This is a genomic window from Pseudomonas xantholysinigenes, assembly GCF_014268885.2.
GTDB classification, from domain to species: domain Bacteria; phylum Pseudomonadota; class Gammaproteobacteria; order Pseudomonadales; family Pseudomonadaceae; genus Aquipseudomonas; species Aquipseudomonas xantholysinigenes.
The window spans coordinates 2,106,459-2,326,994 of sequence record NZ_CP077095.1; the positions used below are offsets into that span (position 1 = coordinate 2,106,459).

At 64.0% G+C, this 220,536-nt stretch carries 228 protein-coding genes, 3 tRNA genes and 6 pseudogenes (2 of these 237 running past the window's edge); 119 read left to right on the forward strand and 118 right to left on the reverse strand.

The genetic code is table 11. The features are described from left to right. A protein-coding gene (locus HU772_RS09485; protein WP_186661027.1) for an AraC family transcriptional regulator crosses the window boundary here: on the forward strand, window positions 1-423 show its 3' end. It extends 612 nt beyond the left edge of the window; only the last 423 of its 1,035 coding nucleotides appear in the window; its start codon lies beyond the left edge, outside the window; the stop codon is at window positions 421-423. 171 nt (window positions 424-594) lie between these two features. Further along, window positions 595-1,416 (forward strand): MipA/OmpV family protein, encoded by an 822-nt coding sequence (locus tag HU772_RS09490; RefSeq protein ID WP_186661025.1) that lies wholly within the window; start codon window positions 595-597, stop codon window positions 1,414-1,416. Between the two features lie 73 nt (window positions 1,417-1,489). On the opposite strand, the gene HU772_RS09495 is transcribed toward HU772_RS09490, so the two are convergent. Continuing rightward, complete coding sequence (locus tag HU772_RS09495) at window positions 1,490-1,999, reverse strand: ProQ/FinO family protein (RefSeq protein WP_186661023.1); 510 nt, start codon at window positions 1,997-1,999, stop codon at window positions 1,490-1,492. Window positions 2,000-2,383: 384 nt separating this feature from the next. On the opposite strand from HU772_RS09495, the gene HU772_RS09500 reads away from it, so the two are divergent. The 3 genes from HU772_RS09500 to HU772_RS09510 all read left to right on the forward strand — a co-directional run bounded on the left by HU772_RS09500 (window position 2,384) and on the right by HU772_RS09510 (window position 5,578). Next, window positions 2,384-3,331: a LysR family transcriptional regulator gene (locus tag HU772_RS09500; RefSeq protein ID WP_186661035.1), complete on the forward strand. Its 948-nt coding sequence runs from the start codon at window positions 2,384-2,386 to the stop codon at window positions 3,329-3,331. 531 nt (window positions 3,332-3,862) lie between these two features. Further along, the gene (locus tag HU772_RS09505; RefSeq protein WP_186661021.1) at window positions 3,863-4,441 is read left to right on the forward strand and encodes an outer membrane beta-barrel protein; all 579 of its coding nucleotides are present in this window, start codon (window positions 3,863-3,865) and stop codon (window positions 4,439-4,441) included. A 171-nt stretch (window positions 4,442-4,612) separates the two neighbouring features. Continuing rightward, a complete protein-coding gene (locus tag HU772_RS09510) occupies window positions 4,613-5,578 on the forward strand; it encodes a GlxA family transcriptional regulator (RefSeq protein WP_186661019.1) in 966 nt (321 codons plus the stop codon). A gap of 10 nt (window positions 5,579-5,588) precedes the next feature. Here the strand turns inward: HU772_RS09510 and HU772_RS09515 are convergent, their stop codons facing one another. The 7 genes from HU772_RS09515 to HU772_RS09545 form a co-directional block, all read right to left on the reverse strand. Beyond that, complete coding sequence (locus HU772_RS09515; RefSeq protein WP_186661017.1) at window positions 5,589-5,816, reverse strand: hypothetical protein; 228 nt, start codon at window positions 5,814-5,816, stop codon at window positions 5,589-5,591. Next, window positions 5,813-7,048: a trans-sulfuration enzyme family protein gene (locus HU772_RS09520; RefSeq protein WP_186661016.1), complete on the reverse strand. Its 1,236-nt coding sequence runs from the start codon at window positions 7,046-7,048 to the stop codon at window positions 5,813-5,815. Before HU772_RS09520 ends, HU772_RS09515 begins: the two co-directional genes overlap by 4 nt. A 35-nt stretch (window positions 7,049-7,083) precedes the next feature. After that, on the reverse strand, window positions 7,084-8,304 hold the full coding sequence (locus HU772_RS09525; RefSeq protein WP_186661014.1) for an MFS transporter: 1,221 nt from the start codon (window positions 8,302-8,304) through the stop codon (window positions 7,084-7,086). Window positions 8,305-8,324: 20 nt separating this feature from the next. Next, entirely contained in the window at window positions 8,325-9,050 is a 726-nt protein-coding gene (locus tag HU772_RS09530; protein WP_186661013.1) for an iron-containing redox enzyme family protein, read from the reverse strand. A 26-nt stretch (window positions 9,051-9,076) separates the two neighbouring features. Continuing rightward, the gene (locus HU772_RS09535; protein ID WP_186661012.1) at window positions 9,077-9,661 is read right to left on the reverse strand and encodes a GNAT family N-acetyltransferase; all 585 of its coding nucleotides are present in this window, start codon (window positions 9,659-9,661) and stop codon (window positions 9,077-9,079) included. A gap of 248 nt (window positions 9,662-9,909) precedes the next feature. Continuing rightward, window positions 9,910-10,317: a hypothetical protein gene (locus HU772_RS09540; protein WP_186661010.1), complete on the reverse strand. Its 408-nt coding sequence runs from the start codon at window positions 10,315-10,317 to the stop codon at window positions 9,910-9,912. 126 nt (window positions 10,318-10,443) lie between these two features. Then, window positions 10,444-11,484 carry an alpha/beta hydrolase family protein gene (locus tag HU772_RS09545; protein WP_186661009.1) on the reverse strand — a complete coding sequence of 347 codons (1,041 nt, stop codon included), beginning with the start codon at window positions 11,482-11,484 and terminating at the stop codon, window positions 10,444-10,446. 464 nt (window positions 11,485-11,948) lie between these two features. Between HU772_RS09545 and bla the strand changes: the two genes are divergently transcribed. Further along, window positions 11,949-12,821 (forward strand): class A beta-lactamase, encoded by an 873-nt coding sequence (bla, locus tag HU772_RS09550; protein WP_186661008.1) that lies wholly within the window; start codon window positions 11,949-11,951, stop codon window positions 12,819-12,821. A 10-nt stretch (window positions 12,822-12,831) separates the two neighbouring features. Here bla and HU772_RS09555 read toward each other — a convergent pair whose 3' ends face one another. The 7 genes from HU772_RS09555 to HU772_RS09585 all read right to left on the reverse strand — a co-directional run bounded on the left by HU772_RS09555 (window position 12,832) and on the right by HU772_RS09585 (window position 24,998). Then, window positions 12,832-15,372: a fimbria/pilus outer membrane usher protein gene (locus HU772_RS09555; protein WP_186661007.1), complete on the reverse strand. Its 2,541-nt coding sequence runs from the start codon at window positions 15,370-15,372 to the stop codon at window positions 12,832-12,834. A gap of 86 nt (window positions 15,373-15,458) precedes the next feature. Then, entirely contained in the window at window positions 15,459-16,211 is a 753-nt protein-coding gene (locus tag HU772_RS09560; RefSeq protein ID WP_186661006.1) for a fimbrial biogenesis chaperone, read from the reverse strand. A gap of 71 nt (window positions 16,212-16,282) precedes the next feature. Beyond that, window positions 16,283-16,882 carry a fimbrial protein gene (locus HU772_RS09565; RefSeq protein WP_186661005.1) on the reverse strand — a complete coding sequence of 200 codons (600 nt, stop codon included), beginning with the start codon at window positions 16,880-16,882 and terminating at the stop codon, window positions 16,283-16,285. A gap of 115 nt (window positions 16,883-16,997) precedes the next feature. After that, window positions 16,998-17,645, reverse strand: a complete 648-nt coding sequence (locus HU772_RS09570) for a response regulator (protein WP_186661004.1) — start codon at window positions 17,643-17,645, stop codon at window positions 16,998-17,000. Between the two features lie 69 nt (window positions 17,646-17,714). Then, complete coding sequence (locus HU772_RS09575; RefSeq protein ID WP_186661002.1) at window positions 17,715-20,906, reverse strand: hybrid sensor histidine kinase/response regulator; 3,192 nt, start codon at window positions 20,904-20,906, stop codon at window positions 17,715-17,717. Between the two features lie 89 nt (window positions 20,907-20,995). Continuing rightward, on the reverse strand, window positions 20,996-22,189 hold the full coding sequence (pvrR, locus tag HU772_RS09580) for a response regulator cyclic di-GMP phosphodiesterase PvrR (protein ID WP_186661001.1): 1,194 nt from the start codon (window positions 22,187-22,189) through the stop codon (window positions 20,996-20,998). Further along, window positions 22,176-24,998: an ATP-binding protein gene (locus HU772_RS09585; RefSeq protein ID WP_186661000.1), complete on the reverse strand. Its 2,823-nt coding sequence runs from the start codon at window positions 24,996-24,998 to the stop codon at window positions 22,176-22,178. Before HU772_RS09585 ends, pvrR begins: the two co-directional genes overlap by 14 nt. A 152-nt stretch (window positions 24,999-25,150) precedes the next feature. Here HU772_RS09585 and HU772_RS09590 point away from each other — a divergent pair, with 152 nt between their 5' ends. Continuing rightward, a complete protein-coding gene (locus HU772_RS09590) occupies window positions 25,151-25,495 on the forward strand; it encodes a hypothetical protein (RefSeq protein WP_186660998.1) in 345 nt (114 codons plus the stop codon). Between the two features lie 6 nt (window positions 25,496-25,501). On the opposite strand, the gene HU772_RS09595 is transcribed toward HU772_RS09590, so the two are convergent. From HU772_RS09595 to HU772_RS09620, 6 genes are all read right to left on the reverse strand, one after another. Beyond that, window positions 25,502-26,365 (reverse strand): sensor domain-containing diguanylate cyclase, encoded by an 864-nt coding sequence (locus HU772_RS09595; RefSeq protein WP_186660996.1) that lies wholly within the window; start codon window positions 26,363-26,365, stop codon window positions 25,502-25,504. Between the two features lie 287 nt (window positions 26,366-26,652). Continuing rightward, complete coding sequence (locus tag HU772_RS09600; RefSeq protein WP_186660995.1) at window positions 26,653-26,811, reverse strand: DUF2986 domain-containing protein; 159 nt, start codon at window positions 26,809-26,811, stop codon at window positions 26,653-26,655. 48 nt (window positions 26,812-26,859) lie between these two features. Continuing rightward, entirely contained in the window at window positions 26,860-27,198 is a 339-nt protein-coding gene (locus HU772_RS09605; RefSeq protein WP_186660994.1) for a hypothetical protein, read from the reverse strand. A gap of 187 nt (window positions 27,199-27,385) precedes the next feature. After that, on the reverse strand, window positions 27,386-28,834 hold the full coding sequence (locus HU772_RS09610; RefSeq protein WP_186660992.1) for an MAC/perforin domain-containing protein: 1,449 nt from the start codon (window positions 28,832-28,834) through the stop codon (window positions 27,386-27,388). A gap of 122 nt (window positions 28,835-28,956) precedes the next feature. Next, window positions 28,957-29,385 (reverse strand): GFA family protein, encoded by a 429-nt coding sequence (locus HU772_RS09615; RefSeq protein ID WP_186660990.1) that lies wholly within the window; start codon window positions 29,383-29,385, stop codon window positions 28,957-28,959. 43 nt (window positions 29,386-29,428) lie between these two features. Next, window positions 29,429-30,436, reverse strand: a complete 1,008-nt coding sequence (locus HU772_RS09620) for a DUF1176 domain-containing protein (protein WP_186660988.1) — start codon at window positions 30,434-30,436, stop codon at window positions 29,429-29,431. Between the two features lie 185 nt (window positions 30,437-30,621). Here HU772_RS09620 and qhpR point away from each other — a divergent pair, with 185 nt between their 5' ends. The 15 genes from qhpR to HU772_RS09695 all read left to right on the forward strand — a co-directional run bounded on the left by qhpR (window position 30,622) and on the right by HU772_RS09695 (window position 46,179). Continuing rightward, complete coding sequence (gene qhpR, locus HU772_RS09625) at window positions 30,622-31,626, forward strand: AraC-like transcriptional regulator QhpR (protein WP_186660986.1); 1,005 nt, start codon at window positions 30,622-30,624, stop codon at window positions 31,624-31,626. A 210-nt stretch (window positions 31,627-31,836) separates the two neighbouring features. Next, window positions 31,837-33,189 carry an NAD(P)/FAD-dependent oxidoreductase gene (locus HU772_RS09630; protein WP_186660984.1) on the forward strand — a complete coding sequence of 451 codons (1,353 nt, stop codon included), beginning with the start codon at window positions 31,837-31,839 and terminating at the stop codon, window positions 33,187-33,189. A 401-nt stretch (window positions 33,190-33,590) separates the two neighbouring features. Continuing rightward, window positions 33,591-34,928 carry a DUF1329 domain-containing protein gene (locus HU772_RS09635; RefSeq protein ID WP_186660983.1) on the forward strand — a complete coding sequence of 446 codons (1,338 nt, stop codon included), beginning with the start codon at window positions 33,591-33,593 and terminating at the stop codon, window positions 34,926-34,928. An 18-nt stretch (window positions 34,929-34,946) separates the two neighbouring features. Continuing rightward, window positions 34,947-36,773: a DUF1302 domain-containing protein gene (locus HU772_RS09640; protein ID WP_186660981.1), complete on the forward strand. Its 1,827-nt coding sequence runs from the start codon at window positions 34,947-34,949 to the stop codon at window positions 36,771-36,773. A 45-nt stretch (window positions 36,774-36,818) separates the two neighbouring features. Continuing rightward, window positions 36,819-39,179 carry an efflux RND transporter permease subunit gene (locus HU772_RS09645; protein WP_186660979.1) on the forward strand — a complete coding sequence of 787 codons (2,361 nt, stop codon included), beginning with the start codon at window positions 36,819-36,821 and terminating at the stop codon, window positions 39,177-39,179. A 13-nt stretch (window positions 39,180-39,192) separates the two neighbouring features. Then, the gene (locus HU772_RS09650) at window positions 39,193-40,170 is read left to right on the forward strand and encodes a WD40/YVTN/BNR-like repeat-containing protein (RefSeq protein WP_186660978.1); all 978 of its coding nucleotides are present in this window, start codon (window positions 39,193-39,195) and stop codon (window positions 40,168-40,170) included. A gap of 37 nt (window positions 40,171-40,207) precedes the next feature. Next, on the forward strand, window positions 40,208-41,428 hold the full coding sequence (locus tag HU772_RS09655; protein ID WP_186660977.1) for an amine dehydrogenase large subunit: 1,221 nt from the start codon (window positions 40,208-40,210) through the stop codon (window positions 41,426-41,428). After that, window positions 41,422-41,976 (forward strand): MauE/DoxX family redox-associated membrane protein, encoded by a 555-nt coding sequence (locus HU772_RS09660; RefSeq protein ID WP_186660976.1) that lies wholly within the window; start codon window positions 41,422-41,424, stop codon window positions 41,974-41,976. The genes HU772_RS09655 and HU772_RS09660 overlap by 7 nt, the downstream gene beginning before the upstream one ends. Continuing rightward, the gene (gene mauD / locus HU772_RS09665) at window positions 41,973-42,575 is read left to right on the forward strand and encodes a methylamine dehydrogenase accessory protein MauD (RefSeq protein ID WP_186660975.1); all 603 of its coding nucleotides are present in this window, start codon (window positions 41,973-41,975) and stop codon (window positions 42,573-42,575) included. The genes HU772_RS09660 and mauD overlap by 4 nt, the downstream gene beginning before the upstream one ends. Further along, a complete protein-coding gene (locus tag HU772_RS09670; RefSeq protein ID WP_186660974.1) occupies window positions 42,572-43,096 on the forward strand; it encodes a methylamine dehydrogenase light chain in 525 nt (174 codons plus the stop codon). The genes mauD and HU772_RS09670 overlap by 4 nt, the downstream gene beginning before the upstream one ends. A 3-nt stretch (window positions 43,097-43,099) precedes the next feature. Then, window positions 43,100-43,531, forward strand: a complete 432-nt coding sequence (locus HU772_RS09675) for a c-type cytochrome (protein WP_225923119.1) — start codon at window positions 43,100-43,102, stop codon at window positions 43,529-43,531. Next, window positions 43,528-44,145, forward strand: coding sequence for a c-type cytochrome (locus HU772_RS09680; RefSeq protein WP_186660973.1), 618 nt, complete (start codon window positions 43,528-43,530; stop codon window positions 44,143-44,145). Before HU772_RS09675 ends, HU772_RS09680 begins: the two co-directional genes overlap by 4 nt. Window positions 44,146-44,180: 35 nt before the next feature. Then, window positions 44,181-44,675, forward strand: a complete 495-nt coding sequence (locus HU772_RS09685) for a hypothetical protein (RefSeq protein ID WP_186660972.1) — start codon at window positions 44,181-44,183, stop codon at window positions 44,673-44,675. Next, window positions 44,672-45,379 (forward strand): NAD(P)H-dependent oxidoreductase, encoded by a 708-nt coding sequence (locus HU772_RS09690; protein ID WP_186660971.1) that lies wholly within the window; start codon window positions 44,672-44,674, stop codon window positions 45,377-45,379. Before HU772_RS09685 ends, HU772_RS09690 begins: the two co-directional genes overlap by 4 nt. Continuing rightward, complete coding sequence (locus HU772_RS09695; RefSeq protein ID WP_186660970.1) at window positions 45,379-46,179, forward strand: enoyl-CoA hydratase/isomerase family protein; 801 nt, start codon at window positions 45,379-45,381, stop codon at window positions 46,177-46,179. Before HU772_RS09690 ends, HU772_RS09695 begins: the two co-directional genes overlap by 1 nt. On the opposite strand, the gene HU772_RS09700 is transcribed toward HU772_RS09695, so the two are convergent. Beyond that, a complete protein-coding gene (locus tag HU772_RS09700) occupies window positions 46,163-46,627 on the reverse strand; it encodes a VOC family protein (RefSeq protein WP_186660968.1) in 465 nt (154 codons plus the stop codon). The two genes, HU772_RS09695 and HU772_RS09700, sit on opposite strands and share 17 nt — an antisense overlap. A gap of 279 nt (window positions 46,628-46,906) precedes the next feature. Here HU772_RS09700 and HU772_RS09705 point away from each other — a divergent pair, with 279 nt between their 5' ends. From HU772_RS09705 to HU772_RS09715, 3 genes are all read left to right on the forward strand, one after another. Further along, window positions 46,907-48,229 (forward strand): alpha/beta fold hydrolase, encoded by a 1,323-nt coding sequence (locus HU772_RS09705; RefSeq protein ID WP_186660967.1) that lies wholly within the window; start codon window positions 46,907-46,909, stop codon window positions 48,227-48,229. A 57-nt stretch (window positions 48,230-48,286) separates the two neighbouring features. Next, window positions 48,287-48,481 carry a DUF1289 domain-containing protein gene (locus HU772_RS09710; protein WP_186660966.1) on the forward strand — a complete coding sequence of 65 codons (195 nt, stop codon included), beginning with the start codon at window positions 48,287-48,289 and terminating at the stop codon, window positions 48,479-48,481. A gap of 94 nt (window positions 48,482-48,575) precedes the next feature. Continuing rightward, window positions 48,576-49,484, forward strand: coding sequence for a LysR family transcriptional regulator (locus HU772_RS09715; RefSeq protein WP_186660964.1), 909 nt, complete (start codon window positions 48,576-48,578; stop codon window positions 49,482-49,484). Here HU772_RS09715 and HU772_RS09720 read toward each other — a convergent pair. Both HU772_RS09720 and HU772_RS09725 read right to left on the reverse strand, forming a co-directional pair. Beyond that, window positions 49,470-50,240: a substrate-binding domain-containing protein gene (locus HU772_RS09720; RefSeq protein WP_186660962.1), complete on the reverse strand. Its 771-nt coding sequence runs from the start codon at window positions 50,238-50,240 to the stop codon at window positions 49,470-49,472. The genes HU772_RS09715 and HU772_RS09720 overlap by 15 nt on opposite strands. Window positions 50,241-50,250: 10 nt before the next feature. Then, window positions 50,251-51,543, reverse strand: a complete 1,293-nt coding sequence (locus HU772_RS09725) for an MFS transporter (RefSeq protein WP_186660961.1) — start codon at window positions 51,541-51,543, stop codon at window positions 50,251-50,253. 293 nt (window positions 51,544-51,836) lie between these two features. On the opposite strand from HU772_RS09725, the gene HU772_RS09730 reads away from it, so the two are divergent. After that, on the forward strand, window positions 51,837-52,256 hold the full coding sequence (locus tag HU772_RS09730; RefSeq protein WP_186660960.1) for a hypothetical protein: 420 nt from the start codon (window positions 51,837-51,839) through the stop codon (window positions 52,254-52,256). Between the two features lie 92 nt (window positions 52,257-52,348). Beyond that, a complete protein-coding gene (locus HU772_RS09735; RefSeq protein ID WP_186660959.1) occupies window positions 52,349-54,541 on the forward strand; it encodes an OsmC domain/YcaO domain-containing protein in 2,193 nt (730 codons plus the stop codon). Window positions 54,542-54,598: 57 nt separating this feature from the next. Here HU772_RS09735 and HU772_RS09740 read toward each other — a convergent pair whose 3' ends face one another. Then, window positions 54,599-54,916: a hypothetical protein gene (locus tag HU772_RS09740; protein WP_186660958.1), complete on the reverse strand. Its 318-nt coding sequence runs from the start codon at window positions 54,914-54,916 to the stop codon at window positions 54,599-54,601. Between the two features lie 191 nt (window positions 54,917-55,107). On the opposite strand from HU772_RS09740, the gene HU772_RS09745 reads away from it, so the two are divergent. Continuing rightward, window positions 55,108-55,587, forward strand: coding sequence for a P-loop nucleotide/nucleoside kinase family protein (locus tag HU772_RS09745; protein WP_186661033.1), 480 nt, complete (start codon window positions 55,108-55,110; stop codon window positions 55,585-55,587). 16 nt (window positions 55,588-55,603) lie between these two features. Here the strand turns inward: HU772_RS09745 and HU772_RS09750 are convergent, their stop codons facing one another. From HU772_RS09750 to HU772_RS09765, 4 genes are all read right to left on the reverse strand, one after another. Continuing rightward, window positions 55,604-55,999, reverse strand: coding sequence for a hypothetical protein (locus HU772_RS09750; protein ID WP_186660957.1), 396 nt, complete (start codon window positions 55,997-55,999; stop codon window positions 55,604-55,606). A 117-nt stretch (window positions 56,000-56,116) separates the two neighbouring features. Next, window positions 56,117-57,289: an ATP-binding protein gene (locus tag HU772_RS09755; protein WP_225923120.1), complete on the reverse strand. Its 1,173-nt coding sequence runs from the start codon at window positions 57,287-57,289 to the stop codon at window positions 56,117-56,119. Window positions 57,290-57,294: 5 nt separating this feature from the next. Beyond that, complete coding sequence (locus tag HU772_RS09760; protein ID WP_186660955.1) at window positions 57,295-57,984, reverse strand: response regulator transcription factor; 690 nt, start codon at window positions 57,982-57,984, stop codon at window positions 57,295-57,297. Window positions 57,985-58,146: 162 nt separating this feature from the next. Further along, window positions 58,147-58,626 carry a cysteine hydrolase family protein gene (locus HU772_RS09765; protein WP_186660954.1) on the reverse strand — a complete coding sequence of 160 codons (480 nt, stop codon included), beginning with the start codon at window positions 58,624-58,626 and terminating at the stop codon, window positions 58,147-58,149. A 113-nt stretch (window positions 58,627-58,739) separates the two neighbouring features. Here HU772_RS09765 and HU772_RS09770 point away from each other — a divergent pair, with 113 nt between their 5' ends. Further along, on the forward strand, window positions 58,740-59,291 hold the full coding sequence (locus HU772_RS09770; protein ID WP_186660952.1) for a P-loop NTPase family protein: 552 nt from the start codon (window positions 58,740-58,742) through the stop codon (window positions 59,289-59,291). Between the two features lie 69 nt (window positions 59,292-59,360). On the opposite strand, the gene HU772_RS09775 is transcribed toward HU772_RS09770, so the two are convergent. Both HU772_RS09775 and HU772_RS09780 read right to left on the reverse strand, forming a co-directional pair. Further along, the gene (locus HU772_RS09775) at window positions 59,361-60,647 is read right to left on the reverse strand and encodes a Zn-dependent hydrolase (RefSeq protein WP_186660951.1); all 1,287 of its coding nucleotides are present in this window, start codon (window positions 60,645-60,647) and stop codon (window positions 59,361-59,363) included. Between the two features lie 220 nt (window positions 60,648-60,867). Further along, on the reverse strand, window positions 60,868-62,358 hold the full coding sequence (locus HU772_RS09780) for an NCS1 family nucleobase:cation symporter-1 (RefSeq protein ID WP_186660949.1): 1,491 nt from the start codon (window positions 62,356-62,358) through the stop codon (window positions 60,868-60,870). A gap of 600 nt (window positions 62,359-62,958) precedes the next feature. On the opposite strand from HU772_RS09780, the gene hydA reads away from it, so the two are divergent. The 3 genes from hydA (at window position 62,959) to preA (ending at window position 67,226) form a co-directional block, all read left to right on the forward strand. Further along, window positions 62,959-64,398: a dihydropyrimidinase gene (gene hydA / locus HU772_RS09785; protein ID WP_186660948.1), complete on the forward strand. Its 1,440-nt coding sequence runs from the start codon at window positions 62,959-62,961 to the stop codon at window positions 64,396-64,398. 185 nt (window positions 64,399-64,583) lie between these two features. Further along, a complete protein-coding gene (locus tag HU772_RS09790; RefSeq protein ID WP_186660946.1) occupies window positions 64,584-65,951 on the forward strand; it encodes an NAD(P)-dependent oxidoreductase in 1,368 nt (455 codons plus the stop codon). Then, window positions 65,952-67,226, forward strand: a complete 1,275-nt coding sequence (gene preA / locus HU772_RS09795) for an NAD-dependent dihydropyrimidine dehydrogenase subunit PreA (RefSeq protein ID WP_186660945.1) — start codon at window positions 65,952-65,954, stop codon at window positions 67,224-67,226. Between the two features lie 143 nt (window positions 67,227-67,369). On the opposite strand, the gene HU772_RS09800 is transcribed toward preA, so the two are convergent. Together HU772_RS09800 and HU772_RS09805 are read right to left on the reverse strand one after the other, a co-directional pair. Continuing rightward, window positions 67,370-67,774 carry a DUF4440 domain-containing protein gene (locus tag HU772_RS09800; RefSeq protein ID WP_186660944.1) on the reverse strand — a complete coding sequence of 135 codons (405 nt, stop codon included), beginning with the start codon at window positions 67,772-67,774 and terminating at the stop codon, window positions 67,370-67,372. Next, window positions 67,764-69,113 carry an MFS transporter gene (locus HU772_RS09805; RefSeq protein ID WP_186660943.1) on the reverse strand — a complete coding sequence of 450 codons (1,350 nt, stop codon included), beginning with the start codon at window positions 69,111-69,113 and terminating at the stop codon, window positions 67,764-67,766. The genes HU772_RS09800 and HU772_RS09805 overlap by 11 nt, the downstream gene beginning before the upstream one ends. Before the next feature lie 104 nt (window positions 69,114-69,217). On the opposite strand from HU772_RS09805, the gene HU772_RS09810 reads away from it, so the two are divergent. Next, complete coding sequence (locus HU772_RS09810) at window positions 69,218-70,117, forward strand: LysR family transcriptional regulator (protein WP_186660941.1); 900 nt, start codon at window positions 69,218-69,220, stop codon at window positions 70,115-70,117. 374 nt (window positions 70,118-70,491) lie between these two features. On the opposite strand, the gene HU772_RS09815 is transcribed toward HU772_RS09810, so the two are convergent. From HU772_RS09815 to HU772_RS09825, 3 genes are all read right to left on the reverse strand, one after another. Next, window positions 70,492-71,112, reverse strand: a complete 621-nt coding sequence (locus tag HU772_RS09815; protein WP_186660940.1) for a TetR/AcrR family transcriptional regulator — start codon at window positions 71,110-71,112, stop codon at window positions 70,492-70,494. A 73-nt stretch (window positions 71,113-71,185) separates the two neighbouring features. Next, window positions 71,186-71,386, reverse strand: coding sequence for a hypothetical protein (locus HU772_RS09820; RefSeq protein ID WP_186660938.1), 201 nt, complete (start codon window positions 71,384-71,386; stop codon window positions 71,186-71,188). Beyond that, window positions 71,386-71,979, reverse strand: coding sequence for a TetR/AcrR family transcriptional regulator (locus HU772_RS09825; protein WP_186660937.1), 594 nt, complete (start codon window positions 71,977-71,979; stop codon window positions 71,386-71,388). Before HU772_RS09825 ends, HU772_RS09820 begins: the two co-directional genes overlap by 1 nt. A 109-nt stretch (window positions 71,980-72,088) precedes the next feature. Here HU772_RS09825 and HU772_RS09830 point away from each other — a divergent pair, with 109 nt between their 5' ends. Together HU772_RS09830 and HU772_RS09835 are read left to right on the forward strand one after the other, a co-directional pair. Beyond that, window positions 72,089-73,159 (forward strand): sugar phosphate isomerase/epimerase family protein, encoded by a 1,071-nt coding sequence (locus tag HU772_RS09830; protein ID WP_186660936.1) that lies wholly within the window; start codon window positions 72,089-72,091, stop codon window positions 73,157-73,159. Further along, entirely contained in the window at window positions 73,156-74,040 is an 885-nt protein-coding gene (locus HU772_RS09835) for an alpha/beta fold hydrolase (protein WP_186660934.1), read from the forward strand. The genes HU772_RS09830 and HU772_RS09835 overlap by 4 nt, the downstream gene beginning before the upstream one ends. On the opposite strand, the gene HU772_RS09840 is transcribed toward HU772_RS09835, so the two are convergent. From HU772_RS09840 to HU772_RS09855, 4 genes are all read right to left on the reverse strand, one after another. Next, complete coding sequence (locus HU772_RS09840) at window positions 74,030-74,281, reverse strand: hypothetical protein (RefSeq protein ID WP_186660932.1); 252 nt, start codon at window positions 74,279-74,281, stop codon at window positions 74,030-74,032. The genes HU772_RS09835 and HU772_RS09840 overlap by 11 nt on opposite strands. Window positions 74,282-74,423: 142 nt before the next feature. Further along, complete coding sequence (locus HU772_RS09845; RefSeq protein WP_186660930.1) at window positions 74,424-75,125, reverse strand: YoaK family protein; 702 nt, start codon at window positions 75,123-75,125, stop codon at window positions 74,424-74,426. A gap of 531 nt (window positions 75,126-75,656) precedes the next feature. After that, window positions 75,657-75,983 (reverse strand): hypothetical protein, encoded by a 327-nt coding sequence (locus HU772_RS09850; RefSeq protein ID WP_186660929.1) that lies wholly within the window; start codon window positions 75,981-75,983, stop codon window positions 75,657-75,659. A gap of 188 nt (window positions 75,984-76,171) precedes the next feature. Then, window positions 76,172-76,639 carry a GNAT family N-acetyltransferase gene (locus tag HU772_RS09855; RefSeq protein WP_186660927.1) on the reverse strand — a complete coding sequence of 156 codons (468 nt, stop codon included), beginning with the start codon at window positions 76,637-76,639 and terminating at the stop codon, window positions 76,172-76,174. Between the two features lie 144 nt (window positions 76,640-76,783). On the opposite strand from HU772_RS09855, the gene HU772_RS09860 reads away from it, so the two are divergent. Then, window positions 76,784-77,518, forward strand: coding sequence for an alpha/beta fold hydrolase (locus tag HU772_RS09860; protein ID WP_186660925.1), 735 nt, complete (start codon window positions 76,784-76,786; stop codon window positions 77,516-77,518). A gap of 6 nt (window positions 77,519-77,524) precedes the next feature. Here the strand turns inward: HU772_RS09860 and HU772_RS09865 are convergent, their stop codons facing one another. Together HU772_RS09865 and nhaB are read right to left on the reverse strand one after the other, a co-directional pair. Beyond that, the gene (locus HU772_RS09865) at window positions 77,525-78,139 is read right to left on the reverse strand and encodes a dihydrofolate reductase family protein (RefSeq protein ID WP_186660923.1); all 615 of its coding nucleotides are present in this window, start codon (window positions 78,137-78,139) and stop codon (window positions 77,525-77,527) included. A 171-nt stretch (window positions 78,140-78,310) separates the two neighbouring features. After that, window positions 78,311-79,813, reverse strand: coding sequence for a sodium/proton antiporter NhaB (gene nhaB, locus HU772_RS09870; RefSeq protein WP_186660921.1), 1,503 nt, complete (start codon window positions 79,811-79,813; stop codon window positions 78,311-78,313). A gap of 151 nt (window positions 79,814-79,964) precedes the next feature. Here nhaB and HU772_RS09875 point away from each other — a divergent pair, with 151 nt between their 5' ends. Continuing rightward, window positions 79,965-80,777, forward strand: coding sequence for a crotonase/enoyl-CoA hydratase family protein (locus HU772_RS09875; RefSeq protein WP_186660920.1), 813 nt, complete (start codon window positions 79,965-79,967; stop codon window positions 80,775-80,777). Between the two features lie 34 nt (window positions 80,778-80,811). Further along, complete coding sequence (gene nudC, locus HU772_RS09880) at window positions 80,812-81,642, forward strand: NAD(+) diphosphatase (protein WP_186660919.1); 831 nt, start codon at window positions 80,812-80,814, stop codon at window positions 81,640-81,642. A gap of 877 nt (window positions 81,643-82,519) precedes the next feature. Here the strand turns inward: nudC and HU772_RS09885 are convergent. The 3 genes and pseudogenes from HU772_RS09885 to HU772_RS25115 all read right to left on the reverse strand — a co-directional run. Beyond that, the gene (locus HU772_RS09885) at window positions 82,520-83,344 is read right to left on the reverse strand and encodes an IS3 family transposase (RefSeq protein ID WP_217858787.1); all 825 of its coding nucleotides are present in this window, start codon (window positions 83,342-83,344) and stop codon (window positions 82,520-82,522) included. Further along, a complete protein-coding gene (locus HU772_RS24935) occupies window positions 83,341-83,535 on the reverse strand; it encodes a hypothetical protein (protein ID WP_225923176.1) in 195 nt (64 codons plus the stop codon). The genes HU772_RS09885 and HU772_RS24935 overlap by 4 nt, the downstream gene beginning before the upstream one ends. 69 nt (window positions 83,536-83,604) lie before the next feature. Next, window positions 83,605-83,694 (reverse strand): annotated as a pseudogene (locus HU772_RS25115) (hypothetical protein); the annotation flags it as partial. A gap of 189 nt (window positions 83,695-83,883) precedes the next feature. On the opposite strand from HU772_RS25115, the gene HU772_RS09895 reads away from it, so the two are divergent. Continuing rightward, window positions 83,884-85,080, forward strand: coding sequence for an IS256 family transposase (locus HU772_RS09895; protein WP_186662826.1), 1,197 nt, complete (start codon window positions 83,884-83,886; stop codon window positions 85,078-85,080). A 32-nt stretch (window positions 85,081-85,112) separates the two neighbouring features. On the opposite strand, the gene HU772_RS09900 is transcribed toward HU772_RS09895, so the two are convergent. From HU772_RS09900 to HU772_RS09925, 6 genes are all read right to left on the reverse strand, one after another. After that, window positions 85,113-85,271 (reverse strand): transposase, encoded by a 159-nt coding sequence (locus tag HU772_RS09900; RefSeq protein ID WP_217858771.1) that lies wholly within the window; start codon window positions 85,269-85,271, stop codon window positions 85,113-85,115. Window positions 85,272-85,425: 154 nt separating this feature from the next. Beyond that, window positions 85,426-86,199, reverse strand: coding sequence for a TSUP family transporter (locus HU772_RS09905; RefSeq protein WP_186661959.1), 774 nt, complete (start codon window positions 86,197-86,199; stop codon window positions 85,426-85,428). Between the two features lie 173 nt (window positions 86,200-86,372). Next, the gene (locus HU772_RS09910; protein ID WP_186661958.1) at window positions 86,373-87,725 is read right to left on the reverse strand and encodes a glutamine synthetase family protein; all 1,353 of its coding nucleotides are present in this window, start codon (window positions 87,723-87,725) and stop codon (window positions 86,373-86,375) included. Between the two features lie 10 nt (window positions 87,726-87,735). Further along, window positions 87,736-88,287: a helix-turn-helix domain-containing protein gene (locus HU772_RS09915; RefSeq protein ID WP_186661957.1), complete on the reverse strand. Its 552-nt coding sequence runs from the start codon at window positions 88,285-88,287 to the stop codon at window positions 87,736-87,738. Further along, complete coding sequence (locus HU772_RS09920) at window positions 88,280-89,569, reverse strand: NAD(P)/FAD-dependent oxidoreductase (RefSeq protein ID WP_186661956.1); 1,290 nt, start codon at window positions 89,567-89,569, stop codon at window positions 88,280-88,282. The genes HU772_RS09915 and HU772_RS09920 overlap by 8 nt, the downstream gene beginning before the upstream one ends. A 412-nt stretch (window positions 89,570-89,981) precedes the next feature. After that, window positions 89,982-91,928 carry a DNA topoisomerase III gene (locus HU772_RS09925; protein ID WP_186661955.1) on the reverse strand — a complete coding sequence of 649 codons (1,947 nt, stop codon included), beginning with the start codon at window positions 91,926-91,928 and terminating at the stop codon, window positions 89,982-89,984. A gap of 237 nt (window positions 91,929-92,165) precedes the next feature. On the opposite strand from HU772_RS09925, the gene HU772_RS09930 reads away from it, so the two are divergent. Continuing rightward, complete coding sequence (locus HU772_RS09930) at window positions 92,166-94,016, forward strand: polyurethane esterase (protein ID WP_186661954.1); 1,851 nt, start codon at window positions 92,166-92,168, stop codon at window positions 94,014-94,016. 170 nt (window positions 94,017-94,186) lie between these two features. On the opposite strand, the gene HU772_RS09935 is transcribed toward HU772_RS09930, so the two are convergent. The 8 genes from HU772_RS09935 to HU772_RS09970 form a co-directional block, all read right to left on the reverse strand. Next, window positions 94,187-94,621, reverse strand: a complete 435-nt coding sequence (locus HU772_RS09935; RefSeq protein WP_186661953.1) for a GNAT family N-acetyltransferase — start codon at window positions 94,619-94,621, stop codon at window positions 94,187-94,189. Beyond that, the gene (locus HU772_RS09940) at window positions 94,614-95,780 is read right to left on the reverse strand and encodes a ribosomal protein uL16 3-hydroxylase (protein WP_186661952.1); all 1,167 of its coding nucleotides are present in this window, start codon (window positions 95,778-95,780) and stop codon (window positions 94,614-94,616) included. The genes HU772_RS09935 and HU772_RS09940 overlap by 8 nt, the downstream gene beginning before the upstream one ends. 81 nt (window positions 95,781-95,861) lie before the next feature. Continuing rightward, entirely contained in the window at window positions 95,862-97,232 is a 1,371-nt protein-coding gene (gene purB / locus HU772_RS09945; RefSeq protein WP_186661951.1) for an adenylosuccinate lyase, read from the reverse strand. Between the two features lie 237 nt (window positions 97,233-97,469). Further along, on the reverse strand, window positions 97,470-98,096 hold the full coding sequence (gene hflD, locus HU772_RS09950) for a high frequency lysogenization protein HflD (protein WP_186661950.1): 627 nt from the start codon (window positions 98,094-98,096) through the stop codon (window positions 97,470-97,472). Beyond that, window positions 98,093-99,217 carry a tRNA 2-thiouridine(34) synthase MnmA gene (gene mnmA, locus HU772_RS09955; RefSeq protein WP_186661949.1) on the reverse strand — a complete coding sequence of 375 codons (1,125 nt, stop codon included), beginning with the start codon at window positions 99,215-99,217 and terminating at the stop codon, window positions 98,093-98,095. Before mnmA ends, hflD begins: the two co-directional genes overlap by 4 nt. 59 nt (window positions 99,218-99,276) lie before the next feature. Continuing rightward, window positions 99,277-99,717, reverse strand: a complete 441-nt coding sequence (locus HU772_RS09960; RefSeq protein WP_186661948.1) for an NUDIX hydrolase — start codon at window positions 99,715-99,717, stop codon at window positions 99,277-99,279. Between the two features lie 159 nt (window positions 99,718-99,876). Continuing rightward, complete coding sequence (locus HU772_RS09965) at window positions 99,877-102,102, reverse strand: NADP-dependent isocitrate dehydrogenase (RefSeq protein ID WP_186661947.1); 2,226 nt, start codon at window positions 102,100-102,102, stop codon at window positions 99,877-99,879. Between the two features lie 350 nt (window positions 102,103-102,452). Continuing rightward, on the reverse strand, window positions 102,453-103,460 hold the full coding sequence (locus HU772_RS09970; protein WP_186661946.1) for a GlxA family transcriptional regulator: 1,008 nt from the start codon (window positions 103,458-103,460) through the stop codon (window positions 102,453-102,455). 127 nt (window positions 103,461-103,587) lie between these two features. On the opposite strand from HU772_RS09970, the gene HU772_RS09975 reads away from it, so the two are divergent. Next, complete coding sequence (locus HU772_RS09975) at window positions 103,588-104,052, forward strand: FAD/FMN-containing dehydrogenase (protein ID WP_186661945.1); 465 nt, start codon at window positions 103,588-103,590, stop codon at window positions 104,050-104,052. On the opposite strand, the gene HU772_RS09980 is transcribed toward HU772_RS09975, so the two are convergent. Then, window positions 104,006-104,794, reverse strand: coding sequence for an SIR2 family NAD-dependent protein deacylase (locus HU772_RS09980; protein ID WP_186661944.1), 789 nt, complete (start codon window positions 104,792-104,794; stop codon window positions 104,006-104,008). The two genes, HU772_RS09975 and HU772_RS09980, sit on opposite strands and share 47 nt — an antisense overlap. Window positions 104,795-104,944: 150 nt before the next feature. Between HU772_RS09980 and HU772_RS09985 the strand changes: the two genes are divergently transcribed. The 4 genes from HU772_RS09985 (at window position 104,945) to HU772_RS10000 (ending at window position 109,174) form a co-directional block, all read left to right on the forward strand. After that, window positions 104,945-105,361: a RidA family protein gene (locus tag HU772_RS09985; RefSeq protein ID WP_186661943.1), complete on the forward strand. Its 417-nt coding sequence runs from the start codon at window positions 104,945-104,947 to the stop codon at window positions 105,359-105,361. 94 nt (window positions 105,362-105,455) lie between these two features. Continuing rightward, window positions 105,456-105,956: a GNAT family N-acetyltransferase gene (locus HU772_RS09990; RefSeq protein ID WP_186661942.1), complete on the forward strand. Its 501-nt coding sequence runs from the start codon at window positions 105,456-105,458 to the stop codon at window positions 105,954-105,956. Between the two features lie 96 nt (window positions 105,957-106,052). Continuing rightward, complete coding sequence (locus tag HU772_RS09995; RefSeq protein WP_186661941.1) at window positions 106,053-108,152, forward strand: sensor domain-containing protein; 2,100 nt, start codon at window positions 106,053-106,055, stop codon at window positions 108,150-108,152. Window positions 108,153-108,292: 140 nt separating this feature from the next. Then, window positions 108,293-109,174 carry a DMT family transporter gene (locus HU772_RS10000; RefSeq protein WP_186661940.1) on the forward strand — a complete coding sequence of 294 codons (882 nt, stop codon included), beginning with the start codon at window positions 108,293-108,295 and terminating at the stop codon, window positions 109,172-109,174. Between the two features lie 58 nt (window positions 109,175-109,232). On the opposite strand, the gene HU772_RS10005 is transcribed toward HU772_RS10000, so the two are convergent. Continuing rightward, a complete protein-coding gene (locus HU772_RS10005) occupies window positions 109,233-110,243 on the reverse strand; it encodes a TerC family protein (RefSeq protein WP_186661939.1) in 1,011 nt (336 codons plus the stop codon). A 309-nt stretch (window positions 110,244-110,552) separates the two neighbouring features. Here HU772_RS10005 and HU772_RS10010 point away from each other — a divergent pair, with 309 nt between their 5' ends. The 7 genes from HU772_RS10010 to cysG all read left to right on the forward strand — a co-directional run bounded on the left by HU772_RS10010 (window position 110,553) and on the right by cysG (window position 120,620). Further along, on the forward strand, window positions 110,553-112,775 hold the full coding sequence (locus HU772_RS10010) for a TonB-dependent siderophore receptor (protein WP_225923121.1): 2,223 nt from the start codon (window positions 110,553-110,555) through the stop codon (window positions 112,773-112,775). Between the two features lie 329 nt (window positions 112,776-113,104). Next, entirely contained in the window at window positions 113,105-115,522 is a 2,418-nt protein-coding gene (gene ftsK, locus HU772_RS10015) for a DNA translocase FtsK (protein ID WP_186661938.1), read from the forward strand. 62 nt (window positions 115,523-115,584) lie between these two features. Continuing rightward, on the forward strand, window positions 115,585-116,208 hold the full coding sequence (lolA, locus tag HU772_RS10020; protein WP_186661937.1) for an outer membrane lipoprotein periplasmic chaperone LolA: 624 nt from the start codon (window positions 115,585-115,587) through the stop codon (window positions 116,206-116,208). Window positions 116,209-116,220: 12 nt separating this feature from the next. Then, window positions 116,221-117,546, forward strand: coding sequence for a replication-associated recombination protein A (locus HU772_RS10025; protein ID WP_186661936.1), 1,326 nt, complete (start codon window positions 116,221-116,223; stop codon window positions 117,544-117,546). After that, window positions 117,543-117,917 (forward strand): fluoride efflux transporter CrcB, encoded by a 375-nt coding sequence (gene crcB / locus HU772_RS10030; protein WP_186661935.1) that lies wholly within the window; start codon window positions 117,543-117,545, stop codon window positions 117,915-117,917. Before HU772_RS10025 ends, crcB begins: the two co-directional genes overlap by 4 nt. A 30-nt stretch (window positions 117,918-117,947) precedes the next feature. Further along, window positions 117,948-119,228: a serine--tRNA ligase gene (gene serS / locus HU772_RS10035; protein WP_186661934.1), complete on the forward strand. Its 1,281-nt coding sequence runs from the start codon at window positions 117,948-117,950 to the stop codon at window positions 119,226-119,228. Next, window positions 119,229-120,620, forward strand: coding sequence for a siroheme synthase CysG (gene cysG, locus HU772_RS10040; protein ID WP_186661933.1), 1,392 nt, complete (start codon window positions 119,229-119,231; stop codon window positions 120,618-120,620). Window positions 120,621-120,739: 119 nt separating this feature from the next. On the opposite strand, the gene HU772_RS10045 is transcribed toward cysG, so the two are convergent. From HU772_RS10045 to HU772_RS10080, 8 genes are all read right to left on the reverse strand, one after another. Continuing rightward, complete coding sequence (locus HU772_RS10045; RefSeq protein ID WP_186661932.1) at window positions 120,740-121,699, reverse strand: glutathione S-transferase family protein; 960 nt, start codon at window positions 121,697-121,699, stop codon at window positions 120,740-120,742. A 103-nt stretch (window positions 121,700-121,802) separates the two neighbouring features. Then, entirely contained in the window at window positions 121,803-122,777 is a 975-nt protein-coding gene (locus HU772_RS10050; protein WP_186661962.1) for a glycosyl transferase family protein, read from the reverse strand. 14 nt (window positions 122,778-122,791) lie between these two features. Then, a complete protein-coding gene (locus tag HU772_RS10055; RefSeq protein ID WP_186661931.1) occupies window positions 122,792-123,127 on the reverse strand; it encodes a TusE/DsrC/DsvC family sulfur relay protein in 336 nt (111 codons plus the stop codon). Continuing rightward, window positions 123,124-123,420 carry a sulfurtransferase complex subunit TusB gene (gene tusB, locus HU772_RS10060; RefSeq protein ID WP_186661930.1) on the reverse strand — a complete coding sequence of 99 codons (297 nt, stop codon included), beginning with the start codon at window positions 123,418-123,420 and terminating at the stop codon, window positions 123,124-123,126. Before tusB ends, HU772_RS10055 begins: the two co-directional genes overlap by 4 nt. Continuing rightward, complete coding sequence (gene tusC / locus HU772_RS10065; RefSeq protein WP_186661929.1) at window positions 123,420-123,779, reverse strand: sulfurtransferase complex subunit TusC; 360 nt, start codon at window positions 123,777-123,779, stop codon at window positions 123,420-123,422. Before tusC ends, tusB begins: the two co-directional genes overlap by 1 nt. Before the next feature lies 1 nt (window position 123,780). Beyond that, a complete protein-coding gene (gene tusD / locus HU772_RS10070; RefSeq protein WP_186661928.1) occupies window positions 123,781-124,173 on the reverse strand; it encodes a sulfurtransferase complex subunit TusD in 393 nt (130 codons plus the stop codon). Between the two features lie 85 nt (window positions 124,174-124,258). Further along, entirely contained in the window at window positions 124,259-125,638 is a 1,380-nt protein-coding gene (locus HU772_RS10075) for a nucleobase:cation symporter-2 family protein (RefSeq protein ID WP_186661927.1), read from the reverse strand. Window positions 125,639-125,860: 222 nt separating this feature from the next. Beyond that, window positions 125,861-126,532: a Bax inhibitor-1/YccA family protein gene (locus HU772_RS10080; protein WP_028692373.1), complete on the reverse strand. Its 672-nt coding sequence runs from the start codon at window positions 126,530-126,532 to the stop codon at window positions 125,861-125,863. 147 nt (window positions 126,533-126,679) lie between these two features. Here HU772_RS10080 and HU772_RS10085 point away from each other — a divergent pair. After that, window positions 126,680-126,767: transfer RNA gene (locus HU772_RS10085), tRNA-Ser, on the forward strand. A 108-nt stretch (window positions 126,768-126,875) separates the two neighbouring features. On the opposite strand, the gene HU772_RS10090 is transcribed toward HU772_RS10085, so the two are convergent. Then, entirely contained in the window at window positions 126,876-127,616 is a 741-nt protein-coding gene (locus HU772_RS10090; protein WP_225923122.1) for a hypothetical protein, read from the reverse strand. A gap of 189 nt (window positions 127,617-127,805) precedes the next feature. Here HU772_RS10090 and HU772_RS10095 point away from each other — a divergent pair, with 189 nt between their 5' ends. Next, window positions 127,806-129,056, forward strand: coding sequence for a phospholipase D-like domain-containing protein (locus HU772_RS10095; protein WP_186661926.1), 1,251 nt, complete (start codon window positions 127,806-127,808; stop codon window positions 129,054-129,056). Between the two features lie 60 nt (window positions 129,057-129,116). Here the strand turns inward: HU772_RS10095 and HU772_RS10100 are convergent, their stop codons facing one another. Both HU772_RS10100 and HU772_RS10105 read right to left on the reverse strand, forming a co-directional pair. Beyond that, complete coding sequence (locus HU772_RS10100; RefSeq protein WP_186661925.1) at window positions 129,117-129,302, reverse strand: hypothetical protein; 186 nt, start codon at window positions 129,300-129,302, stop codon at window positions 129,117-129,119. 331 nt (window positions 129,303-129,633) lie between these two features. Continuing rightward, window positions 129,634-130,563 carry a LysR substrate-binding domain-containing protein gene (locus tag HU772_RS10105; RefSeq protein ID WP_186661924.1) on the reverse strand — a complete coding sequence of 310 codons (930 nt, stop codon included), beginning with the start codon at window positions 130,561-130,563 and terminating at the stop codon, window positions 129,634-129,636. A gap of 79 nt (window positions 130,564-130,642) precedes the next feature. On the opposite strand from HU772_RS10105, the gene HU772_RS10110 reads away from it, so the two are divergent. The 3 genes from HU772_RS10110 (at window position 130,643) to HU772_RS10120 (ending at window position 132,369) form a co-directional block, all read left to right on the forward strand. Next, window positions 130,643-131,347: an SDR family oxidoreductase gene (locus tag HU772_RS10110; RefSeq protein ID WP_186661923.1), complete on the forward strand. Its 705-nt coding sequence runs from the start codon at window positions 130,643-130,645 to the stop codon at window positions 131,345-131,347. Window positions 131,348-131,490: 143 nt separating this feature from the next. Then, the gene (locus tag HU772_RS10115) at window positions 131,491-131,982 is read left to right on the forward strand and encodes a GNAT family N-acetyltransferase (RefSeq protein ID WP_186661922.1); all 492 of its coding nucleotides are present in this window, start codon (window positions 131,491-131,493) and stop codon (window positions 131,980-131,982) included. Window positions 131,983-132,015: 33 nt separating this feature from the next. Continuing rightward, window positions 132,016-132,369 carry a ligand-binding protein SH3 gene (locus tag HU772_RS10120; protein WP_186661921.1) on the forward strand — a complete coding sequence of 118 codons (354 nt, stop codon included), beginning with the start codon at window positions 132,016-132,018 and terminating at the stop codon, window positions 132,367-132,369. Between the two features lie 2 nt (window positions 132,370-132,371). Here HU772_RS10120 and HU772_RS10125 read toward each other — a convergent pair whose 3' ends face one another. After that, on the reverse strand, window positions 132,372-132,932 hold the full coding sequence (locus tag HU772_RS10125; RefSeq protein WP_186661920.1) for a cysteine hydrolase family protein: 561 nt from the start codon (window positions 132,930-132,932) through the stop codon (window positions 132,372-132,374). Between the two features lie 565 nt (window positions 132,933-133,497). Between HU772_RS10125 and HU772_RS10130 the strand changes: the two genes are divergently transcribed. Then, a complete protein-coding gene (locus HU772_RS10130) occupies window positions 133,498-133,689 on the forward strand; it encodes a hypothetical protein (RefSeq protein ID WP_134692804.1) in 192 nt (63 codons plus the stop codon). 129 nt (window positions 133,690-133,818) lie between these two features. On the opposite strand, the gene HU772_RS10135 is transcribed toward HU772_RS10130, so the two are convergent. Next, a complete protein-coding gene (locus HU772_RS10135) occupies window positions 133,819-134,727 on the reverse strand; it encodes a LysR family transcriptional regulator (protein WP_186661919.1) in 909 nt (302 codons plus the stop codon). A 101-nt stretch (window positions 134,728-134,828) separates the two neighbouring features. Here HU772_RS10135 and HU772_RS10140 point away from each other — a divergent pair, with 101 nt between their 5' ends. Then, complete coding sequence (locus HU772_RS10140; RefSeq protein ID WP_186661918.1) at window positions 134,829-135,590, forward strand: sulfite exporter TauE/SafE family protein; 762 nt, start codon at window positions 134,829-134,831, stop codon at window positions 135,588-135,590. 1 nt (window position 135,591) lies between these two features. On the opposite strand, the gene HU772_RS10145 is transcribed toward HU772_RS10140, so the two are convergent. From HU772_RS10145 to HU772_RS10160, 4 genes are all read right to left on the reverse strand, one after another. After that, window positions 135,592-137,022: a GGDEF domain-containing protein gene (locus tag HU772_RS10145; RefSeq protein WP_186661917.1), complete on the reverse strand. Its 1,431-nt coding sequence runs from the start codon at window positions 137,020-137,022 to the stop codon at window positions 135,592-135,594. 114 nt (window positions 137,023-137,136) lie between these two features. Next, a complete protein-coding gene (locus HU772_RS10150) occupies window positions 137,137-138,966 on the reverse strand; it encodes an SLC13 family permease (RefSeq protein WP_186661916.1) in 1,830 nt (609 codons plus the stop codon). 160 nt (window positions 138,967-139,126) lie between these two features. Then, window positions 139,127-139,510, reverse strand: coding sequence for a glycine zipper domain-containing protein (locus HU772_RS10155; RefSeq protein WP_186661915.1), 384 nt, complete (start codon window positions 139,508-139,510; stop codon window positions 139,127-139,129). Between the two features lie 73 nt (window positions 139,511-139,583). Then, window positions 139,584-139,772: a hypothetical protein gene (locus tag HU772_RS10160; RefSeq protein WP_189665095.1), complete on the reverse strand. Its 189-nt coding sequence runs from the start codon at window positions 139,770-139,772 to the stop codon at window positions 139,584-139,586. A 185-nt stretch (window positions 139,773-139,957) separates the two neighbouring features. Here HU772_RS10160 and HU772_RS10165 point away from each other — a divergent pair, with 185 nt between their 5' ends. From HU772_RS10165 to HU772_RS10175, 3 genes are all read left to right on the forward strand, one after another. Then, on the forward strand, window positions 139,958-140,308 hold the full coding sequence (locus tag HU772_RS10165) for a hypothetical protein (RefSeq protein ID WP_186661914.1): 351 nt from the start codon (window positions 139,958-139,960) through the stop codon (window positions 140,306-140,308). 79 nt (window positions 140,309-140,387) lie between these two features. Then, the gene (locus HU772_RS10170) at window positions 140,388-141,209 is read left to right on the forward strand and encodes a class I SAM-dependent methyltransferase (protein WP_186661913.1); all 822 of its coding nucleotides are present in this window, start codon (window positions 140,388-140,390) and stop codon (window positions 141,207-141,209) included. 370 nt (window positions 141,210-141,579) lie between these two features. Beyond that, entirely contained in the window at window positions 141,580-142,551 is a 972-nt protein-coding gene (locus HU772_RS10175; RefSeq protein ID WP_217858722.1) for an IS110 family RNA-guided transposase, read from the forward strand. A gap of 41 nt (window positions 142,552-142,592) precedes the next feature. On the opposite strand, the gene HU772_RS10180 is transcribed toward HU772_RS10175, so the two are convergent. The 4 genes from HU772_RS10180 to HU772_RS10195 form a co-directional block, all read right to left on the reverse strand. After that, window positions 142,593-143,360 (reverse strand): SDR family oxidoreductase, encoded by a 768-nt coding sequence (locus tag HU772_RS10180; RefSeq protein ID WP_186662298.1) that lies wholly within the window; start codon window positions 143,358-143,360, stop codon window positions 142,593-142,595. Between the two features lie 27 nt (window positions 143,361-143,387). Next, window positions 143,388-144,455, reverse strand: a complete 1,068-nt coding sequence (locus HU772_RS10185) for a phosphotransferase family protein (RefSeq protein WP_186662299.1) — start codon at window positions 144,453-144,455, stop codon at window positions 143,388-143,390. 197 nt (window positions 144,456-144,652) lie between these two features. Next, a complete protein-coding gene (locus tag HU772_RS10190; RefSeq protein WP_028692453.1) occupies window positions 144,653-144,970 on the reverse strand; it encodes an SCP2 sterol-binding domain-containing protein in 318 nt (105 codons plus the stop codon). A gap of 54 nt (window positions 144,971-145,024) precedes the next feature. After that, the gene (locus HU772_RS10195; RefSeq protein WP_186662300.1) at window positions 145,025-145,738 is read right to left on the reverse strand and encodes a histidine phosphatase family protein; all 714 of its coding nucleotides are present in this window, start codon (window positions 145,736-145,738) and stop codon (window positions 145,025-145,027) included. A 199-nt stretch (window positions 145,739-145,937) separates the two neighbouring features. On the opposite strand from HU772_RS10195, the gene sohB reads away from it, so the two are divergent. Together sohB and HU772_RS10205 are read left to right on the forward strand one after the other, a co-directional pair. Beyond that, window positions 145,938-146,954, forward strand: coding sequence for a protease SohB (gene sohB / locus HU772_RS10200; protein WP_186662301.1), 1,017 nt, complete (start codon window positions 145,938-145,940; stop codon window positions 146,952-146,954). 144 nt (window positions 146,955-147,098) lie between these two features. Beyond that, a tRNA-Cys gene (locus tag HU772_RS10205) sits at window positions 147,099-147,172 on the forward strand. A gap of 96 nt (window positions 147,173-147,268) precedes the next feature. Here HU772_RS10205 and HU772_RS10210 read toward each other — a convergent pair. Genes HU772_RS10210 through HU772_RS10220 form a run of 3 tightly spaced genes read right to left on the reverse strand, consistent with a single transcriptional unit; the run spans window position 147,269 to window position 148,931 of the window. Further along, window positions 147,269-148,321 carry a site-specific integrase gene (locus tag HU772_RS10210; RefSeq protein WP_186662302.1) on the reverse strand — a complete coding sequence of 351 codons (1,053 nt, stop codon included), beginning with the start codon at window positions 148,319-148,321 and terminating at the stop codon, window positions 147,269-147,271. A 1-nt stretch (window position 148,322) separates the two neighbouring features. After that, the gene (locus tag HU772_RS10215) at window positions 148,323-148,568 is read right to left on the reverse strand and encodes a DUF4224 domain-containing protein (RefSeq protein ID WP_186595520.1); all 246 of its coding nucleotides are present in this window, start codon (window positions 148,566-148,568) and stop codon (window positions 148,323-148,325) included. A gap of 39 nt (window positions 148,569-148,607) precedes the next feature. After that, entirely contained in the window at window positions 148,608-148,931 is a 324-nt protein-coding gene (locus HU772_RS10220) for a hypothetical protein (RefSeq protein WP_186662303.1), read from the reverse strand. Between the two features lie 166 nt (window positions 148,932-149,097). Between HU772_RS10220 and HU772_RS10225 the strand changes: the two genes are divergently transcribed. Then, a complete protein-coding gene (locus tag HU772_RS10225) occupies window positions 149,098-149,352 on the forward strand; it encodes a hypothetical protein (protein WP_186662304.1) in 255 nt (84 codons plus the stop codon). Between the two features lie 320 nt (window positions 149,353-149,672). Here the strand turns inward: HU772_RS10225 and HU772_RS24945 are convergent. From HU772_RS24945 to HU772_RS10245, 5 genes and pseudogenes are all read right to left on the reverse strand, one after another. After that, window positions 149,673-149,777, reverse strand: a pseudogene (locus HU772_RS24945) (DNA cytosine methyltransferase); the annotation flags it as partial. 101 nt (window positions 149,778-149,878) lie between these two features. Continuing rightward, window positions 149,879-150,232 (reverse strand): Clp protease/crotonase-like domain-containing protein, encoded by a 354-nt coding sequence (locus HU772_RS10230; RefSeq protein ID WP_186662305.1) that lies wholly within the window; start codon window positions 150,230-150,232, stop codon window positions 149,879-149,881. A gap of 21 nt (window positions 150,233-150,253) precedes the next feature. After that, window positions 150,254-150,778, reverse strand: coding sequence for a hypothetical protein (locus HU772_RS10235; RefSeq protein WP_186662306.1), 525 nt, complete (start codon window positions 150,776-150,778; stop codon window positions 150,254-150,256). A 372-nt stretch (window positions 150,779-151,150) separates the two neighbouring features. Next, entirely contained in the window at window positions 151,151-151,396 is a 246-nt protein-coding gene (locus tag HU772_RS10240) for a hypothetical protein (RefSeq protein ID WP_186662307.1), read from the reverse strand. 11 nt (window positions 151,397-151,407) lie between these two features. Beyond that, the gene (locus tag HU772_RS10245) at window positions 151,408-152,061 is read right to left on the reverse strand and encodes a helix-turn-helix domain-containing protein (protein ID WP_186662308.1); all 654 of its coding nucleotides are present in this window, start codon (window positions 152,059-152,061) and stop codon (window positions 151,408-151,410) included. A 105-nt stretch (window positions 152,062-152,166) separates the two neighbouring features. On the opposite strand from HU772_RS10245, the gene HU772_RS10250 reads away from it, so the two are divergent. The 26 genes from HU772_RS10250 to HU772_RS10375 all read left to right on the forward strand — a co-directional run bounded on the left by HU772_RS10250 (window position 152,167) and on the right by HU772_RS10375 (window position 176,952). Beyond that, a complete protein-coding gene (locus HU772_RS10250) occupies window positions 152,167-152,379 on the forward strand; it encodes a Cro/CI family transcriptional regulator (RefSeq protein WP_186662309.1) in 213 nt (70 codons plus the stop codon). Between the two features lie 2 nt (window positions 152,380-152,381). Then, window positions 152,382-152,690, forward strand: a complete 309-nt coding sequence (locus HU772_RS10255; RefSeq protein ID WP_186662310.1) for a CII family transcriptional regulator — start codon at window positions 152,382-152,384, stop codon at window positions 152,688-152,690. A gap of 233 nt (window positions 152,691-152,923) precedes the next feature. Then, window positions 152,924-153,961 carry a DUF1376 domain-containing protein gene (locus HU772_RS10260; RefSeq protein ID WP_186662311.1) on the forward strand — a complete coding sequence of 346 codons (1,038 nt, stop codon included), beginning with the start codon at window positions 152,924-152,926 and terminating at the stop codon, window positions 153,959-153,961. Continuing rightward, window positions 153,954-155,375, forward strand: coding sequence for a replicative DNA helicase (gene dnaB / locus HU772_RS10265; RefSeq protein ID WP_186662312.1), 1,422 nt, complete (start codon window positions 153,954-153,956; stop codon window positions 155,373-155,375). Before HU772_RS10260 ends, dnaB begins: the two co-directional genes overlap by 8 nt. A gap of 58 nt (window positions 155,376-155,433) precedes the next feature. Beyond that, entirely contained in the window at window positions 155,434-155,766 is a 333-nt protein-coding gene (locus HU772_RS10270) for a hypothetical protein (protein ID WP_186662313.1), read from the forward strand. Window positions 155,767-156,073: 307 nt separating this feature from the next. Next, window positions 156,074-156,322, forward strand: coding sequence for a holin (locus tag HU772_RS10275; RefSeq protein ID WP_186662314.1), 249 nt, complete (start codon window positions 156,074-156,076; stop codon window positions 156,320-156,322). After that, entirely contained in the window at window positions 156,319-156,786 is a 468-nt protein-coding gene (locus HU772_RS10280; protein WP_186662315.1) for a lysozyme, read from the forward strand. Before HU772_RS10275 ends, HU772_RS10280 begins: the two co-directional genes overlap by 4 nt. Further along, complete coding sequence (locus tag HU772_RS10285) at window positions 156,783-157,235, forward strand: lysis system i-spanin subunit Rz (RefSeq protein WP_225923123.1); 453 nt, start codon at window positions 156,783-156,785, stop codon at window positions 157,233-157,235. The genes HU772_RS10280 and HU772_RS10285 overlap by 4 nt, the downstream gene beginning before the upstream one ends. A gap of 68 nt (window positions 157,236-157,303) precedes the next feature. Beyond that, entirely contained in the window at window positions 157,304-157,693 is a 390-nt protein-coding gene (locus HU772_RS10290) for a hypothetical protein (protein ID WP_186662317.1), read from the forward strand. A 5-nt stretch (window positions 157,694-157,698) separates the two neighbouring features. Further along, window positions 157,699-157,905: a hypothetical protein gene (locus tag HU772_RS10295; RefSeq protein WP_186662318.1), complete on the forward strand. Its 207-nt coding sequence runs from the start codon at window positions 157,699-157,701 to the stop codon at window positions 157,903-157,905. After that, on the forward strand, window positions 157,902-159,518 hold the full coding sequence (locus HU772_RS10300; protein WP_186662319.1) for a portal protein: 1,617 nt from the start codon (window positions 157,902-157,904) through the stop codon (window positions 159,516-159,518). The genes HU772_RS10295 and HU772_RS10300 overlap by 4 nt, the downstream gene beginning before the upstream one ends. Next, window positions 159,515-159,763 (forward strand): Bbp19 family protein, encoded by a 249-nt coding sequence (locus tag HU772_RS10305; RefSeq protein ID WP_202885390.1) that lies wholly within the window; start codon window positions 159,515-159,517, stop codon window positions 159,761-159,763. The genes HU772_RS10300 and HU772_RS10305 overlap by 4 nt, the downstream gene beginning before the upstream one ends. Then, window positions 159,760-160,623: a hypothetical protein gene (locus tag HU772_RS10310; RefSeq protein ID WP_186662320.1), complete on the forward strand. Its 864-nt coding sequence runs from the start codon at window positions 159,760-159,762 to the stop codon at window positions 160,621-160,623. Before HU772_RS10305 ends, HU772_RS10310 begins: the two co-directional genes overlap by 4 nt. A gap of 203 nt (window positions 160,624-160,826) precedes the next feature. After that, window positions 160,827-161,696 carry a phage capsid protein gene (locus HU772_RS10315; protein WP_186662321.1) on the forward strand — a complete coding sequence of 290 codons (870 nt, stop codon included), beginning with the start codon at window positions 160,827-160,829 and terminating at the stop codon, window positions 161,694-161,696. 45 nt (window positions 161,697-161,741) lie between these two features. Next, complete coding sequence (locus HU772_RS10320) at window positions 161,742-162,206, forward strand: hypothetical protein (RefSeq protein WP_186662322.1); 465 nt, start codon at window positions 161,742-161,744, stop codon at window positions 162,204-162,206. Between the two features lie 72 nt (window positions 162,207-162,278). Beyond that, the gene (locus HU772_RS10325) at window positions 162,279-162,875 is read left to right on the forward strand and encodes a phage connector family protein (protein WP_202885391.1); all 597 of its coding nucleotides are present in this window, start codon (window positions 162,279-162,281) and stop codon (window positions 162,873-162,875) included. After that, window positions 162,875-165,037 (forward strand): phage tail protein, encoded by a 2,163-nt coding sequence (locus HU772_RS10330; RefSeq protein WP_186662323.1) that lies wholly within the window; start codon window positions 162,875-162,877, stop codon window positions 165,035-165,037. Before HU772_RS10325 ends, HU772_RS10330 begins: the two co-directional genes overlap by 1 nt. A 10-nt stretch (window positions 165,038-165,047) precedes the next feature. Continuing rightward, window positions 165,048-165,503, forward strand: coding sequence for a GNAT family N-acetyltransferase (locus tag HU772_RS10335; protein WP_186662324.1), 456 nt, complete (start codon window positions 165,048-165,050; stop codon window positions 165,501-165,503). Beyond that, window positions 165,493-165,999, forward strand: coding sequence for a hypothetical protein (locus HU772_RS10340; protein WP_186662325.1), 507 nt, complete (start codon window positions 165,493-165,495; stop codon window positions 165,997-165,999). Before HU772_RS10335 ends, HU772_RS10340 begins: the two co-directional genes overlap by 11 nt. Next, window positions 165,999-168,014, forward strand: a complete 2,016-nt coding sequence (locus HU772_RS10345; protein ID WP_186662326.1) for a hypothetical protein — start codon at window positions 165,999-166,001, stop codon at window positions 168,012-168,014. Before HU772_RS10340 ends, HU772_RS10345 begins: the two co-directional genes overlap by 1 nt. Further along, the gene (locus HU772_RS10350) at window positions 168,011-169,951 is read left to right on the forward strand and encodes a hypothetical protein (protein WP_186662327.1); all 1,941 of its coding nucleotides are present in this window, start codon (window positions 168,011-168,013) and stop codon (window positions 169,949-169,951) included. The genes HU772_RS10345 and HU772_RS10350 overlap by 4 nt, the downstream gene beginning before the upstream one ends. 62 nt (window positions 169,952-170,013) lie before the next feature. After that, complete coding sequence (locus HU772_RS10355) at window positions 170,014-172,581, forward strand: hypothetical protein (RefSeq protein ID WP_186662328.1); 2,568 nt, start codon at window positions 170,014-170,016, stop codon at window positions 172,579-172,581. 1 nt (window position 172,582) lies between these two features. Further along, window positions 172,583-172,921 (forward strand): hypothetical protein, encoded by a 339-nt coding sequence (locus tag HU772_RS10360; protein WP_186662329.1) that lies wholly within the window; start codon window positions 172,583-172,585, stop codon window positions 172,919-172,921. Continuing rightward, window positions 172,911-174,539 (forward strand): phage terminase large subunit, encoded by a 1,629-nt coding sequence (gene terL, locus HU772_RS10365; protein ID WP_186662330.1) that lies wholly within the window; start codon window positions 172,911-172,913, stop codon window positions 174,537-174,539. The genes HU772_RS10360 and terL overlap by 11 nt, the downstream gene beginning before the upstream one ends. 23 nt (window positions 174,540-174,562) lie before the next feature. After that, window positions 174,563-176,626 (forward strand): putative phage tail protein, encoded by a 2,064-nt coding sequence (locus HU772_RS10370; RefSeq protein ID WP_186662331.1) that lies wholly within the window; start codon window positions 174,563-174,565, stop codon window positions 176,624-176,626. A 14-nt stretch (window positions 176,627-176,640) separates the two neighbouring features. Then, window positions 176,641-176,952 carry a hypothetical protein gene (locus HU772_RS10375; RefSeq protein WP_186662332.1) on the forward strand — a complete coding sequence of 104 codons (312 nt, stop codon included), beginning with the start codon at window positions 176,641-176,643 and terminating at the stop codon, window positions 176,950-176,952. On the opposite strand, the gene HU772_RS10380 is transcribed toward HU772_RS10375, so the two are convergent. Together HU772_RS10380 and HU772_RS10385 are read right to left on the reverse strand one after the other, a co-directional pair. Further along, complete coding sequence (locus HU772_RS10380) at window positions 176,924-177,337, reverse strand: phage protein NinX family protein (RefSeq protein WP_186662333.1); 414 nt, start codon at window positions 177,335-177,337, stop codon at window positions 176,924-176,926. The genes HU772_RS10375 and HU772_RS10380 overlap by 29 nt on opposite strands. Continuing rightward, window positions 177,334-177,663: a hypothetical protein gene (locus HU772_RS10385; RefSeq protein WP_186662334.1), complete on the reverse strand. Its 330-nt coding sequence runs from the start codon at window positions 177,661-177,663 to the stop codon at window positions 177,334-177,336. Before HU772_RS10385 ends, HU772_RS10380 begins: the two co-directional genes overlap by 4 nt. A gap of 516 nt (window positions 177,664-178,179) precedes the next feature. On the opposite strand from HU772_RS10385, the pseudogene HU772_RS25420 reads away from it, so the two are divergent. The 6 genes and pseudogenes from HU772_RS25420 to HU772_RS10405 all read left to right on the forward strand — a co-directional run. Then, window positions 178,180-178,455: pseudogene (locus tag HU772_RS25420) on the forward strand (hypothetical protein); the annotation flags it as partial. Further along, window positions 178,353-178,583: pseudogene (locus tag HU772_RS10390) on the forward strand (DUF2514 family protein); the annotation flags it as partial. The pseudogenes HU772_RS25420 and HU772_RS10390, both read left to right, overlap by 103 nt. Before the next feature lie 265 nt (window positions 178,584-178,848). After that, window positions 178,849-179,058, forward strand: coding sequence for a hypothetical protein (locus HU772_RS24955; RefSeq protein WP_225923125.1), 210 nt, complete (start codon window positions 178,849-178,851; stop codon window positions 179,056-179,058). Window positions 179,059-179,107: 49 nt separating this feature from the next. Further along, window positions 179,108-179,275, forward strand: a complete 168-nt coding sequence (locus HU772_RS10395; RefSeq protein WP_367617148.1) for a hypothetical protein — start codon at window positions 179,108-179,110, stop codon at window positions 179,273-179,275. Between the two features lie 74 nt (window positions 179,276-179,349). After that, window positions 179,350-179,643, forward strand: a complete 294-nt coding sequence (locus HU772_RS10400; RefSeq protein ID WP_186662335.1) for a hypothetical protein — start codon at window positions 179,350-179,352, stop codon at window positions 179,641-179,643. 1 nt (window position 179,644) lies between these two features. After that, a pseudogene (locus HU772_RS10405) lies at window positions 179,645-179,904 on the forward strand (hypothetical protein). A 269-nt stretch (window positions 179,905-180,173) separates the two neighbouring features. On the opposite strand, the gene HU772_RS10410 reads toward HU772_RS10405, so the two are convergent. Together HU772_RS10410 and HU772_RS10415 are read right to left on the reverse strand one after the other, a co-directional pair. Then, a complete protein-coding gene (locus HU772_RS10410; protein ID WP_437182421.1) occupies window positions 180,174-180,608 on the reverse strand; it encodes a site-specific integrase in 435 nt (144 codons plus the stop codon). Window positions 180,609-180,916: 308 nt separating this feature from the next. Then, complete coding sequence (locus tag HU772_RS10415; RefSeq protein WP_186662336.1) at window positions 180,917-181,366, reverse strand: hypothetical protein; 450 nt, start codon at window positions 181,364-181,366, stop codon at window positions 180,917-180,919. Between the two features lie 124 nt (window positions 181,367-181,490). On the opposite strand from HU772_RS10415, the pseudogene HU772_RS24960 reads away from it, so the two are divergent. After that, window positions 181,491-181,664: pseudogene (locus HU772_RS24960) on the forward strand (putative metallopeptidase); the annotation flags it as partial. Window positions 181,665-182,223: 559 nt separating this feature from the next. Here the strand turns inward: HU772_RS24960 and HU772_RS10420 are convergent. Beyond that, window positions 182,224-183,420, reverse strand: a complete 1,197-nt coding sequence (locus tag HU772_RS10420) for an IS256 family transposase (RefSeq protein WP_186662826.1) — start codon at window positions 183,418-183,420, stop codon at window positions 182,224-182,226. A gap of 273 nt (window positions 183,421-183,693) precedes the next feature. Here HU772_RS10420 and HU772_RS10425 point away from each other — a divergent pair, with 273 nt between their 5' ends. Continuing rightward, the gene (locus HU772_RS10425; protein ID WP_186661607.1) at window positions 183,694-184,119 is read left to right on the forward strand and encodes a GNAT family N-acetyltransferase; all 426 of its coding nucleotides are present in this window, start codon (window positions 183,694-183,696) and stop codon (window positions 184,117-184,119) included. Between the two features lie 9 nt (window positions 184,120-184,128). Here HU772_RS10425 and HU772_RS10430 read toward each other — a convergent pair whose 3' ends face one another. Then, the gene (locus tag HU772_RS10430) at window positions 184,129-184,338 is read right to left on the reverse strand and encodes a DUF6434 domain-containing protein (RefSeq protein WP_186661608.1); all 210 of its coding nucleotides are present in this window, start codon (window positions 184,336-184,338) and stop codon (window positions 184,129-184,131) included. A gap of 432 nt (window positions 184,339-184,770) precedes the next feature. After that, on the reverse strand, window positions 184,771-185,202 hold the full coding sequence (locus HU772_RS10435; RefSeq protein WP_186661609.1) for a hypothetical protein: 432 nt from the start codon (window positions 185,200-185,202) through the stop codon (window positions 184,771-184,773). Between the two features lie 338 nt (window positions 185,203-185,540). Between HU772_RS10435 and HU772_RS10440 the strand changes: the two genes are divergently transcribed. Further along, window positions 185,541-185,726 carry a hypothetical protein gene (locus HU772_RS10440; protein ID WP_186661611.1) on the forward strand — a complete coding sequence of 62 codons (186 nt, stop codon included), beginning with the start codon at window positions 185,541-185,543 and terminating at the stop codon, window positions 185,724-185,726. A gap of 29 nt (window positions 185,727-185,755) precedes the next feature. Here HU772_RS10440 and HU772_RS10445 read toward each other — a convergent pair whose 3' ends face one another. From HU772_RS10445 to HU772_RS10455, 3 genes are all read right to left on the reverse strand, one after another. After that, window positions 185,756-186,169 carry a DoxX family protein gene (locus tag HU772_RS10445; protein ID WP_186661613.1) on the reverse strand — a complete coding sequence of 138 codons (414 nt, stop codon included), beginning with the start codon at window positions 186,167-186,169 and terminating at the stop codon, window positions 185,756-185,758. Between the two features lie 105 nt (window positions 186,170-186,274). After that, a tRNA-Leu gene (locus HU772_RS10450) sits at window positions 186,275-186,359 on the reverse strand. Window positions 186,360-186,452: 93 nt separating this feature from the next. After that, window positions 186,453-186,665, reverse strand: a complete 213-nt coding sequence (locus tag HU772_RS10455) for a hypothetical protein (RefSeq protein ID WP_186661615.1) — start codon at window positions 186,663-186,665, stop codon at window positions 186,453-186,455. A gap of 104 nt (window positions 186,666-186,769) precedes the next feature. Here HU772_RS10455 and HU772_RS10460 point away from each other — a divergent pair, with 104 nt between their 5' ends. From HU772_RS10460 to HU772_RS10475, 4 genes are all read left to right on the forward strand, one after another. After that, the gene (locus tag HU772_RS10460) at window positions 186,770-187,057 is read left to right on the forward strand and encodes a hypothetical protein (protein WP_186661616.1); all 288 of its coding nucleotides are present in this window, start codon (window positions 186,770-186,772) and stop codon (window positions 187,055-187,057) included. A 105-nt stretch (window positions 187,058-187,162) separates the two neighbouring features. After that, the gene (locus HU772_RS10465) at window positions 187,163-188,284 is read left to right on the forward strand and encodes a two-component system sensor histidine kinase NtrB (RefSeq protein WP_186661690.1); all 1,122 of its coding nucleotides are present in this window, start codon (window positions 187,163-187,165) and stop codon (window positions 188,282-188,284) included. Window positions 188,285-188,290: 6 nt separating this feature from the next. Next, on the forward strand, window positions 188,291-189,736 hold the full coding sequence (locus HU772_RS10470) for an ATPase domain-containing protein (RefSeq protein ID WP_186661618.1): 1,446 nt from the start codon (window positions 188,291-188,293) through the stop codon (window positions 189,734-189,736). Between the two features lie 4 nt (window positions 189,737-189,740). Further along, window positions 189,741-190,100, forward strand: coding sequence for a response regulator (locus HU772_RS10475; RefSeq protein ID WP_186661620.1), 360 nt, complete (start codon window positions 189,741-189,743; stop codon window positions 190,098-190,100). A 70-nt stretch (window positions 190,101-190,170) separates the two neighbouring features. On the opposite strand, the gene csrA is transcribed toward HU772_RS10475, so the two are convergent. From csrA to HU772_RS10515, 8 genes are all read right to left on the reverse strand, one after another. Continuing rightward, complete coding sequence (csrA, locus tag HU772_RS10480) at window positions 190,171-190,368, reverse strand: carbon storage regulator CsrA (RefSeq protein WP_186661622.1); 198 nt, start codon at window positions 190,366-190,368, stop codon at window positions 190,171-190,173. Between the two features lie 253 nt (window positions 190,369-190,621). After that, on the reverse strand, window positions 190,622-191,644 hold the full coding sequence (locus tag HU772_RS10485) for a DNA topoisomerase IB (RefSeq protein WP_186661624.1): 1,023 nt from the start codon (window positions 191,642-191,644) through the stop codon (window positions 190,622-190,624). A gap of 56 nt (window positions 191,645-191,700) precedes the next feature. Beyond that, window positions 191,701-192,792: a molybdenum ABC transporter ATP-binding protein gene (modC, locus tag HU772_RS10490; protein WP_186661626.1), complete on the reverse strand. Its 1,092-nt coding sequence runs from the start codon at window positions 192,790-192,792 to the stop codon at window positions 191,701-191,703. Between the two features lies 1 nt (window position 192,793). Then, on the reverse strand, window positions 192,794-193,474 hold the full coding sequence (gene modB, locus HU772_RS10495; RefSeq protein WP_186661628.1) for a molybdate ABC transporter permease subunit: 681 nt from the start codon (window positions 193,472-193,474) through the stop codon (window positions 192,794-192,796). After that, a complete protein-coding gene (modA, locus tag HU772_RS10500; protein ID WP_186661629.1) occupies window positions 193,474-194,232 on the reverse strand; it encodes a molybdate ABC transporter substrate-binding protein in 759 nt (252 codons plus the stop codon). Before modA ends, modB begins: the two co-directional genes overlap by 1 nt. A gap of 102 nt (window positions 194,233-194,334) precedes the next feature. Continuing rightward, entirely contained in the window at window positions 194,335-195,399 is a 1,065-nt protein-coding gene (locus tag HU772_RS10505) for an NAD(P)H-dependent flavin oxidoreductase (protein ID WP_186661631.1), read from the reverse strand. 34 nt (window positions 195,400-195,433) lie between these two features. Then, on the reverse strand, window positions 195,434-195,604 hold the full coding sequence (locus HU772_RS10510; protein ID WP_186661632.1) for a hypothetical protein: 171 nt from the start codon (window positions 195,602-195,604) through the stop codon (window positions 195,434-195,436). Between the two features lie 7 nt (window positions 195,605-195,611). Next, complete coding sequence (locus tag HU772_RS10515; protein ID WP_134693685.1) at window positions 195,612-195,914, reverse strand: DUF1883 domain-containing protein; 303 nt, start codon at window positions 195,912-195,914, stop codon at window positions 195,612-195,614. Between the two features lie 160 nt (window positions 195,915-196,074). Here HU772_RS10515 and HU772_RS10520 point away from each other — a divergent pair, with 160 nt between their 5' ends. The 8 genes from HU772_RS10520 (at window position 196,075) to HU772_RS10555 (ending at window position 203,979) form a co-directional block, all read left to right on the forward strand. Continuing rightward, window positions 196,075-196,434, forward strand: a complete 360-nt coding sequence (locus tag HU772_RS10520; RefSeq protein ID WP_186661633.1) for a hypothetical protein — start codon at window positions 196,075-196,077, stop codon at window positions 196,432-196,434. A gap of 145 nt (window positions 196,435-196,579) precedes the next feature. Further along, entirely contained in the window at window positions 196,580-197,230 is a 651-nt protein-coding gene (locus tag HU772_RS10525; protein WP_186661634.1) for a c-type cytochrome, read from the forward strand. Beyond that, window positions 197,227-198,141 carry a c-type cytochrome gene (locus HU772_RS10530; protein ID WP_186661635.1) on the forward strand — a complete coding sequence of 305 codons (915 nt, stop codon included), beginning with the start codon at window positions 197,227-197,229 and terminating at the stop codon, window positions 198,139-198,141. Before HU772_RS10525 ends, HU772_RS10530 begins: the two co-directional genes overlap by 4 nt. Before the next feature lie 206 nt (window positions 198,142-198,347). Further along, window positions 198,348-199,187 carry a UTP--glucose-1-phosphate uridylyltransferase GalU gene (galU, locus tag HU772_RS10535; RefSeq protein WP_046855135.1) on the forward strand — a complete coding sequence of 280 codons (840 nt, stop codon included), beginning with the start codon at window positions 198,348-198,350 and terminating at the stop codon, window positions 199,185-199,187. A gap of 97 nt (window positions 199,188-199,284) precedes the next feature. Beyond that, window positions 199,285-200,640 (forward strand): glutathione-disulfide reductase, encoded by a 1,356-nt coding sequence (gorA, locus tag HU772_RS10540; RefSeq protein WP_186661636.1) that lies wholly within the window; start codon window positions 199,285-199,287, stop codon window positions 200,638-200,640. A gap of 320 nt (window positions 200,641-200,960) precedes the next feature. Further along, complete coding sequence (gene ahpC / locus HU772_RS10545) at window positions 200,961-201,524, forward strand: alkyl hydroperoxide reductase subunit C (RefSeq protein WP_133330622.1); 564 nt, start codon at window positions 200,961-200,963, stop codon at window positions 201,522-201,524. A 125-nt stretch (window positions 201,525-201,649) separates the two neighbouring features. Next, the gene (gene ahpF / locus HU772_RS10550) at window positions 201,650-203,212 is read left to right on the forward strand and encodes an alkyl hydroperoxide reductase subunit F (RefSeq protein WP_186661637.1); all 1,563 of its coding nucleotides are present in this window, start codon (window positions 201,650-201,652) and stop codon (window positions 203,210-203,212) included. A 278-nt stretch (window positions 203,213-203,490) separates the two neighbouring features. Continuing rightward, window positions 203,491-203,979: an Lrp/AsnC family transcriptional regulator gene (locus tag HU772_RS10555; RefSeq protein ID WP_186661638.1), complete on the forward strand. Its 489-nt coding sequence runs from the start codon at window positions 203,491-203,493 to the stop codon at window positions 203,977-203,979. A gap of 44 nt (window positions 203,980-204,023) precedes the next feature. Here the strand turns inward: HU772_RS10555 and HU772_RS10560 are convergent, their stop codons facing one another. Genes HU772_RS10560 through HU772_RS10590 form a run of 7 tightly spaced genes read right to left on the reverse strand, consistent with a single transcriptional unit; the run spans window position 204,024 to window position 211,465 of the window. Next, window positions 204,024-204,467 carry a GNAT family N-acetyltransferase gene (locus tag HU772_RS10560; RefSeq protein ID WP_186661639.1) on the reverse strand — a complete coding sequence of 148 codons (444 nt, stop codon included), beginning with the start codon at window positions 204,465-204,467 and terminating at the stop codon, window positions 204,024-204,026. Next, on the reverse strand, window positions 204,454-205,671 hold the full coding sequence (locus HU772_RS10565) for an MFS transporter (RefSeq protein ID WP_186661641.1): 1,218 nt from the start codon (window positions 205,669-205,671) through the stop codon (window positions 204,454-204,456). Before HU772_RS10565 ends, HU772_RS10560 begins: the two co-directional genes overlap by 14 nt. Further along, window positions 205,668-206,816, reverse strand: coding sequence for an ATP-grasp domain-containing protein (locus HU772_RS10570; protein WP_186661642.1), 1,149 nt, complete (start codon window positions 206,814-206,816; stop codon window positions 205,668-205,670). The genes HU772_RS10565 and HU772_RS10570 overlap by 4 nt, the downstream gene beginning before the upstream one ends. A gap of 3 nt (window positions 206,817-206,819) precedes the next feature. After that, window positions 206,820-208,070 (reverse strand): aminotransferase class III-fold pyridoxal phosphate-dependent enzyme, encoded by a 1,251-nt coding sequence (locus tag HU772_RS10575; protein ID WP_186661643.1) that lies wholly within the window; start codon window positions 208,068-208,070, stop codon window positions 206,820-206,822. Next, window positions 208,067-209,476, reverse strand: a complete 1,410-nt coding sequence (locus HU772_RS10580; RefSeq protein WP_186661644.1) for a hypothetical protein — start codon at window positions 209,474-209,476, stop codon at window positions 208,067-208,069. The genes HU772_RS10575 and HU772_RS10580 overlap by 4 nt, the downstream gene beginning before the upstream one ends. 10 nt (window positions 209,477-209,486) lie before the next feature. After that, complete coding sequence (locus tag HU772_RS10585; RefSeq protein WP_186661645.1) at window positions 209,487-210,476, reverse strand: iron-containing redox enzyme family protein; 990 nt, start codon at window positions 210,474-210,476, stop codon at window positions 209,487-209,489. Between the two features lie 11 nt (window positions 210,477-210,487). Then, window positions 210,488-211,465 carry a heme oxygenase-like domain-containing protein gene (locus HU772_RS10590; protein ID WP_186661646.1) on the reverse strand — a complete coding sequence of 326 codons (978 nt, stop codon included), beginning with the start codon at window positions 211,463-211,465 and terminating at the stop codon, window positions 210,488-210,490. A gap of 449 nt (window positions 211,466-211,914) precedes the next feature. On the opposite strand from HU772_RS10590, the gene HU772_RS10595 reads away from it, so the two are divergent. Further along, the gene (locus HU772_RS10595; protein ID WP_186661647.1) at window positions 211,915-212,484 is read left to right on the forward strand and encodes an SPOR domain-containing protein; all 570 of its coding nucleotides are present in this window, start codon (window positions 211,915-211,917) and stop codon (window positions 212,482-212,484) included. A 199-nt stretch (window positions 212,485-212,683) separates the two neighbouring features. Next, the gene (locus HU772_RS10600) at window positions 212,684-213,109 is read left to right on the forward strand and encodes a GTP pyrophosphokinase (protein WP_186661648.1); all 426 of its coding nucleotides are present in this window, start codon (window positions 212,684-212,686) and stop codon (window positions 213,107-213,109) included. A gap of 6 nt (window positions 213,110-213,115) precedes the next feature. Here HU772_RS10600 and HU772_RS10605 read toward each other — a convergent pair whose 3' ends face one another. The 3 genes from HU772_RS10605 to HU772_RS10615 form a co-directional block, all read right to left on the reverse strand. Beyond that, complete coding sequence (locus tag HU772_RS10605; protein ID WP_186661650.1) at window positions 213,116-213,808, reverse strand: endonuclease; 693 nt, start codon at window positions 213,806-213,808, stop codon at window positions 213,116-213,118. A gap of 6 nt (window positions 213,809-213,814) precedes the next feature. Then, window positions 213,815-214,057 carry a DUF1654 domain-containing protein gene (locus tag HU772_RS10610; RefSeq protein ID WP_186661652.1) on the reverse strand — a complete coding sequence of 81 codons (243 nt, stop codon included), beginning with the start codon at window positions 214,055-214,057 and terminating at the stop codon, window positions 213,815-213,817. Window positions 214,058-214,282: 225 nt separating this feature from the next. Then, window positions 214,283-215,371: an asparaginase gene (locus HU772_RS10615; RefSeq protein ID WP_186661692.1), complete on the reverse strand. Its 1,089-nt coding sequence runs from the start codon at window positions 215,369-215,371 to the stop codon at window positions 214,283-214,285. Between the two features lie 341 nt (window positions 215,372-215,712). Between HU772_RS10615 and HU772_RS10620 the strand changes: the two genes are divergently transcribed. The 5 genes from HU772_RS10620 to rbsK all read left to right on the forward strand — a co-directional run. After that, complete coding sequence (locus HU772_RS10620; protein WP_186661654.1) at window positions 215,713-216,666, forward strand: sugar ABC transporter substrate-binding protein; 954 nt, start codon at window positions 215,713-215,715, stop codon at window positions 216,664-216,666. Between the two features lie 132 nt (window positions 216,667-216,798). Next, on the forward strand, window positions 216,799-218,352 hold the full coding sequence (locus HU772_RS10625) for a sugar ABC transporter ATP-binding protein (RefSeq protein ID WP_186661656.1): 1,554 nt from the start codon (window positions 216,799-216,801) through the stop codon (window positions 218,350-218,352). Then, a complete protein-coding gene (locus HU772_RS10630; protein WP_186661658.1) occupies window positions 218,349-219,341 on the forward strand; it encodes an ABC transporter permease in 993 nt (330 codons plus the stop codon). The genes HU772_RS10625 and HU772_RS10630 overlap by 4 nt, the downstream gene beginning before the upstream one ends. Window positions 219,342-219,344: 3 nt before the next feature. After that, a complete protein-coding gene (locus tag HU772_RS10635) occupies window positions 219,345-220,367 on the forward strand; it encodes a LacI family DNA-binding transcriptional regulator (protein WP_186661659.1) in 1,023 nt (340 codons plus the stop codon). A 9-nt stretch (window positions 220,368-220,376) separates the two neighbouring features. Beyond that, window positions 220,377-220,536 carry the start of a ribokinase gene (gene rbsK, locus HU772_RS10640; protein ID WP_186661660.1) on the forward strand. The gene runs 749 nt beyond the window's last position, so 160 of the gene's 909 nt are visible here — the first part of the coding sequence; the start codon lies at window positions 220,377-220,379; its stop codon lies beyond the right edge, outside the window.

Genomic DNA, 220,536 nt, shown 5'->3' on the forward strand with positions numbered 1-220,536 from the left:
ATCGCCAGCCGCTGGCTCGACCAGCCACTGCCCGGCCACCAGCCGGTCGCCCTGCGCCAGGCCCTCAAGCTGCTGGAGCTGGAGTACGCGCCGCTGCAGCACAAGGCCAGCTTGCTGCAGGCGGTGGAGCGCGCCATTGCCCGCGACCTGCCCGAGGGCTGCCGCATCGATTGCATTGCCGCCGACCTGAACATGAGCAGCCGCACCCTGCGCCGACACCTGACCAAGCACGGTGTGACCTTCGACGGCTTGCAGGAGCAGGTGCGCCGCTCGCGGGCGATGAGCCTGCTGGGCAATCCGCAGATGGCCATCGAGCGCGTCGCCGAGGCGTTGGGCTACAGCGATGTGCGTGGCTTTCGCCGGGCGTTCAAGCGCTGGACCGGACGCAGCCCGGCTGCCTGGCGCGACAGCTTGGCGCCCTAGCGTTCAAAGGCTGAGGCGTCAGTGCGAAAAAACGCCATCTTCACAGGACCTTGATAATCGCTGAAAGGAACGTTGACAGACCCTCGCTAGAGTGCGCCCCAGTTGAAATGCACCGGGCAATGCCGGTGCATTTTTCGTGGTGTCGAAAACCTTATCCAGCGAGTCATGAGCATGTTCGAATCAACATCCATCAGGAAGATACTGGGCACTTCACTTGCCCTTAACGCGGCACTGGCCTGCAGCCAGGCCAGTGCCCAGGACAAATCCGCACTGGACAGCATCTGGGGCGAAGAGACCCAGGTCACTGCCGGTTTCGCCCTGCACGCCGCGCCGCGCTACATGGGCGCGAAGGGCAGCCAGGGTCACCTGTTGCCATCGGTGACCATCCAGCGCGGCATCTTCTTCGCCGACAGCCTCAAGGGCGTGGGCGTCCAGCATCAGTTCGACAACGGCTTCAGTGCCAGCCTCTCGCTTGGCTACGACTTCGGCCGTGCCGACGGCAAAAGCAAGTACCGCGATGGCTCGGACGATTTGAAAGGCATGGGGGAGGTAGGTGGTTCGACAGTGGTCGACATCGACCTGGCCCAGCAGGTCCTGCCCTGGCTGGCGATCACCGCCGGTGCCGAACTGCGTACCGGTGGCTACAAGCGCGGCAATAGCTATCAGTTCGGCCTGTTGAACACGCTGCACCAGAGCGACGCCGACGTCGTCACCCTGGGCGTCAATGCGCACGCGGGGCAGGCCAGGTACAACCAGACCTACTTCGGCGTCACCGCCCAGCAAAGTGACAACACCGATTTCGATCGATTCAAGGCCGACCAGGGCATCTATGCCTACTCGGGCGAGCTGTCATGGATGCACCGGTTCGACGCCAACTGGTCGACGATCGCCAGTGTGAATGTGATGCACTACACCGACCAGGTTCGCCATAGCCCGATCATCCGCCAGGATACGCCGGTCACCTCGACCGTCGGGGTGCAGTACACATTCTGACGCCGCCATTCGGCGCAAGGCGCGAGTACTCGATATGCGTTTCGAGCACTCGCGTGCACTTCGAGCCGCGAACTTACTCCGCGGTCTGTTCCGCGTCGGCCACCGGAGTGGCTGCCGGGGCGCTGGGCTTGGCCTTGGCGCGCTCCCGTCGGCCCTGGCTGCGTTGCCGTGAAGCCTGGCGTTTGGCATGCAGCGCTTGAGCGGCGGTCACCGTGCCGACGGCTTGCCCGTTCAAGTCCAGGCGCGGCGCGTTTTCCACCATGCTGGCCCAGTATCGCGTGCCCCGGCACCAGGTGGAAATGCCCAGCTTGAGCTGTTCGCTGGTGATGCCAAGCAGCTCCAGATGCGCTTCGGCATCCTTGAAGATGCCCTCCTTGAGCGGGACCTTGGGCGCCGGATTGACCGGGAAGGCCAAGGGGAAATGCTTCTGCAAGGGCCAGATCGCTTGCACCGCCGGATCCTGCTCACGAGCCTTTGCCTGTGGCGGGGACTGGCGCTTGGGGCGTGCCGCGTTGTCGGGCTTGGCCTGTTGCTTTTCCGCCCGCAGGCGGTCACGTAGTTCAGCTAGTTGTTCAAAACCCATCGTTCAATTCACTGCGTCGAGGTTGATTGCGTGGTGCAAGGATATGCCATGCAGCGCTTGGGAGCAGCAGCAACAGGATAAATCGTCATTGGTTTTCGTGGGCGCGTCGGCGTCTGCCGCTGCTGGCGATGCTGATTGGCCTTCTACCGCCGAGCAGTGGCGGTTGTCTTTTGTAGCATTGGATGTATCATTATGCGATACATCATATCTCTATACGATACATAGAGAAGCGTTCAATGCATTTGCACTGCCTGCAGGCCTCCTGTCCGGCGCCCGGTTCGGCGTCATGTCCAAGGCGCAACAACGATTGGCCGCAGCGCGCGGGGCCTGGGAGCCCCCTGGCCTTGCGCGGGCTCGACAGCGCGGGAGGCTAGGGGCATGGCCATGGATCTGTTGCACTGCATGCAGGCCTTCGTGCGCGTGGCGGAAAGCGGCAGCTTTTGCCAGGCGGCGCAGATACTCGAAATTTCGTCCCCGACCGTTTCGCGGCAAGTCGCCGCGCTGGAAGAGCAGCTTCGCGCGCGGCTGCTACAACGCACCACCCGTTCGCTCGCGCTGACCGAGGCGGGGCAGCGTTACCTGAAACGGTGCAAGACCATCTTCGCCGAGATCGATACCGCCGCCGCCGAAGCCGCCAGTGCCCAGTCGCGTGCGGTCGGCTGCCTGCGCCTGCACACGATTACCGAGTTCGGCCTGGAGTACCTGATGCCGTTGGTGGCGAGTTACCTCGAACAGTACCCGCAGGTGGCCATCGACCTGTCGCTCACCGAGGAGACGCCAGCGTTGCTCGAGGAAGGGCTGGATGTACAGGTGACGTTGTCACTGGGCCTGCCGGACTCGGAATTCGTCGCCCAGCGGCTGGGCCAGGTACATAGCGTGCTGTGCGCCGCCCCGGCCTACCTGCAGCGGCATGGTGTGCCCGACCGGCCGGCGGCGCTGCAGGGGCATCGCTGCATCATGCTCGCCGATCCGCTGTACCCGCAGGGCTGGTACTTCGACAAAGAGGCGATCTTCAGGTTTCACAACGTGTTGCGGGTCAATCAGCTGGAGGCGGCGTGCCAGGCCGCGGCCAGCGGCATGGGCATTTGCCTGTTGCCGAGCTTCATCGCGGCCAAGGCACTGAGCGAGGGGCGCTTGTTGCGCCTGATGCCGGACCGTCAACTGCATCCACGCGAGGTGTACGCCCTGTATTCGTCGCGGCGTTTTCTCGATGCCAAGATCCGCACCTGGGTCGAGCATCTCAAGACGCATCTGCCCGGGGCGTTCGAGCGGCACCGTCTGACGTTGGAAGATCCTCGGTTCTGGGCGACGCAGCGCTCGAGCCTTTCCTGAGGCGGCGCGCTGCCATGGGTAATTCTTGCGGACACTGGAGAACAGAACTCCAGATCGGCATCTTTATTTAACCGGGTCGAAAAATTAGAGTTTTTCTGCACCGTCAAAGTGCAATTGAACTTAAGTTTTGCTTTGTCGTGAAATTGTGTTCTGAACGTTCAAGCTCGGCAATTGATTGAATAGCCGGGTACATAACCCGTGCTGGAAACAGCGACCCAGCGCTATCTAGCCGAGCGTGCCGGCTTTCTTGTGGCCTGCCCGTCTGCCGAAGTTCATGTTGTTGTCACGCCAACTAACAGGTGCCTGCCTATAACAATAAAAAGGTAAAACCATGCGTACTCGAATCGTGCTGTTGTGCGCGGCATTCTGCGGCCCGCTGTATGCGGCGGCGGCCACTTCCCCTGGCGGTGAAGGTGATCTGGCGGACAGGCTGTTGCCGGGTCTGCAACGGGACACCGGCATTCGCATCCACGGCGTCATCGATGCAGGTTACTCGCGCAACGACACCTCGACAACAACCAGCAGAAGTCCGTGCTCGGCGCGCTGCGTTGGCGATCCAATGACCTGCGGACCTGGGTCGATTACGAGTTCATTGTCGGTGACGAACAAAACCAGAGCTTCGCCGATGTGCAGGCGCCGACCTCGCGCTTGATCGCCACTGCCGGGCAATTCAAGCAACAGCATTCGCTCAACGGCTGGCACGCATTCGACACACGTTGGTCGGCCGGTGCCGAGGTGGTGTATGGGCGCCAGGCGGGCGATGGCCATCCGGACACCGTGGATATCATCAACGGCCCTGGTTTTGCGGGGGCGCACTGGTGGGGCGTCAACACATCCATCAGCTACCGCGTCCGTGACGACCTTGCCTTTTCGCTCAGGGCCGAGCACTTCGACGACCCGCAGGGTTTTGCGCTGTTTCCGGTCTCGGTCGCCCAGGGTGCGTTCAATGCCCTGACGATTGGCCTCAGGTACGAGGCGACCCGCAATTTGCCGCTGCGCCCGGAGCTCAGGTATGACCGCTTCAGTGGTCGGGCTGAAGACCATCCCTTCGGCAACGGCCGGGACCGCGCGCAGACCACGGCGACGGTGCAGGCACTGTTGTATTTCTAGGGCGGGCTGGATCGGTTACATCCTCTGCGCCAGATTGGCGCATGACAGTGGCAGTCGGCACAATTTCAGGGCATTTGCGCAAGGATCGGTGTAAGAATACCGAGAGCAAATGCCTGGTCCGATTCATGCTGCAAAGGCGTCAGATGATTGCCTGATCACAAGGATGTTCCGATGCGTACTGCCTGGTTCCTGCTGTTGCCCAACACGCATATCCTCGACCTTGCCGGGCCGCTGCAGGTGATTTCAACCTGCCCCGAACTGGGTATCGCCCCGTTGCAGGTGCGCTGCATCGGCCCCTCGCCGCAGATCAGTTGTTTCCAGGCCATCCAGCTGGCCGGGTTGGAGCCGATGCCGGCGCAGCTGGGCGAGGGCGACCTGCTGTTCGTCATCGGTCACAAGCTGCTGCCGGCGGGGCGCAGCGACCCGTTGCAGGCGCAGGCGGTGCGCTGGTTGCGCGATGTCGCGGGCAGCACGGCGGGACTGGTGGTCTGCTCGATCTGTACCGCGGCTTTCCTGCTTGGGGAGGCCGGCCTGCTCGACGAGCGCGACTGCACCACCCACCATCGCTATGCCGCGCAGCTCCAGCAGCGCTTTCCCCGGGCCCGGGTGGTGGACAACCAGCTGTTCGTGCAGGACGGCAACCTGTATACCTCGGCCGGCGTCTCGACCGGCATCGACCTGACCTTGCAACTGATTCGCCAGCACCTGGGCCGTCAGCAAGCCAACCAGGTCGCCCAGGAGCTGGTCATCTACCGGCGCCGGGCGGGTAATGACCCGCAGCTGAGCGCGCGTGACCTGGCCCGCAACCATATCCACCCGTTGATCCATGATGTGCAGGACTTTCTTGAACAGCACTTTACCCAGCCGATCGTGGTCGAGGACCTGGCCCGCCATTTCAACCTCAGCTACCGGCACCTGGCGCGGCTGTTCCGCAGCCATGCCGGAATGACCCTCAAGGGCTTTCTCGGCAAGCTGCGCATCGACCATGCCCGGCACCTGCTGGCAACCCAGCGCATCCCTGCCGAACTGCTTGCCGAGCGCTGCGGTTTCAGCAGCAGCCATGCCTTGCGCCTGGCCTGGAACAAGGAGATGAGCCTGTCGCCGTTGCAGTACCACAAGCTTGCGCTGACCGAGTGAGGCACCTGCTTCAATGGCAGGTCAGCATCGGCAGCACGCCCTGCACATGCAGCAGTACCGTGGTCAGCGGCACTTCACTGGCCACGTACAGCTGCACCGCGACGATACCGCCGAGGACCAGCCACAGCCCCGAGGGCAGCGGCTGGTCCTCGGCCGCTTCCACGCTGCACAGGGCCAGTACCTGTACCAGCAGCGCCGTCAGGCCGATGGCCAGCCCGGCGGCCAAGGCCAGGCTCATGACGCCACCTCATACACCCGGGCATTGCCCGGGCGTGTTTGCAGGCTGCGCTTGGCGGCACTGAACGCCGTGTCCAGGTCGGTCTTGAGGTCGTCCAGGCGCTCCAGCCCGACCGAAAGCCGCACCAGGCCTTCGCAGATACCGGCCGCCTGTTGCTCCCCGGCGCTGAGGCGGCAGTGCGTGGTGGTGGCCGGGTGGGTGACCATGCTGCGGGTGTCGCCAATGTTGGTGCAGCGCGCCACCAGTTGCAGGGCGTCGATCCAGGCCCAGGCGGCCGGGCGTCCCCCGTGCAGGCGGAAGCTGAGCAGGCCGCCGTGGCCATGCTGTTGCTCGCTGGCCAAGGCATGTTGCGGGTGCTCGGCAAGCCCGGTGTAGTGCACCGCTTCCACCTGTGCTTGTTGGCGCAGCCAGGACGCCAGGGCCAGGGCGCTGTCGGCCACCCGCTCCATGCGCACCTCCAGGGTTTCCAGGCTCTTGAGCAGCAGCCAGGCATTGAACGGGCTGCACGAGATGCCCAGCGAGCGCAGCACCCCGCGCAGTTCGCCGACCAGCTCGCTGCTGCCGGTGATGACGCCGGCCAGGGCACGCCCCTGGCCGTCGATGTATTTGCCGGCCGAGTGCACCACCAGGTCCGCGCCGAACGCGTGGGGGCGCTGGAACACCGGGGTGAGCAAGGTGTTGTCCACCGCTACCCGGGCGCCATGGGCATGGGCGATGCGGCAGATGCCGCGCAGGTCGGCGACATTGAGCAGGGGGTTGGAGGGCGACTCCAGCAACACCAGGCGGGTGTTGTCATCGATGTGCCGCGCCCAGGCGTCCAGGTCGGTCAGCTCCACCAGGCGCACCTCGATGCCGAAGCGCCCCATGTAGTTGCGCAGGGCGATGATTGTGGTGCCGAACACATCACGGCTGCACACCACGTTGTCGCCCTGGCGCAGCAAGGCATGGCACAAGGCGGTGATCGCGCCCATGCCGGTGGCGAACGCTGCGGCGTCCTGCGCGCCCTCCAACGCGGCCATGCGCCGTTCGAAGGTGCGCACGGTGGGGTTGGTGAAGCGGCTGTAGACGTTGCCCTGGCGCTGGCCGCTGAATTTCTCGAAGGCATCCTGGGCCGAGCTGAAGGTGTAGGCCGAGGTCAGCGCCAGGGGTTCGCAGAATGCATCGGCGAACGATTCGTCGCGACCGCCATGCAGGGCCGCGCTGGCGTTGTATTCATTGCTGTCATGGTTCATCGAAGGCCTTCCTTGCTCACAGTGATGACAGGTAATCAGGCCTCGGCCAGGGTCTTGCCAGGCGCCTTGCGGCCCCACGGCAGCAGCAGCGCGGACAGGCCCGCGGCAGCGGCGGTGGCCACGGTCAGCACCAGCGCGGTGAGCTGGTAGCTGTGGTTGCGGTCATAGTCCAGGGCGCCCAGCTGGGTGGCCGCCATGGCGCCCAGCTGGTGCACCAGGAACAGCGCGCCGAACACCTTGCCCTTGATCTGGCTGCCGTAGAGGTCGAAGCAGAAGGCCGAGGTCAGTACCACGGTCCCCAGGTAGCTGGCGCCGAAGATGATCGCGAACAGGTACACCGAGGTGGTGCTGGGCTGGACCAGCAGCAGGGCCACCGCCGCGCAGCGCAGCAGGTAGAAGAACGCCAGCAGCGCGCCCTTGTTGTAGCGCGTCGCCAGCCAGCCGGCGAGCAGGCCGCTGATCAGTTCCAGCACGCCGAGCAGGCTCAGGCTGCTGGCCTGGACCGACAGCGCCACCCCTTCGCCCTGCCAGTAGGGCACCAGGTGCACATCGATGAAGGCCATGGTCGCGCCGCAAGTGGCGAAGCTCAACGCCAGCAGCAGGAAGCGCGCGTCACCGAGCAGAAAGCCCAGGGAGGTCGGCTGGTTGTCGCTGGTCGGCTGCGCTGCCAGCGGCACGGTCCTGGCGACCCAGAACAGCGCCGCGCTCAGCGGCAGCAGGAACACCAGGCCGACCCCGCCGAACAGGGTTTGCCATGGCACCGTCGGCGCCAGCCAGATCCACAGCGGCGACAGCACCACGAAGCCGATCGCGGTACCGTTGGTGACCACGGCAAAGGCGAACGCCTTGGACTTCTCCGTCACCAGGCGGTCGACCAGGATGCCCATCGGCACGTAGGTCATGGCGGCCAGGGCGAAGGCGCCAAGCAGGCCATACAAGACGATGAAGACCATCAGGTGGGTGTCGAACAGGCTGACCCCGAGCAGCACCACGCCACCGCAGACACTGCCGAGCACCACGGTCCACAGCGGCCCGACGCGGTCGCTCAGGGCACCGACCAGTGGCGAGGCCAGGCCGATGGTCAGGACGAACAGGGTGCCGCCGGTGGCCAGGGCGGAGCGGCTGCCGCCAAAGTGCGCGGCCAGGTCGACGAAGTACACCTGGAACAGGCCCTTGATGGCACTGGAAAAGAACATGACCAGGAAGCCGACGCTGAGTACGCCGGCCACCAGGGCGGCGCTGTGTTGTTTGTTCATGGCGGTCCCCACGGGCTGGCTCAGGCCGGAACGGCGATGGCGGGTTTGCAGTAGTGCCGGTACATGTCTTCGTACATGTCGTAGAACATCTGGCAGGTGAGGTCGACCGCCTCCAAGGCTTCACGCTGCATCTGTTCGGTGACGCAGAGCGTGCTGACCAGGGCCAGGCCCTGGGCAACGTGGCCGACGTCTTCTTTTTGGTGGACGGAGAAGAACAGCAGGTCTTTCTCGGTCAGGCCGTAGACCTTGCCCAGCAACTCGTGGCGGGCCTCGTCGGCGACGGTTTCCAGGTTCTGCCCTTCGCTGGCGATCATCACCGCGGCCGCGCCGATATGATAGCGCTGCGGATCGCGCACGGCGGCCAGGCGATAGTCGATCAGGCGCTGGGTGGCCGGCAGCGGCGTCTCGGCGTCGCGTTCGGCGTCGCTCACGCCCAGGGCGCGAATGAAGTTCTGCATCAAGGTCACGTGGTTGTCGGTTCGCGACAGACGGCCGGTCTCTTCCTCGTAGCAGTTGATCAGCAGGGCGCGCTTGAAGGCAGGCGAGGGGCAGTGGAAGAACAGGTGCTCGACGTAGGTGAGGAAATAGCGGGTCAGCTGATACCCCTGCATGGCCACCTTGCGCAGCAGGTGGATGTTCCTGGCGCTGGGGTCGAGCAGTTCGCGGAAGATCGGGTGGGCCATGGTCAGGTGGCGGTGCAGGGTGTCTTCCAGGGTCTTCTTGAATTCGCGTTGGCTTTGCAGCATGGGGCTCTCCTTGTCTGGGGGCGGGGTCAGTTCAGTCCGAGGTGGGTCGCCAGGTGCTCGACCCGCTGGGCCATGTAGTGGCCGCGATGGCGGACGCCATCGACACGTGCGTAGTCCTCCAGCACGCCGAAGGAGACAAAGCCCAGGCGGCTCCACAGGCGATGGGCGCGGGTTCCCTCGCGCACATCCAGGGTCAATTGCTCGACGCCGATCTGCCGGGCGCGCTGAACGATTTCACCCAGGGCCTGCTGGACCAGGCCACGTCCGCGGTCACGCGGATGCACCACACCCTTGGTCAGTTCGGCCAGGTGGCGGCAGTTGGGCATGCCGCTGCGGGTCATCATGGCGAAGCACACCGCGCCCTGGGCGTTTTCACCCAGCAGTGCATGGCCGCGTCCCTGCTCGATGGCTTGTTGCAGGCCGTGGCAGAACGCATCGGCCTGCTCGGCGCTCATGGCCTGGCGATAGCCCAGGGTGCCGCCGTCGCCGGTGGTGGCATCGATCAGCTCGACAATGGCCCGGCCAGCGTGTGGGTCGATGCGATCGAGCCAACGCAATGTGCAGTAGGGAGTGTCCTGTTCGCGGGTTTCGCGGTGTGTTGCCTGCGGCATGCCGTGCTCCGTCGGAGGTTCTGTGCGCTCATTAGGAGGCAGGAGGGGCGGAGGAAAACAGGCGGTTACAGGACAAGAGTGGTGAAGAAAATGACGACATCGCGTGCGCCAGGGTGATTGGCGCGGGCGGGTGCAATTGTCTTGTTGAAAATTCCCGATCTGGCGCGGCCCCTGTGGGAGCGGGCTTGTCGAACCGCCGCACCGCCGCGAACACCGGCGTTGCCAGTGCCAGGTACTGCGTCACCCTTTTACCTCCAGAGTGACAGCGCCCCGCAGTACATCAGGGTGTTGCACAGCAGTACCTGGCTGGCCATGAAGCCTGCGGCCACGCCCAGAAACCCGATACCGGCGACGAGCCATGGCAACTGTGCTTTCACCCGATAGCGCAACAGCCAGGCCGACACACCCGCGCCAGCCAGCAAGCCGGGTAGCGAAAACAGGTGGCCGAGCCCTGCCAGGCCGTCGGATGGAGCGAGCCTGGACAGGAGGTGCAGGTAGATCACCAGGGTGGCGAGCGCGCCCGCGGTCGTTCCGCTCAGAAACAGGGCAGGCGCTCGCAGCAGCAGCCCCATGATCAGCGTCGCCATGGGCACGGCGACGAGGTACCCGCTGCCGATATGCAGCGGGTCGGCACCCAGGCTGGCATAGGCAAGCATGGGTGCGGTCAACAGGATGGAACAGGCAAGGTCCTTTCTACGCGCCGCCGTCATCGCCAGCCTCGCTTGCGCTACGAGCCTGCTGCAAGCCTAGCCGAGCTCAAGGTTCCTGCCGCTGCCCGAGCATCAACCGTCCGCAGGTTGTGCCAGAAACGCGCTGATCAACGCTGCGACCTGCTGTTGGATGACTGCGCGTGGGCGGCTGTTTTCGCCATCCTGGCAGATGATGCCATCGCCAGGCACGGCTTCTTCGAGCACCGCCACCGCGCCTGGCTTGCACTCGGCCATGAAACTGAAGTGGCTGGCGTCGCTAATTTCGACGTAACGGCTCGACGCTGAGGGCAGGCGCTTGGCCAGGTCGGCGGACTCAAGGCTGGCGGGAAGCGCCTCGGAGGGCGCGCCGGCGGCGATCACCAGCGTCGGTACCGACAGCGCGGCGAGGCTTGCGTCGGTCAGCCCGCGTGACAGGCCCAGGTCCAGCGAAACGACGGCAGTGACGCGCGGGTCGCGCCGGCTGGCGGCCAGGCTGTCCTTGAGGGCAGGGGTGCTGGCGGGATTCATCTGTTTGAAAACGCTGCAACTGGCCAGCCGTGGTTTGTCTTGGCAGTCCTGCGCGAAGCGGTCCGGGTCGAAGCGGGCACCGGCGATTTCCAGGGCTGTCCAGCCGCCCAGCGAATGGCCGACCACGGCAATGCGTTGCGGCGCGACCCGGCCAAATTTTTCCGGTTCGGCCGTGACCGCGTCAATGGCCCGGCTCAGGTCCACCGGCCGTTGCCATAGCTGCGCCGCGGCTTGAGGGCTGCGGTCGCGGCTGGTGGTGCCGGGGTGGTTGACCGCCGCGACGATGTAGCCTTGCCGGGCCAGGGTACTGGCAAGCCAGGCCTGGTTGTTCCAGTTTCCGCCGAAGCCGTGGGAGAGCACCACCAGCGGGTGTTCGCCGGCTGCCGGGGGCGCATCGGCAACGGCAGCGGCGCCGACGAACACCGCATTGTCGGCGATCAGTCGCGCGGGCGAGGCTGTTGCACTGGGGTACCAGACGAACATTTCCAGCGCGCGCTCCTGGCGCGTATCCGCCAGGGTGGCGGACTGGAAGCCGACAGTGCTGTCGGCGGCGAATGCGTTGGCAGCCAGGCAGGTGAGCAGCAGGGTGCTGAAAGCTGTTTTCAATGGCGTTGTCGTCCTTGAGCGCGCACGCGCGTAACAACCCGAAGCAGGTTGTCGGTTCCATCGCATGCCGCAAAATCCAATAGGGGTATTTGTGCAGCGCTGCCCAGCTTAGTACCAGCCCTTTCAAGGTCTTTGCGTTTTTTCGGATGTGGCCGCTTCAATTCAAGATTGCCGGGGCTGCGTTGCAGCCCTTTCGCGACACAAGGCCGCTCCTACAGGACGGCACGGTCACCTGGAGCGGCCTTGCCGAGGCGTCGGACCGGTCGGAAAGGGTCGCAAAGCGACCCCGGCGAGTCTAAGTCGGACGCCAATTCTCAACACCCTGAAAGGGCTGCAGCTTAGTACCGCTGCCGGTCGGCCAGCAAGAGGGGCTCAGGTTATGCCGTGGCACCGCGCAAACGCCTTGGCGTGCTCAGCAAAACCCTCTAGCCTGCGTCCCTCTTTCATTGCCACGGGGTCCTGACATGCCATCCATCCGCCGCCGCCACCTGTTGCAGGGTGCCCTGGGCTGTTCCGCCGCCCTGGCGCTGCCGGTCTGGGGCTCGGCGCCGTTGCAAGGCCAGCTGCAACAGCTCGAGCAATCCGCCGGCATCACCCTCGGCCTGTGGGCCCTCGACACCGCCACCGGCAAGCAACTGGCCTACCGCGCCGAGCAACGCTTCGCCTTCTGCAGCACCTTCAAGGCCGTGCTGGCCGGTGCCATCCTGCACCGCAGCCAGACCGACAAGGGGCTGCTGGAGCGCCGCATCGCCTACGATGCCAGGCAGCTGGTGGTCTATTCGCCGATCACCGAACAGCACGTGGGCACGGGCATGACCGTCGCCGAGCTGTGCGCCGCCACGCTGCAATACAGCGACAACACCGCCGGCAATCTGCTGCTGGAGCAGGTCGGTGGCCCGGCGGGGCTCACCGCCTTCGCCCGCCAGCTCGGCGACCCAACCTTCCGTCTGGACCGCAACGAACCCACCTTGAACACGGCGCTGCCGGGCGATCCGCGTGACACCACCACGCCCTTGGCCATGGGCGTCACCTTGCAGCGCCTGCTGCTCGGCGATGGCCTGGGCGCCGTCGGTCGCCAGCAGTTGCAGGACTGGCTCAAGGGCAACACCACCGGCGATGCGCGGATCCGTGCCGGCGTGCCGCAGGGGTGGGTGGTGGGAGACAAGACCGGTTCGGGCGACTATGGCGTGGCCAACGATGTCGGCATTGTCTGGCCCCCGGGGCGGGCACCTTGGATCGTCGTGGTGTTCAGCCGCGGCCCGGAGCAGGGCTCGCCGTGGAGCCACGCGCCGATCGCCGCGGCGACGCGCCTCGTGGTGGCGGCGTGGGCGAGCTGAAGGCTGGGCTTCACGGCTGGCACACCAGGCGCAGGCGTTCGTAGTTCACTGCCTTGTCCCGTTCCGGCAACTGGTAAGGCGCCGTGCACTGCTGCTCGGCCCATTTCAGGGTCAGGTCGCCTTTGTCGTGTTCCAGCAGCACCAGCGCCTTGCCACTCGGGTCGGCGATCGCCAGCTGCTTGCCTTCGCCATCCTCGACCGAGGCGCCAAACGGCATCGGCTGGCCACCGGCGTCGAACAGCTCGAACTGCACGCGGCGTCCGCTCTTGCCGGTGTAGCGCGCCAGCACCACGGCGCCGCGACGCGGCACCAGCTGCTGGGTGGCGTTGTCGATCTCGATGTCGCCGCCCAGGTCGCGGGTGTCCAGGCTGATCCAGTTGACCCGGTACGGTTGGGCGTTGGGGATGACCGCATAGCCATTGCGCCCGGTTTCCACGCCGCTGTAGCTGCTGATCTTCGCCCCCTTCACCCCAGGCACTTCGGCCAGGGCGAAGGTCTCGCTGACGGTCTGGCCCAGGTTGATGCCGCCACCGTGGGCGACCACCGCGCCGGCGAGGTTCAGGTTCTGCGAATCGTAGCCGCGCCCCTGGCTGTAGCCCAGGCTGATGTCGGCCACCGAGGTGCGGGTGTTCAGGTTGGCCGAGGCCGACCCGCCGCTGGTACGGCTGTGGCCACCCTGGACCGAGTAGAAGGTGTCGCTGGTTTCCGACAGGTAGCCGTTGATGCCCGCCTGGGTGGTGGCGTTGCCTTTTTGCGTGGTGCTGGTGATGAACGCGCGCGGGGCGCGCGCACGGCTGCCCAGCGGGAACGACACCGAGAGGTTGAACTGGGTGTCGTCGTTCGCCGGGCCGTAGCTGCCCAGGTCCTTGGTGCGACTGACATCGACGTTGTAGGTGATGTCGCCCCAGTTGTTGCTGTAGCCGGCCGACAGGCTCTGCGAGCCGCCACGGTTCCAGTAGCGCTGGTCGGTGGCGGTCAGGTACAGGCTGCCGAACTCGCGGCTGCGGCCCAGGCTCTGGTTGACGGTCAGGTCGGTGCGAGTCTTGGAGTTGCCGCTGCGCGTGCGCAGGTCATGGCTCAGGTCCTCGATGTGGCTGGTGAGGCTGCGAAAGCCCTCGGTGGAATAGCGATAGGCCGCCAGGGTGAAGTTGGTGTCGGTACCGGTGAAGGTCTTGGCATACAGCGCCCGCAGGCTGTTGCCCTGGGTGGTCTGGCCCTGGGCCTTGCTCGAGGAGTGGGTGAGGTCGACGGAAAACGCGCCCAGCAGGGTGTTCAGGCCGCTGCCCACGGCCAGTGCCTTGTAGTTGTCGGTGGCTTGCAGGCCGACGATGCCAGTCAGGGTGTTGGACAGGCCGTAGGCCAGCGTGGTGCTGAGCATCTGCGGCGTGGCCAGGCCATCGCTGTTGCTGTTGAAGCGGCCGGCGGACAGGCTGTACTTCACCTGGCCGTCGCGGACCATCAGCGGCAGGCTGGAGAACGCTTGCACGCTGACCCGTCGGCGGCCATCGGCCTCGATGATGGTGATTTCCAGGTCGCCGTTGGAACCGCTGGGGTAGATGTCACTGATCTCGAACGGCCCTGGTGGGACGCTGGTGGTGTACAGCACGTAGTTGTTCTGGCGGATCTCCACCGTGGCGCTGGTCTGGGCCACGCCACGCACCACTGGTGCATAGCCGCGTTCGCTGTCGGCGCGCATGCCTTCGTCCGAGGCCAGCTTCAGGCCACGGTAGCGCACGCTGTCGAACAGGTCGGTGTCGGAGAAGATGTCGCCGGCGCTGAACTGGCCCTTGAGCGCGGTCACGTCGTGCTGCAGGTAGCTGCGGTTGCTCTTGAAGCTGTCCGGCCGCCCGGTGCCGCTGCTGAAGTTCGACTCGTTGCGCAAGCGCCAGCCCGCCAGGTTGACGCCATTGCGCAGGCTCAGGTTGTTGGCGATGCGGGTCTGGTCGTCGCCGGCGCTGCGACTGGTGTTGAACTGGTAGTTGATGAACGCCGCGGACACCCCGGCATCCCACAGTTGCGGGTCGACATAGCCGCGCAGGCCACGCTTCATGGCGAGCTGCGGAATGCTGGCGGCCAGGCGCAGGCGGCTCGAGTCGTAGCTCAGGCTGGCCTGGTCGATCAGTGTCGGCAGGTTCAGGCAGGCCTGCGCGGCGTCCAGGCGCCCCTGGGTCCTGAGCTTGTCCATGTCGATGCCCAGTTGCTCGAGCAGTTCCAGGGTCAGGCAGGGTTCCACGCGCCCGCTGGCGGGGTTGCGGTTGAAGTCGATGTCGCGCCGGCCCACCAGCACTTCGTTGCTGTACAGGTCGACCCGGTAGTTGCCCGGCAACACACTGTTGGCCGACAGCAGCAGTTGCAGGTCGACCGCCGATGGCGCGCCCTGCAGGAACGTGGTGTTGAAGCCTTGCAGTTGCGTGTCGGCCTCGGCGGCGGCCAGGCCCGGCAGGGTCGCGCAGATGACCAGCGACAGGGCATTGCGCTGCCAGGCTGGGCGAGGCGCGCGCGCGCCTTCGTCGGCGCCGCGTGCGCGGCGGGGGGCGGTGGACAAAGACATACGAGGAACCTATTTCATGTCCCGGCACGGGCTGGGCACGGGGAAGCCGCGCGCGACGGAGCACGCGAGATCAGAGCGCAACGGTTTCAGAAGGCGATGGCAGGTTCGGCTGACTTGGCGCTGGCCGGCTGGGCACTGTTCAGTTGCGCCGAATACTGATGCTGCGCGCCATAGTCGTTGATGCTTTTGAAGGTCAGGGTCATCGGGCTGTTCGCCAGTGCGCCTGGGCCAGTAAAGGTTTTCTGCGCGCCGGGCGCGATCATGGTCGAGTCGGCGCTGAGCACGCTCTGCTTGCCGTATTTCACTTCGATATCGGCCATAGAGACGTGATACAGGCTGGGGTTGTTGACTGTCAGCTGGGCCTTGCCCGCTTGCTGGGTCAGGCGCCAGACCAGCTGCTCCGGGGCCAGCAGGGCATTGCCGGGCAAGTTGGCCGGGCGGAAGAAAATCTTGATGCGTTGGCGCACGGCCAACTGCAGGGTATTGGCTTGGCTGCTGGCTTGCGGGATTTCCTGGACGTTCAGCCAGACCACCGATTCGCGGTCGCTTGGCAGGCCCTGGCCTTCATAGAGAATGCGCAGCAGTTGTTCCTGCTTGGGCAGCACTCGGGCCAATGGCGGGGTAATGGCGAATGGCACCTGTGCCAGGCCACTGTCGCCGGCATCCACCCAGGATTGCACCAGAACTTCCTGGTTGCCGTTGCGCACGGTGACGTTGGCTTCCTTGTGCGCGCCGTCGAACACGACGCGGGTGGCGCTCAGGGAGATGCTGGCGTTTGCCTGGGCGGCGACGAACAGGCCCAGCAACCCAAGCACGGGATACAGAGTACGACGCAACATGGTGGGGCACCTTGCGGAGTGAAGAAGTGGCGAGGCTTTGCAGCCTCGCGCATGGGGCACCTGCGGGGTGGTTACTCGTACTGCAGGATGAACGGCAGGGTGGCATCACCACGACCGGCGGTGGCGCTGCCGGCGGCGCCGGTGGTCACGTAGGCCGCGGAGAAGCTCAGGGTGGCGTCACCGCCCGCGGCGCCAGTGCCATGGACTTCGCTCTGGATCTTGGCGGTGGCCGCCGAGCTCAGGTCGATCAGGTTGCCGTTAGGGTCGAGCAGGGCGATGCCGACGTTGGCGGCAGTGCCGGTGCCCTTGGTCAGGGCCAGGACCTTCTTGCCGGTCACCAGGCCCGAACCGCCGCTGTTGGCGTCGAACAGCATGGATACCTTGGTGCCTACGTTGCAGTTGACGTTGAGGTTGAAGTCCTTGCCGGTGACACGGCCCGACGCTGGGTTCTCGGCGGTGCCCATGTCCTTGATCGACACAGTGCCCATGTCCACGGCGATCACGCGGTCGGCGTTGGCGCCATCGACCGAACAGGCGTCATTGTTGATCACGCCGGTGAAGGAGATCTTGCCGCTGCCACCGTTGACCGGCCCGCTGGGCTCGGCAGCAAAGGCGCCGGCGGAGGCGGTGATCAGCGACAGGGTCAAAGCGGCCAGGGAGAACTTTTTCATGTTGATGTCCATGCGATTATGAGTAAGTGCTGCATGTAAAATGCAGGCTCACGATAAGTCGCATGGACTTTTCGGCACATCAGACGAATCTTAATGGTTCAGGTGTGCCGCTGTTTCAATTGAATATATTGCCGGCCAGGCAATAAGCGAGAAGTTCCTGATCGCTATTAACGTCAAGTTTGCGCATGGCCGAGACTTTTTGCGCGCTGATGGTCTTGGTGCTGCGGTGCTGGCTACGGGCGATTTCGCTCACGCTTTGCCCGGCGACGAACAGGCGCAATATTTCAAACTCCTTGGGCGACAGGTTTTCCACCCGCTGGTCGAGGGCCGTGGTACAGGGGATCACCGACTGCCGTGGCGGTTCCGGGGCACGGTAGACACTGTTGCGGGCAATGGCATTGAGGGCTTTTTCGATTTCGCCGTGCAACTGGTTCTTCTGGATCACGCCGTCCACGCCCAGTTCGTGCAGGCGCGTCAGGATCAGCGGGTTGGAAATCATGGTCAGGACCAGGATGCGCACCGCCGGGTAATGGCGCTTGAGGTAGTCGATGAGTTTCAGGCCATCGCCATAGGGCGAGTCGGCCGGCATGTTGTAGTCGGAGATGACCACGTCCACCGCCTGGCGTTCGAGCAGTTCGACCAACCCTTGCGAGCAGACGGCTTCACCGACCACGGCGAAGCGCGTGTCGCGCTCGACCAGTTCGCGGACGCCGAGCAGCACGATGGGGTGATCGTCGGCGATGATGACCTTGAGTTTTTCCATAAAAGACGACCCGTTAGCCGATGCGGATGAGAGGGTTTGTTCCATTGCTGCCCAGCGCTGAAGTGGATTCTATTCGAGGCTGGCGAGAATTGCCGAGAGCCTGTCCAGCACCGCGCGCACGCGCCCGGCCAGGGGCGCGTCGAGCGTCGCGCCAAGCAGTTCGTTTTCCAGCGCGCAGCACTGCTCGGCCAGGGCGCTGGCCTGGACCGCGCCGAGGGCGCCGGCGAGGCTGTGCAGGCGTTCGCCGAGGCGTTGGCTGTCGCCCTGTTCCAGGGCCAGTTGCAGGTAGTCGATGTCTGCTTGCAGGGTGCTGACGAACAGCGCGCGCATGGCGGGCGACAAGTGCACCGTGTCGAGCGCGACGGGAGGCGCGGGCGCGTCGTCGCGAGGGGGCTCGCCCAGGCTTGGCCGGCACAGTCGGACCAGGTGGCTGCGCAGGGCCTGCAGGCTCAGCGGCTTGACCATCCAGGCATTCATGCCGACCTCGAGGCAGCGTTGGCCTTCTTCGCGCAGGGCATTGGCGGTAACGCCGATGATCGGCAAGTGGGCATCGTGCTGGCGCAGGGCCCTGGCCAGTTCGTAGCCGTTCATCAAGGGCATGTTGACGTCGGTCAGCACGCCATCGAACGCGCCAGGCTGCCAACGCAGCATGGCTTGCTCGCCATTGGCCGCGACCACCGTGGTGCAGCCGAGCGCCTCGAGTTGCTCCTGCAGGATCGCCTGGTTGATCGGGTTGTCCTCGGCCACGAGAATGTGCAGGCGCAGGGCCGCGCGCTGCTGTTGCGCTGTGTGCAGGTCATGTGCCGTGTTGCCCAGACGGATCTGGCCGATGACTCGGGCGATGGCGCGTACATCATGCATGTCCACCCACCAGCGACCATCGACCCAGGCTCCGGGCACGGGGCCGTCGCTGCTGGCGCAGATCCGCAGGCCATGCCAGGGCTCGGCGCCCGCAGCGTAGAGCAGGTCCACCAACAGGGCCTGGGGGTTGCTCTGTTCCTGCGCTGGGATCGTCAGGGTCGCGGCGAGGCCCAGGCGCTGCAGCCAGTCGACGCAATGCTGGGCCAGCTCCGGGATCGGCGCGCGGACATACACCGGGGTCGGATCGGCCGTGACCTGCGGGCAGTCGCCCAGTGCGCCTGCGGCCAGCGGCAGGCTGACCTTGAGCGAGAAGCTGCTGCCCAGCCCAGGCTCGCTGACCACCTTGATCTGCCCGCCCATCATCTCGGCGAGCCAGCCGCAGATCGGCAGGCCCAGGCCCGCGCCGCCCTCGCTGGTGGCATCCATGACCTGGTAGAACAGCTCGAAGAGCCTGGCCTGTTGTGCTTCGGAGATACCGATGCCGGTGTCGGTCACCTGGCACTCCAGGCTGACCTGGCTGGCATCGATCGCCAGCACCCGGGTGCGTAGCACCACCCGGCCGCTGTCGGTGAACTTGATGGCATTGCTCAGCAGGTTGTTGAGAATCTGCCGGATGCGTATCGGGTCGCCGACCACCTGGGCCGGCAGGCTGGCATCGGTGCAGGCATACAGCAGCAGGCCTTTGCGCTCGGCGAACGCGCGATAGGTGCGCAAGGTGTCCTCGAGTAGGTCCAGCGGGCAGAAGGCCACGGGCTCCAGGGCCATTTGCCCGGACTCGATCTTCGACACGTCGAGCACGTCGCTGATCAGCTGGAACAGCGTCGCCGAGGAGCGCTGGATGGTGTGCAGGTAGCCTTGCTGGCGGCTGTCCAGCGTTGTCAGGCCAAGCAGCTCGAGGGTGCCCAGCACGCCATACAACGGGGTGCGGATTTCATGGCTCATGGTCGCTAGGAACAGGGTCTTGGCCTGGTTGGCGGCATCGGCGGCGCGGCGGGCGTCCTCGAGCGCCTGGGCGTCCTCGATGTGGCGGGTGACATCGTTGAAGGCGAACAGCTTGACGTCTTCACCCTGGTAGCGGGTCGAGACGAAGCCGACTTCGAAATGACGGCCGTCGATCTGCAGGTGATGCTCGCCGCTGCGGGTGTTGTCCAGCTGCGGGGCAAGCCTTTTGATCAGCTCGCCGGTGCCGTGCCAGTGCTGGGCGCGCTGGTTCTCCAGGAGCACGGCATGGTCGGCGTTGCGTACCACGCACAGCCCGGTCGGCGCGGTATCGATCAGCACACGGCTGAAGGCTTCGCTCTCGGCGATGGTTTCATGGGCCGCGCGCGCCGGCAGGATGACCCGACGCTGGTACCAGCGCACGGCGAACCGGCCCAGGCCGATGAGCACCAGCAAGGTTGCCGCGAGGCTGGCCAGCGACCAGAACGCATAGCGGAAGAAGTGCCGGTAGGTCACGGTGTACACCGCGCTCCAACCGCCGTTGGCCTGTTCGTGCAGGCGGAAGACCAGGCCTTCGGCCTTGAAGTTGAGGCCTTCGTCGAGGGTGTCCAGGGGTGTCGGCTCACCGATCAAGGTCACTCCGGATGGGGCGATCAGGGTGAAGCGGTCGTACACGGTCCAGGCCATGATGCGTTCGAAGTCGTTGATCTGGGCCAGGTCCACCAGTGATGCCGCCTGGAAGCGCTCGCCCGGGATGCGCCCCGGGAGGTTGGCGTAGGCCAGCACTCGCGCTGGGGAAGCCCGGTCCGGCTGTTCGACGTAGCTGCGCCAGAGGATATCCTGGCCGGCGGGCCAGGCCGCCGCCTCGGGCAGGCGCGCGCTGACTTGGCGGATCACCTCGGTGAACGTTTCGTTGCCAGCCACGGCCTGACCGCGTCCGCGCCCGGCGGCGGGCACGGCGATGTCGTAATGACGGGCGGGGGCGAACAGGAAAACCTGGGGCGAGCGATAGTGCGCCGCCGACCAGAAATGGCTGTAGAAGCTGGCCAGGTTCGCCCCCTGGCTGAAGATGCGGGGAATCTCGCCGGTGTCGACCCGTCCGCGTTCTAGCTTGACGCTGAACGGCAGGGAGAAGGAAAAGGCCTGGCCTTCGAAAATCTCCGGGCCATCCTCGGGCAAGGGGATGAGCACCGGCTCGAGCGGGCGCTGGCGATCAAGCAGTTCGCCGTCGACACTCTGGCGCACCAGGGCGCGGAGGAAGCTTTCCTGCTCGCGGATGTTTTCCATCAGCCGGGCGAAGTGAATGCTCACCGTATCGTTGTGCTCGTCGACCAGGCGCTGGACCGACCAGATGCTGAATGCCAGCAGCAGCAGGGCCAGGCCCAGCAGCGCGGTCATGCCTTTGTTCAGGCGCAGTGAGCTGCGGGCAAGGTTTTCCAGCAGGGCGTTGTACTGTTTCATGGGGGCAGGGCAATCCGGCAGGCCTGGAAGGCGTCGATATCAAATGGATATTACCGCCGATGCTCAGCCTCCACAGGGGGTATGACAAATTAATAGGCGGCGGGCGGACCGTCGCCGTGCAGCAAGTGCTGGAACTGTTCGGCCGAGACCGCGTGGGAAATCAGGAAACCCTGCGCCTGGTTGCAGTCGACCTTGCGTAGCATCTCCAGCTCCTGCGGCGTCTCGACGCCCTCGGCGACCACGGTCAGGCCAAGCTTGTGGCCCAGGGCGACGATGCTGGCCAGGGCCGAGGCCAGGCTTTCGCTCTCATCGCAGCGTTGCACCAACGCTCGGTCGATCTTCAGTTCCGTGAATGGCGTCGACACCAGGCTCATGTACGAGCTGTAGCCCTTGCCAAAGTCATCCTGCGACAGCCCGAACCCCTTCATGCGCAAGCGACAAGCGCCAGCGTAGAAGTTGCTCAGGTCCTCGGGGATCGAGCACTCCATCAGTTCGAAGCACAGCTTGCCGGGCACTCCCTGGTGATGCAGGACGAACGCCAGCAGCCGGTCGGCCAGGTCGTGGCTGTTGAGCAGATGGGTCGGCAGGTTGATCGACACCGGAATGTCATACCCCTGTTCGCGCCAGCGGGCCTGGGCGTCCATGGCCTGCTTGAGCATGACCCACAACAGGCGTTCCTCCAGGCCGAAGGCATTGAGGGTCGGCAGGAAGGCGCCCGGCAGCAGCACCCCTTGCTGCGGATGCATCCAGCGCACCAGGGCCTCGGCGGCGACGATACGGCCATTGTGCAAGGACTTCTTGGGTTGGAACCAGGCCTGGAAGGCGTGGCTGTTCAAGGCTTCGACCAAGGTCTGGCGATCGAACTCGAGGGTGGCTGGCGTGGTTTGCGCGTCGCTTTGCCGACGCAGTTGCAACTGCTCGATCAGGTTGCGCAGCGCGCTCGGTTCGACCGGCTTGGAGATCAGCCCGAGCACGTCGACGCCAAGGTTCTTGGCCACCAGGCTGGCGGCCATGAGCATGCGCCGCGAGGCGGCGCTCATGATCGCCAGGCCTGGCTTGTGGCGCAGGCCGGTCAGGTGCTGGATGAACTGCACGCCGTCCATGCCCGGCATCAGCAGGTCGGTCAGGACCAGGTCGAAGTCGCGCAGGCGCAGGCGCTCCAGGGCTTCCTGGCCATCCCGCGCGGCCTCCAGGTGGAAGCTGCCCAGCTCGTTGAACAGGTGTTGCAGGTACATGTGCTGGAAGGGGTGGTCTTCGACGATCAGGATGTTAAAGCGCTTCAAGACGGCTACCTCGATACGGGGCCAGGCAGTTGGACAGGGCTTGCAGGTTGAAGGGTTTGATCAGGCAGCGGTCCATGCCGGCGGCCAGGCACAGTTCTTCCTCGCCGCGCAGGGCATTGGCGGTGGCGCCGATGATCGGCAGCGCGCAGCCTTGCTGGCGCAGGGCGCGGGCCAGGGCGTAGCCGTTCATGCCCGGCATGTTGACGTCGGTCAGGACCAGGTCGAAGCGCTCGCGTTGCCAGGCGAGCAGGGCTTGCTCGCCATCACTGGCCAGGGTCACGCCGCAGCCCAGTTCCTGCAGTTGGTCGCGCAGAATCAACTGGTTGATGACGTTGTCCTCGGCGACCAGCACCTGCAGCCCGAGCGGCTCTGGCGCGCTGGATACGGCCTGAGCCTCGGCGCCGGCACGGCGCAGGCCCTGGGCCTGGCTGACGGCCTGGTGCAGGGCGCCGAGGTCGTTGAGATTGACCTGCCAATGCCCTGCCTCGGGCTGGGCTTCCCAGCAAGCAAAGGCACTGGCCTGGATGCGTGGGCCGCCCCAGTCGGGCAGCAGCCCTGGTTCGACCGCGCCGGGGTGCACTTCGACCAGCAACTCGCCGTCATGGGCGCTGCCGGGCACCGGCGCGCCAACCTGGGCCCGCGCGCCCCAGCGGCACAACCAGCCGGCCAGGGCCTCGGCCAGCTCGCGGATCGGCGACAGCACATGGATGCGTTCGGCCAACAGGTTGAAGGGCGCCAAGGGCCGCCCCGAGGCGACCTCCAGGGGCAGGGTCAGGCTGAAGCTGCTGCCCAGGCCGCGCTCGCTGACCAGGCGCAACTGGCCATTCATCAGTTGCGTCAGGCGCTGGCAGATGGGCAAGCCCAAGCCGGTACCGGGGATGACCTGGGTATGGCCTTCGCTCTGGTAGAAGGGGTCGAAGACGAACGGCTGGTCCTGCTCGTCGATGCCCTTGCCGGTGTCGGCGACCTGCCACAGCACATGGCAACGCTCGCCGTCGCGGTTGAGCAGGCGGGCGCGCAGCACCACGCGACCGCAGTCGGTGAACTTCACCGCGTTACTCAACAGGTTGTTGAGAATCTGCCGCAGCCGGTTGACGTCGCCGATCAGGTGCTCGGGCAGGTGCGGGTCGAGGCAGCTGTAGAGCTGCAGGCCTTTGCTGCGGGCCGCCGCGCTGTAGCCCTGGATCACTTCGTGGACCAGCGCCGGGGCGGAAAACTCGCTGAGTACCAGGGCCAGCTGGCCGGCCTCGATTTTCGACACATCGAGCACGTCGCAAATCAATTGCAGCAGGGCCGAGGACGACCCTTCGATGGCCCGCAGATAGTCGCGCTGCTGGGGATCGAGGGTAGTCCGCGAGAGCAGTTCCAGGGTGCCCAGCACGCCGTGCAGTGGGGTGCGGATTTCGTGGCTCATGGTCGCCAGGAACTGAGTCTTCGCCTCATTGGCGGTGTCGGCGGCGCGCCGGGCATCCTCCAGCGCGGCTTCGATCTGTTTGCGCGCGCTGATGTCGCTGAACGCGCACAGCAGCACATCTTCACCCTTGTAGCGGGTGGCCACGCAGCTCAGGTACAGGTGGCGGCCGTCGGCGCTTTCAAAGTAGTCGCTGAATGGTCCGTCCTGGTGCGCGAAGGCTTGCTGGATCCAGTGTGTGCGGCGCGCGTCATGCGGGTCTTCCTGGCCCAGCCATTGCTGGGCCAGGTGGTTCTCCAGCACCACCTGGCCGTCGTTGCGGCGCAGCACGCACAAGGCGACCGGGGCGGTCTCGATCACATCGCGGCTGAACATCTCGCTCTCGACCACCGCCCTGATCCGTTGCACCGTCGGCGTGATGAAGCGCTGTTCGAAGCGGCGCAGCAGCCCGAGGATCAAACCGATGCTGAGCAGGCAGAACAGCAAGGTCCCGAGCAGCTGTTGCCAGAGCCCGGCGAGGATGGCGCGCAGCTCGATGGCGTACACCAGCTGCCAGTCCGAGGACATCAAGGGTTTGCTGATCACCAGGTGGCTGGGCAGCAGGCCCTTGCCGACGAAGCCGAAGAAGTCGCCATCGCGGTGATCGCGCAGTGATTGGTTCAGGGCCGGGTCGGTGCTGTTGGTGAACACCAGCAGGCCATCGCCGTTGAACATCATGAATTCGCCGGAGCTGGCGTCGGCCAGGGTCGGGGAGACCGCGCGGCTGTCTATTTCCAGGCCCAGCCAGCCGGAATCGGGGTCGCGCTCGTCCAGGCGCAGGAAGATGTACAGGCGTGAGCGCTGGGCGTCCTGCTCGGCCAGCCACAGTTCGGCGGGTGGCGTGGGTTGTTGCAGGGCGCCGTGCAGGCGGGCCAGCAACGCAGGGGAGGGAGACGAGACCTGCGCGCTGCCGCTGTACAGCCAACGGACGCGCGCCTGCGGGCCACTGCCCACGTACAGCAGGTTGACGTGCCGCGACTTCAGGTGTGCGCACATGCGTTGGGTCAGCCAAAGGCTCCAGTGTTTGCCCGGCCTGTCGCCCAGTTGCAGGCGGACCTCTTCGTTGGGCGCCAGTGGCTGCAGGATGAGTGCCTGGGCGCTCTGGCGAATAGCGGAAAGGCTCAGGCTTTCCAGCAACGCCTCGCGGTTGGTGAAGAAGGTGTGCGCCTCGGCGATGGCGGCGCTCATGTAGCCGCGGCGTTGGGAAATGTCGGTATTGAAGGTGAACAGCAGGAAGTTGTAGGCGCCACTGAGGATGCCGGCCGATAGCACGAACGCCAGCAGCCGCAGCAGGCGACGCGCCGCTTCGGGGTTGGAGAGCAGGGGAGTGATCTGTTGCAGGTAGGATTTAAGTCGCATGGCGCGACTGTAGGCAGGACGCTGGCAAGGCGATATCAGACGATCCTTAAAGCGATTTTCTCCGCTTTGTGACCGGTGTCACACCCTGTGCCGTGGCGCTTACCGCTTATCGGATAGTCTGGGGGCAAGTCAGTGCGAAGGGGAGCGAGACGATGGGAATCAAGACGTTTGCAGGCTGTGCGTTGCTGTGCCTGGGGTTGGCTGCGCAGGCCCAGGCCGCGACCGCGATCAGCTCGGGCGTGCTGCAATTCACCGGCAGTATTGTCGAGCCATCCTGTCGTGGGGTGGTGGCCGCCACGACGGTGCGGGTGGAGGATTGTCCATCGAGGGCCCAGCGTAGCCATGTCGAGGTGCGCTCGGTGGATCGCCAGGGGCTGTCGGCCCTGGCCGTTCGGGCCGATGGGCAAGGCGCGGACGATGGGCTGTACCCATTGCGCGACAGCAACGGCAACGCGCTGACCCAGGGCAACTACGTGGTGATCCTCAGCGCGCCTTGAGCCCCTTCAGGCAGTGCCATGCCGCCGTTTCTTCTGCCGGTACATCTGGTCATCGGCATGGCTGAGCAACGCGTCGGCATCGCGGCCATCGTCGGGATAGCAAGCCACGCCAATGCTGCAGGTCGGCATGGCAATGCCGTCGCAGCCGGCGCCCAGAGGCTCGGCCATGGCCGCGAGGATCTGCGCCAGCTTTTCGGCCACCGCGCCAGGCGCGGCGGTGTCGGCCAGCAGCACGGTGAACTCGTCGCCACCCATGCGTGCCACGGTGTCGCGGGTGTCCACGCAGGCTTTCAGGCGCGCGGCGATGGCGCACAGCACCCGGTCACCGGCCGCGTGCCCGTGGACATCGTTGATGCCCTTGAAGCCATTGACATCGAGAAACAACAGCGCCGGTCGACGCTGATGGCGCTGGGCATCGTCCAGCGCCGCGGCCAGCCGGGCATTGAACAGTGAGCGATTGCACAGCTTGGTCAGCGGGTCGTGGTGGGCCAGGAAGCGCAGTTCCTCCTCGGCCTGGGTGAGCGCGGTGATGTTGCGCGCCACGCCAATGCGTCCCCCCACCTCGTCGGACCAGAACGCCGCCCAGAGAATGTGCACGATACCGCCATCCTTGCGGATATAGCGGTTGCGAAAATCGAAATGGGCATGGCCGTTCATGACCCGGATGATCGAAGCGCGGGTCGCCTCGAGATCGTCCGGGTGCATGTACTGGGTGATCGGCGTGCCGGTCAGCTCGTCGGCCCGGTAGCCGAGCAAGGCTTCGCAGGCGTTGCTGACGAACACGATGGTGTTGTCCCGGTCGACCACGAACACGGTGTCCAGCATCAACTGGATCAACTTGGGGTAAAGCGCTTGCAGGTCTACGGGCATAGGGCGGAAAGTCCGGCGCAGTGGGCGTGATCGCGAACGGCGGCGGGCGTCCTTGCCGGCTGGGGGTGGCCACAGGTCGTGAGGTGCGGCGCGTGGCCAGCATACACAGGGGCGGGCCTGTGGCACTAGGGTCTGTACGAAATGTGTCTGCGCGAAGGCCAGACAAGGCGAAACAGGGGGAGGAAGCGGAGTGTACTGGAGTACATGAGCATTCCGAGCCCTGTTTCAACGCAGTAGGGGCGAGTGCAGATACATTTCGTACAGAGCCTAGCCGGGTGCTGCGAAATTCACTGCTCGCTGAGCACCACGGCCTGTTCGTCGGCCTCGGCGGCCAGGCGAGCGCGCTCGGCCTTGCAGATGTACCTGGGCTTTTTCGGGGCGAGCTTGGCGCTGGCCTTCTTGGCGTGGGCTTTCAACAGCTGGTTGATCTTCTTGCGGCGGTTCATGTGCGTCCTCGGCCCACGGTTGTGTGGGGGCGGGGATTGTACAGGGACTCAGCGGCGATAGTAGCGGTGGTCTTGCTGGTAGCGATAATGCATGGCGCGGTCGTGGTGGCGCTCCCAGTAACGCTGGCGCTCGAGTTCGCGGCGGTGTTGCTCGCGGCGCCATTGCTCGCGACGCCACTGTTCCCGGCGCCAGTCGTCGCGGCGGTCATGCCAGCGCTCGTCGTGGCGGTAGCGATCATCGTGGGCGAGCTGGAGGGCGGGCGCCTGGGCGCGGATGCCGGCGCGATCCGACCAAGGGTTGGCCGTAGGCGCTGCTGCCGATGCCGAGCCCGCAGCCACAAGGGCGAACAGGCTGAAGAACAGCGTGCGCGGGGAAAGGATTTTCATGAAGGAAGGCAGCCTCTGCGGGACACTGGGGTGGGTGGCGCCCTCTGCGTGGGCGACGCATCAATAGACCGCGCCCGTGGAAAAAGTTCGAAGGCCGGGAGCCTGGGTGGGGTTGGCTTGGTGGAACACCGTCTACCCCCGCTGGAAAGCATCGCGCGCCCCCACCGAAGTGGGGGCGTGGCCGGCGTCACTTGCCGACGAAGGTGCAGGCGTAGATGAAGTTGCCGCCGGCCCCGCGGTTGAGGTCGCCGGGTATCTTCTTGTAGCCGTAGGGTGCATTGATATCGGCATTGCCACCACCGATGACCGTCACCTTGTTGATTGCGGTGTCGGTGTTGTAGGCCTCGGTCTTGTAGCAGAGGAACACATCATCGCCGCCGGCGCCCTTGTTCAGGTCCTGGGGCAGCTTGATGTAGCCCGCCGGGGTCGGCTCCTTGTTGTAGATGATCCTGATGTCGGTCACGGCGTTCTTCGGCTGGTCGGCCTGCCAGGCTTGCTCGTGATAGCACAGGTAGATGAAGTCGCCACCGGCACCAGCGTTGAGGTCGTACTCCACCTTGCTGTAGCCCACCGGAGGTTCGATGGTCGAGCTGCCGCCGGTGATCACCACCAACTGGTCGATGTAGTTCGCCTTGATCCGGTATTTTTCCGACTGTGCCGGCGCCCAAACGTCATCGTAGTGCTTGCGCATGGCTTCGGCTTGCGCCTCGGTCTTGCACAGGCTCCAGATTTCCTGCATGGGAATGGTCGGGACGAAATCAACGAAGTCCGGCGAGGTCCCCACGCTGTCGACCCAGGCCTGGAAACCTTCCTTGCCGCTGAACACGGCCTGTGCCTTGGTGCCGTCGCCGCCGCGGACTTCCTGGTGGGTATTGGAGTACTGGGTGAAGCTGCTGATCGACTCGCCGTACTTGGCCTTGGCTTCGGCGCTCAGCTGGCCGGTGAGCCCTTCGTAGCTGGCCTTGGCCACTACCGCCACCGAGTAGTCGCGCTTGACCCGCAGCTTGTTGGTCGAGGAGGCGAGGATGGCCCGTCCGCCCATCACGATACCGGTCAGGAAATGGCTGCCGACCCTGTCGAAATAGCGGCTGATAGCCTTGGGGTCATTGACGTTGAGCTCGTCGAGTTGCTGGCGCATGTATGGCAGCATCAATTCGCGCAGCGACGTGACCGAAGGCAGGCGCAGCGACCAGAGGTTGATCGACTGCTGGATGCGGCTGAATTCGTTTTCCGCGTTGCGCAGCGAGTTGCTGTCGAAGTCGGTGGAGAGCGAGCCGCTGAAGAAGTTGTAGCGCCCCTCGATGGCCACGCTGGTGGCCAGGCTGCGCTGGTACTCGGTAATGGTGCTGCCGGTGACGTTGGTATAGGTGGCGCTGTCGTTCTGCTGGACGTCGACGATCTCCGGAACGAAGTAGCCTGGCTTGAATGATACTTCGCGTTTTTTCGCCGTGGTCCAATCGAACAACTGCACCGCGCCGCTGTTGACACTGGCATAACTGATGAATGGGTTATAGCCAAGTCCGATAGCTTCGACGCCCGGCAGTACTTTTTCATCCAAACCTGCTTTAAAACGAATAAGTTGCAGGTGTTGGGTGGAAAAGTGCACAAGTCCTTGCGGCAAGTCGATGTTTTCCATGATGATTTCCTTATGTGTTATGGGCAGATATAACCGCTCAGCAAACGAGCAAGGAACCAGCATAGTTGGCGCAAAGATGCCGCAAGAAAACCTTGGTATTACTGCCCGGAACTTATATCTCCTTAGATAGTTTTTTCTGCGTCGAACAGGGGCGCGGGGGCAAAGGCCGGGTCATTGAACTGAGCCCATGCGGCCGCCGATTCGCCGTGTACATGCTTGTGCTTGCGCGCCACGAAGTGGGTATCCAGGGTGCCCAGGGCCACGGATACCCAGCCGGCGAAGTCGCCCGTGGTCCTGGACCAGAACAAGGTCGAGCCGCAGTGGCCGCAGAACTGGCGCACGACCTGTGCGCTGGACTGGAAATCGCGGATGGCCGCTATGCCACCGAGTATCTGCAAGGCTTCGCGCGGTACGCTGGCATAGCTGGCGAACGCCGCGCCATGGCCCTTGCGGCATTGGCGGCAATGGCAATGGGTGACGGCCTTGGGCGCGCAGGCCAGGGCATAGCGCACCGTGCCGCACAGGCAGCTGCCTTGGTAGTCGTGTTCCATCAGTCACGTCCTCTGGCTCGGCTGGGCAGAATCGCCTAGCCGCTCAATTCACATAGCTGGGCACTGCCCAGGCACCATCCTTGAACCCCCTGCAACGCACATACCCGGCGCGGTAGGTCAGCACGAAGCGCGTGCCGTCCCAGGTCCAGAACGAGCGCTTCATGCAGTCTCCGCGTGGGCTCTGCATCTGCCAGGAACCGATGTTGGCCCGCAAACGATCGAAGCGGGTCCCGGCCTCGGTCACCAGGCTGGCCAGGTAGGGCGGGCGGTCCTCGGCCACCCAGAATCCGGTGGCGGTGTTGTAGCTGTTGGCCGAGCATTGCGTGCTGACCAGTAGCCGGTGTTCATCCAGCCGTTCGATCTGCAAGGGCCTGGCATGCAGGTCGGGGCACGGCTGGTGGGCCGACAGGGCGGCGCCCAGGGCTCGGCGCAGGGCCGGGTCGTCGGCCAGTTGCGCATCTTCGGGGCGAGTATCGACCAATGGCGGGTAGGTCACGGGGGGCGAGACAGGCCGAGGCCCCGGGACCAGTTCCTCGTCATCGCCACGCCTGACGGCGGCTGTCGGCGTACCGATGCGCTCCTGCAACTCGTCCATCTTCAGCAACGCCGCGGTCGCCCCGGCACCGGACAATGGCCAGGCCCGTCCGCGGGCATCGACGAAGCGGATCTCGGTGCTGCCGGCCAGGGCGTTGACCAGGCGCCGGCTGGCGTACTCGTCGAGCCAGTAGTCCTTGGGTCCATGCTGCTTGGCGGTGTCGATCAGTTCGCCGTCCAGCACCAGGCTGACCGGCTCGGTCGGCGGCTCTTCGATCTGATCGGCAAACAGCAGGTTGCCCGTGAAGGGCGTACCTGGGCCTGCGTCGCGACTAAGGGCCACGCTGATGCCGTCGAGGCTGTCGCCCGGTGAATAGCCCATGGCCACGCAGGTACCGGTCCTGAGGCACACCAGGTCCCAATCCTTGTGCGAGAACTCGACGCCTTCGCCGGGCACCTCGGCATGGGCAAGCGTACCGAGCACCAGGAGGGGCCAGCACAGCGGGTGCAATTTCATCTTCGTCCTTGCTTGAAAGCGGGTGGGGTCCTTGAAAAACAGCAGGTTACCTAGCCCGCTCGGCAGCGTCGAGCGCTCAGGCAGCGGGCGAGCGGGCATGGCCAACGCGTGGCTTGAGTGTTTGCCCGCGCTCATCGACAATCGAGCGCAGGCTTTTCGTCGTCCAGGATGTGGGTTGCCAATAGATGAGACCGGTTCGCACAGTCGTCTCCGAAGATTTCTTTCGCCGCTTCAAGACCATCTTCGCCCCGCACCTGGCCACCCTCGGCATCGACCTGCCGCTGCTGGAGCGCGCCGATATCGAAATCCCCGGCGAGCAGTACATCGCTTTGTGGGAGGCGGCGGGCAGCGCCAACCCGTCGGTCGGCCTGGAGCTGGGCAGCCAGACCGAGGCCGGCGACTTCGGCGCCCTGGGCCATGCCATGCACTGCGCGCCGAGCGTGGAGCAGATGCTGCTGACCTTGCATACCTACATCGTGGTCTTCGCCCAGGAGTCGAGGGTCGACTACAGCCACGCCGGGCGCTTGCTGCGCATCACCTACCAGGTCACCGACAACACCGTGCTCAGCCGCCGCCAGGATGCCGAGTTCGCCATCGCCGCGATCCTGCGCCAGCTGCAACTGATCACCGCCAGCCCGGTGCGGCCGCTGCGGGTGGATTTCGAGCATGCCCGCCCGGCGGACGTGGCGGTGCACAAGCAGCTGTTCCAGTGCCCGGTTCACTTCAACCAGCCCGGCAACAGCCTGAGCTTGCCTGCCGAGGTGCTCGAGCTGCCGGTGCGCCAAGGCAACGAGCGGCTGTTCAAGGCCCTGGCGCCTTACCTGGAGCGCGAGCGCGAACAGCGCAGCGTCAGTGACGAGCTGCTGCCCCAGGTCACGCGCATGATCGCCCTGGGCATGGCCAGTGGCGTGCCATCGCTGGACGAGGTCAGTGCACGCATGGGCCTGAGCCGACGTACCTTGCAGCGTCGGCTCAAGGAGCAGGAAATCGAGTTCTCGGTGCTGGTGGAGGAGGTGCGCCGCGACCTGGCGGTGGGCTACCTGAACCACTCCGACTTCTCGATGACGCAAATCTCGCTGTTGCTCGGCTATGCCGAGTCCGGCTCGTTCACCCGTGCGTTCCGGCGCTGGACCGGGCAGTCGCCGCAGCAGTTTCGCCAGGCCGGGCGCGGGCCTGGCACCGGGTGCTGAAAATCTGGCACCGGCGGTCAATCCAGCCTTAGCCCCCCTCGATACCCTGAACGAGGCGCCAGTGCCCGCGCGCGCGTGGCCGCTGGCTTCCCTCATCTCAGGAGAGCAACGATGAGCACTGCGCATCCTCCCCTGTGGTACCCACCCTACGGCAAGACCTTCGAGCGCTTGATCTGCCTGATGCTCGGTCGCTGACCCCTGGAGCCCGGTATGCACGACAACAACAATGAACCCCGTTCCTTCTGGCAACACGATTACGGCACCTACCTGGCCAATAGCCGCCTGGCCGAGGACCTCAAGGTCGACCTGGCGGTGATTGGTGGTGGCTTCACCGGCTTGAACACGGCCTGGCAGTTCAAGCGCGACAACCCTGGCGCCCGGGTGCTGGTGCTGGAGGCGGCGCTGATCGGCTTCGGCGCCAGTGGGCGCAATGCCGGTTTCAGCACCAAGCTGTTCGGCCTGGAGCCGGAGCTGGTGGTGCTGCGCTGGGGCAAGCAACGGATGATCGAGGCCCACCGTTACCTGGAACGGGCGGTGGCCTACACCCGCGAGGTCATCGAGGCCCACGCTATCGACTCCGACTACCGCCATGCCGGGCTGGTACGGGTGAGTTATTCGCCCCGGCAACTGGCGCGCCTGGGCAAGAACCTGGAACTGTACGAGTCGCTGGGCCTGGCCGGTGACATGCGCTGGCAAAGCGCGGCGCAATTGCGTGAACGCCATGATTCGCCGCGCCTGCTGGGCGGGATTCATGAAAGCGAGACGGGCTACCTCGATCCGTGCAAACAGGTGCGCGGGCTCAAGGGCCTGGCCGCGTCGGTGGGGGTGCGCATCCATGAAGCAACGCCGGTGCTGGATATCGACCGCAGCGGCGCGTCCATCGTGCTGCGCACCCCCAACGCCCGGGTGAACGCCGACAAGCTGGTGATCGCCACCAATGCCTATGCGCGGCAGCTCCCCGGCACACGCACCTTGCAACAACGCCAGTTTCCGCTGTGGACCTACCAGGTGATCACCGAACCGTTGGGCGAGGCGCTGTGGCGCAGCATCGGCTGGGATGGGCGCGAGGCGTTTGGCGACAACCGGCAGATGCTGCATTACTTCCGCCCGACTGTGGATGGCCGCATCGTCATGGGCGGCGGCGATGTGCTGGCCTACACCGCCAGCGCCATGGCCGAGCAACCGTCGCCGGCCAGCTGGGCGCATTGCGAGGCGCACCTGAAGTGGATCTACCCGCAACTGCGCGACGTGCGCATCGCCTACCGCTGGGGCGGGCCGGTGTCGGTGAACGCCGACATGGTGCCGGAGATCAGTTTCATCGACGACGAGCGGATGATCTATGCCGGCGGTTGCTTTGGCCATGGCGTGGCGCTGAGCCATCTCAATGGGCGCACCATTGCCGACCTGCTGCAGGGGCGCCAGAGCGAGCTGAGTGATTTCTGGATCGTCAATCGCAAGGCCATCGCGATGCCGGGCACCACGTTGTCGTGCTGGGCCGGGCGCACCGCACGCCAGGCGCTGAAGGCGTGGGATTGGTGGGAGGAGCGGGGCTTGAAGGCTTGATGGGCACCACCTCGCCCTCAAGCCATGCGCTCCTCCTGTGGGAGCGGGATTACCCGCGAAGCAAGCGGCGCGGTGACTGGCACCGGCTGTGCCGGTGTTCGCGGCTGAAGCCGCTCCCACAGCGACCGCGCTAGCTTTAGCAGTTGAGCAAGACAGTTGCTCCCACAGGGATCGCGTTGAACTGCGCGATTCATTCTTCCTGTGGGTACGCCGGCATTCTCTGGCACCGAATGACAAACCCCCTGGCGCACCCGGCCAAGCCTTCGGCCAGGGGCTTGGAATACTGTCTGTCTCGCAGAGCCGGAAACGCATTTGGGCTGTCCCTCGGCGGCCCCTTTTTCTGCTCCTGTCTGCAACGAACTGCCTTTCGATAACCACAAGAACCACGCAAGGAAAAGTTCATGAAACATCGCCCCCTGTCCCTGTTGGGCGGCGCGCTGCTGGCGCTGCTCGGTACCACCACCTCATTCACCGCCCTCGCTGAACTCACCCCGACCGGCGCCGAAAAAAACGGCAACGCCGATGGCAGCATCCCCGCCTGGACCGGCGGCCTGACCCAGGCCCCGGCCGGCTGGTCGCCGGGCCACGGCGACCCCTATGCCGGCGACAAGCGCCTGTACAGCATCGATGCCAGCAACGTCGCCCAGTACCAGGAGCAACTGCCGCAAGGCCAGGTGGCGCTGATCAAGGCCTACCCGGGCTATCGCCTGGACGTCTACCCGACCCACCGCAGCTGCGCGATCCCGGCCGAGGTGGCCAAGCGCACCCAGGACTTCGCCGGCCAGGCACGCATCGGCGCCGATGGCTGGCGCCTGGAGCAGGCCGCCGGGGCCGCGGTGCCGTTCCCGCAACCGAAAAACGGCATCGAGGTGCTGTGGAACTACAAGCTGCGCTACATGGCCAAGGGCCGCAAGGCGCAGATCTCGTTCCTGCGTCGCGAGCCCGGTGGTGGGCTCACCGAGATCCGTCAGTGGGCCAGCGAGTACTACCCCTACAACGATCCGGCGGTGAAGGCGCCCGAGGACACCGGCGACATCGAAGCCAAGCTGCTCTACGACATCCAGTCGCCGTCCTCGCGCGCCGGCGAGATGTACCTGGTGCACGCGCGCCTGGACCAGCCGCAGAACGCCTGGATCTACTTCCCCGGCCAGCGCCGCGTGCGCCAGGCGCCGACCTTCGCCTACGACAACCCGATCGCCGGCTCCGACAACCTGTATTTCGTCGATCAGATCAACATGTTCACCGGTGCCCTGGACCGCTACGACTTCAAGTTGGTCGGCAAGCGCGAGATGGTGGTGCCGTACAACTCCTACCGCCTGGTGGACAAGGCCAATAGCTACGACAAGCTGATCGGCGAGCAGTACCTCGACCGTGATGCGCAGCGCTACGAGAAGCACCGGGTGTGGGTGGTCGAGGCCACGGTCAAGGCCGACAAGCGCCATTCGTTCGCCAAGCGCGTGTTCTATTTCGACGAGGACAGCTGGAGCCTGCTGCACGTGGACATGTTCGATGCCAAGGGCAACCTGTGGCGGGTGCAGGAGGGCAGCCTGTGGGCCGACCCCGAGATCCAGGCCTGCACCAGCTTCGAATACCTCAGCTACGACCTGATCGCCCGGCGCTACATTGCCGACGGCTTCACCCAGCAGGGCGCGGCCCTGGACCTCACCGCCGGCCTGCAGGGCCGGGTCAGCGACAAACTGTTCAACGCGGGCGAACTGCGCCGTCGCGGCGAGCGCTGATCTTCGGGAGACCACAGCATGAACAACCTCCCTTCGCGGGCATGGGCGAAGGCTGCCCCGTGCCCGGCGCTGGCCCTGGTGGCCGTCGGCCTGCTTGGCGCACAGCCTTGCCTGGCGTTCACCTTCGGTAGCGAGGACGGGCTCTCGGGCAGTTTCGACTCGACCTTGTCCTACGGTTTCGCCAGTCGCCTGGAATCATCCGACTGCCACTTGTTGGGGAGCAACAGTGGCGGTTGCAATACCGGTACTGGCAATGAGCTGGGCCGCTACTACAACCTCGAGCGTGGCAACGGCTACGCCAACGCCGACATCAACTACGCCAATGCCGACGACGGCAACCTGAACTACCACAAGCACGATGTGTTCTCCCAGGTCATCAAGGGCACCCATGAGTTGAGCCTGCGCTTTGGCGAGGGCTGGAGCGCATTGGGCCGGGTCGCCTGGGCTCGCGACACGAAGATGGACGATACCCGTCGTACCGACCTGCGGGGCCCGGCCCGGCGTGATGCCACCCAGCGTTTCGACCTGCTCGATCTGTGGCTGGCGAAAAGCTTCGATCTCGGCGAGATGCCGGCCAAGGTCAAGGTCGGCAACCAGGTGATCAGCTGGGGCGCGGAGCTGTTCATCAGCGGCGGCATCAACCAGATCAACGCCCTGAGCCTGCCCAAGTACCACACTCCGGGCACCCAGCTCAAAGAGGTGTTCATCCCGGCGCCCATGGCTTCGTTCAGCCTGGGCCTGAGCGACACCCTGAGCCTGGAGGGCTACTACCAGTTCAAATGGAATGCCTACGACCTGGACCCGGTGGGCAGCTATTTCTCCAGCGTCGATATCGCCGGGGAAGGGCGCCGGGCGATCTACTACCCGACGCACTACATCGAGGGCTTGCAACCGGGCATTTGCGCCGGCACCCCGACTGGACGCTGCGGCGATCCGGCCAGCAGCGGCCTGAGCCATGAGCAGATTGTCGCCAGCGGCTTGGCGGTGCCCTACGGCGGCGAGCGCAAGGCCAGCAACGGCGGCCAGTATGGCGTCGCGCTGCGCTGGATGGCCGAGTCGATCGGCACCGAGTTCGGCCTGTTCTACCAGCGCTATCACGACAAGCTGCCCTTCGTCGGCTACACGGCGCGGAGCAACCCGGATGCCCTGGTGGTGGACGACTATTTCATCAACTACGGCGAGGACAAGGACCTGTTCGGCCTGTCCGTGAGCACCCTGGTCGGGCCGGTGGCGGTCGCCGGCGAGCTGTCGTTGCGGCCCAGGGACAGCGTGGCCATCGACCCCACCGTGCCCTTCGGCCAGGCCTTCAGTGGCGGTTACAACCGCTACAGCGTGTTCGACACCGGTGAGCACAAGGGCTTCGTCGAGACGCGCAAGTGGCAGGCCGACATCAATGCCACCTACACCTTCTCGGGCAACGACCCGCTGGGTTTCATTCCCCGCGCCCTGGGCGCCTCCGATGGGTTCCTGCTGGCCGAGGTGGCGCTGGTGCGCTATCCGGGCCTGGACCTGTCCGGCGAGGTGCCCTACGTGCTGCCGGACTACTCGCTGCCCGACCGCACCTCGTGGGGCTACGTCACCGAGTTCGGGGTCAATTACCCGAACCTGTTCGGCAGCGGCGTCACCGTCACCCCGCAGCTGGACTTCAGCCATGACGTCAAGGGCACCACGCCCAACGCCATGCCCTTCGTCGAGGGACGCAAGTCGCTCACCGCGTCCTTGCTGTTCAACCACCGCGATCGCTGGAAAGGCGGCCTGCAGTGGGTGCGCTATTGGGGCGGGGGCGACAACAACCTGATGGCCGACCGCGACTTCGTCAGTGCCAACCTTTCCTACTCCTTCTGATCCGGCCGCCACGCGCTGGCAAGGCGCGTGGCGGGGAGGCTATCCATGCTGGCTTATCTGGTCTCGGCGCTCGAGCGCCTGGTCTTTCGCCATCGCCTGGCGACCCTCGGCCTGCTGGCCGTGGTCACCCTGGTGATGGGCCTGTTCGCCGCGCGTCTGGAAATGTCGGCGGGCTTCGACAAACAACTGCCGCAGCAGCACCCCTATATCAAGACCTTCAACCAGTACCGCGAGGTGCTGTTCGGCGCCAACCGGGTCATCGTGGTGCTGCGCGCGCGCCATGGCGATATCTGGAACACGACGGCGCTGTCCCGTCTGCACGACCTGACCCAGACGCTGTTCTTCCTGCCGGGCATCGACCGGCGCAGCGTGACTTCGCTGTGGACACCGAACACCCGCGCGGTGCAGATCACCGAAGAGGGCATGAAGGCCGAGGATGTGGTCGGCGGCGACGTTACCGTCGGCAACCTCGATGCCCGGGCCATCGCCGGCATCCGCGAGCGCACCCTGGCCGGTGGCTTCGTCGGCAGCCTGGTGGCCAACGACCAGCGCGGAGCGATGGTGGTGGCGGAGCTGGCCGACCCCGACCCGGTGACGGGCAAGCGCCTCGATTACCTGGCCTTCAGCCGCCAGCTGGAGGAACAGGTGCGGGCGCAGTACGCCGACGCCGACTTCGACGTGCAGATCATCGGCTTCGCCAAGCAGATGGGCGATATCGGCGCCGGCGCGCGCAGCGTGGTCGAGTTCTTTGCCCTGGCCTTCGTGCTCACGGCGTTGGCGGTTTACTGGTACACCCGTTCCTGGCGTTTGACGGTACTGCCGCTGGCGTGCTCGCTGGTGTCGGTGGTGTGGCAGTTCGGCACCCTGACGTTGCTGGGCTTCGGCCTCGACCCGCTGGCGATCCTGGTGCCGTTCCTGGTGTTCGCCATCGGCGTGTCCCACGGCGTGCAGCAAGTCAACTTCATTGCCAAGGAAGTCTGCGCCGGCGCCGATGGCATGAGCGCCGCCCGGCGCAGTTTCGTCGGCCTGATGATTCCCGGCACCCTGGCCTTGATCACGGCCTTCGTCGGGTTCGCGACCCTGGTGCTGGTGCCGATCCCGATGATCCGCGAGCTGGCCATTACCGCCTCGGTGGGGGTGGCCTACAAGATCGTCACCAACCTGGTGATGCTGCCGGTGCTGGCCAGCTATTGCCGTTTCGACGGCCGCTACGTGGCCAAGGTCGAGCGCCTGCGGGCACGCCGCGAAGGGCTGATGACCGGCCTTGGGCGTATCGTCGAACCGCGCAACGCGGTGTGGGTGACGCTGCTGGGCGCGGGGTTGATGCTGCTGGCGGTATGGCAGAGCCAGGGCCGGCATGTCGGCCATGTGCTGCCGGGCGCGCCCGAGCTGCATGCCGATTCGCGCTACAACCAGGACGTGGAACAGGTGGTCAGCCATTTCGCCCTCGGCCTGGACCTGTTCACCGTGGCCGTGCAGACCCCGGCGGGTGGCTGCTACCGGCACGACGTGATGGCCTATGTCGACCGTCTGACCTGGTACCTGGGTACCTTGCCCGGGGTGCTGTCGGCGCAAGCGCTGCCGGCCATGGCCAAGCTGGCGGCCTCGGGGGTGAACGAAGGCAACCCGAAATGGGCGGCGCTGCCGGTCGATGAACTGTCCCTGGGCGAGACCGTGCGCCAGGTGCCCGAGGCCCTGCGCCTGTTCGATGCCGAGTGCACCGTGCTGCCGGTCAACCTGTACCTGGCCGACCACAAGGCCAGCACCCTCAAGCAGATAACCGCGGCTGTCGAGCACTACCGCGAACGCCACGTGCTGGCTGGAGTGAAGGTGCGCCTGGCCAGCGGCAACGCCGGGGTACAGGCCGCCACCAACGCGGTGGTGGAGGGTTCCGAGCTGCCGATGATGCTCTACGTGTACCTGACCATCGTGCTGCTGGTGGGGCTGGTGTACCGCGACTGGCGGGCCATGCTCGCCTGCTGCCTGCCGCTGACCCTGGCGACCTTCCTCGGCTACTGGTTCATGAAGGCGCTGGACATCGGCCTGACCGTGGCGACCCTGCCGGTGATGGTGCTGGCCGTGGGCGTCGGGGTGGATTACGCCTTCTACATCTACAACCGCCTGCAAGTGCACCTGGCCGCTGGGCGCGACATCGTCAGCGCCTTCCAGCAGGCCCTGCGCGAAGTGGGCGTGGCCACGGTGTTCACCGCGTTGACGCTGTCGGTGGGGGTGGCCACCTGGTCGTTCTCGGCGTTGAAGTTCCAGGCCGACATGGGCCTGCTGCTGACCTTCATGTTCATGGCCAACATGCTGATGGCCGTGACCCTGCTGCCGGCCCTGGCGGTGGTTCTGGAAATGCTGGTTCCGCGGCGGGGGCCGGTTCGCGCGCCCCTGGCCGCTCATTGAGAAGGGCTTACTGATGAAGAGGCTTGGAATCTTGCCCCTGGTCATGGGGTTGATGGCGGCGGGGCAGGCCTGGAGCGCGCCGGCGATCGCCCTGGGCGATGTGCGCCAGGCAGCGCTGGTGGCGGTGGCCCGGGCCGGGGACGGGCTGGTCGCGGTGGGCGATCACGGCGTGGTGGCGCTGTCCAGCGATGGCCAGCACTGGCGCCAGGCGCGCAGCGTGCCGGTGGACGGGCTGCTGACCGCGGTCAGCTTCATCGATGCGCGCCAGGGCTGGGCGGTAGGCCATGGCGGGGTGCTGTTGCACAGCGTCGACGGCGGCCAGCAGTGGACCCAGCAGGCGTCCCTGGACGGCAAGCCAGTGCTGCTGTCCGTGCTGTTCACCGATGCCTGCCATGGCCTGGTCGTCGGTGCCTATGGCTATGCCGCGCGCACCAACGACGGTGGCGCCACCTGGCAGGCGTTGCGGGTGGGCGGGGAGGGCGATGACTTCCACCTGAATCAGGTGTTCAGGGCCGCCGATGGCAGCCTGTATATCGCTGGTGAAGCCGGGCACGCCTATCGCTCCAGCGATCAGGGCGCCTCCTGGCAGCCCCTGGACACCGGCGTCAGCGGCTCGCTGTGGACCGGCATCGGCTTGCGCGATGGCCGCGTGCTGCTGGCCGGGATGAGCGGCCGGGTGGTGCTGGGCGACGCGCGCGGCGAGCATTGGCGCCTGCTCGACAGCGGCAGCCGCGAGGCGATCAGTGCCGTGGCCGAGCTGGACGATGGCCGCGTGGTGCTGGTGGGCAACGCCGGGCTGCTGGCGCTTGCCGACCCGGCGCTGACGCACTTCACCGTCAGCCAGCGCGAGGACCGCTTGAACATCGCCGCGCTGGCCACGCAATCCGGGCGTTTGCAGTTGTTCGGCGGCGCCGGGGTGATCGACAGCCTGGCGCCGGATGCCAAGGCCACTGTCACCTCCCGCCAAGCCGCCGAAAATGCCCGTCGATAGACTCGAGCCCAGGCCCATCGCCTGTTGCGGAGCCCCCATGTACAAGCATTCCTTGCGTCATCTGTTGTCTGTCCTGGCGCTGCTGGCCGCCGCCGCGCCGGCCCTTGCCGGCTTCGTGCCGGAGCAGGCGCGGGTCGAGGTCCTGGCTGACCATCGCGACCAGCACTGGTTCTGGATCTGGGGCAGCAACGCCCCGAATATGGTCGATGGCCGTGCCTACCTGTTCGACGACCAGGGCCGCAACCTTGGCCAACTGAGCACCGGTATCTGGTCCAACGGCCTGCAGCTGGCACGCAGTCGCGACGAGCTGTATGCCACCGAGATCTATTTCAGCCGTGGCGTGCGCGGCCAGCGCAGCGATGTGGTCACCGTCTACGACGCCAGGACCCTGAGCCCCAAGCGCGAGATCCCGATTCCGGCCAAGCGCATGACCGCGCTGATCTCCACGGGCTTGAGCGTGCTGTCCGACGACGAGCGCTTCCTGTTGGTGCTCAACTTCACCCCGGCGCAGTCGATCTCGGTGGTGGACCTGGCGCACGAGCGCTTCGTCACCGAGGTGCCGATCCCCGGCTGTGCGTCGATCTATCCGGCCGGTCCGCGCGACTTCTATGCCATCTGTGGCAATGGCGGGTTCTTCCACCTGCGCCTGGATGAGCAGGGGCAGGTGGCGTTGCAGGAGCGCACCGCGCCGGCGTTCGATCCGCTGCAGGACCTGCTGCTGACCACCGGCGTGCGCGATGGCCAGACCTGGTACTTCGTCTCCCAGCACAACCAGGCGTATGCCCTGGGCATGACCGCCGACGGCGTGCGCGCGCAGCAGCGCTGGTCGTTGCTGAGCGATGCCGAGCGTGCCGATGGCTGGGGTATCGCGGGTAACCACGGCGTGGCCTTGCACCAACGCAGTGGGCGCCTGTTCGTGTTGATGCACAAGGATGCGCCGGAGAACTACCAGAAGCCCGGCACCGAGGTCTGGGTGTTCGATGTGGCCACGCACAAACGCTTGGCACGCTTGGCGCTCAAGGAACAGAGCACGGCCATCGGCGTCAGCCAGGGAGCACAACCACGGCTGTACAGCCTGGATTGGGTCGTGCCGATGCCGAGCCTGTTCACCCTGTGGATCTACCTCACCCAGGGCGAGGCCGGGCTGACGCCATTGCTGCGCCAGGGCGTGAACCTGTACGACGCCGACAGCGGCGAGCACCTGCGCAGCGTCGGCGACATCCCCCTGGGCTTTCTCAATGTGGTGATGCCATGGTGATCCTCGATCTGCTGCGCGACCCCCTGGTGCATGTCGCCAGTGCCGGGGGGCTGGCCTTGCTGCTGGGGGCTGCGGCGCTGCACAAGCTGCACGATCAGCGGGCGTTCGCCGAGGTGTTGCGGCGTTATGCGCAGGTGCTGGGACGCTGGTGCGCGGCAGCGCTGTGGCTGCAGCTGCTGCCGGTGCTGGAGGTGCTCGCCGCCGTCGGCGTGCTGCTGAGCCTGTGCTGGCCGCTGGCGGCGCTGCCTGCGCTGGCGTTGCTGGTGCTGTATGCCGGCGTTCTGGCCGCGGCGGTGAGCGACGGGGCAGCCGTCGAGGACTGCGGTTGCCATTTCGGCGCTCGCCGCCAGCCGCCGTCCCAAGCGCTGGTCTGGCGCAACCTGTTGCTGGCGCTGGCCGCCGGCAACCTGCTGGCCACGGTGGGCGAACGCCCGCTGACCTGGCTCGACGGTTTCACCCTGGTGTTCGCCTTCATCAGCGTCGCCGCCCTGTACCTGCTGGCCAACCAGCTGATCGCCAACCGTGCAACCCCGAGGCAACGGCCATGACCTACGCACTGATCATTTCCAGCCTGCTGTCCTGGGCGATCATCCTGATGCTGACCCTTGCCGTGTGGGCCCTGGCGCGCCAGGTCGGGCTGCTGCACGAACGCATCCAGCCGGTGGGGGCGTTGTCCCTGGGCAAGGCGATCAAGGCCGGAGACACCGCGCCCGTGTTCACCTTGGCCAGCCTGACCGGAGGCTCGGTCAGCCTGGGTGGCACCGACCAGCAAGGGCAGGGCACCTTGCTGTTCTTCCTTTCCGAGACATGCCCGGTATGCAAGACGCTGCTGCCGGTGCTCGATGCGCTGCGCCGCCAGGAGCGTCTGAGGGTGGTGCTGGCCAGCGATGGCGAAGCGGATGAGCACCTGGCCTTCATCGCCGCCCACGGCTTGCAGGCATTCCCCTACCTGCTGTCCCGAGAAGTGGGCCTGGCCTACCAGATCAGCAAGCTGCCCTACGGCGTGCTGATCGACGAGCACGGCACGGTCGCCAGCCACGGCTTGGTCAACACCCGCGAGCACCTGGAGAGCCTGCTGGAAGCTCGGCGCCTGGGGCATGCCACCGTCCAGGCCTACAACGCCGCGCAACAGGGGCTGCAGTCATGACGATCCGCTGGTTCGACGAAGCCACCCAACTGCTGACCCGCCGCGTCGCCCGCGGCACCTCGCGCCGGGGTTTCCTCGGCGGCCTGGGCACCTTGCTGGTCGGCGCCGGGGCGACCACCCTGCTGCCGGTGTTTCGCGGCGACGCCTTCGCCCAGTCCAGTGCCGCGCTACAGGAATCGGGTGACCCGAACAGCTGCGAGTACTGGCGCCACTGCGCCATCGACGGCTTCCTTTGTGGTTGCTGCGGCGGGACCTCCAGCAGTTGTCCGCCGGGCACCGTGCGTTCGGACATCACCTGGATCGGCACCTGCCGCAACCCCACCGACGGCAAGGACTACGTGATCTCGTACAACGACTGCTGTGGCAAGAGCAACTGTGGCCGCTGCGTGTGCCAGCGCGACCAGGGCGATACGCCGTTGTACCGCCCGCAAAGCTCCAACGACCTCAACTGGTGCTCCGGCAGCCAGGCCGACATGCCCTACCACTGCTCGCTGTCGGTGGTGATCGGGGTCAAGGAGTAGGGCGTGGCCAGGCGACTGCCCTGGGCGTTGTGCTGGGTGCTGGCGCTGCCGGCCTGGGCCACCGAGCCGCGCCAGTTCGACTACATGCTCAACTGCCAGGGCTGCCACCTGCCCGACGGCAGCGGCAACCCCGCCCGCGGCGTGCCGGCCTTTCCTGGCCAACTGGGCCGGTTCCTGTCGCTGCCGGGCGGGCGCGAGTACCTGGTGCAGGTGCCCGGCTCGGCGTTGTCGGGGCTGTCGGACGAGGCCCTGGCCAACGTACTCAACTGGATGCTGGCGCGCTTCGACCCCGGCCACCTGCCCGCAGATTTCCAGGCTTACACCGGGGCCGAAGTGCGGCGCTGGCGCCAGGCCGTGCCCAGCGATGTGAACGCCATTCGCGAGCGCCTGTTGCAAGGCCTTGCCAAACAAGAACAAGGAAAAATCGACCGATGAGATCACGCCTGTGTGCAGGGGTGCTGGCACTCGCCGCCAGCCTGTCCACCCACGCCGCGCCGTCACCGCCCCAGGCAGCCACCTGCGTGGCCTGCCACGGCGCCGAGGGCCAGGGTAATCCGGCCCTTGGCGCGCCACGCCTGGCCGGGCAGCAGGCCGAGTACCTGCTCGCGCAATTGCGCGACTTCCAGGCCGGGCGCCGTGGCTACGACCCACAGGACAGCTACGGTGGGCAGATGCGCGCGATCGCCGCCAGCCTGGGCGAGGGCGACCAGCAGCTGCTGGCGCAGTACTTCGCCGGGCTCGGTGCGCCAGCCACGCCAATGGCCAGCGACGGGGCAGGGCACGCGCTCTACCAGAGCACCTGCGCCGCCTGCCACGGCCCCCAGGCGCAAGGTTTCGCGCACCTGAAAACGCCCAACCTGCGGCTGCTCGAGCGTGCCTACCTCGCGCGGCAGCTGCAGGCCTTCACCGACGGTAGGCGCGGCAGCGAACAGCACGCCAGCGAGCTGGCGATCTGGATGCGCGGCATTGCCTTGCAACTGCGCGACGACGGACAGCGCGAGGCGTTGCTCGACCACATCGCCGCACTACCGTCCGCCAAGCAGCCTTAGGCGACCGCCCCACACATACAAGGCAAGTGAACCCCATGCCATCACCTACATTCCTCAAGGGCCTGCGCCACGAACTGGCCAACCGCGCCTTCGCCCACGCGGCGGTCACGCGCATGGCCCGGCGCCTGGAAGGCCAGCCAGCGCATCCTTTCTGGCAAGCCTATGCCGAGCTCGAAGCGTTCAACCAACCGCGTTACCAGGCCGCGGCCGAGCGCTGGGGGCTGGACGCCACCCCGCGCCTGACGACCCGCCTGAAAGCCTGGCTGGTGTCCTCGGTGCCACGCCCCCTGCAGGGCCTGTTGCTGCGCCTGGTGCACCGCGAAACCGTGAAGTACATGGCCTGGCTCCAGGGCCTGGGGTGCAGCGGGCCGGCCGACGCCCGACGTTTTCTCGGCTACATGCTCGACCAGGAGCAGTTGCAGCTGGAGATGATGGGCCTGGCCCTGAACGGGCGTTATCGCGACGTGACTGGTCGCGCCGACGCATTTTTCCGCAAGTACAACGGTGTCACCCTGCTGGAGTTGCCATGAACGTCCTGATCGTCCACGCCCACCACGAACCGCAATCCTTCAACGCCGCCATGGCCCGACTGGCGCAAACGGTGCTGCAGGGCCAGGGCCATGCCGTGCAGGTATCGGACCTGTACGCCATGGGCTTCAACCCGGTGGCCAGTGCCGCCGACTTCCAGCAGCGCGCCAACCCGGACTACCTGGTGTATGCCCTGGAACAGCGCCATGGGGTCAAAGGCGGCACCCTGGCCGCCGACATCGCCGCCGAGCTGGACAAGCTGCGCTGGGCCGACCTGCTCATCCTCAACTTCCCCATCTACTGGTTCGGCATGCCGGCCATCCTCAAGGGCTGGATCGACCGGGTGTTCGTCTCCGGCTTCTGCTATGGCGGCACGCGCATCTACGACCGTGGTGGGCTCAAGGGCAAGCGGGCGATGCTGGCGTTTTCCCTGGGCGGCCAGGCGCATATGTTCGGCCCCGGCGCGGTGCATGGCGAACTGCAGACATTGCTGCAGCCGATCCAGCGTGGGGTGCTGGGCTATGTCGGCTTGTCGGTGCTGCCACCCTTCGTGGCCTACCATGTGCCGTACATCAGCGAGGCGGCCCGCCACGAGTGCCTGGAGCGCTATCGCCAGCACCTGCTGAGCCTCGATGAGCGCCCGCCGCTGGAGTTCCCGTCGCTGGACGACTTCGATGCCAGCTTGCGCCCGCTGGGAGGGGCCTGATGCGCCCGGTTCAGCTCGAATACCGCGCGGGCATCGCCTGGCTGACCTTGGACCGCCCCGGCCAGCGCAACAGCTTCGACCTGGCCATGGCCCAGGCGTTGGCCGATGGCGTGGCGCAGCTGGCGGCCGAGCCGCCACGGGTGGTGGTGCTGCGCAGCCGTGGCGGGCACTTCTCGGTCGGCGGCGATATTCACCATTTCCAGGCGTTGCTGGATGGCTCGCAGCAAGACCAGGTCGCCGGCGTGACCCAGTTGCTGGGCGCGGTCAATGAGGCCGTGCTCGGCCTGACCCGGTTGCCTTGTCCGGTGCTGGGCTTGCTTGAAGGTGCCGTGGCTGGCTTCGGCCTGTCGCTGGCGCTGGCCTGCGACCTGCTGATCGCCAGCGAGAGTGCTCGCCTGGTGTTGGCCTATGGCGGTATCGGCATCAGCCCGGACGGTGGCGGCAGTTGGCACTTGCCGCGCCAGTTGGGCTTGCACCGGGCATTGGCGATGGCGCTGCTCGACACGCCGTTGACGGCCGCCGAGGCGCAGCGCCTGGGGCTGGTGGTGCAAGTCGTGGCGCCTGGGGAACTGGCGGCAGCGGGGCAGGCCATGGCCCTGCGCCTGGCCTGCGGATCCGGCGCGGCCCAGGCGGCGAGCAAGCGCTTGTTGCGTGAGGGCCTGGAGCGTGACCTGGGCGCAGGGTTGCAGGCCGAGCAGGCACTGTTCACCCAGTTGTCCACCCAGGCGGATTTCGCCGAGGGGGTGGCGGCGTTCCGTGCCCGGCGCACGCCATGCTTCGGCGCTAAGACCCAGGGTTGAAGGCCGCCTCGATGAAGCGCTCGATGGACTGCTCTTCGAGAATTTCGATGGAAAAATGCCCGAAGCGCTTGGGCAACCAGAGGATCCGCGCGCCGGCCGGCGACTGCAGGTCGGCGCGGGCCAGCGGCTGGCCGTTCTCGTCCTCGGGCTGCACGCCCCTGGCCAGCAGTTCGTCGTAGGCCTGCTCGATGTCCGGGGTGGAGTAGCAGTGGCGGTAGATCATGCCTTCGCCGTGCTGGTCGAGCAGGGTCCTCAGGTTGCCCGCCGACGGCTGGACCAGCATGAAGCGCTCCTGGCCCAGGCGCGCCACCGCGTAGCGCACCCGCAGGCCGCCGCGGTCCCAGACCTGGGTGGTGGAAATCTCGGCGCCGAGGACCTGCTGGTAATAGGCGCAGGCGGTTTCGAGGTGGTCGACCAGTACATCCACATGGCTGAATTTGAGCTGCATGACGAGGCTCCTGAGGGGGCGTTCAGTATGCCCGTCGGGCGGACAGTCGCAAACGGTGGACATGGCTCTTTGACATACGTCCGGGGGGCGTCTAAACGGAATTAAGGGCCTGTCACCCCCGTGGGGATCATCATGCCGATGGCTGCTCGCGTACCCGCCACCCTTGCCCCTGCGTTGCGCTTCGTAGCCCATCCGCCGTGACGGGCATGCCGTTGCCCTGGACCGCGTGACCGCGTCAGCGGCACGTGCCGGCTCGACCCTGACCTGGTGAATACGATCATGAAGATCCTGCTGATGCTCTGCGTCTGCCTGTTGGCAGCCTGCGCCATGAACAAACCTTTGCGTGATGACCAGGTGGTGACTTGCGCCACCATCGTGTCGTGTAGCCACAGTTACTATGAGCTGCATACGCAGCCGAACTACGAGATAGGTTTCGTCGAGTACAGCGAGCGTGGCAACGATTTCTTCCCGGATCGGACACAAAAGCTGATCGAGCGCCTGAAGGGTTACTCCGCCGAAGGCGACCTGGCCATGGTGGTCTTTATCCACGGCTGGAAGCACAACGCCGACCAGCAGGACGCCAACGTCGTCAGCTTCACCAAGGCACTGGCCAACCTGGCGCAGTCCGGCGTATTGGGCAAGCGCAAGCTGGTTGGCCTCTATGTCGGTTGGCGCGGCCTGTCGATGCATGGCCTGGGCAGCGAGAACCTGACCTATTGGGACCGCAAGGCGGTGGCCGAGGAAGTTGGCCGCGGTGGTGTCACCGACCTGCTCACCCAGCTCGAACAGATCGACCGCAAGGACAGGAACTACCTGGTGATCGTCGGCCACAGCTTCGGCGGTGCCATCACCCTCAGCGCCCTGCATGACCAGTTGCTCGAACGCCTGCATAACCAGCAATTGGGCAACAAGGTGCGGGCTTTCGGCGATGCGGTGATCATGCTCAACCCCGCCATCGAGGCCGACCAGGGGTTGCTGCTCAAGGAGAACAGCCTGAAGGTCGGTGTTTCGGGGGCGCAGGCTCAGCCATTGCTGTATGTGATCAGTTCGGAAAACGACAGTGCCACCCATTACTTCTTCCCGCCGGGGCAGTGGCTGGGGGTCAACCTGAGCTGGAGCCAGGTCGACCTTCAGCGCCGCTATCGCGGCATGCCGTTCGTGCTGCGCGAAGAAACACTGGATACCACGGCGCTCGGCAACTACAGCCTGTTTCACACCGCGCGGATAACGGATATTGAACCGAACTCCGCCGGGGTCTCGACCAAGGCGCTGGAGGGAGTGAAGTTCGGCGACTGGGAGCTGACCAGCTACTGCACGCCCGATGGCAACAATGGCGGGCCACAGGTGCAACGCATGCCGTGCTACAGCAACGAGCCGGTGAATTTCATCTATACCTCCAAGTCCTTCATCAGCAGCCACAACGATATCTTTGGCGATCAGGTGATCGCGTTCCTGGCCACGGCGGTGGGCAAGGCGATCTATGAACGCACCGAAGGCCGCGACTACCTCAAGGCCTGCCGCGACGAAAGCGGGTTTCAGTTCGCCAAGTGTTTCGACTATCACTATCAGACAGCGCGACGCACGCGTGCGCAGCTTGAGTGAACGGGGGAGCGGGGGCGACGTTTGCAGTATCATGCGCGGCCGTGACCGGAGCAGCCCATGGCCAAAGACATCGATACCCCCTGCGTTTCCCTCTGCCAGCTCAACAGCGAGCTGTGCGTGAGTTGCGGCCGTACCCGCGAAGAGATCCGCAAGTGGCGGGGGATGAAACGCCCGGAGAAGATGGCCACGGTGCAGCGGGCTGCGGCGCGGTTGAAGGCGGTGTTGAAAAAGAATGCCAGGCGGGGAGGGTAGCGGCTGGCGGTGTTCGCCGAATGCCTCATGGCGCCCTCAAGCGATTGCCCATACCATTGATGCACACTTTCGATCAAACCCGTGGAGCCCGAGGGTGAGCATCAACTTCGACCTGAACGACCTCAAGGCCTTTCGCGCCGTCGTCGAGCAAGGCAGCTTCCGCCGCGCCGCCGAAGCGATCCGCATCACCCAGTCGGCCTTGAGTCGACGCATCGAGAAGCTCGAGTCGGCGCTGGGCGTGAAACTGCTCGAACGCACCACGCGCAAGGTCGCGCTGAGCAACGTCGGGCGGGCGTTCCTGCCGCAGGTGGAGCGCTTGCTCGATGACCTCGACCTGGCCCTGCTCAGTGTTGGTGATGGCGGGGCGCTGCGCACCGGCACCCTGACCATCGCCTGCGTGCCGTCGGCGGCCTACTACTTCATGCCCCATGCGATCCGCGCCTTCCATGGCCAGTACCCCAACGTCAGGATCAGCCTGCTCGATGCCTCGGCCAACGAGGTCAGCGCGGCGGTGGCCTCGGGCGAGGCGGATTTCGGCGTGAGCTTCACCGGCAACCTGGCGCCGGAGATCGAGTTCAGCCCCCTGCTCGAAGAGCGCTATGTCATCGCCTGCCGACAGGATCACCCGCTGGCGCGCCAGGCCGAGGTGACCTGGGCCGAGGCCTACCGTCACGACTACATCAGCCTCGGCAAGGCGTCGGGCAACCGCCTGGTGCTGGACCGCGCGCTGGCGGGCATGGTGGTGCAGAAGCAGAGCATCTGCGAGGCCCAGCATGTAACCACCTTGCTGGGGTTGATCGAGGCGGGGCTGGGGATCGCCGCGGTGCCGTCGATCGCCATGCCGCTGGGGACGCATCCGATCCTGGCCCAGGTGGCTTTGGTCGAGCCGCAGGTAACCCGGCAGATGGGCGTGCTCAAGCGCCGCGGGCGTACCTTGACTCCCGCGGCCCTGGAGTTCGAGCGCTTGATCCGGCTGTTGCCCGGAACCTTACCGGGGCACTGAGTCCAGGCCGGTGGCCTGCACGGTTGCTTGCACCTGGGGGGAGGCCAGGTAGTCGAGCAGTTGCCGCGCCTCGGCGGGGTGCTGCGCGTTGCTCGGGATGCCGGCGGCGAAACGGGTCACCGACTGCACGTCCTCGGGGAGCTTGCCGGCAAAGGTCACACCGGGCACCGGCAGCAGCTCGGCGACCTGTTGCAAGCCCATCTGGTAATCGCCCTTGGCGACCACCGAGGCCACCGGAATACGCTCGATCATGCGGCTGCGCGGTGCCAGTTGCGGCTGTATCCCCAGCTTGGCGAACAGCTGTTTCTCGACGTACACGCCGCTGGCGCTGTCCGAATAGGCCACCGAGCGGGCGGCCAGCAAGGTTTTCTTCAAGCCGGCGGTGGTGCTGATATCTGGCTTGGGCTGCCCGGCCCGCACCACCAGGCCGATGCGCGAATCGGCCAGTTCCACCCGCGAGTCGGCCGCCACCTTGCCCTGGTGGATCAGTTCGTCGAGGGCGTAGCCGACCATGATCACCACATCGGCGGACTCACCGCGTTGCAGGCGATTGGGGATCGCCTCCGGCGCCTTGCCCATGGAGGGGCCGAGCACGGTGGTCAGGGTGTTGCCACTGCTGGTGGCGAACTGTGGACCGAGGCGGTTGTAGGCGGCGGTGAAGCCGCCCGAGGTCATCACGGTGAGGTCGGCGGCCCAGGTGAAGCCGCACGGCACGCAGGCGGCCAGGGCCAGCAATGCTTGGCGCAAAAGACTCATCAGGGCCTCCTCAGGCGGCGACGCCGGCCGGGCGGCTGGCCAGACGGCGGTACAGCACCAGCGTGGCGGTGAACGCGCAGGCAGCGGCGACCATCATCCAGTAGGCCGGCGCGGCCTTGTCGCCGGTGACGTGGATCAACCAGGTCGAGATCGCCGGGGTGAAACCACCGAACAGCGCCGTGGCCAGGCTGTAGGCCAGGGAGAAGCCCGCCACCCGCACCTGCACCGGCATGATTTCGGTGAGCGCCGGGATCATTGCGCCGTTGTACAGGCCGTAGAGGCAGGAGAACCACAGCAGCACTTCGAGCATGTGCCCGAAGCTCGGTGCCAGGGCCAGGTATTCCAGGGCCGGGTAGGCCGTGAGCACGGTCAGCAGCGACATCGCCACCAGCAACGGCTTGCGTCCGCAACGGTCGCTCAGGGTGCCGCCGATGGGCAGCCAGATGAAGTTCGACACCGCCACCAGCAGGGTCACCAGCAGCGCATCACGGGTGCTCAGTTGCAGCACGGTCTTGCCGAAGGTGGGCGCGTACACGGTGATCATGTAGAAGGCGGTGGTGGTCATGGCCACCATCAGCATGCCCAGCAGCACCACCCCGGCGTTGTCCAGCAGGGTGCGCAGCACGGCCTGCATGTCCGGGCGATGCTGGCGGGCGGCGAACTCCTCGGTTTCGGCCAGGTTGCGCCGCAGCAGGAAGATCACCGGGATGATCATGCAGCCGACGCCGAACGGCACGCGCCAGCCCCAGTCCGCCAGCTGTGCCGGCGCCAGCCACTGGTTCAGGGCAAAGCCCAGGGCGGCGGCGACGACGATGGCCACCTGTTGACTGGCGGACTGCCAGCTGGCGTAGAAGCCCTTGTGCCCGGGCGTGGCCATTTCGGCCAGGTACACCGACACGCCGCCCAGCTCGGCACCGGCGGAGAAGCCTTGCAGCAAGCGGCCGAGCAGCACCAGCGCCGGGGCCCACAGGCCGATGCTGGCATAGCCGGGCACCAGCACGATGAGCAAGGTGCCGCTGGCCATGATCGCCAGGGTGACGATCAGGCCCTTGCGGCGGCCGACATCGTCGATGTAGGCACCGAGCAGCACGGCGCCCAGCGGCCGCATCAGGAAACCGGCGCCGAACACGGCGAAGGTCATCATCAGGGCGGCGAATTCGTTGCTGGCCGGGAAGAAGGCCGCGGCGATATGGGTGGCGTAGAAGCCGAACAGGAAGAAGTCGAACTGTTCGAGGAAGTTTCCGGACGTGACCCGAAAGACCTGGGCGGCCTTCGACTGGCCCCGGGGCGCAGGCTGATGCATGTGGTTCTCCAGCGTTTTCTTAGCTTATTTGTAAGTGCTTGTAACTGGAGATTCTGGGTGAAAGCGCGGCGCAGGATAATCGTTGTTTTTGCATGGATTGATGCACATATGCGATCAATCGCCCTGCAGGAGCCAGCCTTGCTGCGAACCAGGCGCCGCCGATGCCTGCCTCGGTAGCTTGCAGACGTTGGACAATGCTAGCTTGCGTCGCCCGCCCGCCATGAGGCGGTGCAGGCCATGTGCAGATGACAAGGACGGTTGCAGTGAACGACACCCCTTCGCTAGTGAGAAAAATGCTGCTTTGGGCCCTGGGGCTGGTGGTAGTGCTGCCCGTCATGCTGCTGGCGGGGTATGCCTGCCTGGCGGCGATGATCGTCATCCCGGCCATGTCCTTCGAGCAGCTTGATGATCCTTGGGAGTATCACCTTACCCGTTTGGCCGCGGTTGTCGTGGTGGCCATGGGCTTGCTCGGCCTGCGGGCCGGGGGCAGGCTTTACCGGCACTTTCTGCGCAGTACCCGAGCACCGGCGTGGTCGCGTTCTGCCTGGCTTGGCCTGGCGTGTGGCACTGTGGCAAACCTGGTATTCCTGAGCTGGCTGCCCAGGCTCGAACAGCATGAATTGATTCTGCTGGGGTGGCCGCTGATCGGCAGTGTGGCATTTGCCCTGTTGCTGCTGGGTGCCCGGCACCGCCGTCATGAACCCTCTCGCTGAACGCCTATCAGCCTGACGGCAACACTTTCTGCCAAAAATCCCGGATAATGCCGGCCATTTATCCGTCCCGCCCGCTTTCTGGTACCCCGCGCATGGAAATCAAGGTCAATTTTCTCGACAACCTCCGTCTGGAGGCCAAGTTCGACGACTTCACGGTGATCGCCGACCAGCCGATCCGCTACAAGGGCGACGGCTCGGCCCCGGGGCCGTTCGACTACTTCCTGGCCTCCTCGGCGTTGTGCGCGGCGTACTTCGTCAAGCTGTACTGCCAGACCCGCGACATTCCCACCGAGAACATCCGCCTGTCGCAGAACAACATCGTCGACCCGGAGAACCGCTACAACCAGATCTTCAAGATCCAGGTCGAGCTGCCCGAGGACATCTCCGAGAAGGACCGCCAGGGCATCCTGCGCTCCATCGACCGCTGCACCGTGAAGAAAGTGGTGCAGACCGGCCCGGAATTCATCATCGAGCAGGTCGACAACCTCGATGCCGATGCCCAGGCGCTGCTGATGCCGGTGTCCGACAGCAGCACCTACATCCCCGGCAAGGACCTGCCGCTGGAGCAGACCATCGCCAACATGTCGGCGCTGTTGGCCAACCTGGGGATGAAGATCGAGATCGCCTCGTGGCGCAATATCGTGCCCAATGTCTGGTCGCTGCATGTACGCGATGCGCAGTCGCCGATGTGCTTCACCAACGGCAAGGGCGCCACCAAGGAAGCGGCGCTGGCCTCGGCGCTGGGCGAGTTCATCGAGCGGCTCAACTGCAATTTCTTCTACAACGACCAGTTCTGGGGCGAGGACATCGCCAACGCGGCGTTCGTGCATTATCCCAACGAACAGTGGTTCCAGCCAGGGCCCAAGGATGCGTTGCCGGCCGAGATCCTCGACCAACACTGCCTGGAGATCTTCAACCCGGATGGCGAGCTGCGCGGCTCGCACCTGTACGACACCAACTCGGGCAACAAGGCGCGCGGCATTTGCTCGCTGCCGTTCGTGCGCCAGTCCGACGGCGAGACGGTGTACTTCCCGTCCAACCTGATCGAGAACCTGTACCTGAGCAACGGCATGAGTGCCGGCAACACCCTGGCCGAAGCCCAGGTGCAGTGCCTGTCGGAGATCTTCGAGCGGGCGGTCAAGCGCGAGATCCTCGAAGGCGAACTGTGCCTGCCCGATGTGCCGCAGGCGGTACTGGCCAAGTACCCAGGCATTGTCGCTGGCATCCAGGGCCTGGAGGAGCAGGGCTTCCCGGTGCTGGTCAAGGATGCCTCGCTGGGCGGTGAGTTCCCGGTGATGTGCGTGACCTTGATGAACCCGCGCACCGGCGGCGTATTCGCTTCGTTCGGCGCCCATCCAAGCTTCGAGGTGGCGCTGGAGCGCAGCCTTACCGAACTGCTCCAGGGCCGCAGCTTCGAGGGCCTGAACGACTTGCCGCAGCCGACCTTCGACAGCCTGGCGCTGACCGAGCCGAACAACTTCGTCGAGCACTTCATCGACTCCAGCGGCGTGGTGTCGTGGCGCTTCTTCAGTGCCAAGGCCGATTTCGAGTTCGTCGAGTGGGATTTCTCCGGCCAGGGCGCCGACTCCAACGTGCAGGAGGCGCAGACCCTGTTCGGCATCCTCGAGGATCTGGGCAAGGAAGTGTACATGGCGGTCTACGACGACCTCGGCGCCACCGCCTGTCGCATCCTGGTGCCGGGCTACTCGGAAATCTATCCGGTCGAGGACCTGATTTGGGACAACACCAACCGCGCCCTGGGTTTCCGTGCCGACATCCTCAACCTGCACAAGCTGGACAACCGCTCGCTGAAGCTGCTGCTCAAGCGCCTGGACAACGCCGAGGTGGACGACTACACCACCATCACCACGCTGATCGGCGTCGAGTTCGACGACAACACCGTATGGGGCCAGCTGACCATCCTCGAGCTGAAGCTGCTGGTGCAGCTGGCGCTGCAACGCTTCGACGAGGCCAAGGAACTGGTGGAGATGTTCCTGCAGTTCAACGACAACACCGTCGAACGTGGCTTGTTCTACCAGGCGCTGAACGTGGTGCTGGAAGTGCTGCTGGACGATGAACTGGAAATGGCCGACTACGAAGCCAATTTCCGCCGCATGTTCGGCAACGAACGGATGGACGCGGTGCTGGGTTCGGTGGATGGCAGTGTGCGCTTCCATGGCCTGACCCCGACCAGCATGAAGCTCGAAGGGCTGGATCGCCACCTGCGCCTGGTGGACAGCTACAAGAAGCTGCATGCCGCCCGGGCCAAGGCGGCCGGGCTGTAATAACACGCTTGGCGCCACAGCATCAGGGCCGCTTTGCGGCCCTTTTTGTGGGTGTCGTTATTGCGGCAGTTGCGCGAGGGCGCGGGCGAAGGCGTCCTCGAAGATCGTGTTCAGGCTTTGCGCCAGGGCGTCTTCGATGGCCGCGGCGGTCAGCAGGCCCTGGGCGAAGCCGATGCCTTGTTCCTTTGCAACCGCCAACTGCTGGCTGTTCTCCGCTTCCGCCATGTCACCCAGGTAGTGGGCGGCGCGATAGGCGTAGCGCTCAGGGAGGGCCAACTGTTCAAGTGCCTTCAACGAGAGGGCGAACTGGCTGGCGGCGGCGGGTTTCAGGCTGAGTTGCTCGAACTGGAGCAGGCTCAGGCGATCGGTAGTCAAGGCGAATCTCCGTTTCTGGGTGGGAACACTGGGTTACTGTCCTGCGTTTTGCCGCTCAACGGAAGAGGCGCAGGGCATTAATCCCAAAAAAAGTTGGCGTGCCCACGCGCCAGGCTGGGGCTGGGTGATTGTCGCAGTGCTCGGCAAAAGGCACCATCAGGTTTTTTGACACAAGGATAGCGTCAATGTCCATTGCGCACCTGCACCTGGTCTGCGGCCTGATCGCCGCCGGCAAGTCCACACGGGCCGCGGCCCTGGCCTGTGAACACGACGCCTTGCTGCTGAGCGAGGACGACTGGCTCGCCCGGCTTTACCCGGACGAGATCCGCTCGGTGGCGGACTACGTCCGCTGTGCCGCGCGCCTGCGCGAAGTGCTTGGCCCGTTGTTGCGCCAGGTGTTGGCCAAGGGCATGCCGGTGGTGCTGGACTGGCCGGCCAACACCCGCGAGGCGCGGGCCTGGTTTCGCGATCTGGCCCAGGCGGCGGGGGTACCGTGCAGCCTTCATTACCTGGCGGTCGACGCGGCGCTCTGTCGGGCCCGGCTGCATGCCCGTAACGCCCAGGGCACGCATGCGTTTGCCGCCACGGATGCCGAGTTCGACTTGATCAGCCGCCATTTCCAGGCGCCGAGCGCCGACGAGGGCCTGCAGATCGTGCGTCACGAGGCCTGAGCAGGCGCGGCAGCAATTAGCCTGGGAGGGCGCACTGCGCAACTTTCCGGCTGTCGAGAATCTCGCCCCGCGCCCCCTTGAGAAACAGCGTCGGCGCGCCGTTCCAGTCGCCTTCGAAGATCCCATACACCTGGCCGGCCTCGAAGTTGGCGTACTGCAAGGCCAGGGTGCAGGCAGGGCGGTCGGCGGTGGGTGGCCGCAGGCTCACGGCAATCCGATGGGCGCCCGGGATGACCTGGGCCTGGTCGCCATCGCTTGTGCCTGCGCCATCCACCTCGGCCAGCGTCAGCACATGGGCGGACGGCACCGGGTACAGCTTGAGGGTGGCCAACGGCGGCTGCGCCGGGGGCAGCACGCTGCAGGCGGATAACCAGCCCAGGCCGGCGAAGGTGGCGATGATGGTTTTTTTCATGACGTTGGTTGCACGCTGCGTTGAATCGGAAGCCGGCATGCTAGGCGCGGCGGTTCAAGGGCCTGTGCAGGGTTGGTCAAGATTTGATGAAGGCGTGGCCAGGGCCACCGCGGCGTTTCAGTGGCTGATGCCCAACGGCAGGCTCACCCGCACCGCCAACCCGCCTTGGGCGCGGCGCTGGGCGCTGATGCGCCCGCCATGGGCTTCACAGATGGCCTGGGCGATCGACAGCCCCAGGCCGCCACCGCCGCTGACCCGGGCCCGGGACTGCTCCGCCCGCCAGAAGCGCACGAACATGTTGCCCAGGTCTTTCTGTTCCACCGCCTGGCCACGGTCGAGGAAGTCCAGGTGCAGCGCGGCGCCCGCGCGGCGTACGCTCACCTCCAGCTCGCGGCCATCGGAGGCGTACTTGATGGCGTTCTCGATAAGGATGTTGATCAGTTGGCCGAGCCGTGCCCGGTCCGCCTCGATCACCAGTGGCTCGTCCAGCTGGGCGTGGACTTGCATGCCGGCCGCCTCGAACTGCGGGGCGAACCAGGCCAGGCGCTCGTCCACCAGGGCGGCCGGGGCGAATCGGCTTGGGTGCAGCGGCAGTTGCCCGGCATGGGCCAGCGACAGCAGATGCAGGTCGCCGACCAGGGTGTTGAGGTTGTACAGCTGGCTCTGCACCAGGCGCAATTGCTCGGGGCACAACGGGAACACCTCGTCGAGCATGCCCTGCACCCGGCCCAGCGCGGCGTTGAGCGGGGTGCGCAACTCGTGGGCCAGGTTCGAGCTGGATTCGGCCACTTCGTTTTCATACAGCGCCAGGCGTTCGACCAGCTTGTTGAAGTCGGTGCACAGGCGTTGCATTTCCTTGGGTTGGCGTGGGTGTTCGCTGACCCGTGGCGTGAGGTCGCCCTCGGCCACGCGCCGGGCGGCTTCGGCGATCTGGCGGAACTGTCGGGACAAAGGCCGCGACAGGAACAGGCCGATGATCAGGGTGAACGGGATGACGACGGTGACGAAGCCATACAGCACCAGCCAGTCGGTGGAGTCGCCGGGGCCGGGGAGAAACTGGTGGATGTCGTAGTAAGTCTGCAGCAGCTGCCACAGGCGGGCTTCGTGGCCTGGCACATCGGCCATGCCGGCGGCCAGCGCGGCTTGGTCCTGGGGCGTCATGGACTGCAGCACGTAGTAGTCGCGGACCCAGAAGTACAGGTACATGCACAGGGTGATGGTGATCACCGCGCCAACCGCCAGCAGGGTCATTCGCAGGCCGACCCACAGCCACAGGGGGCTTTTGCGCATGGCCTTCAGCGGAACCGGTAGCCGATCGAACGCACGGTGACCAGCACCCCGGCCACCCCTGCGGCCTCCAGCTTGCGCCGCAGGTTGTGCACGTGGGTGTCGATGATGCGCACCAGCGCATCGCTTTCGGGCATGCACGCCTCGAGCAGTTCCTCGCGGCTGAAGGCCTTGGACGGGGTGCGCAGCAGGGTGGCGAGCAGCAACAACTCCGAGCGGGTCAGGTCGAGCACCTGGTCGCCGCCGTCGGCGCCACGCACGCCGGCGACGAAGCGCTCGGCATCGACCCACACGCCCAGGCACTCCAGGCGCTGGCGGCTGCTGGTCGGGCCCTCGTAGCGACGCAGCACCGCGTGCACCCGCGCCACCACTTCCTTGGGATTGCACGGCTTGACCACATAGTCGTCGGCGCCGTAGCGCAGGGCGCCAATCTTGTCTGGTTCGTCGCCGACGGCGGTGACCATGATCACCGGTGTATCGGCGCTGCGGCGGATCTCGCTGAGCAGTTCGGGGCCGGAGAGCTTCGGCAGCATCATGTCCAGCAGCACGAGCGCCGGCGGGCGCTGGCGAAACAGCGCCAGGCCACGGGCGCCGTCCTCGGCGATATCCACCTCGAAGCCGTCCTTCTTCAGGTAGGCCTCGAGAATGCTGGCGCCATCGGCGTCATCCTCGACGATCAACACGCGCTTGGGGGTCATGGGGTTCCTCGACAATCTCGCTACGGGGCCCGGCGGGGCGGATGGCGGCGCAGCTTAGCATGGGATCGGCGCGCCGCGGCCGTGGTTCGCGCGTCGCCGGGCCGTCCATCAGCCCCCATGGCAGGCCGCTGCCGATCAGTAGCGGGGCCGCCCCAGTGTCCGTCAGCCCTTGAGCCCGGCCAGCACCTCGGCGGCGGTGGTGACCTGGCCGAAGTGGTGTTTCCACAGCGCGATGCCCAGCTGGCCGGAGCGGTCCAGCGATGAGCCCATGGTCAGGTCGGTGACCAGGGTCGGGCACAGGCCGGCGTCGAACAGGGCGAAGCCGGCGGCCAGCACGCAGGTTTCGGTCTGCAGCCCGCACACCAGGACACGTTCGACTTCCAGGCCCTTGAGGTAGGCCAGCGCCTCGGCGGTCTGGCCATAGCCATGCTTGACGAACACCTTGTCGGCCTCGACCAGGGCCGCGTCGTCCTGGGCCGGGTGCCAGCCGAGCTGACGCTGGAAGGGCGTGACTTGCTCGTCGTGCAGTTCGATCGAGGCGATGGCCGGCAGGTGTGCCGCGAGTACACGGATGCCATCGACCAGCTTTTCGGAGGGGCTGAACGTGGACTGCACATCGACGATGAGCAGGGCTTGGCGCATGACGGGCTCCGGGGCCAGGTGGAAAGGGGGGGCGAGTATAACCCTGGGATGGCAGGTGCGGCGAGGCAGCGGCGGCGCTACACTCGCCGACTTTTTGCGGCGAGGGAATGTGCATGCGACGTATCGTGATTCTGGGCAACGCCGGCAGTGGTAAGTCGACCCTGGCACGGGCCCTTGGCGAGCGCCTGGGGGTGCCGGTGGTGCACCTGGATACCTTGTTCTGGTCGCCCGGTTGGGTCGAGCCGCAGGCCGAGGTGTTCCGTGCCCAGGTGCGCGAGGCGGTGGCGGGGCAGGCCTGGGTGTGCGAGGGCAACTATGCCCGGCGCACGTTCGATCTGCGCCTGCCGCAGGCAGATCTGGTGATCTGGTTGGACACCCCGCGCTGGCTGTGTCTGCAGCGGGTAATCCTGCGTTCGTTGCGCAATCGACCGCGCCCGGACCTGCCGGCCGGATGCCGGGAACGGCTGGATCGCGCATTCCTGACGTTCTTGCGCTTTGTCTGGACCTTCGACCGCGATTACCGGCCCGGGATCGAGGCCGTGCGCCTGTCGGTGGCGCCGCAGGTGCCGGTGATGCAGGTGCGCGGCGCGCGGCAGATCGCGGCGTTGTTGGCACGGGTAGTGGCAACGCTCCCACAGATTTCAAACCAGGCGCGCCGCCTGTAGGAGCCAGCCTTGCTGGCGAAGCAAGCGACGCGGTGGCTGGCACCGGCTACGCCGGTATTCCCACAGAAATCACGCCGCCAACTGCCCGCTGGCAAGTGCCTGCGAGGCGGCGAGCATCGCCCGTAGCAGCACCGCGCACCCGGCGGCAAGGTCTTGGGGCGTGGCGTTCTCGATCTCGTTATGGCTGATCCCTCCCTCGCACGGCACGAAGATCATCCCCGCCGGGCCTAACTCGGCAAGGAAGATCGCGTCGTGGCCGGCACCGCTGACGATGTCCATGTGCGCCAGGCCCAGATTGCGCGCTGAGTCACGCACCGCCTCGACACAGCCCTTGTCGAAGTACAGGGCCGGGAAGTCGGCGGTGGGTACCAGCTCGTAGCTCAGCCCGTGTTTCGCGGTGGTGGCTTCGATCACTTGACGCACCTCGGCGATCATCGCGTCCAGTTGCTGGCCTTCGAGATGACGCAAATCCAGGGTCATGCGCACTTCGCCGGGGATCACGTTGCGCGAGCCGGGGTAGGCCTGTAGGCAACCGACCGTGCCGCAAGCGTGGGGCTGGTGGGCGAGGGCGGTGCGGTTGACCGCCTCGACCACCGCGGCGGCGCCGACCAGGGCGTCCTTGCGCAGATGCATGGGGGTGGGGCCGGCATGGGCCTCGACGCCGCGCAGGGTCAGGTCGAACCACTTCTGGCCGAGGGCGCCGAGCACCACGCCGATGGTCTTGCCCTGGTCCTCGAGAATCGGGCCTTGTTCGATATGCGCCTCGAAATACGCGCCCACCGGATGACCGAGCACGGCGCGCTCGCCGGCATAGCCGATGGCGTTCAGGGCTTCGCCGACCGTCACGCCCTGGGCGTCTCGCTTGGCCAGGGTCTCTGCCAGGGTGAACTTGCCGGCGAACACCCCCGAACCCATCATGCACGGGGCGAAGCGCGAGCCTTCCTCGTTGGTCCACACCACCACCTCCAGCGGCGCCTCGGTTTCCACGCCGAGGTCGTTGAGGGTGCGGATCACCTCCAGCCCGGCCATCACGCCGAAGCAGCCATCGAACTTGCCACCGGTGGGCTGGGTATCGATATGGCTACCGGTCATCACCGCTGGCAGCTTGGGGTTGCGCCCGGGGCGGCGGGCGAAGATGTTGCCGACCGCGTCGATGCTGACACTGCAGCCGGCGGCCTTGGTCCATTGCACGAACAAGTCGCGCGCCTGGCGGTCGAGGTCGGTCAGGGCTAGGCGGCAGACGCCGCCTTTGGGTGTGGCGCCGAGGCGGGCGAGGTCCATCAGCGATTGCCACAGGCGCGCGCTGTCGATGTACCGCTCGGTGGATTGCAGGACTTCCTTGGCATGGATGGTCATGGGTATCTCCTCAGGCTGTTTTATTCTTCGGCCTTGTTCGCCGGCAAGTCGGCGCTCTTGGCACTGCACATCACTGATCGAATTAGCAGGGACCTGTGGGAGCAACTGTCTTGCTCAACTGCTAAAGCTAGCGCGATCCCTGTGGGAGCGGGCTTGCCCCGCGAACACCGGCGTAGCCGGTGCCAGGCACCGCGTCTCTTGCTTCGCGGCACAGGGAACATCATGGCAACGGCTTGGCCAGGCGTGCCGGGCCACGCAGCGCCAGACCGCCCAGGGCGTAGTAGAGCCCGCCGCCAAGCAGCGAGCCGGTGAACCAGCCGTAGTCGTAGAACCAGCTGAAACGGCTGTTGCCGATGGCCATCACGGTCAGCGCCACCGGCACCGCGAAGGCGGCGAAGCCGGCCCAGTTCCACGCCGGGTACACGTCGTCACGGTACAGCCCGGCCAAATCCAGTTGCTGGCGGCGGACCAGGAAGTAGTCCACCACCATGATCCCGGCGATCGGCCCGAGCAGGCTGGAGTAGCCCAGCAGCCAGTTGGAATAGACGCTTTCCAGGCTCAGGTCGGAGACGATCCAGCCGAGTTTCTTGAGCAGTTCGTGGCCCATCAGCGCCAGGCCGATGAAGCCGGTCAGCCATACCGCGCGGCTGCGCCCGATCAAGCGCGGGGCGATGTTCTGGAAATCGTTGGTGGGCGAGACGATGTTGGCCGCGGTGTTGGTCGACAGCGTGGCGATGATGATCAGCGCCATGGCCAGGGCCACCCAGCCCGGGCTCTGGATATGCCCAATCAGGCTGACCGGGTCGGACACCGTCTGGCCCACCAGCGAGGCCGAGGCGGCGGTCATGATCACGCCCAGCGAGGCGAACAGGAACATGGTCAGCGGCAGGCCGAAGATCTGCCCGAGGATCTGGTCCTTCTGGCTTTTCGCGTAGCGGCTGAAATCGGGAATGTTCAGCGACAGCGTGGCCCAGAAGCCGACCATGGCGGTGAGGCCGGCGCAGAAGTAACTCACCACGCTGGCCCCTTCGGGACGCTTGGGTGGCTGGGCCAGCAACTCGCTCATCGACATGTGCGGCAGCGCCCAGAACAGCAGGCCGACCCCGACCGCCACCAGCAGCGGCGCCGACAAGGTCTCGAGCCATTTGATCGACTCGGCGCCACGCAGCACCACCCACAGGTTCAGCGACCAGAACAGCATGAAGCCGATTACTTCGCCGGTTCCGCCCAGCGCCTTCCACTCGGGGAACAGCGAGCCGAGAAACAGGTGGATGGCCAGGCCGCCGAACATCGTCTGGATACCGAACCAGCCACAGGCCACCACCGCGCGGATCAGGCACGGCACGTTGGAGCCGAAGATGCCGAACGAGGCGCGCAGCAGCACTGGGAAGGGGATGCCGTATTTGGTGCCGGGGAAGGCATTGAGGGTGAGCGGAATGAGCACGATCAGGTTGGCCAGCAGGATCGCCAGCAGCGCTTCGCCGACGCTCAGGCCGAAGTAGGCGGTGAGCACGCCGCCGAGGGTGTAGGTGGGCACGCAGATCGACATGCCCACCCACAGCGCGGTGATGTGCCATTTGTTCCAGGTGCGCTGGTGCACCTTGGTCGGGGCGATGTCGTGGTTGTAACGGGGGCTGTCGAGGACGTCGCTGCCAGCGTCGAGCTCGAACAGGCCATGCTGCTCGATCACTTGCGATCTGCTCTGTTGCATGGGGTTCTCCAGGTCTTTTTTTCTTGTAGTTGTCGCTCATCGGGCTGACGCGATGGCCGGAGTACACACACCACGGTTACTGCACCTCCGGCCCGGCCAGGCGGTTGTGGCCTGCGTTTTCAACAAACGTGCCGGGAAAGCCTGCGGCTTCCCGGCGGGCCGCCGCCGACCGGAGGTAACTCACTGACTTGCAAGTACATTCTTCTGTTGCACAAAGTGCCCTGCGGCCAGGGCTGCAGTGGCGGGCAAGCGCACCGTGGTTCAAAGCGGTGCGTCATGGAGAACCACCCGGGTGGCCTGCCCGATCCCGTCCATGGCCAAACAGCTGAATGTGCGTAGAAAATCTTGACCAGTTTGGCTTTCTGTCAAGTGCGTCAAAATGGTGAGCGGGTGCTCGGTTTTAGTGAATTGATCAAAAAATACATATAAATCAATAAGTTAAAATTTATGATATTTGCTTATATTTTTTCTTGATCAATATCCGATCAGCAACTAGCCTCGATTCTTGTCAGGCCTGACAGGATTCGTTGCAGCCCCAGGCACTGGCTCGAAAATTCCAAGAACCGGCCAGAAGACCGGTCAGCCTGCGAGGAAAACGGCATGTCCCTGTTGATCCGTGGCGCCACCGTGGTCACCCACGAAGAGCATTACCCCGCCGATGTCCTGTGTGCCGATGGCCTGATCCGTGCCATCGGGCCAAACCTCGAAGCCCCCAGCGACTGCGAGATCCTCGACGGCAGCGGCCAGTACCTGATGCCTGGCGGCATCGACCCGCACACCCACATGCAACTGCCGTTCATGGGCACCGTGGCCAGCGAGGACTTCTTCAGCGGCACCGCCGCGGGGCTGGCGGGCGGCACCACTTCGATCATCGATTTCGTCATCCCCAATCCGCAGCAGTCGCTGCTCGAGGCCTTCCACACCTGGCGCGGCTGGGCGCAGAAGAGCGCAGCCGACTACGGTTTTCACGTCGCCATCACCTGGTGGAGCGAGCAGGTCGCCGAAGAGATGGGCGAGCTGGTGAGCCAGCATGGGGTCAACAGCTTCAAGCATTTCATGGCCTACAAGAACGCGATCATGGCCGCTGACGACACCCTGGTGGCCAGCTTCGAGCGTTGCCTGCAGCTCGGCGCGGTGCCGACGGTGCATGCCGAAAACGGCGAACTGGTCTTTCACCTGCAGAAAAAACTGCTGGCCCAGGGCCTGACCGGGCCCGAGGCGCACCCGCTGTCGCGCCCGTCGCAGGTCGAGGGCGAGGCCGCCAGCCGTGCCATCCGCATCGCCGAGACCTTGGGCACGCCGCTGTACCTGGTGCACGTGTCCAGCCGCGAGGCGCTGGACGAGATCACCTACGCCCGCGCCAAGGGCCAGCCGGTCTATGGCGAGGTGCTGCCGGGCCATCTGCTGCTGGATGACAGCGTCTACCGCGACCCGGACTGGGCCACTGCCGCCGGCTATGTGATGAGCCCGCCGTTCCGCCCCCGTGAACACCAGGAAGCACTGTGGCGCGGCTTGCAGTCGGGCAACCTGCACACCACCGCCACCGACCACTGCTGCTTCTGCGCCGAACAGAAAGCCATGGGGCGCAACGACTTCAGCCGCATCCCCAACGGCACCGCCGGCATCGAAGACCGCATGGCGGTGTTGTGGGATGCCGGGGTCAACAGCGGGCGCCTGTCGATGCACGAGTTCGTCGCGCTGACCTCCACCAATACCGCGAAGATCTTCAACCTGTTCCCCCGCAAGGGCGCGATCCGCGTCGGTGCCGACGCCGACCTGGTGCTGTGGGACCCGCAGGGTACCCGTACCATCAGCGCCCAGACCCACCACCAGCGGGTCGATTTCAACATCTTCGAAGGCCGCACCGTGCGTGGCGTCCCCAGCCACACCATCAGCCAGGGCAAGGTGCTCTGGGCCGATGGCGACTTGCGCGCCGAGCCGGGCGCGGGGCGCTATGTGGAGCGGCCGGCGTATCCGTCGGTGTACGAGGTGCTGGAGCGTCGGGCCGAACAGCAGCGGCCGACGCCGGTTCAGCGCTGAGAGCTTTCGCGGCGCAAGGCCGCTCCTACAAGGGCTCGCGTTCAGCTGTAGGAGCGGCCTTGTGCCGCGAAAGGGGCGCACAGCGCCCCCTGATAACAACACACATGCTCCTGTTGACTGCCATCCCCAGAACGGACCGATGCCTGACCAGCATCGCGCTCAATAAAAACAGAGAGGCTACAACCGTGATCGACGCCCTGAACCACTTGCCGCGCCCCCGGGCCGGCGCCGACCAGCTGGCCGAGGCCTTCAGCGACCTCGCGCCCCCGCTCACCGCCCGCCAGGCCGCCGTCGAAAGCGCGCGCTGCCTGTACTGCTACGACGCACCCTGCGTCACTGCATGTCCCAGCGAGATCGACATCCCTTCATTCATCCACCGTATCAGCGACGAGAACCTGCAAGGCGCCGCCGAACGCATCCTGTCGGCCAACATCCTCGGCGGCAGCTGCGCCCGGGTCTGTCCCACCGAAATCCTCTGCCAGCAAGCCTGTGTGCGCAACAACGCCCAGGAGTGCGCGCCGGTGCTGATCGGCCAGCTGCAACGCTATGCCCTGGACCATGCCGGCTTCACCGAGCATCCGTTCCAGCGCTCACCGGCCAGCGGCAAGCGTATCGCCGTGGTCGGCGCCGGCCCCGCCGGGCTGTCCTGCGCGCACCGTCTGGCCATGCACGGCCATGACGTGGTGATCTTCGAGGCGCGGGAGAAAGCCGGTGGCCTCAACGAGTACGGCATCGCTCGCTACAAGCTGGTGGACGACTATGCCCAGCGCGAAGTGGAATTCCTGCTGGGCATCGGCGGTATCGAAATTCGCCATGGCCAGCGCCTGGGCGACAACCTGTCGCTGGGCGAACTACAGGGGCAGTACGACGCGGTGTTCCTTGGCCTGGGCCTGGCCGCCGTGCGCCAGTTGGGCCTGCCGGACGAGGACGCGCCGGGCCTGCTGGCCGCCACCGACTACATTCGTGAGCTGCGCCAGGCCGACGACCTCACCCAACTGCCGCTGGCCGACCGTTGCCTGGTGATCGGCGCCGGCAACACCGCCATCGACATGGCCGTGCAGATGAGCCGCCTGGGTGCCCGCGACGTCAACCTGGTGTACCGCCGCGGCGTGTCCGACATGGGCGCCACCGGTCACGAACAGGAGATTGCCAAGCACAATCAGGTGCGCCTGCACACCTGGGCCCGGCCCGAGGCCGTGCTGCTGGATGATGCCGGGCGCGTGCGTGGCATGCGCTTCGCCCGCACGCAACTGGTCGACGGACGCTTCAGCGATACCGGCGAAACCTTCGAGCTGGCCGCCGACGCGATCTTCAAGGCCATTGGCCAACGCTTCGACGACGCAAGCCTCGGCGACCCGCTGGCCGCGCAACTGGCCCGTGATGGCGAGCGCATTCGCGTCGACGCGCAGATGCAGACCAGCGTGCCGGGCATCTACGCCGGCGGCGACTGCACCGCCCTGGGCCAGGACCTCACCGTCCAGGCCGTGCAACATGGCAAGCTGGCCGCCGAAGCCATCCATGCCCAACTCATGCTCAACGTGGAGGCTGCGTAAATGGCCGATTTGTCCATCGTGTTCGCCGGCATCAAGGCACCCAATCCGTTCTGGCTGGCCTCGGCGCCGCCTACCGACAAGGCCTACAACGTGGTCCGCGCCTTCGAGGCCGGGTGGGGCGGGGTGGTGTGGAAGACTCTGGGCGAGGACCCGGCGGCGGTCAACGTGTCGTCGCGCTACTCGGCGCATTACGGCGCCAACCGCCAGGTGCAGGGCATCAACAACATCGAGCTGATCACCGACCGTTCGCTGGAGATCAACCTGCGCGAAATCACCCAGGTGAAGCAGGCCTGGCCCGACCGTGCGTTGGTCGTGTCGCTGATGGTGCCGTGCGTCGAAGAGTCCTGGAAGTTCATCCTGCCGCTGGTGGAGGCCACTGGCGCCGACGGCATCGAACTCAATTTCGGCTGCCCGCATGGCATGCCCGAGCGCGGCATGGGCGCGGCGGTCGGCCAGGTGCCGGAGTACGTGGAGATGGTCACCCGCTGGTGCAAGACCCACTGCTCGCTGCCGGTGATCGTCAAGCTCACCCCCAATATCACCGACATCCGCCAGTCGGCCCGGGCGGCTCATCGGGGTGGCGCGGACGCGGTGTCGCTGATCAACACCATCAACTCGATCACCAGCGTCGACCTCGAGCGCATGGTTGCCCACCCCATCGTCGGCGACCAGAGCACTCACGGCGGTTACTGCGGCTCGGCGGTCAAGCCAATCGCCTTGAACATGGTCGCGGAAATCGCCCGCGATCCCGAGACCCATGGTTTGCCGATCTGTGGCATTGGCGGCATCGGCAACTGGCGCGATGCCGCCGAGTTCATCGCTCTGGGCAGCGGCGCGGTGCAGGTGTGCACGGCGGCAATGCTGCATGGTTTTCGCATCGTCGAAGACATGCAGGACGGCCTGGCGCGCTGGATGGATCAGCACGGCTATCGCGACCTGGCGGCATTCCGTGGGCAGGCGGTGGGGCATACCACCGACTGGAAGTACCTGGACATCAACTACAAGTCGGTGGCGCATATCGACCAGGATGCCTGTATTGGCTGCGGGCGTTGCCACATTGCCTGCGAGGACACCTCGCACCAGGCCATCGCCAGCACCCTGAAGGCCGACGGCAGCCACGCCTACAGTGTGATCGAGGCCGAGTGCGTGGGCTGCAACCTGTGCCAGATCACCTGCCCGGTGGAGGGCTGCATCGACATGCTTGCGCAGGACACTGGCAAGCCGTACATGAACTGGACCCAGGACCCACGCAATCCCTACCGCGAGGCCGGTTGAGGCGCTTGAGTGACTGCCTTGCCCGGACTGCTCGATCTAGCTCGATCCCACAGGTGTGGTGCATGCCCTGAGGTCGGCGCGGTCACTGTGGGAGCGGCTTCAGCCGCGAACACCGGCGCAGCCGGTGCCGGGCAGCGCAGTGTCTACATAGCAATCGGCGTTTCATGCAGGCAGCGCCAGAGCACCCCGGTGGCCGTGCATTCAACGATCGCCAGCGACCAGCGCCGCGTCTGCAACCCTTCCACTCGGTGGGTTTCCCGGTAGCGCAGCGCCACATGCGCCCCGGCCTGCCATGCCACCTGCACCTCATCGACCAGAATCTCAAGCCCGGGCCGTGCCCCGGCGGCAGCTTTGAACAACTGCTCGACCTGCTGGCGCTCCAGTACCTTGCCAGCCATGCCGACCATGCTGAAGTCCTCGGCAAACATTGCCATCAGCCCACCCAGCACAGCCTGGGTTTCTGCTGCCGGGCGCGTGAAGACCAGGTGGATCAGTTCATGGACGTGATGGATGCTGCGCTCGGCGCGGGCAATGGCGTTATCGGGCATGTCGAGTGGGCTCCAGGGGAAGGGCGCGCAGGCACAGGGCAGGAAGGAGTCCCAGCACTGCCGCCAAGGCAAAGGTCAGGTGATAGGCGTGGCGGGTGTCGGGCCACAGGTTGAACAGCATCAGCAGCCAGGTGGCGCCAACGCTGAAGGCCATCTGTCGGTTGAGGTTCCATAGCACGCTGGCCTGCTGGGTGCGTTCGCCGCTGAAATCCAGCAAGGCGGTGGTCTGCGCGGTATTGGCGCCCATGCCGCCGCCGAACCCCATCAGGCCATAGGCGACGATCAGCCAGGGTGCGTCCGCCGCATGCTCGACCAGCACCAGCAGGGCGATCCCCAGGCTGTGCAGGAGCAGGCCAAGCAGCAACAGGCGGCGGGCCTCGACGCGGTTGTAGAGGCGGCCGACCACCAGCATCGCGATGAGGGCGCCGGCCGCGTAGATGATCATGTACAGGCCGGTGGCCTGGGCACTCAGGCCGAGCACCGTCTGCAGGTAGAAGATATTCAGCAGGTTGACCCCGGTGAACACGCCGGGAATCGCGTGATAGACCAGCATCGATACGCGCAGGCGAGCACTGGCGAGCAGGCGCAGCTCGACGATGCCGTGGCCATGGCGTCGGTAGTGGCCGCGGTACAGCACGGCGCATCCCAACCCCGCCGCCAGGCTTGCCAGGAGCACGGCACCGCCATGGCCGGCACCGTACAGCGACATCCCCAGCAGCAGGCAGGCGAGGGCGCCACTGACCAGCAACAGGCCTTTGAAATCCGGACGTGGTTGCCGGGTACCGGGCGCCTCGCCAATCCAGGCCCAGGCCAGCGCGGCAGTCAGCAGGGCCAGGGGCAGGTTGGCGTGAAACACCCACGGCCAGCTGTAGCGATCGACGATCAGCCCACCGACGCTCGGCGACAGCGCCGGTGCCAGCAGCGCCACGGCCATCACCAGGGTGGAGACACGGGCCCGTTCGGCACCCTGGAACAGGTTGAACGTCAGGGCCTGGCCCAGTGGGATCAGCAAGCCGCCGGCCATGCCCTGGGCCAGGCGCCAGGCGACCAGGGCGGCAAAGCTCGAGGCCTGGCCGCAGCCCCAGGCGCTGATGGCGAACGCCAGCATCGAGGTCGCCAGCACCTGGCGCGCACCGCAGCGCCCGGCCAGCCAGGTGCTCAGCGGGATGACCAGGGTCAGCCCAAGCATGTAGGCGTTCGCCACCCAGGCGCTGGCGGCGCTGCCGACGGCGAAATCACTGCTGATCCTGGGCAGGGCCACGGCGGGCATGAAAATGTTGATGCAATCGATGAAGAAGCCGAACAGGAACACGGTTGCGACGCGGTAGCGATAGGTCATTGGCAGTCTGGGTTCCAGGGCCGTTTTCAAGCGCGCAGCCTAGGTGCGTGGACTGCCCCTGTCGATGTCGCTACCCTTGAAACTCTGTTTGATGGAACTGAACAATGCTGCGTACGGCCCTCCACACCCAGTTCAATCGGGTGCAGACCTTTCTGGCGGTGGTCGACTTTGGCTCGTTCACCAAGGCGGCGGATTTTCTTGGCATCAGCAAGGCCATGGCCAGCCAGCACGTCAAGGCGCTGGAGCAGGCGCTGGGCGTGACCCTGCTGCTGCGTACCACGCGGGCCGTTGCCCTGAGTGAAACCGGGCAAGGTTTCTATGACGACTTCAAGGTGATCGTCGCCGACGTCGAAGGTGCCTTCGACACGGTGATGCAGCGCCACAACGGTGTGTCGGGCAGGCTGCGCATCAGCACCACCGGCGAGTATGGCGAGCGTTTCATCCTGCCATTGATCCCGGTGTTCGCCGCGCGTTACCCCGGGCTTTCGATCAGCTACGACATCGACTCGGCGTTGAACGACCTGGTGGCCGAGCGCCTTGATCTGGTGGTGCGGCTGGGGACCCTGGTCGATTCGAACCTGCGCAGCCGCCAGCTGGCCGAGTACGACATCCTGCTGGTGGCCGCGCCAGACTTCCTGGCCCGGCATGTCATCACCCAGCCCGCGGACCTGGCGCATGTGCCATGGATCGCCAACAGCAACCTGCAAAGCCCCACCACCTGGACCTTGCAGTCGACGGCGCAGACCGTGAGTGTCAGTGGGCGGGCGGCGCACCAGTCCAACGTGTCCCATGCCATTCGCGCGCTGGCCTGCGCGGCGCTGGGGGTGGCGGTGTTGCCGGCCTGGCTGGTCGAGCACGACCTGGCCTGCGGCCGCTTGCAGCGAGTGTTGCCGGACTACCGCCTGCCGGCGCAGCCGGTCAGCGTGGTGTATCCGAACAGCAGCCATGTACCGTACAGGACGCGGTTATTCATTGACTTCTTGAGTGAGCATTTGCAGGGCTGAACAGCCTGGCACCGGCTGTGCCGGTGTTCGCGGCTGAAGCCGCTCCCACAGGGACCGCGCTAGCTTTAGCAGTTGAGCAAGACAGTTGCTCCCACATCTGTTTCAGGCCAGTCAATCCTGTGCCATTGCCTGGTCCGCCTTGGTGGCTTGACGCAGTTTCAGCGTCAGCGCTACTGCCGCCTCACCTGTCTCAAGACATGTACCAAGGCTGGCAACCATGGCCTGACAGGTTCGGCACGTTGCAACAAATGTAGGAGCGGCCTTGCGTCGCGATGCGCCGCGCGGGCGGCGCTCGATCTGATAGGCGCTGCAGTGCTTGCGGCGGACACCTCGGTCAATAGCCTCGCGCCCGAAAACCTTGAAAGTGATGGGCGCTAAGGCTCCAACCCTATACCCCGCAGTATCACACTGGTAACCGTCTGCACCGCGCTTTCGAAGGCGAGGTCCGACAGCGGCTCGCCACCATTGAGCAGCGTCACCTGGTAGCCGAAGTCGGCATAGTGCTGGGTCGCCGCCCAGATCATGTAGAGCAGCGCCGACGGCTCCACCGGCAGGATGCGCCGGTCCTCGACCCAGCTGCGAATCTTCGCCTGCTTGAGCTGTGCCCAGGGCACCAGCGCGTCGTCCAGGCTCGCCCCCAGCAGTGGCGCGCCGTGCAGCATCTCCTCGGCCCAGATCTTCGAGCCCAGCGGGCGCGAACGCGAATGGCCCATCTTGGCGCGGATATAGCTGGTCAGCACCACCCGAGGGTCGTCGAAGCGCTCGAAGCACAGGGCATCCTGTTTCCATACCTCCAGCAGGTCCTGGAGCACCGCGCGGTACAGATCGTCCTTGGTGCTGAAGTAGTAATGCAGGTTGGAGCGCGGCAGTTGCGCCTGCTCGGCGATATCGCCCATGGAGGTGGCGCCGTAGCCCTTGTCGGCGAATACCCGCTCGGCGGCGAGCAGGATCTTTTCGACATTGCGTCGGCGGATCTCGATCTTGTGGTTGGCCATGGGCGGTCCGTGTTGAGCTGAACAGGCCAAGGCTAACAGCTTTGCCAGGGGCAGGGTAAAGCCTTTGCCGAGGTCAGACGAGCCAAGCCAACAGGGCCAGGACCAGGATCAGCAGGCCGATGGCAGCCGTCCAGTCGGCGTCGCGTCTGTCGCTGAGCCAGCCACCCGGGCGTGGATGACGCCCGAGGCTGAACAGCTTGACCACGGGCCAACCCAACGGATAGCAGAGCCCGCGCAACAGCAGGTCGATCAGCACGCTGGTGAGCAGATCCATCAGGGCTGCCTGGTTGCGAGCAGGGCCAGGGCGCACTGGCTGGCCCGGCGCAAGTCCGCCGCGGGCGTGCCGTCGCGAGCCTGGATGGAGATGCCGTGGAGCAGGGTGGCATAGAGCTGACCCAGGGCCTCGACGTCGGTGCCGGCGGCTAGCTGGCCCTGCTCCTTGGCTTCGCGCAGGCGTTCGATGATCGATTCGCTGCGCAGGCGCCGATGTTCGCCCAGCCAGTGCTGGACGCCACAGTTTTCCGGGCCCGTGCCAAGGGCGGCACTGACCACCAGGCAGCCTTTGGGCGCATCGGCGCGGGTATAGGTGGTGATGGCGTCCTCGAACATCCGCGTGAGCGCCTGGCGGATGTCCGGCAGGGCCAGGGCGCGGTCGGCGAAGCCGCCTTCGTCCGCTTCGTACAGCGCCACGGCTTGTTCGAACAGCTGCTGCTTGCTGCCGAAGGCTGCATAGATACGTGCGGAGGCGATGCCCAGCGCAGCCACCAGCGTCGCCATCGAGGTGCCTTCATAGCCGTGCTCCCAGAACGCCTGCATGGCTTGGCGCAGTGCCTGTTGCTTGTCGAATTCCCGAGGTCGTCCTGCCATTGCCCATCTGCCTGATTGCGCGAAACAGCCATTTTAGCCAAATCACGATTGACGGCCAGCCGTGTTCGAATCTATTGTTTGTTGATCGACAAATAATTGGAAGAAATGCATGAAAACGCTCAAAGGCCCCAGCTTGCACTTGGCCCAGTTCAGCCGTGACGAGCCACCGTTCAACACCTTGGAGAGCATCGCCGACTGGGCGGCGGAGCTAGGTTTCAAGGGGTTGCAGGTGCCGGCCTGGGACGCGCGGTTGTTCGACCTGGAGCTGGCGGCGCAGAGCATGGGCTACTGTCAGGAGATCAGTGGCCGGCTGGCCGCGCGTGGCTTGCAGATCAGCGAGCTGAGCACCCACTTGCTTGGCCAACTGGTCGCCGTGCACCCGGCCTATGACCCGCTGTGCGACGCCTTCGCGCCCACCGCGCTGGCCGGGCAACCGGCCGCTCGCACCGACTGGGCCATCGCCCAGATGAAACTGGCGGCGCGGGCCAGCCGCAACCTGGGCCTGGATGACATGGGCACCTTCTCTGGCGCGTTGGCCTGGCCATATCTGTTTCCGTTTCCACAGCGCCCCAAGGGCTTGGTGGAGGCCGCGTTCGAGGAACTGGCGCGGCGCTGGCGGCCGATCCTCGACAGTTGTGACGAACAGGGCGTGAACCTGTGTTTCGAGATCCACCCCGCCGAGGACCTGCACGATGGCACCAGCTTCGAGCGTTTCCATGCCCTGGTGGACGAACATGCGCGTTGCCGCATGCTGTTCGACCCCAGTCATTTCGTGCTGCAGCAGCTCGATTACCTGGCCTTCCTCGATCTCTATCACCCGCTGATCCGTATGTTTCACGTCAAGGATGCCGAGTTCAACCCCACTGGCCGGCAGGGGCTCTATGGCGGCTACAGCGACTGGGCCGAGCGCGCCGGTCGCTTCCGCTCGCTGGGTGATGGGCAGGTGGACTTCAAGGCGATCTTCTCCAAGCTGGCCCAGTACGATTACGCGGGCTGGGCGACCCTGGAGTGGGAGTGTTGCCTCAAGGACCAGGCGGTCGGTGCCCGCGAGGGGGTCGAATTCATCAACCGCCATATTATCCAGGTCACCGGGCAGGTCTTCGATGATTTCGCCGGTGCGCCACTGGACGCTGGGCAGATCCAGCGCTTGCTGGGCCTGGGCACGCAGGTGCGGGCATGAGCCGGCGCAGCGAGGCGCTGGGCGAGGCGTGCGCCCATGTCTATGTGCAGGTGGACGGGCTGCGCCTGCATTGTGCGGTCATGGGGGAGGGCGAGCCGGTGCTGTTGGTGCCGGGATGGCCGCAGACCTGGTACGCCTGGCGGCATGTGATGCCGATCCTGGCGGCGCGAGGCTTCCGTGCGATCGCCATCGACCCGCCGGGCCTGGGGGACTCGGACCGCCCCGAGCAAGGCTACGATACCGGCAATGTCGCTCGTTTGCTGCATGCCGCCATGACCCGACTGGGGCATGAGCGCTATCACTTGGTTGGCCACGATGTGGGCATGTGGGTGGCGTACGCCTTGGCCAGCGATATTCCGCAGGCCGTCCGCTCGCTGGCCGTGGCCGAAGCGGTGATACCCGGGTTGGCCGAGGCACCGACGATTTTCGTGGCGCCGCAGGAGAACATCTTCTTGTGGCACTTCCTGTTCAACCAGGTGCGGGATTTGCCGGAATTCCTGGTCGCAGGCCGTGAAGAGGGCTATCTCAACTTCATCTTCGATCGTTGGGCGGTCAGGCGTCATGCGGTGGCCTCGGATGTGTATATCCGCGCCTATTCGTCACCGGGAGGGATGCGTGGCGGGCTTGCCTATTACCGGGCGATTCCCGAAACCATCCGGCAGAACCGTGAACGAGCCAGGCGCCCATTGACGATGCCGGTGCTGGCGATCGGCGCCGCCCAGGCCACGGGCGATGCACCCTTGCGCACGCTACAGGGACATGCGCGCTCGGTGCGGGGCGTGATCGTGCCGGACTGTGGGCATTTCGTCATGGAAGAGGCGCCGGTGCCATTCAATGAGCACCTGTTGGCCTTCCTTCAGGAGGTTGATGTCAACCGCTGATCACGGCGCCGGCCTTGGCGGCGTCGGTCACTGCCTGCTCATGGTCGGCGCGCAGTACCGCGAGCTTGCGCCGTTCATATTCCACCTGGCCCAGGCCTTGGCGCTGCAGGGCCTCGAGCTGCAATTGACGGGTTTCCTCGGCACTGTACGGGCGCAGTTCGGGGTGGTTGGCGCAACCGCTGAGCACGGCAAGGCCGAGGATGGTCAGGGCGGCGAGCAGCAGACGGGTAGTGGTGTTCATCGGGCGCTTCCAGCGGTCGGGATTCAGGGTGGTGAATCGATGAACCCAGGGTATTGCCCGTGTCGGATCATGAGAAATTGAGCTTCTCGATAGTGACTATTGAGGCGCTTGCGCGAGCGGGCATGGCTTGAGGCCAGCGCGATTAGCGCGGCATGTAGCCCAACTGCCAGGCCCGCGGGATGAATCGTGTCACCAATGCCAGCACGCAGGCCAACCCGCTGCCGGCCGCCAGCGCCCTCACGCCCAGCCATTGCTCCAGCCACGCCCCCAGCGCGGCGCCCAGCAGCATGCCGCTCCAGGGCACCAGCTGCACGCGCCAGCCAGGCCGTCGCTCGCCCAGCAGCCAGCGCCCCAGGCCCCGGCCAAAGCGTGACAGCGCGCCGGTGACATAGGTCAGCCCGATGGGCAGGCCGTTCACCTGCTCGACTACGGCATTGAGCATGCCCATGGCCAGGGTGGCCGCGATCAGCGCGGGGAAGGTGATCGACGCAGGCCAGGCCGCGGCGAAGGCCAGCAGGGTGGCGACGATCAGCAGCAAGGGCGCGGCGCGCCGGTTCAGGCGCCGGGCCAGCAGGACGCCCAGGGTGTTGCCCAGTACAAAGCCAAGGATCGCCAGGACCAGGCGCAGCATCAGCGCCAGGTCCGCCTGGCTGATGGCCACCGCCAGGCGCGTGGTGTTGCCGCTCATGAACGAGACGAAGTCGCCCAGCGCCAGCAGGCCAATGGCATCGGTCATGCCGGCCAGCACCGACAGCCCGGCCACCAGCCCCAGGCCGACCCGTCCGCGCAAGGCCTGCAAGCGAATGCGACGGGCACTGTGCTGGGAGGAAGCGGTGGGTAGCATGAGGCGGGGCTCCGGGGCAGGCAAACTGATGTTATACCCGTAGTCAGGCCTGGCGCATAAGCATGCAGCGCAGTTCGAGGCTCAAAGGGTGAGCGGTAGACCGAGCATCTGTCAGACTTCACTCGCCTGTGAACGGGATGACGAACATTACGGCAATATCCCAGCTATCAGGCCTGCGATATGACCAGTTTTACCAGCGCCTGCAGCCAGGCACTTTGTAAGCATGCGATGCGCTATTAGCGCCACAGTGACTGTCATTACCCTTTTTTCTGAAACTGAAAAGATTAGGTTGCTAAGCCAGAGTCAGCTACACAACGTTGGCCAAGATAAACGCTTGCGGGAAGAAATGATACTCGCTTGTGCAGCCGGCAAGTCAGGCAGCGTCTGTGAGTCGTTGAGTCTGGAGTGAAAACAAACTATGCGTAATTTCAACTTTGGAGGGTAGGTCGCATGGAGTAAAAATTACCAGAAGGCCGAAGACATCAGCAGATCGTCTGATTGATGTCTTCAGTCAGGGGCGTGTTGGAGGTGTCAACGTTTGAACGGCTTTTCGTCATGCTCTGCTTGTTGGTCAGGCGGATTCTTATAGTCTTTGGTTGAGATGATTACCAAGTCGAGGTCAATCTTTGTAAAAACTCCGGACTGGTCGACTATAGTGCCTTGCAGATAGTTTCTATGAATGCTGGGGTTGTAACTCAGTAAGCACTTAGCCATGGTCGAATCCTGGTCCAATTGACCACTATACCAAACGCCCTTGGTGGATTTAAGGTTAAAGAATAACTGGGGATTACCCATGTTTGAGTTGGATAGTTGAAGTTCCTCTGCCTGAAGAGAAATCCCCTTGTCTTTGGTATTCATTTTGTATCCCTCTATTGGATTGGGTAGTGTTGCGATGGCAAGTATTGTGTTTGCTGTTTTTTGGTGCAACTGTTAAGGCTTCTAGTTTACTAGCCGTTTAATCCGTGCTGGGTGGGTGTATGTGCGGTGCTTTTCGAGTTTCGTGCAAGTTTCATGTCTGCGTATGTGGTAAGCGCCTTTTTACATTTTCAGGCCATGGCCTTGCGCATGGGGATGCAGGACAGTTCGAGGCCAAAGGGCGACTGGTAGGTCGATAACGCGTCGCCGACGTAGCCGCAGTTGCGATAGAACGCGGCGGCGTTGAGGGTGGCGTCCAGATGGACCGTTTCCAGGCCCTTGGCCCGGGCCATGCCTTCGAGGTGTTCGACCATCCTGCGGGCGATGCCCCGGCCCATGAACGACGGCAGCACGAACAGCGCGCCCAGCTCGCCGCTGTGCAGGTCGAGCATGCCGGTGGCGGCAATCGTGCCGTCCACGCAGGCAAGGTGGAAATGGTCGGCGACCAGCGCTGCATAGCCTTCAGTGAACGGTACGTCGGCCCAGGCCTGGGCCAGCGCGTCGCCGTAGGCCTCGGCGCATTGATGCAGGATTGCCTGGCGGCGGATGGTGTAGGTTTCCAGCGCGTCGTGGCGGCTGGCGCGGCGTATCTCGAGCATGGGTTCCCTCCCGGTTGAGCCCGGATGATAACAAGGGCGTCCGGGAAAACGCTGATTGGCGCGGTGCAATGGGATTGTGCTGTTCAATCAGCGTGGCAGGTCGCATGCTGCCGGCTTCCCGCAAGCACAGTGTCGAGGCAGGCAATGGATACGCCCGTGGTAATGATCAATGGCCTGATCGGCTGCTTGGATCACCCGGCGTTTCAGCGCACCCTGCGACCAAGGAAGGTGTTCGCCCCGGACCTGCTCGGCTACGGTAGCCTGTACGACACGCTATCGACGCTGGTCGACATCGACGCCCAGGTCGAGCACCTGCGGCGGATCCTGATGGCGCGCAACCTGCCCTATGTGCACCTGCTAGGTCATTCCGTAGGCGGGGTGGTGGCGATGCTGTTCGCTCGGCGCTATCCGGCCAGCGTGGCGAGCGTGATTAGTGTTGAGGGCAATTTCACCTTGAAGGACGCGTTTTGGTCGGCGTCGGTGGCGCGTATGGCCCCAGTCGAGGCCGAGGCGTTGTTGCAAGGTTATCGTGACGATGCCTCTGCCTGGCTGGCCCGCTCCGGCATCATGGCCGATCCTGGGCGCCTGGCCCTGGCGGACCAGTGGCTGGCCCACCAGGGCGCGGGCACGCTGCAGGCCATGGCGCGCTCGGTGGTCGCGGTGACCGGCGTACCAGGCTACCTGGCGGAACTGCGTACGTTGTTCGCCACGACACCGGTGCACCTGGTCGTCGGCGAACATTCGCGGGCTGGCTGGGATGCACCGCACTGGGCCGAGGAGCAGGCGGCCAGTTTTACTGTGCTGCCACGAGTGGGGCATCTGATGATGCTCGAAGACCCGCAAGGCTTCGCCAAAGCCATCGCCCGCCTGCTGGACTGACTTCGTTCAGAACGATCCCGTCTGCACCTCGCCGCTGCGCACATAATGGGCCAGCAGTACCCCGTTGGGCGTACTGCTCGATTCCACCAGCTTGAAGGCTGCGGCCTGTGCGTCGTCACCGAACAGGCGCTTGCCGCGTCCCAGCAGCAGGGGATGGATCAACAGGCGCAGCTCGTCCACCAGCCCTGCCGCCAGCAGCTGGCGCACCAGTTCACCGCTGCCCTGGGTCAGTAGCGCCGGGCCGTCCTGTCGCTTGAGCGTGCGCACCGCCTCCGTCACATCGGTGCCCAAGGGGTGGCTGTTTTTCCAGTCAATGGATTCGGGGCGGTGGGTGGCAACGTGCTTGGCCACGCCATTGAACAGGTCGGCCAACGGGCGATCCGGGGCTTCGGGCCCAACCTCAGGCCAGAACCCGGCGAAGATGTCGTAGGTGCGTCGCCCCAACAGCAGTTCGAACGGTTGGCTGAACAAGGCCTGCATGGCCTGGCCGAAGGCCTCGTCGGCCAGCGGTGGGATCCAGCCGCCGTGGCTGAAGCCGCCGCTGGTGTCTTCCTGCGGGCCGCCGGGGGCCTGCATGACGCCGTCGAGGGTGATGAAGGCGGCGACGATGAGCTTGCGCATGGGATGAATCTCCTCGGAGGGGTGTGCTGGATGGTCGAACGGGGGCGGCGAAAATCGACAGCAGTGCTGAACGATAGTCAGGGTTCGACGGATGGGGGCACGGGAGGAGAGAACACGGGGAAACGCGGTCACCTGCAGGAACGACTAAAGCCGCTCCTGCAGGGGGTTCGACTACAGCCAGTAGGTCACCGCCCACCAGCCCAGGCCGCCCATGACCACGGTATAGGGCAATGCCATCCACACCATGCGCCCATACGACAGGCGAATCAGTGGCGCGATCGCCGAGGTCAGCAGGAACAGGAACGCCGCCTGGCCATTGGGCGTGGCCACGCTGGGCAGGTTGGTGCCGGTGTTGATCGCCACCGCCAGGGTCTCGAAGTGCTCACGGCTCATGGCACCGTTGAGGAAGGCCTGCTTGACCTCGGTGATGTAGATGGTGGCGACGAACACGTTGTCGCTGATGGCCGACAACAGGCCGTTGGCCAGGTACAACATGCCCGGCTGCTGTTCGCTGGGCAGTGCCAACACCCAGGCGATCAGCGGGCTGAACAGCTGCTGCTGGTGGATCACCGCAACCACCGCGAAGAACACCACCAGCAGCGCGGTGAACGGCATGGCGTCCTGGAACGCGCGGCCCAGGCGATGTTCGTCGGTGATGCCGGTGAAGGCGGTGATCAGCACGATCACCAGCAGGCCGATCAGCCCGACCTCGGCGATGTGCAGGCCCAGGCAGACGATCAGGATCAGCGCGGCCAGGCCTTGCACCACCAGGGCCACACGTTGAGCCTGGGAGCGCGCGGCATCGTCCTCGGCGGCGTAGGCCGCCAGCACCTGGCGTACCGGTTCGGGCATCAGCGTGCCATAGCCGAACAGGCGCAGCTTCTCCAGCAGCACGCAGGTGACCAGGCCGGCGGCCAGTACCGGCATCGATACCGGGGCGACCTGGTGGAAGAACTCGGCGAAGTGCCAGCCCATCTCGTGGCCGATCAGCAGGTTCTGCGGCTCGCCCACCAGGGTGCACACGCCACCCAGGGCCGTGCCCACCGCGCCGTGCATCAGCAGGCTGCGCAGGAAGGCGCGGAACTGCTCGAGGTCCTCGCGGTGCAGTTGGGGAATGTGCTGGTCGCTGTCCAGCGCGCTGTCCTCGCGTGGGTTGGCGCCGGAGGCGACACGGTGGTACACGGCGTAGAAGCCCACTGCGGCACTGATGATCACCGCGGTTACGGTCAAGGCGTCGAGGAACGCCGAGAGGAACGCCGAGAGCACGCAGAACAACAGGCTCAGGACGGCCTTGGAGCGCACACCGAGCAGAATCCGCGAGAACAGGAACAGCAGCAGCTCCTTCATGAAGTGAATGCCGGCGACCATGAACATCAGCAGCAGGATCACCGGAAAGTTGTGCTGCAGCTCTTCATACAGGGCCTCGGGCGTGGTCATGCGCAGTAACAGCGCCTCGACCAGCAGCAGGCCGCCCGGCATCAGGGGGTAGCATTTGAGCGCCATCCCCAGGGTGAAGATGAACTGGATCACCAGCACCCAGCCGGTGACCACCGGGCCGAGGGTTGCCAGCAGCAACGGGTTGAGGACCAGGAACAGGCAGATGACGGCCTTGTACCAACGCGGCGACTGGCCCAGGAAGCTGTGGACGAGGGCGCCGGTCAGGGAACGGGACATGAATTTGTATCCTTTTGATTCAGCAGTGCCGCACGGTGCCCCATCAGGGCGCAGGGTGCAAGGGATCCAGTCCCGCTTTTGGCACATGTGCGGCCTTGCGGGTGCGCTAAGATCCTGGGTTGTGAATCCTTTCCCCAATGGAGTGCCGTCCGTGACCGAATACACTGCGTTCAAGGTTGAACTGACCGACAACATCGCCCACGTACAGATCAACCGTCCGGAAAAAATCAACGCCATGAATGCGGCGTTCTGGGAGGAAATCGTCGAGATCTTCCAGTGGATCGACGACACCGACGCAGTGCGGGCAGTGGTGATCAGCGGCGCCGGCAAGCATTTCTCCTCGGGCATCGACCTGATGATGCTGGCCTCCCTGGCCCAGCAACTGGGCAAGGACACCGGCCGCAACGCCCGTGTGCTGCGTCGTACCATTCTGCGCCTGCAAAGCTCGTTCAACGCCGTGGACAATTGCCGCAAGCCGGTGCTGGCGGCGATCCAGGGCTATTGCATTGGCGGCGCCATCGACCTGGTCTCGGCCTGCGACATGCGCTACTGCGCCAGCGACGCGCAGTTCTCGATCAAGGAAATCGACATGGGCATGGCCGCCGATGTCGGCACCTTGCAACGTTTGCCGCGTATCATCGGCGACGGCATCCTGCGCGAACTGGCCTACACCGGGCGCACGGTCGATGCCCAGGAGGCGCTGCGCATCGGTCTGGTCAACCGCGTCTATGATGACCAGGCGGCGCTGTTGGACGGGGTCTTTGCCATCGCCCGCGAGATTGCCGCAAAATCGCCGATCGCCGTGGCCGGCACCAAGGAGATGCTCAGCTACATGCGTGACCATCGCATCGATGATGGCCTTGAGTACATCGCCACCTGGAACGCCGCCATGCTGCAGTCCGAAGACTTGCGGGTGGCCGTGGCCGCCCACATGAGCAAACAGCAACCGACGTTCGCCGACTGACCGGGTTGGCGGGCGCCCTCTAGGAACCCGAACCATGTCAGCACGCTGGACTACCGCAGTACTCGACCCGCAGATCACCGGGGGGCTGGCTGTCGCCCGCAGCCCGGAAGGGTTCCTGGTGGACGCCAATGGCGCGCTGTTCCCCCGTGACTGGCTCAAGCGCCAGGACCTCGATGTGCTGTGCGAGCACGGTATCGGCCACTTCGATGGTCAGCCGGTATTCCTGCTGGAATTGCGCAGCGCCGGTGAAGTGCCAGGCTGTCACTGGCAGGGGTTGCGCCGTTTCATGCTCGAAGGCGACTTCGATACCTATACCGTGCTGGGCTATGCCGCGCAGATCGGCACCTGGGCCCGCGAGCATCGCTTCTGTGGCAGCTGCGGTCAGCCGATGACGCAGATTCGCTGGGAGCGGGCGATGTACTGCCAGCCCTGTGATTTGCGCAGTTACCCGCGGATTTCGCCGAGCATGATCGTGCTGATCACCCGTGGCGACGAGGTGCTGCTGGCGCGTTCGCCGCGTTTTGTCGCCGGGGTCTACAGCACCCTGGCCGGCTTTGCCGAACCGGGTGAGTCGGCCGAGGACTGCCTGGTGCGTGAGGTGCGTGAAGAGGTGGCGGTGGAAGTGCAGAACATCCAGTACGTTGGCAGCCAGTGCTGGCCGTTTCCGCATTCGATGATGCTGGGGTTTCATGCCGAGTACGCGGGAGGGGAGATCGTGATGCAGCCGGATGAGATCGAGGATGCGCGGTGGTTCAGTGTGCACGATTTGCCGCCGTTGCCGGCGGGGCGGTCGATTGCGCGGTATCTGATCGATTTGTATGTGGCGCGGCGGTTGGGGTTGGTGGAGCCTGTTTTGCCTGCTTGATGTTTGGTTGTTGTTGTTGTTGTTGTTGTTGTTGTTGTTGTTGTTGTTGTTGTTGTTGTTGTTGTTGTTGTTGTTGGTTTTGACGTTGTATGCGCATTCATTTGCGATGTCGACGCTTAGTCACCTTTTCGCCTTTACGGCGAGTTCCTTTTTGTCGTGGCAAAAAGGAACCAAAAACCGTGCGCTCCATTCATCCGGCCCTGCGCTTCGCTCCGGGTTCCCTCACTCCGGCCTTGCTCCCGGGAGGACCGCGCTGTAGGGCCCATCCTGGGCCCCAGCGCTTGACGGGCATCCATGCCCGTCACCTCCCTCCGCAAGGCCTGCGTTCGGCCTCCTGAAGTCGCGAAGTTAGGAGCGGCGCCTGCACTGGCGCAGCTGTCGCTAGTTGCATATCTGTGATCTCCAGGGCCCTTTCGCGGGCAAGCCCGCTCCCACGGGAGAGTGGTGGAAGTTGAAAATATGCATAACCCTGTGGGAGCGGGTTTACCCGCGAAAGGGCCGGAGCAGTCAATATTTAAATAACTGCCAGAAATTAATTTAAACCTTTGCTCTTGCTCTTGCTCTTGCTCTTGCTCTTGCTCTTGCTCTTGCTCGTGCTCTTGCTTCTAAGCGCGCGATAGTTCAGGCGCCGCCAATTGCGACTTCAGGAGGCCGAGCGGAGTTCTTGCGAAGGGAGGTGACGGGCATGGATGCCCGTCAAGCGCTGCGCCCCAGGATGGGGCGTTCAGCGCGGTCCTCCCGGGAGCAAGAACGGAGCGAGGGGACCCCGGAGCGCAGCGCAGGGGCCGGATGAATGGAGCGGAACGGTTTTGCCTACTTTTGCCAAGACAAAAGTAGGCCGCCGTTGAACTGACCCCCGAAAGTTGGACGGGGTACGCTATGGGTTCAGCGCTTGGGTCCGAAATTGTACCGGACTCAAGCCATTCAGTCTTAGACTTATACGCTCTTGGTTGTAGTAGGCGATGTAGTCCTCAAGGCCTGACGCCAGTTGTTCAACACTCTCAAACGATTGCAAATAGAAAAACTCGCTCTTGAGTGTGCCAAAGAAGCTTTCCATCGCGGCATTGTCCAGGCAGTTACCCTTACGCGACATACTCTGTTGTATTTTCTTTCTGCCCAGCATATGTCGATAAGCGGGCTGTCGGTATTGCCAGCCCTGATCGGAGTGCAATATCGGTTTGTCATCTGGGTTCAGCCGCTCGAAAGCTTGCTCCAACATCGCCGACACCATCTTGAACTCAGGGCGCGGATTGATCTGATAGGCAAGAATTTCGCCGTTGTACAGGTCCATCACAGGCGAAAGAAACAGCTTCTGCCCTTTCACCTTGAACTCTGTCACATCGGTTACCCATTTCTGATTAGGGGCTTCCGCCTTGAACTCACGCTTGAGCAGATCAGATGCAACAAGCCCTTCGGAACCTCGGTAGGAGCGATATTTCTTCACTTTTACCAGCGATTTCAGATCCATTAACTGCATCAACCGCTGCACCTTCTTGTGATTGATCACCTCGCCATGGCACCCAAGCACGGCGGTGATGCGGCGATAGCCGTACCGCCCCTTATGCCTGTGATAGACACTCTTGATGCGTTCTTTGAGGGCCGCATGCTTGTCGGCCACCAAGGCTTTGCTTTGGTAATAGAAGGTACTGCGTGCCAGCCCTGCAGCACGTAACAGCAGAGCCAGTCGATGTTCATGCCTCAATCCTTGGACAGCCTGCGCTTTCTTGGTTGCGCAGTGCGTGGATCCGCTTGGATCAAGGCATCGAGCTTTTTTAGATAGGCATTCTCCGCACGTAAATACTCCAGCTCTTCGAGCATTTGCTTAGGTGTCAACTCAGCATCTGCAGGCTTAGCAGGGCTTACGTTGGGTTGTTCTGATGCTTTGCGGGGCATACTGGATTCTCGGGCACGATGCGGGTGAAGTGCTTCTAGTCCGCCTTCATCGTACAACCTTTTCCATTGCCTGATGCTACTCGGGCCACGAATATCAAACTGTATGCAGGCTTGCTGGGCTGACAGTCCGTCTTGCTCGATGCACTGCAAAACCTTCAACTTGAACTGGGCGTCGTAGTGGCTGTACTTGGTAGCCAGACCTGCAGCACCGTGTTGCTCATAGGATCCTGTCCCAGGAAGTGGTGTAACTGAACCAGCCGAATGCGCCCTGCGGGCGAAAGAGGATGGTCATCGTGGTTCTTGGCTAACGTTGAGTTTGCGGACTTAACCTTCACCAGAGAAACCACGATGACCAAGCCCACTATCGCATTGACCGAGTTGGTTGAGAAAGGGGCAGACGCTGATCTGCTCAAGCAAATGATCCAGTTCGTTGCCCAGCGCATGATGGAGTTCGATGTCGAAAGCCTGTGCGGTGCCGGCTTCGATGTCAAAAGCCCAGACCGGACAAACAGCCGCAATGGCTATCGGGATCGCCTCTGGCAGACCCGCGCCGGCGACGTTGACCTGAAGATCCCAAAGCTGCGCCAAGGCAGCTACTTTCCTGGTTTTCTTGAACCGCGACGCACCGCCGAAAAGGCCATGGCGGCGGTGATTCAGGAAGCCTACATCCAAGGCGTTTCAACGCGTTCGGTGGACGAGCTGGTAAAGGCCATGGGTATGTCCGGCATCTCGAAAAGCCAGGTTTCGCGGCTGGCCGGCGAGATTGATGAGCGTGTTCATGCGTTCCTTGATCGCCCCATTGAGGGTGACTGGCCCTACCTCTGGATCGACGCCACCTACGTCAAGGTCAGGGAAGCAGGTCGTATCGTGTCGGCCGCCGTCATAATCGCCGTGGCGGTGAACACCAACGGTGGGCGCGAGATTTTGGGTATGCGAGTTGGCCCTTCGGAAGCCGAACCGTTCTGGACGGACTTCCTGCGAAGCCTGACGCGGCGCGGGCTGCGAGGCGTAAAGCTGGTGATTTCCGACGCTCATGAAGGGCTAAAGGCAGCTGTATCCAAGGTCTTTCACGCGACGTGGCAACGCTGCCGCGTTCATTTCATGCGCAACGCCATGGCCCATGTTGGCAAGGGCCAACGCACGATCGTGGCGGCCTTTCTACGCACCGTATTTGCCCAGGACAGCCGAGAGGAATGCCACAAGCAATGGCGGCAGGTCGCTGATCAGTTACGAGAAAAGTACCCGAAGATCGCGGCGCTCATGGACAACTGCGAAAATGACGTGCTGGCGCACATGGCGTTTCCCAAGCCGCACCGGCAGCAGCTTCACAGCACCAATCCGCTGGAACGGTTGAACGCGGAGATCAAGCGACGCACCGAAGTCGTGGGTATATTCCCGAACGACCCGGCGATCACCCGGCTGGTTGGGGCGATGCTACTGGAGCAGAACGACGAATGGTGCCTGCAACGGCGCTACATGCAGTTGGAGGCCTTCGAGGCGGTCAGCGATAATCCGCAGGCCAAGTTGTCGGCCGTGATCAACTAAACGGCAAACTCAGTGGCCAAGCTCATGATGAGTTACACCACTTCCTGGGACACGATCTGCTCATAGCCCTTTATCCAACGGCGCAGCAGCGATGCACTCAGGCTATGCCTCAGTGCCACCTCATGAACACTCCGGGCAGAAAGACACTCCTCGATGAGTGCTTGCTTGAGCGCTAGGTCGTATTTCGTCATGGAACACCCTCCGCTTGGGCTCAGGCGTCCAACTTTCGGGGGTCAGTTCACGTAAGGGCGGAAAGGTGACTAAAAGTCGCTATCGTCTATGAATGAGTATATAAAAATCAAAACAATAACTCCCGAACCCGAACCCGAACCCGAACCCGAACCCTTACCCAAACCAATGCTGCCAAACCAACCGCACAGTCAACGCCAACACCACGGTAATGAACACCGGCCGAATAAACCTGCTACCGCCACTGATCGCCGTCCGTGCCCCGAAAAACGCCCCGACCATCACCGAAAGCCCCATGCACAGCCCAACGATGTAATCTACTTGCCCGGAAATGACAAACACCGTCAGCGCCGCGATATTGCTGACAAAGTTCATGCTGCGCGCCACGCCACTGGCGCGAACCAGGTCGATGGGGTAGAGCAGCAGCGTGCTCACGGTCCAGAACGCACCGGTGCCAGGCCCGGCGACACCGTCGTAGAAACCCAGGGTGAAACCTTGCGGAAACTGCCATTTGCGTTTGATCGGCGCATCGGCATCCAACGGCGCCTTGGGCGTACCGCCGAACAGCAGGTACACGCCGCAGGCGAAGACGATCACCGGCAGCATCTTGTTCAGCCACTCGGCCGGCATGTAATGGGCGATCAGCGCGCCAAGCAACGCACCGGCCAGGGTGCCGACGATCGCCAGACGCCACTGCGCCGGGTGGAACAGCTTGCGCCTGTAGTAGGTGAAGCTGGCGGTGGCCGAGCCAAAGGTGGAGCTCAGCTTGTTGGTGCCCAGCACCAGGTGCGGCGGCATGCCGGCAGTGAGCAGCGCCGGCGTGGTCAGCAGACCACCACCGCCGGCGATGGCATCGATGAAACCGGCGACAAAGGCCACCAGGGCGAGGATCAACAGGGTGAGCGGTTCTACGCTGAGTTCGAAGGGCATGGGTGGCGTGCGCTGGCTGGACGGCAGGGTGCGGCAAAAGGCCGCGCTAGAGGCGATGCATAGTAATCCCGGGCGGTATGTGATGCCAGTGCCGGCCGCTTCGCGGGTAAACCCGCTCCCACCGTCGCCCATCTGTGGCAGCGGGTTTACCCGCGAAGCGGCAACCACAGCGCTTACAGGAACCAGCGATACTCCCGCGCGCTGACTTCCTGCAGGAATGCCAGGTGGTCCTGGCGCTTGTTCTCGCAATAGACCATCACGAACTCCTGCCCCAAGCCTTCATTCACGGCCGGGTGCTCGCGCATCGCCGCCACCGCGCCGAGCATGTCCTTGGCAAAGTCGATCCCGCTGCCACGATCGTCGTTCAGCGGCGCGATCGGCTCCTGGCCGGCCGCGAGCCCGTGCTCCATGCCACACAGGATCGCCGCCAGCACCAGGTAAGGGTTGGCGTCCGCGCCGGCCAGGCGATGCTCGATCCGCAGGTTGCGCGGGTCCGATTCGGGGATGCGGATGCACGCGTCGCGGTCCTCGAAGCCCCAACTGGCCCGGCTGGCGGCATTGACCATGGCGCCGTAACGGCGAAACGCATTGTGGTTGGCGGCGAACACCGGCATGCAGTGCGGCAGCAGCGCCAGGCAGCCGGCCACGGCATGGCGCAGCGGCCGCTGGCCGTCGGCGGCCAGCAGGTTGTTGCCGGCCGCGTCGTACAGGCTGACATGCACGTGCATGCCACTGCCTGGCGCCTGCAGATACGGCTTGCTCATGAACGAGGCGCGCAGCCCGTGCTTGAGCGCCACGCCGCGGGTGCTGCGGCAGAACATCGCCGCCCAGTCGGCGGCGCGCAGGCCGTCGTCGCAATGGCCGAAGTTGATCTCGAACTGACCGGGGCCCAGCTCGGCGGTGATGACATTGGCGTCGATACCCTGCAGGTTGGCGCTCTCGACCATGTCCCGCAGCACGTCAGAGAAGCGTGACAGCCGTTCGATATGCATGTTCGGCTGATCGTCCGTATCGCCGCTGAACGGGTCGCGGGGGAACTGCGGCAGGCCGTCCTTGAGCGCGCGCTCGAACAGATAGAACTCCAGCTCGAACGCCACCACCGGGCGGATGCCGCGGCTTGCCAGGCGTTGCAATACGCGGGCGAGCACCTCCCGGGGCTCGAACTCGATGGGCGCGGCGGTGCCGTCGGAGGTGATCAGCATCTGCCCCAGTGGTTCGCGCTCCCAGTTCACCGGCTTGAGGGTGCCGGGCACCAGGCGCCGCAGGGCGTCGGGGTCGCCGTCTTTGAAGCAGTAGTCGCCGATCGGGAACAGGCCGCCCTGGGCGCCGAGCAGCACGCAGTTCTGCGGCAGCTTCAGGGGGCTGCCGGCGGCTACTTTTTCCAGCATCTCGATAGGGTAGCGCTTGCCATAGAAGTGCCCGGGGATGTCCAGGCTGATCAGGTCGACATAGCGCACGTCGGGATATTGCTGGCGGAACGCACGGATTTCACTGGGCAAGTCGGCAAAGCCGGTGGTGCTGGTCATTGTCGTGCTCTCAACGGAAGACCCAGAGGACCCGGGTCGGCTGGTCGGTCAGGTTGGCGTAGCGGAACTGGCTGTGGGGGGGCAGTTGGAAACTGTCGTTCGGCCCCAGGGTGACGGCGCCCTCGCGGCCCTCCAACCACAAGGTCAGCTCGCCCTCCAGGACGAAGCCGCCTTGCTCGGAGCTGTCGTCCAGGTGCCCGTCACCACTACTGGCGCCGGGCGCCAGGTGGCTTTCGAGCATGGCGAAGCGGCCATTGAGGGTGGGCGAGACCAGCACATCGGTGACCCCGGCGGCGTAATACAGGGTGCGCCGCTCGCCGGGGCGGGTGACCCAGTCGATCTCCCGGGGCGGCACGGCCTGATAGAAGTAGGTGGTGGGCACCTGCAGCGCTTCGCTGATGGCGGTGAGGTCGGCCACGGTCGGGCGCGACAGGCCGCGCTCGACCTGGGAGAGAAAGCCCAGCGAACGTTTGACCCGGCTGGCCAGTTCGTCGAGGGTCAGGCCACGGTGCTTGCGCAGATCGCGCACCTGGCGGGCGAGGGCCTGGATATCGTCAGACATGGTCGCGCATCCGATACCAGGCCTTGGCGGCGGCTTCCAGCGGCGCGGCCAGCAAATCGCCGCCGGGGAAGCGACCATTGTCGATGCCCTGGTACAGGGCCAGCAGGGTGGCGTCGCCAAGGATCGCGTCGCTGACCGCCCGGGCCCCGGCCAGGGTCGGCAGCACGCCATGGCCGGAGAAACCTTGCAACCAATAGCGCTGGCCTTGGCGGCCGATATCAGGCGTGCGCCGGATACTGCAGTCGATATGCCCGCCCCAGGCATGCTCGATGGCCACCCCGCGCAGTTGCGGGAAGACCCGTTCCAGATAGGGCCGGGTGGCACCGGCGACATCCTTGGGGATACCGCCCAGGTAAGTACAGCCACCCCCGAACAGCAGGCGATGGTCGGGGGTAAGACGGAAGTAATCGGGGACGAACTGGTTGTCGATCACGCAGCTGTTGCGCGGCAGCAGCGAAGCGGCGAAATCCGCCGCCAGCGGCGCGGTGGCCACCTGGTAGGAGCCCACCGGCAGCAAGCGGCGCGAAAGGCCGGGGTCCAGGCGGTCGATGTAGGCGTTGCAGGCCAGCACCAGCACGTCACTGCGGACTTGGCCGTGGGCGGTGCGGGCGATGAAGCCGTTGCCGTGCGCTTGGTAGTCGAGCACCTGGCTTTGCTCGAAGATCCGTCCACCTGCCGCTTCAATGGCCTTGGCCAGGCCCAGGGCCAGTTTCAGCGGGTTGAGGTGAGCGCCATTGGGGTCGTACAGGGCGGCCTGATAGCGTGGGCTGTCGATCCACTCGGGCAACTCGTCGCGGCCGACCAGGCGCAGGCAATCGTAGCCGAACTTGCTGGCTGCTTCCTGGCGGGCCTCTTCCAGCAGTTTCACCCGCCGGGGCAGCACGGCGGTCCACAGGCTGCCGAGGCGGTAGTCGATATCGAAACCGTGACGCTGGGGCAACTCGCGCATCTCCTGGGCGGCCCAGCACATGCTGTCCCATAGCCGGCGGCTACGCTCCAGGCCCAGGGCTTTTTCCAGCGGTGGCAGATCGCACGACCAGCCCGGCAGGGCCTGGCCACCGTTGCGTCCGGAAGCGGCCCAGGCTACCCGGCTGGCCTCCAGCAGGGTCACGCGCTTGCCGGCCAGGGCCAGGCGCAGCGCGGTGTGCAGGCCGCTGAAACCGGCGCCGACAATCAGTACCTCGGTGTCGTGGTCAGCCTGCAGGGTCGGATGCAGGGCAATGGGCGCGGGGTAGGTGAGGGCGTAGTAGCTGGCGACGTGCTGGGCGGATTGCTTGAACATGCCGGGGCCTCGTGAAATTTTTTCTGATTATTTTCATGAAAAAATAGCAGAGGATTTTCACTGCGCCAGTCTTTATGGGCGTCAATGCCTGGCAGGAAGGCCCTCAGTTACCGCGCCGACCTCAGGGCATGCGCCACATTTGTGGGAGCGGGCTTGCCCGCGAAGAAGGCGACGCGGTGTCTGGCACCGGCTGTGCCGGTGTTCGCGGCTGAAGCCGCTCCCACAGCGACCGCGCCGACCTCAGAGCATGCACCACATTTGTGGGAGCGGGCTTGCCCGCGAAGAAGGCGACACGGTGCCTGGCACCGGCTACGCCGGTGTTCGCGGCTGAAGCCGTTCCCACAGCGACCGCGCTAGCTTTAGCAGTTGGCAAGACAGTTGCTCCCACCGCTTAAGCTGGAGCTCGTCTGCCTTAGGTAGATACCTTGCGCCGCGGTTGTCGGGGCTTGGCTGCCGCGGCCTTGCCCTTGGCCGTACCCTTGCGTTTCTTCTTCCACGGCGCTGCCGCCTTGCCTGCCGCCGGCCCGCTGATGGTCAGGCGCAGGCCGCTGCAACGTTGCACCAGCTTGCCCATCCAGGCCGACTGGCGGGCGACGAACTCTTCCAGGCTCATCTCGCCGTTCTGCACCATGTCCAGTGCTTGCTCCCAGATGGCCGTGGTGCCGGGGTCGGCGATGGCCCGAGGCACCGCATCGATCAGGCTGAAGGCGGCCGGGGTGGCGGACAGCGCCTTGCCGTTCTTGACCAGGTAGCCGCGGTCGAGCAGGCCCTGGATGATGCTGGCACGGGTCGCCTCGGTGCCGATGCCGGTGGTTTCCTTGAGTTTCTGTTTCAGCCGCGGGTCATCCACCAGCTTGGCGACGTTTTTCATCGCCTTGATCAGGTCGCCCTCGGTAAAGGGTTTGGGCGGTTGCGTCCACAGGTCCTTGAGGGCCAGGTCATGCAGCGCGCAATCCTGGCCTTCGCGCAGCGCCGGCAGCACCTGGGGCGGTGCTGCCTCGCGGCCCTTGGCCGGGGTCAGCGCCTCGGGCAGCGCGCGGCGCCAGCCGGGTTCGACGATCTGCTTGCCCACTGCCCGCAGCGCCTGGCCGGCGCAGTCGAACTCGGCCTGGGTGCGGTCGTATTCGTGGTTGGGCAGGAATTGCGCCAGGTAGCGGGCGCGTATCAGGGTGTAGACCGCCTTGTACTTGGGCGGCAGGCGCGCCGGGTCGCTGGCGGCGGCGGTGGGGATGATGCCGTGGTGGGCGCTGACCTTCTGGTCGTTCCAGGCCCGTGAACGGCGCTGGGCGTCGAGGTGCGGCTGCAGCGGCGCAAGGCTGGCATCGGCGCGCTGCAGCGCGGCGAGGATGCCGGCGGCCTCGCCATGCTGGCTCAGCGGCAGGTAGCCGCTGTCGCTGCGCGGGTAGGTGATCAGCTTGTGGGTTTCGTAGAGCGCCTGGGCGATGTCCAGGGTTTCCTGGGCGCCGAGGCCGAGTTTCTTCGAACATATCTCCTGCAGGGTGCCGAGGTCGAAGGGCAGGGGCGCGGCTTCGCGTACACGCTCGGTGGCAATCTTCAGCACCCGGGCACTGCCGGCCGCCTGCATCGTAGCGGCGGCGTGCCGTGCCAGGTCCTGTTGCAGGCAGCGGCCCTGGTCATCGCAGGCGCTTTGCGGGGCGCGCCACTGGGCGTTGAATACCGTGCCCGCGCTTTCCAGTTGCACATCGATGGCCCAGAACGGCACAGGGACGAAGTCGGCGATGCTGCGGTCGCGGTCCACCACCAGGCGCAGTGTCGGGGTCTGCACCCGGCCTACCGGCAGCACGCCCTGGTAGCCGGACTGGCGCCCGAGCAAGGTGAACAGTCGGCTCATGTTCATGCCGATCAGCCAGTCGGCGCGCGAGCGGCCCAGGGCCGAGTGGTACAGACTGAAGGTTTCCTGGCCCGGCAGCAGGCGCGCGAGGGCCTTGCGGATCGAGGCGTCGTCCAGCGCCGACAGCCACAGGCGCTGGATCGGCCCGCGGTAGCGGCAGTGCTCGACCAGCTCACGGGCGATCATCTCGCCCTCGCGGTCGGCGTCGGTGGCGATCACCAGTTCGCGGGCTTCGCCAAGCAGGCGCTTGACCGCTTTGAACTGGCTGGCGGTCTTGGGTTTGACGGTCATCTTCCAGCGTTCGGGGATGATCGGCAGGTCGTCGAGGCTCCAGCGCTTGTAGCGTTCGTCGTAGCTGTCCGGCGGCGCTGTCTCCAGCAAGTGGCCGATGCACCAGGTCACGCAGACATCGTTGCCCAGCCAGCAGCCATCGCCCCGGCGCTGGGCGCCGAGCACCTTGGCGATGTCTTTTGCCTGGGAGGGTTTTTCGCAGAGAAACAGGCGCATGGCCGGACACGCTTCATGGTGAAAGTTGCGCACTAGGATGCGCAAGCTACGGCGTGCAGGCAAGTTTTATCTGTATGCATGTACAGTTTTTTTGCCCGCACCTTTGGCTGGCCAGCCCTGCATTGGTGGTGGACTAAACGGCACGATCGTGCCAGCTTTGCCCTTCGCCCGTCAGTTGTGTCAGCAAGGACGATGTCGCTGCGGGCGTTTTTCCTACTCTGAACAGGGACGTGATCCATGCCCGTTTTCGATTATCGACAGCTCGACAGTACTGCCTCCTCTGCGCTCTACAAGGACGCCATGGCCTTGGCGACTTACGCCTACCATGGCATCGATGATGGTTTCAGCGCTGGCTACCAGCAACATGGTTTCGGCCTTGGGCTGCCGGCCACGCTGGTCAAGGCCCTGATCGGCGGTACCGACAGCCAGGGGGTGATCCCCGGCATCCCGTGGAACCCCGATTCCGAAGCCAGGGCCCTGGCCCAGGTCAAGGCCGCTGGCTGGACGCCGATCAGCGCCGAGCAACTGGGCTACCAGGGCAAGACCGACGGCCGAGGCACCTTCCATGGCGAGGCGCCAGGCTACACCAGCGCCCAGGTCGAGATCCTCGGCCGCTACGACAGCGCCGGCCACCTCACCGGCATCGGCATCGGTTTCCGTGGCACCAGCGGCCCGCGGGAGAACCTGCTCGGCGACACCCTGGGTGATGCCATCAACGACCTGCTGGCGGCCATCGGCCCGGCTGGCTATGCCCGCGACTACGCCGGCAACGCTTTCGGCCAACTGCTCGACGATGTGGCGGCCTTTGCCAAGGCCAATGGCCTGACCGGCGCCGATATCACCGTCAGTGGCCACAGCCTCGGCGGCCTGGCGGTCAACAGCCTGGCGGACCTCAGCACTTCGCGCTGGGGCGGTTTCTTCCAGGATGCGCGCTATGTCGCCTTCGCCTCACCGACCCAGGCCGCCGACGCCAGCAAGGTGCTCAACATCGGCTATGAGAACGACCCGGTGTTCCGCGTGCTCGACGGTACCTCGGCCACCTGGGGCACCCTGGGCGTGCATGACGGCGCCAAGGCCTCGGCGACCAACAACATCGTCAACTTCAACGACCACTACGCTTCCGACGCCTGGAACCTGATGCCGTTTTCCATCGGCAATATCGCCACCTGGTTGTCGCACTTGCCGACGGCCTACGCCGATGGCCTCGGGCGGGTGCTGGGCTCGTCGTTCTATCAGTGGACCAGCCGCGACTCGACCATCGTGGTGAGCAACCTGTCCGATGTGACCCGTGGCTCGACCTGGGTCGAGGACCTCAACCGCAACGCCGAGCCGCACAAGGGCAGCACCTTCATCATCGGCTCGAGTGGCGATGATCTGATCCATGGTGGGCGCGGCAATGATTACCTGGACGGAGGCGCGGGCAACGATACCTTCCGCGACGACGGCGGTTTCAATCTGATCGATGGTGGTGCCGGGCATGACACCCTGAAGCTGCAGGACGCCCTGGCCAACCTGAGCATCGCCCGGGATGGCGAGGGCACGCTGTATGTGCGTGACGCCGAGGGCGGCATCAGCCTGGTGCGTAATGTTGAGACCCTGGTCAGCAAGGAGTCGAGCCTGTTGATCTTCAGCAAGGAGGTCAGCCATGCGGTGACGCCGGATGGCTTGCTCGACAGCGGCAAGATCAACCCCTACGCCTTGTCGCAAAGTGGTGGCCAGGGCAGCGATCAGTTGCTGGCGGGCAGTCAGGGGCAGTGGCTGTTCGGCCTGGGCGGGGATGATCGCCTGGTGGGCGGGGTGGGCAATGATGTGCTGGTGGGTGGTGCGGGTAATGATGTGCTCGTTGGCGGCGGCGGCCGAGACACTTTCCTGTTCGAGGGGCACTTTGGCCAGGATCGGCTGCTGGACTTTACCGGGCAGGACCGCCTGGTGTTCATCGGCGTCGACGGCGGCACGGCGGCGCCGGATTGGCGGGCGCATGCCAGCCAGGTGGGCGATGACCTGGTGCTGAAGTTCGGCGGGGACAGCGTGACGCTGGTGGGGATTGCGGGACAGGGGGTGGCGGATGGGCAGATCGTGATTGCCTGAGGGGCAGGGCGTAACCCTGTAGGAGCGGCCTCGTGTCGCGATAGGGCCGCATAGCGGCCCCGACGATCTTTACGCCAACGCGGAAATCCTGGGGCTGCTACGCAGCCCTTTCCGACCGGTCCGACGCCTCGGCAAGGCCGCTCCTACAAAGAGCAGGCCAACCTGATGGCTCAGGCGCTCTCGCGCGAGTCGCGGACCATGTCTACGTGCGGGATGCCGGCCTCGAGGAACTCCTCGCTGACCACGCGAAAGCCCAGGCGCTCGTAGAACGGCGTGGCGTGGACCTGGGCGCTGAGCATCTGCTGGCTGAGGTCGCGGTTCTGCGCTTCGAGAATCACCGCGCGCATCAGTGCGTCGCCCACGTTCAGACCGCGCCAGTCCTTGAGCACCGAGACCCGGCCGATGGTGCCGTCGGGCAGCAGGCGAGCGGTGCCGATCGGATAGTCACCCTCCAGCGCCAGGAAGTGCACGGCGCTGGGGTCTTCGGCGTCGAATTCGAGCTCCGGCGGCACGTGCTGCTCGGCAACGAAGACGGCGCTGCGGATCCGGTGGATGTCGGCGTTGTCCTTGTGCCAGTCGGCCAGGCGCACACTGATCTTATTCATCGGCGAACCCCAGGCTGCCTTGCATGACCAACTGCTGGACCAGCATCAGGCCGTCTTCGTCCTGCAGCCATTGCGCCAGGTTTTCGCTGTGCAGCGCGTCGGCGGAGCAGATCAGCTTCAGCAGCTCGCGCAGTTTGCCCGGCAGCGGGCAGCTGCGACCGCTGGCGAACAGCAGCAGGTCGTCGCCGAACTCCGACCAGGCCAGGCGCGCGCTCGGGTTGCGGATCAGGATGGCACCCTGGCCGAGGTAGTCGAGCAGCTCCTGTTCGGACACTTCCTCGCCCACCACCTGCTCTGGGTAGCGTGGCTCGGTCATGAACTGGCCGAACCAGGTCAGCAGCAGGTCCTTGTCGTTCATGTGCTTGTCGATCAGCGCCTTGAGGCGGTCCAGGGCGTCGTGCTGGATCTGGTGCGGGTCGAGCGCAGGCACGGCGTCGGCGTCGCTGTAGCGTTCTTCGTCCGGCAGGAACTGGCCGAGGAAGTCGGTGAAGTGGGTCAGCACTTCGGCGGCGCTCGGGGCGCGGAAGCCGACCGAGTAGGTCATGCAGGCGTCTTCGGCGATACCGTAATGGGCCAGGCGCGGGGGCAGGTAGAGCATGTCGCCCGGCTCCAGGGTCCACTCGTCGCTCTGCTCGAAACCGGCGAGGATGCGCAGGTCGGCGTGGTCGATCAACGGGCTGTCGCTGTTGCACATCTGGCCGACTTTCCAGGTGCGCTTGCCATCGCCTTGCAGCAGGAACACATCGTAGTTGTCGAAGTGCGGGCCGACGCTGCCGCCGGGCGCGGCGTAGCTGATCATCACGTCATCGATGCGCCAGCTGGGCAGGAAGCGGAACTCTTCCAGCAGCTCGGCCACTTCCGGGACGAACTGGTCGACGGCCTGCACCAGTAGGGTCCAGTCACGCTCGGGCAGGTCGGCGAAGGCATCTTCGGCGAATGGGCCGCGGCGCAGCTCCCAGGGGCGCTCGCCGTGCTCGAGCACCAGGCGCGATTCGACTTCGTCTTCCAGGGCCAGGCCGGCCAGTTCATCAGCATCGATGGGGCTGACGAAGTCGGGGAAGGCCTGACGCACCAGCAGCGGCTTTTTCTGCCAGTAGTCGCGCAGGAATTCACGGGCCGTGAGGCCGCCCAGCAGTTGCAGTGGAGTATCAGAATTCATGTTCAACCTATTGAAAAAACGTAGTTTTCGTACGGGAATAAAAACGCCCGGCCAGGCCGGGCGTTGTCCGCGACGCTCAGCTTAGATGCGTTTGGCCTGGGCCACGGCGTTGCCGATGTAGGTCGCCGGGGTCAGTTGCTTGAGCTCGGCCTTGGCTTCGGCCGGCATGTCCAGGCCGTCGATGAAGGTCAGCAGCGCTTCAGGGGTGATGCCCTTGCCACGGGTCAGCTCCTTGAGCTTCTCGTAGGGGTTCTCGATGTTGAAGCGGCGCATCACGGTCTGGATCGGCTCGGCCAGGACTTCCCAGCAGGCGTCGAGGTCGGCGGCGATGCGTGCTTTGTTGACTTCCAGCTTGCCGATGCCCTTGAGGCTGGCTTCATAGGCGATGACGCTGTGGGCGAAGCCCACGCCCAGGTTGCGCAGCACGGTGGAGTCGGTCAGGTCGCGCTGCCAGCGCGAGATCGGCAGCTTGCTGGCCAGGTGCTGGAACAGCGCGTTGGCGATACCCAGGTTGCCTTCGGAGTTCTCGAAGTCGATCGGGTTGACCTTGTGCGGCATGGTCGAGGAGCCGATTTCGCCGGCCACGGTCTTCTGCTTGAAGTAGCCCAGCGAGATGTAGCCCCAGACGTCGCGGTCGAAGTCGATGAGGATGGTGTTGAAGCGGGCGATGGCGTCGAACAGCTCGGCGATGTAGTCGTGCGGCTCGATCTGCGTGGTGTACGGGTTGAACTGCAGGCCCAGCTCGTCCTCGATGAAGGCGCGGGCGTTGGCTTCCCAGTCGATCTGCGAGTAGGCCGACAGGTGGGCGTTGTAGTTGCCCACGGCGCCGTTGATCTTGCCCAGCAGTGGCACGGCGGCCACCTGGGCGATCTGGCGCTCAAGGCGGTAGACGACGTTGGCCAGCTCTTTGCCCAGGGTGGTCGGCGAGGCCGGCTGGCCGTGGGTACGCGACAGCATCGGCACGGCGGCGTGGGTGTGGGCCAGGGTGCGGATCGATTCGGCGATCTGGCGCATCAGCGGCAGCAGCACTTCGTCACGGCCGGCACGCAGCATCAGGGCGTGGGACAGGTTGTTGATGTCCTCGCTGGTGCAGGCGAAGTGAATGAACTCGCTGACCTTGGCCAGTTCCGGCAGCTTGGCGGCCTGCTCCTTGAGCAGGTACTCGATGGCCTTGACGTCGTGGTTGGTGGTGCGTTCGATCTCTTTGACGCGTTCGGCGTGCTCAAGCTTGAAATCGGTGGCCAGGCTGTCCAACAGGGCGTTGGCTTCGGCGGAAAACGCCGGCACTTCGCCGATCTGCGGGTGGGCGGCCAGGCGCTGCAGCCAGCGTACTTCGACCAGGGCGCGGAAACGGATCAGGCCGAATTCGCTGAAGATGGGGCGCAGGGCCTGGGTTTTGCCGGCGTAACGGCCGTCTACAGGGGAAACCGCAGTGAGCGAGGAGAGCTGCATGGGGTGTTCTCGGACAGTCAGGCTTTTGGAAGGGCGCATATCATACATGAAAAATGCGCCCGAGTCGGGTGGCTGACCAAAGGTCGGGCCTATCAAAAATGTTGCGATCCCCTGTAGGAGCGGCCTTGTGTCGCGAAAGGGCTGCGCAGCAGCCCCGGCAATCTTGAGTCAGGCTCGAGATCCTGGGGCCGCGCTGCGGCCCTTTCGCGACACAAGGCCGCTCCTACAGGTACTGCGTCAATCGTTGGTACGCATCATCCCGTACAGTTCGTTGAGCAACTTGCGTCGGCTGAACACCAGCTGCCAACGGTGCCCGCCAAGCTGGCGCCACAGGCGCGCGGCGCGGATGCCGGCCAGCAGCAGGGCGCGGATCTTCGAGGCATTGCTCGGTTGCTGCAGGAAGCGCATGTCGCCATGCACCTGGATACGCTGGCGCAAGGTGCTCAGGGTGTCCTGGTACAAGGCTCCGCTGGAAGCGATGACGTTTTCATGAACCAGGCCGAAATGCTCGGCCTGGGACTGGATCTGTGGCAGGCGGTTGCCAATGGTGTCGAGCATGTCGCCGCGCTTGTTCAGCTGGCGCTCCAGGCCGAGCATCGACAGGGCGTAGCGCAGTGGCTCGCGCTGCAGGCTGCTGGGGTCGCGCTCCAGGGCGCCGACCAGCGCGCGGTAGCCGTCGCGCAGGTTGAGGTCGTCGCCGCCGAACACCTCGAGGGTGTTCTTCGGGTCGACCACCAGCAGGCTGCCGAGCATGCAGCCGATGTTGGCCTCGCTGGCCTGACCGGTGCGGGCAATACGATCGACCAGTACTGCTGCCTGGAACACGCCGCCAAGGGCGATCAACTGCTCTTGCAGGTTGCTCATGCGCGCGGGCTCCAGGGCTCGGCGACTTCGATCACGCCACCGCCCAGGCACACTTCGCCGTCGTAGAACACCACCGACTGGCCCGGGGTGACGGCGCGTTGCGGCTCGTCGAAGACCGCGCGGTAGCCATGCTCGGTACGCTCCAGGGTGCACTGCTGGTCGCCCTGGCGGTAGCGCACCTTGGCGGTCAGGCGACGCGGGCTGGACAGGTCGATCGGGTTGACCCAGAAAATCTCCGAGGCCAGCAGGGCGCGGGAGAACAGCCACGGGTGCTCGTTGCCCTGGCCGACCACCAGCACGTTGCGCACCAGGTCCTTGTGCAACACGTACCACGGCTCGTCGCTGGCGTCCTTCAGGCCGCCGATGCCCAGGCCCTGGCGTTGGCCGATGGTGTGGTACATCAGGCCGTGGTGGCGGCCGATCACCTCGCCATCGGTGGTTTCGATATCGCCCGGTTGGGCTGGCAGGTATTGCTTGAGGAAGTCGCTGAAGCGCCGCTCACCGATGAAGCAGATGCCGGTGGAGTCCTTTTTCTTCGCCGTGGCCAGGCCGTGTTTCTCGGCGATGGCGCGTACCTCGGGCTTTTCCAGTTCGCCGACCGGGAACAGGGTGCGGGCGATTTCCGCGCCGCCCACGGCGTGCAGGAAGTAGCTCTGGTCCTTGTTCGGATCCAGGCCCTTGAGCAGTTCGGTCAGCGCGCCGGTATCGCGGCGGCGCACGTAGTGGCCGGTGGCGATCAGGTCGGCGCCCAGGGACAGGGCGTAATCGAGGAACGCCTTGAACTTGATCTCGCGGTTGCAGAGGATGTCTGGGTTCGGCGTGCGCCCGGCCTTGTATTCCTCGAGGAAGTGCTCGAACACGTTGTCCCAGTATTCGGCGGCGAAGTTGGCGGTGTGCAGCTTGATGCCGATGCGGTCGCACACGGCCTGGGCGTCGGCCAGGTCTTCGCGGGCGGTGCAGTATTCGGTGCCGTCGTCCTCTTCCCAGTTCTTCATGAACAGACCTTCCACCTGGTAACCCTGCTCCATGAGCAGGAGGGCGGAGACGGAAGAGTCCACGCCGCCGGACATGCCGACGATGACGCGGGTCTTGGCGGGGTCTTTGAGTGCTGGGCTGGTCATGGCTACCGGTGTGTATCAGAGGGGAAAAACGCCGATTCTATCAAACCCGTGGGCTGACGTCAGTCGCGTAGCAGTTCGAGGCTGTGCAGCGGGCCTTTGAGGTAGTCATCCAGGCAGCGTGGCACCAGTTCGCTGCGCCAGCGCGATGGCTCGGCGAGCAGTTCGTCGCGGCTCAGCCACACGGCGCGGACAATGTCGCTGTCCAGCGCCAGATCGGCGTGGTGGCGTAGCGGGCGGGCAGCGAAGCAGATGCGCTGGTAGGTCACGCCGTTGCTGGGGGCGGTGTACAGGTAGATGCCGACCACGCCGGTGAGCTCGACTTCCCAGGCGGTTTCCTCGAGGGTTTCGCGCAGGGCGGCCTGGGGCAGGGTCTCGTTGGGTTCCAGGTGCCCGGCGGGCTGGTTGAAGACGTGCTGGCCGGCTTTGAATTCCTCGACGAAGAGGAACTTGCCGTCGTGTTCGACAATGGTGGCGACGGTGATGTGGGGTTGCCAGGACACGGTCGATTCTCTCCCTGAGTGGCAAGTTTCAAGCTGCAAGCCACAAGTAGAAGCGGTAAGCGACTGCTTTGACTTGTGGCTTGCAGCTTGCAACTTGTGGCTAAAAAAGCACAAACCCCGGTGCGTGGCCGGGGTCTGTGCTGTTACTTCAAGCGAACCTTACAGCGCGGCAATCGCGCTGTTCAGGGTCTGGCTTGGGCGCATCACCTTGGCGGTCAGCTCGGCATCCGGAGCGTAGTAGCCACCGATGTCGGCCGGCTTGCCCTGGACGGCGGCCAGCTCGGCGACGATGGTCGCCTCGTTGTCGCTCAGGGTCTTGGCCAGTGGGGCGAAGCGCGCCTGCAGGGCGGCGTCGTCGGTCTGTGCGGCCAGTGCCTCTGCCCAGTACAGGGTCAGGTAGAAGTGGCTGCCACGGTTGTCGATACCGCCGACCTTGCGCGAAGGCGATTTGTTGGTGTCGAGGAACTTGCCGGTGGCCTGGTCCAGGGTGTTGGCCAGGACCTTGGCGCGCGGGTTGTCGTAGGTGTTGCCCAGGTGCTCCAGGGAAGCGGCCAGGGCCAGGAACTCACCCAGCGAGTCCCAACGCAGGAAGTTCTCTTCCACCAGCTGCTGCACGTGCTTGGGTGCCGAACCGCCGGCGCCGGTCTCGAACAGGCCGCCACCGTTCATCAGCGGCACGATCGACAGCATCTTGGCGCTGGTGCCCAGTTCCATGATCGGGAACAGGTCGGTCAGGTAGTCGCGCAGTACGTTGCCGGTCACCGAGATGGTGTCCTTGCCTTCGCGGATGCGCGCCAGGGAGAACTTGATGGCGTCGACCGGGGCCAGGATGCGGATGTCCAGGCCAGAGGTGTCGTGATCCTTCAGATAGGTCTGTACCTTCTCGATCATCACGCCGTCGTGGGCGCGCGCCGGGTCCAGCCAGAACACCGCTGGAGTGTTGCTCAGGCGGGCGCGGTTGACGGCCAGCTTGACCCAGTCCTGGATCGGCGCGTCCTTGGTCTGGCACATGCGGAAGATGTCACCGGCTTCGACGTTCTGCTCCAGCAGGACCTTGCCCTTGCCGTCGACTACGCGCACGACGCCGTCGGCCTTGATCTGGAAGGTCTTGTCGTGGGAGCCGTACTCTTCGGCTTTCTGCGCCATCAGGCCGACGTTCGGCACGCTGCCCATGGTGGTCGGGTCGAAGGCGCCGTTGGCCTTGCAGTCTTCGATGGTGGCCTGGTAGATGCCGGCGTAGCAGCGGTCCGGAATGATCGCCTTGGCGTCTTGCAGTTCACCGGCGGTGTTCCACATCTTGCCCGAGTCACGGATCATCGCCGGCATCGAGGCGTCGACGATGACGTCGCTCGGTACGTGCAGGTTGGTGATGCCTTTGTCCGAGTTGACCATGGCCAGGGCCGGACGAACGGCGTACAGGGCCTGGATGTCGGCTTCGATCTCGGCTTGCTTGTCGGCAGGCAGGTCCTTGATGCGGGCGTACAGATCGCCGATGCCGTTGTTGGCGTTGAAGCCCACTTCGGCCAGGGCTGCGGCGTGCTTGGCCAGCACATCGTTGTAGAACTCTTCGACGATCACGCCGAACATGATCGGGTCGGAGACCTTCATCATGGTGGCTTTCAGGTGTACCGACAGCAGCACGCCGGAGGCCTTGGCATCGGCGATCTGCTCGGCGATGAAGGCTTTCAGGGCCTTGCGGCTCAGGGTGGCGCAGTCGATGACTTCGGCGGCCTTGACCGCGGTTTTTTCTTTCAGGACGGTGGTGGCGCCGTCCTTGCCGACCAGCTCGATGCGCAGGCTGTCGTCAGCCTCGATCAGCGCGGCTTTTTCGCTGCCGTAGAAGTCGCCCTGGGTCATGTGAGCCACATGCGACTTGGAGTCGGCGGCCCAGGCGCCCATCTTGTGCGGGTGCTTGCGGGCGTAGTTCTTGACCGACAGCGGCGCGCGGCGGTCGGAGTTGCCTTCGCGCAGGACCGGGTTTACCGCCGAGCCCTTGATGCGGTCGTAGCGGGCGCGGGATTCTTTCTCTTCGGCGCTGGCCGGCTCGTCGGCGTAGTCGGGGATGTTGAAGCCCTTGGCCTGCAGTTCCTTGATCGCCGCCTTCAGCTGCGGTACCGACGCGGAGATGTTCGGCAGCTTGATGATGTTGGCTTCAGGCGTGGTGGCCAGCTGGCCCAGTTCCGCCAGGTGATCGGCTACCTGCTTCTCGCTGCCCAGTTGCTCGGGGAAGGCCGCGAGGATACGACCGGCCAGCGAGATATCGCGGGTTTCGACGGCGATGTCGGCGGAAGCGGTGAAGGCTTCGACGATCGGCAGCAGCGAGTAGGTGGCGAGGGCGGGGGCTTCGTCGGTGAAGGTGTAGATGATCTTGGAACGGGTGGGCATGCGGGTTAACTCTCTATGTGCTGAGCGTACTCGAGTCTCGAGGTGCGCAGGGTAGGCGCTTCGCCCTGGCGACGCCATGAGCGGAAAGTCGAGAGGCTGCGAGCGGTGATGGTGGATGCATCAGTCGAGCGTCAAGTGCTGGGCCGCGGTAACGACCCAGGCTTCGTGGCCATGCTTGGCCAAGGGCGAGCCGCATTTTCCAAGGGTTCGCCCCGATGACCCTACGGTCGCGGCGCAGTATATCAAACCCTTTGGGCTAATCAGCAAGGCGAAGTGGTATCAGCGCATTTATAAGACCAAAGACGTAGGCGCAATGTGGCGCAGTGACGCAGGCGCGCGCACTGTTCGGCTCACTCGCCCAGGCGTTGCTCGCGCGATGGTGGATAGCCGAAATACGCTGCGTAGCACTTGCTGAAGTGCGACACCGAGACGAAACCGCAGGCCACCGCCACCTCCATCACCGACAGGTCCGAATACTGCAGCAGGCGCCGGCTCTTGGTGATGCGCAGTTCCATATAGTAGCGCCGTGGCGAGGTGCCGAGCTGGGCCTGGAACAGGCGGTCGATCTGGCGCCGGGAACGGCCCGAGTAGGCGGCCAGCTGGTCGAGGCTGAGGGTTTCCTCGAGGTTGTTCTCCATCAGTTCGACGATGGTGCGCAGGTGCAGGCTCATGGATTTCTTCGCCCCCGGGCCGACCTGGCGGTAGCGTGCGCCGGAGAACGAGAGGATTTCCTCCACGCCTTCGGCCAGGGCATCGCCGTGCAGGCGGCGGACCAGGCCCAGCATCAGTTCCATGGCGCCGTTGGGGCTGGCGGCGGTCAGGCGGTCGCGGTCGAGGGTGAAGCTGGCCGGGGTGATGCGCGCTTGCGGGCTGACCTCGGCCAGGCTGGCGCGTTGCTCCGGGTGCACGCTGCAGCCGTAGTCATCCAGCGCCCCGGCGCGGCCGAGGAACCAGGCGCCGTTCCACAAGCCGCCAAGGGTCATGCCCTGGGCGGCGCAGTCGCCCAGCAGGCGGTCGAGGCCGGGATACTTCAATGGGGTGCGCAGGCCGCCGCAGATCACCAGCATGTCCAGTTCCGCCAGGGTGTTTGGTTGCAGAGGGGAGGCGATCAGCTCCAGGCCCAGGTCGCTGAGCACCCGGTCTCCGGCCAGGGACAGCGGGGTGTAGGCGAAGCTGTCGGCGCGCAGCAGATTGGCGGTGACCAGTACGTCCATGGCCACGGTGAAGCTGGCCATGGAAAAGTGTTCGAGCAGGACGAAATCGACCCGGTAGGGGCGTTGCGCGCTGGCGTCGCTGGGCTTGAGCCGGAGCATGTTGCTGGTGCTGGTCTTCTTGCTGAACTGGCGTGGCGTGGGCACTGCGGACTCCGCTGGCGGGCTGGCGCGGTTGAGTGTGCGTTGGGGCGGCGGGAAAGACAACAGGGCCACTGGCCGGCGCTTTGGGCTATGCTGGCGGCCTTGCCACGCCTGCGGAACCCAACCCTTCATGAAATACGCCATTTCCCTGCTGTTGAGCCTGCTGCCACTACTGGTCCATGCCGTCGAGCCGGGCGAGACCCTGGCACCGTGGACCTTGCTCGACCAGTACGACCAACCCTACAGCCTCGGCCCGGATACTCGCGTATTGCTGGTGGCCAGCGACATGGACGGCGCCCGCCTGGTCAAAGCTGCCCTGGCCGAGCGCCCCAAGGGCTATCTGGAGGCCCGCCAGGCGGTGTTCGTCGCCGATATCCAGCGCATGCCGGCGTTGATCAGCAAGCTGTTCGCGGTGCCGGCGATGCGTGACTATCACTACCGGGTGATGCTCGATCGCGAGGGGCGGGTTGCCAGCCGTTATGCCGGGGAAGCGGGCAAGGTGCTGTGGTTGACCCTGGACCGCGGCAAGCTGGTGGCGCAGCAGTCGTTCAGCGACGCGCAGGCGCTGGGCGAGGCATTGGCGCGGACCCGATAGGAGCTGCCTGCAGCAACGCTGGCAGCACCTCGCCCGCTTTTCCGGCGAGGGCAAATTCCCTCGGGTGTCCGGTCAGGGCCGGCTGTGGATTGACATGCACCACGCTCGCGCCGGCCGCCAGCGCCAGCCGTGGAATCGACGCGGCCGGCTGCACCAGGCCGGAGGTGCCGACCGACAGCACCAGGTCGCAATCCTCGGCTGCGGCGAAGGCTCGCTCCAGCGTGTGCGCTGGCAACGATTCGCCGAACCACACCACGCCGGGGCGCAATGGCCCGGCGCAGTAGACGCAGCGTGGGGGCTCGATGCGCCGGCCTGCGCCTGCGCCCTCAGCTAGCGCCGGCAGGCTGCCAACCGGCCTGTCGCAGCTGAAACAGCGAAAGGCATCCAGGCGCCCGTGCAGGTGCAGCACATCGGGGCTGCCGGCGCGTTCGTGCAGGTCATCGACGTTCTGCGTCACCAGGGTCAGCCGTGGCACCCGTTTCGCCAGTGCGGCAATGGCCAGGTGCGCGGGGTTGGGCCGGGCCTGCAGGATGCCGGCGCGGCGCATTTCGTACCAGCCCCAGACCAGCGCCGGGTCGGCGCGAAAGCCGTCGGCGCTGGCCAGTTGCGTGGGATCGAACCGTTCCCACAAGCCGACGAGCTTGTCGCGAAAGGTGGCAATGCCGCTCTCGGCGGACACACCTGCGCCGGTGAACACCAGCACATGACGGGCTTTGGCGAGCACGTTCGGGTCGAAGTGCATGGATGGCCTCCGGCAGCCAGGACAGAGGTCGCCCACTCTGCCAGTGGGGGCGGGGCGGCACAAGCTGCAGCGGCGCCTGCCTGGGGGCTTGACCTCGACTTAACCTGAGGTCTGATACTCGGCCGCTCTTTTCCTCGATGGAGTGATGCCATGACCCTGCCAAGCGCCTTTGTCCTGTCCAACCCCGAAGGCCTCTACGACCCTAGCGCCAATGCCTATTCCCATGTCGCCGAGGTCCGTGCCGGCAGTCGTCTGGTCTATATCGCCGGGCAGGGCGGCGAAGACCTGCAAGGTCAACTGTCGAGTCGCTTCGACGAGCAGGCGCGCCAGGCCCTGGTCAACCTGAAGATCGCCCTGGCGTCGCGAGGCGCGACGCTGGAGCACGTATGCAAATTGACCTTGCTGGTGGTGGACCATTCCGAGGCGCGTTTGCGCCAGTGGGTGGCCGAGGCCGAGCGTGCCTGGGGCGGGCGGATGACGCCGACCTGCACCTTGATTCCGGTGCCGCGCCTGGCGCTGGATGGCATGTTGGTGGAGATAGACGCCGTGGCCGCGTTGGCCCCGTAGGCGTCGGCATGGCTGGAGCCGTGTGGTAAGTTGCCCGGGGCGCGCCTGTAACCCGATAGAATTCGCGCCTCTTTCAATTCAGCGAGCGTCGCCCATGGCCGTGCCCATCGAACTGCTGCAGACCGGCCCTGAACACGTCGACCTGGTGCGCAATCTCTATCAGTTCTACGCCTACGAGTCGTCCGACTGGGAACAGGAGGATATCGAGGTGGATGGCCGCTTCTATATCCACGAGCCCCATTTCCAGCGCTACTGGGCGTCACCCGACTGGAGCGCCAGCCTGATCCTGGTCGATGGTTTCATCGCCGGTTTCGTGCTGGTCGAGCGCAGTGAGCTGCCGGGCATCGACGCCCTGGAACTGGCCGATCTGTTCGTGCTCAAGAAGTATCGGCGCCTTGGGGTCGGGCGGGCGGTGGCGCGGCAGGTTCTCGGCGAAGGCGCGCATGACTGGCTGCTGCGCTGCCATGTCGAGGATGCGCCGGCCTTGGCGTTCTGCCAGGCGCTGGTGGCGGACCTGCCGCGTCCAGTGCGGGAAATCCCCCTGGACGACGAGCCGGCATTGCGCAACTACCTGGTGACACAGCGGCTGCACTGAAGCCGGAGCGGGATTTTTGTGACGGACTTCACAAAACCAATCTGCTGCAAGGCATAATGCCAGCACTTTGTGCTTCCGCAGGTTCAGGTAAAGCCCATGCCGCTCGCCCCCAGTTCCGACATGATGTATCGGCTGTTGATCCAGAGTGTGGCGGACTACGCCATCTACCTGCTCACCCCGGACGGTATCGTCGCCAATTGGAACCCCGGCGCGCAGCGGGCCAAAGGCTACAGCGCCGAGGAAATCGTCGGCCAGCACTTTTCGGTGTTCTATACCGACCAGGATCGTGACGCCGGGCTGCCCGCGCAGAGCCTGGCCACCGCGCGGCTCGAGGGGCGATTCCAGGCCGAAGGCCTGCGCCAGCGCAAGGATGGTTCGCACTTCTGGACCAGCGTGGTGATCGAGCCGATCAAGGAGCAGGGCACCGGCCAGGTGATCGGCTTCGCCAAGATCACCCGCGATATTTCCGAGCGCCGACAACACGAACTGGAACTGCTCAAGGCCAAGGAGCTTGCCGAACAGTACAGCCACGAAATGACCACCCTGTCGCAGTTCCTCGACTCGGTCATCGCCAACATCCCCGCCAGTGTCATTGTCCAGGACCTGCAGAGCCAGCAGATCCTGCTGGCCAACCAGCAGGCCGAGCGCCTGTTCGGTGGCCAGGGCGCGAGCATGGTCGGCCAACTGCCGGGGCAGGGCCTGGCCCCGGCGGCGGCCGATTACCTGGAGCAGCAACTGGCGCGTGGCGCGCGCAGCAGCAAGGGTTACCTGGCCGAGACCCGGGTCGACACCGCCAGCGGCGCGCGCACCCTGCGCAGCCGCGCCATGCTCTGCCAGAATCGCGAAGGGCAGGGCGACTATGTGCTGTTCGTCGCCGAGGATGCCACCGAGGAACTGGCTGCCCATGCGCAGATCCACCACATGGCGCATCATGACGCCCTGACCGGCCTGCCCAACCGCACCCTGTTCAACGAACGCCTCAAGCAGGCGCTGCTGCGCGGCGAGGACAGCGGCAAGCTCACCGCCACTCTGTGCCTGGACCTGGACAACTTCAAGAACATCAACGACACCCTGGGCCACGCCTTCGGCGACAAACTGCTGCGCGCCCTGGGCAAGCGCCTGCGCCGCGAACTGCGCGAGCACGATACCCTGGCGCGACTGGGGGGCGACGAATTCGCCGTGGTCCTGTCCGGGCTGGACACTCGCGACGCGGCGCGCAACACCGCGCAGCGCCTGATCGAGGCGGTGTGTCCGCCGTTCCATATCGAGGGCCACCAGTTCACGGTCGGGGTGAGTGTCGGTGTCGCCATCGCCCCGGATGACCATGATCAGGCCGAGCAGTTGCTCGGCTATGCCGACATGGCCCTGTACGAGGCCAAGCGCAATGGTCGCAACCGTTATGAGTGCTTCCAGGTCGAGCTCGACGTTGCCGCGCGCCAGCGCCGCCTGGTCGAGACTGACCTGCGCACCGCCTTGCACCTGGGGCAGTTGCAGCTGCACTACCAGCCGGTGGTGGACCAGCAGAGCAGCAGTGTCACCGGCTACGAGGCACTGCTGCGCTGGGAGCATCCGGCGCGGGGCATGATCATGCCGTTGGACTTCATCCCTATTGCCGAGGAAACCGGGCTGATCCACGACATCGGCGCCCGGGCCCTGAACCTGGCCTGCCAGGAGGCGGCCAGCTGGGGCACGACGCAGATGGTATCGGTCAACCTGTCGCCGGTGCAGTTCAAGAACGCCAACCTGGTCCACACCGTAGCCCTGGCCCTGGCCGACTCGGGGCTGCCGGCCAGCCGCCTGGAGCTGGAGATCACCGAGTCGGTGCTGCTGGGCAACAGCGAGGAAAACGTGCGCACCTTGCGCGCGCTGAAAGACCTGGGCGTGTCGATCTCGCTCGACGATTTTGGTACCGGTTACTCGTCGCTCGGTTACCTGCGCTCGTTCCCGTTCGACCGGATCAAGATCGACAAGTCATTCGTCCACGACATGTGCGAGAGCCGCGAGGCAATGTCGATCATCCGCGCCATCACCGAGCTGTCCAACAGCCTGATGATCAAGACCACGGCCGAAGGGGTGGAGTCGGCGGAGCAGATGGAGCGGTTGATGGCGGAGGGCTGCTCGCACTTCCAGGGCTATCTATATGGTCGTCCGGCCCCGGCGCATGAGCGTGTAAAACAGGTCGCCCGAGCATCATAGTGGCCCGGGCTGGCCGATCAGCGAACAAAAATGTACCGTCTGGAACACAACACCGGTTCCACCAATGTTCATCGCCGTTCATCTCTTCTAGAATCCGCGCATGCCCAGGCGCCATGCCCGGGCCTTGTCCCGAGAGCCCCATGAGTTCCAACCAGCCGCTGTCCGGCGCCAACCAGCCGTTGCGTGGCATCGCCCTGGTGGTAATGGCGACCTTTCTGTTTGCCAGCCACGACGGGTTGTCCAAGTTCCTCGGCGGGATCTACCCGATCATCATGGTGGTCTGGGCGCGTTACCTGGTGCATACCTTGTTGATGGCCGGGATCTTCCTGCCCAAGGCCGGCATGGCTGTGCTGCGCACCCGGCGGCCACTGCTGCAGACCCTGCGCGCCCTGAGCCTGCTCAGTACCAGCCTGTTGTTCACCGCGGGCTTGCAGTACCTGCCGCTGGCCGAGGCCACCGCGGTCAACTTCCTGGCCCCGGTGCTGGTCACCGCGCTGTCGGTGCCGCTGCTAGGGGAACGGGTGACGGCGGGGCAGTGGTTGGCCGTGGTGATGGGCTTCAGTGGTGTGCTGGTGGTGGTGCATCCGGGCGGCGCGATGTTCACGCCAGCCATTCTGTTCCCCTTCGGCTCGGCGTTGGGCTTCTGCTTTTACCAGTTGCTCACGCGCAAGCTGGCGGCCCATGACAGCCCGACCACCAGCAACTTCTACGCAGGCTTGTGCAACACCTTGATCATGACGGCGCTGGTGCCGTTCTTCTGGCAGACGCCGCAGTGGTCCCATGTGCCGTTCATGCTGGCGCTGGGCGGCTGCGGGATGACCGCGCACCTGCTGTTGACCCAGGCGTTCCGGCATGCGGCGCCGGCGTTGCTGGCGCCATTCAGCTACTGCCAGATCGTGTTTGCCGGGTTGCTGGGCCTGCTGGTATTTGGCCAGGTCCCGGACAGGGTGAGCCTGGTCGGAATCGCGATCATCTGCCTGAGTGGACTGGGGGCTGCCTGGATGCAGCGGGCTCGCCCATAGCGTTACCGGCTTCCCAGTGCAGGAGCCGGCTTGCTGGTGCCATTCATCAAATACCTGTCTAACGCCCAGCTTCATCGACATCGGCGTGATCCGCCTTCTTGTCACGGGTGCGCAGCAACGACAGCAATACCCCACCCAGCAACAGACCGAACGTCACCCCCAGCGACACCCCCGCCGGCACCTTGCCCACCAGCCCGTGCCAGAAGATCTTGCAGCCGATGAATATCAGCACCATGGCCAGCGCGTACTTGAGGTAGACGAACCGGTGCATCAGCGCGGCCAGGGCGAAATACAGCGAGCGCAGGCCGAGGATGGCGAAGATGTTCGAGGTATAGACGATGAACGGGTCCTGGGTAATGGCAAAGATCGCCGGCACGCTGTCGACGGCGAACACCAGGTCGGCCAGCTCGATCAACACCAGGGCCAGGAACAGCGGCGTGGCATAGCGGATGGCTCGGTCTGCGCCGGGCGGGGTGAGCTGCACGAAGAAGTGACGGCCGTGCAGTTGGTCGGTGACGCGCATGTGCCGACGCACGAAACGCAGTACCGGGTTGTTGGCCAGGTCCGGATGGCTGTCGTCCTTGCTCAGCGCCATCTTCACCCCGGTGAACAGCAGGAAGGCGCCGAACAGATACAGCACCCAGGCAAAGTGCTGCACCAGCGCGGCGCCCACGCCGATCATGATGGCCCGCAGCACCACCACCCCGAGGATGCCCCAGAACAGCACGCGGTGCTGGTAGCGGCGGGGGATGGCGAAGAAGCTGAAGATCATCGCCATGACGAACACGTTGTCCATCGACAACGACTGTTCGACCAGGAACCCGGTGTAGAACTCCAGCGCCGACTGCGCACCCAGCTCGAGCCATACCCAGACCCCGAACAGTACGCCGACACTGAAGTAGCCGGCATACAGCAGCAGGCTCTCGCGCATTTCGATCTCGCGGTCCTGGCGGTGCAGCACGCCCAGGTCCAGGACCAGCAAGCCAACGACGATGACGATGAATACCAGCCACAACCAGGTGCTGGTGCCGAGGAAAGGTGTGAAGAGGAATGTCTGCAGAGCTGTCATGAGCCCCTCCTTGAATGTCGACGTTGCATGGCAACAGTGATCCGACATGGCGGCGCACGCCGTCAGAGGGGCCCGGTATCACATGGGCTTGAGCCTAGTCGTGAATGCCCGGGTTGCCGAATGGCGAGGTGTTACAGTTTTTTGCGCAAAAAACAATATTAAGAATCATTTGCGGTTGAAAGTGAGTTGCGACAACCCTAGGATGCGCTGCAACCGTCGACAGAACGGGCGTGCCAATTGGCGCGCTAGCACAGCAACCACGAAAACCGGTGATCAGCGCCACTTACAAACGAGCAGGGAACGTCCACCGTGCATCAACCGCAACTTCCGCGCACGACCCTTGGGGCAGGGAATGCCATCACCGTACCTCAGCGTCACCCCTTGGCCTTGGCCGTGTTGGCCAGCAGCCTGGCAGTCAGCGCCAGCCTGGCCTGGGCAGGCGATACCCAACCGCTCGAGCTGGGCGCCACCGCTGTCACCGACACGGCGCTGGGCGAGATCACCGAGGGCAGCGGCGCCTACACCGGCGGTGCCACCCGCACGGCCACGCGCATGGCCCTGTCGCCGCGGGAGACACCGCAGTCGGTGAGCGTGATCACCCGCCAGCAGATGGACGACCAGCACCTGACCGACATCGGCAAGGTGCTGGGCAAGACGCCAGGCGTCACGGTCAGCAAGCTCGACAGCAACCGCACCAGCTTCCGGGTACGCGGTTTCGAGATCGACAACTTTCAGGTCGACGGCATCCCCAGCGCCTTCCGCTTTTCCAATGGCGTCGACCGCACCGACATGGTCATTTTCGACCGGGTCGAAGTGCTCAGGGGCGCCACCGGCCTGCTCAGCGGCTTCGGCAGCCCGGCCGCGACGGTCAACCTGGTGCGCAAGCGGCCAACCCATGCGCTTGCCGGCTATGTGTCGCTGGGCGCTGGCAGTTGGGACACCTACCGCGGCGAGTTCGACATCGGCGGCCCGTTGACCGCCGACGGCGGCGTGCGCGGGCGTATGGTCGTGGCTCATGAGGATGGCCATTCGTTCATGGACAACCTGGCCGACAAGAAGCAGGTGATGTATGGCATCGTTGAGTTCGACCTGAGCGACGACACCCTGCTCAGCGTGGGCCTGAGCCGCCAGGGCAACCGCCCCGAAGCCACCTCGTGGGGGCCGTCGACGCCGCTGCTGGACAGCAACGGCAATCGCTTTCGCATGTCGCGCTCGTACAATCCGGGCGCCAAGTGGAGCCAGTGGGACAATACCGCGGACAACCTGTTCGTCACCCTTGAGCAGCGTCTGGCCAACGACTGGACATTCAAGGCGTCGGCCACGCGCAGTGAAAACGACGCACCCATGCGCCTGGGCTCGGCGACCAATGGTTATCCGCACCCGCTGAGTGGTGATGGCATCACTGTGTGGCTTGGGCGCTACCGCTACCAGACCGACCAGAGCGCCTACGATCTCTATGCCACCGGGCCGTTGCAAATGCTCGGGCGCGAGCATGAACTGGTGGTGGGCCTGTCGCACCGGGATCTGCGCACCCACGAGGACCACTGGCCGATGCGTTTCGGCAGCGCCAACATCTATCAATGGCGCGGCGACTATCCCGAGCCCGACTGGGGGCCGCTCAGCGCCAAGGTCGACACGCGGGTGCAGGAGGATGCCGCGTACCTGACCGGCCGTTTCAAGCCCAGTGACGCCTTGTCGCTGATCCTTGGAGGTCGCGTGTCCAACTGGCAGCTCGACAGCTCCCGGCTCGACACCGCCAGTGGCCGGCGCACCAAGACCCAGGGCCTGGAAGAGAACGGCGTGGTGGTGCCCTATGCCGGCGTGGTCTACGACCTGGATGACACCTGGTCGGTGTACGGCAGCTACACCAGCATCTTCAAACCCCACGAAAGCCAGCAGGATGCCAGTGGCAAGATGATCGAGCCGGAGGAGGGCGATGCCTACGAGCTGGGGCTCAAGGCCGGGTTCTTCGACGGGCGCCTGAATGCCAGCCTGGCCGTGTTCGAAGTGCGCCAGGACAACCTTGCGGAGTTCGTGCGTACCGATCCGCTCAGCAATCGTGGCGTCTACCGGTCGATCAAGGGCGCCAAGAGCCGTGGCTTCGAGCTGGAGCTGGCGGGCGAACTGACTGCCGACTGGCAGGTGCAGGGTGGCTTTACCCACCGCATCACCCGGGATGGCGAGGGCGACAAGATCGCTACCATCGAGCCGGAGAACCTGTTGCGCCTGTCCAGTACCTATCGCCTGCCGGGCGTCTGGAACAAGCTGACCCTAGGTGGGGCGGCCAACTGGCAAAGCAAGATCTGGAAGGACATCAGCAGCCCGTTGCCGGGTCAGACCGATCGCTATACCCAGTCGAGCTACCTGACCCTGGATGCCATGGCTCGCTACCAGGTTACCGAGCAGCTCTCGGTGTCCTTCAATGGCAACAACCTGGCCGACAAGCGGTATTTCAACAACCTGGGCTTCTATAACGGTGGCTATTATGGGGATCCACGCAATTTCATGCTGACCACCCGTTACGCGTTCTGAGTAAAACCCGCAGGCGCCAGCAAGGCTGGCGCCTGCGCCGAGCGCGTCAGGGCGTGCGCACAGCCTGTCAATTTTCCACCGCTTTCATCCTCCCACCGGCACCATCTGGCACAATTGCTGTCACACCTGTGCAAAAACACAGCATAAGCCTTTGTCACAAAAGAAAATGCGTGCTCAAATTGCAGCCATGTGAAATCAGCCCCCACTTGAGCCCCATACGGCGTACCGTCATGGCGGCTGGCGGGCAGTAATGTTAAAAGTAGTGGTTCATTGGCCGTTGACCGGCCGATCACTATTGGACGCGCAGCACGCGCAGGAATAGACGCGTTTTGAAGAAATCCACCGCAACTCCAGCTCCCTTGCCTGTGCCCCTGTGGCGGCAGCAGCTGCACTACCGACTCAAGGAAGGTGCGCTGATCGCCGTCGGTGCCCTGTGCCTGTACCTGTGGATGGCCCTGCTGACCTACGACACCTCCGATCCAGGTTTCAGTCACACCAGCAACGCCGACCAGGTGCAGAACGCCGCCGGTCGCGCCGGCGCCTATTTCGCCGACATCCTGTTCATGGTGCTCGGCTACTTCGCCTATATCTTCCCGCTGCTGCTGGCGATCAAGACCTGGCAGATCTTCCGTGAGCGCCACCAGCCCTGGCAGTGGAGCGGTTGGCTGTTCTCCTGGCGGTTGATCGGCCTGGTGTTCCTGGTGCTGTCGGGCGCGGCGCTGGCGCATATCCACTTCCACCCCTCGGCGAGCCTGCCTTTCTCTGCTGGCGGCGCCTTGGGCGAGAGCCTTGGCGACCTGGCGCGCAACCTGCTGAACGTGCAGGGCAGCACGCTGATGTTCATCGCCTTGTTCCTGTTCGGCCTGACCGTGTTCACCGACCTGTCCTGGTTCAAGGTGATGGACGTCACCGGCAAGATCACCCTCGATTTGTTCGAACTGGTGCAGGGCGCGGCCAACCGCTGGTGGGAAGCACGCAACGAGCGCAAGCGCCTGGTGGCGCAACTGCGTGAAGTGGACGAGCAGGTCGACGAAGTGGTCGCCCCGGTGGTGGCCGACAAGCGCGAGCAGGTCAAGGCCCGCGAACGCATCATCGAGCGCGACGAGGCGCTGACCAAGCACATCGCCCAGCGCGAACAGCAGCCGGCCCCGGTGATCAACATGCCGGCCCCGGCGGTCAAGGCGCCGGAGCCGAGCAAGCGGGTGATGAAAGAGAAGCAGGCGCCGTTGTTCGTCGACAGCGCCGTCGAGGGCACGCTGCCGTCGATCTCCATCCTCGACCCGGCCGAGCAGAAGAAGGTCGAGTACTCGCCTGAGTCCCTGGCCGCCGTCGGTCACCTGCTGGAAATCAAGCTCAAGGAATTCGGCGTCGAGGTCTCGGTCGACTCGATCCACCCTGGCCCGGTGATCACCCGTTACGAGATCCAGCCGGCCGCGGGCGTCAAGGTCAGCCGTATCGCCAACCTGGCCAAGGACCTGGCGCGTTCGCTGGCGGTGACCAGTGTGCGTGTTGTCGAGGTCATCCCCGGCAAGACCACCGTGGGTATCGAGATTCCCAACGAGAACCGCCAGATGGTGCGCTTCTCCGAGGTGCTGTCGTCGCCGCAGTTCGACGAGAACAAGTCGCCGGTGACCCTGGCCCTGGGCCATGACATCGGCGGCAAGCCGGTGATCACCGACCTGGCCAAGATGCCGCACTTGCTGGTGGCCGGTACCACCGGTTCCGGTAAGTCGGTGGGCGTGAACGCGATGATCCTGTCGATCCTGTTCAAGTCGGGTCCGGAAGACGCCCGGTTGATCATGATCGACCCGAAGATGCTCGAACTGTCGATCTACGAGGGCATCCCGCACTTGCTGTGCCCGGTGGTCACCGACATGAAGGACGCCGCTAACGCCCTGCGCTGGAGCGTCGCCGAGATGGAGCGCCGTTACAAGCTGATGGCGGCCATGGGCGTGCGCAACCTGGCGGGCTTCAACCGCAAGATCAAGGACGCGCAAGAGGCCGGCGAGATCATCCACGACCCGCTGTACCGTCGCGAGAGCATGGATGACGAGCCACCGGCGCTGAAAACCCTGCCGACCATCGTGGTGGTGGTCGACGAATTCGCCGACATGATGATGATCGTCGGCAAGAAGGTCGAAGAACTGATCGCCCGTATCGCCCAGAAGGCCCGTGCCGCGGGTATCCACCTGATCCTCGCCACCCAGCGGCCGTCGGTCGACGTGATCACCGGCCTGATCAAGGCCAACATCCCGACGCGCATGGCGTTCCAGGTGTCGAGCAAGATCGACTCGCGGACCATCATCGACCAGGGTGGCGCCGAACAGTTGCTGGGCCACGGTGACATGCTGTACATGCCGCCAGGCACCAGCCTGCCGATCCGTGTGCACGGCGCGTTCGTCTCCGACGACGAGGTGCACCGTACGGTCGAGGCGTGGAAGCTGCGCGGTGCGCCGGACTACAACGACGACATCCTCAACGGCGTCGAAGAGGCCGGCAGCGGCTTCGACGGTGGCGGCGGCGGTGGCGATGGCGAGGATTCCGAGAGCGACGCCTTGTACGATGAAGCCGTCCAGTTCGTGCTCGAAAGCCGTCGCGCGTCGATCTCGGCGGTGCAGCGCAAGCTGAAGATCGGCTACAACCGCGCCGCGCGGATGATCGAGGCGATGGAGATGGCCGGCGTGGTCACGCCGATGAACAGCAACGGTTCGCGGGAAGTGATTGCCCCGGGCGGCCCACGCGATTGATGATCACCTCGCCGGGCGCCAACGGTGGCGCCCGGCCTATTCAATGCTCAATGAGGATTCCCATGCGCGCGATTCGCATGCTGTTGGTTTCTGCCCTGGCCGCGGCCAGCCTGTCGGCCCAGGCCGGCGAACAGGACGTCCAGCGCCTGACCCAGTTGCTGGAAAAGTCGCAGACCATCGAAGCCAATTTCTCCCAGCTGACCCTGGACGCCAGCGGCACCAGCCTGCAGGAAGCCAACGGCAAGATGACCGTCAAGCGCCCGGGCCTGTTCTACTGGCACACCGATGCGCCCCAGGAGCAGGTGGTGGTGTCCGATGGCAAGAACGTCACCCTGTGGGACCCGGACCTGGAGCAGGCGACCATCAAGAAGCTCGATGTGCGTCTGAACCAGACCCCAGCGCTGCTGTTGTCCGGTGATGTATCGAAGATCAGCCAGAGCTTCGACATCACCTCCAAGGAGCAGGGCGAGGTGATGGACTTCACCTTGAAGCCCAAGACCAAGGACACCCTGTTCGACTCGCTGCGCGTGTCGTTCCGCAAGGGCCTGATCAATGACATGCAACTGGTCGACAGCGTCGGCCAGCGCACCAATATCCTGTTCAATGGCGTCAAGGCCAACCAGGCGGTGCCGGACAGCCAGTTCAAGTTCGACATCCCCAAGGGCGCGGACGTCATCAAGGAGTAAGCGGAGCCTGTGATGGACCTGTTTCGTAGCGAACCTGTCGCCCAGCCCCTGGCCGCTCGCCTGCGCCCGTCCAACCTGGACGAGTACGTCGGCCAGGAGCACCTGCTGGCGCGCGGCAAGCCGCTGCGCGAGGCGCTGGAGCAGGGCGCGCTGCACTCGATGATCTTCTGGGGCCCGCCCGGGGTCGGCAAGACCACCCTGGCGCGGCTGCTGGCACAGTTCTGCGACGCCCACTTCGAGACGGTGTCGGCGGTGCTGGCCGGGGTCAAGGAGATCCGCCAGGCGGTCGAGGTGGCCAAGCAGCAGGCCGGCCAGTATGGCCGGCGCACCATCCTCTTCGTCGATGAAGTGCACCGCTTCAACAAGTCGCAACAGGACGCCTTCCTGCCCTTTGTCGAGGACGGCACGCTGATCTTCATCGGCGCCACCACCGAGAACCCTTCGTTCGAGCTGAACAACGCCTTGCTCTCGCGGGCGCGGGTCTATGTGCTCAAGAGCCTGGACGAAACCGCCCTGCGCAAGCTGGTGGACCGCGCCCTCAGCGAGGAACGCGGCCTGGGCGCGCGCCACCTGCGGGTAGGCGACGACGCTTTCAAGATGCTCATGGCCGCCGCCGATGGCGATGGCCGGCGCATGCTCAACTTCCTCGAGAACGCCTCGGACCTGGCCGAAGATGGCGGCGAAATCGGCGTCGAGCTGCTGCAGAGCCTGCTCGGCGATAGCCGCCGGCGCTTCGACAAGGGTGGCGAGGCCTTCTACGACCAGATCTCGGCACTGCACAAATCGGTGCGCGGCTCCAATCCCGATGCTGCGTTGTACTGGTACGCGCGCATGCTCGATGGCGGCTGCGACCCGCTGTACATCGCCCGGCGCGTGGTGCGCATGGCCAGCGAAGACATCGGCAATGCCGACCCGCGGGCCCTGAGCCTGTGCCTGGCGGCCTGGGACGTGCAGGAGCGCCTGGGTAGCCCCGAAGGCGAGCTGGCGGTGGCCCAGGCCATCACCTACATCGCCAGCGCGCCAAAGAGCAACGCGGTGTACATGGGCTTCAAGGCGGCGATGCGCGAGGCGGCCGAGCACGGTTCGCTGGAGGTGCCGCTGCACCTGCGCAACGCGCCGACCAAGCTGATGAAGCAACTGGGCTACGGCGAGGAGTATCGCTATGCCCACGACGAGCCGGACGCCTACGCCGCCGGCGAAGACTACTTCCCCGAACAACTCGAACCGCGCCACTACTATCAGCCCGTGCCACGGGGCCTGGAGCTGAAGATTGGCGAAAAGCTCAAGCACCTGGCCGAGCTTGACCGCAGCAGCCCCCGCCAGCGGAGAAAACCGTGATCGCACTCATCGCCGCGGTCAGCGCCGGCGGTATCGCCGGCACGCTGTTGCGCTTCGCCGCCGCCAACTGGGTCGTTGCCCACTGGCCACGGCACTTCTATCTCGGTACGCTGGCGGTCAACCTGGTCGGCTGCCTGTTGATCGGCGTGCTGTATGGATTGTTCCTGCACAAGCCCCTGGCGCCGGTCGAGCTGCGCGCCGGGCTGATAGTGGGCTTCCTCGGCGGGCTGACGACTTTTTCTTCCTTCTCGCTCGACACCGTGCGCCTGATGGAAAGCGGGCAGGCCCCGCTGGCTATCGGCTACGCCGGGATCAGCGTGGTGGGCGGGCTGCTCGCGACCTGGGCCGGCCTTGCCCTGACCCGATTCTGAACCAACACCTACACATAACGAGAGAACGATATGCTCGATTCCAAACTGTTACGCGGCCAACTTCAGGAAGTGGCGGATCGCCTGGCCTCCCGTGGCTTCAGCCTGGATGTCGCGCGCATCGAATCACTGGAAGAGCGCCGCAAGGCGGTGCAGACCCGCACCGAACAGCTGCAGGCCGAGCGTAATGCCCGCTCCAAGTCCATTGGCCAGGCCAAGGCCAAGGGTGAGGACATCGCCCCGTTGATGGCCGATGTCGAGCGCATGGCCGGCGAGCTGGCCGCGGGCAAGACCGAGCTGGACGCCATCCAGGCCGAGCTGGACGCCATCCTGCTGACCCTTCCCAACCTGCCGGACGCCAGCGTGCCGGTCGGCGCCAGTGAAGACGACAACGTCGAAGTGCGCCGCTGGGGCACGCCGCAGGCCTTCGACTTCGAGATCAAGGACCACGTCGCCCTGGGCGAGATCAGCGGTGGCCTGGACTTCGAGGCCGCGGCCAAGCTGTCCGGCGCCCGCTTCGCCGTGCTGCGCGGCCCGATCGCCCGCCTGCACCGCGCCCTGGCGCAGTTCATGATCAACCTGCACACCGGCGAACACGGCTACGAAGAGCACTACACCCCGTACCTGGTGCAGGCCCCGGCCCTGCAGGGCACTGGCCAGCTGCCGAAGTTCGAGGAAGACCTGTTCAAGATCAGCCGCGAAGGCGAGGCCGACTTCTACCTGATCCCGACCGCCGAAGTGTCGCTGACCAACCTGGTGGCGGGCGAGATCCTCGATGCCAAGCAGCTGCCGCTCAAGCTGGTCGCCCACACCCCGTGCTTCCGCAGCGAAGCCGGCGCATCGGGGCGTGACACCCGTGGCATGATCCGCCAGCACCAGTTCGACAAGGTCGAGATGGTCCAGGTGGTCGAGCCGTCCAAGTCGATGGAAGCGCTGGAAGGCCTCACCGCCAACGCCGAGCGCGTCCTGCAACTGCTGGAACTGCCGTATCGGGTGCTGGCCCTGTGCACCGGTGACATGGGCTTCGGCGCGGTGAAGACCTACGACCTGGAAGTGTGGGTACCGAGCCAGGACAAGTACCGTGAAATCAGCTCCTGCTCCAACTGCGGCGACTTCCAGGCGCGCCGCATGCAGGCCCGCTGGCGCAACCCGGAAACCGGCAAGCCGGAACTGGTGCACACCCTCAACGGTTCCGGCCTGGCCGTGGGCCGCACCTTGGTGGCGGTGCTGGAGAACTACCAGCAGGCTGACGGTTCGATCCGTGTGCCGCAGGTGCTGAAGCCATACATGGGCGGCGTCGAGGTCATCCGTTAAATGGATTACCTGCCGCTGTTCCACAAGCTGCAGGGCGGCCGGGTGCTGGTCGTCGGCGGCGGCGAGATCGCCTTGCGCAAGGCGCGCCTGCTGGCCGATGCCGGCGCCGCACTGCGGGTGGTGGCGCCGGACGTCGACGGCCAGTTGGCCGCGCTGGCCCGTGAAGGCGGCGGCGAAGTCCTGGTGCGTGGTTACCAGCCGGCCGACCTGGAGGGCTGCCGTCTGGTGATCGCGGCCACCGACGACCCCGGGCTCAATGCCCAGGTTTCGGTGGACGCGCAGGCGCGCAGCCTGCCGGTCAATGTGGTGGACGCGCCGGCCCTGTGCACGGTGATCTTCCCGGCCATCGTCGACCGTTCACCCTTGGTGGTGGCGGTGTCCAGTGGCGGCGACGCCCCGGTGCTGGCGCGCTTGATCCGCGCCAGGCTGGAGGCCTGGATTCCTTCGGCCTACGGCGAACTGGCCGGCTTGGCCGCGCGCTTTCGCGACAAGGTCAAGGCCTTGTACCCGGATGTCAACCAGCGCCGCGGCTTCTGGGAGACCGTGTTCCAGGGCCCGATCGCCGAGCGCCAGCTGGCCGGGCAGGGTGGCGAGGCCGAGCGCCTGCTGCAGGCGATGGTCGATGGCGCCCCGGTGCAGCAGGGTGGCGAGGTGTATCTGGTCGGTGCCGGCCCCGGTGATCCGGACCTGCTGACCTTCCGCGCCTTGCGCCTGATGCAACAGGCCGACGTGGTGCTGTACGACCGCCTGGTGGCCCCGGCCATCATCGAGATGTGCCGGCGTGACGCCGAGCGCATCTATGTGGGCAAGCGTCGCGCCGACCATGCCGTGCCGCAGGACAAGATCAACCGCCTGCTGGTCGACCTGGCTCGTCAGGGCAAGCGCGTGCTGCGGCTCAAGGGTGGCGATCCGTTCATCTTTGGGCGCGGTGGCGAGGAAATCGAAGAGCTGGCCGACGAAGGTATACCGTTCCAGGTCGTGCCGGGTATCACCGCGGCCAGTGGTTGCTCGGCCTATGGCGGCATTCCGCTGACTCACCGCGACTATGCCCAGTCGGTGCGCTTCGTCACCGGGCACTTGAAGGACGGCACCAGCAACCTGCCTTGGCATGACCTGGTGGCGCCGGCCCAGACCCTGGTGTTCTACATGGGGCTGGTGGGGCTGCCGACCATCTGCGCCGAGTTGATCCGCCATGGTCGCGCGGCCAGCACGCCTGCGGCGTTGGTGCAGCAAGGCACCACGCGTAACCAGCGGGTGTTCACCGGGACCCTGGCTGATCTGCCTGAGTTGGTGGCGCGCCATGAAGTACATGCGCCGACCTTGGTGATCGTCGGGGAGGTGGTGCAGTTGCGCGACAAGCTGGCGTGGTTTGAAGGGGCGCAAAACAGCTGAAATCGCCGGGGCCGCTTTGCGGCCCTTTCGCGGCACGAGGCCGCCTCTACAGGGATCGCGTACCCCTTGTAGGAGCGGCCTCGTGCCGCGAAAGGGCTGCGAAGCAGCCCCCGGCAATCTCAACCCTGCCAGATCCCTCTGCCCGATAACCGTTCCCGGTCATGCGCCAGGCCAAAGTCCTGCAGCGGCCCCTTGGGCACTATCCCGTTCGGGTTGATGGTCTTGTGGCTCATGTAATAGTGCTTCTGGATATGCTCCATGTTCACCGTGCCGGCCACGCCCGGCCATTGGTAGATCTCGCGCAGCCAGTTGGACAGGTTCGGGTAGTCGCTCAGACGCCGCAGGTTGCACTTGAAGTGCCCGTGGTACACCGCATCGAAGCGCACCAGGGTAGTGAACAGCCGCACATCGGCTTCGGTCAGGTATTCCCCGGCCAGATAACGCTGGCCATCCAGTAGCGCCTCCAACTGATCCAGTTCGTTGAACACCTCGTCGAAGGCCTTTTCGTAGGCGTCTTGCGAAGTGGCAAAACCGGCGCGGTACACACCGTTGTTCACCGCCGGGTAGATGCGTTCGTTGAGCGCGTCGATGGTGGCGCGCAGCGACTCGGGGTACAGGTCCAGGGTATTGCCGGTCAGTTCGTTGAACGCGGTGTTGAAGATGCGGATGATCTCCGCCGACTCATTGTTGACGATGCGCTTTTGCTGTTTGTCCCACAGCACCGGCACGGTCACGCGCCCGGTGTAGTGCGGATCGTCCTGGGTGTAGCGCTGGTGCAGGTACTGCAGTGCGTCGAGGTGATCGCCGCTGGAGCCTTCCTGCTGGTCGAAAGTCCAGCCGTGCTCGCCCATCAGCCAGCTGACCACCGATACGTCGATCAGCGGTTCCAGGCCCTTGATGGCGCGCAGGATCAGCGTGCGGTGGGCCCAGGGGCAGGCCAGCGACACGTACAGGTGGTAGCGGCCGGCCTCGGCGGCGGGCAATGAGTTGCGGCGCTGCGCGCTCTCGCGCTGGAAGGCACCGTCCTTGCTGGTCTGGTACCACTGGTCATGCCAGCGACCATCGATCAAAAGGCCCATCTCGAGCTCCTCGGAACACAATGTTTGTCGTTGGAGCCCAGTCTAGAGCAAGACGTTCGAATAAATAGTGCAAAGAATGCCGCTATCCAATCGATAAAGTAGATTAATTGCGTGCGTGCCAGTAGGCCCTTGCCTGAGTGAAGGCTTGCTCGCGACCCAGGCCAAGGCCGCGCAGCGCCAGGGCCATGGTCGCGACCACGGCCAGTTCGCCATAGCTGTCCTCGGCCTCGCCGCGCCATACCGCCAGCAGGTGCTGCGGTTGCAGGCTGGATGGCTTCACATGGCGCTGGGCGCTGAGGGCGGGCCATTCTTCGTCCCAGGCTGCGCCACCTGCGGCGCCATAGAGGTGGCTGATAACATCGGGGTTGACCTCGATCTCGCCACCGTCGCCCTTGATCACCAGGGCGTTGTCGCCGAGCAGGCGGCTGGCCTCGCGGTGCACAGCCTGGTAGCCGGGGTGGAAGATACTTTGCAGGCCGCAGTGGGCCGCCAGCGGGTTGAGCACCCGCGCCAGCGAGTGGATGGGCGAGCGCAGGCCGAGGGTGTTGCGCAGGTCGATCATGCGTTGCAGCTGCGGAGCCCAGTCCTGCAGCGGGAAAAACGCCAGCCCGTGGTCATCCAGGGCCTGGCTCACCGTAGTCCAATCGCGGCACAGCGGGATGTCCAGCAGAGCAAGCAACTGCTCGCTGTACAGCCGGCCGGCCGTATGGGCGCCGCCGCCATGCATCAGGATGCGCACGTCATTGTTGGCCAGGCACTTGGCGGCCAGCAGGTACCAGGGCAGGTGGCGCTTCTTGCCCGCATAGCTTGGCCAGTCGAGGTCGACGGCAATGCGCGGCGCCTGCAGATGCGCGCGCAGGGCCTCGGTGAAACCGGCCAGCTCTTCGGCGCTTTCTTCCTTGTGGCGCAGCAGCATCAGGAAGGCGCCGAGCTGGGTATCCTCGACCTTGCCTTCGAGCAACAGGGTCATGGCTGCGCGGGCCTCCTCGCGGGTCAGGCCGCGGGCGCCGCGCTTGCCTTTGCCAAGGATGCGCACAAATTCGGCGAAGGGGTGTTCGGCCGGGGTTTCCAGGGTCAGTGGACGTGGTTCGTTCATATGCAGTTGGTCGGCTTCGGCAGGCCCGCCAGCTTGGCGGCAAGTTTGGCGGGGGTGCCATTGAACAGGCGGTTCAGGTGCGGGCTGTTGCCTTTTTCCGCACCTAGCTTGAGCGCGGTGTACTTGATCAGCGGGCGGGTGGCCGGGGAGAGTTGGTATTCCTCGTAGAACTGGCGCAGCAGTTCGAGGATCTCCCAGTGCTCCGCCGTCAGGGCGATGCCTTCGCGAGCGGCGAGGGCTTCGGCGACCTCGCGGGACCAGTCTTGCAGCTCGACCAGGAAGCCGTCTTTGTCCAGGGCAATCGTGCGATCGCCGACATTCAGGGTGCTCATAGCCAGCTGTTGACCTTGTCGAAGTACAGGGTGAGTTCGACGAAGGCGGGGTAGTCCAAGGCCTTGGCCGGTTGGCCGTCGAGGGCGCGGGCTTGCAGGTCCTCCTCAAGGGCGAACAGGCGTTCGCCAAGGTCAGCAGCCTGCAGGGCGGCAAAGGGTTCGCTTCCGGCCTTGAGTGCGTAGGTGGCGTCGCCGCACAGCAGCAGTGCGTCTTGCGGGCCCAGCAAGCGCAGGCAGCTGGCCAGGCGCTCGTCACCGAAGGGCGAATGGGCGATTACATGCAGGGTCGTCATCAGAGTGTCACCACCTGGTCGAAACGGGCAATCAGCGCGGCCAGCGCAGTGTCGTCGAGCACCTCGACCGGCAGTTCCAGCGCGCTGCTGTCCAAGCCGCGGCGGGTCAGGCTGTGGCCGCAGGCGAACAGCTCCTCGACGCCGAACATCGGCAGGGCCTGGAGGTTGGCGGTCAAGTTCTTCTGTTGCAGGGCGTCGGGATGTTGCCCGGCGGCCAGCTGAAACACGCCGTCGTCGAGGAACAGCATGCCCAGCGGCAGGTCGAAGGCGCCGCCGGCCAGGGCGATGTCCAGCGCCTCGCGGGCGGACGGGCCGCTCCAGGGCGCCTGGCGGCTGATGATCAGCAAGGACCTGGCCATCTCAATCACCTCCAAAGCAGACCAGGCGGTCAGCCAGTTGCGCCGCCTCGTGCAACTGGCCCAGGCCAGACAGTTCCCACGGCATCGGCAGGTTCACCGCTGGGCGCTGGTAGCGGTTGGCCTCGGTATCGTCCAGCACGCCGCGGCGCAGGGCCGCCGCGATGCACACCACTGCGTCCAGGCGATGCTCGCTGACGAAGGCGCGCCACTGGGCGGCGATATCCTGCTCGTCCTGGGGCGCAACGATATTGGCCGAGGCGCTGTGCACCCCGTCCTGGTAGAAGAACAGTCGGGCAATTTCATGCCCACCGGCCAGCGCCGCCTCGGCAAAGCGCAAGGCGCGGCGCGAGGAGGGCGCATGGGCCGGAGAAAAGACCGCGATGGCGAATTTCATGGAAGGCTCGTGCAAATGAATGCGGCCATGATAAAGCAAAAAGCCCGTGCGGGTGGGCACGGGCTCTTGGGTGGGCTGGCGTGGCTCAGGCCTGTTCCTTGCCCTCGGGCAGGAACCAGTTGAGCAGCAGGGCACAGATGCCGCCGGTGGCGACCCCCGACTCCAGCACATTGCGCAGCGCCGATGGCATGTGCGCGAGGAATTCCGGCACCTGCGCCACACCCAGTCCCAAGGACAGCGACACGGCGATGATCAGCAGGGCGCGGCGGTCGAGGCGGGTGCTGGCCAGAATATTGATGCCCGAGGCGGCGACCGCGCCGAACATCACCATGGCCGCACCGCCCAGTACCGGCTCCGGCACTGCCTGGATCACCCCGGCGACGCTGGGGAACAGCCCCAGCAGGATCAACATCGCGGCAATCCAGACACCGATATGGCGGCTGGCGATGCCGGTCAGCTGGATCACCCCGTTGTTCTGGGCGAACACCGAGCTGGGGAAGGTGTTGAACACACCGGCCAGCAGCGAGTTGGCACCGTTGACCAGCACGCCGCCTTTGATCCGCTGCATCCATACCGGGCCTTCCACCGGCTGGCGCGAGACCTTGCTGGTGGCGGTGACGTCACCGATGGCTTCCAGGGACGTGACCAGGTAGATCACCAGCATCGGGATGAACAGTGCCCAGGAGAAGCCCAGGCCAAAATGCAGCGGGGTCGGTACCTGGAACAGCGCGGCCTGGTGCATGCCGCTGAAGTCCAGGCGCCCCAGGTAACCGGCCAGGGCATAACCCACGGCCAGGGCGATGACGATGGCGCAACTGCGCATCCATACCACCGGGATGCGGTTGAGGATGACGATGATCGCCAGCACCACGCCCGACAGCAACAGGTTCTCGCCGTCGGCGAAGGTGCCGTTGGCCATGGCGCCGAAACCACCGCCCATGCTGATCAGGCCGACCTTGATCAGGGTCAGGCCGATCATCAGTACGACGATACCGGTCACCAGCGGCGTGATCAGGCGTTTGACGAAGGGCAGGATGCGCGAAACGCCCATTTCCACGAACGAACCGGCGATGACCACACCGAAGATCGCCGCCATCACGCTTTCCACCGGCGTGCCTTGCTTGACCATCAATGCGCCACCGGCAATCAGCGGGCCGACGAAGTTGAAGCTGGTGCCCTGGACGATCAGCAGCCCGGCGCCGAACGGGCCGAAGCGCTTGCACTGGACGAACGTGGCGATCCCCGAGATCACCAGCGACATCGACACGATCAGGTTGGTATCCCGCGCCGACACGCCCAAGGCCTGGCAGATCAGCAAGCCCGGGGTGACGATCGGCACGATGATCGCCAACAGGTGCTGCAGGGCTGCCAGCAGGCCGATCAGCAGGCGCGGCTTGTCCTCGAGGCCAAGGATCAGTTCATTGGCAGGCGCCGCCGCGCCTGGGCCGTGTTCGTGTGAACTCATGGGAAATGCTGCCCCGGAAGAAAAAAGGAGCGCATTCTACGGGCTGAATCGGCGCAGGGGTAGAGGCAAGCACGATGCCGGCACAATCGCGGATGAAACACCGGATAAGCTGACTTTTAGGTCAATACTTGCTCGGCTATCGAATGTTTCATCCAGGGTTTCGAACAGCCACGAAAAAGCCCGCCGAAGCGGGCTTTTTGCTGGTCATCGTCACCGATTCGATCAGTCGTCGCGACCCATGATGCCGAACAGCTGCAGCAGGCTGACGAACAGGTTGTAGATCGACACGTACAGGCTGATGGTGGCCATGATGTAGTTGCGCTCGCCACCATGGATGATGGCGCTGGTCTGGAACAGGATGCAGACCGACGAGAACAGCACGAAGCCCGCGCTGATCGCCAGTTGCAGGCCGCTGATCTGGAAGAAGAAGCTGGCCACCACGGCACCCAGCAGGACGAAGAAACCGGCGGTGATGAAGCCGCTGAGGAAGCTCATGTCCTTGCGGGTGATCAGCACGTAGGCCGACAGGCCACCGAATACCAGGGCGGTCATGGCGAAGGCCGAGCTGACCACTTCGGCGCCACCGGCCATGCCCAGGTAGCGGTTGAGGATCGGGCCGAGGATGAAGCCCATGAAGCCGGTGAGGGCGAAGGTGGACACCAGGCCCCAGGCCGAGTCACGCAGCTTGTTGGTGAGGAAGAACAGGCCGTAGAAGCCGATCAGCACCACGAAGATGTTCGGGTAGCCGACACGCATCTGCTGGGCGACGAAGGCCATGATGCCGCTGAAGGCGAGGGTGAGCGCCAGCAGGCTGTATGTGTTGCGCAGGACCTTGCTGACCTCCTGCTGCTCGACCTGCTGGCCGTGTTGGACGGCGTAATCCTGTTCGCGCATGGCGCACTCCTTTGGGGTGAGACCGCGGTTCGGGACCGGCGGTATTGGAACATATGACGCAGAGCATACCAGAGCTGTCGCAACCCGCGACACAGAGAGTTTGACAGCGTGTTTCATTACGGTATGATTGCCGCCGCAAAACTAGCTGGAAGCGTGGCCGAGTGGTTTAAGGCAACGGTCTTGAAAACCGTCGATGGGCAACTATCCTAGAGTTCGAATCTCTACGCTTCCGCCACATTCAAAGCCCTGAATATTCAGGGCTTTTTGCGTTTCTGGGGCAGTGAAAAAGCAGCACGGAAATCCCGGAACTCCGGAACTTCCGCGCACGCCGCCAACTGCTCCGTTACTTGATATCCACCTCATTGAACTTCACCACCGCATCTTCTTCGCGGCCGACCCGCACCCGGAGCTTCAGCGCCGGCGCCTGCTTCAGATCGCCGCGCCCTTGCTCAAAGGCCAAGGTCACCCGGGTAGGAATACCGCGCACCAGCGGGAATGCATCGCGGTAGGTGAATTTGGACGAACCGACCTGCATCCTGTCGACGCTCAGGGCGCCGCCGCTTTCCTCGAACAGGGTGGTTTGCGATTCGAAGCGGAATTCGCTGTCCAGCCGGGTGTTGGTCAGTTCGAACGCGCAGTTGGGCTGGCGGCCGATCTTTTCACAGCCCAGCAGCTCGATGCGTACGCCGTCGACCACTTCCAGGCGTTTGCCCAGCAAGTTGGCGCCGCCGTTCTCGATGAATTTCTGTTGGTCGCGGGCGAAGTCGAAGCTGGGTTTGGCGTATTCGCCACCCAAGGCAAAGAAGATCACCGACAAGCCGCCGGCGAGGATCACCAGCATGGCGCCCTTGAGCATCTGTGGAAGGCGGTTGGCGTACCAACCCAGGTAGACCACGCACAGGAACACGAAGGCGCTCATGAACAGAATGAGGTTCTTCCAGTTCAAAAAGCTCAGGCCGAACACGGTCGGGTCGGGGAATACATAGGTGATCAGGCCCCACATGGTGGCCAGCAAGGCGCTGATGCCGCCCATGATGCGGGTGATCAGGCCAGAGATTTTCTTGGGTGGCAGAGCAGCTTCCATTCTTGAACCTTACATGCGGTAGTCGACAGGTGAAGCGGCTGAGGGCGTGCTCCAGCGGCCGCGGCCTGTATCGGTGCGGCGTGCATGTGTCGCGGTCATCCCTGAGCAGCGAGCAGGGCAGTGTGAGTGAATCACAGGCTGATGGCAACGTAGTATCATCGGCGCACACTCAAGCAGGGAAGCCAAGCATTGAAGTTCACGCGCAATATCGTGCCGCTGTTGAAAGCGCAACTGCAAAACGATCCAGTCGATCTGAAGATCTTTTCGCCCTACCTGACCGGCGAAGTTGCGCTGGAGATCGCGCGGCTGGGTAAAAGCGCCAAGGTCTACACGCTGGTCAATGTGCCGGTGCTGGCCTCCGGTGCCTCATCTTATGCCACGCTCAAGACGCTCCTGGATAACCAGATTGCGGTCTACGTCCTGCCGGATCTGCACGCCAAATTGATCATCGCCCAGGATCGCTTCGTGACACTGGGCAGCCAGAACCTGACCCAGCGCGGCGAGACGGACAACCTTGAGGCCAATATCCGTGTACGGGGGGTCAGCAAGGGGATCCAGGCGCTGGTGGCGAAAATGGAGCGCAAGGCGACGCTGCTGACGCCTGAGTATCTGCAAAGGGTGAACGAGGCTGCCCAGGCGCTGGCGGCTGAATATGCCGCCCTGGACAAGAAAGCAGAGCGCGCGCAGCGTGCGGTCATCGCCGCCGATAGAGAGCGGCGGGCGGCGTTACGCAGTGTGAGCGGCATCGATGCCGAAGTGCGTTCGAAACTGGCCAGCCGACCGCAGTCCAATCCCAGGGAATGTAAGATCAAGAAGGACGAACGGGCGCAATATCTGCTTAAGGGCAAGGAACTGCTGAAGTGGACGATCGACGGCGAAGACCACGGCTTGGATCCCCAGCATCGCTACCTGTGCGTCTCCCTGGCCGGCAAGCTTGGCTGGGTCAGGGTCAACCAGACCCGGTATTCGTTCATCGAGAGTCAAGTCGACATCGAACAAGGGGAAATCAAGGGGCGGGCTACCTGGCAGATGTCCGTCGACGCGAGTGACAAGGCCTGCGCCGCCAGGAAAGGTGACCACAACCTGCGGGTGACGGTGCTCAATCGCCTGAACCAGGAACTCTGCGATGTCTTCATGCGCTACAACACCGAGGATATGGATATCTATCCTGCGGTCTTGCTGCGCAAAACGGGCAAGCCCAGGGCGTGCGCCGAAGAGCGACGCAAGGCGGTCGCCTGGATCAACAACAATGCCGAGCGTTTCAAGCGGGATGTCAAACGGGTCATCACCTCGCCATTCAAGTTCGAGAAGAACCTGACAGGTGAGCGGGCGGATGCGTTTTTTGGCCCTGAAGGGACATCCCATACGCTGTGCCTGGTGAAGTTGCGTACTTATGTGGCGCTTCAGGTGCTCGAATCTACCGGAGTGCCCTTGGGATAGCGCCAGGTAGTTTCTTGGGGGTGCTTGCAGGCATTCAGGGCGAGGGTTACGGCAAGGCTGTTACTGCAATGTGTGCGGCTTGAAGTCCGTTGATGCCTTTTTCAAGCCTTGCTCCATCATGGCGATGAGTTTGGCCAGTACCAGGGCTTTCTGCTCGTCGCCGCTTGCTTCTGTCTGCGCGAGCGCCCGGCGCAGGTTCAGCAGGTTTTTTTGCAATCCGAGTGCGGCGCTATCGTAATTTTCCATGTCGTTCTCGCGTGTCTTGGCGTCCGTGCCGTTGTAGGAATGTTTCGACGGTATCAGGTCAATCCGTTACCAAATACTGATTATTCATACATCTGTCCGTGAGACTCGTTAAACGTCCTACGGCTATACGAGAAGATTCCTACAATCATCCTCGGCTGAATGTTTCGGGTTGCTTCCACGAGGTAGGCGCAAGCCCTTGGTAAACAAGGCTTGAAGGCTATTCAACAGAGAACGGCAGCGCCAATGCCTGCGCTTCGTTTCGTACAGACGCTCGAAATTTCATGTAGCAATTGAGCCCGGTGAAGTGCCTCGTTTTTCCGCCTGGCGCAGCTCAATCCATCGCCTGCTGCCGCAACCAGAGCACTACCTGTTCGACCGGCGAGCCCGGTGCCGGTGCTTGTGCTGCCAGCAGATGAAAGCCTGCCTTGCCAGGCAACGCATGCCCTTCCAGCGCCAATACCAAGGTGCCAGCTTGCAGTGCATGTTCTACCAGTGGGCGGGGTACCAAGGCGATGCCCATGCCGCGTTCGGCGGCTTCGATGGCCAGGATGGTCTGGCTGAACACCGGGCCGCTGACGCGGGTGCCGGGCAAGCCGTGGTGGTCGAACCAGCGTTGCCAGTTGTTATGGCTGTCGGAAATCAACGGCTGGCCGGCCAGCTCCGCGGGTTGTTGCCAAGGGGCGCCGGCGCGTAGCGAGGCCGTGCATACCGGCACCACCACGCCAGGCAGCAGGGGCAGGGCGTAGCTGGCATCGAATGGCGGACTGCCCCAGCGCACGGCAAGGTCGACGGCATTCTTGCCGCTCAGCGGTCGGGTGCCGTCGGAGGCGTCGATCATCAGGGCAAGCTGTGGGTGGGCCTGGGCCAGTTGCTCCAGGCGCGGGATCAACCAACGGCTGGCGAAGGCCGGCGTGGTGCTGAGCAGAATCTGTTGCGGGTCGTGTTGGGTGTCGCGCTCGAGCAGTTCGCGGGTCGCATCTTCGACGATATCCAGGGCCAGGCGCACACGGGCCAGGTAGTCGGCACCGTCGGGGTTGGGCCGCAGGCCTCGTGGCAGGCGTTCGAACAGCGCGCGCCCGAGTTTGTCTTCGAGGGTGCGTACCTGTTGCGCCACGGCGCCGGGGGTGACGTGCAGCTCCTCGGCGGCCGCGCGGAAGCTGCCCAGGCGGGCGGCAGCCTCGAAGGCCACCAGGTGGTTGACGATGGCGGGGGCGGTACGTCGCTTGGGCGCGCTCATCCAGTAGATTTCCTGCAGGCTCATGGCAGTATTTGTGATTGGTGCAGCCTGGCGGATTCTGGCTTCATGGACGCACTTGATCAACTCCTCGAAGGAGCAGCACATGACTTTGCAGAAAGTGGCAATCATCACCGCCGGTGGCAGCGGCATGGGCGCCGAGGCCGCCCGGCGGCTGGCGGCGGATGGCTTCAAGGTGGCGATTCTGTCGTCGTCGGGCAAGGGCGAGGCGCTGGCCGCCGAGCTGGGCGGCATCGGCGTCACCGGCTCCAACCAGTCGGTAGAAGACCTGCAGCGTCTGGTCGATACCGTGATGCAGCGCTGGGGGCGGGTGGATGTGCTGGTCAACAGCGCAGGCCATGGCCCGCGCGCGCCGATCCTCGAGCTGAGCGACGATGACTGGCACCGCGGCATGGAGGTGTACTTCCTCAATGTGGTGCGGCCAACGCGGCTGGTGACGCCGATCATGCAGCAACAGAAAAGCGGCGTGATCATCAATATCTCGACCTTCGCCGCCTTTGAGCCAGATCCGGCCTTTCCGACCTCGGGTGTGTTCCGCGCAGGGCTGGCGGCATTCACCAAGCTGTTCGCCGATCGCTACGCCGCTGAGAACATCCGCATGAACAACGTGCTGCCGGGCTTTATCGACAGTCTGCCGGAGAAGGAAGAGTTTCGTAGCCGGATTCCCATGGAGCGGTACGGCAAGGCGGAAGAAGTTGCGGCCACGGTCAGCTTCCTGGCCTCCGAGGGCGCGGGTTACATCACGGGGCAGAACCTGCGGGTCGATGGCGGGATCACCCGTTCGGTCTGAGTTACGGGGGCTTGGCCGGCGCCGCAGGAACCAGCTTGCTGGCTCCTGCAGCGCTTGAATGTCTGGCGTGACACGCACCATACAGCGAGGCGCGACTTCCGTTAGCATGTCGCCCTTGTCTAATCTGATGCGGATAACCCCTCATGAGCGCCCTGATGTTCCGTCACGCCACGCCTGACGATGTGGACCGTTGCTTTGCAATCGAAACCAGCGCCTACGAAGGCGACGAGGCCGCCACCCGGGAAAAGATCGCCACGCGCATCGACCAATACCCGCAAGGCTTCCTGATCCTGCAGGCCGACGACCAGCTGATCGGTTTCATCAACAGCGGCTGCGCCCATGAGGTGGTGATGTCGGACGAAGCCTTCAAGGAATTGGTCGGGCATGATCCACGGGCGCCGAACGTGGTGATCATGTCGGTGGTGCTGGATCCGGCCCATCAGGGCCGGGGTCACGCCAGCCGCTTGATGGCGTGCTTCGTCGAGCAGATGCGCGCGGCTGGCAAGGCAACCATCCACCTGATGTGCAAGGACCGCCACGTCGGCCTGTACGAAAAGATGGGATACACCTATGTGCGCCCGTCGGCCTCCGACCACGGTGGCATGGCCTGGCATGAGATGGTCATGGTGCTTTAGCATCACTGGCCCACATGGCCAGGGAGAGGCCCCGTGAAGTACCTCGTCGTCGAAGCACACCGCAGCGAATACCCCGCGCCCATCACCTTTGTCCAAGGTACCCTGCTGGACGTTGGCCAGCGATACGAAGGCCAGGAACAATGGCAGGACTGGTACCTGTGCAGCTGCCCGGGGCAAATATCCGGTTGGGTGCCGGGGCAACTGATCGAGCGGCTCGGCGTGGGCCGGGGCAGGGCGCTGGCGGACTACTCGGCCTACGAGCTGGATGTCGACCCCGGCCAGCAACTCGATGGCCTGCGTTGGCTGAATGGCTGGCTCTGGTGTCGCCGTGTGGAGGGCGACGAGCAGGGCTGGGTGCCGTTGGCCAAGCTACGTCCCTTGGCCTGAGGTCAGCGCATCGCCAGCACCTCGGCGCTGTCGAGGACCCTCGCATAGTCCATGGCCAGGTTGCTCAAGGCCAGCGCATGGACATCCTGCGCCGGCCACAGCCGCCCCTGGCGGTCGCGTTGGTCGAAGGTGTAGCAGGCGTCCGCCACCACCACTGTGTCGAAGCCCAGGTTGCCCGCCGAGCGCGCGGTCGACTCCACCGAGTTGTTGGTGATCACCCCGACGATCAGCAACTGGGCAATCGCCCGTTGATGCAGCCAGTGCTCCAGGCCGCTGTTGCAGAAGGCATCTGGCACATGTTTTTCGAACAGCGCCTCGCTGCCCTGCGGGGTAAAGGCCTGCTGGAATTCGCAGCCGGGCTGGCCCGGCCAGAATACCGACTGAGGATCGCGGGAAATGTGCCGCACATGGACCACCGGCCGCCTGCTTTGCCGCCAGGCGGCGAGCAGTTCAGCCATGCGCAGCTCGGCCTCGGGGTTGTTGCGGGGCCCCAGGCGCGGATGGTTGATGCCGTTTTGCATGTCGATGATCAGCAGGGCGGCGTTGCTGGCGATGGCGGTCATTTCCTGTGGCTCTCCCGAAGTCCTGCGGCGAACCGTAGCACAGGGGCACAGGCCTCAAGAAAACAGATTGCGCACGGGCTGGCGAATGACGGCCCAGCATGCTTTCGGTTCATCTGATCCGCTTTTTTTGCGATAACCTGCGTCTGTAACCGTATCAGCCAGGGGCGGACAATACACCCAGGCCCAGCCTTCCACACCGGTGTGCGCTGGGTAGGCTGCGCCGCTTGCCTTCCAGTGGCCAGTCTTGCCGTTCCGTCATCACACTGTAGAGGTTCAGATGGGCAAGCTCGCGCTGTTTCTGGGTAGTTTTCTGCTACTGACAATCCTGATTGGCTTGCTGGGGACCATCCCGCCAAGCTGAGCCGCCTCTTTTTCCCGCTTCAGCCCGTCTGCGTTCAAGGCGGGCTCGTCCTTTTCCCAGGCCATCGCCGGTCACCTGCCGCGCTCGTCTAGACAAGCGGTAGCTGCAAGTCATTCTCAAGTGCAAGGCGCTCGTGTAATCTGCCGCCCCCTTCTAGGGCCCGCAGCAACGGGCCGATCACCTGCCTTGGAGTTGATACACACTATGGAATGCAAGAAAGGCACTGCAGCGATGCTGGAGTGGCGCGGTCGTTTTCTCGGCGAGGGTATTCTCCACGAAGAGGACTATGACCAGGCATTGCGCCGTGCCGAAGAGTTGGAGCGTTCCGGGGTGATCAGCGCAAGTGAATGGATCGAGTTGGTGAAGCTGGCCAACGCAGCGTTGTTGCGCTTGTAAAAAATCCTTCAAGGCTTGCGGAAACTGTCCACAAAAATCGTGGGTAGGTCTGTGGATAAAACGCTGTAGGCCAGCAGTATCAAGCCCTCTGTCAGATTGAGCAGAAATTGAGCAGGCCCGTTTGCGGCATCAGTGTTGCCGTGGATGGGCCTCGCGCAGGGCCTGCAGCAGTTCGCGAACCTTCGCCGGCACATCCCCTGCCGGGTACACGGCATGCATCTGCGGGTCCTCGCCGGTGCTGGAGGTCAGGTGGTACTCGGGGCATACCCGCACCAGGCGTCCGGCGCGTACCTCAGGCTCCCCCAGCCAGTCCGCCAGGCGGGCGATACCGGCCCCGGCCAGGGTGGCTTGCAGCACGGCAACGCCCGAGCCAAGACGCAGGCGCGGCTGTGGTCGCAGGCTGACGAGGTGGCCTTCGCGGCAGAAATGCCAGGCCTTGAGGATGCGCGGCGCGGTATGCAGGATCAGCGCATGCTGCTCCAGATCGTCCAGCGCCTGCGGCGCGCCAGTGTCCGCAAGGTACCGTGGGCTGGCGTACAGGTGCCGGCGGTAGCGCCACAGCGGATAGCCAATCAGTTCGCTGGACTGTGGAAACGCCCCGCGGATGACGAAATCGAACTTGCCCTGCAACGGGTCCAGGGACTGGTCGCTGAACTGTGCGTCGAGGGTCACCTGGGGGTGACGTCGGGAGAATGCCGCCAATACCTCAGGCAGTACCCGCTGGGCGAGGATTTCAGGGGCCGCCAGGCGAATCCAGCCTTGCGCGCTGCCGGTCAGCGCGGCCAATTCCTCGGCGGCGTCGCGTTGCACATCCAGCAAGCGCTCGGCGTGGGGCAGCAAGCGCTCGCCCGCTTCGGTCAGGGTCACGGCACTGGCGTTGCGGTTGAACAGCTTGGCGCCGCTGTTGTCCTCCAGGGCCTGCACCGCACGGGTTACCGCGCTGGGCGAGCGGCCCAGGGCACGGGCCGCGCTGACGAAACTGCGCTTGTGCGCGACGCTGACGAAAGCCTGTATTTCACGCAGCATGTCCAGAGCCATGGTGGGTCTTCCTCGTTGCAGTATTCGCAACGTGGTATTTCAGCACAGACGCGTCGCTTTGATTAGTCTGGCGGCCTGTTTTTGCCGTCCGGACGTTCAAGATGATGGATATCGCCCTGCTTTCACTGTTCGCCTTCGCTGCTGGCCTGATCGACGCTGCCGTGGGCGGCGGCGGGCTGATCCAGATCCCGGCGCTGTTCAACGTGCTGCCTACGGCGCAGCCGGCCTCCCTGCTGGGCAGCAACAAGCTGGCCTCGGTGTGCGGCACGGCCTTTGCCGCGCGCTCGTTCATCCGCAAGGTCAAGCTGGACTGGGGGCTGATCGTGCCGGCGGCGCTCAGCGCTTTCGTGATGTCGTTCCTCGGCGCGGCCACCGTGTCGCTGGTCCCGGCCAGCGTGATGCGGCCGATGGTGCTGGTGCTGATTGTGCTGATGGCCATCTACACCTTCTGCAAGAAGGACTTCGGCACTTTGCACAAACCCACCGCGATCGGTCGCAAGGAGCAGTGCCTGGCGGTGTTGATCGGTGGCGCCATCGGTTTCTACGATGGCCTGTTCGGGCCTGGTACCGGTAGTTTCCTGATCTTCCTGTTCATCCGTTTCTTCGCCCTGGACTTCCTGCATGCCTCGGCTTCGGCGAAGTTGGTCAACATCGCCACCAACCTCGCCGCGCTTGTGTTCTTCATTCCTTCTGGCAATGTGCTCTGGGCCATTGCCTTGCCGATGGCGCTGTTCAACATCCTGGGCGCGTTGACCGGCACCTGGTTGGCGGTACGCAAGGGCGCGGGATTCGTGCGGGGATTGTTCCTGATCTTGCTGTGCGTGCTGATCGCCAAGCTCAGCTGGGACTTGCTGGCCGGTTGAATCAACCCATCTGGCGCTTGGGCACGGCCTGTTCGATACGGTTGCGGCCTTGGGCCTTGGCCAGGTAAAGGGCCTGGTCGGCGTGAGCCAGCAGCTCGTCGAGGCTCGGGGCTGGGGTATTGGCGCCACAGCCGGCCAGGCCGATGCTGACGGTGATGGGCAGGCGCTGCTCGGCATGGCTGGTGTGCAGGTCCTGAATCGCCCGGCGCAGGCGCTCGGCGGTGAACTTGGCCTGCTCCGGCGCCAGGCCCGGCACGACGATGGCGAACTCTTCGCCGCCGAGGCGGGCAAACAGTTCCCCTTCGTGCAACTGGTCGTGCAGGGTATGGGCGAACTGGCGCAGCACCTGGTCGCCCACGGCATGGCCGTGGCGGTCGTTGATCGACTTGAAGTGGTCGATGTCCAACATCATCAGGGTCAGCGGCATGCTTGGCGAATGTTGCTGGCGGTCATCGAGCAACGCGTTGGCGCGGCGGGTGAAGGCGCTGCGGGTGAGGGCGCCGGTCAGGTGGTCGATGGTCGCCTGGTGGGCCAGGCGTGCCATCAGGCTGCGGTTGGCGTTGCTCACGCAGGCCAGTACCAGCGGCCCGAGCACCAGCATGGCGATGCCCAGGCGCGCCGACATCAGCGTGGTCACCCCGGCTTCGCTCTGTGGCACGCTGAAGTGCATGAGGTTAAGCGCCACGGCGACGATCAGCGTGCTGCCGGCGGTGAGTGCCAGCAGCGCGACGAGAAATGCCGAATAGCTCAAGGCGCACCACAGTAGCGCGGCGATCGGGAAGGCGATGGCGCCTGGCCCGCCGAAGAGGATGCTCAGCGACAGCGAGGCCAGCAGCACCAGCAAGGGTGCCAGGCGAATCGGCTGGCTGTCGCTGCCGCTGCGAGTCAGGGCGCGGGGCGAGGGCGCGCTGAGCATGACCGGCAGCACCAGTACGCTGGTGGAGAACTGTTCGCTAAACCAGGCCAGCCAGGTGGCACGCAGGGATTGTTCGAACCACGGCGTGGCCATGACGCAGGCCAGGCTGGCGGCGGCCATGGCACCGGCGGCGCAGGCGCCGAACAGGCACAGGGTGCCGTGGGGCGTGCGCAGGCGACGATGCAGGCGCGGCAGGCGTGCCATCAGGTACCAGATGGTGGCAATGGCGCCGAGGTTGCATAGGTTGAACCACAAGGCCGGTTGCCAGGTGCTGCCGCAGGCCAGGTCGGCCACGACCATGGCCAGGTAGATCAGGGCGAAGCCCAGCGGGTTGGCTTGCCGCGGATTGCGCAGCAGCACGCCGGCGAGCACCGCGTTGACCGGCCAGAACAGCGAGAGTGATTCGATCGGTCGGGCGAGGATGCCGGCCAGGGTCAGGCCCAATGTCAGGCCGAACAGGATCAGCGGAGGCAACAGGCGCGATGGGACTGGAGACACCATAGGCTCGACCGGCAAGCGAAGACGGAATCCAGGAAAACGTTTGTAGGCACCTGGGGCGTTTCGCGTCAGTGTCTTTCAAGTCGGCAATTGATGTCAATTCGCTGCGAACGGCGAAGATTTGGCGCCGGATTACAGCCTGAACAGCCAAGGCACCATCATCACCGTGACCAGCATCACCAGCACGGTGAACGGCACCCCGACCTTCACGAAATCGGCGAAACGGTATTGCCCAGGGCCCAGCACCAGGGTGTTCACTGGCGAGGACACTGGGGTCATGAATGCCGCCGAGGCGGCCAGGGCCACGGTCATGGCGAACGGGTAGGGCGACATGCCCAGTTGCTGGGCCGTGCTCACGGCCACCGGCGCCATCAGCACGGCGGTGGCGGTATTGGAAATGAACAGTCCGATCACCGCCGTGACGGCGAACAGGCAAGCGAGGATCACCCTGGGGCCGGCGTCGCCGAGCAGGCCAACCAGAGCGCCGACCGCCAGGTCGATGCCGCCGGTCTTCTGCAGCGCCAGGGCGAACGGCAGCATGCCGACGATCAGCACCAGGCTTTGCCAGTGGATGGCGCGGTAGGCGCTGTTCATGTCGATGCAACGCCCGGCGCCCATCAGCAGGCAGCCGATCAGCGCGGCGATGACGTTGGGCACCAGGCCGCTGACCATCAAGCCGACCATCACCGCCAGGCTGAGCAGCGCCTGGGGCGCGCGGGTGCGGGCCGGCGCCACCTGGTCGATTTCCGCGGGCAGGCTCAGCACCAGGAAGTCCCGTGGCTTGCCTTGCAACTGGCGCACGGCTTTCCATGGGCCAACCACCAGCAGGGTGTCGCCCAGGCGCAGCTTTTCTTCCAGCAACTGCTCCTCGATGGCGACCTGGTCGCGACGCAGGCCGACCACGTTGAGGTCGTAGCGGGTGCGGAAGGTCAGCTCGAGAATGCTCTTGCCGATCAGTTGCGAGCCTGGCGGCAGTGAAATTTCGGCCATGCCCAGTTCCTGGGACTGGTCGATGAAGTAGGCGGCCTTGAAATGCAGCGGCTCGAGCAGCATGGTCTGGCACAGGCTGCGCAGGTCGTCGCGGTTGGCGAACAGGTCGAGCAGCAGCACATCGCCCTGTTGCAGCACGGTGCCGGAATCGGCGGCGATCACCCGGGTGGTGAACTTGTGCTGGCGCTCGATGCCGATCACGTTGGCGCCGTGCCGGGTGCGCAGCTCCAGCTCACCGAGGGTGTGGCCGATCAGTGGCGAATGCGGACGGATCCGCAAACGGCGCTCACGGCCACTGAGCTTGTAGTCCAGCACCAGGTCGAGCAGGGTGCGCCGGCTTTCCACCCGGCCATCCTTGCGCACTTCGCCATTGAGCCAGTGGCGGGTCAGCAGCATGTAGCCGATGCCGAGCACCAGCACCACCAGGCCGAACGGGGTGAAGCTGAAAAAGCCGAAACCGGCCTCGCCGTGGCGTACCAGTTCGCTGTGCACCACCACGTTGGGCGGCGTGGCCACCAGGCTGAGCATGCCGCTGATCAGGCCAGCGAAGCTCAATGGCATCATCAGGCGGCTGGGTGACAGTTGCAGGCGCGCGGCGATGCTCAGCACCACCGGGATGAAGATCGCCACCACGCCGGTGGAACTCATCACCGAGCCCAGCCCGGCCACCGCCACCATCAGCAGCACCAGCAGGCGGGCCTCGCTGTTGCCGGCGCGCTCGCTCATCCATTCACCAATGCGGTAGGCGATGCCGGTGCGCACCAGCCCTTCGCCGATCACGAACAGCGCGGCGATCAGCACCACGTTGGGGTCGCTGAAACCGGCCAGGGCTTGTTCCACGGTGAGGATGCCGGACAGTGGCAGGGCGAGGATCACCAGCAGGGCAACCACATCCATGCGTGGGCGGTTGATGATGAACAGGCAGACGACAACGGCCAGCAGGCCAAGGACCAAGAGCAGCTCATGGTTCATGGGAGGGGATGTTCCTTCACACGGGGGCACGTAAGGTTATGGCCCAAGTGTGGCAGCTTGATGCGAATGCGTCGTTGACGTGCTGCAGTGTTTTGCCGGGTGTGGGCGATCAGCCATAGAAGCCAGCAAGCTGGCTCCTACGGCGGCGTTACGCTATTGATCAGTGACGATGACGCTTGTGCTTGCCGTTGTTGTCGCCCATGTGGTTGCCGATGGCGCCACCGGCCGCGCCGCCCAGGCCGGCGCCGATGGTCGAGCCGTTGGCGCCGCCGAGCTTGCCGCCGATCAGCGAGCCGCCCGCCGAACCAAGGCCGCCACCAATGGCGGCTTCGGTGCGATTGCCCTTGCGCGCGCCGACAGCGCTGCCGGCGGCGCCACCCAGGCCGGCGCCGATGGCCGCGCCGGTGCTGCCACCGATCTGCTTGCCGACGACGTTGCCCAGGGCGCCGCCCAGGCCGCCACCGATGGCTGCGGTACCGTCACCGGCGAAGGCGCCCTGGCACAGCAGCAGGCCAAGGGCGAGGGAAGGCAAAGTCAGACGCATGTTCAGGAACCTCAGGGGAATCATCAGGGTAGGGTGCCGCAGGGACGCGGCCAGTCAGGGTTGCAAAGACGCTTTAGCGCCAGTAGCGGTCACGGTATTGACGATTGTCGTCATCATCGTCGCCGCGGTCGTGGCGGTGGTGATGCCGGTGGCCGCGATCACGGTCGCGCCAGCCATCGTCATCGTCGTGGTAGTGGTGGCTGTAGCAGCCGCCGAGCAGCAGCACGGCAGCGATCAACGCAAGGCTTGCAAGGCGCTTCATCACGTTATAGATCCTTGATCCGCAAAGGTTTACGGGGTAACGGATAGGACCGGATTCGCTCCATTTGGTTCTGCGGTGCGCAAAAAATTGCCGCGCCGTTGATCGGTGGTCGCCGCTGAGAAATGCCGCGCGCGGCACGCGTTGGCAATGCTAGAGTCGCCTTCTTTTTCTTGCGAGGTTGCAACATGCGAGCACTTTTGCCGGTCACTGTGGCGCTGCTGTTGGCGGGCTGTGCGTCATCGACCATGGAGGCGGCACGCAACGGGGCGCCGAGCGCGCGCCTGGATTCGCACAAGACCCCGGATGTGGTCGCCCAATGCATCCAGTTCAGCTGGCAGGAAGAGAAGACCTTCGGCGTCGATGCCAGCGGCTACCTTGAAGCGCGCAAGCAAGGTGGCTTCACCGTGTATACCCGGGAAGCGGAGTCTTTCGTCGATGTCTATGCCCAGGCCGGCGGGACGCGAGTGGACTACTACGCGCAGCACAACGACGGTGTGGCGCTGCAGCGTCGGGCAGCGGCGGCCACCTGCTTGTAATAGGCACGTAGCTGGTTGCCGTATACGTCAAGGGCAGTTACCGTTGCGCCTGACCTGATCACGACAAGGAAAGCATCGCATGAGCCGATCACTGGAGCTTAACCGCGCCAGTTGGGATGAGCGCGCGCCGCTGCACGCGGCATCCAAGGACTATGAAGTCGAACGCTTCGTGGCCAACCCTGGGCACCTTTCCGAAGTAGTGCGCTTCGACCTGCCGCGCCTGGGCGATATCCGCGGCCAGCGCGCGGTGCACCTGCAATGCCATATCGGCACCGACACCTTGTCGTTGGCACGCCTGGGCGCTCAGGTCTGCGGCCTGGACTTCTCCTCGGCGTCGTTGGCCCAGGCGCGAACCCTAGCTCAACGTTGCGATGCCGACATCGGGTATGTCGAAGCGGATGTCTACCTGGCGGCGCAGGTACTGCCGGCCGGTTCTTTCGACCTGGTCTACACCGGTATCGGCGCCTTGTGCTGGCTGCCCAGCATCGAGCGTTGGGCGCGTACCGTGGCGGCCTTGCTCAAGCCGGGCGGGCGCTTGTTCCTGCGCGATGGCCACCCGATGCTGATGGCGGTCAATGAGGACCACGAGGACCGTCTGCAGCTGGAATACCCATACTTCGAACGCGAAGCGCCCACCGTGTGGGTTAGCGACCAGACCTACGTCGACACCGACCAGGCCCTGGCCCATACCGAGACCCATGAGTGGAACCACGGCCTGGGCGAGGTGATTACCGCGTTGCTCAAGCAGGGTATGCGCATCACTGGCCTGGAGGAGCACCAGTCCATCCCGTGGGAGGCATTGCCGGAGCAGATGACGCTGGGCGATGACGGTGAGTGGCGCCTGAAAGAGGCGCCCTGGCGGTTGCCGCTGAGCTATACGTTGCAGGCGATCAAGGAATAGATGTGCGGGTTGCGCCATCCGTGTAGGAGCGGCCTTGTGTCGCGAAAGGGCTGCAAAGCAGCCCCGCGATCTTTGCATCAGCGCTGAAACCCTGGGGCTGCTGCACAGCCCTTTCGCGACACAAGGCCGCTCCTTGTATCTCGACTTTCGCCTCCCTAGAGGCGAAAGTTCTCGACTGATCATCGAGGGAAGGCCTTGAAGCAGAGCCGCTCCAAGGGCATCAAGCCCGCACTGTAGATAACGCTCTGGTCTTCCAACCCCACTCGACGAGTTCGAACGGTATCTAGTGCCCGCCCCCGGCGTGAGCACGCATTAACAAGGTTGAACTGAGTGTAGGGTGATCGACTTTCGTAGTTTGAAGGAGGAGATCATGTCCGTCTTTGTTGGCGTTGATGTCGCCAAAAAATCTTTCGACATTGCCATCCCGCTCCCCAATGGCAAGATGCGCACCAAAGCCAAGCTGTCCAATGATCCTGGAGGGTTCAGGCAGTTTAGCGACTGGCTTGAGCGCCATGCTGAACCAGGCGCCTGGATTGTTATGGAGGCTACAGGCATCTATCACGAAGCGCTGGCCGAGCACTGTCACAACCAAGGTTATCGGGTGTGCATTCTGAACCCGGCGGTGATTGCGAAATTCGCTGACGTGGAGCTTCGGCGCGTCAAAACAGATAAGGCTGACGCCAAAGTCATTGCTGCCTATGGCCAACAAAAGGCTGTCTCGCTTCGCCAGTGGGAGCCTGAGCCCCCTGCGCAGCGCCGCTTGCGTGCTCTGGTGCGGCGACTGGACGACCTCAAGGAAATGCGCCAGATGGAGCAGAATCGTTTGGATGTCGCACTAGATGCGGTACAGCAGTCGATTCAAGACGTAATCGGGCACATCAACGAAGAGCTGGAAAAGACCAGGAAGGCCATCGAGCAGACGATCGATGATGATCCAGACCTGCGCAAGCGACGTGAGCTGATTACCTCGATTGATGGTTTGGGTGACACCACTGCTACGTTGCTGCTCGCCGAACTGGGCGATCCACTGAAATACCAAAGCCCTTCTGCGATTGTCGCGTTTTCAGGCTTAAACCCAGTGGTGCAGCAATCGGGAGAGTTCATAGGTAAGAGCACTATTTCGCGTACAGGCGCCTCAAGGCTGCGTGCAGGCTTGTGGATGTCAGGCACTGTCTCAATCAGACATAACCCTGTTGTGAAGGAACTGGCAGAGCGGTTGAGCAGCCGGCACAAAGCTTACAAACAGATCGTCTGCGCGGCGATGCGCAAGCTGCTGCACCTGGTTTACGGGGTGGTGAAGTCGGGGATACCGTTTGACCCCAAAATCCCTCTTGCGGGGTGAGGGTCAAGACGGTATCTACACAGGGTGCGCATGAATCCGGATCAGGACAGGAACCCACCATCGACATTGAGCGCGGTGCCGGTGGTATAGCTGGACGCCTCGCTGGCCAGGTACAGCACCGCACCGGCCATCTCGCTCGGGTCGGCCACGCGCTTGAGCGGGATCTGCTGCAGGGCGGCGTTGCGGATACTGTCGTTCTTCACCAGCGCCGAGGCGAACTTGGTGTCGGTCAGCCCCGGCAGCAGGGCGTTGCAGCGGATGCCGAACTGCGCGCATTCCTTGGCGAAGACCTTGGTCATGTTGATCACCGCCGCTTTGGTCACCGAGTAGATGCCCTGGAACAGTCCTGGCGACACGCCGTTGATCGAGGCCACGTTGATGATGCTGCCGCCGCCGTGCTCGCGCATCAGCTTGCCGGCCTCCACCGACATGAAGAAGTAACCGCGGATATTCACATCCACGGTCTTCTGGAACGCACCCAGGTCGGTGTCCAGCACGTTACAGAACTGCGGGTTGGTCGCGGCGTTGTTGACCAGGATATCCAGGCGCCCGAACTGTTCGCGGATGCCGGCGAACACCTGCTGGATCTGCTCCATCTCGCCGATGTGGCAGGCTACCGCGGTGGCCTTGCCCCCTGCCGCGATGATGGCCTCGGCCACCTGCTGGCAGCCGTCGAGCTTGCGGCTGGAGACGATCACATGGGCGCCCTGCTGGGCCAGCAGATGGGCAATGGCTTCGCCGATGCCGCGGCTGGCACCGGAAACGAAGGCGATCTTGCCGTCGAGGTCGAACAGGTGGGTCTTGGACATGCGCGTATTCCTTGTTGTCTGCCGAAGTTACAGGCTGGATTTGCCGATCAGTTGCAGGCTCATGTGCTCCAGCAGCTTGTTCATGTGGATGAACTGGGCGAAGCGCTTGTCCTGGGTCTGGCCGTGGAAGAAGCGGTAGTAGATCTGCTGGACGATACCGGCCAGGCGGAACAGACCGTAGCAATAATAGAAGTCGAAGTTGTCGATGCGGATCCCCGCACGCTCGGCGTAATGCTCGACGAACTGCCGGCGGGTAAGCATGCCTGGGGCGTTGCTCGGCTGGCGGCGCATCAGTTGTACCGGTGCCGGGTCACCGGCCTCGATCCAGTAGGCCAGGCTGTTGCCCAGGTCCATCAGCGGGTCGCCGATGGTGGCCATCTCCCAGTCCAGCACGCCGATGATGCGCATCGGGTTGGCGCTGTCGAGGATGACGTTGTCGAAGCGGTAGTCGTTGTGCACGATGCCCGGGCGCGGATGGTCGGCGGGCATCTTCTCGCGCAGCCAGGCGATCACCTGTTCCCAGCGCGGCGCGTCGGGAGTCAGGGCTTTTTCGTAGCGGCTGGCCCAGCCTTCGATCTGCCGTTGCACGTAGCCTTCCGGCTTGCCCAGGTCGGCCAGGCCGCACGCCTGGTAGTCCACCTGGTGCAGTTCGACCAGGCGCTCGATGAAACTCTTGCACAGCGCTTCGGTGCGGCTGGCGTCGAGGCTCAGTTCGGCGGGGATGTCCGAACGTAGGATGATGCCGTTGACCCGCTCCATTACGTAGAACTCGCCGCCGATCAGCGACTCGTCGGTGCAGTGCACGTAAGCCTTGGGGCAATAGGGGAAGCCAGCGTTGAGCTGGTTGAGGATGCGAAATTCCCGGCCCATGTCGTGGGCCGACTTAGCCTTGTGACCGAATGGCGGGCGACGCAGCACGAACTCCTGGTCCGGGTAGCTGACCAGGTAGGTCAGGTTGGAGGCGCCGCCGGGGAATTGGCTGATGCTCGGCGTGCCGGCGAGGCCGGGAACATGATCCTTGAGGTATGGATCGATGACGGCCGCGTCGAGTTCTTCGCCGGGGCGTACCTGGGTGGACTGGTCGGTGAGCGTCATGCGATTTCCTTATGAACGGTAGCAAGGACTATTGGCTAATCTAATTTCCTGTCGAAGCGGGTACAAGCGTGCCAACTGCTTATTGGCCTGGGTGTTGCCGGGCGATCAATGGCCCTGATGGGCGGGTTTGGCGCAGGCGAAAAAAAAACCGAAGCCCGTCAGGCTTCGGTTTTTTCATTGGCGATTCGCCGCGCCGATCAGGACGGGAACAGCTCGCTGAGCTTCATCGACAGCATCATGTCGCCTTCGACGCGCAGCTTGCCGCCCATGAAGGCCTGCATGCCGTCGGTCTCGCCGCTGACGATGCCCTTGAGGGTTTCACTGTCCATCACCAGGGTGCAGTTGGCGTCGGCGTTCTCGCCTTCCTGGATCTCGCAGGTGCCGTCCTTGACCAGCAGGGCGTAGTGCTTGTCTTCGTCGGTGATGTTGAAGCCGAACACCAGGTCCAGGCCGGCGGCAGCGGATGGATTGAATTTTGCCTTCATCGCCTCGACGGCTTTAGCTACATCGCTCATGGTGTATTCCTTGTTAAGTGATTTTCGCGTCCGCAAGGACACAACAGACCGGGCTCATCGGTAGGTGATGAGCTCCGGCAACCGCAACAGCTGCACATGGGCCTGGCTGTTGAAGGAAGCCAATGTCACGTCTCGGCCACGGAACTTCAGGTGGCTGAACGACGTATTGATGATCTGCCAGTTCAGGCTGAACGCCTGAGCCGGCGTGATTCCGGTAACCAGGTGGAGCAGGGCGGCGATGGTGCCGCCGGAGGTGAACAGGGCAATGTTTTCGCCGCTGGCGGCGCTGTCGAGCAAGCGACGCAGGCCATCGCCGACGCGGCCCGTGAAGGCCTGCCAGGTTTCCAGGTGCTCGTCGTGGGCGTGCTCGCCGTCGTGCCAGCGCTGCACCATCAGCGCGAACAGGCGCTGGAACTCGCTGCGGTGCTGAGCGCCATTGCGCAGTACGTGCAGGGCCTCGGGTTCCTCAGGCAGCAGGGCGGGGAGCAGGGCGCGGATCACGCCGTCGGCGTCGAACTCGTTGAAGGCCGCGTCGGTCTCTATGGCCGGGACGCTTTGCCCATGGGCCTGCAAGGCGCCCAAGGCCAGGCGGGCGGTGTCCTGCTGACGACGCAGGGTGCCGGCCATGCAACGATCCAGGCGCAAGCCCAGCTGGGCCAGATGCTCGCCCAAAGCCTGGCTCTGACGCTCGCCCACCGGCGAGAGGACGTCGTAGTCGGCGGCACCGAAGGAGGCTTGGCCATGTCGGATCAGGTAGAGGTTGCCCACGTGGAGGTCCGGCCCGGTTGAAGGTTGCTGCGAGGTTAGGATGCCCGGCATAGGCTGTCAACGAAAAAACATACAAGCGTTTGAAAAGGTTGTTTGAACTGTGTTGCCAGCGTTTTCACCCGCTGGCAGAGGCCCTGGCGCACCGGTATGCTTGCAGGCATTGCGCGCCGTCCGGGCGCTGGTCTATCAAGGAGTCAATGTGGAGTTTCTTGCCGAATACGCAAGCTTTCTCGCCAAAACCGCCACGCTGGTGATCGCCATCCTCATCGTGCTGTCGGCCATCGCCGGCCTGCGCGGCAAGGGGCGGCGCAAGCCGGGTGGGCAGTTGCAGGTCACTCGCCTCAACGAATTCTACAAGGAGTTGCGCGAGCGCCTGGAGTCGGGCCTGCTCGACAAGGCCCAGCTCAAGGCCCTGCGCAAGCAGCAGGCCAAGGCGGAAAAACAGCAAAAGAAAAAGCCCGAGGACAAGCGCCGGGTGTTCGTGCTGGATTTCGATGGCGATATCAAGGCCTCGGCCACCGAGAGCCTGCGCAATGAAATCACCGCGCTGCTGACCCTGGCGACCCCGCGTGACGAAGTCGTGCTGCGCCTGGAGAGCGGCGGTGGCCTGGTGCATAGCTACGGCCTGGCTGCCTCGCAACTGGCGCGCATCCGTGAGGCCGGCATCCCGCTGACCATCTGCATCGACAAGGTCGCCGCCAGCGGTGGCTACATGATGGCCTGCATCGGCGAGAAGATCGTCAGTGCGCCATTCGCCGTGCTTGGCTCCATTGGCGTGGTGGCGCAGATGCCCAACGTCAACCGCCTGCTGAAAAAGCACGACATCGATTTCGAGGTGCTCACCGCTGGCGAGTACAAGCGCACCCTGACCGTGTTCGGCGAGAACACCGACAAGGGCCGGGAGAAGTTCCAGGAAGACCTGGACATCACCCACAAGCTGTTCAAGGACTTCGTCGCCCGCTACCGCCCGCAGTTGCATATCGACGAAGTGGCGACCGGTGAGGTCTGGCTTGGCATCGCTGCCCTCAACCGCCAATTGGTGGATGAGCTCGGTACCAGCGACGAATACCTGGGCCGCAGCGCCCGCGAGGCCAACGTCTTCCACCTGCGCTTTGCCGAACGCAAGAGCCTGCAGGAGCGGATTGGCATGGCGGCCAGTGGCGCGGTGGAGAACACCCTTGTGGGTTTGTGGAGCAAACTCGGCCGCTTGCGCTAACACCTTGAACCCCTTGAAGATTTTTTTCTTGAAGGGGGTTGCAAGGTGATTCGAATGCCGACATAATGGCCTCCATCGAAACGCAGCTGACTTGAAAAAGCCCAGCGGTTTCAAGGAGATAGCGAAAGCTGACTCCGACTTTGAGGCCGAGTAGCAAAGTGGTTATGCTCCGGATTGCAAATCCGTCTACGCCGGTTCGATTCCGACCTCGGCCTCCACCATTCGAAACCCCGCAGATCTAGGTCTGCGGGGTTTTTCTTTGCGCGCAGAAAATGCCAAGAGTTCCGAAACAAAAGGCATAGAGTTCCGAAACTTCAGCCCTTCGAGGGCTTGGCGATCGCGCCGACTCGACGGTAGACACGCTCAGTGATTCCCTCTTTCGAGTGGCCCAACAGCACGCTTGCATCGCTCAGGTCGTTGATCTCCGAAGCCGCCTTCGGTCGGATATCGCGGAACTGGAACTGGGCGATTCGATTGGCCAGGTCTGGCTTCTTCTCGACCTCGGCCTTCAACCTGGCATTCTCCCGGGCATCGGCCCACCGGTTGCGCAACATCGGCCAGCTCATGCGCTTGCCGTACTCATTGACGATGAAGAACGGCGACAGGTGCTCACCGGTCCTGCGCATGATCCGTTCCAGCAACAGGCCCAGGCTGTTCTTCATCCCGTCCACTTCCAAGACGATCCTCAGTCGCTTGCCGGTCTTGCCTTGGCTGACCAGCAGGTAGATCCCCTCCATGTCGTCCTTCCGCATGGACAGCACGTCCGACGGCCGCTGGCCGGTCAGGTACGCCAGGTCCATCGCATCCTTCAGCTCTGGTGGAGCCTCCTCATACACCGCCTGCCACACCGTTTCGTTGGCGTAGAAGTCGCGCGGTTTCTCCTTGTTCTTCCTCACGCCCAGGCACGGGTTGTCCCGGGTGGTGAGCCCCCATTCCCTGGCCGTGTTGAAAACGTGGGAGAGCAGGGCGATTTCCCTGTTCGCCCTGGTCTTCGCCGAGCGCGAGTCGCGGTACTGCGCGATCATGGCCGGCGTGATGGCGTCGATCGGCGCCGAGTCGAACACCGTGCGTAGCTGCTTAAGTTCGTAAATGTTGTCCTTCTGGGTTCTGGCGGCCTTGCCTGGAATGATCTTCAGCAGGTACTCGTCGAAGATTCCCTTCATCGTCTTCAGCTCGGCCGGGGCGGCCTTGGCTTCGAAGTCAGCCCACTTCAGCTTGGCCTGCACCAGATCGGTACCGAGGGGGATTTCCTTGCCGGTCTGGTCGCGGTAGTAGTACCCAACCCACACTTTTCCGTTCTTCCTGGTGCGCTTGCGCCGGTACATGCCCGGTGGAAGGTCGCGGTTCTCGGTACTTCTGGGTCGCATTTCACTTTACTCGGGAGAAATCAGGGGTCCAGGCTGGCGCCGGGGGTGGAGCTGCAGCGACAGGCACAGTGTCGATAACCACGCCGCTGAGCTTCTGGCGGGCGTACTGGCGCCCCACCAGCGGTCGACCTCCGCGGCTCTCTACGAAGTGCCAGCCTTTCTCTGTGAGCCAACGGCGCTGCCACGCCCTGGGTTTGTAGCCGGTGATCGTCACCAGCTCTTCGTCCGAAAGGATTTCGGTTTCCATGGGATGGTCTCCACGCCGCCGGTGGCGGCAGGTTTGTGGTCAGTCCAGTTGGTAGTAGACGTAGCAGTCGACGCCCTGGTCTTTGAGCGATCGATACATGGCCTGCACGCCGGCGTACCGCCGATTGCCGATACCGGCGAACGGTGCCGACAGGTGAAGCCCGCGCGGGTGATAGGTGCTCGCCGGATAAACGTCGCCAGGCAGGCCTTTGATCTGGCTGGCGCGCAGCCCGCGCAAAGGGATGACAACGCGGTCAAGGTTGGCGCTGCCCCCGTCGTCCTTGCATTCCTCAGCCGCCGCTTTGCCGGCCTCGGTGGCGACGCGCACTTTCTCGGGTAGGTTGGCCAGTTCTTCTTTCGTCATGGCAATAGCTCTCCATGCCCGCTGTCGGCGGGCTTGAGTAGTTGGGGGGGGGCAGCGAAAAGAGTACGTATGTACTCCTGTCGATTCTTACTGGTTCAAATTGTTACTACCTACCTGTCCGGCCGACTGCTTGGCGTACAATTAGCGGTTTGCTTGAGGTGATTGAATGAACGCTGCCCAGAAAAAGCTGTTGGACAAGACCATGGGTGTGGTCGGATGGCTATGTGTTGCCGTCGGTGGGGGCTTGGCGCTGTTGATGCTGGCAGTCGGAGTCGCTAGTAAGGACCTCAGCGTGCTCAATGACATTTTCCGCCTTCGGCACGAAGGGTTATTGATTTGGTCGACTCTACCTCCTGGGGTTGCTCTCTTGTGGATCAGGGCGTTCATGCGTGCCGGTAATTCCGAGGATCCGATGCACTGAGGGTGGCTGAGCCAGCTTGCTGGATCGGTTCTCTGTGGGCATGGTGATACCTCTGCTATAAATTCGAACGCTGGAATTCAGGAGATGGTGAATGACTTTGCGTACCACGCATCCCGTGCGCTGTGCATGTGGCCACGAGGGAGCGATACGGCTCTCAGAAAATGACCAGCCATACTCCGCATGCGATGAGCGATACTCATTGGTGGGGCTGCGCGGAACTGATGCGAACTACACTCGCATGGCCGACTGGCCTGAAGTGTTTGAGCGAATGCAGATATCTTGCCCTGCATGTAACGCAAAGCTTTCGCCCAGCGACCTAATCAAGCATCAGTGAGCAGCGCCTCTATCACCCTCTGACCAGCAAGTGGCGGCACTGCGTTTCCGGCCATGTGCATGGTCAGCCGGTGGCTGCTCGCGCGGCTTGTCGGCCTGGGTGACGGAGAATGCCGGGCGATCGATCACGATCACCTTTGACGAGGCTTAGGATGAGGGCGAAGATTAAGCGGGGTGGTTCCGTGAGAAGTGTTCAACTGCTCTTCGGATCGTTGCCGCCGCGCGGCGAAAACATGCGTTGTTTCAAGCGTTCCACATCCCTGGTGCTGATGTAGGGAGCGATGCTTTCAAACGTGTCCTGGTCATCGCTTCCGTCGAGGATATGGCAAAGACGTTTGGCCGACCCTTCAAACTCCTCGCCAAGCCCGTGCTCTCTTGACGACAGAAGCGCTTTTAGGGACTTTCGCAGATCGGCTGCAGCGGCCGGCTGGGTCTTTACAAGCGCGCCAACCACCAGGGCCAGCAGGTCGTTTGCTGCCTTGGCTTCACCAAGCGCCCACGATGCAATTTCATACGCAGTACCTGCGTCAATTTTTTCGTCTGCCATTTCCTGATAGCCCTCTGTTTGCTAGAAGCCTGCTTTGGCCAGCAGGCGACTGAATCTTTCATCTGCGGCCTTCGTGTCAAGCCCGCCGTTTGCCTGGGCCAGGAGATCTTCATGATCGATGGTATCGAGTTTCTCACCAAACTCATCAACTGCGGCTCTCAACCAGCTATCCAGCGCACCGGCGAATCCCATGAGCTGGCCTTTACGAGAGTTGTGCTCTTCTTCATTTCTGGGTGAGCGATTCATCATCCCCATGATCAACGCTCCGAGTTCCAGCTTATAGGACTTTTCGTGTCGCACCCGGCGAAGATGGGCGAGGTACATGCCTGCGATTGCCTGACCAGTCTCTAATCCACCCCTGAAACCACCAGCGAATGGAACATCCCAGAAACAGTAACCGCCACTCTCCTCCTGGGCATGGTCTCGCCCGACGAAGGGTAGTTGGTGCATATCAATTTTCCGGTGCGGCTTTGCCCGCAGATTAACCCTGACCTTGGCGGGTTTATCTTGGATCGAGACGACATTGAGTTTGCGTGCTGCGCCCATTTGGCACCTCCAGGTGTACGTCGTGTTGGCTTCGGTTCGGTGAGATCTGTTTGATCATGAAACTGATAATTCGGTACTGCCGGCCCGTGTCGAAGGGCATTAGCTCTCGGGGGCTTTGAAGCCCAACAGCCGACCACGCTCTGCATGCTGTCGGCTCTCGTTTATGCGGTGCTCGACGCTGCGCACCCGGGGTGAGGCTTCCCCTGTACCGAATCGGCTTCGGCTCGCTGCCACCCAGTCAGTGGTTGGCTGGACCGGATGAGAAAAGTATTGCCGCAGGAATTACCTTTGGTCAATGCCTGCGGAAATATTTTTTCTTGCGGGCATAAAAAAGCCCGCCGGATGCGGGCTCTCGGTGACAGTCGGTGTCACTCAGCTGGACAGCCAGAGCAGGGCAGACCACACAGCGCCGAGGGTTGACCCAAAGAGAAAGCTGGACCACAGCCAGACAACGAGCGTCCCTGGGAGTTGCCCGGTCACAAATACCGCCACTTTTTCGACGCCAGAACCGATTTGTAATAAACGTCGCGACATTAGAGCTAGCCGGCCGAATAGATAAGTTGCCATTACAGCCAACAAAATGCTGTAGCTGTAGAAAAACACTTCCTTGTAGTCCATCAGGTCACCAATTAAATGTTCTGTGGCTCTTGATTTCGTAACTCTTCATTTTGCTCGTACCGTGCATCTATGCTTGTCAGTACGTAGTCCATCATTACCAGATCATGGTCAGTAAGATTTCCATCTATTTCCGCTGAAGCGATTGAGTAGAACAGCCTATACAATCGCGCAAGACGATCTTCATCATGAATTCCGTGGACTGCATGATTCCTGGCGTTCCTCACGACGGCGCGCCGCTTCGAGTACCCGTCTTCTTCGCAGCTTTCAAAAAAACGGTTTAGGTCTAGAAAAGTAACTTGAGTGGTTGGAGCGCTTGAAGGAACTGCTCTTGCAATCGCAGAAAATGAACTTTCTGATTTTTTTCTTAAATTTCCCTCAAGTATTTCGTACTTTTCCTTTATTTCAGATGCAAGTCTAGAGCTATATGCTTCTACTGGTATTCCGAATAAGTTCTTTACTTTTAGCGCAAACTCAAAATTTAATGCAGTTCTCCCATTTAAATAGTTACTGAATGACCCTTGGTTCATTCCGAGGAACTCCCCAGCTTGCTCTTGGGTTATCCGCTCATTTTTTGGGCGAGCACGGTTCCAGTCCGCGATAGCTTCCTTCAAAGCCGCGCATTCGTCCCGCTCCCATTGTTCGAGTTCACGTTTTTTCTGGCTCATAGACAGAGACTATTCCCGCAGGCCATGCGGAACAAATTCCGCAGGCATTGACATTAATAATTCCGCAGGAAATACTTTGGTGGACATCAACACGAGGTTGCCACCATGGAACGTATCCCGCTGGCTGATTTTTGCGAGGCCCACGGCCAAACCGCAGCGGCCAAGAAGCTGAACATCACGCAAGGCGCGCTGAGCAAAGCCCTTCGAATCGGGCGCAAGGTTGAGGTCATCGAACACGATGACGGGACCTTCACGGCAGAAGAGGTCAAGCCATTCCCATCGCAGTCGCAAGGCAAGCGCGATTTCGAGGCGGCTTGATCATGTCGACGACCGCATTAAACCCGGAGCAGGCCGCAAGGGCCCGCAAGAATCTGCACTTCATCTTGCAGCGGGTGACGTCTGTCGGTAACGCGCCCATCGCGCTTGCAGTGGGTTGCGACGAAGCGACGATCAGCCGGATGCGCCCCGAGAAGTTCGAGCAGTTCGCCCAGATCTTGGCGGTCCTTGGCCTGAAGGTCGTGCCCAGCGAAATGCGTTGTTTCAACGAGCGCGATATCGAGATGTTCATCCACGGTTCGAAGCGCTGGATGGAGCACGTCCAGGGCCTGGACCAGCTCGAGGAGGGTTGAGCTCATGACCCTGGAGCACGTCAGTTCGTATATGGCCAAAGCGCTCGGCGAACTCGATCCATCGCCATGCATCTTGGCTGGCGACCAGCAATTCCATAAAGAGATGGCCATGCGGTCGGCTTGGGATGTGTCCAGGCTCGGTGGGCGTGAGTCGAAAGCCCGCGCCAGATCTCAGTGTGTGGCGTATTTGATCGCTTCGCTTGGAGTTCGAGAAGCCCCCTTGGGAGGCGCCAATGACCCTTCCTGAGCCACTCATTGCGCAGGATGTCGACCTGCGCGGCTTGCCATTTATGCCCCTGGACGTTGGACGCTTGCGTGACAGCAACCTAGCGATCGAGGCCAGCGGTGATGAATTTCGCGCCGCAGTTCTGCTGTGGTGCACGTCTTGGAACCAAGTTCCGGCTGGATCGCTGCCAGATAATGACGTCGTGTTGGCTTCGTATGCAGGGTTTGGGCGCGACGTAAAGGGTTGGAAAAAGGTGAGGTCGGGTGCCATGCGTGGGTTTGTTGTCTGCTCAGATGGCCGACTCTATCACCCGGTTGTGTGCGAAAAGGCGAAGGAAGCATGGAGCGAGCGCACCGAATATCGCGAGATCAAGGACAACGAGAAGGCCCGAAAACAGAAGGAGAGGGACGATCGAAAGCGCATGTTCGCCGACCTTCGCGCCGTAGGTGTGATGCTTCCGTGGAACGTACCTACCGCAGAGCTTCGATCACGACACGAAGATATTCCTGTCACGGAACCTGTCACCGTGACAGGCCCGTCACAGGTCACGGCTAAGACAGGGACAGGGACAGGGACAGGGACAGGGACAGGGACAGGGACAGGGACAGGGACAGGGACAGGGATTAAAGATCAAGAGCTAAGCCCTGCTGACGCAGGACTCGTTGACGCTCCGCGCCAACCAGGTGATTCCGCGCCTCAGGAACCGCTTGACCTAGGGTTGAACCGTACCGCCAGCCGGGAGCGCCTCCCAAATTGCCCTTTGGAAAAGATCATCGAGCTGTACCACGTGGCCCTGCCTGAGCTGCCGGCGGTGGTCCTGCTCACCGACACTCGGCGAAAACACCTCCAGGCCCGCTGGCGCGAAAACCCAGTGCACCAGGACCTGCAGTTCTGGGCTGAGTTCTTCGCCCAGGTCAAGCGATCCCGCTTCCTGCTCGGCCAGACCGCCGGGCGCAACGGCGAAAAGCCGTTCCGTGCCTCATTTGACTGGCTGGTTAAACCGTCCAACTTCGTGAAAGTCATCGAGGGGAACTACGATGCGTGATCCCTACAGCCTCGAAGCCGAGCACGCTGTGCTGGGCGCCATGCTGATCAAACCCGAGTTAATCGACGTCCTCTCCGCCGACCTGAAAACCAGCGATTTCTTCTTCGCCGACAACCGCGCGGTGTTCGACGCGATCCAGGCCCTGCGCGCCAAAGGCTCGCCGATCGACTTCCTGACCGTGGCCGAACAGATCGGCACGTTGTCTGCGGATGCATCGGCCCTGGCGTACTGCGCTGACCTGCACCGCAACACCCCGAGCGCCGCGAACGCGAGGTCCTACGCCAACACCGTGCTCGAGCGCAGCACTGTGCGCGCCCTGATGACCGTCGCCCGGGCCATCCACGAGATCGCCGAGGGCGACTCCGGTACCGAGGACAAGATTTCCCAGGCCCAGGCCGAGATCAACGCGATAACCAGCAGCTCGTCAGCGAACGACACGATCACGGCAGGCGAGGCAATCCGCCGGCACGTTGAGGAGCTGGAGCGGCGCGAAGCACTGGGCGGCGCCATGGACGGCCTGGCCACGGGGATACCGGCACTCGACGCCAAGGTCCGTGGCCTCAAGGGCGGCCAACTCATCGTAATCGCTGGCCGGCCGAAGATGGGCAAGACCACGTTGGCCATGAACATCTGCGACCACAATGCTGTGAGCGACGGCAAGCGGGTGCTGGTGTTCAGCCAGGAAATGTCCCATGCCGAGCTGATGGACAAGTCGCTGGCCTCGCTGGGCAACATCCCGCTTGGTGCGCTCCAGGATGGCACCGCGGTGAATACCCACTGCCAGCGTATCGCCGACGCTTCGCTGCTGATCCAGAGTGCCGCCATCGAGCTGTACGACCGCAGCGGCGTGACGATCAACCGGATCCGATCGGTTGCCCGCCGGCAGAAGATGAACCTTGGGGTGGACCTGATCATCGTGGACCACATCGGCCTGGTTGACGTCGACGACTCTCGCGCCAACGCCGTGCAGCGCGTCAGCGAGATCACGCGCCAGCTCAAACTTCTGGCCAAGGAACTTGACGTTCCGGTCATCGCCCTGTCGCAGCTGAATCGCCAGTTGGAGCAACGCCCGAATAAACGCCCGGTTCCATCCGACCTGCGTGACTCCGGATCGATCGAACAGGACGCCGACATGATCGTGTTCGTGTACCGCGACGAGGTCTACGACCCCCATACCGCATCCCGCGGCATCGCCGAGATCATCATCGGTGCCGCCCGAGGCATCCAGCCCTGCACCGTGCGCGTGAAGTACCAGGGCATGTACAGCCGGTTCTCCGAACTGGAGGCCAGCGCCGAAGATGCGCCCATTGACCTGTTCGACGACGCAGGCGGTTACGGGCCAAAGCCGGATACCACGCCCAAGGTCACCAGCATGGCTGAGCGCTACAAGACCTACGGCACGCGTCGGCAGTGATGGCCAGGCGCTCGACCCTCGCGCGCGTGCGCGTTTGGCCAGCACGATGAAGCCGCCCGTGCCTGACCAGCTGACCCTGTTCGCCGAGCCGCCCCGTGTACCGGTGGCGGTTCGCGCGTTCGTGCCTGTCATGCCGCCGCCGGTCCGCAAGGGGCCCAAGCGCATCGACTGGTTCCGCGTCATCACCGCCGTGCTGCGTTCGGGGTATTCGCTCCAGAGCGCGGCAGACGAAATCGGCATCGCCCGCACCACGCTCATTGGCTGGCGGCAGGGCGCCGAACCGCGCTACAGTGAAGGCGAACGCCTGGTGCTGCTGTGGTGCAAGATCACCGGCGAAGGCCGGGACAAGCTGCCCATGTGTGCGGCTTGGGATTATCATTTCAAGCCTTGAGGGCATCGCAATGCAGATCCACGTGAAGACCAGTTTCACTCCTGACGGCATCATTTTTACGCAGGTGATCGATGATCGAGAGAGGGATATGCGACTCAACCTTGCCACTCAGGTCATCAACACCCGTGACGCCCAAGTCCGAGAGGCGCTAATCAAGCTGGGGTGGACGCCACCACCGACGAAATAGTCAGGAACCCGACACCCGTCAGCACCGACCCTGTGTGCCATCGATGCCCCGCCACCGAGCGGGGTTTTCTTTGTCACCAGCCTGGAGGCGGCCATGAAAGCCCCAGTGAGGAGCGGAAGTATGGCGAACAGTCCCGAAGGGATCGTAGAGGCGGTGGGCGTGTCAGTCGCCACCAAGGGCATGTGGACCGGCGCGGGGGCGGGCTTCCTCGGCTTCCTGGCCCAGGCCAACTGGATCGGCATCATCGGCGTCGTGCTCGCGCTGCTGGGCTTCCTGGTCAACACCTGGTTCCAGATCCGCAAGGACCGGCGCGAGTCGCGGGAGAGCGAGGCGCGGATCGCGGCGCTGAAAGAGCAGTGCAGGCCATGACGCCGATCACCCAGCGGGTATTGCGGGTCGCGGCTGGCTCCCTGGCCATGGCCACGGTGCTCGTATCCCACTTCGAGGGCCGCTCGCTGGTGGCCTACATCGACCCCGTGGGCATCCCCACCATCTGCTACGGCAGCACTGCCGGCGTGAAGCTGGGCCAGACCAAGACCCCCGAAGAGTGCCAGGCCCTGCTGGCGGGTGAGCTGGGCCAGGCCTGCGCCTCGGTCGACAGGCTGGTTCGGGTGCAACTGCCACCGGCCCGCCGGGCTGCCCTGTGCTCGTTCGTGTACAACGCCGGGGCCAATGCCTTCGCCACCAGCACCATGCTGCGCAAGCTGAACGCGGGTGATGCCCGTGGCGCCTGCGCCCAGCTCGACCGCTGGGTGTATGCCGGCGGCAAGCAGCTCGGCGGCCTGGTCAAGCGTCGTCAGGCCGAAAGGGAGCTGTGCGAGGTAGGTCTGTGAACAAATACCTGCTATGCATCGCCGCTGTGCTTCTTGTCGCTTCGATAGCGGCGTTTTCGTCTCTAGTTGATACCAAGGCTGCGCTTCGTGACAAAACGCGCCAAATCGAAGAATTGGAGGCTTCTGAGCGAAGCAGGAAAAACACCATCAAACTGCTGGCTGAACTCGACACCCAGCACACCCAGGAGAGAGAGCGTGCGAATCAGACCAATGCCGACCTTCGTGCTGCTGTCGCTGCTGGCCAGCGCCGGTTGTCAGTCCCGGCCAAGTGCCCTGTCGTGCGAGCCACCAGCACCACCGCCAGCCTGGACCATGCAGAAGCGCGAGCCGAACTTGACCCAGCGGTTGCTGAACGAATTGTCCGAGTCGCCAACGATGGCGACGACGCCATCCGCGCCTTGAACGCACTGCAGGACTACGTCCGCACCGCCTGCCCGGCACCCAAATAGTCGGGATTCCGACGCCTTCCCCCCATGATGCTGGGGCCTCACTGATACCCATCCCCGAGGCCCCATCCATGCCAGCTCCCGACAATCTCCAGGTGCAGACGCCTGGCCAGCCGATCACCCAGCCCGAACCAGAGCAGCAGAACGAGCCCGAGTTCACCGCCAAGCACAACGGCGGCGGCCGCTGGCGCATCTACTCGACGAGCCAGGACGACTGGTTCAGCGACTTCGTGGCCACTGGTGAAGGCGCCAAGGACGCCGCCCAGGCCGAGGCCGAGCGCCTGAACGCTGGCGGTACGCCGGTAACCAAGGCGCCCGATCCAGCCCCAGCGCCGGCCACGCCTGGCCAGCCGATCACCCAGCCCGCCGCCCAGGTCGCCCAGGACCAGCGCGCCGTGCCGGTCCTCACCCCCGAAGGCTGGCTCGTGCCCGAACTGCCCATCAACGCCCGCAAGGAGTGATCGCCATGGGATCGAAGAAACCCAGTAAGCCGAAGGTCGTGCAGACCGAAGACCCGGCAGTCACCGCCCAGAAAGCCGCTGACGAGGCGGCCAAGAAGGCGAACGAGGAAACCGCAGCGGCCAAGGCCAAGAAGCAGCGCAGCAGCCTGCTGTCGCAAGCCGGCGCCGCGGGCACCGTCATCGAGCAAGGCAAAAGGACCCTAGGGGCATGAACGCTGACCAGATCTGCAAGACCATGAGCACGCTCAAGTCGCTGCGCACCCCGCATGAGCAGGTCTGGCGCGACTGCTACGACCACACCTACCCGATGCGCGGGAACGGCTTCTACTGCGAGATGATGACCGCCCAGGAAGCGCTGAACCGCAAGGCGCGGATCTTCGACGGCACCGCGACCGACTCGTCGCGGGCGCTGTCGTCCCAGGTCCAGGCCGGCATGACCCCGGCCAATTCGCTGTGGTTCGGCATGGACGTGGCTCAGTCCACCGAGGATGAGCGCCGCTGGCTGGGCGAGTCCGCCGAGATCATCTGGGAGAACATCCACGCATCGAACTTTGACTCGGCAGGATTCGAGGGCATGCTCGACGTCGTGTGCGCCGGCTGGTGCGCGCTGTACATCGACCAGGACCGGGAGAAGGGCGGCTACCTGTTCGACCTGTGGCCGATCTCCGGCGTTTACTGCTCGGCGTCGAAGCCGGGCGGCAAGATCGACACCGTCTACCGCTCGTACAAGCTGACCGCCGAGCAGGCGGTGAACGAGTTTGGCGAGGGCAACGTCAGCGAGTCCACGCGCAAGCTGGCCGTGGACAAGCCGCAGGAGCTGGTCGAGTTCGTCCATGCCATCTACCCGCGCAAGTCCTACGCCGTCGGCGCCCGCCTGGCCAAGAACATGCCCATCGCTAGCTGCAAGGTCGAGGTGTCGGCCAAGAAGCTGGTCAGCGAGTCGGGCTATCACGAAATGCCCGTGGTGGTGCCGCGCTGGATGATGATCCCCGATAGCGTGTATGCCACCGGACCCGTGGCCGATGCGCTGCCTGATGTGCGCATGCTCAACGAGATGGTGCGCATGGACATGGCGGCCGGCGACCTGGCCCTGGCAGGGATGTGGATTGCCGAGGACGACGGGGTTCTCAACCCCCGCACCGTGAAAGTCGGCCCGCGCAAGATCATCGTGGCCAACTCCGTCGACAGCATGAAGCCGCTCCAGACCGGTGCGGACTTCAACTACTCCGACACCCGCATCACCCGCCTGCAGATGGCCATCCGCAAGACCCTGATGACCGACCAGCTGCGCAACCAGGACGGCCCGGCGATGACCGCGACCGAGGTGCATGCCCGGGTGAACCTGATCCGCCAGCTGCTGGGGCCAGTCTACGGACGCCTCCAGACCGAGTACCTGCAACCCCTGATCGAGCGTTGTTTTGGCATCGCCATGCGCGCCGGCATCCTCGGCCAGCCACCGGAAACCCTGGCCGGACGCCCGTACACCGTCCGCTACCTGTCGCCGCTCGCCCGGGCGCAGAAGCTGGAAGAGGTCAGTGCGATCGATCAGTACGTCGCGGGCTGCGCCATGGCTGCGAAGGCCCAGGCCGACGCCGGTAGCGCCCCTGATGCCATGGACAACGTCGACTTGGACGCCGCGGCGCGCTTCCGTGGCGAGGCCCTGGGCGTTCCGTCCGACGTCATGCGCAGCAAAGCCGACGTTCAGCGCGTTCGCGATGACAGGCAGCAGGCCATGCAGGCCGCGCAGGAGCAGCAGCAACAGGCCGCAATGCAGCAGATGGTCGGCCAGGCCGCACTCAAGCAAACACCAGGAGCAGCAGCGTGACCGCATACACCACCGAGCAAATGGACCAGATGTTCAAGCGCGTCTTCGAGCAGAACGCCGAGGGCGCCATCGTGCTTGAGGTGCTGATCAACCGCTTCGCGCGCAACGCCGTCACCGTTGGCGGCATCGACGCCATCCTCAAGACCTACCAGCAGTCCGGGCACCGCGAGGTGCTTGACCACATCATGCTCCGCATCAACCGCGCCAATGGCGTGCAGGACAACTCCGACGAGGAACAGCAATGAACTGGTTCATCCATGGCCGTCTCGGCCACTTCCTGTGCAACGAAGCGGGCGAGGGCGGCGATCCGAGCGGAGGCGCCACTCCACCAGCAGACAACCAGCCAGCTGGTACGGTGCTCAACAGCGGCGCCAACAACGACTGGCTCCCCGAGAAGTACCGGACGAACAGGGAGGACGGCAGCCTTGATCTTGAAGCATCGTCGCGGAAGGTTGCCGAGGCCTACAAGCACCTGGAAACCCGCATGGGCTCCGGCGATGCGCCACCCAAGGATGCCAGCGAGTACAGCGTCAAGCTGGAGGGCGTCGAGGGCTTCAACTGGGACGAGTTCAAGAACGACGAGGGCACCCAGTCTTTCCTCAAGGGCGCCCATGCCAAGGGCATGACCAATGCCCAGGTCGAGTTCGCCATCGGCGAGTACATGAAGCTGGCACCAGGCCTGATCGAGGGCGGCGCCCAGCTCAGTGAGCAGGATTGCAAAGCAGCACTCAAGGCGACTTGGGCTGATGACCAGACCTTCAACAGCAACGTGAAGGCCTCGTACCGCGCCGCCGAGTCGTTCGCCAGCCCCGAGGGCCAGCCCGGCAACTTCCAAGCGCTGATGGCCAAGTACGGAAACGACCCGGACTTCATCGCCTTCACCGCCAACATCGGCAAGGAGCTGGCCGAGGACACGCTGATCACCCAGGGGGTTGTGAACGAGCAGGACTTCGCGGTCAAGACCAGTGAGTTGCGCAAGCAGCTGGAAGAACTGCCGGCCCACGACCCTAAGCGCGTGCAGATCCAGCAGCAGCTGGCCGACCTGTACAACGCCAAGTACCAGCGCCCCAGCTCCCGCATCAACACCACCGCCCCCGGCGCGTAAGCGCTCCCGCCAAATAGTCGGGAAACCGACACCCCGCAACTCCGACCATCACAGGCATCCCGGTAGCAATACCGGGCCGGCCTGCGGTGGCACGCAGATACCCGGCCAGCCCCAGGCGCCGCAATGCCGATGCACGCCAGGAATCCCGGCCCGCACAGCGGATACCCGGCAGGCACACCCGAATCCGCATTGGAGTGCATCGTATGTCCCAGTTCATTACCGAAGCGTTCGTGCAGCAGTTCGCTGACAACTTCAAGCACGTCGCGCAACAGAAAATGTCCCGTCTCGAGTCGACGGTGACCATCGAGCCCAACATCGTGGGCATGTCGAAGTCCGTGAACCGCCTCGGCCAGCGTACCGCGCAGCGCCGTACCCAGCGGCACGGCGACACCCCGATCAATGACCAGCCGCACAGCACCCGGTTCGTGGACCTCTACGACTGGGAAGACGGCGACATGATCGACGACCAGGACAAGATCCGCATGCTGGTTGACCCGACCTCGGACTATGTCCAGGCGATGGTCGCCGCCATGAACCGTGCCAAGGATGACGTCATCATCTCGGCGCTGGGCGGCTCGGCTCGTACCACCCAGGCGGGCGGCAGCGTGATCTTGCCGGCGTCGCAAAAGATCGCGGTCGGTGGTACCGGCCTGACCAAGGCCAAGATCATCCAGGCCAAGAAAATCTTCCGCCTGAACGAGGCTGACGAAGAGGCTGGCGAAGAGCTGTACATGGTCTATCACGCCAACGCCTTGACCGACATTCTGGCCGATACCCAGCTGACCAGCGCCGACTTCATGGCCATCAAGATGCTGCAGGAAGGCAGCCTCAAGGCCAGCTGGATGGGCTTCCGTTGGGTTCCGTCTGAGCGTCTGCCGAAGTCCGGCAACACCCGTTTCTGCTACGCGTATGCCAAGTCCGGGATGATCCTGGGCAAGGGCAAGGACATTACCACCCGCGTCGGTGAAGACCCGGGCAAGGGGTTCAACGTCCGCGTGTACGCCAAGCAGTCCATCGGCTCGGTCCGCGTGGAAGAAGAGAAGGTCGTCGAGATCGCCGCGAACGACCCGTAAGGGTCTTCGCTGCTCTCGCCCTCAACCCTATTCAGGAGTAACACCATGGCAAACGGCAACGGCTCTCTGGCAGCGGCCCGCGTGGCATACCCGCAGACACTGACCAAACCCAACCTCCAGGGCGGCGACGTCCAGGTCTTCATCAGCACCTACACCGTTCCAGCGTCCGGCGGCCCCGGTATCGGCGAGTACATTTCGTGGGGCTTCTTGCCCTTCAACGCTCGCCTGATGCCGACCACCAAGCTGTATTTCAGCGCTGGCGCGGCATCGTCCACCCTCAACCTCGGCGACCCCGTGTCCCAGGCGCGCTATCTCGCAGCGACCGCTGTCACCACGGCAGGGAGTGCCGTAGCGGAGGCCCAGTTTGCTGGCGGCGCGCTGTTCGACGTCCTGATCACCAAACCAGGCGACGCAACCGATACCAGCGAACTGCGCTCCGTTGTGGCCGGCGCAGCCCTGCAGGCCGGCCAGGTCATCACCCTGGTCGCCCAGTACGCCCAGCAGAACTGATCGGGCTGCCATGGATGGCGTTTCACTTGCCGGGGCCTGTTGGCCCCGGTCCTTTTTGTGGAGAGACAAAACATGGCACTGGCGACCGGTGTTTCGATTTGCTCCAACGCGCTGTTGATGCTCGGCGCCCAGACCATCAACGACTTCGCGGACCAGAACAACCTTGATCGGGCGAAGCTCTGCGCCAACCTCTACCCGTTCCAGCGCGACAGCATCCTGCGGGCGCATCCGTGGAACTGCTGCATCAAGCGCCTCCTGCTGGCCCCCAACGCCGACAAGCCAGCCTTTGGCTACCCCAATGCCTTCGAGTTGCCGGCGGACTGCCTGCGCGTGCTTGAGGTTGGTTCGGGCGGCTGCCAGATCGACTACCTGGTGGAGGGTCGATCGATCCAAGCTGACACCGGATCGCTTGAACTGCGCTACGTCTTCCGCAACGAAAACGAAAGCACCTGGGATTCGCACCTGGTTGACCTGATGACTTTGGCCATGGCCGCCGTCCTGGCATATCCGGTGACACAATCGACCTCCGAGCGGGACAGCCGTGAAGCAAAGCTGGCCCAGGCCATGCGACAGGCCAAGGCCGTGGACGGGCAGGAAGATCCACCGCAGACCCTTGGCGATGAACGCCTGTTGCGGTCCCGGTTTGGCAATGGCTGGGGGGTTGTCTGATGGCCAGGCTGACCCTGATTCAAACCAACTTCACCGCTGGCGAACTGTCGCCGCGGATGTACGGCCGAGTCGATATTGCCCGGTACCAGAACGGCGCCGAGAAGATGGAGAACTGCTGGCCAGTGGTTCATGGCGGCGGAGTTCGCCGCTACGGCACGCTCCACTGCAGTCCCTGCAAGTACCCAGGGGGCAAGGCGATATTGATCCCCTACGTGTTCAACACGCAGCAGGCCTACATTGTCGAGTTCGGCGACCTGTATGTACGCATCCACTTCCCCGATGGCACCTACTCCGGGGTAGAGCTGGTGAGCCCATACAGCCAAGCGATGCTGGATCAGATCGAGTATGTGCAGGGCGCTGACACCATGTTCCTGTTCCACAACGGCGTTGAGATCCACCGCTTGCGCCGGATCAGCAATACCGAGTGGAGTCTCGCCCCGGCTCCTTTCGTTGTCCGGCCATTCGCTGAGCGCGGCATCAACTTTGCCACCAGCATGACCTTGAGCGATCCGTCGGTCGGTGCCGGGCGAACGCTTACCTCGTCCGTCGCAGCGTTCCTGGCGTCTGACGTCGGGCGTGAAGTTTGGTCCGGGTCTGGCGTTGCCAAGGTCACGGCTGTAACCAGCGCGACGGTTGCAACGGTCGAAGTGCTCAATGCATTCCCGTCAGCCACCGTTGCCACCTGGTCGCTCCAGGGAAGCCCGCAGGCAGCCAACACGCTGGGTGCCGCAACTCCCGTCGGAGCTATCGTCACAATGACGCTGGCGACCAATGGCTGGCGACCAACTGACGTCGGCAAGTTCGTCAAGATCAACGGCGGCCTGCTGGAGATCACCGCCTACTCAAGCCCGACCGTTGTGTCGGGCATCATTCGCTCTGCGCCGACCTCGGCTACTGCTTCTCCGGCGAATGCCTGGTCGCTGGAGTCGAGCGTCTGGAATGCAATCGACGGCTATCCCGGCACCGGCACGCTCTTCGAACAACGTCTGCATGTCGCGGGGTCACCAAACTTCCCGCAGACCATCTGGGCATCCAAGACCGGCGAGTCGCTGAACTTCCAGCTCGGCACAAAGGACGACGACGCAACGTCGTTCACAGTGTCCTCGGACCAGATCAACCCCATCTTGCACATGTCCCAGGTAAAGACCCTCGCGGTTCTCACCTACGGCGGCGAGTTCACGGTGATGGGCGGTATCGAGAAGCCGATCACGCCGACCAACATTCAGGTGAAGAATCAGTCGGTTTATGGCTGCAGCCGCGTAAGGCCGATACGGATTGGCAACGAGCTGTACTTCGTTCAGCGCGCCGGGCGCAAGCTGCGGGCCATGGCCTACAAGTACGACTCCGATGCTTACGGCTCCCCTGATATGTCGGTCCTGTCAGAGCACCTCACGCAGCCTGGCGTCGTCTCGATGGCTTATCAGCAGGAGCCGGAGAGCATCTTGTTTGCAGCGCGCGCCGACGGGGTGCTGGCCACCATGACCGTTGACAGGGACCAGGATGTTGTCGGCTGGGCTCGCCAAGTCACGGATGGGGCGTTCGAGTCTGTGGCCGCGATCCCCGTCGATGGCGGCGACCAGGTATGGGCCATTGTCCGCAGGACCATCAATGGGCAGACCGTCCGCTACATCGAGCGCTTCGTCGAAGGATGCCAGGTCGATGGCGGCATCTTCGCCAGCAACCCGGCCGGCCAGTCGGTTTGGGGCGGCCTAGCCCACTTGGAAGGCAAGAAGCTGGATATCGTCGCCGACGGAGTGCCGATGGAACAGCAGGTTGTCACCGACGGCCAGATCACTCTGCCGCGCACGGCGATGACCATTCAGGCCGGACTGCCCTTCATCACCAGGATCAAGACCTTGACACCCGAGGTGCAGGGCGGCGCCGGTAGCGCCCAGGGCAACAGCATGCGGATCGGTGAGCTGACATTGCGCTTCCTGAATACCACCGGGTGCCGTGTCAAAGGCCAAGGGGTCGACCAAGTCATCAGTTTCAGGAACTTCGGCGACAGCGTTCTGGACCAGCCGGCGCCAAGCTTCACTGGCGTAAAGCGCCTGGAAAACCTGGGATGGGAGCGAGGCGAAGCATCGATCGAGGTCATTCAGGACCAGCCCTTGCCGCTTCACCTACTCAGCGTAATCAAGAAAATGACCATCAACGATTGAGGTAATCGCCATGATCCGGGCAGCCACACACGACGATATCCCCCGCCTGGTCGAACTGGGCACCTTACTGCATCACACCAGTAGCTATGCCGGCACCTCGTTCAACCCGGACAAGGTCGGTAGCTTTCTCGGCCAACTGATCGATGGCCTTGGCGTGGTCTTCGCTGCCGAGGTTGACGGCCAAGTGGTCGGTGGATTTGCCGGGGCAATCACTGAACAGTGGTTCAGCGATGACCTGCTGGCTTACGACTATTCGATCTTCATCGAGCCGGGTAAGCGCCACGGAATCATTGCCCTCAAGCTTATCCTGGCCTTCCAGAACTGGGCCACGGCCAAGGGCGTCAAGGAGATCCACATGGGCATCACCACGGGCATGAACGTAGAAGGCACGTCGCGGCTATACAAGCGGCTTGGCTTCGAATACGTCGGCCCGCTCTTCAAGATGGAGGTTGAACATGGGCGTTGAAACCATGGCGCTCGCGGCGATGGCCGCCGCGACTGCTTACTCGACCTACAACACGGTGCAGCAGGGCCGCCAGGCAGCAATGAATGCCAGCGCCCAGGCCGATCAAGCGCAACTCGATGCTGACAATGCTGCCAGCGCCGCCCGTGTACAGGCAGACCGAATCCGCAAGACCGCCCGGAGCCAGGCGGGGGAGGCCAATGCCGCACTCGCGGCATCCGGTGTTGAGGTGGGCGAGGGCACCGCGCTGAACATCAACCAGGAGATCTATGGCAACGCCGAGGAAGACGCGGTGATGACGATCCTGAACGGTGAGAATCAGCGCAAGCGCGGCTACGTGGACGCCAGCAACATGGCGCTCTATGGGCAGCAGCAGCGCGGCGCGGCCAATGCCCAGGCCATCGGAAACGTGCTTCAGGCTGGTGCGTCGTATGGCATGTGGAAAGCCAGCGCGGCAGGCCGAAACGGAACGGCATCGAAGGCCGGGGGGGCAGACTGATGGCTACTATCCCAATCGGGCCAGGTGCGGCCCGCGTACTGCCCGAGGCGCAGCAGAACCGCGTCATAACCATGGATCCAAGCTTGCAGTCCCGCGGGGCGCAGCAGGTGGCCGACACAGTGCAGCGTGCCGCCCTGGGCTTCCTCGATCAACGCCAGAAGGAAGACCAGGCGCTTGCCCGGGTTAAGGCAAGCAACGCCCTGTTCGAGCGCGAGACGCAGATCAGCACCATCAACAGCGACCTGGCCGAGCAGGTGCGCCTTGGCACACTGAGCCACGACAAGCTGGAGGAAGCCTACCAGGGCGCCGTGGCGAAGCTGGAGCCGCTGCAGGTGGCCGGGCTGTCCGAGGCCGAAGTCGAGGGTATGGGCCTGGCGCAGCAGCGCCTACAACTGGCCGGCCAGGATAGCGTCCGCAAGCTTGCCATCGGTGCTCGCGCTGATGCCGCCAAGGGTGACCTGGCCACCCGCCTGGACATGATCGGCAAGGAAGCGGCCATGCCCGGCGCCGATATCGGCAAGCTCAATGCCCGCCTGGATGGCGAGGACGTGGACATGGCCGGGCGCCTGGCCTACGGCGAGATGTGGCCGGCGCGCAAGCAGGAAGCCAAGGACGCGAACTGGACAACACAGGCAACCCAGCGGGTGGTTCAGGCCCGCGACGGGCTGGGCAGCCTGCAGCAGATCGAGCACGACCTAACCGCGGCTGACGGCTTCTACGCCGGCAAGCTGGACCCCGAGAAGCGCAACCAGTTGCTGAGCACTGTCACCGGCCGCATCTACCAGGTGAAGGAGCACAATCAGCGCCAGGCCGAAATGCGCGAAATGAAGGCCGAGCGGGTCTTGGCTCAGATGGACAGGCAGGCGGCCACCGGCATCCCGCCGACAGTGGCTGATCAGCAGCGGTGGCGATCGGCACTTTCCGGGACGTCGATGGCCGGCGAGTACAACACCCGCGTGCAGGAAATGAACGAAGTCCAGGGCCTGCTGCGAAAACCGATGTTGGACCAGCAGCAGTACCTGGATACGAAACGCCGCCAGCTCGCCGAGACCGGCGGCTCTGTCGCGCAGATCAACAACCTGAACCGCCTGCAAACCGCCGTCGACAACAACCTCAAGCTGATGCGCGATGACCCGCTGACATTCAACGCAATGCGCACCGGCCAGGACGTTGAGCCTCTGGATATCACTGGCATCGCCACTCCAGAGGGGCAGGCCAGGCTTGCCGAGCAGCTGGGGCAGCGCTATGACGTGGTGAACTCGGTGCGCAAGGCCTACGGCCCCGAGGTCGCCCGCAGTCCATGGAAGCCCGGCGAACAGGCCATGCTGGCTGCGGTGATCAACCAGGCGGACGATGCCACCAAGCTGCAGCTGTTCGGCACGCTGGCTCAGTCCGCGCCCACCGGCGCCGATTATGCGGCGGCCATCAAGCCGCTGGTTGCCGACCAGCCGGTAACCGTCCTGGCCGGGCTGGCAAAGTTCCGCGACCTCAAAGGGGCTGACGGTACCGACGTTCCCAAAATGCTGCTGCAAGGCCAGAAGATCCTGGCCGACAAGTCCGTGCCTATGCCGAAAGAGAACCTGATGCGGGCCGCGTTCGATGACAAGGTGGGCGCCGCGCTTGTTCCGGGAACCCCGCAGCGTGAGCAGGCCTACCAGGGCTTTAAGGCGCTGTATGCCAGCACGGCGTTGGCAGCCGGCAAAGCCTATGAGGAAGGCGACAACCTGGACCGCAAGACCACCGAGAAGGCTATCGAACTGGTCACCGGTGGAATTTCCGAGCGCGCTGGCCAGAAGGTGGTGAAGCCCTACGGCATGGAAGACAAGGCATTCGACAAGGCTGTCGACACTGAGCTGGAAGGCCTGGCCAAACGCACCGAGTTTCCTCTTGGGCAGCTGGAAGACATGCCTCTGTCGCCGGTACCAGGCAAGGAGGGCATCTACTACCTGCTCAACGCCGGGCGTGTCCAGGTTGACCCGAAGACCAACGAACCGATGATTGTGAGGGTGAAATGAGCTGGCTCAACGGGATGGTTGATGAAGGTGAGGTAGCCAGCCAGGATCAGCGCCTGGATCGCACCACTGATCGGCTGGCGCCGGGGTTCTTCACGGGGGCGCTTAGCACCGTGGGCCCCGGCCTTCTCCGTGGCGGCATCGAGGCAGCTCGCACGGCACAGACCACGGCCCTGCAGCTGGGCAGCGCTGCGATTGAGTCTGACCTGTCGATTGGTGCTTCGTACTTCCCCGAGTTCGAAGACGGCCAGATCCAGGCGCAGCAGGAGTTCGGCGAAGGCGAGGCCGCGCGAATTGGGCGCGAGACGGCCGAGTCAGTGATGAGCCTGCGACCAGATCCCGCCGAAGTTGGCATGGTTGGTCAGATCCTGGGAGAGGCCGCTGCCGTCCTGCCGCGCACAGTGGTGGGCGCTTTCGCTGCTGGCCCGCTTGGTGCTGCCGCCGCTGCTGGCGCACCTGCTGGCTATGCCGGCAAGCAGATCGCGATGGCCGAAGGTATCGACGAAACCACCGCCACCCTCAAGGGCCTGATCGATGCAGGCACGGTGGGGATCGGCGCCATGATTCCGGCAGCTCGTTTCGTTGGTCCGGTGGCCGGCGATGCGGCAATAGCCGTGGGCGCTAACGTAGGCCTAGGAATGGCTGGGCGCGGTGCCACTGCTGCCATCCTGGAGAATGGCGGCTACACCACCCAGGCCGCGCAGTACCGCGTCATGGACGGCACCGCCCTGGCAACCGATGCCATCCTCGGCGCTGCCTTCTTCGGTATTGGCCGCATGGGTATGCGCCGCCCAACCACCGAGCAGGTGGATGCTGCACTCTCCGAGCGCGCTGCCCAGCACTACGACGTCGACGTCGCGCCAGGCGCCCCGGTTGACCCACGCTCTGCCATGTCGCACCAGGAAGCCTTGCGCACTGCCATCGGCCAGCTGAGTCGCGGCGAACCAGTGGCAGTGCCCGACAGCATCCACAGTGCCGAATTCCTGCGCGGCACCGAAGCTCCCAGGCCCAAGGCACCAACCCGCGAAGAGGCGCTGGCAGCGGCTCGCCAGGAACTGGAGCCCACCATCCGCACCGAACTTGAAGGGGAGGCTGTGGGCCTGCTGCCGAACGTGGCCGACGTCCGTGCGGAACTGACTGGCGTGCAACGCACGCTGGATGGACTGGACGACACCTATCGTGAGCGTGCCAAGCAGGCCCAGGCAGAGGGAATGAGCCGCAAGCAGGCCGAGACAGCGGCCCGCCAGGCTATCGAGCAGGAGCGGCAACAGCTGACTGACCGTGTCACCGAGCTGGAGGGGCAGATACAGGGCAATCGATCCGCCGAGATTTCACGCGGCGAACTGGCCGCCCTGGCTCGCGGCGAAACCCCGGAGCGCCTGCAGCCTCGCATAGAGGCCCGCGCCGACGAGATCATGCAGGGCTTCGAGCGCAAGCCACTGGCTGCTGGCGTTACCCAAGGCAATGAGCGCCTGAGCCTGGCCGCTGCTGCCCGTGCCGAGATCGCCCGCCTGGTTGACGAGCAGGATGCCTTGGCGCCCCGGGCAGAGCCGGTTGGCCTGGATATCGGCGCGCCGAAGACTCAGTCCGCTCCCACAGGGAAAGCCCAGGTAGAACAAGGCGCGCAGGCCGATAGCGCGTCCCAGGAAGGTGGTCCCGCTCCCACAGCCGAGCGCGCCGATCAGCCAGCTCGCGATCCGGCCGACATGGCAAGCCCCAGCCAGGCCGATGCAGACCCAACGATCCAACTGGCCGACGAGATCATGGCGCGAACCGAGGACATGCGCCTTCCCACCGGCGCCATGGACGACGAGGGCCGCCCGGTCACCGTCTCCGCCCGCGAGCTTCTGGCCCAGGCTGACGACGACATTAAGGCCGCCCAGCAGGATGCACGTGGGTTCGCTGCTGCCGCCGCCTGCTTCCTACAGCGCGGGCTCTAAACGTCGGGAAACCGACTTCCTTCAAGCCATAGGCTTGCTCCCATTCCCCAAGGAGCAAGCCCATGCGCCCCGAATGCATCCAGGCCGTCACGCAGGCGATCGGCCGATCCCTCTCCCAGCAGGAAATCAAAGGCATCGAGAACCGGGTTCGCCAGAACATGAAGCAGCTGGCGCAGACCGATCCGCAGTGGCAATCCAAATCGGCCGCTGATCGCCTGACCGAGGCGGCACAGAAGTCGGCCCGCGACCTGGTGGCCGAAGCCGACCTCAAGAAAAAGCGCGTCGCACTGACCATCCTGGCCCACGACCGCATCCAGAGCTATATGGCCCGCTTCCCCGACCAGCCGCTGGAAGGCCTGGACCGCATGCTGGCGTTCTCCAGCGACGGCAAAAGCGGCATCCAGTCCATCGAGTCGACCACCCGAGCTGTCCGTGATGAGGCCCTGAGCCGCATGCTCGACGTCATCGACGTCACCAAAGGCAAGTTCATGGGGTTGTTCCAGGACCAGGATGGAAACCTTGCTCTGGTGCGCGAACTGCACGGAGAGGACTCCGGCAACCCGGTAGCCAAGGCTGCGGCCAAGTCGTTCCAGGACGTCACCGAGTCGCTGCGCCTGCGCTTCAACCGTGCCGGCGGCGACGTCGGCAAGCTTGATGACTGGGCCATGCCGCGCGACCACTCCCAAGTGAAGGTGGCCCGCGACCGCGATCAGTGGGTCAGCGATCACGTGAAGTGGGCGAACCGTGGCAAGTACATGAATGAAGACGGCTCGCCCATGAATGACCAGCAGCTGACCGAGTTCCTTGGGCACGCCTGGGAAACCCTGGCCACCGGCGGCTTGAACAAGCTGCAGCCTGGCGCCGTAGCCGGTAATGGGATGCGCGCCAACCGCGGCAGCGAGTCGCGGCAGATCCACTACAAGGATGCCGAGAGCTTCATCGCTGCCCAGCAGGCCTACGGCGAGCGGAACCTGCTCGAGCTTTTGATAGGCCACATCGACCGCGCGGCCCGCGACATTTCGCTGGTGGAGGCCCTGGGCCCGAACCCCAACCACCAAATGCGCTACTGGCTGGAGGAAGGCCAGAAACAGCAGATGGACAAGGCCCTGGCTGTCAAAGGGAAGAAGGGTGAAAAAGCCCGGGAGAAGGTGGAGAAGCAGCGCAAGTGGATCGAGAGCCTGTATGAGGAAGTGGCCGGCACCCGCGAACCGCCGGCCTCCGCCGCCATCGCCAACGGTTTCGACACCTACCGCGCCCTCAACGTAGCCAGCCGCCTGGGTTCTGCCGTGCTGACCTCGCTCACCGACCAGGGCACCCTGGGCCTTACCGCGTCCATGCAGGGCATGCCGGTGATGCAGGTGTTCGCCAACGAGTTGCGCATGCTGAACCCAGCCAGCAGTGCTGATCGCCGCCTGGCGCAGCGCGCGGGCCTTGGCCTGAACCAGATGATCGGCAGCCTGAACCGCTGGGGCGCCGATGGCTTGGGCACCACTGAGGCAATCTCGGGCAGGCTGGCCAAGTTCTCGCAGACCGCCGCCAGCAAGGTGATGCAGGTATCGGGCATGAACGCCATCACCGCCGGGGCGCAACGGGCCTTCGGCGCCACCATGATGGACACCATCGGCAGCATGACGCGCCGCTTCCAGGACTTCGCCAGCATGGATGCCGCCGATGCCAAGCGCCTGCAGGCTATGGGGATCACCGATGCCGACTGGTCGGTGTGGCGCCTGGCCCAGCCCGAGGACTGGCGTGGGGTTGGCGACCAGGTGCTGACCGCCGGCAGCATCTACCGTGTCCCAGATTCCCAGTTGACCGCGTTGGCCCAGCAGCACAAGAGCACGCCCAAGCGCCTCAAGGACCAGGCCGCCACCAAGCTGCTGGGTTCGGTGCTGGATGAAACCAACATGGCGATCATCGAGCCGGGGGCACGGGAGAAAGCCTTCATGCACGGTGGATTCGAGCGCGGCACCGTCAAGGGCGAGCTGGCGCGTAGCTTCTGGCAGTTCAAGTCCTTCTCTATTTCCATGATGATGCGGCACTTCAAGCGGGCCATGGCCCAGGAAACAGGCTGGGGGAAGGCCGGCTACATGGCGGCGCTGATGGCCAGCACCACCGTACTTGGCGGCATGGCGATTCAGCTGGGCGAACTGGCCATGGGGCGTGACCCCAAGAACATGCTGGACGATGGCCTGCTGGGTATTCCCGGCCTGCGCTTCGCCGCCGCTGCATTCCTCAAGGGCGGTTCGCTGGGCCTGTATGGCGACTTCCTGTTCAGCGACCAGACCCAGGGCGGACAATCTGCTCTGGCCTCCCTGGGCGGCCCCATCGCTGGCGATATCGAGTCCATCTTCAAGCTCAAGGGAACGGCTGCCGACGGCAACGTCGATAGCACTGGTGGCAACCTGGTGCGCCTGCTCAAGAGCCATACACCCGGCGCGAACCTCTGGTACACGAAGGCCGCGACCGACCACATGATCTTCCATCAGCTGCAGGAATATTTCTCGCCTGGCTATCTGCGCAACATGCGCCGGCGGGCGCGCAAGGAGTTCGGCCAAGAATTCTGGTGGGAGCCAGGCGAAACGATGCCAGACCGCGCCCCATCGCTGGGCGCCGCAGTAGGGGAGAACTGATATGCGTGATGACCAGATCGTGCGCTTGCAGGCATTGACCGAGCGCCTGGGCGAGGTTGTGATCACCGAGCTTGATCCGCATCAGTGGCCGGGCGCCGACAAGGCCCTGGCCGAACTGACCCAGCAGGAGCGGGGGGACAGGTACTGGTGCAAGAAGAACGCCGCCGCCACCATGACCCTGCTGCTCAAGGCGGTGAACATTGCCGGCCTGCTGAACCGCCAGAAGCCGGCGCCGGATGCTGGCGCCGCCATCGACGAACTGGACGGCGAGCTGGCTGCCGCCGAGCGCGAGGCCCAGGCCATCATCGAGCGGATGCAGCGAAACGGTAATGTCCACTGACCCCGAGAAGAAAGTCAGCCTGCTGGTCTTCTTCCTGATTTGGGCAAAGCGGATGCGGTGGGAGGTGCCGGACATTCACGTCCAGGCGCTGATATGGCTGGAGGCCAAGGGGCCTCTGGCCGTTTTGCGTTGCTTCCGGGGCTTCGGCAAGTCCACCATCCTGGCGATCTACAACGCCTGGCGGTATTACCGCGATCCCACGTTCCGCATCCTGCACCAGTCCGAAGCCGACGGTACGGCGTACAAGACCAGCCGCGACACCCAGAACGTCATACGCAACCACCCGCTGACACGCCATCTGCTACCGCCCAACCAGGGAACGGTAGAGCAGTGGTGGGTCGAGGGCGCCGCTGACTTCCGTAACGCCTCGATGTTCGCCAAGGGCATCCTGTCGAACGTCACATCGGCGCGCGCTGACGAGTGCCAGAACGATGACGTTGAGGTGCCGCGGAACATCCAGACTCCCGAGGCCCGAGAGAAGCTTCGGTATCGCCTGGGCGAGCAGACGCACATTCTGGTGCCTGGCGGCAGCAAGCTGTTCATCGGAACACCCCACACCCATGACAGCTTGTACGACGAACTGGAGACCATGGGCGCGGACTGCCTGACCATCCGCATGTTCAAGCACGAGCACCGGATCGAGCTGGCCAAGGATCTTGCCTACCGCGTCCCGTTCGTGCCCGACGTGGTGTTCTCTGGCATCGGCAAACTGTCGCGGGTGCTGGTGGAGGGCAAGGACTACCGCCTGGTGGATGCCGGTATCGAGTTCTCGGAGCCGCCTGGAACGCTGATCGACTGCTATGCCGGCAGCGCCTGGCCCAAGCGCTTTAACCTGGAAGAGCTGGAGCGCCGACGCCGGGAAACCCGGACGATCAACGAATGGGACAGCCAGTACCAGCTGCACAGCAAGCCGGTCACCCAAGTACGGCTCGATCCGGCCCGCATGATCCCGTACGACATGGTGCCCGAAATCCGCTACGCCAACGGTGCCTGCGCCATGTACCTGGGCCCGGTCCAGATCGTCGGCGCGGCTGCTTACTGGGACTGCTCTCTAGGGAAAATCAAGTCAGATGCCTCAGCCTTCTCGCTTGTCCTGACGGACGAGCGGGGCCGTCTCTACTGGCACGTTTGCAAGGGGCTTGAAGGTGAGATCGCCGAGTTCGATGAGCGCACCGGCAGGATTATCGGAGGCCAAGTGCACCAGGTTCGCGAACTGGTCATCAAGTACCAGATCCCCAGAGTGGTGGTGGAGACGAACGGACCTGGCGGTTTCGTGCCAACTATCCTACGGCAAGCCTTGAAGGGTACGGGCTGCGGGGTGGGCGAGGAGCACAGCAGCACCAACAAGCAGAAGAGAATCTTGGATGCTCTGGAGTCGCCTTTGTCGGCAGGTTTCCTGTGGGCCCACATTGATGTGCTGCGCGGACCGCTCTGGGACCAGATGCGAGACTTCAACCCGGCAGTGACGGACCAGGCTGACGACTACCTCGACTCGGGTGCTGGCGCTATCGCCCAAACCCCCGTGCGCATTGGCCGAATAGTCGGGAAACCGACGGAGGTCAGGCAGGACCATTGGCGTACCAATGCGGGCGTGCACGAGGTGCAAGTCGACTACTAGCCCGCCAGTACCAGGGGGTGACCATGGCAGTTCCAGCAGGACCAACCGAGAAGAGTTATGAAGGGAACGGGGTCGCGACCGTTTTCACCGTTCCTTTCCTTGTCATTCAGGCGACTGATCTTGCGGTTTATGTGGATGGAACAAGGTTGACCTCCGGCTATACCCTGTCTGGTGTTGGCAACCCTTCCAGTACCGTGACATTTTCCTCGGCTCCGGCACCCCTTGCACAAATTATCTTTCAGCTCGATGTTCCCTTCGAGCGTCTGAATGACTACCAAGAGAACGGCGATTTCCAGGCTGAGACCGTCAACCGTGACTACGACAGGATCTGGCAGGCTCTTAAGCAACTTCTCAGATATTTCGGTCGAGCGCTCACGCTTGCCCCTTTCGATATTGATGGCACAGGTCGCTTTCTTGCCCGTGGGAATCGAATAGTAAATTTGGCCGATCCAGTTGATCAGCAGGATGCTGTCACAAGGAAGTGGGTCGGGGACTACCTTGACCAGGTGAGCGGGAACGTAAATACCACTGTTGGTATCACATATAACGGAGACTCCCTATACAACTATTTGATGCTCGGAGTTTCCAGGACAGTTAACTCTATCGCTTCCTTGCGAGCACTTCAGCGGATTCGAAATCAGCGTGCTTTTGTGCTTGGGTATTATTCGGCGCTCGATGGTGGCGGCGGAACCTATTACGCGGACCTGAGCGATACAAGCAGTGCAGATAATGGTGGGACTATCATCGTTGGCGCCGATGGCACACGATGGAAACTGAAAGTCGAAGGGTCTATAGATGTCAAACAGTTCGGTGCTAGGCCTGATGACGAGACAGGAGCGGGAACCGACAGTTATGCCGCCATTCAGGCTGCTATCAACTGGGCCGTGCAGTCTAAGACTACTCGGGTGACTGCGGTAGGCAAGTTCAGGACCAGCAATACCATCGTCATGAATACCGGCGTCTTCATGCAGACACTTGTGCTTGATGGTTGTGGCCAGAATTCGCGCATCAGGTGCACCGGAGCTGACAAGGACGTCATCCAATTCTCCACTACCCAGTTCATGCGAATGGGGGGGGTCCGGGACATCGAGATTCAGGCCGGCGCAACTGCTGGTCATGGCGTGAACATCGTGTATGGCGCCCAGCAGTGCCAGTTCATTAACGTGACGGTTACCGCGCTGAATCCGGTCAAGAACTGCTGGAGGGGTGTATGGAGCGCGTTTGCGGTAGGCGAAGGCGGTTGCTTCGACTGCATCTGGGATGGTGGTGATCTGTACGTGACCACTTCCCATACAACCTACGGGATTTATTTCCTGACAAACGGTACCTGTTTCAACGAGAACCAATTCAGAGGAATGCGCTGGAACCAGGCGACCAACACGTACTTCGCCTACGTCGGCAACGTACATTCGACATCCTACCTAGTGAACAACCACTTTAAAGGGATCAACTTCGAGATCTGCAAAGGTGGCGGTCTGCTGATGTACTGCGGACGCGGCACAATTTTCGAAGGGCTTTCGTATTGGGATGCCGGCACCTACAGCAATCATCTTCTCCACTTCCCTAATGTGCCCGGTTTGCGCATGACGGGTACCGTAATCCGTGGGTTTCAGCGCAACGGCGATACGCTCGCGGTAGGTGTTCGCGACATCTTTATCGAGATCGCTGATGAAACGACAATTTCTGGATTGACCGGCGGATCGTCATACGACTGGGGCGGGAACCTGGTCGTTATCGAAGGGCCAAAGCTCGCGCTGGGCATTGAGCTGAACTACGGAAACCGGGTCTACGCAAACCACAAGACCTTGAGCATATGTGCAGGGGAAATTACCGGGTCGACTGGTGCTGGCATCTGGGCAGAGAACGTAGCGACGATTGTTCGATTGTCGGCGGGGAAGTACCGCATCACGTTTATTGCCCAGTCTCGAGCCGATGTTAACTACACGGTTGACGCTGGAATATCGGGAACCCCGGCGTTCTTTTCTCCGGCAATCGACAAACAGCTTACGTACTTTGACCTCACGTACACGCGGTTCGATGGCGCGGCCGCCGATCCCACAACGATCATGTTCAGAATGATTGGATAGAGAGGAGGGGCGGCATGGACATTCAAGCCACCAGCACGGGCTGGGTCAGCGTCTACAGCCTGAGCGGCATTGCCACCGGCACCGGCCTGGAGGTGCAGAACAAAAATTCCAACCTGGTCACCATCCAGGAAAGCGCAGCAAAGCCGGCGGACACCGACTTCTCAGGTCGCCTGCTTCGCTACTGTGATGTTGGCGAGGTATGGGCCGGATCGCCTGGGGTGTGGGTGCGCGGCGCCATGAACCAGATCCACCTCAACGTTCAGCGCAGTGAGCCGTCGCCGGATGGGCAGGTGCAGGTCATGGCGTCAGTTCCTTCGGAACGTTGATTGGTTCTCCGTGTCTGGCGGCGACGATGGCGCGACAGGCAGCGACCAGGTAGTCGGGGCCAATGGCCGAGAACATCTGCCCTGAAGCAACGATAACTTCTGCCCGAACAAGCCCCTCCGCAAAGCTGAAGGTCGGCCAATGCTCGTCAAACAGCGGCCCTCCTTGAGCCCAGTTTGTTGATGGAGCCCACTGATCCTTGGGATGAAAGCCGCCGCTATTGACCCAGAGCGTCCCGTCATCGTCATTCATCGACACGGTGCCCTCTGGAGGGCATAGGCCGCCATCGGGGTAGACGTAGACCTTTCCATGCGCGACTACAGCAACCGCCCAGTTGAGCGCCTCGCCGGCCAGGTCTGCCGTCTTCACTTCGATCAGGTCGGTCATGGCTTCACCTCGCGGCGCGCCCACCAGAACACCGGGCCGTCGTCGGTATCGTGGATGGCCAGGCAGAACCAGCCATCACCCTCAGGTTTGCCGGGCTCCCAGTAGCCGCAATGCGGCTCATCGGATGCGAAGTATCGATCAGCGATCTCTTCCGGTGCGTCAGTTTCCAGATGGACCATGACCAGCTGCAGGCCCTGCTGCGCGATCCAGGCCTTGCACTTCTCGCCGTCGCCCTCGTCGAAGTCGGGCAGGTCGGGGTGTTCAAACATCCCGTATTCGTCGCGCACGACCGGCGCTGGCTGGATCAGCTTGATTTCTTCAGGCATGACGATTCCTTGGCCGCCATATCGCGGCAGTTGTGAAAGTTCGTAACCGTTTCAATTTATTTCTGGAGAAATTGAGGAAGCTCTATACGCTGACCATTACGTCAACTTTCTTCCATTTTTCTCGAAGGCCCGACCATGCGTAATCGCGGGAAGGTGTACTGGGATTGGGCCGATCCGCAGTTGCATTTCCGCAACTGCGATCAGCGTCTGTCCTGCGGCACCCTGATCAATGTACAAGTGCGCACTTCAGCTCTCGGAGCTACCCAGCTCTTCTTTGGTATCTACAAAGAGAGGGGTGAGCTGCTGCTTGAAGAGAGCTATGTCGACTGCAATGGCCAGACGATGAGTGCGGCTATGGCATGGGCGCTGGAGCATGCGAAGGAGTGGGTTGCGACCACCTTTCCCACGAAGCCCGTTCCAGCTAGACAGCCCTTACCGAGGAAGGGGTCGCGCCTCGCAAAGTAGAGGGAGAGGGGTTACAGCTGAATGGAGTACATCCGTACTCCTGTGGTCAGGATGGCTTCCGTTATTGTTTGGCCAGGAACAGCGCTCGCACCTCAATGCGCTCCACTGGGGTTGCCGTCCAGTGATCGAATTCACTGCGTTCGCATTCGCGCCATGGGGTCCATCTTCCGTTTAGGCCCTGTACGCGAATCTGCTGCGATACCTGCTCGCCCTGGTGCTTCTGGGCTGGCCGGCGGCTGCGCGACGAAGTCAGCAAGCTCAATGCCACCGTCGGTTGTCCCGGCACGGATACCGCCGCTTCCGCTCGAGGCGAAGCAGCCCGCCGCGCCGCCATGGTGCTCTCCGAACTGCTCTCACAGGCTGATGCTCGAGCGGGAGAGCTGGCGGCAGCGTTTGACCGAGCCCGAGTAGCTGGCCTGGCATGCGAATCGTCCTACGACCACTTGGTGGAGTAGTGCGGCTAGGCGCAAACGGAATGAACCCTGCTTTATAGCGCCGTGTCACAACAAGCTCGTGATGTTTTCGGCGCCACAAGGCGAAGGAGAGGTTATGCGAAGGAATGAGCTGAGGAGAGAGGTACAGGCTTGGGCCATGGTGGCGCTTTGGGTCTGCTGCATTATCCTGGCCACAGCGGCCTGGCACGGCATACTGACTTAAAGCGGTGCTCGTTGCGGTGCGCTTGCGCCTATACTGCCCTGGTCAAGCCACCAGGGCAGAGCCGTGAAGCGAACCATTGAGGGAATGATAGAGGCGGGTGAGCCGTTGATGCGCGAGGCCCTTGAGGCACTGCGCGCGTATCAAGACGCTGAAAAAGGTGGAGCCCCTTCCGAAGAGCTGAGGCGGCTACGGTTACTTGCCGACTCGCTCTATCAGGCTGTGGTTGACTACCAGCTTCTGGCTGCAGGCCATCCCCCATCGACGATTCAATGAGCAGGCCAAGCGCATGAAACGACCCGCTCCACTTCAGCCTGATCACCCCATGTATACCGATGCCGTGGCCGCGTACAAGCGGTATCGGGATGCACAGGAAGCCGGCGCGCCTGCAGAAGAGCTCGAGCACCTAAGGCAGCATGCTGAGTTCCTGTTCCAGTCAGCAGCGGACTACCAGCTCTACGCCCTAGAACATCAGCCCTTGGTTCGTCACTGAGGCGCCAGACGGTAGTGGCCTGAGTATCCGTTTGGATGATCAAATACTGTATCTATATACAGTATTGGTGCCACATGTACTTTCTTCTCGTTCGCCGCCGCGAGCGCGGCGTCGCCATCCCCAACGAAAAGCTCGCCAAGATCAAGCCGCTGCGCGCGGACGTGCACATTGAGTACGGGCACAGCAAAGTACTGGGCCGCCCATGCATCGAGGCCTGGGTGTTCAACCCGACGCCGAGCAACGACATCATCCCGCGCTTGCACGACGCCTGCGTCAACGGCATGGCCCAACTGGGCATGAATATCACAGGCTTTGAAGAGATCGACGGCGTGCTTTATTCGCAATCGTGGTGGTGCCGTGTTGAGTAGCCTGGCAGGTATACCGCAGCCTTGGCTTGATGAGTTGGCCGACCAGACGGCCCTGGTCGCGGACCCGGACGGGCGCGCCGTGGTGCTCAACGAAATGGCCTATGCCGCCCGGCGGCGCAATGATGTCGATGCCGGCATGCTATCCGACATGCTGGAGCTGACCGAGGCGGCCAGGTTGTGGGCGTTGCTGGAGGGTGAGGTGGTAGGGGGGGTGACGAGCCAGGACGGATCGTGGTCGGCAGGACGCCGGAGGATGGGTGAAAATCAGTTCCAATACTAGAATGGAGACCCTTGTAGAATGCGGCTTGCAGCTGGCCGATTTCGATTTTGTTTTGGAACTGATATTGATGTGCGGGACGCAGTGGATGGGAATTCCTAGATCGGATTGCAAATCCGTCTACGCCGGTTCGATTCCGACCTCGGCCTCCACCATTCGAAAGCCCCGCAGATCTAGTTCTGCGGGGTTTTTATTTGCGCAGAGAAAAGCAGATCGTTTCCGCATAATCTGGCATCGTTTCCGCATCAGCCTGCTACTTGGTCGGACTGACGACCTCACCAACACGGCGGTACACCCGCTTCGTGATGTCCTCCTTGGAGTGGCCAAGCAGCCTGCTGGCCTGGCTGATGTCCTCGATTTCAGAGGCAGCTTTTGGCCGGATGTCCCTGAACTGGAACTGCGCTATCCGGTTGGCCAGGTCAGGCTTTTTCTCCAGCTCAGCCTTCACTCTGGCTGTCTCTCTCGCTTCGGCCCATCTGTTGCGAAGCATCCCCCAGCTCATGCGCTTCCCGTGCTCGTTCAGAATGAAGAACGGCGAAAGGTGCCGGCTTGTGCTTCGCATGATCCGGTCGAGCAGCAGGCCCAGGCTGTTCTTCACATCGTCCGTTTCAGTCACGATCCTCAGTTGCTTGCCTGTCTTGCCTTGGCTGACCAGCAGGTAGATCCCCTCCATATCGTCCTTGCGCATGGACAGCACGTCCGATGGCCGCTGGCCGGTCAGGTACGCTAGGTCCATTGCATCCTTCGGCTCTGGTGGAGCTTCCTCATATACCGCCTGCTACTCCGTCACCGGCATCTGGAGGCAGGATCTGGACCCAGCCAGCCCTTGACGCTATCGGCAGCGGATCAGCATACGCCCTGGCCGCAATGGATATGGGCGCAAGCGCAGAAGATGCGGTGCGCGCCGCCATGAAGCGCGACATCTACACCGTCGGCAAGGTCATGACGTTTCGCGTAGCAGGGTAGGTGTGCCGCAGGTTAGTGCGACCTTCTTATTTAGTTCATGCCGTCAAAGATGATCTTGGCACTCACCAGTTTCTGATCGTTGAGGGTCAGAGTACAGACGGATTCAGGAATGATCTTGCCTGGCCCAGTTTTCAATGGAGCGCATTTCAGCAGCCCAGTTCGATCACCGAAAGGCAGTTTATAACCTTGAAAGGTTTTGCTGATTTCAAGCTTGAACGGTTGACCGTATCCAACCCCAGCGAAGACTCCAGGCTCGCCATCACTTAAGAAACCAGTGGCTGGAGTAGCGCAGATTGTTCCCTCTGTACGCTTGCCATCAATCAGGTTTGCGTCTGTGTAGCAGTTCATAAACCCCTTTTGCGTCGCTATGGCGCCGGTACCTTTATCGGTCCAGGTTGCCGGAGGTTGCATGGCGCAGCCCGCGAGAAGTGATACGCCAATAGCGGAAATGGCGAGAGGAATGACTTTAGCGAAGAGCATGGGGGAGCGTCCTTTCTGAATAGGGCGCTACAAATACCGGCAACACGCCATCATTTCAAGATTCAGGTGATCCATGAGTAGACCGATGCCGCCAGCCGATCTACTCGAATCCCTGTAGCTCTCGCTGCGCCCGGCCATCGGTGTGTGGGGTTGGATACAGAGCGAGATCCTTGCCGATACCGGCAGCATCCACAATCCGGATCACGCCCACTTGATCGGCGCCAACGTCGGCGTGTTGTGGGCCTCCTCTGGATTCGCCAAGCAGGGGCGAGTAGTCCTTGGCCAGGCCGAGCAGTTGAGCCGGCCCAGGCCGATTACGGTATCAAGGCCGCCCAGCAAGGTGTTCGTGGCTTTGCCGCCGCTGAGGCTTGCTTTCCGCAGCGCGGTTTGGATTGAATGCACAATCTGCCACCATATAAGAAGGGATCGCCATGAAATGGATTGCGCTGGGAATCCTACCGCTGGTCTTGACTGGCTGCGCTACAACAGGGAAGTACGAGAAAGTGCTACAAAGCTGGGTTGGCTCAACCGAGTTGGAGCTAGTTCAAAAGTGGGGACCACCACAGCAGGCATATGATGCTGGTGGTCATCGCTTCTTGGTCTATTCGAGCGGTGGAAACATGTACTTGCCCGGGACTTCTCCGACATATCAAACCACTGTGGTGGGGAATACGGCATACACCAATTCGTACGGAGGTACCCCCGCTATGAACGTAGCCCTTTCTTGTACCACTACATTCGAACTCGCCAACGATGTCATCATGAGTTGGTCATGGCGCGGTAACCACTGCGTGTCGGACGATCGTGTCCCAGGAAGTGGTGTAACTCATCATGAGCTTGGCCACTGAGTTTGCCGTTTAGTTGATCACGGCCGACAACTTGGCCTGCGGATTATCGCTGACCGCCTCGAAGGCCTCCAACTGCATGTAGCGCCGTTGCAGGCACCATTCGTCGTTCTGCTCCAGTAGCATCGCCCCAACCAGCCGGGTGATCGCCGGGTCGTTCGGGAATATACCCACGACTTCGGTGCGTCGCTTGATCTCCGCGTTCAACCGTTCCAGCGGATTGGTGCTGTGAAGCTGCTGCCGGTGCGGCTTGGGAAACGCCATGTGCGCCAGCACGTCATTTTCGCAGTTGTCCATGAGCGCCGCGATCTTCGGGTACTTTTCTCGTAACTGATCAGCGACCTGCCGCCATTGCTTGTGGCATTCCTCTCGGCTGTCCTGGGCAAATACGGTGCGTAGAAAGGCCGCCACGATCGTGCGTTGGCCCTTGCCAACATGGGCCATGGCGTTGCGCATGAAATGAACGCGGCAGCGTTGCCACGTCGCGTGAAAGACCTTGGATACAGCTGCCTTTAGCCCTTCATGAGCGTCGGAAATCACCAGCTTTACGCCTCGCAGCCCGCGCCGCGTCAGGCTTCGCAGGAAGTCCGTCCAGAACGGTTCGGCTTCCGAAGGGCCAACTCGCATACCCAAAATCTCGCGCCCACCGTTGGTGTTCACCGCCACGGCGATTATGACGGCGGCCGACACGATACGACCTGCTTCCCTGACCTTGACGTAGGTGGCGTCGATCCAGAGGTAGGGCCAGTCACCCTCAATGGGGCGATCAAGGAACGCATGAACACGCTCATCAATCTCGCCGGCCAGCCGCGAAACCTGGCTTTTCGAGATGCCGGACATACCCATGGCCTTTACCAGCTCGTCCACCGAACGCGTTGAAACGCCTTGGATGTAGGCTTCCTGAATCACCGCCGCCATGGCCTTTTCGGCGGTGCGTCGCGGTTCAAGAAAACCAGGAAAGTAGCTGCCTTGGCGCAGCTTTGGGATCTTCAGGTCAACGTCGCCGGCGCGGGTCTGCCAGAGGCGATCCCGATAGCCATTGCGGCTGTTTGTCCGGTCTGGGCTTTTGACATCGAAGCCGGCACCGCACAGGCTTTCGACATCGAACTCCATCATGCGCTGGGCAACGAACTGGATCATTTGCTTGAGCAGATCAGCGTCTGCCCCTTTCTCAACCAACTCGGTCAATGCGATAGTGGGCTTGGTCATCGTGGTTTCTCTGGTGAAGGTTAAGTCCGCAAACTCAACGTTAGCCAAGAACCACGATGACCATCCTCTTTCGCCCGCAGGGCGCATTCGGCTGGTTCAGTTACACCACTTCCTGGGACAGGATCTGTCGGACTGATCAAGCGTCGGTAAATCGACATCCTTCAAGCCATAGGCTTGCTCCCATTTCTCAAGGAGTAAGCCCATACACCTCGACGAGCATCCAATTGCAGTTGAGCCCAACCCGATCAATGTGAACATCCACAAGGACTAGCGATGAGCATGCGTATCGAAATGGTGGCCAGCCCAGGAGACGAGGAGCGTTCGGCCATCGTCAAACCCTTGAGAGCCCACAACCGCGCCAAGGCGGGCGATCCAAAGATCGAGACCATCGCCTTGCTGGTGCGTGATGAGCATACCCAGGAGGTTCTCGGCGGGCTCTGGGCGGAGGTGTTCTACCGCTGGCTGTACATCGAGCTGCTTGCGATACCCGAGCAGAGCAGGGGGCAAGGCATAGGCACGCGCCTGATCGGCATGGCCGAAGAGGTCGCTCGAGAAAAGGGCTGCATCGGCATCTGGCTGGATACCTTCGATTTCCAGGCGCCCGCATTTTATGAGCGAAACGGCTTCAGCCGTTTTGCCAATCTTGAAGATTTCCCCCCGGGACATACGCGCTTCTACTACCAGAAACGCCTGGTTTGATCGACGGGATCAGGACTTGCGCGTACGCAGCCATTGATCGGCGACATCCCCCATGGTGGCTGACGTACCGCTTTTGATCCAGGCCATGAAGGCGCGGTCGAACTTGAACGCCTCGCCACATTCCTCGACGAGGAACTGCCTGACTTTCTGTGTGTTGCGGTAGTGCCGGTCCAGTGGCGTGGCGCGGGTGATCGGACCTGCGTGCCAGTCGAAGCTCATGACCTTCTCCTTGCCTATCCGTGTGCGCGGTTGAGCATAGCAGTACATCGGCCAGGCTACGGCTACAAAAGGGGTATGGCAAAGGCCAGGAGGACGGCAAGCGCGGCTCGGTCACAAGGGCGCGACAGGGCGGCTTTTCGATCGATCGGGGAATGTGCTCGGCATCTTCGACGGCGCATTCGATTGACGCTGCGCAGGTTTGCACTGCAGGCAAGAAAAGGCCCGCTGGGGGAGGCGGGCCAAGTGTTTCACGGATGAGGCTTGAGCATGCCACGGTCCAAGTGAAAAACTTGTCAACGATCAGTCGATTTGAAAAGCATGCGGCAAAAAAAGAAAACCCGCCAAAGAGGCGGGTTGAACAGAACGTATCGAAGCCAGGTCAGTCTGCCTCGACGAATGTCAGAATTTCGTGAAGGCCATGCCTGTTGTGCTTCAGTAACCGTTACTGAATTTTTCATCGATCTTGCGTTTCTGCATGGCGTACTGCCTGGCGTCGATCTCTTCCGAGATGAGCTGGTTGTCGAGCGCGTCCATCTGGCTTTTCTTCAAGCGTGACACGTGGGCGCGGGTGGCCTGGTAGTTGATCGACTCGGCGGCGTTGTAGCCGCTGATCGGGTCCCAGAGGATCGACAGGGGCCACAGCAGCAGGTTGGCGATGCCATAGCCGTAGGCTCGGCCATAGAACGAACCGCCGCCTGGCAGCAAGCCCAGCGCGGCAGCGCCGCCAGGGCTCTTTTCACGCACATCGAGATTCTGCGCGCGGTAGTAGCCCAACTCTTGTTCCTGCACTGAATTCAGGCCGCTGGCGCACCCGGTGGTCAGGGCGATGAGGGCAGCGGCAATCAGATGACGGGCAGTGGGCATTGCAGTTTCCTTGGTTTTTCAATGACTTGTCTCGCGTTCCGGCGCGAGGGGCGGCATCCTACCGCAAGTAGTGGCATATTGCCTTATTGTTTTGCACGCTTTTGCATGGGGGTGGCGCCTCTGTTGCGCCAGGATGACTTGGTTCAAAGATGGCGGCGCCAGCCCCATGCTTGACTTACGGCGCATAAAAAAGCCCGCCGTAAAGGCGGGCAAGCACGTTTTTGAAGGGAGAGCCGCCAACTTGCGCCTTGTCGGTTAAGTCAGGGTTAATCGTGGGAAAGATTGACCGGCCTTGCCGATCGGCCTATATAGGCGGGCTGTTGTTACTGGAGTCAGCAATGCGCGACGAAGACGATCTGCCCGAACCTGAGCATGACCACCTGCTCGATCATGAATTCCACGACCACTTCGACCCTGAGGCGGATGCCCATGGCGCGCTGGATGACGTCGAGGAGGATGAGTCGCTGGCGGACGATTTCGATGACGATGACCACCCAGCCTGGCACGACGACTGCGACGACTGATGCCGCAGGCCGTCGCGCCGCAAGGGCTGTCAGCGACGGTCGAGGGAGATGCGTCCGGCACCTGAGACCGCCAGTGCCAGCAACCCGCCGACAATACTCAGGTTTTTCAGGAACTGGGTCATGTTGGCGCTGCGTTCGGGCTCGACCATGTTCCAGAACGGGTGGCCGAGCAACGCGGTGCCGAGGACGAACAGGGCGAACAGCAGGGCCAATGGACGCGTATAGAAGCCGAGAATCAGCAGGATGCCGACCGCGAATTCCATGATCACCGCCACGGCCGCCGCCAGTGTCGGTGCCGGCGCGCCGAGGGAGGTCATGTAGCCGACCGTGCCTTCGAAGCCGGTCAGCTTGCCCCAGCCAGAGAGCACGAACAGGATCATCAGCAGGATGCGGGCGAGCAGCAGGATAAGGTCGCGTTGGCCTTCGAGCAGGGTATAGCGCATGGTGGCGCTCCGGTGGACAGGGACACTGTCCACTCTAGCAGCTGCATGGCGGATTGCCGCCAGACGCGAAGAAGGCGCCGCTAGGGCGCCTTCATCGACAGAAGATGGTGCGAGTGGCGGGACTCGAACCCGCAAGGCTCACGCCGACAGATTTTAAGTCTGCTGTGTATACCAATTCCACCACACTCGCACGTTTGACCGCTGCGCTTCATGGGCAGAAGGGCCTGCAAATCAAGGCCGCTTTATAACCCATTGTTATAGAAGCGTCAACCGGGCGCCGAGTTCAGGGCTCGATGGCGTCGGCGATCTCGCGCATGTCGCCGGCCGAATGCCGCAAGCCTTCGGCATGCTCCTGCATGGTCTTGGCATCGGCCTGGTGCACCGAATGACGAAGGTACTGGGCATGCCCGTCCAGGGCCTGGCACAGGTCGTCCAGCTCGTTGGCGGTGCGCAACAGGTCGTCCTGCAAGCCTTGCATGCGAAGGTTGAAAGTCATCTCGCGTCCTTGGGTCCAAGAGGCGGGGGCCACTATAGGCCAATTGACACGCTACTGCCATTACGCCACTGTGGGCGCCATTGGATCCAATTGAGCCTATCACCATGTCAGGGACTTCTACCGACCCCACCTCAACCGGGCGTATCGTGCGACCCAAGTTGTTCTGGCGGCTGCTGTTCATTCTGGTCTGCCTGGTGGGGGCATTCCTTTATGCCGGCTTCATGAGCCTGGGCGGTTACCTGCTGATGCTCGGCTTCGATCAGCTTCACCCAGAACCGCAGCGCTTCATGGCCCTGGGCGGTGGCGGGGCGATCGTCCTGGTGGGCTTGTGGTTGCTCAAGGTGGCGATGCCGCGCCGCCTGGTACCGTCGCTGGTGGAGCGCGACAACTGACGATCCGTCGCATCAGGCCCGGCTCTTTTGACTACGCTCTATATGTCCTTTCGCGGTGCTTGCGGAGCTCGCATGGATTCATCTGGCCGTACTTCCACGTCGACGATGTCCGAGGCTCGCTATGAACAGCTGGTTCAAGCGGTGGTCGACTATGCCATTTATATGCTTGACCCAGATGGTCATGTGGTGTCGTGGAATGCTGGCGCCGAACGCATCAAGGGGTATCGCGCCGATGAGGTGATCGGGCGGCATTTTTCGCTGTTCTTCACCGCCCAGGATTGCGCCGAGGGCCGTCCGCAACGCTTGTTGCACCAGGCGCTCGAGCAGGGCTGCGCCCAGGATGAAGGTTGGCGGGTGCGCAAGGACGGCACGCAGTTCTGGGCCCTGGCGGCCCTCGATGTCATCCGCGACAGCCAAGGCCAGGTCATTGGCCTGGCCAAGGTCACCCGCGATATCACCGACCGCCGCGAGTCCGCGCTGCAGCTCGATGCCATGCGCGCGCAGCTGTTCCAGGCTCAGAAACTCGAGGCCCTGGGGCAACTGACTGGCGGTCTGGCCCATGACTTCAACAACCTTCTGACGATCATCCTCAGCTCCGCGCGGCTGGCGCTCAACAGCCAGGACCCGGCGCGTATCCAGCGTCTGCTCGAACACGTGCTCGACGCAGGCCAGCGTGGTACGCAATTGACCCAGCAACTGCTCAGTTTCGCCCGTCACCGTCAGTTGAACGTTGCCAGCCTGGCGCCGGGCAAGGTGATCGAAGCCACCTGCGGCCTGCTCGAACATGCCTTGCCCCGGGACATCGAGCTGCAGCAGCAGGTCGCGAAGGACTTGCCGATGATCGAGGTGGATGCCGGGCAGCTGCAGATGGTGCTGCTCAACCTGATGTTCAACGCCCGCGATGCGATAGTGGGCGCAGGGCGGATCGTCCTGGCGGTTGAGTGCGTGCAGTTGGCCGGGGACGTGGAAGGCCTGCATGGACGTTTCGTGCGTTTCGATGTACATGATGATGGCCAGGGCATAGACCCACAGTTGCTGCCGCGGATTTTCGAACCCTTCTTCACCACCAAACCGTTCGGCAAAGGCACCGGGCTCGGTCTCAGCCAAGCCTATGGGTTTGCGCGGCAGAGCCTGGGTGCGATCTGCGTCAGCAGTCAGCCAGGTGTCGGCACTTGCATGAGCCTCTACTTGCCGGCGTATCCCGCCACCCCAACGACGGATGGATAGACAGCCATGGTGGAATCACTCAAGCGCCTGCCCACCGGGGTCGACGGGCTCGATGCGCTGCTCAAGGGCGGCCTGATCGCCGGCGCCTCGTATATCGTCCAGGGCCACCCGGGCGCGGGCAAGACCATCCTGGCCAACCAAGTGGCCTGCCACCATGTGCGCGAAGGAGGACGGGTGCTGGTGGCGACGCTGCTCAGCGAGTCCCACGAGCGTCTGTTCCAGTATCTGTCGACGCTGAGCTTCTTCGACCCGGAGTTGGTCGGCGACAGCATTCAGTTCGTCAGTGCCTTCGACACACTCGAACAGGAGGGGCTCGATGCCGTGGTGCGTCTGTTGCGCCAGGAAATTGGCCGGCAGCAGGCGACGTTGCTGGTGGTCGACGGCCTACTCAATGCGCGGTCTCGGGCACAAACCAGCCTCGACACCAAGAAGTTCGTGTCCGAGCTGCAAGGTCATGCCGCCTTTGCCGGTTGCACGGTACTGCTACTGACCAGCGCGCGGCTGGAGGAGGACAGCCCGGAGCACACCATGGTCGACGGGGTGATCGAGTTGAGTGAGCGTCGGGTCGGTAGCACGGCGGTGCGCCATGTGCTGTTGCGCAAGACGCGGGGCAGCGGGGCGCTTTCGGGGTTTCACGAGTGCCTGATCGACGAGGACGGGTGGCAGGTCTATCCACGCCTGGAGACGCTCTACAGCCGCCCAAGCCAGTCGGGCTCGCAGACCTTGAGTCGGGTCGCCACCGGGGTGCCCGACCTGGATGCCATGCTCGGCGGTGGCTTGGCCGAGGCCTCGGTGACCCTGCTGATGGGGCCTTCCGGAGTGGGCAAGACGGCACTGGGTATCGCCTTTCTCGCGGCCTCCAGCCAGGCGGCGCCGGGGCTGCATTTTGGATTCTACGAAACACCTACGCGCTTGCGCTTGAAGGCCTTGGCCCTGGGCTATGACCTGGCTGGGCTGGAAGGCAGCGGCGCGGTGCAACTGAGCTGGCAGCCGACCACCGAGGGTCTGCTCGACCAGGTTGGTGCACGGTTGCTGGAGCAGGTGAGCAGCCTGGGTGCCAGGCGCGTGGTGATCGACAGCCTGGGCGCTTTCGGCCGCCTGGCGCTGGAGCCGACTCGGCTGAACGCTTTCTTCCGCGCTTTGACCGGCGAGCTGCGCGCGCGCGGTGTGACGGTACTGCTGACCTGGGAGATGCGCGATATCTTTGGAGCGGAAATCACTGCGCCGGCGCCGGACCTTTCCAGCATCGTCGACAACCTGGTGCTGATGCGCTTCGCTGAACTTGATGCGCAGTTGCATCGCGCGCTGTCGATCGTCAAGGTGCGCGACAGCGACCACGATCCGGCCTTGCAGGCACTGAGCCTGGGGCCACGGGGCATCAGCTTGCAGCGAGCGTTCGACGGTGCCAGTGGGGTGCTCAGCGGATCGGCGACTACGTCGGGAGATCGCTGATGGGATGAATACCATCCTGATCGTCGATGACGAGTACCTGATTGCTGACATCCTCGGTTTCGCCTTGGAGGATGCTGGCTATCTGGTGGAAAAGGCCAGCAACGGGCTCAAGGCCCTGGAGGCGTTGAAGGAAAAACGCGTAGACCTGGTGATCACCGACTTTATGATGCCAGTCAAAAATGGCGAAGAGCTGTTGCGCGCGATCCGCGACGAACTGCTGCTGCCGGACTTGCCGGTCATTCTCATGAGCGGCGCCCAGGCCAGCCAGGGGCTAGTGAGCCCAGACGCGTTCGCAGCGGTGTTCGACAAACCGTTCGACATGGATCGGATGATCGCCACGGTACGTGAACTTCTGGAGCGCTGAGGCTCGAAACGGCACCCCGCGTGGGCGGGCAAGGGATCAGACGCATCCGTGCGGCATGATGCGCTTGGTTTCAGTGGTGCTCGTCATTCTTCTCTGGCGCGGGGCTACCGGCCTGAATGCGCTTGAAGATCTCTTCGCGGTGCACCTGGACATCCTTCGGTGCATCGATACCGATCCTCACTTGCATCCCCTTGACGCCCAGAATGGTGACCTTGATGTCGTCATTGATGACGATGCTTTCGCCAACCTTGCGGGTGAGTATCAGCATGTAGTTCTCCTTGGTGGTGTAGAAACCCGTGGGGCTTTTTTGCCCAGCGGTGGGAGCTTGTCCCTCTTCCTTCTCATTAAAGACGCTTTCGGCGGATAGTAATTCCCCGGCGAACAAATTCTGTTGCCGGTCTTTAGTCGCAGGAGCCGAACGACATGCGGCGATGGCCGTCGGCGAAGGTGCTCGCTGGCAAGGATAGGGGGCTTGGCGTCATATGGGAAATTTCTCTGCGTGATGGGGTAAATAGTCAGGCTCAATGATCGTCTGTTGGCGCCAGCGTCTGCAGGAAATTCAGCAGGGCCACTTCTTCGCGTTCCAACCGCTGGCGCTGGCGAGCCTTTGGCAGCTCGGCCAGGCGTCCCGACAGGAAGTGGTCCAGCACGGCCGGGTGGATATAGCTGCGACGGCACACGGCCGGGGTGTTGCCCAGGCGCACCGCCACTTGCCGCACGGCCTCGGCCAGCTGACGTCGGGCCTCGCTATCCGGTTGCCATGCCGCAGGCTTGAGCAGCGCGAGTGCCAGGCTGCTGCCGGCCCAGGTGCGGTAGTCCTTGGCGGTGAACTCGGCGCCGGTCAGCTGTTGCAGGAACTGGTTGACGTCGCTGGAACCGATGCCGTGGCGCTGTCCTTGTGCGTCGAGGTACTGGAACAGCGCCTGGCCCGGCAGTTCCATGCAGCGCTTGAGCAACCCGGCCAGGCGGCGGTCACGCAGGGTGACGTTGTGCTCGACGCCGCGCTTGCCCCGGAACTGGAAGCGCAGGGTGGCGCCCTTGACCTGCACATGGCGGCTGTCGAGGGTGGTCAGGCCATAGGAGCGGTTGTCACGCAGGTACTGGCGGTTGCCGATGCGGATCAGGGTGCTGTCGAGCAGGCTGATCACCAGTGCCATGACTTTTTCACGGTCCAAGCCGGGACGCGCAAGGTGCTCATCCAGCTGCTTGCGCAATTTTGGCAGGGCTTCGGCGAACGCCAGCATGCGCCCGTACTTGTGCTGGTCGCGCAATGCGCGCCACTGCGCGTGATAGCGGTACTGCTTGCGTCCACGGGCATCGCGGCCAGTGGCCTGCAGGTGACCGTGCGGGTCGGCGCAGATCCAGACCTCGGTGTAGGCCGGAGGGATCACCAGGGCGGCGATACGTGCCAGCGTCGCCTCGTCGTGCACGCGCTGGCCCTCGGCGTCGTAGTAGTGGAAGCGGTCACGCCAACGGCGGCGGCTAAGCCCAGGTAGGCTGTCATCGACATAGTGCAGCGCGGCGGGCAACGGGCAGTCGGGCATTGTCGCGGTCCAGCGAACGGTCCTGCTGCAATGGACAGCGCCTGCCCCGATATTGCTCAGCCGAGCAGTGCCACCGACTTGATCTGCGCCCACAACTGCTGGCCCGGTTGCACGCCGAGCTGGTCCGCCGAATAGCGAGTGATGCGTGCCAGCAAGGCGCTGCCATTGGCCTCCAGGCTGACCAGCACATGCGCCGGGTTGTCCGCGGGGCGGCATTCACGCACCCGTACCGGCAGGCGGTTGAGGATGCTCGAGGGCGCGTCCGCCGCCAGCGCCAGGCTGACGTCGCGGGCCTGGACCTTGAGCCGCAGGGTGCTGCCGACATGCAGGTCGCGGTGGGCGATGCGCAGCAGCTGGCCGTCGCCGCCGGGCAGGCGCAGGTCGAACAGCCCGTAGTGCGGGTCATGGCCGACCACCACGCCCTCGAGCACCACCCCGGCGTCCTCGCCCTGGGCCAGCGACAGGTCGAGGCGAGCGAGGGTCTGGGCGATCGGCCCGCTGGCCAGTGCCTGGCCCTGTTCCAGCAGCACCAGATGGTCGGCCAGCCGCGCCACTTCGTCCTGGGCGTGGCTGACGTAGATCAGCGGGATATCCAGCTCATCGTGCAGGCGCTCCAGGTAAGGCAGGATCTCGCGCTTGCGCGCGCTGTCCAGCGCGGCCAGGGGTTCGTCCATCAACAGCAGGCGCGGGCTGCTCAGCAGGGCGCGGGCGATACCCACCCGCTGCGCCTCGCCGCCGGACAGCGTGGCCGGCTTGCGTGCCAGCAGATGGCCGATGCCAAGCAACTGGCAGGCTTGCTCCTGGCTGATCTTGCGGGCTTCAGGGGCGATACGGCGCCAGCCGAACTCCAGGTTGCCGCGCACCGACAGGTGTGGGAACAGGCTGGCTTCCTGGAACACGTAGCCCACCGGGCGTTTGTGCGGGGCGAGGAAAAAACCGCGGGCGCTGTCCTCCCAAACCTCGCCGTTGACCTCGATATAGGCGCTGGCGGCGCGTTCCAGCCCGGCCAGGCAGCGCAGGCACGACGTCTTGCCGGAGCCTGAGTGGCCGAACAGCGCGCTGATGCCGCGCCCTGGTAGTTGCAGGTCGACATCCAGGGTGAAGTCGTCACGCGCCAGTTTCAGGCGCGCTTGTATCGATGCAGTCATTTCAACTCCAGCCAGCCTTGCCACGGCGGCCAGCGTAGAGCATCAGCAACACCAGGAAGGAGAACACCAGCATCGCCCCGGCCAGCCAGTGGGCCTGGGCGTATTCCATGGCCTCGACGTGATCGAAGATCTGCACCGAGACCACGCGGGTCTTGTCGGGGATATTGCCGCCGATCATTAGCACCACGCCGAATTCGCCCACGGTGTGGGCGAAACCGAGGATGCTGGCGGTGATGAAACCGGGGCGGGCCAGGGGCAGTACCACATGCACGAAGGTGTCCCAGGGGCTGGCGCGCAAGGTGGCGGCCACTTCCAGGGGACGCTGGCCGATGGCGCCGAAGGCGTTCTGCAGCGGTTGCACCACGAACGGCATCGAGTACACCACCGAGCCGATCACCAGCCCGGTGAAGCTGAACACCACGCTGCCCAGGCCCAGGGCCTGGGTGGCCTGGCCGATCCAACCATGGGGGCCGAGGGCCAGCAGCAGGTAGAAGCCGATCACCGTCGGCGGCAGCACCAGGGGCAGGGCCACCACCGCGCCGATCGGCCCGCGCAGCCAGGAGCGGGTGCGTGCCAGCCACCAGGCGATGGGCGTGCCCAGCACCAGCAGGATGGCGGTGGTCAGGCTGGCCAGCTTGATGGTCAGCCAGATCGCCCCCAGGTCACTGGCGTCCAGTGGCATCAGATTTCATAGCCGTAGGACTTGATCACCGCGGCGGCCTTCGGGCCTTTGAGGTAGTCCACCAGGGCCTTGGCCGCCGGGTTGTCCTTGCCCTTGTTCAGGATGACCGCGTCCTGGCGGATCGGGTCATGCAGTTCGGCAGGCACGATCCAGGCCGAGCCTTCGCTGATCTTGCCGTCCTTGTAGACCTGCGACAGGGCGACGAAGCCCAGTTCGGCGTTGCCGGTGGAGACGAACTGGAACGCCTGGGTGATGTTCTGGCCTTCGACGATCTTGGCCTTGGTGGCCTCGGTCAGTTTCAGCTTGTCCAGCACCTGGGTGGCGGCCAGGCCGTAGGGCGCGGCCTTGGGGTTGGCGATGGACAGGTGCTTGAAGTCGTTCTTCTTCAGTACCTCGCCCTTGGCGTCGACGTAACCGGGTTTGGCCGACCACAGGGCCAGGGTGCCGATGGCGTAGGTGAAACGCGAACCAGCGACGATTTCCTTTTCCTGCTCGAGCTTGGCTGGGGTGCTGTCGTCGGCGGCGAGGAACACTTCGAACGGGGCGCCGTTCTTGATCTGTGCGTAGAACTGGCCAGTGGCGCCATAGGCGGCGACCAGCTTGTGGCCGGTGTCTTTTTCGAAGTCCTTGGCGATGGCCTGGATGGGCGCTGTAAAGTTGGCGGCCACGGCAACCTGGACTTCATCGGCCCAGGCACTGTTGAGGCAGACAAGGCTGGCGAGGGTGCTGACGGCCAGGTGGGACAGGCGAATACGCATGCGGACGGCTCCAGAGGATGGCGGTTTTCGTTATGGTGTGAAATATATAGCGATCAGCCATCCGTCGGGAAGGGGTAGCGTGATAAATTCCTGATCTGCGGGTCAGCTTTTTGCTGTCAGGCCGGCGATCAGCCGCGTCAGCTCGCCTGCGGGCATCGGTTGCCCCAGGCGCAGTGCCTGGCCCGACCATAGGTTGCTGAAGTCGCTGTTGCCTTGTGGGTCGCTGATCGCCCGCAGCGGCATCAGCGCGCCACCGGCCAGTGGAAACCGTGGCGCCAGCGCGCTCATCGGCCCCAGTTCGCGCATGATGCGGTTGTAGATGCCCCGTGCCGGGCGGCCGGTAAACAGGTTGGTCAGTGCCGTCGCGCTCGCCGGCGCGGTGTCCAGGGCATGGCGGTGGGCCGGGGAAACCTTGGCCTCGGGGCAGAACAGATAGGCGGTGCCGACCTGCACCGCCGAGGCGCCCAGGGCCAGGGCGGCGCGCAGGCCCCGGTGGTCGGCGATGCCGCCGGCGGCGATCACCGGGAGGCGCACCGCGTCGACCACTTGCGGTACCAGGGCGAAGGTGCCGATCTGGCTGGTAAGGTCGTCGCTCAGGAACATGCCCCGATGGCCACCGGCCTCGTAGCCCATGGCGATGATCGCATCGCAGCCGTGCTGCTCGAGCCAAATGGCTTCTTCCACGGTGGTGGCACTGGACATGACCTTGGCGCCGCTGGCTTTCACCCGTTGCAGCAGTTCGGCAGGCGGCAGGCCGAAGTGGAAACTGACCACCTCTGGGCGCAGTTGCTCGACCAGCAGGCAGCCCTGTTCATCGAACGGCGCACGACTGGACACCGGTGTGGGTGCGTCGAAGTCGGCGCCGACTTCGTCGTAATAAGGCTTGAGTGCCTGCTTCCAGCGCGCATCGCGTACCGGGTCGGGAGAGGGCGGCTGATGGCAGAAGAAGTTGAGGTTGAGCGGGCCCTGGCAGGCCTCGCGAAACGCTGCGATCTCACTGCGAATCTGTTCGCCGTTGAGCATGGCGCAGGGCAGGGCGCCCAGGCCGCCGGCGTTGCCGACGGCGATGGCCATCGCCGAACCGCTGGCGCCGGCCATGGGCGCCTGGAGAATGGGCTCCTCGATACCCAGCAGGTCGAGGATGCGGCGGTCTTGCCAGGTGCTCATGGGCGACTCCTTGAGTGCGCTGCGTCGGGCGGGGTTACAAGGCCTTGCTGACCTGGATATCGCTGATCTTCTCGGCGTCGTCGCCGTGGATCTTGCGCAGGGCAAGCTGTGCCTGCTCGAGGGTGGCATCGGGCATCAGGGCGAAATCCCAGCGGCGCTGGCCGTCGAGCTTGTACTTGATCACGTATTTGGTGGTCTGGGTCATGCTGTGGTTATCCGAGTTTCGACGACGAGCGACGAATGATCTTGATCTTGTGGGTCAGGGTCGGCTTGCGCGTCACCGAAATCGGGCGTGTGGTCACGGTGTCGATGGTGATGTTCCAGAATCCGGTGCTGGGCACGGTGATCTTCGCCGGGAACTTGTCGAAGTGCCCGCCGTGGTAGGTGTGGCGCCCGCCGTTCTTGAAGCTGCGGAAGTTGGCGTCGTTCATCAGGCGGATGTTGCAGCGCTGGGAGCATTCGATGACGACGATGTCGTCCTCGTTCAGGTGCTCGCGCTGGTGTACGAATTTCATGGGGTGCTCCGCAAGGATTGGTTCTGCAAACGCGCACGATATCACGATGTGCGGTTACACTTGCGCCCGGCTGGCCGTGCCAGGGAGATTTCTGCCAGACCAGGGAGCAAATCGGCATGGATGTGGTCACAGGATGACTTTGACGGTGGAGAAAGCAGCAATGAAATGGGTGGTAGCAGCGGTATCGCTGACCTTGGGCGGTTGTGTCAGCGTGTCGGAGCTCGAGCAGTCCCACGCGACACTGGATGTGATTTCCGGCAAGTCGCCCCGCGAATATGCCGACTGCGTGAAGCGCAAGCTGGCCGATAGCCGCGACCCGCTGCAGGAAGAGGCGCGCGGCGACGGGCTGCGCCTGATCGTGCCGCAGAAGCTGTCGTCCGGCGCTGGCCCGGCGGCCTTGCTGGATATCGACAAGCGCGGGGGTGGCAGTTCCATCAAGGTGTACGAGCGTTTGAACAACTTCCCACTGCGCCTGGGCGACGTACGCACCTCGGCGACCCAGTGCATCTCCGGTTCTTGATCTGGCTCAGTTAAAAAGCGATTAACTGGCGAATTGCCACTTTCCTTCCCGGCGGCACGTTGTCGCATGCCGGGGAATAAGCCTAGTATTTCTGGGCTTATATCGTTTAAGCCTAAGCTTATAACAAGGAAATGGAGCCTCCGTGATGAAACCCTTGAGCCCCGTCGTGATCGGCAGCTTGCTGATCCTGGCCTGGCCCTCGGCGCACGCCGCCGACGGCCAGAAAATCTTCAACCAGGGCGGGCAGAACCCCGCCGCCATGGCTTGCCTGGGCTGCCATGGACCGGATGGCAAAGGCGTCGCCGCCGCCGGTTTTCCTCGCCTGGCGGGCTTGCCCGCCGGCTATCTTGCCAAGCAACTGGAAGATTTTCGCAACGGCAGCCGCAAGCAGCCGGTAATGGAACCCTTGGCCAAGGCCATGGAGCCTGCGGAAATCCAGGCCGTCAGCGCCTACCTGAGCCAGCTGCCCGCCGATACTGCGCCTGACACACGCCGCCAGCAGATCGCCACGGACCCGGTGACCCGCCTGGCGCTATATGGCGACTGGAACCGCCAGATCCCCGGTTGCGTGCAATGCCATGGCCCGGGTGGCAGCGGGATCGGCGAGCACTTCCCGCCCCTGGCCGGGCAGCCGGCCGGCTACCTGGTGGCCCAGCTCAACGCCTGGCGCGACGGCAGCCGCAGCAACGACCCCAACCAGTTGATGGTCAACGTGGCCAAGGCCATGACCGACGCCGAGATCAAGCAGGTCGCCGACTACTTTGCCCAGCTGTCCCGTCCGGAGGTCAAGCCATGAAGCCGATGATCCCAACCCTGCTGTTGCTGGCCATGGGCAGTGCCCAGGCCGCGCCCATCGCCATGGAAGACCAGTCGCAGCTCAAGGTCCCCGGCGTGCAGGCCGCGCCACAGTTCGCGCCGCCGGCGGAAAGCGCGATTCCCGACAACGCCTTCGGCAAGATGGTCCGCGAAGGCCACGCGCTGTTCGTCGACACCCGGCGACTGATGCCCGAGGCGGTGAAAAACGGTTTGAACTGCAGCAATTGCCACCTTGACCAGGGGCGCATGGCCCATTCGGCGCCGCTGTGGGGCGCGTACCCGATGTATCCGGCCTATCGCAAGAAAAACGACAAGGTCAATACCTTCGCCGAGCGTATCCAGGGTTGCTTTACCTTCAGCATGAACGGCAAGCCACCGGCAGCCGACAGCCCGCAGATGACTGCCCTGAGCGTCTATGCGTACTGGCTGTCGACCCAGGCACCGACCGGCGTGGAGATTGCCGGGCGGGGGTACCCGGAAGTACCCAAGCCCGCCGCTGGCTATGACTTCAAGCGCGGCCAGCAGGTCTACCAGCAGCAGTGTGCGATCTGTCACGGCGACAATGGCGAAGGGCAGAAGGTTGCCGGGGAGTATGTGATGCCACCATTGTGGGGCAAGGACTCCTACAACTGGGGGGCGGGCATGCACCGGATCAACACGGCCGCCTCGTTCATCAAGTACAACATGCCGCTCGGCAAGCCCGGCAGCCTGAGCGACCAGCAGGCCTGGGACGTGGCCGCCTGGATCAACCGCCATGAGCGTCCGCAGGACCCGCGCCTGGTGGAGGGCTCGATCGAGAAGACCCGACTGAAGTTCCATGCCAATGACGGGGTCAACCTGTACGGGCAGAAGGTCGATGGCGTGCTGATCGGGCAGGGGATCGGCGGCTGACTCGGCGTCATCGCGGGGCATTCTCGAAGGAGCGGGTATGCCCTGCGTCGACACCGTCAGGCGCTTAATATTCACGCCCTGGCGGAACTATCTACACTGGAATATCTCTATGATGGCATCGGCCAGCGCGGGGGGCATTGTAAGGTGACCGCCGCCTGATTAGACTGCGCCGAATTTCGTACGCAAAGCCCTTGTTAAGGACGTATATGATCAAGAAATGCTTGTTCCCGGCAGCCGGTTACGGCACTCGCTTCCTGCCCGCTACCAAAGCCATGCCCAAGGAAATGCTGCCGGTGGTCAACAAGCCACTGATCCAGTATGGCGTTGAAGAGGCACTGGACGCCGGCCTGAACGAGATCTCCATCGTCACTGGCCGTGGCAAGCGTGCCCTGGAAGACCACTTCGACATCAGCTACGAGCTGGAAAACCAGATCAAAGGCACCGACAAGGAAAAATACCTGGTCGGCATCCGTCGCCTTCTGGACGAGTGCTCGTTCGCCTACACCCGCCAGACCGAGATGAAAGGCCTGGGCCATGCCATTCTGACCGGCCGCCCGCTGATCGGCGATGAGCCGTTCGCCGTGGTGCTGGCGGACGACCTGTGTGTCAACCTCGAAGGTGACGGCGTGCTTGCGCAGATGGTCGCGCTTTACAAGAAGTACCGCTGCTCGATCGTCGCCATCCAGGAAGTCGATCCTCAGGAAACCAACAAGTACGGCGTCATCGCCGGTGAAGAGATCAAGGACGGCATCTTCCGTGTGGATTCCATGGTCGAGAAGCCGAAGCCCGAAGACGCACCGTCCAACTTGGCGATCATCGGTCGCTACATCCTGACCCCGGACATCTTCGAGAAGATCGAACAGACCGAGCCAGGCAAGGGTGGCGAGATCCAGATTACCGATGCGCTGATGAAGCAGGCCGCCGAAGGCAACGTGATCGCCTACAAGTTCAAGGGCAAGCGTTTCGACTGCGGTGGCGCCGAAGGCTACATCGAGGCGACCAACTTCTGCTTCGAGAACTTCTACAAGACCGGCAAGGCTTACTGATAAGCACTGGCTGGTTTGAAGCCACCCCTCGGGGTGGCTTTTTTGTTTGTGGCAGGCAACGGCGCTATGCTGGTCGCCTGCCCAGGAGACTGAATACATGGCTTACGATTTTGATCTGTTCGTGATTGGCGCCGGTTCCGGCGGTGTGCGCGCAGCGCGTTTTGCTGCGGGCTTTGGCGCAAAGGTGGCGGTGGCCGAGAGCCGCTACCTCGGCGGCACCTGCGTCAACGTCGGTTGCGTACCGAAAAAGCTGCTGGTGTACGGCGCTCACATCGCCGACGAACTGGAGCAGGCCGCCGGTTTCGGCTGGACCCTGGAGGAAGGGCACTTCGACTGGGGCACCCTGATCGCCAACAAGAACCGCGAGATCGAGCGCCTAAATGGCATCTATCGCAACCTGCTGGTCAACAGCGGTGTGACCCTGCTCACCGGCCACGCCCGTATCACCGGCGCCCATGAGGTGGAAGTCGAGGGCCAGCGCTACAGCGCCGAGCATATCCTCATCGCCACCGGCGGCTGGCCGCAGGTGCCGGACATCCCGGGCAAGGACCTGGCCATCACCTCCAACGAGGCGTTCTATCTCAAGGATCTGCCGCGCCGCGTGCTGGTGGTGGGCGGTGGCTACATCGCCGTCGAGTTCGCTGGCATCTTCCAGGGCCTGGGTGCCGATACCACGCTGCTGTACCGTGGCGACCTGTTCCTGCGCGGCTTCGACGGCTCGGTGCGCACGCACCTGAAGGAAGAGCTGGAAAAACGCGGCCTGGACCTGCAGTTCAACGCCGACATCCAGCGTATCGACAAGCTCGACGACGGCAGCCTCAAGGCCACTCTCAAGGACGGTCGCGAGCTGCTCGCCGACTGTGTGTTCTATGCCACCGGGCGCCGGCCGATGCTGGATAACCTGGGGCTGGAGAACACCGGTGTGGAGCTGGACCCGCGTGGTTTCATCCGCGTTGACGAGCAGTACCAGACCACCGAGCCGTCGATCCTGGCCATCGGCGATGTGATCGGCCGCGTGCAACTGACCCCGGTGGCCCTGGCCGAAGGCATGGCCGTGGCCCGACGCCTGTTCAAGCCGGAGCAATACCGCAAGGTGGACTACCAGAACATCCCCACCGCGGTATTCAGCCAGCCGCCGATCGGTACTGTCGGCCTGACCGAGGAACAGGCGCTGGAGGCAGGGCACAAGGTGCAGATCTTCGAGAGCCGCTTCCGGGCGATGAAGCTGACCCTCACCGATATCCAGGAAAAGACCCTGATGAAGCTGGTGGTCGATGCCGACACCGACAAGGTGCTGGGCTGTCACATGGTCGGGCCGGACGCCGGTGAGATCATCCAGGGGCTGGGTATCGCGTTGAAGGCGGGCGCGACCAAGCAGCAGTTCGACGAGACCATCGGCGTGCACCCGACTGCAGCCGAAGAGTTCGTCACCCTGCGTACTGTCACCCGCTAGTTCGGATTTATCGCGGTCTCTGTGGGGGGCAACTGTCTTGCTCAACTGCTAAAAAAGCTAGCGCGGTCGCTGTGGGAGCGGCTTCAGCCGCGAACACCGGCACAGCCGGTGCCAGGCACCGCGCCGCTTGCTTCGCGGCGGTTCGGTGCTCCGATAAACCCGCTCCCACACGTTTGCTCAGCCCAATCCCTTCTATTAATAATCCCGCCTTATAGCCAAAACCAATCACCAGCATGAGCTTTGCCAATGAGCCTTTGGCCGGAGCAGTCGGTAGGATTCACTCCATCAACTGATTCCAACCCCATGAAGGAGTGTCTCTCATGCCAATCATCAACAGCCAGGTCAAACCGTTCAACGCCACTGCCTACCACAAGGGCGAATTCGTCCAGGTCAGCGAAGCCGACCTGAAAGGCAAGTGGTCCGTCGTGTTCTTCTACCCAGCCGACTTCACCTTCGTCTGCCCGACCGAACTGGGTGACCTCGCCGACAACTACGCCGAGTTCCAGAAGCTGGGCGTCGAGATCTACGGCGTGTCCACCGACACCCACTTCACCCACAAAGCCTGGCACGACACCTCGGACACTATCGGCAAGATCCAGTACCCGCTGATCGGTGACCCGACCCACATCATCTCGCGCAACTTCGACGTGCTGATCGAGGAAGCCGGCCTGGCCGATCGCGGTACCTTCGTGATCAACCCGGAAGGTCAGATCAAGATTGTCGAGCTGAACGACGGCGGTGTAGGCCGTGACGCCACCGAGCTGCTGCGCAAGGTCAAGGCTGCCCAGTACGTTGCCGCCCACCCAGGCGAAGTCTGCCCGGCCAAGTGGAAAGAAGGCGAAGCCACTCTCGCTCCATCGCTGGACCTGGTCGGCAAGATCTAAGCCGATGCGCATGTCGCGGGCGGTGGACAGCCGCCAAAGCTGAAGCAGTTACCGCCCCGTAAAAACGCCCGGGCGACTTCGCCTGGGCGTTTTTGTATCCGAGTTTTGAAAAAGGAATCGCCCGTATGTTGGACGCCACGCTTAAATCGCAACTGAAAACCTACCTGGAGCGGGTCACCCAGCCGATCGAGATCGTTGCCTCCCTCGACGACGGCGCGAAGTCCCGCGAATTGCACGACCTGCTGGCAGAAATCGCCGGCCTGTCGAACCTCATTACCTTCAGCGCGGACGGCAGCGACGCCCGTCGACCTTCGTTCTCGCTGAACCGCCCGGGTGCCGATATAAGCTTGCGCTTCGCCGGCATCCCCATGGGCCACGAATTCACCTCGCTGGTGCTGGCGCTGCTGCAGGTTGGCGGGCACCCCTCCAAAGCCAGCGCCGAAGTGATCGAACAGATCCAGTCCCTGAAGGGTGAGTTCACCTTCGAGACCTACTTCTCGCTGTCGTGCCAGAACTGCCCGGACGTGGTCCAGGCGTTGAACCTGATGGCGGTGCTCAACCCCAACGTGCGCCATGTGGCCATCGACGGCGCGCTGTTCCAGGACGAAGTCGACGCCCGCAAGATCATGGCGGTGCCAAGCATCTACCTGAACGGCGAAGTGTTCGGCCAGGGCCGCATGGGCCTGGAGGAAATCCTCGGCAAGCTCGACACCAATGCCGGCGCCCGCCAGGCCGAGAAGATCAACGCCAAGGACGCCTTCGACGTGCTGGTGGTTGGCGGTGGCCCTGCCGGCGCTGCGGCCGCCATCTATGCCGCGCGCAAAGGCATCCGTACCGGTGTTGCCGCCGAGCGTTTCGGCGGCCAGGTGCTCGATACCCTGGCCATCGAGAACTTCATCTCGGTGCAGGAGACCGAAGGGCCGAAGCTGGCCACCGCGCTGGAAGAGCACGTCAAGCAATACGATGTCGACATCATGAACCTGCAGCGCGGCGAAGCGCTGATCCCGGCCACCGATGGTGGCCTGCACGAAGTACGCCTGGCCGGCGGCGCTTCGCTCAAGGCCAAGACCGTGATCCTCGCCACCGGCGCTCGCTGGCGTGAAATGAACGTACCGGGCGAGCAGGAATACCGCGCCCGTGGCGTGGCCTACTGCCCGCACTGCGACGGCCCGCTGTTCAAGGGCAAGCGCGTGGCGGTGATCGGCGGTGGCAACTCCGGCGTGGAAGCGGCCATCGACCTGGCCGGGATTGTCGCCCAGGTCACCCTGATCGAGTTCGACAGCCAGCTGCGTGCCGATGCCGTGCTGCAGCGCAAGTTGCACAGCCTGGCGAACGTGAAGGTGATCACCAGCGCGTTGACCACCGAGGTGGTGGGCAATGGCGAGAAGGTGACCGGCCTGCGTTACAAGGACCGCGGCACCGAGCAGGTTCATGACCTGGCGCTCGAAGGCATCTTTGTGCAGATCGGCCTGCTGCCGAACACCGACTGGCTCAAGGGCAGCGTCGAGCTGTCGCCGCGTGGCGAGATCATCGTCGATGCCAAGGGGGCCACCAGCATCCCTGGGGTTTTCGCCGCTGGTGACGTGACCACGGTGCCGTACAAGCAGATCGTGATCGCCGTGGGCGAGGGCGCCAAGGCTTCGCTGGCCGCGTTCGATCACTTGATCAGGACCTCCGCGCCGGCCTGAAACCTGACGCTTTGACCTGACACGCCGCCGCTTCCCGGGAAGCGGCGGCGTTGTTGTTGCTGGAGCAGGCACTCGCTCGGTCGGATCGCTGCACGTGCCCGCCACGCTATGCTAAGTTTGATGACGTCCTCGTGACGCGCCGGATCAGGATGCAGGGATGACAGGGTGCCAGTTGACCCTGTGCGCGCCTGTCGGGCAGCCAACAATAAGAAAAGATGGTGTGTTTCAACTGCCGTCAATCAAATCGCCTGAGTGAGATCACGTCTCAAAGGATCAGCATGAAAAGGAAATCGTGTGCGTTGGATTCGGTAGACCTGCAAATCCTTTCCATCATGCAAGCGGACTGTCGCACGACATTGTCCAGGCTGAGCGAGAAGATAGCCCTGAGCGAAACACCCTGCTGGCGCCGGCTGAAAAGGCTGGAGGAGGAGGGTTATATCAAGCGTTACCAGGCCGTGCTGAACAAGCAGGTGCTGGGCTTCGACATCACCGCGTTCATCCAGCTCTCGATGGACTCCCATACCGCCGAATCGACCCGGGCCCTGGAACAGCGCCTGACACCTTGCCCAGAGGTGGTGGCGTTGTACAACGTCACCGGTGATTTCGACTTCATGATCCACATCGTCTGCCCAAACATGGAGGCCTATTCACGGTTCGTCGAAGTGACCCTGCGCTCGCTGGGCAGTGTGCGGCAGATCAAGACGGCAGTGAGCCTGCGTGAGATCTGTGCGAACAATGTACTGCCGTTGTCGGCAATATCGGCCTGATCGAACCCCGTTGGCCGCCATCGCAGGCGACGGCGGCCAACGTGTCAGCGCTTGTAGATATCGGGCCGGTGCAGTTGCCACAGGTAATTGGGCTGGTTGACCGGGGTGAAACCGAGCTTCTCGTACAGCCAGGGCGCCGTGGTGGTGGCCAGCAGGATGCGGCGCAGGGCCTGCACCTCTGGCACGTCCAGTAGCGCCTCGGATAACCGTCGGCCCAAGCCCAGGCCGCGATAGCGCTCATCGACGAACACATCGCAGAGGTAGCCGAAGGTGGCGTAGTCGGTGACCAGCCGGGCAAAGCCCACTTGTTGCTGGCCCGCATAGGCGCCCATGCACAGGCTGTTGGCGATGCTCGTCTCGACCCGATCACGGCTGATCCCCGCTGCCCAGGTCGAGCCGGTGAGAAAAGCGTGGATGACGTCCAGGTCCAGCCGTGTCTTGTCCGCTGACAGGCTGAAATCCTGGGTGGGGACGCTAGGGGTGTTCATAGTGGCCTTCCTTGACGGGCTGCTGATCCTGCTTACGGTAGGCCACGACGAGCAGGATCGCCATGGCCGACAGTGCGCAGTTGATATACCAGAAGTGGCTGAAATCGAGCGCGGCGGCGTACAGGCTCGCGCTGGTGTTGCCGAGCACCGAGCCTAGCAGCCCCATCAACCCCAGCAAGCTGAAACCCACCGGCAGCAGGTCGACGCCCACGCTTTTGCTCAACAGCGAGTCGATGGCCGGGTCGATGGTGATTTCGCCCAGGGTGAACAACAGGATGGCGCACAGGAACAGGGCCTTGCCCGACAGCTCGGCCATGAGCCAGAAGGTCAGCAGCATGCAGCCAAAGCCCAGGGCCAGGGTGGCATAGACTGGCATTCGTCGCGACAGCCAGGTGTTGAACGGCAGTTGCAGCAACATCACGACAGCGGCATTGACCCAGAACACATGGGCCACCGCGTCGGTGCCCCACTGTTCGACGGCGATCAAGGGGAACGAGTACTCCAGCTGGATGTAGTGGAACTGGTAGGCCAGCGAAACCAGCATCAGCACGACTGCCAACGGACTGCGCAGGATGACCCACAGCGCGCGGCTGAACGCCAGGCCGCGCGTGGCCTGGCTGCCAGGGCCAGGCGCGGGCGGGCGCACGGCGGCGAGAATCACCAGGGCCAGGCACTGGATCGCCGCGGCGGCGGCAAAAAACGCGGTGGGTGTCTGTTCGATCAGGGCGGCGCCCAGGCAGCTGCCCAGGGCCACGCCAAGGTTGTTCACCGTGCTGCGAAAGGAAAACAACAGGTAGTGGTTGTCGCCCGGCGTCAATGCCACCAGCGCAGCCTTGGCCGCCGGGGTGAAGAACGCCTTGCTCACGCCCAATGCCAGGCTGAGCACGCTGAGGCCCCAGGGGCTGGTGATGCCCGTGGCGAACAGGGCGTAAGTGCTGATCTGCATCACCAGGCCGATGCGCATGGTCAGCAGCGGGCCTTTGCGATGGCTCAGGTAGCCGCCGAGAAACGCGGCGCAGTATTGACCGAGCAGAAACAGCGTCAGTTGCCCGGCGGCGAACGAAGGCGGATGGTCAAGCACCTTGACCAGGTAGACGACGAAGAACGGAATGACCGAGAAATACCCCAGGGCTGTCAGGAACTGTACCAGTACCACGCGCCTGGCATCGCCCGGCATGCTGCTCAGCAAGGTGCGCAGGCTCATACGACGATCACCTCGATATGATCGATGACCTGGCGCAGGCGCTCATGCAACTGCTGGGTATCGGGCGCTGAGGCGATGAGGCTGCCGTGACGCTGAAATGAATCGGCCAGTGGCTTGATCCGGTCGTCGGGCTTGAGGTTCAGCTCGAACCAGTGCACGTGGGTGGGGAGGCTGGCCGGCAGGCGGACGGACTGCACGGTACCGGGGGCGTATTCGAAGAACTTGATGGCCGCGCAGTCGCGCCGTGCCGGCTCCACCACGACCGGTTCGTCCAGCAACAGCCGAGCGTGGGCGCTGACCATGTCGAAGCCGGTGGCCAGTTCCACCAGTTGCCAGATCCGATCACCTCCCGGGCGATTATGGCATTCGATGATGTCGATGCTGTCGCCGTCGCGCTTGAATTCGAGGTGGGCGGGGCCATCCACCAGGCCGATGGCATCCAGGCAACGTTGCAGGTAGGCCCAATGCTCGGGTATCAGGTCAAAGGCGCCGGGGGCGATCAGGTGGCCCGTCTCCACCAGGCCGTTGTCTCCCCCCAGCCATTTTTCGGTGATCGCCAGCAGGTGATGGCAGCCCTTGACGCTGAACGTCTCGCAACTGAACTCCTTGCCGTCCAACCATGACTCGATGATGTAGCGTCGTGCCGGGTGCAGGGTCACCGACTCACCTGGGGCCAGCACATGCACGTCGCGGCTGCCGGTGCCATCCTCCGGCTTGACCACCTGCCGCTCGGCCCAGCGATTGTGCAACAACGCCCCTTCCTGCGCAGTGTCCAGGGGGAGGAAGCGCACCCGGGTCAGGTCGTTGTCGAGCAAGGCCTGGCGCGTCAGCAGTTTGTTGCGTGTCACGACTGAAGGCTCGAGCAAAGGGGCCGGTACACCAAGCATCTGGCCGATGATGGCCGCTGGTACCACGCCTAGCTCGGTGTAGGAGAGCACGGCCCGCACGGGTGTGGCGGCGGCGATGGCCGTGGCCTGGAGCAGCAACTCCGGCAGTTGCGCGAAATTGCCCAGGTGTACCGGGCACGGTGCGCTGCGTTGCCAGGGCGTGAGGCGTTCCGGCTCGCTCAGCACCACGACCGCGGGGGTCACGGCCAGCACCTTGCGCAGGTAGTCGTCGGTGGGGCCCAGTAATAACAAGCTCATGGGTCATCCTTGAAAGTCGGTGGCCAATTCGGTGAACACTTCGAGAAAATCGTCCAGCGCGGCCTGGCTGACCGTCAGCGGGACGATCAGCTTGAGGGTGTCCGGCGCATGCGCACAGACCGTGGCGCAGATATGGTTGAGAAACAATGAATGCCACAGGTTGAAGCAGAGCTGGGCATCCTGGGCCTGGATGAAGACGCACGCGCCCAGGGTGTCGACCTGCCTGAGCACCCGCGGGCAGCGTGAGGCGATGCCTTGTAGCTGCTCGCCAAAGGCGGCCAGTGGTTGCCAGGTGGCGGGGGCTTGCAGATGGCTGTCCAGCAAGTCCAGCACCGCCTCGGCCAGGCGCAGCGCCAGGTTGTTGCTGGCGAAGGTGGAGCCGAGGATCTTCTGGCAGCCAGGTCGGGCGAACAGCCCGTCATAGAGCGCGTCGCGCATGAGCAACTGGGCGCTGGGGATCCAGGCGCCGGTCAGCGACTTGGCCAGCAGCAGCACATCGGGCTGTTCTCGCCAGCCCAGGGCCTGCATGGCCGAGTAGTGCCCGCAACGCCCGAGGCCGCTGAATACTTCATCGACAATGCTGACCGTGGCGTGCGTGCGACAGCCGGCCAGTAAACGGTCGGCCTGGCTGGCGGGCAGGGTGCGGCCGCCACCCATGGCCTGCAGCGGCTCGATGATCAGCGCCGCGATATCGCCCTGGGCGAGCAGGGCCAGGGCTTCGTCAGGGTGGTCGAAGTAGTCGATGGTCAGGGCTGGTTTCAGGCTGTCGAATCCCATGCGTAGCGCGGGTTGGTCGCTCAGGTACTGGGTGAGGGCGCCACTGCCGTGAAAGCAACGTCGCCTGGCCAGCACCCGGCTTCTGCCGGTGGCCAGCAACGCCGCCTTGAGCGCCCCTTCCACCGCTTCGGTCCCGGTGCTGAGGCTGCACAGCTTCCAACCCCCTTGCAGACCAAGGCGCGATATCAACCGGGGAGCCAGCGCTGCCCCGCCCTGGCAGATTCCCAGCGGCGCGCCGGTGGGAAGGTCCTCGGCCAGCAGCGTCAGCAGGCGCTGGCGCAGGCCGTCATGGTTGTGGCCCAGGATGGCCGCGCCATAGTGCCCGACCAAGTCCAGCCAGCGGTTGCCCGCGCTGTCGTACAGGTATTCCCCCCGGGCCTGGGTGAACAGCGGGACCTCGCCCAGTTGCTCCAGCAGCGCGGCCCACTGTGGATTGACGTGCTCGCAGTACTGCGCCAGCACCTGGGCAGAGGTCACAGGAACTCATCCATGGTGAAATTCAGCGGTGGACGGCGCTGGAGCACATGGATGCGATGCAGTTCTTCCCAGGTCCGGTGGGTCAGTTCCAGCAGCAGCGCATAGACGGTGGCGGTGCCCTGTTGCTGCTGCTCGCTGAGCTCGCCGACCTCGGCCAGCATGATCCGCGAGATGTACTGGTGGGCAAGTTTTTCGTTGAGCTGCTCGTGCTTGCGCGAGGGCCGGTTGTTGAACACCGTGGTACTGCTGAATTGGCTGGACAGGGCGTTGAGCAGGTTTTCCTGGCCCGGCAGGCCCTCGGTGATGGTGGCGGCGGCGAAGTAGGACACCACGTCGCGGGTGGCGATGTAGGTGTAGAAGTCGCACATCAGCTGGGCGCAGGGCGTGGGCAGCGCGCTGTGCAGTTGCTCTTCGGTCATGCCCAGCGACTTGCAGGTCTTGAGCTCGTACAGTTCATGCCCGGCCTCTTCCATGTAGTAGCGTCGGGCCAGGCGCTTGAGCGGCCTGGGCAGGCGCTGGGCGATGGCGGGGCAGATCAGGTCGATGAAGCGGTCGGTGATGTAGTACTCCTGGGCGTAACTGGCAGCGATCAGCGCGTCGCAACGGTCGTTGTCGCCACGGAAGGCGGCGCGATACTGGCTGGGCGGCTGCTCGGCGAGAAAGTCCAGGCCCCAGCGCTCCAGGCGAATGGCCAGGTTGACGCCAGAGTCCACGCCTTCGATCGGCAGGATGGCCGAGCACAGCCTTTGCGCATCAGCCTGCTGGCTGCGCACCAGCAACCAGGTCATGACGAACAGGCACTTGCGCACCTCGCCGGCCCAGAAGGCGCTGAACTCGATGTCGGGCAGCACCGGGGCCTTGCCGCCGATGCCTTGCAGCAAGGCGGCTGCCGCCGGAATCGCCGGCGGGCACACCACGCTCCAGCTGGTGAGGGCCAGGCGGGCATAGACCAGGAACATGTTCGAGCTGCTGGCGTAGATCTCGGGAATGCTTGCCGGGGTCGGCCGGGCGATGAAGGCCAACAATTCCTCGGCCACCTCCACGCGGGTGAAGTTGTGCTTGCGCAGGGTCGCCAGGGCTTCGTCGAGTGCCTGGGCCAGCAACGCGCGCTTGTTGGCCAGGGTGTGCTCCGGCGCCGACTCCCTGATCAAGCCAGCATCGTCGAGCAAGGTCATGATGTCCTGCAATTGCGGGTCGCCGCCGCTCTGGCGCAGTGTCGACCAGTGCTCGCTGTCACCGCTGGCCAGGCTGCGCAAGGTGCTGTCGAGCTGCTCGAGTGCGTCGGCTGAGAGCACGAACTCCGGGTGCCGCTCGCCAATCTCCAGGGTATCGCTGGCGCTGTCGACGGCCTGGTAGCCGATATTGAGGAAAGGTTTTCTGTAGCTGCCGATCGACCACTTGTCCATGTGCCTCACCTCAGCTGAACAGACGCAGCTTGACCGCGTCCTGGTAGTAGGTGCAGATCTGGCTGTCCCATTTGCCCATCAGTTCCAGCAACGAGCACACGTGTACCAGGGTGACCCGGGTTTCCTCTTCCGACAGGGCAGGGAAGTAGCCCAGCAGGTCGTGGGTGATGTTGCCGTGGCCTTCGGCCTCATTGACGTTGGAGTGGCCGATGATCGGGCCCCAGAACGCCTTGGGCAGGTCCAGGCGTTCGCAGGCGGCAATGAATTGCTGGTTGAATTCCGGGTAGGGCTCCTCGAACAGGAACAGCGAGCTGATGAACGACAGCAGGTGCTGGCGGGCGAACACGCCCAAGGAGGCGTAGATCGAGAAAGTGGTCGACAGCGGCGCCGTCTGCTTGAGCTTGTCCCGGTCGATGCCGACCGCGTGCAGGGCATCGGCCAGCAGCGATTCGTGGTCGTGTTCTTCGAGGAACAGCTTCTTCACCCCTTGGTACACCTCGGGGCTGCTGTTGTGCGCCAGCGCCGGCGAGATGACCCGCGGCGCCTGCTTGACGATGTGGTAGTACTCGATGGCGAAGCCGATCAGTTGGCTGCGGGTCACGCGCTGCTCATGCATGCGTTGGTACAGCGGCGAGTCGCCCTGGCGCCGATGGAACGCGGCGATGGTCGCGGCCAGCCGGCGCGAGAACTCGCGGCCCGACAGCACTCCCTGGGGCTTGGGATAGCGGCCCTCGGTGAGCAGATAGTGCTTGTCCAGGTCGATGATCAAGCTTTCGATGGTGGGTGCATCCAGCGACTGCGCGTACTTGCTGTAGAGCTCGTCGGTGCTCAGGCTGCCGTGCTTGAGATCCTCCAGCAGCTCGACCAGGCCGGGCAGTTGCGGATCTTCCAGGACGACGCCCTGCAGGCGGTAGTCCAGGTGGTGATTGTTGCCGTCCTGGGTGTGCTGGACCCCGGGCCGCAGTTTGGGGTAGCGGAAACGTTGGCTTTGCGTGTGCATGCAGGCGCCCCTTATGGGTTCACGGACCGGAGGAGGGTGTCGGTGTTGGCGTAGTGCTCCCAGACCGCCGTGTGGAAGTCGTCGTACAGCTCGACGAAGACATGGGTGTTGGCCTTCATGCCGTTGAGCTGCTCAAGGGTGACCACCGGTATCTCGGCGAACAGTTCGCGGGTCAGCACGCCATGCTCGGCGCCGATGTTGATGTTGGCGTGGGCCAGGATCGGGGCGATGAACGCATCGCTGATCTTGCCGCTCTGCTGCATGGCGATGATGTAGCTGTCGACCTCGATGTCCTTGCCTTCGAGGATGCCCATGGTGGTGAAGAAGAACAGCGGGTCGGTGGCGGCCCAGTAGGCCAGCGCGTTGCACAGCGCCAGGGTCTCGGGCAGTGGTACCGAGGCGCGGATTTGTTCGGCGGTGATGCCCAGGGTGGCCAGGGCCTTGAAGATCAGTTCGTCGTGGCCGTACTCCTCGCCATAGAACTCGTTCATCTTCAGGCGCGCCTTTTCCGAGGCGACATAGTTGAGCACCGGGGAGTCGAACCAGCTTTCGCGGTAGAGGAAGTTGAAGTTCTCGATGGCCATGCCGTAGTAGACATTGGCGGGAACCTCGGTCGGTGTCTGCAGGGCCTGCCAGAACTTGTTGGCGTAGAGCGTCTTGTGCAGCAGTTCGGCCTGCAGGTCCTCGATGATCAGGATCGCCTCGTCGCCGCTGAGGTAGTGCTCGCCGGAGTCGGTCCGGTAGGCCAGGTTACTGTGCGCCAGGGTGTCGAGGAACTCGCTGATCGCCTGGGGCTCCAGCGCGCTGTTGAGGGCGCTGACCTGGGCCAGCGTGCGTGAACCGTCGCACTGCGACAGCACCTGGTTCCAGTGCGCGGCCTTGCCTTCCAGCCCGGTGACTTCATGTGCGTTGCCCGAGAACATCAGGGTCTTCGCGTTGGGATCGTGGCCTTCCTCGAACCGGCCGAAGGCGATGAAGGATTCGCTCATCCGTGGCACTCCTTGTCTGTAGGAAAGCCGGGCGTTGCGCCCGGCCATCGACATCGTGTTACAGGTGCGACGCCATCAGGATCGGGCGCTCGTTCTTGGCCTTGATGACGATCTTGCGGGTGGTGGACTCGGTTTTCTTTTCCGGCTTGACGGTGGTCTTCGACATATCATTGTCCTCACGGTTTGGGTGATGCCGGGCCATCCGATGATGGTGTCCATGCAATCGCGCCGCGCAACCTGCTCGATCCCGGCGGCACTCATTCAAGCACTCGGCGGCAGGAAGAAAATTGCTTTTTTGGCGGTGCGCGATGGCTATTGCTGGAAGTTTTTTTCCTCTTGGCGGCTTGGCCGGCGCAAGCGCGCCATGACGCACTTGCTCATGTTTCTCGCCTCCACCCGCCCACTCCCCCCATGCTAGAATCCGCCCCTTCGAATCTGGAGGTAGACGCGTGCGCAAACTGGCGGTGGTAATGGCGGTGCTGGCCCTGGCGGGCTGTGACAACGAAGTCGAGGGTGTGCACAAGCAGGTGGCCGAACACTTGCAAAACCCCAAGACGGCCAAGTTCGCCAACGTGCGCTTCGACACCCAGGGCTCGATCTGCGGCCAGGTGCGTGGCAAGGACGACGCCGGCCAGTTCGAGCCCTATCGCAGCTACGTGGCGATCAAGCACGATGGCCAGTACGAAATCCTCATCGACCAGACTGGCAACAACCTGCGTATCCGCGAGGTGTGCGGCGGTGCCGAACTGCAGCGCCGCGCCGACGAACTGGCCGAACAGCCCGCGCCGGAAGGTTGGGACGTGGAGGTGATCCAGGGCCCGAACATGGGCGCGCTGACCGACATGACCGCACGCTTGATCGAGAAGGGCATCCCGTCGTCGGTCGAGTACCGCGAGGGCAAGCCGGTGGTGCTGATGGGGCCGTTCCCGAGCAAGGCCGAGGCCGAGGCACGCAAGGCCGAGGTGATGGGCAAGCTGGGCACCGACTCGATCGTCATCCAGCATGGCGCCAAGCGCTGAGCCTGCGTAGTTCTTGCAATTCCTGGGGCTGCTGCGCGCAGCGTGGTGCCTACCTCCCGCCATGCGCTCTACCTGTAGGCGCCAGCCTTGCCGGCGATGGGATGTGCAGCGCTCCCGGAACAGCCTCGCGGTCCAACTGTCACACCCTCAAGGTCACAGCTATGCTGAACAAGGCAGGATCAAGCGGGGGAAACACCTCATGGCAACGCTGGAACGGGCCATCGCGGTGGCCATCAAGGCTCATGAAGGGCAGTACGACAAAGGTGGGGCGGCCTACATCCTTCACCCATTGCGGGTAATGGAACGGGTGGTGACCCCAGAGCAGCGCATCGTCGCGGTGCTGCACGACGTACTGGAAGACACTCCGTTCACCCTTTCCGACCTGGCCCGCGAAGGTTTTCCGCTGAAGATCCTCGCCGCATTGCTGGCCCTGAGCCGCCGTGAAGGGGAGAGCTACGAGGCCTTCGTCATCCGCCTGGGCGTCGATCCCCTGGCTCGTCAGGTCAAGCTGGCGGACCTGGCCGACAACAGCGACCTGTCACGTATTCCCCACCCCGGCCCCGCCGACCTGGCGCGGCTGAGCCGCTACCAGCAGGCCAGTGCCTACCTGCAGGCGCTGGCCTGACCGGCATCAGCCGCAGGCCTTGAGGTTGACCGGCCCGACGAACTCGTTGCCACGGCCCATCACGCACGCCACCTGCTGGTTGCGTTGCAGCTCCCAGGTCTGCGGCGGGTAGGTCTTGTTCCAGGCCTCGAACAGTTGCCGGTCCTGCTTGGACAGGCGCAGATCGTACTGCTTGCTCATGTAGAAGTAGGTGCGCGCGATCATCCCGCGGATCGAGGGGCGCGGCATGACCTTCTTGGCCTTGAAGTCGACCTGGGTCAGACAGCTGCCGTACTGGCCATGCTGCTCGGGCAGCCAGCCGAAGCTGTAGTTGCTGCGATCACCGTTGACCTCGCCAATGCTCGGCACCAGGTTGTGCAGGTCGGCCTCGGCGCGCTGGTAGACCTTGTCGTTGCGCGAGCAGTTCTTGCGCCCGCCGCTTTGCCAGCACTGGCGCTGGTGGCCGATCTGCCAGGCCGGGACTATGTGTTCCCACTCGATGCGCGAGGCGCGCTGCAAGTTCTTGCGTGGTTCATAGCCACAGGACGCCAGGTCGACCCTGTTGCCCTTGTACTTGCAGCCGCAATAGAACTCGGTGGATTGCGGCGCGTACAGCTTCCAGGCGACCTTCTTGGCCTCCTGGAAGGTGCGCGGGGCATCGGCGTGGGCAAGTGGGGCGGTCAACAGCAGGCAGGCGACAGCAAAAAGCGAAACTCTCATGCGGGGTCAGTCTTCCTTCGGCACGGTCCAGAAAATCTGCACGCCGCCATCGTCGCGGTGGGCGAGGGTGACGTTGTCGTTCTCGGCGATTTCCTCGAGCAGGGTGGCCCAGTCGTCGGGCGATTCGTGTTCGAGGCGGAAGATCAAGGCGGCGCGGCTGCGCTGGGCGGTGGGGCTGTTGATGATCTTCTGGATGCGCTGACCCAGTTGTTCATAACTGCTCGGTGTTGCGGAGGCGGGACTGGCCACGGGCTTTTCCTTGTTTTGCTGTATGTGCATACAGTATTAAACTGTAGGCCATTTCGCAACAGCAGGTAGGGCGAAAGCCCTATAAGACCGTGGTGGAGGGATTGGTTCCGTCGAAAGCATTGCGGGGCAAGCCCGCTCCCACAAGGCACACATGACCTTCGTGGCAGCGGGCTTGCCCCGCGATGGGCCGGTATGTTCAACACACCAGCCCGAGGTGTATGCCGATCAGTATTCCCAGAAGATCCGCTGCAGCTCCTTGCTGTCCTGGGTCTTGGTCATTGCGACCATGGCCAGGATCCGCGCTTTCTGCGGGTTCAGGTCGTGGGCCACGACCCAGTCGTTCTTGTCGTCAGGCTGTTCGGCGTTGCGCAGCACGAAGCCGCCCTGGTTGACGTGGGACGAGCGAATGATCTGCACGCCGTTCTTGCGCAGCTCCTGCAGGGCTGGAACCACCCGCGACGACACCGAGCCGTTGCCGGTACCGGCGTGGATGATCGCCTTGGCGCCGGCCTGGGCCAGGGCCTTGTAGGCGGTGTCGGTCACGTTGCCGTAGCCGTAGGCAATATCGACGGCCGGCAGGCTGCTGATCTGCTTGATGTCGAATTCGGAGTTGACGGTGTGACGCTTGGCCGGCAGACGGAAGAAGTACGACTTGCCTTCCACCACCATGCCCAGCGGGCCCCATTGGCTCTTGAAGGCTTCGGTCTTGATGTTGACCGACTTGCTGACGTCGCGGCCGGACTGGATCTCATCGTTCATGGTCACCAGCACGCCCTTGCCGCGGGCGTCCTTGCTGCTGGCCACGGCCACGGCGTTGTACAGGTTGAGCATGCCGTCGGCGGACATGGCGGTGCCCGGGCGCATCGAACCGACCACGATGATCGGCTTGTCGGTCTTCTCCACCAGGTTGAGGAAGTAGGCGGTTTCTTCCAGGGTGTCGGTGCCGTGGGTGATGACGATGCCGTCGACATCCTTGCTGTCGGCCAGTTCGGCGACGCGCTTGCCCAGCTTCAGCAGGTCGTCGTTGCCGATGCTCTCGGAGGCGATCTGCATCACCTGCTCGCCGCGCACGTTAGCCAGGTCCTGCAGCTCCGGCACGCCGGCGATCAGCTTGTCGATGCCCAGCTTGGCGGCCTGGTAGGTAGCGCTGTTGGCGGCGCTGGCGCCAGCGCCGGCGATGGTGCCGCCGGTGGCCAGGATCACCACGTTGGCCAGCTTCTGTTGTTGTGCGGCTTCCTTGGCGGAAACGGCGGTCGGCAGCACCAGCAACAGCGCCAGGGCGCTTGGTGCGAAGGTGTTCAGGGCGAATTTCATCATGTCTGCTTCTCTCTTCCTGGGTGAGATGTTCGCGATGTCGCGCGGATACAAAGGCAGATTTCGTACCAGCAACTACCGTTCGTCGTATTTCATCTTTAACCCCCGGAATAGCGGGGGGCATCGAGGCGAGCCACTGCCAGCATTGTGCTCAGCCGTTCGGCTGGCCGAATAAGCGTAGGAAAGGTGTTCGGTTTTTCGGATAAATTGCGGATAATCCGACGGGCGTGACCATGGCCGGGGTGCGCGAATGGATTTGACAAAAGCGGGGCCTGTTTCCATAGTGAGCTACCGCAAACGTTTGCGATCCGATAAAAACCACAAGATTCGGAGTCATTTCCATGAAACTGCCGTTTTCCGGCCGTCCACTGGCCCTCGCCGTGCTGTCTTCACTCATCTTCGCCCTGCCATTGTCCGCCGCCCATGCTGAAGACGCGCCCAAGGTCGCCCTGGTGATGAAATCCCTCGCCAACGAGTTCTTCCGCACCATGGAAGACGGCGCCAAGGCCTACCAGAAAGACCATCCGAACGACTTCACCCTGGTGGCCAACGGTATCAAGGACGAAACCGACACCGGCAACCAGATCCGCATCGTCGAACAGATGATCGCCACCGGCGCCAAGGCGCTGGTGATCGCCCCGGCCGATTCCAAAGCTCTGGTACCCGTAGTGAAGAAGGCCATGGATGCCGGCATCACCGTGGTCAACATCGACAACCGTCTCGACCCCGACGTCCTCAAGAGCAAGGGCATCAGCGTGCCCTTCGTCGGCCCGGACAACCGCAAGGGCGCGCGCCTGGTGGGCGACTACCTGGCCCAGCAGAAGCTCAAGGCCGGCGACCAGGTCGGCATCATCGAAGGCGTGCCGACCACCACCAACGCCCAGCAACGCACCGCCGGCTTCAAGGACGCCATGGCGGCCGCGCAGATGAAGATCGTCTCGGTGCAGTCGGGCAACTGGGAAATCGACAAGGGCAACGCCGTGGCGGCCTCGATGCTCAACGAGTACCCCGAGCTCAAGGCGCTGCTGGCCGGCAACGACAGCATGGCCCTGGGCGCGGTCTCGGCCGTGCGCGCCGCCGGCAAGACCGGCCAGGTGCAGGTGGTCGGCTACGACAACATCAACGCCATCAAGCCGATGCTCAAGGACGGTCGCGTGCTCGCCACCCTCGACCAGGCGGCCAGCCAGCAGGCGGTGTTCGGTATCCAGGCAGCATTGAAAATGCTCAAGGGCGAAAAGCCGGGCGTGGATGCCGACAACGTCATTCAGACCCCGGTCGAACTGATCACCCAGTGATGTTGCGATCCCTGTAGGCGCGGGCTTGCCCCGCGATCACCGGCGTAGCCGGTGCCATGCGCCGCGTTGACTGTTTCGCGGGGCAAGCCCGCTCCTACAGGGGGGGTAGTGCCAACCTAGGAGAGAATGGCCATGCCAGTACCGGCCAATGAAACCGTGCTAGCCGTCAGCGGCCTGGGCAAGACCTACGCCCAGCCCGTGCTCGGCGACGTCACCCTCGAGCTGCGCGGCGGCGAAGTGCTGGCCCTGACTGGCGAGAATGGCGCGGGCAAGTCGACCCTGTCCAAGCTCATCAGTGGCCTGGAGGTTCCCAGCACCGGCCAGATGCTGTATCGCGGCCAGCCCTACAGCCCTGGCAGCCGCGCCGAAGCCGAGCGCCTGGGTGTGCGCATGGTGATGCAAGAGCTCAACCTGCTACCGACCCTGACCGTGGCCGAGAACCTGTTCCTCGACAACCTGCCTAGCCGCTTCGGTTGGATCAGCCAGAAACGCCTGCGCCAACTGGCCACGGCAGCCATGGCCCAGGTGGGCCTTGAGGCCATCGACCCGGACACCCCGGTTGGTGAGCTGGGCATTGGTCATCAGCAGATGGTCGAGATCGCCCGCAACCTGATCGGCGATTGCCATGTGCTGATCTTCGACGAGCCCACCGCGATGCTTACAGCCCGTGAGGTGGAGCTGTTGTTCACCCAGATCGAGCGTCTGCGCCAGCGTGGCGTGGCCGTCGTCTATATCTCCCATCGTCTCGAGGAACTGCAACGCGTGTCCCAGCGCATCGCCGTGCTGCGCGACGGCAAGCTGGTATGCGCCGAGCCGATCCAGCGCTACAGCAGTAACGAGCTGGTCAACCTGATGGTCGGCCGCGAGCTTGGCGAGCATATCGACCTGGGCCGTCGGCAGATTGGCGCCCCCTTGCTCAAGGTCGACAAGCTCAGCCGCGGCGACAAGGTCCGCGAGGTATCGCTTGAGGTCAGGGCAGGGGAGATCTTCGGTATCTCCGGCCTGATCGGTGCCGGGCGCACCGAGCTGCTGCGCCTGATCTACGGCGCCGACCGCGCCGACAGCGGCAGCGTCGCCCTCGGCCAGCCTCCCCAGGTGCTGAGCATCGACTCGCCCAAGGCTGCGGTGGCCGCGGGCATCGCCCTGATCACCGAGGACCGCAAGGGCGAAGGCCTGCTGCTGTCGCAGTCGATCAGCGCCAACATTGCCCTGGGCAACCTCGGTGCGGTGTCCCGGGCCGGCGTGCTCGACCCCGACGCCGAGCGTACCCTGGCCGAACGTCAGATCGCCGCCATGCGCATCCGCAGCGCAAGCCCGGCCCAGGCGGTCGGCGAGTTGTCGGGCGGCAACCAGCAGAAAGTGGTGATCGGCCGCTGGCTGGAGCGTGACTGCCAGGTGCTGCTGTTCGACGAGCCCACCCGCGGCATCGACGTTGGCGCCAAGTTCGATATCTATGGCCTGCTCGCCGAGCTGGCGCGCCAGGGCAAGGCCCTGGTGGTGGTGTCCAGCGACCTGCGCGAACTGATGCTGATCTGCGACCGTATTGCCGTGCTCAGCGCCGGTCGTCTGATCGACACCTTCGACCGCGACCATTGGAGTCAGGACCAGATCCTCGCCGCCGCCTTTGCCGGTTACCAGAAACGTGATGCCCTGCTGCACGACGCAGCCCCCAGGATGGACGCATGAAAACCACAACAAACACCTCGGCCGCCGCGCCCGTGCGCCGCAGCGGCACCTACTTCGGCCTGGGCACCTACCTGGGGCTGGCCGGCGCCTTGCTGGCGATGATCGTGCTGTTCTCGCTGCTCAGCAGCCACTTCCTGTCCTACGCCACCTTCAGCACCCTGGCCAACCAGATCCCCGACCTGATGGTGCTGGCGGTGGGCATGACCTTCGTGCTGATCATCGGTGGCATCGACCTGTCGGTGGGCTCGGTACTGGCCCTGGCGGCTTCCGCCGTCAGCGTGGCCATCCTGGGCTGGGGCTGGGGCGTGTTGCCCGCCGCCTTGCTGGGCATGGCCGTGGCGGCGCTGGCCGGCACCGTCACCGGCAGCATCACCGTGGCCTGGCGTATCCCGTCGTTCATCGTCTCGCTGGGCGTGCTGGAAATGGCCCGCGGCCTGGCCTACCAGTTCACCGACTCGCGCACCGCCTACATCGGCGATGCCTTCGCCTGGTTCTCCAACCCCATTGCCTTTGGCATCTCGCCGGCCTTCATCATTGCCCTGCTGGTGATCGTGCTGGCCCAGCTGGTGCTGACCCGCACCGTGTTCGGTCGCTACCTGATCGGTATCGGCACCAACGAAGAAGCGGTGCGCCTGGCCGGTATCGACCCGCGCCCGTACAAGATCCTGGTGTTCACCCTGATGGGCGTGCTCGCCGGCCTGGCTGCATTGTTCCAGATCTCCCGCCTGGAGGCCGCAGACCCCAATGCAGGCTCCGGTCTCGAACTGCAGGTGATCGCCGCCGTGGTGATCGGCGGCACCAGCCTGATGGGAGGGCGCGGCTCTGTCATCAGCACCTTCTTCGGCGTGCTGATCATTTCGGTGCTGGCCGCAGGCCTGGCCCAGATCGGCGCTTCGGAGCCGACCAAGCGCATCATCACCGGGGCGGTGATCGTCATCGCCGTGGTACTCGACACTTACCGCAGCCGGCGCGCGAGCCGGCGGAACTGAACCATGGCTACCATCAAAGACGTCGCGGCACTGGCGGGCATCTCCTACACCACCGTGTCCCATGTACTGAACAAGACCCGCCCGGTCAGCGAGCCGGTGCGGCTGAAGGTCGAGGCGGCGATCGCCGAGCTCGACTACGTGCCCAGCGCCGTGGCCCGCTCGCTGAAGGCGCGCAGCACCGCCACCATCGGCCTGCTGGTGCCCAACAGCGTCAACCCGTACTTCGCCGAGTTGGCCCGGGGGATCGAGGACGCCTGCGAGCGCAACGGCTATTGCGTGATCCTGTGCAACTCCGACGACAACCCGCAAAAACAGCGCAGCTATCTGCGGGTGTTGCTGGAAAAGCGCATCGATGGGCTGATCGTCGCCTCGGTGGGCGAGGACCAGGACCTGCTCGACAGCCTGGGCAGCGTACGCACGCCGATGGTCATCGTCGACCGCGCCCTGGATGGCGTCGAGGCCGACCTGGTGCGTATCGACCACGAGCAGGGCGCTTACCTGGCCACTCGCCATCTGCTGGAGTTGGGGCATCGCGAAATCGCCGCCATTGCCGGCCCGGTCGACACCGGCGTCAGCCAGCTGCGCCTGGCCGGTTTTCGCCGGGCCATGGCCGAGGCGGGCGCGTCCATCGCTGCCGGGCATGTGCTGCACAGTGACTTCACCAGCCCCGGCGGCCATGCGGCGGCGGTGCGCTTGCTCGATGGCGAGCGACCCACGGCGATCTTCGCCGGCAACGACATGATCGGCTTCGGCGTGCTGCGCGCCGCCGCCGAGCGCAACATCGACGTGCCGGGCGAGTTGTCGGTGATCGGTTTCGACGACATCGAACTGAGCCGCTACGTCTACCCGGCGCTGACCACGGTCGGCCAGTCGATCCGCGAGCTGGGCGAGAGCGCCGCCGGCCTGCTGCTGTCGCGTATTGCCACGCCCGGTCGTGGCGTGGCCGAACAACGCATCGTCGCGCCGCGTATCGTGCTGCGCGAATCCACCGGGCCGCGCCCGGACCTGTTCAATGCTTACCGTTAAGGAATACCCATGAATGCCAAGGTGGTTGTGGTCGGCAGCCTCAACATGGACCTGGTGGCGCGCGCCCAGCGCCTGCCCCGTGGCGGCGAGACCTTGCCCGGCGAAAGCTTCTTCACCGCGCCAGGCGGCAAGGGTGCCAATCAGGCCGTGGCGGTCGCGCGCCTGGGCG

Coding starts and splice junctions, on each gene's coding strand:
- HU772_RS09490 (WP_186661025.1), top strand. CDS start 595: ATGTTCGAATCAACATCCATCAGGAAGATACTGGGCACTTCACTTGCC.
- HU772_RS09495 (WP_186661023.1), bottom strand. CDS start 1,999: ATGGGTTTTGAACAACTAGCTGAACTACGTGACCGCCTGCGGGCGGAA.
- HU772_RS09500 (WP_186661035.1), top strand. CDS start 2,384: ATGGATCTGTTGCACTGCATGCAGGCCTTCGTGCGCGTGGCGGAAAGC.
- HU772_RS09510 (WP_186661019.1), top strand. CDS start 4,613: ATGCGTACTGCCTGGTTCCTGCTGTTGCCCAACACGCATATCCTCGAC.
- HU772_RS09515 (WP_186661017.1), bottom strand. CDS start 5,816: ATGAGCCTGGCCTTGGCCGCCGGGCTGGCCATCGGCCTGACGGCGCTG.
- HU772_RS09520 (WP_186661016.1), bottom strand. CDS start 7,048: ATGAACCATGACAGCAATGAATACAACGCCAGCGCGGCCCTGCATGGC.
- HU772_RS09525 (WP_186661014.1), bottom strand. CDS start 8,304: ATGAACAAACAACACAGCGCCGCCCTGGTGGCCGGCGTACTCAGCGTC.
- HU772_RS09530 (WP_186661013.1), bottom strand. CDS start 9,050: ATGCTGCAAAGCCAACGCGAATTCAAGAAGACCCTGGAAGACACCCTG.
- HU772_RS09535 (WP_186661012.1), bottom strand. CDS start 9,661: ATGCCGCAGGCAACACACCGCGAAACCCGCGAACAGGACACTCCCTAC.
- HU772_RS09540 (WP_186661010.1), bottom strand. CDS start 10,317: ATGCTTGCCTATGCCAGCCTGGGTGCCGACCCGCTGCATATCGGCAGC.
- bla (WP_186661008.1), top strand. CDS start 11,949: ATGCCATCCATCCGCCGCCGCCACCTGTTGCAGGGTGCCCTGGGCTGT.
- HU772_RS09555 (WP_186661007.1), bottom strand. CDS start 15,372: ATGTCTTTGTCCACCGCCCCCCGCCGCGCACGCGGCGCCGACGAAGGC.
- HU772_RS09560 (WP_186661006.1), bottom strand. CDS start 16,211: ATGTTGCGTCGTACTCTGTATCCCGTGCTTGGGTTGCTGGGCCTGTTC.
- HU772_RS09565 (WP_186661005.1), bottom strand. CDS start 16,882: ATGAAAAAGTTCTCCCTGGCCGCTTTGACCCTGTCGCTGATCACCGCC.
- HU772_RS09570 (WP_186661004.1), bottom strand. CDS start 17,645: ATGGAAAAACTCAAGGTCATCATCGCCGACGATCACCCCATCGTGCTG.
- HU772_RS09575 (WP_186661002.1), bottom strand. CDS start 20,906: ATGAAACAGTACAACGCCCTGCTGGAAAACCTTGCCCGCAGCTCACTG.
- HU772_RS09585 (WP_186661000.1), bottom strand. CDS start 24,998: ATGCGACTTAAATCCTACCTGCAACAGATCACTCCCCTGCTCTCCAAC.
- HU772_RS09590 (WP_186660998.1), top strand. CDS start 25,151: ATGGGAATCAAGACGTTTGCAGGCTGTGCGTTGCTGTGCCTGGGGTTG.
- HU772_RS09595 (WP_186660996.1), bottom strand. CDS start 26,365: ATGCCCGTAGACCTGCAAGCGCTTTACCCCAAGTTGATCCAGTTGATG.
- HU772_RS09600 (WP_186660995.1), bottom strand. CDS start 26,811: ATGAACCGCCGCAAGAAGATCAACCAGCTGTTGAAAGCCCACGCCAAG.
- HU772_RS09605 (WP_186660994.1), bottom strand. CDS start 27,198: ATGAAAATCCTTTCCCCGCGCACGCTGTTCTTCAGCCTGTTCGCCCTT.
- HU772_RS09610 (WP_186660992.1), bottom strand. CDS start 28,834: ATGGAAAACATCGACTTGCCGCAAGGACTTGTGCACTTTTCCACCCAA.
- HU772_RS09615 (WP_186660990.1), bottom strand. CDS start 29,385: ATGGAACACGACTACCAAGGCAGCTGCCTGTGCGGCACGGTGCGCTAT.
- HU772_RS09620 (WP_186660988.1), bottom strand. CDS start 30,436: ATGAAATTGCACCCGCTGTGCTGGCCCCTCCTGGTGCTCGGTACGCTT.
- qhpR (WP_186660986.1), top strand. CDS start 30,622: ATGAGACCGGTTCGCACAGTCGTCTCCGAAGATTTCTTTCGCCGCTTC.
- HU772_RS09630 (WP_186660984.1), top strand. CDS start 31,837: ATGCACGACAACAACAATGAACCCCGTTCCTTCTGGCAACACGATTAC.
- HU772_RS09635 (WP_186660983.1), top strand. CDS start 33,591: ATGAAACATCGCCCCCTGTCCCTGTTGGGCGGCGCGCTGCTGGCGCTG.
- HU772_RS09640 (WP_186660981.1), top strand. CDS start 34,947: ATGAACAACCTCCCTTCGCGGGCATGGGCGAAGGCTGCCCCGTGCCCG.
- HU772_RS09645 (WP_186660979.1), top strand. CDS start 36,819: ATGCTGGCTTATCTGGTCTCGGCGCTCGAGCGCCTGGTCTTTCGCCAT.
- HU772_RS09650 (WP_186660978.1), top strand. CDS start 39,193: ATGAAGAGGCTTGGAATCTTGCCCCTGGTCATGGGGTTGATGGCGGCG.
- HU772_RS09655 (WP_186660977.1), top strand. CDS start 40,208: ATGTACAAGCATTCCTTGCGTCATCTGTTGTCTGTCCTGGCGCTGCTG.
- HU772_RS09660 (WP_186660976.1), top strand. CDS start 41,422: ATGGTGATCCTCGATCTGCTGCGCGACCCCCTGGTGCATGTCGCCAGT.
- mauD (WP_186660975.1), top strand. CDS start 41,973: ATGACCTACGCACTGATCATTTCCAGCCTGCTGTCCTGGGCGATCATC.
- HU772_RS09670 (WP_186660974.1), top strand. CDS start 42,572: ATGACGATCCGCTGGTTCGACGAAGCCACCCAACTGCTGACCCGCCGC.
- HU772_RS09680 (WP_186660973.1), top strand. CDS start 43,528: ATGAGATCACGCCTGTGTGCAGGGGTGCTGGCACTCGCCGCCAGCCTG.
- HU772_RS09685 (WP_186660972.1), top strand. CDS start 44,181: ATGCCATCACCTACATTCCTCAAGGGCCTGCGCCACGAACTGGCCAAC.
- HU772_RS09690 (WP_186660971.1), top strand. CDS start 44,672: ATGAACGTCCTGATCGTCCACGCCCACCACGAACCGCAATCCTTCAAC.
- HU772_RS09695 (WP_186660970.1), top strand. CDS start 45,379: ATGCGCCCGGTTCAGCTCGAATACCGCGCGGGCATCGCCTGGCTGACC.
- HU772_RS09700 (WP_186660968.1), bottom strand. CDS start 46,627: ATGCAGCTCAAATTCAGCCATGTGGATGTACTGGTCGACCACCTCGAA.
- HU772_RS09705 (WP_186660967.1), top strand. CDS start 46,907: ATGAAGATCCTGCTGATGCTCTGCGTCTGCCTGTTGGCAGCCTGCGCC.
- HU772_RS09710 (WP_186660966.1), top strand. CDS start 48,287: ATGGCCAAAGACATCGATACCCCCTGCGTTTCCCTCTGCCAGCTCAAC.
- HU772_RS09720 (WP_186660962.1), bottom strand. CDS start 50,240: ATGAGTCTTTTGCGCCAAGCATTGCTGGCCCTGGCCGCCTGCGTGCCG.
- HU772_RS09725 (WP_186660961.1), bottom strand. CDS start 51,543: ATGCATCAGCCTGCGCCCCGGGGCCAGTCGAAGGCCGCCCAGGTCTTT.
- HU772_RS09730 (WP_186660960.1), top strand. CDS start 51,837: ATGCTGCTTTGGGCCCTGGGGCTGGTGGTAGTGCTGCCCGTCATGCTG.
- HU772_RS09735 (WP_186660959.1), top strand. CDS start 52,349: ATGGAAATCAAGGTCAATTTTCTCGACAACCTCCGTCTGGAGGCCAAG.
- HU772_RS09750 (WP_186660957.1), bottom strand. CDS start 55,999: ATGAAAAAAACCATCATCGCCACCTTCGCCGGCCTGGGCTGGTTATCC.
- HU772_RS09755 (WP_225923120.1), bottom strand. CDS start 57,289: ATGCGCAAAAGCCCCCTGTGGCTGTGGGTCGGCCTGCGAATGACCCTG.
- HU772_RS09760 (WP_186660955.1), bottom strand. CDS start 57,984: ATGACCCCCAAGCGCGTGTTGATCGTCGAGGATGACGCCGATGGCGCC.
- HU772_RS09765 (WP_186660954.1), bottom strand. CDS start 58,626: ATGCGCCAAGCCCTGCTCATCGTCGATGTGCAGTCCACGTTCAGCCCC.
- HU772_RS09770 (WP_186660952.1), top strand. CDS start 58,740: ATGCGACGTATCGTGATTCTGGGCAACGCCGGCAGTGGTAAGTCGACC.
- HU772_RS09775 (WP_186660951.1), bottom strand. CDS start 60,647: ATGACCATCCATGCCAAGGAAGTCCTGCAATCCACCGAGCGGTACATC.
- HU772_RS09780 (WP_186660949.1), bottom strand. CDS start 62,358: ATGCAACAGAGCAGATCGCAAGTGATCGAGCAGCATGGCCTGTTCGAG.
- hydA (WP_186660948.1), top strand. CDS start 62,959: ATGTCCCTGTTGATCCGTGGCGCCACCGTGGTCACCCACGAAGAGCAT.
- preA (WP_186660945.1), top strand. CDS start 65,952: ATGGCCGATTTGTCCATCGTGTTCGCCGGCATCAAGGCACCCAATCCG.
- HU772_RS09800 (WP_186660944.1), bottom strand. CDS start 67,774: ATGCCCGATAACGCCATTGCCCGCGCCGAGCGCAGCATCCATCACGTC.
- HU772_RS09805 (WP_186660943.1), bottom strand. CDS start 69,113: ATGACCTATCGCTACCGCGTCGCAACCGTGTTCCTGTTCGGCTTCTTC.
- HU772_RS09810 (WP_186660941.1), top strand. CDS start 69,218: ATGCTGCGTACGGCCCTCCACACCCAGTTCAATCGGGTGCAGACCTTT.
- HU772_RS09815 (WP_186660940.1), bottom strand. CDS start 71,112: ATGGCCAACCACAAGATCGAGATCCGCCGACGCAATGTCGAAAAGATC.
- HU772_RS09820 (WP_186660938.1), bottom strand. CDS start 71,386: ATGGATCTGCTCACCAGCGTGCTGATCGACCTGCTGTTGCGCGGGCTC.
- HU772_RS09825 (WP_186660937.1), bottom strand. CDS start 71,979: ATGGCAGGACGACCTCGGGAATTCGACAAGCAACAGGCACTGCGCCAA.
- HU772_RS09830 (WP_186660936.1), top strand. CDS start 72,089: ATGAAAACGCTCAAAGGCCCCAGCTTGCACTTGGCCCAGTTCAGCCGT.
- HU772_RS09835 (WP_186660934.1), top strand. CDS start 73,156: ATGAGCCGGCGCAGCGAGGCGCTGGGCGAGGCGTGCGCCCATGTCTAT.
- HU772_RS09840 (WP_186660932.1), bottom strand. CDS start 74,281: ATGAACACCACTACCCGTCTGCTGCTCGCCGCCCTGACCATCCTCGGC.
- HU772_RS09845 (WP_186660930.1), bottom strand. CDS start 75,125: ATGCTACCCACCGCTTCCTCCCAGCACAGTGCCCGTCGCATTCGCTTG.
- HU772_RS09850 (WP_186660929.1), bottom strand. CDS start 75,983: ATGAATACCAAAGACAAGGGGATTTCTCTTCAGGCAGAGGAACTTCAA.
- HU772_RS09855 (WP_186660927.1), bottom strand. CDS start 76,639: ATGCTCGAGATACGCCGCGCCAGCCGCCACGACGCGCTGGAAACCTAC.
- HU772_RS09860 (WP_186660925.1), top strand. CDS start 76,784: ATGGATACGCCCGTGGTAATGATCAATGGCCTGATCGGCTGCTTGGAT.
- HU772_RS09865 (WP_186660923.1), bottom strand. CDS start 78,139: ATGCGCAAGCTCATCGTCGCCGCCTTCATCACCCTCGACGGCGTCATG.
- nhaB (WP_186660921.1), bottom strand. CDS start 79,813: ATGTCCCGTTCCCTGACCGGCGCCCTCGTCCACAGCTTCCTGGGCCAG.
- nudC (WP_186660919.1), top strand. CDS start 80,812: ATGTCAGCACGCTGGACTACCGCAGTACTCGACCCGCAGATCACCGGG.
- HU772_RS24935 (WP_225923176.1), bottom strand. CDS start 83,535: ATGCCCCGCAAAGCATCAGAACAACCCAACGTAAGCCCTGCTAAGCCT.
- HU772_RS09895 (WP_186662826.1), top strand. CDS start 83,884: ATGACCAAGCCCACTATCGCATTGACCGAGTTGGTTGAGAAAGGGGCA.
- HU772_RS09900 (WP_217858771.1), bottom strand. CDS start 85,271: ATGACGAAATACGACCTAGCGCTCAAGCAAGCACTCATCGAGGAGTGT.
- HU772_RS09905 (WP_186661959.1), bottom strand. CDS start 86,199: ATGCCCTTCGAACTCAGCGTAGAACCGCTCACCCTGTTGATCCTCGCC.
- HU772_RS09910 (WP_186661958.1), bottom strand. CDS start 87,725: ATGACCAGCACCACCGGCTTTGCCGACTTGCCCAGTGAAATCCGTGCG.
- HU772_RS09915 (WP_186661957.1), bottom strand. CDS start 88,287: ATGTCTGACGATATCCAGGCCCTCGCCCGCCAGGTGCGCGATCTGCGC.
- HU772_RS09920 (WP_186661956.1), bottom strand. CDS start 89,569: ATGTTCAAGCAATCCGCCCAGCACGTCGCCAGCTACTACGCCCTCACC.
- HU772_RS09925 (WP_186661955.1), bottom strand. CDS start 91,928: ATGCGCCTGTTTCTCTGCGAAAAACCCTCCCAGGCAAAAGACATCGCC.
- HU772_RS09930 (WP_186661954.1), top strand. CDS start 92,166: ATGCCCGTTTTCGATTATCGACAGCTCGACAGTACTGCCTCCTCTGCG.
- HU772_RS09935 (WP_186661953.1), bottom strand. CDS start 94,621: ATGAATAAGATCAGTGTGCGCCTGGCCGACTGGCACAAGGACAACGCC.
- HU772_RS09940 (WP_186661952.1), bottom strand. CDS start 95,780: ATGAATTCTGATACTCCACTGCAACTGCTGGGCGGCCTCACGGCCCGT.
- purB (WP_186661951.1), bottom strand. CDS start 97,232: ATGCAGCTCTCCTCGCTCACTGCGGTTTCCCCTGTAGACGGCCGTTAC.
- hflD (WP_186661950.1), bottom strand. CDS start 98,096: ATGAGCAACCTGCAAGAGCAGTTGATCGCCCTTGGCGGCGTGTTCCAG.
- mnmA (WP_186661949.1), bottom strand. CDS start 99,217: ATGACCAGCCCAGCACTCAAAGACCCCGCCAAGACCCGCGTCATCGTC.
- HU772_RS09965 (WP_186661947.1), bottom strand. CDS start 102,102: ATGCCCACCCGTTCCAAGATCATCTACACCTTCACCGACGAAGCCCCC.
- HU772_RS09975 (WP_186661945.1), top strand. CDS start 103,588: ATGAAATACGCCATTTCCCTGCTGTTGAGCCTGCTGCCACTACTGGTC.
- HU772_RS09980 (WP_186661944.1), bottom strand. CDS start 104,794: ATGCACTTCGACCCGAACGTGCTCGCCAAAGCCCGTCATGTGCTGGTG.
- HU772_RS09985 (WP_186661943.1), top strand. CDS start 104,945: ATGACCCTGCCAAGCGCCTTTGTCCTGTCCAACCCCGAAGGCCTCTAC.
- HU772_RS09990 (WP_186661942.1), top strand. CDS start 105,456: ATGGCCGTGCCCATCGAACTGCTGCAGACCGGCCCTGAACACGTCGAC.
- HU772_RS09995 (WP_186661941.1), top strand. CDS start 106,053: ATGCCGCTCGCCCCCAGTTCCGACATGATGTATCGGCTGTTGATCCAG.
- HU772_RS10000 (WP_186661940.1), top strand. CDS start 108,293: ATGAGTTCCAACCAGCCGCTGTCCGGCGCCAACCAGCCGTTGCGTGGC.
- HU772_RS10005 (WP_186661939.1), bottom strand. CDS start 110,243: ATGACAGCTCTGCAGACATTCCTCTTCACACCTTTCCTCGGCACCAGC.
- lolA (WP_186661937.1), top strand. CDS start 115,585: ATGCGCGCGATTCGCATGCTGTTGGTTTCTGCCCTGGCCGCGGCCAGC.
- HU772_RS10025 (WP_186661936.1), top strand. CDS start 116,221: ATGGACCTGTTTCGTAGCGAACCTGTCGCCCAGCCCCTGGCCGCTCGC.
- serS (WP_186661934.1), top strand. CDS start 117,948: ATGCTCGATTCCAAACTGTTACGCGGCCAACTTCAGGAAGTGGCGGAT.
- cysG (WP_186661933.1), top strand. CDS start 119,229: ATGGATTACCTGCCGCTGTTCCACAAGCTGCAGGGCGGCCGGGTGCTG.
- HU772_RS10045 (WP_186661932.1), bottom strand. CDS start 121,699: ATGGGCCTTTTGATCGATGGTCGCTGGCATGACCAGTGGTACCAGACC.
- HU772_RS10055 (WP_186661931.1), bottom strand. CDS start 123,127: ATGAGCACCCTGAATGTCGGCGATCGCACGATTGCCCTGGACAAAGAC.
- tusB (WP_186661930.1), bottom strand. CDS start 123,420: ATGACGACCCTGCATGTAATCGCCCATTCGCCCTTCGGTGACGAGCGC.
- tusC (WP_186661929.1), bottom strand. CDS start 123,779: ATGGCCAGGTCCTTGCTGATCATCAGCCGCCAGGCGCCCTGGAGCGGC.
- tusD (WP_186661928.1), bottom strand. CDS start 124,173: ATGAAATTCGCCATCGCGGTCTTTTCTCCGGCCCATGCGCCCTCCTCG.
- HU772_RS10075 (WP_186661927.1), bottom strand. CDS start 125,638: ATGAGTTCACACGAACACGGCCCAGGCGCGGCGGCGCCTGCCAATGAA.
- HU772_RS10080 (WP_028692373.1), bottom strand. CDS start 126,532: ATGCGCGAACAGGATTACGCCGTCCAACACGGCCAGCAGGTCGAGCAG.
- HU772_RS10090 (WP_225923122.1), bottom strand. CDS start 127,616: ATGGAAGCTGCTCTGCCACCCAAGAAAATCTCTGGCCTGATCACCCGC.
- HU772_RS10100 (WP_186661925.1), bottom strand. CDS start 129,302: ATGGAAAATTACGATAGCGCCGCACTCGGATTGCAAAAAAACCTGCTG.
- HU772_RS10105 (WP_186661924.1), bottom strand. CDS start 130,563: ATGAGCCTGCAGGAAATCTACTGGATGAGCGCGCCCAAGCGACGTACC.
- HU772_RS10110 (WP_186661923.1), top strand. CDS start 130,643: ATGACTTTGCAGAAAGTGGCAATCATCACCGCCGGTGGCAGCGGCATG.
- HU772_RS10115 (WP_186661922.1), top strand. CDS start 131,491: ATGAGCGCCCTGATGTTCCGTCACGCCACGCCTGACGATGTGGACCGT.
- HU772_RS10125 (WP_186661920.1), bottom strand. CDS start 132,932: ATGACCGCCATCGCCAGCAACGCCGCCCTGCTGATCATCGACATGCAA.
- HU772_RS10130 (WP_134692804.1), top strand. CDS start 133,498: ATGGAATGCAAGAAAGGCACTGCAGCGATGCTGGAGTGGCGCGGTCGT.
- HU772_RS10135 (WP_186661919.1), bottom strand. CDS start 134,727: ATGGCTCTGGACATGCTGCGTGAAATACAGGCTTTCGTCAGCGTCGCG.
- HU772_RS10140 (WP_186661918.1), top strand. CDS start 134,829: ATGATGGATATCGCCCTGCTTTCACTGTTCGCCTTCGCTGCTGGCCTG.
- HU772_RS10150 (WP_186661916.1), bottom strand. CDS start 138,966: ATGAACCATGAGCTGCTCTTGGTCCTTGGCCTGCTGGCCGTTGTCGTC.
- HU772_RS10155 (WP_186661915.1), bottom strand. CDS start 139,510: ATGCGTCTGACTTTGCCTTCCCTCGCCCTTGGCCTGCTGCTGTGCCAG.
- HU772_RS10160 (WP_189665095.1), bottom strand. CDS start 139,772: ATGAAGCGCCTTGCAAGCCTTGCGTTGATCGCTGCCGTGCTGCTGCTC.
- HU772_RS10165 (WP_186661914.1), top strand. CDS start 139,958: ATGCGAGCACTTTTGCCGGTCACTGTGGCGCTGCTGTTGGCGGGCTGT.
- HU772_RS10170 (WP_186661913.1), top strand. CDS start 140,388: ATGAGCCGATCACTGGAGCTTAACCGCGCCAGTTGGGATGAGCGCGCG.
- HU772_RS10175 (WP_217858722.1), top strand. CDS start 141,580: ATGTCCGTCTTTGTTGGCGTTGATGTCGCCAAAAAATCTTTCGACATT.
- HU772_RS10180 (WP_186662298.1), bottom strand. CDS start 143,360: ATGTCCAAGACCCACCTGTTCGACCTCGACGGCAAGATCGCCTTCGTT.
- HU772_RS10185 (WP_186662299.1), bottom strand. CDS start 144,455: ATGACGCTCACCGACCAGTCCACCCAGGTACGCCCCGGCGAAGAACTC.
- HU772_RS10190 (WP_028692453.1), bottom strand. CDS start 144,970: ATGAGCGATGTAGCTAAAGCCGTCGAGGCGATGAAGGCAAAATTCAAT.
- HU772_RS10210 (WP_186662302.1), bottom strand. CDS start 148,321: ATGCGACCCAGAAGTACCGAGAACCGCGACCTTCCACCGGGCATGTAC.
- HU772_RS10215 (WP_186595520.1), bottom strand. CDS start 148,568: ATGGAAACCGAAATCCTTTCGGACGAAGAGCTGGTGACGATCACCGGC.
- HU772_RS10220 (WP_186662303.1), bottom strand. CDS start 148,931: ATGACGAAAGAAGAACTGGCCAACCTACCCGAGAAAGTGCGCGTCGCC.
- HU772_RS10225 (WP_186662304.1), top strand. CDS start 149,098: ATGAACGCTGCCCAGAAAAAGCTGTTGGACAAGACCATGGGTGTGGTC.
- HU772_RS10230 (WP_186662305.1), bottom strand. CDS start 150,232: ATGGCAGACGAAAAAATTGACGCAGGTACTGCGTATGAAATTGCATCG.
- HU772_RS10235 (WP_186662306.1), bottom strand. CDS start 150,778: ATGGGCGCAGCACGCAAACTCAATGTCGTCTCGATCCAAGATAAACCC.
- HU772_RS10240 (WP_186662307.1), bottom strand. CDS start 151,396: ATGGACTACAAGGAAGTGTTTTTCTACAGCTACAGCATTTTGTTGGCT.
- HU772_RS10245 (WP_186662308.1), bottom strand. CDS start 152,061: ATGAGCCAGAAAAAACGTGAACTCGAACAATGGGAGCGGGACGAATGC.
- HU772_RS10250 (WP_186662309.1), top strand. CDS start 152,167: ATGGAACGTATCCCGCTGGCTGATTTTTGCGAGGCCCACGGCCAAACC.
- HU772_RS10255 (WP_186662310.1), top strand. CDS start 152,382: ATGTCGACGACCGCATTAAACCCGGAGCAGGCCGCAAGGGCCCGCAAG.
- HU772_RS10260 (WP_186662311.1), top strand. CDS start 152,924: ATGACCCTTCCTGAGCCACTCATTGCGCAGGATGTCGACCTGCGCGGC.
- dnaB (WP_186662312.1), top strand. CDS start 153,954: ATGCGTGATCCCTACAGCCTCGAAGCCGAGCACGCTGTGCTGGGCGCC.
- HU772_RS10275 (WP_186662314.1), top strand. CDS start 156,074: ATGGCGAACAGTCCCGAAGGGATCGTAGAGGCGGTGGGCGTGTCAGTC.
- HU772_RS10280 (WP_186662315.1), top strand. CDS start 156,319: ATGACGCCGATCACCCAGCGGGTATTGCGGGTCGCGGCTGGCTCCCTG.
- HU772_RS10290 (WP_186662317.1), top strand. CDS start 157,304: ATGCCAGCTCCCGACAATCTCCAGGTGCAGACGCCTGGCCAGCCGATC.
- HU772_RS10295 (WP_186662318.1), top strand. CDS start 157,699: ATGGGATCGAAGAAACCCAGTAAGCCGAAGGTCGTGCAGACCGAAGAC.
- HU772_RS10300 (WP_186662319.1), top strand. CDS start 157,902: ATGAACGCTGACCAGATCTGCAAGACCATGAGCACGCTCAAGTCGCTG.
- HU772_RS10310 (WP_186662320.1), top strand. CDS start 159,760: ATGAACTGGTTCATCCATGGCCGTCTCGGCCACTTCCTGTGCAACGAA.
- HU772_RS10315 (WP_186662321.1), top strand. CDS start 160,827: ATGTCCCAGTTCATTACCGAAGCGTTCGTGCAGCAGTTCGCTGACAAC.
- HU772_RS10320 (WP_186662322.1), top strand. CDS start 161,742: ATGGCAAACGGCAACGGCTCTCTGGCAGCGGCCCGCGTGGCATACCCG.
- HU772_RS10325 (WP_202885391.1), top strand. CDS start 162,279: ATGGCACTGGCGACCGGTGTTTCGATTTGCTCCAACGCGCTGTTGATG.
- HU772_RS10330 (WP_186662323.1), top strand. CDS start 162,875: ATGGCCAGGCTGACCCTGATTCAAACCAACTTCACCGCTGGCGAACTG.
- HU772_RS10335 (WP_186662324.1), top strand. CDS start 165,048: ATGATCCGGGCAGCCACACACGACGATATCCCCCGCCTGGTCGAACTG.
- HU772_RS10340 (WP_186662325.1), top strand. CDS start 165,493: ATGGGCGTTGAAACCATGGCGCTCGCGGCGATGGCCGCCGCGACTGCT.
- HU772_RS10345 (WP_186662326.1), top strand. CDS start 165,999: ATGGCTACTATCCCAATCGGGCCAGGTGCGGCCCGCGTACTGCCCGAG.
- HU772_RS10350 (WP_186662327.1), top strand. CDS start 168,011: ATGAGCTGGCTCAACGGGATGGTTGATGAAGGTGAGGTAGCCAGCCAG.
- HU772_RS10355 (WP_186662328.1), top strand. CDS start 170,014: ATGCGCCCCGAATGCATCCAGGCCGTCACGCAGGCGATCGGCCGATCC.
- HU772_RS10360 (WP_186662329.1), top strand. CDS start 172,583: ATGCGTGATGACCAGATCGTGCGCTTGCAGGCATTGACCGAGCGCCTG.
- terL (WP_186662330.1), top strand. CDS start 172,911: ATGTCCACTGACCCCGAGAAGAAAGTCAGCCTGCTGGTCTTCTTCCTG.
- HU772_RS10370 (WP_186662331.1), top strand. CDS start 174,563: ATGGCAGTTCCAGCAGGACCAACCGAGAAGAGTTATGAAGGGAACGGG.
- HU772_RS10375 (WP_186662332.1), top strand. CDS start 176,641: ATGGACATTCAAGCCACCAGCACGGGCTGGGTCAGCGTCTACAGCCTG.
- HU772_RS10380 (WP_186662333.1), bottom strand. CDS start 177,337: ATGACCGACCTGATCGAAGTGAAGACGGCAGACCTGGCCGGCGAGGCG.
- HU772_RS10385 (WP_186662334.1), bottom strand. CDS start 177,663: ATGCCTGAAGAAATCAAGCTGATCCAGCCAGCGCCGGTCGTGCGCGAC.
- HU772_RS10395 (WP_367617148.1), top strand. CDS start 179,108: ATGTATACCGATGCCGTGGCCGCGTACAAGCGGTATCGGGATGCACAG.
- HU772_RS10400 (WP_186662335.1), top strand. CDS start 179,350: ATGTACTTTCTTCTCGTTCGCCGCCGCGAGCGCGGCGTCGCCATCCCC.
- HU772_RS10410 (WP_437182421.1), bottom strand. CDS start 180,608: ATGCGCAAGGACGATATGGAGGGGATCTACCTGCTGGTCAGCCAAGGC.
- HU772_RS10415 (WP_186662336.1), bottom strand. CDS start 181,366: ATGCTCTTCGCTAAAGTCATTCCTCTCGCCATTTCCGCTATTGGCGTA.
- HU772_RS10420 (WP_186662826.1), bottom strand. CDS start 183,420: ATGACCAAGCCCACTATCGCATTGACCGAGTTGGTTGAGAAAGGGGCA.
- HU772_RS10425 (WP_186661607.1), top strand. CDS start 183,694: ATGAGCATGCGTATCGAAATGGTGGCCAGCCCAGGAGACGAGGAGCGT.
- HU772_RS10430 (WP_186661608.1), bottom strand. CDS start 184,338: ATGAGCTTCGACTGGCACGCAGGTCCGATCACCCGCGCCACGCCACTG.
- HU772_RS10435 (WP_186661609.1), bottom strand. CDS start 185,202: ATGCCCACTGCCCGTCATCTGATTGCCGCTGCCCTCATCGCCCTGACC.
- HU772_RS10440 (WP_186661611.1), top strand. CDS start 185,541: ATGCGCGACGAAGACGATCTGCCCGAACCTGAGCATGACCACCTGCTC.
- HU772_RS10445 (WP_186661613.1), bottom strand. CDS start 186,169: ATGCGCTATACCCTGCTCGAAGGCCAACGCGACCTTATCCTGCTGCTC.
- HU772_RS10455 (WP_186661615.1), bottom strand. CDS start 186,665: ATGACTTTCAACCTTCGCATGCAAGGCTTGCAGGACGACCTGTTGCGC.
- HU772_RS10460 (WP_186661616.1), top strand. CDS start 186,770: ATGTCAGGGACTTCTACCGACCCCACCTCAACCGGGCGTATCGTGCGA.
- HU772_RS10465 (WP_186661690.1), top strand. CDS start 187,163: ATGTCCGAGGCTCGCTATGAACAGCTGGTTCAAGCGGTGGTCGACTAT.
- HU772_RS10470 (WP_186661618.1), top strand. CDS start 188,291: ATGGTGGAATCACTCAAGCGCCTGCCCACCGGGGTCGACGGGCTCGAT.
- HU772_RS10475 (WP_186661620.1), top strand. CDS start 189,741: ATGAATACCATCCTGATCGTCGATGACGAGTACCTGATTGCTGACATC.
- csrA (WP_186661622.1), bottom strand. CDS start 190,368: ATGCTGATACTCACCCGCAAGGTTGGCGAAAGCATCGTCATCAATGAC.
- HU772_RS10485 (WP_186661624.1), bottom strand. CDS start 191,644: ATGCCCGACTGCCCGTTGCCCGCCGCGCTGCACTATGTCGATGACAGC.
- modC (WP_186661626.1), bottom strand. CDS start 192,792: ATGACTGCATCGATACAAGCGCGCCTGAAACTGGCGCGTGACGACTTC.
- modB (WP_186661628.1), bottom strand. CDS start 193,474: ATGCCACTGGACGCCAGTGACCTGGGGGCGATCTGGCTGACCATCAAG.
- modA (WP_186661629.1), bottom strand. CDS start 194,232: ATGCGTATTCGCCTGTCCCACCTGGCCGTCAGCACCCTCGCCAGCCTT.
- HU772_RS10505 (WP_186661631.1), bottom strand. CDS start 195,399: ATGAGCACCTGGCAAGACCGCCGCATCCTCGACCTGCTGGGTATCGAG.
- HU772_RS10510 (WP_186661632.1), bottom strand. CDS start 195,604: ATGACCCAGACCACCAAATACGTGATCAAGTACAAGCTCGACGGCCAG.
- HU772_RS10515 (WP_134693685.1), bottom strand. CDS start 195,914: ATGAAATTCGTACACCAGCGCGAGCACCTGAACGAGGACGACATCGTC.
- HU772_RS10520 (WP_186661633.1), top strand. CDS start 196,075: ATGAAATGGGTGGTAGCAGCGGTATCGCTGACCTTGGGCGGTTGTGTC.
- HU772_RS10525 (WP_186661634.1), top strand. CDS start 196,580: ATGAAACCCTTGAGCCCCGTCGTGATCGGCAGCTTGCTGATCCTGGCC.
- HU772_RS10530 (WP_186661635.1), top strand. CDS start 197,227: ATGAAGCCGATGATCCCAACCCTGCTGTTGCTGGCCATGGGCAGTGCC.
- galU (WP_046855135.1), top strand. CDS start 198,348: ATGATCAAGAAATGCTTGTTCCCGGCAGCCGGTTACGGCACTCGCTTC.
- gorA (WP_186661636.1), top strand. CDS start 199,285: ATGGCTTACGATTTTGATCTGTTCGTGATTGGCGCCGGTTCCGGCGGT.
- ahpC (WP_133330622.1), top strand. CDS start 200,961: ATGCCAATCATCAACAGCCAGGTCAAACCGTTCAACGCCACTGCCTAC.
- ahpF (WP_186661637.1), top strand. CDS start 201,650: ATGTTGGACGCCACGCTTAAATCGCAACTGAAAACCTACCTGGAGCGG.
- HU772_RS10555 (WP_186661638.1), top strand. CDS start 203,491: ATGAAAAGGAAATCGTGTGCGTTGGATTCGGTAGACCTGCAAATCCTT.
- HU772_RS10560 (WP_186661639.1), bottom strand. CDS start 204,467: ATGAACACCCCTAGCGTCCCCACCCAGGATTTCAGCCTGTCAGCGGAC.
- HU772_RS10565 (WP_186661641.1), bottom strand. CDS start 205,671: ATGAGCCTGCGCACCTTGCTGAGCAGCATGCCGGGCGATGCCAGGCGC.
- HU772_RS10570 (WP_186661642.1), bottom strand. CDS start 206,816: ATGAGCTTGTTATTACTGGGCCCCACCGACGACTACCTGCGCAAGGTG.
- HU772_RS10580 (WP_186661644.1), bottom strand. CDS start 209,476: ATGGACAAGTGGTCGATCGGCAGCTACAGAAAACCTTTCCTCAATATC.
- HU772_RS10585 (WP_186661645.1), bottom strand. CDS start 210,476: ATGCACACGCAAAGCCAACGTTTCCGCTACCCCAAACTGCGGCCCGGG.
- HU772_RS10590 (WP_186661646.1), bottom strand. CDS start 211,465: ATGAGCGAATCCTTCATCGCCTTCGGCCGGTTCGAGGAAGGCCACGAT.
- HU772_RS10600 (WP_186661648.1), top strand. CDS start 212,684: ATGGCAACGCTGGAACGGGCCATCGCGGTGGCCATCAAGGCTCATGAA.
- HU772_RS10605 (WP_186661650.1), bottom strand. CDS start 213,808: ATGAGAGTTTCGCTTTTTGCTGTCGCCTGCCTGCTGTTGACCGCCCCA.
- HU772_RS10615 (WP_186661692.1), bottom strand. CDS start 215,371: ATGAAATTCGCCCTGAACACCTTCGCACCAAGCGCCCTGGCGCTGTTG.
- HU772_RS10620 (WP_186661654.1), top strand. CDS start 215,713: ATGAAACTGCCGTTTTCCGGCCGTCCACTGGCCCTCGCCGTGCTGTCT.
- HU772_RS10625 (WP_186661656.1), top strand. CDS start 216,799: ATGCCAGTACCGGCCAATGAAACCGTGCTAGCCGTCAGCGGCCTGGGC.
- HU772_RS10630 (WP_186661658.1), top strand. CDS start 218,349: ATGAAAACCACAACAAACACCTCGGCCGCCGCGCCCGTGCGCCGCAGC.
- HU772_RS10635 (WP_186661659.1), top strand. CDS start 219,345: ATGGCTACCATCAAAGACGTCGCGGCACTGGCGGGCATCTCCTACACC.